234 protein-coding genes and 5 tRNA genes (2 of these 239 only partly in view) are annotated in these 224,241 nt (G+C 62.2%); 172 read left to right on the forward strand and 67 right to left on the reverse strand.

Features of this window, described 5'->3' with window-relative positions:
* From AC1RQ5_RS15695 to AC1RQ5_RS15705, 3 genes are all read left to right on the forward strand, one after another.
* Positions 1-990, forward strand: partial view of a GGDEF domain-containing protein gene (locus tag AC1RQ5_RS15695; protein WP_493200142.1) — the 3' portion only. Its footprint begins 261 nt before the window's first position; the window shows 990 of its 1,251 coding nt (coding positions 262-1,251); its start codon lies beyond the left edge, outside the window; its stop codon occupies positions 988-990.
* Between the two features lie 34 nt (positions 991-1,024).
* Positions 1,025-1,270 (forward strand): hypothetical protein, encoded by a 246-nt coding sequence (locus AC1RQ5_RS15700; protein WP_493200143.1) that lies wholly within the window; start codon positions 1,025-1,027, stop codon positions 1,268-1,270.
* Between the two features lie 134 nt (positions 1,271-1,404).
* Positions 1,405-1,701, forward strand: coding sequence for an antibiotic biosynthesis monooxygenase family protein (locus AC1RQ5_RS15705; RefSeq protein ID WP_493200145.1), 297 nt, complete (start codon positions 1,405-1,407; stop codon positions 1,699-1,701).
* 141 nt (positions 1,702-1,842) lie between these two features.
* Here AC1RQ5_RS15705 and AC1RQ5_RS15710 read toward each other — a convergent pair whose 3' ends face one another.
* Positions 1,843-3,015, reverse strand: a complete 1,173-nt coding sequence (locus AC1RQ5_RS15710; RefSeq protein WP_493200146.1) for an AI-2E family transporter — start codon at positions 3,013-3,015, stop codon at positions 1,843-1,845.
* Between the two features lie 275 nt (positions 3,016-3,290).
* Between AC1RQ5_RS15710 and AC1RQ5_RS15715 the strand changes: the two genes are divergently transcribed.
* The 3 genes from AC1RQ5_RS15715 to AC1RQ5_RS15725 all read left to right on the forward strand — a co-directional run bounded on the left by AC1RQ5_RS15715 (position 3,291) and on the right by AC1RQ5_RS15725 (position 6,660).
* Positions 3,291-4,949, forward strand: a complete 1,659-nt coding sequence (locus AC1RQ5_RS15715; protein WP_493200148.1) for a thiamine pyrophosphate-binding protein — start codon at positions 3,291-3,293, stop codon at positions 4,947-4,949.
* Between the two features lie 72 nt (positions 4,950-5,021).
* A complete protein-coding gene (locus AC1RQ5_RS15720) occupies positions 5,022-5,708 on the forward strand; it encodes a hypothetical protein (RefSeq protein ID WP_493200149.1) in 687 nt (228 codons plus the stop codon).
* Positions 5,709-5,823: 115 nt separating this feature from the next.
* Entirely contained in the window at positions 5,824-6,660 is an 837-nt protein-coding gene (locus AC1RQ5_RS15725; RefSeq protein ID WP_493200151.1) for an alpha/beta hydrolase, read from the forward strand.
* 60 nt (positions 6,661-6,720) lie between these two features.
* Here AC1RQ5_RS15725 and AC1RQ5_RS15730 read toward each other — a convergent pair whose 3' ends face one another.
* From AC1RQ5_RS15730 to AC1RQ5_RS15740, 3 genes are all read right to left on the reverse strand, one after another.
* The gene (locus AC1RQ5_RS15730; protein WP_493200153.1) at positions 6,721-7,377 is read right to left on the reverse strand and encodes a transglycosylase domain-containing protein; all 657 of its coding nucleotides are present in this window, start codon (positions 7,375-7,377) and stop codon (positions 6,721-6,723) included.
* Positions 7,378-7,536: 159 nt separating this feature from the next.
* The gene (gene glnA / locus AC1RQ5_RS15735) at positions 7,537-8,946 is read right to left on the reverse strand and encodes a type I glutamate--ammonia ligase (RefSeq protein WP_398478600.1); all 1,410 of its coding nucleotides are present in this window, start codon (positions 8,944-8,946) and stop codon (positions 7,537-7,539) included.
* 216 nt (positions 8,947-9,162) lie between these two features.
* On the reverse strand, positions 9,163-9,501 hold the full coding sequence (locus AC1RQ5_RS15740; protein WP_143573288.1) for a P-II family nitrogen regulator: 339 nt from the start codon (positions 9,499-9,501) through the stop codon (positions 9,163-9,165).
* Positions 9,502-9,936: 435 nt separating this feature from the next.
* On the opposite strand from AC1RQ5_RS15740, the gene AC1RQ5_RS15745 reads away from it, so the two are divergent.
* A complete protein-coding gene (locus AC1RQ5_RS15745) occupies positions 9,937-11,433 on the forward strand; it encodes an NAD(P)H-hydrate dehydratase (protein WP_493200155.1) in 1,497 nt (498 codons plus the stop codon).
* 103 nt (positions 11,434-11,536) lie between these two features.
* Here the strand turns inward: AC1RQ5_RS15745 and AC1RQ5_RS15750 are convergent, their stop codons facing one another.
* Positions 11,537-12,853, reverse strand: a complete 1,317-nt coding sequence (locus AC1RQ5_RS15750) for a multicopper oxidase family protein (protein ID WP_493200156.1) — start codon at positions 12,851-12,853, stop codon at positions 11,537-11,539.
* A 150-nt stretch (positions 12,854-13,003) separates the two neighbouring features.
* Between AC1RQ5_RS15750 and AC1RQ5_RS15755 the strand changes: the two genes are divergently transcribed.
* The 7 genes from AC1RQ5_RS15755 (at position 13,004) to AC1RQ5_RS15785 (ending at position 21,078) form a co-directional block, all read left to right on the forward strand.
* Positions 13,004-13,088 (forward strand) — tRNA-Leu (locus AC1RQ5_RS15755).
* Positions 13,089-13,260: 172 nt separating this feature from the next.
* The gene (tig, locus tag AC1RQ5_RS15760; protein ID WP_493200158.1) at positions 13,261-14,616 is read left to right on the forward strand and encodes a trigger factor; all 1,356 of its coding nucleotides are present in this window, start codon (positions 13,261-13,263) and stop codon (positions 14,614-14,616) included.
* 782 nt (positions 14,617-15,398) lie between these two features.
* Positions 15,399-16,034, forward strand: coding sequence for an ATP-dependent Clp protease proteolytic subunit (locus AC1RQ5_RS15765; protein WP_398478609.1), 636 nt, complete (start codon positions 15,399-15,401; stop codon positions 16,032-16,034).
* 476 nt (positions 16,035-16,510) lie between these two features.
* A complete protein-coding gene (gene clpX / locus AC1RQ5_RS15770; protein WP_398478611.1) occupies positions 16,511-17,785 on the forward strand; it encodes an ATP-dependent Clp protease ATP-binding subunit ClpX in 1,275 nt (424 codons plus the stop codon).
* 327 nt (positions 17,786-18,112) lie between these two features.
* Entirely contained in the window at positions 18,113-20,536 is a 2,424-nt protein-coding gene (gene lon, locus AC1RQ5_RS15775; protein ID WP_398478613.1) for an endopeptidase La, read from the forward strand.
* Positions 20,537-20,677: 141 nt separating this feature from the next.
* Positions 20,678-20,935: a hypothetical protein gene (locus tag AC1RQ5_RS15780; protein ID WP_493200161.1), complete on the forward strand. Its 258-nt coding sequence runs from the start codon at positions 20,678-20,680 to the stop codon at positions 20,933-20,935.
* Positions 20,936-21,001: 66 nt separating this feature from the next.
* A tRNA-Val gene (locus tag AC1RQ5_RS15785) sits at positions 21,002-21,078 on the forward strand.
* A gap of 194 nt (positions 21,079-21,272) precedes the next feature.
* Here AC1RQ5_RS15785 and AC1RQ5_RS15790 read toward each other — a convergent pair.
* From AC1RQ5_RS15790 to AC1RQ5_RS15805, 4 genes are all read right to left on the reverse strand, one after another.
* A complete protein-coding gene (locus AC1RQ5_RS15790; protein ID WP_398478619.1) occupies positions 21,273-21,887 on the reverse strand; it encodes an acyl-homoserine-lactone synthase in 615 nt (204 codons plus the stop codon).
* Between the two features lie 82 nt (positions 21,888-21,969).
* On the reverse strand, positions 21,970-22,731 hold the full coding sequence (locus AC1RQ5_RS15795; RefSeq protein ID WP_493200163.1) for a LuxR family transcriptional regulator: 762 nt from the start codon (positions 22,729-22,731) through the stop codon (positions 21,970-21,972).
* A gap of 224 nt (positions 22,732-22,955) precedes the next feature.
* Entirely contained in the window at positions 22,956-24,215 is a 1,260-nt protein-coding gene (pepT, locus tag AC1RQ5_RS15800) for a peptidase T (protein ID WP_493200164.1), read from the reverse strand.
* Between the two features lie 87 nt (positions 24,216-24,302).
* Complete coding sequence (locus AC1RQ5_RS15805; protein ID WP_398478626.1) at positions 24,303-24,620, reverse strand: HU family DNA-binding protein; 318 nt, start codon at positions 24,618-24,620, stop codon at positions 24,303-24,305.
* A gap of 245 nt (positions 24,621-24,865) precedes the next feature.
* Here AC1RQ5_RS15805 and AC1RQ5_RS15810 point away from each other — a divergent pair.
* Positions 24,866-24,942 (forward strand) — tRNA-Asp (locus tag AC1RQ5_RS15810).
* A 124-nt stretch (positions 24,943-25,066) separates the two neighbouring features.
* On the opposite strand, the gene AC1RQ5_RS15815 is transcribed toward AC1RQ5_RS15810, so the two are convergent.
* Positions 25,067-25,303, reverse strand: coding sequence for a DUF3072 domain-containing protein (locus AC1RQ5_RS15815; protein ID WP_398478628.1), 237 nt, complete (start codon positions 25,301-25,303; stop codon positions 25,067-25,069).
* A 129-nt stretch (positions 25,304-25,432) separates the two neighbouring features.
* Here AC1RQ5_RS15815 and AC1RQ5_RS15820 point away from each other — a divergent pair, with 129 nt between their 5' ends.
* Complete coding sequence (locus tag AC1RQ5_RS15820; RefSeq protein WP_493200166.1) at positions 25,433-25,555, forward strand: hypothetical protein; 123 nt, start codon at positions 25,433-25,435, stop codon at positions 25,553-25,555.
* Positions 25,552-25,767 (forward strand): hypothetical protein, encoded by a 216-nt coding sequence (locus tag AC1RQ5_RS15825; RefSeq protein ID WP_493200168.1) that lies wholly within the window; start codon positions 25,552-25,554, stop codon positions 25,765-25,767. Before AC1RQ5_RS15820 ends, AC1RQ5_RS15825 begins: the two co-directional genes overlap by 4 nt.
* A 3-nt stretch (positions 25,768-25,770) precedes the next feature.
* On the opposite strand, the gene AC1RQ5_RS15830 is transcribed toward AC1RQ5_RS15825, so the two are convergent.
* On the reverse strand, positions 25,771-26,109 hold the full coding sequence (locus tag AC1RQ5_RS15830; protein WP_398478634.1) for a hypothetical protein: 339 nt from the start codon (positions 26,107-26,109) through the stop codon (positions 25,771-25,773).
* 475 nt (positions 26,110-26,584) lie between these two features.
* Here AC1RQ5_RS15830 and AC1RQ5_RS15835 point away from each other — a divergent pair, with 475 nt between their 5' ends.
* From AC1RQ5_RS15835 to AC1RQ5_RS15950, 24 genes are all read left to right on the forward strand, one after another.
* Entirely contained in the window at positions 26,585-26,950 is a 366-nt protein-coding gene (locus AC1RQ5_RS15835) for an NADH-quinone oxidoreductase subunit A (protein ID WP_398478636.1), read from the forward strand.
* Positions 26,941-27,528, forward strand: coding sequence for a NuoB/complex I 20 kDa subunit family protein (locus AC1RQ5_RS15840; protein ID WP_398478638.1), 588 nt, complete (start codon positions 26,941-26,943; stop codon positions 27,526-27,528). Before AC1RQ5_RS15835 ends, AC1RQ5_RS15840 begins: the two co-directional genes overlap by 10 nt.
* 129 nt (positions 27,529-27,657) lie before the next feature.
* Positions 27,658-28,263 (forward strand): NADH-quinone oxidoreductase subunit C, encoded by a 606-nt coding sequence (locus AC1RQ5_RS15845; RefSeq protein ID WP_398478641.1) that lies wholly within the window; start codon positions 27,658-27,660, stop codon positions 28,261-28,263.
* Positions 28,263-29,456 (forward strand): NADH-quinone oxidoreductase subunit D, encoded by a 1,194-nt coding sequence (locus tag AC1RQ5_RS15850; protein ID WP_493200170.1) that lies wholly within the window; start codon positions 28,263-28,265, stop codon positions 29,454-29,456. The genes AC1RQ5_RS15845 and AC1RQ5_RS15850 overlap by 1 nt, the downstream gene beginning before the upstream one ends.
* Complete coding sequence (locus AC1RQ5_RS15855) at positions 29,453-30,418, forward strand: FkbM family methyltransferase (protein ID WP_493200171.1); 966 nt, start codon at positions 29,453-29,455, stop codon at positions 30,416-30,418. Before AC1RQ5_RS15850 ends, AC1RQ5_RS15855 begins: the two co-directional genes overlap by 4 nt.
* Before the next feature lie 11 nt (positions 30,419-30,429).
* Complete coding sequence (gene nuoE / locus AC1RQ5_RS15860; RefSeq protein WP_493200173.1) at positions 30,430-31,218, forward strand: NADH-quinone oxidoreductase subunit NuoE; 789 nt, start codon at positions 30,430-30,432, stop codon at positions 31,216-31,218.
* Positions 31,215-31,430 carry a hypothetical protein gene (locus AC1RQ5_RS15865; RefSeq protein ID WP_493200175.1) on the forward strand — a complete coding sequence of 72 codons (216 nt, stop codon included), beginning with the start codon at positions 31,215-31,217 and terminating at the stop codon, positions 31,428-31,430. Before nuoE ends, AC1RQ5_RS15865 begins: the two co-directional genes overlap by 4 nt.
* An 11-nt stretch (positions 31,431-31,441) precedes the next feature.
* Positions 31,442-32,767, forward strand: coding sequence for an NADH-quinone oxidoreductase subunit NuoF (nuoF, locus tag AC1RQ5_RS15870; RefSeq protein WP_398478651.1), 1,326 nt, complete (start codon positions 31,442-31,444; stop codon positions 32,765-32,767).
* A 5-nt stretch (positions 32,768-32,772) separates the two neighbouring features.
* Positions 32,773-34,818, forward strand: coding sequence for an NADH-quinone oxidoreductase subunit NuoG (gene nuoG / locus AC1RQ5_RS15875; RefSeq protein WP_493200177.1), 2,046 nt, complete (start codon positions 32,773-32,775; stop codon positions 34,816-34,818).
* A 4-nt stretch (positions 34,819-34,822) separates the two neighbouring features.
* A complete protein-coding gene (gene nuoH / locus AC1RQ5_RS15880) occupies positions 34,823-35,848 on the forward strand; it encodes an NADH-quinone oxidoreductase subunit NuoH (RefSeq protein ID WP_398478655.1) in 1,026 nt (341 codons plus the stop codon).
* Positions 35,849-35,855: 7 nt separating this feature from the next.
* A complete protein-coding gene (gene nuoI, locus AC1RQ5_RS15885) occupies positions 35,856-36,344 on the forward strand; it encodes an NADH-quinone oxidoreductase subunit NuoI (protein ID WP_398478657.1) in 489 nt (162 codons plus the stop codon).
* Between the two features lie 9 nt (positions 36,345-36,353).
* Positions 36,354-36,992: an NADH-quinone oxidoreductase subunit J gene (locus tag AC1RQ5_RS15890; protein ID WP_398478659.1), complete on the forward strand. Its 639-nt coding sequence runs from the start codon at positions 36,354-36,356 to the stop codon at positions 36,990-36,992.
* The gene (nuoK, locus tag AC1RQ5_RS15895; protein WP_211908799.1) at positions 36,989-37,297 is read left to right on the forward strand and encodes an NADH-quinone oxidoreductase subunit NuoK; all 309 of its coding nucleotides are present in this window, start codon (positions 36,989-36,991) and stop codon (positions 37,295-37,297) included. Before AC1RQ5_RS15890 ends, nuoK begins: the two co-directional genes overlap by 4 nt.
* Positions 37,298-37,304: 7 nt before the next feature.
* Positions 37,305-39,395: an NADH-quinone oxidoreductase subunit L gene (gene nuoL / locus AC1RQ5_RS15900; RefSeq protein ID WP_493200180.1), complete on the forward strand. Its 2,091-nt coding sequence runs from the start codon at positions 37,305-37,307 to the stop codon at positions 39,393-39,395.
* Positions 39,395-40,918: an NADH-quinone oxidoreductase subunit M gene (locus tag AC1RQ5_RS15905; RefSeq protein WP_398478663.1), complete on the forward strand. Its 1,524-nt coding sequence runs from the start codon at positions 39,395-39,397 to the stop codon at positions 40,916-40,918. The genes nuoL and AC1RQ5_RS15905 overlap by 1 nt, the downstream gene beginning before the upstream one ends.
* A gap of 23 nt (positions 40,919-40,941) precedes the next feature.
* Positions 40,942-42,378 (forward strand): NADH-quinone oxidoreductase subunit NuoN, encoded by a 1,437-nt coding sequence (gene nuoN / locus AC1RQ5_RS15910; protein ID WP_493200182.1) that lies wholly within the window; start codon positions 40,942-40,944, stop codon positions 42,376-42,378.
* Positions 42,378-43,187 carry a biotin--[acetyl-CoA-carboxylase] ligase gene (locus tag AC1RQ5_RS15915; RefSeq protein WP_493200184.1) on the forward strand — a complete coding sequence of 270 codons (810 nt, stop codon included), beginning with the start codon at positions 42,378-42,380 and terminating at the stop codon, positions 43,185-43,187. Before nuoN ends, AC1RQ5_RS15915 begins: the two co-directional genes overlap by 1 nt.
* Complete coding sequence (locus tag AC1RQ5_RS15920; protein ID WP_398478670.1) at positions 43,184-44,860, forward strand: ribonuclease J; 1,677 nt, start codon at positions 43,184-43,186, stop codon at positions 44,858-44,860. Before AC1RQ5_RS15915 ends, AC1RQ5_RS15920 begins: the two co-directional genes overlap by 4 nt.
* Positions 44,861-44,884: 24 nt before the next feature.
* Positions 44,885-45,289: a methylmalonyl-CoA epimerase gene (gene mce / locus AC1RQ5_RS15925; RefSeq protein WP_398478672.1), complete on the forward strand. Its 405-nt coding sequence runs from the start codon at positions 44,885-44,887 to the stop codon at positions 45,287-45,289.
* Positions 45,290-45,296: 7 nt separating this feature from the next.
* Positions 45,297-45,572 carry a DUF1467 family protein gene (locus AC1RQ5_RS15930; protein WP_493200187.1) on the forward strand — a complete coding sequence of 92 codons (276 nt, stop codon included), beginning with the start codon at positions 45,297-45,299 and terminating at the stop codon, positions 45,570-45,572.
* 37 nt (positions 45,573-45,609) lie between these two features.
* Positions 45,610-45,990, forward strand: a complete 381-nt coding sequence (locus tag AC1RQ5_RS15935; protein ID WP_493200189.1) for a hypothetical protein — start codon at positions 45,610-45,612, stop codon at positions 45,988-45,990.
* 622 nt (positions 45,991-46,612) lie between these two features.
* The gene (gene proS / locus AC1RQ5_RS15940) at positions 46,613-47,932 is read left to right on the forward strand and encodes a proline--tRNA ligase (RefSeq protein ID WP_493200191.1); all 1,320 of its coding nucleotides are present in this window, start codon (positions 46,613-46,615) and stop codon (positions 47,930-47,932) included.
* Positions 47,933-48,008: 76 nt separating this feature from the next.
* Positions 48,009-49,289, forward strand: coding sequence for a lipoprotein-releasing ABC transporter permease subunit (locus AC1RQ5_RS15945; protein WP_493200193.1), 1,281 nt, complete (start codon positions 48,009-48,011; stop codon positions 49,287-49,289).
* Positions 49,290-49,297: 8 nt separating this feature from the next.
* Positions 49,298-49,996: an ABC transporter ATP-binding protein gene (locus AC1RQ5_RS15950; protein WP_398478683.1), complete on the forward strand. Its 699-nt coding sequence runs from the start codon at positions 49,298-49,300 to the stop codon at positions 49,994-49,996.
* Between the two features lie 894 nt (positions 49,997-50,890).
* On the opposite strand, the gene AC1RQ5_RS15955 is transcribed toward AC1RQ5_RS15950, so the two are convergent.
* Complete coding sequence (locus AC1RQ5_RS15955) at positions 50,891-51,199, reverse strand: DUF3551 domain-containing protein (RefSeq protein WP_493200195.1); 309 nt, start codon at positions 51,197-51,199, stop codon at positions 50,891-50,893.
* Between the two features lie 255 nt (positions 51,200-51,454).
* Between AC1RQ5_RS15955 and AC1RQ5_RS15960 the strand changes: the two genes are divergently transcribed.
* Both AC1RQ5_RS15960 and dnaE read left to right on the forward strand, forming a co-directional pair.
* Positions 51,455-51,649 (forward strand): hypothetical protein, encoded by a 195-nt coding sequence (locus AC1RQ5_RS15960; RefSeq protein WP_398482201.1) that lies wholly within the window; start codon positions 51,455-51,457, stop codon positions 51,647-51,649.
* 645 nt (positions 51,650-52,294) lie between these two features.
* Entirely contained in the window at positions 52,295-55,771 is a 3,477-nt protein-coding gene (dnaE, locus tag AC1RQ5_RS15965; RefSeq protein ID WP_493200197.1) for a DNA polymerase III subunit alpha, read from the forward strand.
* A gap of 105 nt (positions 55,772-55,876) precedes the next feature.
* Here the strand turns inward: dnaE and AC1RQ5_RS15970 are convergent, their stop codons facing one another.
* Together AC1RQ5_RS15970 and AC1RQ5_RS15975 are read right to left on the reverse strand one after the other, a co-directional pair.
* Complete coding sequence (locus tag AC1RQ5_RS15970) at positions 55,877-56,104, reverse strand: hypothetical protein (protein ID WP_493200199.1); 228 nt, start codon at positions 56,102-56,104, stop codon at positions 55,877-55,879.
* Between the two features lie 10 nt (positions 56,105-56,114).
* Positions 56,115-56,345: a hypothetical protein gene (locus AC1RQ5_RS15975; RefSeq protein ID WP_493200201.1), complete on the reverse strand. Its 231-nt coding sequence runs from the start codon at positions 56,343-56,345 to the stop codon at positions 56,115-56,117.
* Between the two features lie 366 nt (positions 56,346-56,711).
* Between AC1RQ5_RS15975 and AC1RQ5_RS15980 the strand changes: the two genes are divergently transcribed.
* From AC1RQ5_RS15980 to AC1RQ5_RS16055, 16 genes are all read left to right on the forward strand, one after another.
* Entirely contained in the window at positions 56,712-57,695 is a 984-nt protein-coding gene (locus tag AC1RQ5_RS15980) for a 30S ribosomal protein S2 (protein ID WP_398482209.1), read from the forward strand.
* Between the two features lie 174 nt (positions 57,696-57,869).
* On the forward strand, positions 57,870-58,793 hold the full coding sequence (gene tsf, locus AC1RQ5_RS15985; RefSeq protein ID WP_398482211.1) for a translation elongation factor Ts: 924 nt from the start codon (positions 57,870-57,872) through the stop codon (positions 58,791-58,793).
* 84 nt (positions 58,794-58,877) lie between these two features.
* Positions 58,878-59,594 (forward strand): UMP kinase, encoded by a 717-nt coding sequence (gene pyrH / locus AC1RQ5_RS15990; RefSeq protein ID WP_398482214.1) that lies wholly within the window; start codon positions 58,878-58,880, stop codon positions 59,592-59,594.
* A gap of 60 nt (positions 59,595-59,654) precedes the next feature.
* Complete coding sequence (frr, locus tag AC1RQ5_RS15995; RefSeq protein WP_398482216.1) at positions 59,655-60,221, forward strand: ribosome recycling factor; 567 nt, start codon at positions 59,655-59,657, stop codon at positions 60,219-60,221.
* A 92-nt stretch (positions 60,222-60,313) separates the two neighbouring features.
* Entirely contained in the window at positions 60,314-61,069 is a 756-nt protein-coding gene (locus tag AC1RQ5_RS16000; RefSeq protein WP_398482218.1) for an isoprenyl transferase, read from the forward strand.
* Positions 61,070-61,329: 260 nt separating this feature from the next.
* The gene (locus AC1RQ5_RS16005) at positions 61,330-61,782 is read left to right on the forward strand and encodes a phosphatidate cytidylyltransferase (RefSeq protein WP_398482245.1); all 453 of its coding nucleotides are present in this window, start codon (positions 61,330-61,332) and stop codon (positions 61,780-61,782) included.
* 4 nt (positions 61,783-61,786) lie between these two features.
* Complete coding sequence (dxr, locus tag AC1RQ5_RS16010; protein WP_493200204.1) at positions 61,787-63,013, forward strand: 1-deoxy-D-xylulose-5-phosphate reductoisomerase; 1,227 nt, start codon at positions 61,787-61,789, stop codon at positions 63,011-63,013.
* A 43-nt stretch (positions 63,014-63,056) separates the two neighbouring features.
* Entirely contained in the window at positions 63,057-64,208 is a 1,152-nt protein-coding gene (rseP, locus tag AC1RQ5_RS16015; protein WP_398482222.1) for an RIP metalloprotease RseP, read from the forward strand.
* Between the two features lie 187 nt (positions 64,209-64,395).
* Complete coding sequence (bamA, locus tag AC1RQ5_RS16020; protein ID WP_398482225.1) at positions 64,396-66,954, forward strand: outer membrane protein assembly factor BamA; 2,559 nt, start codon at positions 64,396-64,398, stop codon at positions 66,952-66,954.
* A gap of 32 nt (positions 66,955-66,986) precedes the next feature.
* Positions 66,987-68,069 carry a UDP-3-O-(3-hydroxymyristoyl)glucosamine N-acyltransferase gene (gene lpxD, locus AC1RQ5_RS16025; protein ID WP_493200207.1) on the forward strand — a complete coding sequence of 361 codons (1,083 nt, stop codon included), beginning with the start codon at positions 66,987-66,989 and terminating at the stop codon, positions 68,067-68,069.
* Positions 68,066-68,527, forward strand: a complete 462-nt coding sequence (fabZ, locus tag AC1RQ5_RS16030; protein WP_398482229.1) for a 3-hydroxyacyl-ACP dehydratase FabZ — start codon at positions 68,066-68,068, stop codon at positions 68,525-68,527. The genes lpxD and fabZ overlap by 4 nt, the downstream gene beginning before the upstream one ends.
* A 76-nt stretch (positions 68,528-68,603) precedes the next feature.
* Complete coding sequence (locus tag AC1RQ5_RS16035) at positions 68,604-69,347, forward strand: transglycosylase SLT domain-containing protein (RefSeq protein WP_493200209.1); 744 nt, start codon at positions 68,604-68,606, stop codon at positions 69,345-69,347.
* A gap of 237 nt (positions 69,348-69,584) precedes the next feature.
* Positions 69,585-70,385, forward strand: coding sequence for an acyl-ACP--UDP-N-acetylglucosamine O-acyltransferase (gene lpxA / locus AC1RQ5_RS16040; protein ID WP_493200211.1), 801 nt, complete (start codon positions 69,585-69,587; stop codon positions 70,383-70,385).
* A gap of 22 nt (positions 70,386-70,407) precedes the next feature.
* On the forward strand, positions 70,408-71,277 hold the full coding sequence (locus AC1RQ5_RS16045) for an LpxI family protein (protein ID WP_493200213.1): 870 nt from the start codon (positions 70,408-70,410) through the stop codon (positions 71,275-71,277).
* Positions 71,274-72,434 (forward strand): lipid-A-disaccharide synthase, encoded by a 1,161-nt coding sequence (gene lpxB, locus AC1RQ5_RS16050; protein ID WP_493200215.1) that lies wholly within the window; start codon positions 71,274-71,276, stop codon positions 72,432-72,434. Before AC1RQ5_RS16045 ends, lpxB begins: the two co-directional genes overlap by 4 nt.
* Before the next feature lie 138 nt (positions 72,435-72,572).
* Positions 72,573-73,199: a nucleoside deaminase gene (locus tag AC1RQ5_RS16055; RefSeq protein ID WP_493200217.1), complete on the forward strand. Its 627-nt coding sequence runs from the start codon at positions 72,573-72,575 to the stop codon at positions 73,197-73,199.
* Between the two features lie 184 nt (positions 73,200-73,383).
* Here AC1RQ5_RS16055 and gltA read toward each other — a convergent pair whose 3' ends face one another.
* The gene (gltA, locus tag AC1RQ5_RS16060) at positions 73,384-74,685 is read right to left on the reverse strand and encodes a citrate synthase (protein WP_398482243.1); all 1,302 of its coding nucleotides are present in this window, start codon (positions 74,683-74,685) and stop codon (positions 73,384-73,386) included.
* 154 nt (positions 74,686-74,839) lie between these two features.
* A complete protein-coding gene (gltX, locus tag AC1RQ5_RS16065) occupies positions 74,840-76,267 on the reverse strand; it encodes a glutamate--tRNA ligase (RefSeq protein WP_493200219.1) in 1,428 nt (475 codons plus the stop codon).
* Between the two features lie 102 nt (positions 76,268-76,369).
* On the opposite strand from gltX, the gene AC1RQ5_RS16070 reads away from it, so the two are divergent.
* The 4 genes from AC1RQ5_RS16070 to AC1RQ5_RS16085 all read left to right on the forward strand — a co-directional run bounded on the left by AC1RQ5_RS16070 (position 76,370) and on the right by AC1RQ5_RS16085 (position 81,255).
* Positions 76,370-76,699, forward strand: a complete 330-nt coding sequence (locus tag AC1RQ5_RS16070; protein ID WP_398483584.1) for a type II toxin-antitoxin system RelE/ParE family toxin — start codon at positions 76,370-76,372, stop codon at positions 76,697-76,699.
* A 13-nt stretch (positions 76,700-76,712) separates the two neighbouring features.
* Positions 76,713-77,021 carry a transcriptional regulator gene (locus tag AC1RQ5_RS16075; protein WP_398483581.1) on the forward strand — a complete coding sequence of 103 codons (309 nt, stop codon included), beginning with the start codon at positions 76,713-76,715 and terminating at the stop codon, positions 77,019-77,021.
* Positions 77,022-77,099: 78 nt separating this feature from the next.
* On the forward strand, positions 77,100-78,782 hold the full coding sequence (locus AC1RQ5_RS16080) for a glutamine--tRNA ligase/YqeY domain fusion protein (RefSeq protein ID WP_493200221.1): 1,683 nt from the start codon (positions 77,100-77,102) through the stop codon (positions 78,780-78,782).
* Positions 78,783-78,987: 205 nt separating this feature from the next.
* Positions 78,988-81,255 carry a ComEC/Rec2 family competence protein gene (locus AC1RQ5_RS16085; RefSeq protein ID WP_493200223.1) on the forward strand — a complete coding sequence of 756 codons (2,268 nt, stop codon included), beginning with the start codon at positions 78,988-78,990 and terminating at the stop codon, positions 81,253-81,255.
* A gap of 6 nt (positions 81,256-81,261) precedes the next feature.
* Here AC1RQ5_RS16085 and lexA read toward each other — a convergent pair whose 3' ends face one another.
* The 4 genes from lexA to AC1RQ5_RS16105 all read right to left on the reverse strand — a co-directional run bounded on the left by lexA (position 81,262) and on the right by AC1RQ5_RS16105 (position 86,623).
* Positions 81,262-81,972 (reverse strand): transcriptional repressor LexA, encoded by a 711-nt coding sequence (gene lexA / locus AC1RQ5_RS16090; protein ID WP_398482284.1) that lies wholly within the window; start codon positions 81,970-81,972, stop codon positions 81,262-81,264.
* Between the two features lie 355 nt (positions 81,973-82,327).
* Positions 82,328-82,906, reverse strand: a complete 579-nt coding sequence (locus AC1RQ5_RS16095) for a GNAT family N-acetyltransferase (protein ID WP_398482282.1) — start codon at positions 82,904-82,906, stop codon at positions 82,328-82,330.
* Positions 82,903-85,278 carry an Orn/Lys/Arg family decarboxylase gene (locus tag AC1RQ5_RS16100; RefSeq protein WP_493200225.1) on the reverse strand — a complete coding sequence of 792 codons (2,376 nt, stop codon included), beginning with the start codon at positions 85,276-85,278 and terminating at the stop codon, positions 82,903-82,905. Before AC1RQ5_RS16100 ends, AC1RQ5_RS16095 begins: the two co-directional genes overlap by 4 nt.
* Before the next feature lie 139 nt (positions 85,279-85,417).
* A complete protein-coding gene (locus AC1RQ5_RS16105) occupies positions 85,418-86,623 on the reverse strand; it encodes a molybdopterin molybdotransferase MoeA (protein ID WP_493200227.1) in 1,206 nt (401 codons plus the stop codon).
* A gap of 117 nt (positions 86,624-86,740) precedes the next feature.
* Here AC1RQ5_RS16105 and AC1RQ5_RS16110 point away from each other — a divergent pair, with 117 nt between their 5' ends.
* The 4 genes from AC1RQ5_RS16110 (at position 86,741) to AC1RQ5_RS16125 (ending at position 88,950) form a co-directional block, all read left to right on the forward strand.
* Positions 86,741-87,061 (forward strand): hypothetical protein, encoded by a 321-nt coding sequence (locus AC1RQ5_RS16110; RefSeq protein ID WP_493200229.1) that lies wholly within the window; start codon positions 86,741-86,743, stop codon positions 87,059-87,061.
* Positions 87,062-87,089: 28 nt separating this feature from the next.
* Complete coding sequence (locus AC1RQ5_RS16115; protein ID WP_398482273.1) at positions 87,090-87,272, forward strand: CbtB domain-containing protein; 183 nt, start codon at positions 87,090-87,092, stop codon at positions 87,270-87,272.
* Positions 87,273-87,284: 12 nt separating this feature from the next.
* Complete coding sequence (locus AC1RQ5_RS16120) at positions 87,285-88,025, forward strand: CbtA family protein (protein ID WP_493200231.1); 741 nt, start codon at positions 87,285-87,287, stop codon at positions 88,023-88,025.
* Between the two features lie 91 nt (positions 88,026-88,116).
* Positions 88,117-88,950 (forward strand): OmpA/MotB family protein, encoded by an 834-nt coding sequence (locus AC1RQ5_RS16125; RefSeq protein WP_493200233.1) that lies wholly within the window; start codon positions 88,117-88,119, stop codon positions 88,948-88,950.
* 6 nt (positions 88,951-88,956) lie between these two features.
* Here AC1RQ5_RS16125 and AC1RQ5_RS16130 read toward each other — a convergent pair whose 3' ends face one another.
* Positions 88,957-89,592 carry an HAD-IA family hydrolase gene (locus AC1RQ5_RS16130; RefSeq protein ID WP_493200235.1) on the reverse strand — a complete coding sequence of 212 codons (636 nt, stop codon included), beginning with the start codon at positions 89,590-89,592 and terminating at the stop codon, positions 88,957-88,959.
* Positions 89,593-89,800: 208 nt separating this feature from the next.
* On the opposite strand from AC1RQ5_RS16130, the gene AC1RQ5_RS16135 reads away from it, so the two are divergent.
* A complete protein-coding gene (locus tag AC1RQ5_RS16135) occupies positions 89,801-89,956 on the forward strand; it encodes a hypothetical protein (RefSeq protein WP_398482265.1) in 156 nt (51 codons plus the stop codon).
* A 251-nt stretch (positions 89,957-90,207) separates the two neighbouring features.
* Positions 90,208-90,567, forward strand: a complete 360-nt coding sequence (locus AC1RQ5_RS16140) for an H-NS histone family protein (RefSeq protein ID WP_493200237.1) — start codon at positions 90,208-90,210, stop codon at positions 90,565-90,567.
* 15 nt (positions 90,568-90,582) lie between these two features.
* Here the strand turns inward: AC1RQ5_RS16140 and moaC are convergent, their stop codons facing one another.
* The 4 genes from moaC to AC1RQ5_RS16160 all read right to left on the reverse strand — a co-directional run bounded on the left by moaC (position 90,583) and on the right by AC1RQ5_RS16160 (position 94,979).
* Positions 90,583-91,113, reverse strand: a complete 531-nt coding sequence (gene moaC, locus AC1RQ5_RS16145) for a cyclic pyranopterin monophosphate synthase MoaC (protein WP_493200239.1) — start codon at positions 91,111-91,113, stop codon at positions 90,583-90,585.
* 11 nt (positions 91,114-91,124) lie between these two features.
* Positions 91,125-91,919: an indole-3-glycerol phosphate synthase TrpC gene (gene trpC, locus AC1RQ5_RS16150; RefSeq protein ID WP_493200240.1), complete on the reverse strand. Its 795-nt coding sequence runs from the start codon at positions 91,917-91,919 to the stop codon at positions 91,125-91,127.
* A gap of 13 nt (positions 91,920-91,932) precedes the next feature.
* Positions 91,933-92,946 carry an anthranilate phosphoribosyltransferase gene (trpD, locus tag AC1RQ5_RS16155; RefSeq protein WP_493200242.1) on the reverse strand — a complete coding sequence of 338 codons (1,014 nt, stop codon included), beginning with the start codon at positions 92,944-92,946 and terminating at the stop codon, positions 91,933-91,935.
* Positions 92,947-93,071: 125 nt separating this feature from the next.
* Positions 93,072-94,979 (reverse strand): peptidylprolyl isomerase, encoded by a 1,908-nt coding sequence (locus AC1RQ5_RS16160; protein WP_493200244.1) that lies wholly within the window; start codon positions 94,977-94,979, stop codon positions 93,072-93,074.
* A 230-nt stretch (positions 94,980-95,209) separates the two neighbouring features.
* Here AC1RQ5_RS16160 and AC1RQ5_RS16165 point away from each other — a divergent pair, with 230 nt between their 5' ends.
* The 5 genes from AC1RQ5_RS16165 (at position 95,210) to pyrG (ending at position 99,317) form a co-directional block, all read left to right on the forward strand.
* On the forward strand, positions 95,210-95,509 hold the full coding sequence (locus AC1RQ5_RS16165) for a PepSY domain-containing protein (protein WP_493200246.1): 300 nt from the start codon (positions 95,210-95,212) through the stop codon (positions 95,507-95,509).
* 13 nt (positions 95,510-95,522) lie between these two features.
* Positions 95,523-96,110 carry a general stress protein gene (locus AC1RQ5_RS16170; protein WP_398482250.1) on the forward strand — a complete coding sequence of 196 codons (588 nt, stop codon included), beginning with the start codon at positions 95,523-95,525 and terminating at the stop codon, positions 96,108-96,110.
* 64 nt (positions 96,111-96,174) lie between these two features.
* Entirely contained in the window at positions 96,175-96,948 is a 774-nt protein-coding gene (gene tpiA / locus AC1RQ5_RS16175; RefSeq protein WP_493200248.1) for a triose-phosphate isomerase, read from the forward strand.
* Positions 96,949-97,117: 169 nt separating this feature from the next.
* A complete protein-coding gene (secG, locus tag AC1RQ5_RS16180) occupies positions 97,118-97,507 on the forward strand; it encodes a preprotein translocase subunit SecG (protein WP_398476529.1) in 390 nt (129 codons plus the stop codon).
* 178 nt (positions 97,508-97,685) lie between these two features.
* Positions 97,686-99,317, forward strand: a complete 1,632-nt coding sequence (gene pyrG, locus AC1RQ5_RS16185; protein ID WP_493200251.1) for a CTP synthase — start codon at positions 97,686-97,688, stop codon at positions 99,315-99,317.
* A 103-nt stretch (positions 99,318-99,420) separates the two neighbouring features.
* On the opposite strand, the gene AC1RQ5_RS16190 is transcribed toward pyrG, so the two are convergent.
* From AC1RQ5_RS16190 to AC1RQ5_RS16200, 3 genes are all read right to left on the reverse strand, one after another.
* A complete protein-coding gene (locus AC1RQ5_RS16190; RefSeq protein ID WP_398476519.1) occupies positions 99,421-99,687 on the reverse strand; it encodes a BrnA antitoxin family protein in 267 nt (88 codons plus the stop codon).
* Positions 99,677-99,931, reverse strand: coding sequence for a BrnT family toxin (locus AC1RQ5_RS16195; RefSeq protein ID WP_398476517.1), 255 nt, complete (start codon positions 99,929-99,931; stop codon positions 99,677-99,679). Before AC1RQ5_RS16195 ends, AC1RQ5_RS16190 begins: the two co-directional genes overlap by 11 nt.
* Before the next feature lie 171 nt (positions 99,932-100,102).
* Positions 100,103-101,296: a serine hydrolase domain-containing protein gene (locus tag AC1RQ5_RS16200; protein ID WP_493200253.1), complete on the reverse strand. Its 1,194-nt coding sequence runs from the start codon at positions 101,294-101,296 to the stop codon at positions 100,103-100,105.
* 167 nt (positions 101,297-101,463) lie between these two features.
* Here AC1RQ5_RS16200 and AC1RQ5_RS16205 point away from each other — a divergent pair, with 167 nt between their 5' ends.
* Positions 101,464-102,510 (forward strand): histone deacetylase family protein, encoded by a 1,047-nt coding sequence (locus AC1RQ5_RS16205; RefSeq protein WP_398476513.1) that lies wholly within the window; start codon positions 101,464-101,466, stop codon positions 102,508-102,510.
* Between the two features lie 93 nt (positions 102,511-102,603).
* On the opposite strand, the gene AC1RQ5_RS16210 is transcribed toward AC1RQ5_RS16205, so the two are convergent.
* Positions 102,604-105,309 (reverse strand): CHAT domain-containing protein, encoded by a 2,706-nt coding sequence (locus tag AC1RQ5_RS16210; RefSeq protein ID WP_493200255.1) that lies wholly within the window; start codon positions 105,307-105,309, stop codon positions 102,604-102,606.
* 12 nt (positions 105,310-105,321) lie between these two features.
* Positions 105,322-105,633 (reverse strand): PAAR domain-containing protein, encoded by a 312-nt coding sequence (locus AC1RQ5_RS16215; RefSeq protein WP_398476509.1) that lies wholly within the window; start codon positions 105,631-105,633, stop codon positions 105,322-105,324.
* Positions 105,634-105,827: 194 nt separating this feature from the next.
* On the opposite strand from AC1RQ5_RS16215, the gene AC1RQ5_RS16220 reads away from it, so the two are divergent.
* From AC1RQ5_RS16220 to AC1RQ5_RS16235, 4 genes are all read left to right on the forward strand, one after another.
* The gene (locus AC1RQ5_RS16220; protein WP_398476507.1) at positions 105,828-106,154 is read left to right on the forward strand and encodes an NIPSNAP family protein; all 327 of its coding nucleotides are present in this window, start codon (positions 105,828-105,830) and stop codon (positions 106,152-106,154) included.
* A 133-nt stretch (positions 106,155-106,287) separates the two neighbouring features.
* Positions 106,288-107,145, forward strand: coding sequence for a 3-deoxy-8-phosphooctulonate synthase (gene kdsA / locus AC1RQ5_RS16225; protein ID WP_493200258.1), 858 nt, complete (start codon positions 106,288-106,290; stop codon positions 107,143-107,145).
* A gap of 44 nt (positions 107,146-107,189) precedes the next feature.
* Positions 107,190-108,362: an MFS transporter gene (locus tag AC1RQ5_RS16230; protein WP_493203446.1), complete on the forward strand. Its 1,173-nt coding sequence runs from the start codon at positions 107,190-107,192 to the stop codon at positions 108,360-108,362.
* Between the two features lie 492 nt (positions 108,363-108,854).
* Positions 108,855-110,780 (forward strand): TonB-dependent receptor, encoded by a 1,926-nt coding sequence (locus AC1RQ5_RS16235; RefSeq protein WP_493200260.1) that lies wholly within the window; start codon positions 108,855-108,857, stop codon positions 110,778-110,780.
* 40 nt (positions 110,781-110,820) lie between these two features.
* Here the strand turns inward: AC1RQ5_RS16235 and queF are convergent, their stop codons facing one another.
* Positions 110,821-111,300 (reverse strand): preQ(1) synthase, encoded by a 480-nt coding sequence (gene queF / locus AC1RQ5_RS16240; RefSeq protein WP_398476501.1) that lies wholly within the window; start codon positions 111,298-111,300, stop codon positions 110,821-110,823.
* Between the two features lie 127 nt (positions 111,301-111,427).
* Here queF and eno point away from each other — a divergent pair, with 127 nt between their 5' ends.
* Positions 111,428-112,711 (forward strand): phosphopyruvate hydratase, encoded by a 1,284-nt coding sequence (eno, locus tag AC1RQ5_RS16245; RefSeq protein WP_493200262.1) that lies wholly within the window; start codon positions 111,428-111,430, stop codon positions 112,709-112,711.
* A 157-nt stretch (positions 112,712-112,868) separates the two neighbouring features.
* Entirely contained in the window at positions 112,869-114,824 is a 1,956-nt protein-coding gene (locus AC1RQ5_RS16250; RefSeq protein ID WP_493200264.1) for a glycoside hydrolase family 113, read from the forward strand.
* A 68-nt stretch (positions 114,825-114,892) separates the two neighbouring features.
* On the opposite strand, the gene AC1RQ5_RS16255 is transcribed toward AC1RQ5_RS16250, so the two are convergent.
* Entirely contained in the window at positions 114,893-115,585 is a 693-nt protein-coding gene (locus tag AC1RQ5_RS16255) for a hypothetical protein (RefSeq protein WP_398476494.1), read from the reverse strand.
* A gap of 210 nt (positions 115,586-115,795) precedes the next feature.
* On the opposite strand from AC1RQ5_RS16255, the gene AC1RQ5_RS16260 reads away from it, so the two are divergent.
* From AC1RQ5_RS16260 to AC1RQ5_RS16275, 4 genes are read left to right on the forward strand one after another with little or no spacing between them, the layout of a single operon-like run.
* Positions 115,796-117,070, forward strand: a complete 1,275-nt coding sequence (locus AC1RQ5_RS16260) for a hypothetical protein (RefSeq protein ID WP_493200265.1) — start codon at positions 115,796-115,798, stop codon at positions 117,068-117,070.
* Between the two features lie 18 nt (positions 117,071-117,088).
* Entirely contained in the window at positions 117,089-117,676 is a 588-nt protein-coding gene (locus tag AC1RQ5_RS16265; RefSeq protein ID WP_493200266.1) for a protein-S-isoprenylcysteine O-methyltransferase, read from the forward strand.
* 34 nt (positions 117,677-117,710) lie between these two features.
* The gene (locus tag AC1RQ5_RS16270) at positions 117,711-118,850 is read left to right on the forward strand and encodes a zinc-binding dehydrogenase (RefSeq protein WP_493200267.1); all 1,140 of its coding nucleotides are present in this window, start codon (positions 117,711-117,713) and stop codon (positions 118,848-118,850) included.
* Positions 118,847-120,088 carry an MFS transporter gene (locus AC1RQ5_RS16275; protein ID WP_493200268.1) on the forward strand — a complete coding sequence of 414 codons (1,242 nt, stop codon included), beginning with the start codon at positions 118,847-118,849 and terminating at the stop codon, positions 120,086-120,088. Before AC1RQ5_RS16270 ends, AC1RQ5_RS16275 begins: the two co-directional genes overlap by 4 nt.
* Positions 120,089-120,192: 104 nt before the next feature.
* On the opposite strand, the gene AC1RQ5_RS16280 is transcribed toward AC1RQ5_RS16275, so the two are convergent.
* Positions 120,193-121,716: a caspase family protein gene (locus AC1RQ5_RS16280; protein ID WP_493200270.1), complete on the reverse strand. Its 1,524-nt coding sequence runs from the start codon at positions 121,714-121,716 to the stop codon at positions 120,193-120,195.
* 283 nt (positions 121,717-121,999) lie between these two features.
* Between AC1RQ5_RS16280 and AC1RQ5_RS16285 the strand changes: the two genes are divergently transcribed.
* From AC1RQ5_RS16285 to AC1RQ5_RS16330, 10 genes are all read left to right on the forward strand, one after another.
* Positions 122,000-122,554 (forward strand): NADPH-dependent FMN reductase, encoded by a 555-nt coding sequence (locus AC1RQ5_RS16285; protein WP_493200272.1) that lies wholly within the window; start codon positions 122,000-122,002, stop codon positions 122,552-122,554.
* 65 nt (positions 122,555-122,619) lie between these two features.
* Positions 122,620-122,937: an FtsB family cell division protein gene (locus AC1RQ5_RS16290; RefSeq protein WP_493200274.1), complete on the forward strand. Its 318-nt coding sequence runs from the start codon at positions 122,620-122,622 to the stop codon at positions 122,935-122,937.
* 279 nt (positions 122,938-123,216) lie between these two features.
* Positions 123,217-124,245, forward strand: a complete 1,029-nt coding sequence (gene pdhA, locus AC1RQ5_RS16295) for a pyruvate dehydrogenase (acetyl-transferring) E1 component subunit alpha (protein WP_398476477.1) — start codon at positions 123,217-123,219, stop codon at positions 124,243-124,245.
* Between the two features lie 33 nt (positions 124,246-124,278).
* The gene (locus AC1RQ5_RS16300) at positions 124,279-125,691 is read left to right on the forward strand and encodes a pyruvate dehydrogenase complex E1 component subunit beta (RefSeq protein ID WP_493200276.1); all 1,413 of its coding nucleotides are present in this window, start codon (positions 124,279-124,281) and stop codon (positions 125,689-125,691) included.
* Positions 125,692-125,707: 16 nt separating this feature from the next.
* Positions 125,708-126,013, forward strand: a complete 306-nt coding sequence (locus AC1RQ5_RS16305; protein WP_398476473.1) for a DUF5076 domain-containing protein — start codon at positions 125,708-125,710, stop codon at positions 126,011-126,013.
* A 2-nt stretch (positions 126,014-126,015) separates the two neighbouring features.
* Positions 126,016-127,368, forward strand: coding sequence for a pyruvate dehydrogenase complex dihydrolipoamide acetyltransferase (locus tag AC1RQ5_RS16310; protein ID WP_493200277.1), 1,353 nt, complete (start codon positions 126,016-126,018; stop codon positions 127,366-127,368).
* A gap of 70 nt (positions 127,369-127,438) precedes the next feature.
* Positions 127,439-127,861 (forward strand): endonuclease domain-containing protein, encoded by a 423-nt coding sequence (locus tag AC1RQ5_RS16315; RefSeq protein ID WP_493200279.1) that lies wholly within the window; start codon positions 127,439-127,441, stop codon positions 127,859-127,861.
* A gap of 3 nt (positions 127,862-127,864) precedes the next feature.
* Complete coding sequence (gene lpdA, locus AC1RQ5_RS16320; RefSeq protein ID WP_493200281.1) at positions 127,865-129,283, forward strand: dihydrolipoyl dehydrogenase; 1,419 nt, start codon at positions 127,865-127,867, stop codon at positions 129,281-129,283.
* Positions 129,284-129,680: 397 nt separating this feature from the next.
* Positions 129,681-130,208, forward strand: coding sequence for a hypothetical protein (locus AC1RQ5_RS16325; RefSeq protein WP_493200283.1), 528 nt, complete (start codon positions 129,681-129,683; stop codon positions 130,206-130,208).
* Entirely contained in the window at positions 130,195-131,013 is an 819-nt protein-coding gene (locus AC1RQ5_RS16330) for a tetratricopeptide repeat protein (protein WP_493200285.1), read from the forward strand. Before AC1RQ5_RS16325 ends, AC1RQ5_RS16330 begins: the two co-directional genes overlap by 14 nt.
* A 133-nt stretch (positions 131,014-131,146) precedes the next feature.
* Here the strand turns inward: AC1RQ5_RS16330 and xth are convergent, their stop codons facing one another.
* Positions 131,147-131,938 (reverse strand): exodeoxyribonuclease III, encoded by a 792-nt coding sequence (gene xth, locus AC1RQ5_RS16335; protein ID WP_493200287.1) that lies wholly within the window; start codon positions 131,936-131,938, stop codon positions 131,147-131,149.
* A 181-nt stretch (positions 131,939-132,119) separates the two neighbouring features.
* On the opposite strand from xth, the gene AC1RQ5_RS16340 reads away from it, so the two are divergent.
* Genes AC1RQ5_RS16340 through AC1RQ5_RS16350 form a run of 3 tightly spaced genes read left to right on the forward strand, consistent with a single transcriptional unit; the run spans position 132,120 to position 137,226 of the window.
* A complete protein-coding gene (locus AC1RQ5_RS16340) occupies positions 132,120-133,244 on the forward strand; it encodes an efflux RND transporter periplasmic adaptor subunit (protein WP_493200289.1) in 1,125 nt (374 codons plus the stop codon).
* A gap of 3 nt (positions 133,245-133,247) precedes the next feature.
* On the forward strand, positions 133,248-136,376 hold the full coding sequence (locus AC1RQ5_RS16345; RefSeq protein ID WP_493200290.1) for an efflux RND transporter permease subunit: 3,129 nt from the start codon (positions 133,248-133,250) through the stop codon (positions 136,374-136,376).
* Between the two features lie 4 nt (positions 136,377-136,380).
* Positions 136,381-137,226, forward strand: coding sequence for an amidohydrolase family protein (locus AC1RQ5_RS16350; protein ID WP_493200292.1), 846 nt, complete (start codon positions 136,381-136,383; stop codon positions 137,224-137,226).
* Positions 137,227-137,238: 12 nt separating this feature from the next.
* On the opposite strand, the gene AC1RQ5_RS16355 is transcribed toward AC1RQ5_RS16350, so the two are convergent.
* The 5 genes from AC1RQ5_RS16355 to AC1RQ5_RS16375 all read right to left on the reverse strand — a co-directional run bounded on the left by AC1RQ5_RS16355 (position 137,239) and on the right by AC1RQ5_RS16375 (position 141,674).
* Entirely contained in the window at positions 137,239-138,009 is a 771-nt protein-coding gene (locus tag AC1RQ5_RS16355; protein WP_493200294.1) for an SDR family NAD(P)-dependent oxidoreductase, read from the reverse strand.
* 21 nt (positions 138,010-138,030) lie between these two features.
* Positions 138,031-138,801, reverse strand: coding sequence for an SDR family NAD(P)-dependent oxidoreductase (locus AC1RQ5_RS16360; protein WP_493200296.1), 771 nt, complete (start codon positions 138,799-138,801; stop codon positions 138,031-138,033).
* A gap of 85 nt (positions 138,802-138,886) precedes the next feature.
* A complete protein-coding gene (locus AC1RQ5_RS16365) occupies positions 138,887-139,078 on the reverse strand; it encodes a hypothetical protein (RefSeq protein WP_493200298.1) in 192 nt (63 codons plus the stop codon).
* Between the two features lie 59 nt (positions 139,079-139,137).
* On the reverse strand, positions 139,138-141,183 hold the full coding sequence (gene parE / locus AC1RQ5_RS16370; protein WP_493200300.1) for a DNA topoisomerase IV subunit B: 2,046 nt from the start codon (positions 141,181-141,183) through the stop codon (positions 139,138-139,140).
* Between the two features lie 110 nt (positions 141,184-141,293).
* Positions 141,294-141,674: a hypothetical protein gene (locus AC1RQ5_RS16375; protein ID WP_493200302.1), complete on the reverse strand. Its 381-nt coding sequence runs from the start codon at positions 141,672-141,674 to the stop codon at positions 141,294-141,296.
* A 234-nt stretch (positions 141,675-141,908) separates the two neighbouring features.
* Between AC1RQ5_RS16375 and AC1RQ5_RS16380 the strand changes: the two genes are divergently transcribed.
* The 7 genes from AC1RQ5_RS16380 to argC all read left to right on the forward strand — a co-directional run bounded on the left by AC1RQ5_RS16380 (position 141,909) and on the right by argC (position 147,784).
* Positions 141,909-143,357, forward strand: coding sequence for a caspase family protein (locus AC1RQ5_RS16380; protein WP_493200304.1), 1,449 nt, complete (start codon positions 141,909-141,911; stop codon positions 143,355-143,357).
* 60 nt (positions 143,358-143,417) lie between these two features.
* Positions 143,418-143,948 carry a DedA family protein gene (locus tag AC1RQ5_RS16385; RefSeq protein WP_493200305.1) on the forward strand — a complete coding sequence of 177 codons (531 nt, stop codon included), beginning with the start codon at positions 143,418-143,420 and terminating at the stop codon, positions 143,946-143,948.
* Positions 143,949-144,089: 141 nt separating this feature from the next.
* Positions 144,090-145,076 (forward strand): MBL fold metallo-hydrolase, encoded by a 987-nt coding sequence (locus tag AC1RQ5_RS16390; RefSeq protein WP_493200307.1) that lies wholly within the window; start codon positions 144,090-144,092, stop codon positions 145,074-145,076.
* Positions 145,077-145,157: 81 nt separating this feature from the next.
* A complete protein-coding gene (locus tag AC1RQ5_RS16395; RefSeq protein WP_493200309.1) occupies positions 145,158-145,433 on the forward strand; it encodes an AbrB/MazE/SpoVT family DNA-binding domain-containing protein in 276 nt (91 codons plus the stop codon).
* Positions 145,430-145,831, forward strand: coding sequence for a type II toxin-antitoxin system VapC family toxin (locus AC1RQ5_RS16400; RefSeq protein ID WP_493200310.1), 402 nt, complete (start codon positions 145,430-145,432; stop codon positions 145,829-145,831). Before AC1RQ5_RS16395 ends, AC1RQ5_RS16400 begins: the two co-directional genes overlap by 4 nt.
* Before the next feature lie 211 nt (positions 145,832-146,042).
* Entirely contained in the window at positions 146,043-146,729 is a 687-nt protein-coding gene (locus AC1RQ5_RS16405; RefSeq protein WP_493200312.1) for an FMN-binding negative transcriptional regulator, read from the forward strand.
* Positions 146,726-147,784: an N-acetyl-gamma-glutamyl-phosphate reductase gene (gene argC, locus AC1RQ5_RS16410; protein ID WP_398476437.1), complete on the forward strand. Its 1,059-nt coding sequence runs from the start codon at positions 146,726-146,728 to the stop codon at positions 147,782-147,784. The genes AC1RQ5_RS16405 and argC overlap by 4 nt, the downstream gene beginning before the upstream one ends.
* 193 nt (positions 147,785-147,977) lie before the next feature.
* On the opposite strand, the gene AC1RQ5_RS16415 is transcribed toward argC, so the two are convergent.
* Together AC1RQ5_RS16415 and AC1RQ5_RS16420 are read right to left on the reverse strand one after the other, a co-directional pair.
* Positions 147,978-148,484: a GNAT family N-acetyltransferase gene (locus tag AC1RQ5_RS16415; RefSeq protein WP_493200314.1), complete on the reverse strand. Its 507-nt coding sequence runs from the start codon at positions 148,482-148,484 to the stop codon at positions 147,978-147,980.
* Positions 148,485-148,658: 174 nt separating this feature from the next.
* Complete coding sequence (locus AC1RQ5_RS16420; RefSeq protein WP_398476434.1) at positions 148,659-149,693, reverse strand: glutamine synthetase beta-grasp domain-containing protein; 1,035 nt, start codon at positions 149,691-149,693, stop codon at positions 148,659-148,661.
* Between the two features lie 519 nt (positions 149,694-150,212).
* Here AC1RQ5_RS16420 and AC1RQ5_RS16425 point away from each other — a divergent pair.
* Complete coding sequence (locus tag AC1RQ5_RS16425) at positions 150,213-150,413, forward strand: DUF2735 domain-containing protein (protein WP_398476432.1); 201 nt, start codon at positions 150,213-150,215, stop codon at positions 150,411-150,413.
* Between the two features lie 66 nt (positions 150,414-150,479).
* Here AC1RQ5_RS16425 and AC1RQ5_RS16430 read toward each other — a convergent pair whose 3' ends face one another.
* From AC1RQ5_RS16430 to AC1RQ5_RS16440, 3 genes are all read right to left on the reverse strand, one after another.
* Complete coding sequence (locus AC1RQ5_RS16430; protein WP_398476430.1) at positions 150,480-151,421, reverse strand: glutaminase; 942 nt, start codon at positions 151,419-151,421, stop codon at positions 150,480-150,482.
* Positions 151,422-151,445: 24 nt separating this feature from the next.
* Complete coding sequence (locus tag AC1RQ5_RS16435) at positions 151,446-151,847, reverse strand: MAPEG family protein (protein ID WP_398476428.1); 402 nt, start codon at positions 151,845-151,847, stop codon at positions 151,446-151,448.
* 249 nt (positions 151,848-152,096) lie between these two features.
* Positions 152,097-153,935, reverse strand: coding sequence for a PHA/PHB synthase family protein (locus AC1RQ5_RS16440; RefSeq protein ID WP_493200317.1), 1,839 nt, complete (start codon positions 153,933-153,935; stop codon positions 152,097-152,099).
* Positions 153,936-154,168: 233 nt separating this feature from the next.
* Here AC1RQ5_RS16440 and AC1RQ5_RS16445 point away from each other — a divergent pair, with 233 nt between their 5' ends.
* The 7 genes from AC1RQ5_RS16445 (at position 154,169) to recJ (ending at position 161,804) form a co-directional block, all read left to right on the forward strand.
* Positions 154,169-154,495: a hypothetical protein gene (locus AC1RQ5_RS16445; RefSeq protein WP_493200319.1), complete on the forward strand. Its 327-nt coding sequence runs from the start codon at positions 154,169-154,171 to the stop codon at positions 154,493-154,495.
* 98 nt (positions 154,496-154,593) lie between these two features.
* Entirely contained in the window at positions 154,594-155,814 is a 1,221-nt protein-coding gene (locus tag AC1RQ5_RS16450) for an LL-diaminopimelate aminotransferase (protein ID WP_493200321.1), read from the forward strand.
* A gap of 71 nt (positions 155,815-155,885) precedes the next feature.
* A complete protein-coding gene (locus AC1RQ5_RS16455; RefSeq protein WP_493200322.1) occupies positions 155,886-157,208 on the forward strand; it encodes a homoserine dehydrogenase in 1,323 nt (440 codons plus the stop codon).
* Positions 157,209-157,284: 76 nt separating this feature from the next.
* Entirely contained in the window at positions 157,285-158,283 is a 999-nt protein-coding gene (gene glpX, locus AC1RQ5_RS16460; protein ID WP_398476418.1) for a class II fructose-bisphosphatase, read from the forward strand.
* A 15-nt stretch (positions 158,284-158,298) separates the two neighbouring features.
* Positions 158,299-158,754, forward strand: a complete 456-nt coding sequence (locus AC1RQ5_RS16465; protein ID WP_398476416.1) for a GNAT family N-acetyltransferase — start codon at positions 158,299-158,301, stop codon at positions 158,752-158,754.
* Between the two features lie 152 nt (positions 158,755-158,906).
* The gene (locus tag AC1RQ5_RS16470) at positions 158,907-159,626 is read left to right on the forward strand and encodes a haloacid dehalogenase type II (RefSeq protein WP_493200325.1); all 720 of its coding nucleotides are present in this window, start codon (positions 158,907-158,909) and stop codon (positions 159,624-159,626) included.
* A gap of 339 nt (positions 159,627-159,965) precedes the next feature.
* Positions 159,966-161,804 (forward strand): single-stranded-DNA-specific exonuclease RecJ, encoded by a 1,839-nt coding sequence (gene recJ / locus AC1RQ5_RS16475; protein ID WP_493200326.1) that lies wholly within the window; start codon positions 159,966-159,968, stop codon positions 161,802-161,804.
* Positions 161,805-161,811: 7 nt separating this feature from the next.
* On the opposite strand, the gene AC1RQ5_RS16480 is transcribed toward recJ, so the two are convergent.
* Complete coding sequence (locus tag AC1RQ5_RS16480; protein WP_493200328.1) at positions 161,812-162,528, reverse strand: formyltransferase family protein; 717 nt, start codon at positions 162,526-162,528, stop codon at positions 161,812-161,814.
* 79 nt (positions 162,529-162,607) lie between these two features.
* Positions 162,608-163,351, reverse strand: a complete 744-nt coding sequence (locus AC1RQ5_RS16485; protein ID WP_493200330.1) for a GntR family transcriptional regulator — start codon at positions 163,349-163,351, stop codon at positions 162,608-162,610.
* 169 nt (positions 163,352-163,520) lie between these two features.
* Between AC1RQ5_RS16485 and AC1RQ5_RS16490 the strand changes: the two genes are divergently transcribed.
* The 3 genes from AC1RQ5_RS16490 to AC1RQ5_RS16500 all read left to right on the forward strand — a co-directional run bounded on the left by AC1RQ5_RS16490 (position 163,521) and on the right by AC1RQ5_RS16500 (position 167,290).
* Positions 163,521-164,828 carry a class-II fumarase/aspartase family protein gene (locus AC1RQ5_RS16490; protein ID WP_493203448.1) on the forward strand — a complete coding sequence of 436 codons (1,308 nt, stop codon included), beginning with the start codon at positions 163,521-163,523 and terminating at the stop codon, positions 164,826-164,828.
* Positions 164,829-164,910: 82 nt separating this feature from the next.
* Positions 164,911-165,891 carry a tripartite tricarboxylate transporter substrate-binding protein gene (locus AC1RQ5_RS16495; protein WP_493200332.1) on the forward strand — a complete coding sequence of 327 codons (981 nt, stop codon included), beginning with the start codon at positions 164,911-164,913 and terminating at the stop codon, positions 165,889-165,891.
* A gap of 7 nt (positions 165,892-165,898) precedes the next feature.
* Complete coding sequence (locus AC1RQ5_RS16500; RefSeq protein WP_493200334.1) at positions 165,899-167,290, forward strand: class II fumarate hydratase; 1,392 nt, start codon at positions 165,899-165,901, stop codon at positions 167,288-167,290.
* A gap of 24 nt (positions 167,291-167,314) precedes the next feature.
* On the opposite strand, the gene AC1RQ5_RS16505 is transcribed toward AC1RQ5_RS16500, so the two are convergent.
* The 3 genes from AC1RQ5_RS16505 to efp all read right to left on the reverse strand — a co-directional run bounded on the left by AC1RQ5_RS16505 (position 167,315) and on the right by efp (position 169,650).
* Entirely contained in the window at positions 167,315-167,605 is a 291-nt protein-coding gene (locus tag AC1RQ5_RS16505; RefSeq protein ID WP_493200336.1) for a hypothetical protein, read from the reverse strand.
* Between the two features lie 113 nt (positions 167,606-167,718).
* Positions 167,719-168,948 carry a lytic murein transglycosylase gene (locus AC1RQ5_RS16510; RefSeq protein WP_493200338.1) on the reverse strand — a complete coding sequence of 410 codons (1,230 nt, stop codon included), beginning with the start codon at positions 168,946-168,948 and terminating at the stop codon, positions 167,719-167,721.
* A gap of 135 nt (positions 168,949-169,083) precedes the next feature.
* Positions 169,084-169,650 carry an elongation factor P gene (gene efp / locus AC1RQ5_RS16515; RefSeq protein ID WP_398476397.1) on the reverse strand — a complete coding sequence of 189 codons (567 nt, stop codon included), beginning with the start codon at positions 169,648-169,650 and terminating at the stop codon, positions 169,084-169,086.
* A 135-nt stretch (positions 169,651-169,785) separates the two neighbouring features.
* Here efp and epmA point away from each other — a divergent pair, with 135 nt between their 5' ends.
* Genes epmA through AC1RQ5_RS16530 form a run of 3 tightly spaced genes read left to right on the forward strand, consistent with a single transcriptional unit; the run spans position 169,786 to position 172,245 of the window.
* Positions 169,786-170,832: an EF-P lysine aminoacylase EpmA gene (gene epmA, locus AC1RQ5_RS16520; RefSeq protein ID WP_493200340.1), complete on the forward strand. Its 1,047-nt coding sequence runs from the start codon at positions 169,786-169,788 to the stop codon at positions 170,830-170,832.
* Positions 170,829-171,929 carry a lysine-2,3-aminomutase-like protein gene (locus AC1RQ5_RS16525; protein ID WP_493200342.1) on the forward strand — a complete coding sequence of 367 codons (1,101 nt, stop codon included), beginning with the start codon at positions 170,829-170,831 and terminating at the stop codon, positions 171,927-171,929. Before epmA ends, AC1RQ5_RS16525 begins: the two co-directional genes overlap by 4 nt.
* Before the next feature lie 37 nt (positions 171,930-171,966).
* On the forward strand, positions 171,967-172,245 hold the full coding sequence (locus tag AC1RQ5_RS16530) for a hypothetical protein (protein WP_398476391.1): 279 nt from the start codon (positions 171,967-171,969) through the stop codon (positions 172,243-172,245).
* 133 nt (positions 172,246-172,378) lie between these two features.
* On the opposite strand, the gene AC1RQ5_RS16535 is transcribed toward AC1RQ5_RS16530, so the two are convergent.
* Positions 172,379-172,954: an HdeD family acid-resistance protein gene (locus AC1RQ5_RS16535; RefSeq protein ID WP_493200344.1), complete on the reverse strand. Its 576-nt coding sequence runs from the start codon at positions 172,952-172,954 to the stop codon at positions 172,379-172,381.
* Positions 172,955-173,069: 115 nt separating this feature from the next.
* Complete coding sequence (locus tag AC1RQ5_RS16540; RefSeq protein WP_493200346.1) at positions 173,070-174,095, reverse strand: PrsW family intramembrane metalloprotease; 1,026 nt, start codon at positions 174,093-174,095, stop codon at positions 173,070-173,072.
* 180 nt (positions 174,096-174,275) lie between these two features.
* Here AC1RQ5_RS16540 and AC1RQ5_RS16545 point away from each other — a divergent pair, with 180 nt between their 5' ends.
* The gene (locus AC1RQ5_RS16545; protein ID WP_493200348.1) at positions 174,276-174,524 is read left to right on the forward strand and encodes a hypothetical protein; all 249 of its coding nucleotides are present in this window, start codon (positions 174,276-174,278) and stop codon (positions 174,522-174,524) included.
* A gap of 241 nt (positions 174,525-174,765) precedes the next feature.
* On the opposite strand, the gene AC1RQ5_RS16550 is transcribed toward AC1RQ5_RS16545, so the two are convergent.
* Positions 174,766-175,344 carry a hypothetical protein gene (locus tag AC1RQ5_RS16550; RefSeq protein ID WP_493203450.1) on the reverse strand — a complete coding sequence of 193 codons (579 nt, stop codon included), beginning with the start codon at positions 175,342-175,344 and terminating at the stop codon, positions 174,766-174,768.
* A gap of 525 nt (positions 175,345-175,869) precedes the next feature.
* On the opposite strand from AC1RQ5_RS16550, the gene AC1RQ5_RS16555 reads away from it, so the two are divergent.
* From AC1RQ5_RS16555 to AC1RQ5_RS16605, 11 genes are all read left to right on the forward strand, one after another.
* Positions 175,870-176,124, forward strand: coding sequence for an STN domain-containing protein (locus AC1RQ5_RS16555; protein ID WP_493200350.1), 255 nt, complete (start codon positions 175,870-175,872; stop codon positions 176,122-176,124).
* Between the two features lie 17 nt (positions 176,125-176,141).
* Positions 176,142-176,276 carry a hypothetical protein gene (locus AC1RQ5_RS16560; RefSeq protein ID WP_493200352.1) on the forward strand — a complete coding sequence of 45 codons (135 nt, stop codon included), beginning with the start codon at positions 176,142-176,144 and terminating at the stop codon, positions 176,274-176,276.
* Between the two features lie 315 nt (positions 176,277-176,591).
* The gene (locus AC1RQ5_RS16565) at positions 176,592-177,818 is read left to right on the forward strand and encodes an ABC transporter substrate-binding protein (RefSeq protein WP_398476382.1); all 1,227 of its coding nucleotides are present in this window, start codon (positions 176,592-176,594) and stop codon (positions 177,816-177,818) included.
* Between the two features lie 28 nt (positions 177,819-177,846).
* Positions 177,847-178,233 carry a RidA family protein gene (locus AC1RQ5_RS16570; protein WP_493200354.1) on the forward strand — a complete coding sequence of 129 codons (387 nt, stop codon included), beginning with the start codon at positions 177,847-177,849 and terminating at the stop codon, positions 178,231-178,233.
* 37 nt (positions 178,234-178,270) lie between these two features.
* Positions 178,271-179,050 carry an ABC transporter ATP-binding protein gene (locus tag AC1RQ5_RS16575; protein WP_493200356.1) on the forward strand — a complete coding sequence of 260 codons (780 nt, stop codon included), beginning with the start codon at positions 178,271-178,273 and terminating at the stop codon, positions 179,048-179,050.
* On the forward strand, positions 179,050-179,754 hold the full coding sequence (locus AC1RQ5_RS16580; RefSeq protein WP_493200358.1) for an ABC transporter ATP-binding protein: 705 nt from the start codon (positions 179,050-179,052) through the stop codon (positions 179,752-179,754). Before AC1RQ5_RS16575 ends, AC1RQ5_RS16580 begins: the two co-directional genes overlap by 1 nt.
* A gap of 9 nt (positions 179,755-179,763) precedes the next feature.
* Entirely contained in the window at positions 179,764-180,648 is an 885-nt protein-coding gene (locus AC1RQ5_RS16585) for a branched-chain amino acid ABC transporter permease (protein WP_493200360.1), read from the forward strand.
* An 11-nt stretch (positions 180,649-180,659) separates the two neighbouring features.
* Positions 180,660-181,679 carry a branched-chain amino acid ABC transporter permease gene (locus AC1RQ5_RS16590; RefSeq protein ID WP_493200362.1) on the forward strand — a complete coding sequence of 340 codons (1,020 nt, stop codon included), beginning with the start codon at positions 180,660-180,662 and terminating at the stop codon, positions 181,677-181,679.
* Positions 181,676-182,644 (forward strand): PDR/VanB family oxidoreductase, encoded by a 969-nt coding sequence (locus tag AC1RQ5_RS16595; RefSeq protein WP_493200364.1) that lies wholly within the window; start codon positions 181,676-181,678, stop codon positions 182,642-182,644. The genes AC1RQ5_RS16590 and AC1RQ5_RS16595 overlap by 4 nt, the downstream gene beginning before the upstream one ends.
* Positions 182,645-182,748: 104 nt before the next feature.
* Positions 182,749-183,054 carry a Rieske (2Fe-2S) protein gene (locus AC1RQ5_RS16600; RefSeq protein ID WP_493200366.1) on the forward strand — a complete coding sequence of 102 codons (306 nt, stop codon included), beginning with the start codon at positions 182,749-182,751 and terminating at the stop codon, positions 183,052-183,054.
* 30 nt (positions 183,055-183,084) lie between these two features.
* Positions 183,085-184,023: a heterodisulfide reductase-related iron-sulfur binding cluster gene (locus AC1RQ5_RS16605; RefSeq protein WP_398476366.1), complete on the forward strand. Its 939-nt coding sequence runs from the start codon at positions 183,085-183,087 to the stop codon at positions 184,021-184,023.
* Positions 184,024-184,066: 43 nt separating this feature from the next.
* On the opposite strand, the gene AC1RQ5_RS16610 is transcribed toward AC1RQ5_RS16605, so the two are convergent.
* Both AC1RQ5_RS16610 and AC1RQ5_RS16615 read right to left on the reverse strand, forming a co-directional pair.
* On the reverse strand, positions 184,067-184,774 hold the full coding sequence (locus tag AC1RQ5_RS16610; RefSeq protein ID WP_493200368.1) for a Crp/Fnr family transcriptional regulator: 708 nt from the start codon (positions 184,772-184,774) through the stop codon (positions 184,067-184,069).
* A gap of 299 nt (positions 184,775-185,073) precedes the next feature.
* A tRNA-Glu gene (locus AC1RQ5_RS16615) sits at positions 185,074-185,148 on the reverse strand.
* A gap of 321 nt (positions 185,149-185,469) precedes the next feature.
* On the opposite strand from AC1RQ5_RS16615, the gene AC1RQ5_RS16620 reads away from it, so the two are divergent.
* Positions 185,470-185,724 carry a PilZ domain-containing protein gene (locus AC1RQ5_RS16620; protein ID WP_493200370.1) on the forward strand — a complete coding sequence of 85 codons (255 nt, stop codon included), beginning with the start codon at positions 185,470-185,472 and terminating at the stop codon, positions 185,722-185,724.
* A gap of 4 nt (positions 185,725-185,728) precedes the next feature.
* The gene (locus AC1RQ5_RS16625; protein WP_493200371.1) at positions 185,729-185,881 is read left to right on the forward strand and encodes a hypothetical protein; all 153 of its coding nucleotides are present in this window, start codon (positions 185,729-185,731) and stop codon (positions 185,879-185,881) included.
* A gap of 4 nt (positions 185,882-185,885) precedes the next feature.
* Here AC1RQ5_RS16625 and AC1RQ5_RS16630 read toward each other — a convergent pair whose 3' ends face one another.
* The 4 genes from AC1RQ5_RS16630 to AC1RQ5_RS16645 form a co-directional block, all read right to left on the reverse strand.
* Positions 185,886-186,533, reverse strand: coding sequence for a glutathione S-transferase family protein (locus AC1RQ5_RS16630; RefSeq protein WP_493200373.1), 648 nt, complete (start codon positions 186,531-186,533; stop codon positions 185,886-185,888).
* A gap of 316 nt (positions 186,534-186,849) precedes the next feature.
* A complete protein-coding gene (locus AC1RQ5_RS16635; protein WP_493200375.1) occupies positions 186,850-187,299 on the reverse strand; it encodes a VOC family protein in 450 nt (149 codons plus the stop codon).
* 89 nt (positions 187,300-187,388) lie between these two features.
* On the reverse strand, positions 187,389-187,607 hold the full coding sequence (locus AC1RQ5_RS16640; RefSeq protein ID WP_493200377.1) for a hypothetical protein: 219 nt from the start codon (positions 187,605-187,607) through the stop codon (positions 187,389-187,391).
* 64 nt (positions 187,608-187,671) lie between these two features.
* Positions 187,672-188,196: a PAS domain-containing protein gene (locus tag AC1RQ5_RS16645; protein ID WP_493200378.1), complete on the reverse strand. Its 525-nt coding sequence runs from the start codon at positions 188,194-188,196 to the stop codon at positions 187,672-187,674.
* 160 nt (positions 188,197-188,356) lie between these two features.
* Here AC1RQ5_RS16645 and AC1RQ5_RS16650 point away from each other — a divergent pair, with 160 nt between their 5' ends.
* Both AC1RQ5_RS16650 and AC1RQ5_RS16655 read left to right on the forward strand, forming a co-directional pair.
* Complete coding sequence (locus AC1RQ5_RS16650) at positions 188,357-188,482, forward strand: hypothetical protein (protein WP_493200380.1); 126 nt, start codon at positions 188,357-188,359, stop codon at positions 188,480-188,482.
* Positions 188,483-188,682: 200 nt separating this feature from the next.
* Complete coding sequence (locus AC1RQ5_RS16655; RefSeq protein WP_493200381.1) at positions 188,683-188,868, forward strand: hypothetical protein; 186 nt, start codon at positions 188,683-188,685, stop codon at positions 188,866-188,868.
* A 10-nt stretch (positions 188,869-188,878) separates the two neighbouring features.
* Here AC1RQ5_RS16655 and AC1RQ5_RS16660 read toward each other — a convergent pair whose 3' ends face one another.
* From AC1RQ5_RS16660 to AC1RQ5_RS16670, 3 genes are all read right to left on the reverse strand, one after another.
* Positions 188,879-189,073, reverse strand: coding sequence for a hypothetical protein (locus AC1RQ5_RS16660; protein ID WP_493200383.1), 195 nt, complete (start codon positions 189,071-189,073; stop codon positions 188,879-188,881).
* Between the two features lie 400 nt (positions 189,074-189,473).
* The gene (locus tag AC1RQ5_RS16665; protein ID WP_493200385.1) at positions 189,474-189,839 is read right to left on the reverse strand and encodes a PRC-barrel domain-containing protein; all 366 of its coding nucleotides are present in this window, start codon (positions 189,837-189,839) and stop codon (positions 189,474-189,476) included.
* A 70-nt stretch (positions 189,840-189,909) separates the two neighbouring features.
* A complete protein-coding gene (locus AC1RQ5_RS16670) occupies positions 189,910-190,152 on the reverse strand; it encodes a hypothetical protein (protein WP_493203451.1) in 243 nt (80 codons plus the stop codon).
* 256 nt (positions 190,153-190,408) lie between these two features.
* On the opposite strand from AC1RQ5_RS16670, the gene AC1RQ5_RS16675 reads away from it, so the two are divergent.
* Entirely contained in the window at positions 190,409-190,726 is a 318-nt protein-coding gene (locus AC1RQ5_RS16675; RefSeq protein WP_493200387.1) for a hypothetical protein, read from the forward strand.
* Positions 190,727-190,814: 88 nt separating this feature from the next.
* Here AC1RQ5_RS16675 and AC1RQ5_RS16680 read toward each other — a convergent pair whose 3' ends face one another.
* Positions 190,815-191,003, reverse strand: a complete 189-nt coding sequence (locus AC1RQ5_RS16680) for a hypothetical protein (protein ID WP_493200389.1) — start codon at positions 191,001-191,003, stop codon at positions 190,815-190,817.
* Between the two features lie 243 nt (positions 191,004-191,246).
* Here AC1RQ5_RS16680 and AC1RQ5_RS16685 point away from each other — a divergent pair, with 243 nt between their 5' ends.
* From AC1RQ5_RS16685 to AC1RQ5_RS16695, 3 genes are all read left to right on the forward strand, one after another.
* Positions 191,247-191,453, forward strand: a complete 207-nt coding sequence (locus AC1RQ5_RS16685) for a hypothetical protein (RefSeq protein ID WP_493200391.1) — start codon at positions 191,247-191,249, stop codon at positions 191,451-191,453.
* 165 nt (positions 191,454-191,618) lie between these two features.
* Positions 191,619-191,867, forward strand: coding sequence for a hypothetical protein (locus AC1RQ5_RS16690; protein WP_493200393.1), 249 nt, complete (start codon positions 191,619-191,621; stop codon positions 191,865-191,867).
* A gap of 137 nt (positions 191,868-192,004) precedes the next feature.
* The gene (locus AC1RQ5_RS16695) at positions 192,005-192,208 is read left to right on the forward strand and encodes a DUF3606 domain-containing protein (RefSeq protein WP_493200395.1); all 204 of its coding nucleotides are present in this window, start codon (positions 192,005-192,007) and stop codon (positions 192,206-192,208) included.
* Between the two features lie 133 nt (positions 192,209-192,341).
* Here AC1RQ5_RS16695 and AC1RQ5_RS16700 read toward each other — a convergent pair whose 3' ends face one another.
* Positions 192,342-192,788: a hypothetical protein gene (locus AC1RQ5_RS16700; RefSeq protein WP_493200397.1), complete on the reverse strand. Its 447-nt coding sequence runs from the start codon at positions 192,786-192,788 to the stop codon at positions 192,342-192,344.
* A 150-nt stretch (positions 192,789-192,938) separates the two neighbouring features.
* On the opposite strand from AC1RQ5_RS16700, the gene AC1RQ5_RS16705 reads away from it, so the two are divergent.
* The 6 genes from AC1RQ5_RS16705 (at position 192,939) to AC1RQ5_RS16730 (ending at position 196,182) form a co-directional block, all read left to right on the forward strand.
* Positions 192,939-193,178 carry a hypothetical protein gene (locus AC1RQ5_RS16705; RefSeq protein ID WP_493200399.1) on the forward strand — a complete coding sequence of 80 codons (240 nt, stop codon included), beginning with the start codon at positions 192,939-192,941 and terminating at the stop codon, positions 193,176-193,178.
* 178 nt (positions 193,179-193,356) lie between these two features.
* Positions 193,357-193,683, forward strand: coding sequence for an H-NS histone family protein (locus AC1RQ5_RS16710; RefSeq protein WP_493200401.1), 327 nt, complete (start codon positions 193,357-193,359; stop codon positions 193,681-193,683).
* A gap of 89 nt (positions 193,684-193,772) precedes the next feature.
* Positions 193,773-194,534, forward strand: a complete 762-nt coding sequence (locus AC1RQ5_RS16715) for an SIR2 family NAD-dependent protein deacylase (RefSeq protein ID WP_493200403.1) — start codon at positions 193,773-193,775, stop codon at positions 194,532-194,534.
* A gap of 197 nt (positions 194,535-194,731) precedes the next feature.
* Positions 194,732-195,370 carry a cold-shock protein gene (locus AC1RQ5_RS16720; RefSeq protein ID WP_493200404.1) on the forward strand — a complete coding sequence of 213 codons (639 nt, stop codon included), beginning with the start codon at positions 194,732-194,734 and terminating at the stop codon, positions 195,368-195,370.
* A 171-nt stretch (positions 195,371-195,541) separates the two neighbouring features.
* Positions 195,542-196,042 (forward strand): DUF192 domain-containing protein, encoded by a 501-nt coding sequence (locus AC1RQ5_RS16725; protein WP_493200406.1) that lies wholly within the window; start codon positions 195,542-195,544, stop codon positions 196,040-196,042.
* Between the two features lie 63 nt (positions 196,043-196,105).
* Positions 196,106-196,182 (forward strand) — tRNA-Pro (locus AC1RQ5_RS16730).
* A gap of 52 nt (positions 196,183-196,234) precedes the next feature.
* Here the strand turns inward: AC1RQ5_RS16730 and AC1RQ5_RS16735 are convergent.
* Entirely contained in the window at positions 196,235-197,422 is a 1,188-nt protein-coding gene (locus AC1RQ5_RS16735; protein ID WP_493200407.1) for an OpgC domain-containing protein, read from the reverse strand.
* A gap of 241 nt (positions 197,423-197,663) precedes the next feature.
* Here AC1RQ5_RS16735 and AC1RQ5_RS16740 point away from each other — a divergent pair, with 241 nt between their 5' ends.
* The 4 genes from AC1RQ5_RS16740 (at position 197,664) to AC1RQ5_RS16755 (ending at position 202,643) form a co-directional block, all read left to right on the forward strand.
* Entirely contained in the window at positions 197,664-197,969 is a 306-nt protein-coding gene (locus AC1RQ5_RS16740; RefSeq protein ID WP_398479479.1) for an ETC complex I subunit, read from the forward strand.
* A 131-nt stretch (positions 197,970-198,100) separates the two neighbouring features.
* The gene (locus AC1RQ5_RS16745) at positions 198,101-199,705 is read left to right on the forward strand and encodes a carboxyl transferase domain-containing protein (protein ID WP_493200409.1); all 1,605 of its coding nucleotides are present in this window, start codon (positions 198,101-198,103) and stop codon (positions 199,703-199,705) included.
* A 10-nt stretch (positions 199,706-199,715) separates the two neighbouring features.
* Positions 199,716-201,713, forward strand: a complete 1,998-nt coding sequence (locus AC1RQ5_RS16750; RefSeq protein WP_493200411.1) for an acetyl/propionyl/methylcrotonyl-CoA carboxylase subunit alpha — start codon at positions 199,716-199,718, stop codon at positions 201,711-201,713.
* A 30-nt stretch (positions 201,714-201,743) separates the two neighbouring features.
* Complete coding sequence (locus AC1RQ5_RS16755) at positions 201,744-202,643, forward strand: hydroxymethylglutaryl-CoA lyase (protein ID WP_493200412.1); 900 nt, start codon at positions 201,744-201,746, stop codon at positions 202,641-202,643.
* Between the two features lie 59 nt (positions 202,644-202,702).
* On the opposite strand, the gene AC1RQ5_RS16760 is transcribed toward AC1RQ5_RS16755, so the two are convergent.
* Positions 202,703-203,050 carry a DUF6481 family protein gene (locus AC1RQ5_RS16760; RefSeq protein ID WP_398479487.1) on the reverse strand — a complete coding sequence of 116 codons (348 nt, stop codon included), beginning with the start codon at positions 203,048-203,050 and terminating at the stop codon, positions 202,703-202,705.
* A gap of 402 nt (positions 203,051-203,452) precedes the next feature.
* Here AC1RQ5_RS16760 and AC1RQ5_RS16765 point away from each other — a divergent pair, with 402 nt between their 5' ends.
* Complete coding sequence (locus tag AC1RQ5_RS16765) at positions 203,453-203,623, forward strand: hypothetical protein (RefSeq protein ID WP_493200414.1); 171 nt, start codon at positions 203,453-203,455, stop codon at positions 203,621-203,623.
* A gap of 71 nt (positions 203,624-203,694) precedes the next feature.
* A complete protein-coding gene (locus AC1RQ5_RS16770; RefSeq protein ID WP_493200416.1) occupies positions 203,695-204,174 on the forward strand; it encodes an FKBP-type peptidyl-prolyl cis-trans isomerase in 480 nt (159 codons plus the stop codon).
* Between the two features lie 4 nt (positions 204,175-204,178).
* Here AC1RQ5_RS16770 and AC1RQ5_RS16775 read toward each other — a convergent pair whose 3' ends face one another.
* Positions 204,179-205,150: a TRAP transporter substrate-binding protein gene (locus tag AC1RQ5_RS16775; protein ID WP_493200418.1), complete on the reverse strand. Its 972-nt coding sequence runs from the start codon at positions 205,148-205,150 to the stop codon at positions 204,179-204,181.
* Positions 205,151-205,243: 93 nt separating this feature from the next.
* Positions 205,244-206,092 (reverse strand): FkbM family methyltransferase, encoded by an 849-nt coding sequence (locus tag AC1RQ5_RS16780; protein ID WP_493200420.1) that lies wholly within the window; start codon positions 206,090-206,092, stop codon positions 205,244-205,246.
* A 202-nt stretch (positions 206,093-206,294) separates the two neighbouring features.
* Between AC1RQ5_RS16780 and AC1RQ5_RS16785 the strand changes: the two genes are divergently transcribed.
* The 21 genes from AC1RQ5_RS16785 to AC1RQ5_RS16885 all read left to right on the forward strand — a co-directional run.
* Positions 206,295-206,579 (forward strand): hypothetical protein, encoded by a 285-nt coding sequence (locus AC1RQ5_RS16785; protein WP_398479495.1) that lies wholly within the window; start codon positions 206,295-206,297, stop codon positions 206,577-206,579.
* A gap of 526 nt (positions 206,580-207,105) precedes the next feature.
* Positions 207,106-207,771 (forward strand): STN domain-containing protein, encoded by a 666-nt coding sequence (locus AC1RQ5_RS16790; RefSeq protein WP_493200422.1) that lies wholly within the window; start codon positions 207,106-207,108, stop codon positions 207,769-207,771.
* 2 nt (positions 207,772-207,773) lie between these two features.
* Positions 207,774-208,475 (forward strand): energy transducer TonB family protein, encoded by a 702-nt coding sequence (locus tag AC1RQ5_RS16795; protein ID WP_398479499.1) that lies wholly within the window; start codon positions 207,774-207,776, stop codon positions 208,473-208,475.
* Positions 208,476-208,627: 152 nt separating this feature from the next.
* Entirely contained in the window at positions 208,628-209,131 is a 504-nt protein-coding gene (locus AC1RQ5_RS16800) for an RNA polymerase sigma factor (RefSeq protein WP_398479501.1), read from the forward strand.
* A 291-nt stretch (positions 209,132-209,422) separates the two neighbouring features.
* Entirely contained in the window at positions 209,423-210,385 is a 963-nt protein-coding gene (locus tag AC1RQ5_RS16805; RefSeq protein WP_493200424.1) for a FecR family protein, read from the forward strand.
* 300 nt (positions 210,386-210,685) lie between these two features.
* The gene (locus AC1RQ5_RS16810; RefSeq protein WP_493200426.1) at positions 210,686-212,389 is read left to right on the forward strand and encodes a ShlB/FhaC/HecB family hemolysin secretion/activation protein; all 1,704 of its coding nucleotides are present in this window, start codon (positions 210,686-210,688) and stop codon (positions 212,387-212,389) included.
* Positions 212,390-212,409: 20 nt separating this feature from the next.
* A complete protein-coding gene (locus AC1RQ5_RS16815; RefSeq protein WP_493200427.1) occupies positions 212,410-214,377 on the forward strand; it encodes a DUF2341 domain-containing protein in 1,968 nt (655 codons plus the stop codon).
* A 5-nt stretch (positions 214,378-214,382) separates the two neighbouring features.
* Positions 214,383-214,787, forward strand: coding sequence for an ExbD/TolR family protein (locus AC1RQ5_RS16820; RefSeq protein WP_398479509.1), 405 nt, complete (start codon positions 214,383-214,385; stop codon positions 214,785-214,787).
* A 4-nt stretch (positions 214,788-214,791) separates the two neighbouring features.
* Entirely contained in the window at positions 214,792-215,277 is a 486-nt protein-coding gene (locus AC1RQ5_RS16825) for a hypothetical protein (protein ID WP_493200428.1), read from the forward strand.
* The gene (locus AC1RQ5_RS16830) at positions 215,274-215,999 is read left to right on the forward strand and encodes a TonB C-terminal domain-containing protein (RefSeq protein WP_493200429.1); all 726 of its coding nucleotides are present in this window, start codon (positions 215,274-215,276) and stop codon (positions 215,997-215,999) included. Before AC1RQ5_RS16825 ends, AC1RQ5_RS16830 begins: the two co-directional genes overlap by 4 nt.
* 60 nt (positions 216,000-216,059) lie before the next feature.
* The gene (locus AC1RQ5_RS16835) at positions 216,060-217,916 is read left to right on the forward strand and encodes a putative porin (protein WP_493200431.1); all 1,857 of its coding nucleotides are present in this window, start codon (positions 216,060-216,062) and stop codon (positions 217,914-217,916) included.
* Between the two features lie 2 nt (positions 217,917-217,918).
* Positions 217,919-218,512, forward strand: coding sequence for a hypothetical protein (locus tag AC1RQ5_RS16840; protein ID WP_493200433.1), 594 nt, complete (start codon positions 217,919-217,921; stop codon positions 218,510-218,512).
* On the forward strand, positions 218,512-219,564 hold the full coding sequence (locus AC1RQ5_RS16845; RefSeq protein WP_493200434.1) for a peptidylprolyl isomerase: 1,053 nt from the start codon (positions 218,512-218,514) through the stop codon (positions 219,562-219,564). The genes AC1RQ5_RS16840 and AC1RQ5_RS16845 overlap by 1 nt, the downstream gene beginning before the upstream one ends.
* 11 nt (positions 219,565-219,575) lie before the next feature.
* Positions 219,576-220,076: a YbjN domain-containing protein gene (locus AC1RQ5_RS16850; protein WP_493200436.1), complete on the forward strand. Its 501-nt coding sequence runs from the start codon at positions 219,576-219,578 to the stop codon at positions 220,074-220,076.
* A gap of 13 nt (positions 220,077-220,089) precedes the next feature.
* Positions 220,090-220,935 (forward strand): lytic transglycosylase domain-containing protein, encoded by an 846-nt coding sequence (locus AC1RQ5_RS16855; RefSeq protein WP_493200438.1) that lies wholly within the window; start codon positions 220,090-220,092, stop codon positions 220,933-220,935.
* 6 nt (positions 220,936-220,941) lie between these two features.
* Positions 220,942-221,325, forward strand: a complete 384-nt coding sequence (locus AC1RQ5_RS16860; protein WP_493200440.1) for a hypothetical protein — start codon at positions 220,942-220,944, stop codon at positions 221,323-221,325.
* A gap of 70 nt (positions 221,326-221,395) precedes the next feature.
* A complete protein-coding gene (locus AC1RQ5_RS16865) occupies positions 221,396-222,148 on the forward strand; it encodes a S1 family peptidase (protein ID WP_493200441.1) in 753 nt (250 codons plus the stop codon).
* Positions 222,149-222,236: 88 nt separating this feature from the next.
* Positions 222,237-222,629 carry a hypothetical protein gene (locus AC1RQ5_RS16870; RefSeq protein WP_493200443.1) on the forward strand — a complete coding sequence of 131 codons (393 nt, stop codon included), beginning with the start codon at positions 222,237-222,239 and terminating at the stop codon, positions 222,627-222,629.
* A 317-nt stretch (positions 222,630-222,946) separates the two neighbouring features.
* Positions 222,947-223,558, forward strand: a complete 612-nt coding sequence (locus AC1RQ5_RS16875; RefSeq protein ID WP_493200444.1) for an STN domain-containing protein — start codon at positions 222,947-222,949, stop codon at positions 223,556-223,558.
* Entirely contained in the window at positions 223,551-224,132 is a 582-nt protein-coding gene (locus tag AC1RQ5_RS16880; protein WP_493200446.1) for an RNA polymerase sigma factor, read from the forward strand. Before AC1RQ5_RS16875 ends, AC1RQ5_RS16880 begins: the two co-directional genes overlap by 8 nt.
* On the forward strand, positions 224,129-224,241 hold the beginning of the coding sequence (locus AC1RQ5_RS16885) for a FecR family protein (RefSeq protein ID WP_493200447.1). The gene runs 847 nt beyond the window's last position; the window shows 113 of its 960 coding nt (coding positions 1-113); its start codon is at positions 224,129-224,131; its stop codon lies off the right edge, out of view. Before AC1RQ5_RS16880 ends, AC1RQ5_RS16885 begins: the two co-directional genes overlap by 4 nt.

Below are 224,241 nucleotides of genomic sequence, written 5' to 3' on the forward strand. Positions count from 1 at the left end.
CGCTCGCCGATCTGGGGCGGCATCTTGCTCGGCGCGATGGCGTGGATCGCGGCGATCTTCACTGTGCCGGCGGAGATGACGCCGCTGCGCACCACGGTGGGCGCCGGCATTGTTGCGCTCTATGCGGTGCTCACCGCTTATGAGCTCGGCCTGGAGCGCCGCAAATCGGTGCAGCGCCGCTGGCCGACTGTGCTGGTGCCGTTGCTACATGGCTTTGCCTTGATGCTGCCGATCCTGCTTGGCGATCTCCTGCACGGGGATGACGCGACCTTTGGCAACAGCATCTGGGTGACTGCCTTTGCGGTCGAACTCGTGCTTTATGCCGTGGGCACCGTCTTCCTGATCTTCGTGCTCGTGTCCGAGCGCACCGTTGCTGCCCACAAGGTGGCGGCGTCCTGCGATCCGCTCACGGGTCTGCTCAATCGCCGCGGCTTCGCGGAAGCCACCGGACGTATGATCGAGCGCGAGGCAAAAGCCCGGCGGCCGATTACGGTGATGATCTTCGATATCGATCACTTCAAGTCCATCAATGATCGTTTCGGCCATCCCGCCGGCGACGAGGTGCTGAAGCTGTTTGCCTCGGTGATCACGCATTCGCTGCGCATCACCGACCTGACCGGGCGTATCGGTGGCGAGGAATTTGCCGCCATGCTTCCTTGCAACCTGGATGAGGCGATGCAGGCGGCTGAACGTGTGCGCGAGAACTTTGCCGATTGCGGCATCGAGGTGGACGAGGCGCCGGTGGCGACCACCGTCAGCATCGGCGTTGCCGGTGCACCCGCCGGCACCGAACTCGACGTGTTGCTCGCCGCAGCCGATACCGCGCTGTACCAGGCCAAGCGGGGCGGACGTAACCGGGTGCAATCGGCAGAGGAGGAGCCGCTGTCACTGGCGCAGGGGCGCAAGGATGCCGTCGCAGGCCTGGTGCCGAAACCAGCGGTTCGCGTCGCGCGCGCGGGCGTGACGATGAAAATGGAAGTCGCCCAGTAAGGGACGGTTTACCAATCGATTCCATGGTCATCCCATGATGACCTCGCGCGATCACAATTCGAATCCGGCTCTGCTCTCGCTCGATGCCGCCGCCAGCGCGGCGCGCTCGGGCTTCGCCTGCATGTTTTCGTCGTCGGATGAGTACGAGACCGCGCTGATCGCACAACGCCGTGCGCAGGGGCGCTACGGTCTTCAGAAGGGGCGAGGGCCACTGATCGCCTTCATCGCCGTTTGCACAGCGATTGTCGCCACCGTCGCGGTCTATTTCGCGAAATCGTGACCTTGTAGGGCGGATGAGGCGAAGCCGTCATCCGCCGCGGAGCTTCCATTTTGAACTCGGCCGGCGGATTGCGCTTCGCTGATCCGCCCTACGACGCTACGTTGTTTCTTCCGCAAACAAAGGGTCGGGAAACGATGATCACGGAAATCGCACAAATCGACGTCAAGCCGGGCACCGAAAAGGAATTTGAGGCGGCCGTTGCCAAGGCCAGGCCGCTTTTCCTGCGTGCCAAGGGCGGGCTCGGCTTCGAGCTGCACAAATCGGTCGAGCTGCCATCGCGCTATCGGCTGGTGGCGAAATGGGAAACGCTGGAAAATCACACGGTGGATTTCCGCGGCTCGCCGGACTTCGCCGAATGGCGCGCGTTGGTTGGCCCTTATTTCGAGACGTCGCCTTATGTCGAGCACACCGAAACGGTGCTGACGACGTAAGGTTGGGCTAACTCAGTCCCTCATGGTGAGGAGGCGCGCTCTTGCGTGCCGTCTCGAACTATGAGTTGGCCGGGCTCCGAGTTCGTGGCCATCCTTCGAGACGCCGCGCTTTGCGCGGCTCCTCAGGATGAGGGCCGAGTACTAAGCAGCCGCTTCCTGCGCGGGGGCGTCCTCGTCCTCGCGCAGATAATCGATCACCACCTTGGCGATGGCCATCACGGGCAAAGCCAGCGCAAGGCCCCAGACGCCAAAGACCACGCCGAGCGTGATCTGGAACGCGAACAGCGTGGCCGGCGGAATATCCAGCGCCTGGCGCTGCAGGATCGGCGTCAGGATGTAGCTTTCCAGCGCATGCACGCCCATGAACAACACGAAGGCGGACACACCGGCAAACCAGCCTGAAGCCAAGCTTGCCAGCACCACGATCAGGCCGCCGAGCAGGGCGCCGACCGTGGGAATGAAGGCCAGCAGACCGGCTTGTACGCCAAGGATGAACGCGCTGGGAATGCCGATCAGCTTCAGCCCGAGCCAGGTGACGGCGCCCACCGCCACCATGGTGATCATCTGTGCGACCAGCCAGCGCTGCAGCGTGTCGCTGATGCGATCGACCACGACCGTCACCGGTGCACGATGCTTCTTCGGCGTGAGCTGCAGCAGTCCTGTGCGATAGACGCTCGGCTGTGCCGCAAAGGCGAGACCGAGGAACAGCACGATGAAGAAATTGCCGACGGCACCCACGGTGCCGAGCAGGATCTTCAGCGTCTGCGTGACGATGGCGCCGCCCGATGAGGCGATGGTGCCGGCGCTCGGCAGGTTGCTGGTCTTCGGAATCGGCGCCGTGCTGGGGGCGACGTGGCCGGGGATTTCGGCCGCCGTGGTTTCCTTTTCGCCGTCCTTGGGCGCATCGGACAGGATGCTGTTGAAATCGAAATAGCTGGTATCGACGCCGTGCTGTTCCAGATAGGTTTTGACGCTGACGACCTGGGACTTCAGCGTGCTGGACAGCGTCTTGGCCTGGCTGGCGATGGTGGCGCCGCCGAGATAGAGCATGCCGCCCAGCAGCGCCGCCATCACCAGGCAGACCAGCGCCAGCCGCAGCGGCTGCGGGCCCCCGATGACGCGGCCCAGGAGCTGGGTCATCGCATTCAGCGCGACACCGAGCAGGATGCCGGCAAACACCAGGAACAGTGTCGCGGAGAAATACCAAGCGAACACCACGAAGATCGTGAACGAAACCGTCGCGATGCCGCCCACCGAAATCGCCCAGGCGAGATCGCTGCGCGATGGGACATTGGACTCTGCGGGCAGGGGCATCTGACATTCACCTTGTGGACCATCACTGTTTCGCCAATTGCGGGCAGGGGTCAAGCGGTGAAGCGGTGCCGCAGGGCGGATGAGGCGAAGCCGTCATCCGCCGCGGAATTTCCATAATGAACCCGGCCGGCGGATGACGCTTCGCTTATCCGCCCTGCGGCGGCGCGTGATCGTCTGCAACGCAGCCATGATCCTGCCCCGGCTGTTGTCACACAAGAATTCCGCCAAGATGGACCCAACCCGCAGGCACCGACCGCGGGAATGGGAGGACTTCCGTGAATCGCATTACCGGCCGTTCGGCTTTTCTCGCGCTGCTCAAGGACGAGGGCATCACGCATCTGTTCGGCAATCCCGGCACCACGGAACTGCCGATCATGCATGCGCTCAAGGATCATCCGGACCTCACTTACGTGATGGCGATGCAGGAAAGCCTCGTGGTCGCCATCGCCGATGGCTATAGCCGCGCCTCCGGCCGCCTTGTTGCCTGCAATGTCCATGTGGCGCCCGGCCTCGGCAATGCCATGGGCTCGCTCTACAACGCGCAATTCACAGGCACACCGATGATCCTGACTGCCGGCCAGCAGGAGCAGGGGCACGGCCTGATGGAGCCGCTGCTGTACGGCCCGCTGGTCCGTATGGCCGAGCCGCTGGTCAAATGGGCGGTGGAAGTGACGCGTCTGGAAGACCTGCCGCGCATCGTGCGTCGCGCCGCCAAGATCGCCACCACGCCGCCGACCGGCCCGGTCTTCATCTCGCTGCCCGGCGATATCCTCAACAGCGAGGTCGGCCTCGAACTCGGCCGCTCGACCCGCGTCGATACGCGCATCCGCCCGTCGGACGAGGCGCTGCAGGCGATCGTGCAACGGCTGTTCAAGGCCGAGCGGCCGGTGATCGTGGTCGGCGACGAGATCGTGAAAAGCGACGCGCTGCAGGAAGCCGCCGATTTTGCTGCAGCACTCGGTGCGCCCGTCTATCAGCAATCTGCGCCCTATGGCTCGCATTTCCTCTCGGAACATCCCTGCTACATGGGATCGCTGTCGCGAACCCAGACGCAGGTGCGCGATCTGCTCGCGCCGTATGATCTCCTCGTCGTGCTTGGCGCGGATCCCTTGCGAATGTCGGTGCATAGCGAGACGTTGCCGCTGCCGGATGGGATGCCCATCGTGCAGATCGGTCTCGTCGAATGGGATCTCGCCAAGAATTTTGGCGCCGAGATCGCGCTGAAGGCGGACGTCGGGGAAACGCTCCGCGTGCTCACGCCGGCGCTCGCGGCCGAGGGCGGAGCGGGATTGAAAAAGCGCGCTGGCGAAGGCATTGCCACATTGTCGGCCAGCAATTGGACTGCGCGCCGCGCGAAGCTTGTTACCGAGATCGGCAAATCTTCTACGCACACGCCCATCAATCCCGACTGGCTGGCATTGCAGGTGGTCGAGGCGATGCCGGCCAATGCCATCATGGTCGATGAAGCGCTGACCTCGTCGCGCTACATGACCGCGCTCAAACCCTATCGTGATCGCTACGATTATCACGCGCTGGCTTCGGGTGGCATCGGCTGGGGGCTGCCGGCGTCGGTCGGCGCCAGCCTCGCCAATCCCGATCGGCCGGTGGTCTGCTATTCCGGCGATGGCAGCGCGATGTATTCGATCCAGTCGCTGTGGACCGCCGCACGCCACAAGCTGCCTTTGACGGTGGTGATCGTGAACAATGGCGGCTACCGCATCATCAAGCAGCGCCTGCTGTCATTCCATCAGGACGACAATTTCATCGGCATGGACTTTGCCGATCCGCCGGTGGATTTTGCCGCGCTTGCAGCATCGCTGGGCGTGAAGTCGGTGCGGGTGACAGATCCGGAGGCGTTGAAACCGGCGCTCGATGCTGCCTTCGCCAATGGTGGGACCAACCTGATCGAAGTGATCACCGATGGTTCACTGTAGCGCTGGCAGGACATCGTGCCGCTTTGACGCGCGCTTTGCGATCGTGCATCGCGGAGGCGAGGGAGCGCGACAATGAAAATCCTGAAATGGGCGGGGCCGGTGGTGCTGCTGGCGGCCATCGTGATCGGCGACCGGATCCGCACCGAGCGTCCCGCGCATAAATATCGGCTGACCGTCGAGGTCGAGACGCCGGAAGGCGTGAAGTCGGCGTCCAGCGTTGTCTCGGTGCATCCCTATCGCGGCTATCAGCCGGGCGGGAAGACGACCTCGCGCGGCGACGCCGTGATGGTCGACCTCGGTGGCGGCAAGAACCTCGCTGCCCTGATGCTGCATGACGACAAGGGCAATGCGGATTTCGACGGCGCCAATTTTGTCGCCATGCGCGCCTATCAGGCCGCCGGCCGCAAGATCGCCTTTCGCGATGTCGGCAGCCAGACCGGCGCCGTGCCGGTGTCGGGCGAGCTGATGCCGGTGCTGGCGAGCTTCACCGATCCGCGTGACGCTGCAAGTGTTGTCCGTCTCAAGGCCGATGATCTCTCACCTCTCGGGCAGGGCATCAAACTGCGCGCGGTCAATGTCGAAGCCGTGCCGAACGGTCTGTGGCCGCTCGATTTCGGCGGCTCTCTTGGTGAGCCGGTGACGCGGACGATTGCTGCGAAGCTGCCATGGTCGGAGCGTGATGCCGATGCGGAGCGCGCCGTCAAGGCTGTCGGATTCACCGAAGCGTTCGAACCGGCGCGGGCGTTTACGCGGAAGTAGGCGGTCTATCTGGAGAGCTTCTAGCCATTGGCCATTTGGCCCGTGATATGAGCCGCATGTGTGTCGCGCAAGCGCAGCCCTGATCTTGCCGAATACGTTCATAAGGCTTTCCGCGATGAGTAACGATGCGCTCAAGAGCGACATTGAAATCTGGTTGCCGTTCCAGCGTGCCGGCGCGTCGCAGATCGACGTCACATCGCGAAAGGGGCGCAACTATCGCATCTTCGTTTCGGTGCCATCGGTACCGCCGCCGGCCGGTGGTTTCCCGGTCGTTTATCTGCTCGACGGCAATGCGAGCTTTGCCATCGCAATGGATACGGTCGCCCTGCAGATGCGGCGTTCCGGCACGGTCGGGCTTTCACCGGGCATCGTGGTCGGCATCGGTTATCCCCGCGAGACCCCGTTCGACATGGAGCGCAGGACGTTTGACTACCTGGCGCCGGGCGGAAATCCTGGCCCCGTCTATAAAGTCGGCGGCGCCGCCCAGTTCGCGGAGTTCATCGAAGCCGAATTGAAGCCGTTGCTGCAGTCCAGCTTTCCGATCGACCGCACGCGGCAGGCGCTGTTCGGTCATTCGTTCGGCGGCTTGTTCGTGCTGTGGTCGCTGTTCACGCAACCGGACGCATTTCAGGCGCATATCGCTGCGAGCCCATCGATCTGGTGGAACGAGCGCGCCATCCTCTCTGAGGCCGACGCTTACACCCAGCGCAAGGGCACCCCGGCTGCAAAAGCGCGCCTGCTGATCACTGTCGGCGGTCTCGAACGCGATATCCCGTTTGCCGGCGACAAGCTGGACATGGTGGCAGATGCCGAAGCGCTGTTAACACGCCTGCGCGCGCAGGCGGAGGGGGCCGTGGATGTCGCTTTTGCCGAGATCGCCGATGAGAACCACATGTCGGTCGTCCCGTCTGCGATCGGCCGCGGCGTTCGTTTCGCCTGGCAGGGATATTGACGCGCGAAGGTGATGGATGAACGGCGTGGGTGTTCGCGGCGCCGAAGCCATCCTGCGATCTTACCGGCATCCTTCCAGCCACACGTCGGTCAGGCCCTGTGGAGTGCATGTGCCCGCCACCAGACGCTCGATCCGTTCAACGCGCTCATCCAGACCGGCATTGCTCCGGGCAAGATCATAGGATGCCGGTGCGATGAGCACCGCCACCAAACGCATGAATTCGGTCTTGCTCAGTTCTGCAGGCGGACGCTTGTAGGTGGCTTTGCTCGCATTATCGAAGCCGACTATCCATCCATCCGGCCCTTTCCCCATTTCTAGCGTATCGAGCCAGAGCGCGAGAATCTGGTCCTTGGACAGACGGCTCTCCAGGCCGAGGGCGTAACCGGTCTGACGGATTTTGGCGAAGCCCGGGCGGAATTGATCGAAGGCCAGTCGTTTGGAGGCCGACTGGGTAATCGTCGTCAGACCTGCACCCGGCGTCGAGAAATCGACGCCATAATGCGTGGTGAAGCTGGGGTCCTCGACCTTGAGCAGGATGGCCAGATGCTCAACGCCAAGAGCTGCGCCACCGCGGCCCTTTGCTATCAATTCGTCTGCGCGCTGGCGCAGTTTGTCGGCATCCGACCGAGCATCGACATAGCCCATGATCCCCGATCCAACGACGATCACGACCGCGAGGGCGATGAGCAAAAGGGCATATTTGAGTATCCGCGTCATCACGTATCCGCTGTTCCGAGGCGAGGTGAAGCGGGAATGAGGTGATCTGCGATTGTGGTAATATTGTAGTCATTCGGTTTGAGGTGGGATATTTGGTTCAAACAAAAAGGCGCCCGGTTTCCCGAGCGCCTCGATCTTGTCGCTGATCGCGAGAGCTGATCAGTACGAGTAGTACATTTCGAATTCGACCGGATGCGGGGTCATTTCGAAGCGCTCGACGTCCTGCATCTTCAGTTCGATATACGCGTCGATGAAATCGTCATCGAACACGCCGCCGGCCTTCAGGAACGCGCGATCCTTGTCGAGGTTCTCAAGGGCTTCACGCAGGCTGCCACACACGGTCGGGATCGCCTTCAGCTCTTCCTTCGGCAGGTCGTACAGATCCTTGTCCATCGCCGGACCCGGATCGATCTTGTTCTTGATGCCGTCGAGGCCGGCCATCAGCATCGATGCGAAAGCGAGATAGGGGTTCGCCATCGGATCCGGGAAACGGACCTCCACGCGCTTCGCCTTCGGCGAGGTCGTGAACGGGATGCGGCAGGAGGCCGAGCGGTTGCGGGCCGAATAGGCCAGTAGCACCGGGGCTTCATAGCCCGGGACCAGACGCTTGTAGGAGTTGGTCGACGGGTTGGTGAAGGCGTTGATCGCCTTGGCATGCTTGATGATGCCGCCGATGTAATGGAGGCAGGTTTCCGACAGGTCGGCATATTTGTTGCCGGCGAAGGTCGGCTTGCCGTCCTTCCAGATCGACTGGTGCACATGCATGCCCGAGCCGTTGTCGCCGAAGATCGGCTTCGGCATGAAGGTGGCAGTCTTGCCATAGATGTGTGCGACCTGATGGATGCAGTACTTGTAGACCTGCATCTGGTCGGCCATGTGGGTCAGCGTGTCGAACTTCATGCCGAGTTCGTGCTGGGCCGAGGCCACTTCGTGGTGATGCTTCTCGACCTTGACGCCCATGCGCGCCATGGCGCCGAGCATTTCCGAACGCATGTCCTGCAGTGAATCCTGCGGCGGGACGGGGAAGTAGCCGCCCTTGTTGCGGACGCGGTGACCGAGATTGCCGCTCTCATATTCGGTGTCCGAATTCGTCGGCAGTTCCGACGAGTCGAGCTTGAAGCCGGTGTTGTAGGGGGTCGCCGAGAAACGGACATCGTCGAACACGAAGAATTCGGCTTCCGGGCCGACATAGACGGTGTCGCCCACGCCCATGGACTTGACCATGGCTTCCGCCTTCTTGGCGATGCCGCGCGGGTCGCGGTTATAGGGCTCGCCGGTGCCTGGATCGAGAATGTCGCAGGTGATGACCATGGTGGTCTCGGCGAAGAACGGATCGATCACCGCGGTGGCGGGATCGAGCATCAGCGTCATGTCGGATTCGTTGATCGCCTTCCAGCCGGCGATGGACGAACCGTCGAACATGGTGCCTTCGGCGAAAATCTCTTCATCGATCATCGAAACGTCGAAGGTGACGTGCTGCCACTTGCCGCGCGGATCGGTGAAACGCAGATCGACGTATTTGACGTCGTTGTCCTTGATGGATTGCAGGACTTCTTTGGCGGTCGTCATGGGCTTCCCTACCTTTTTGTGCGGGCCGAATTCCGGACGTAACGATGGCATATGACGAGGGGGTCACAGCCATATGTCTTCAACAACACGAGGCGGCAACAAGAAGGCTGCCGAAGCAGCCTGTTGCTGACGCCTCGTGACGTCGGGGAATCGGATAGCACCGGGCTTGGAGAGCGTCCAGCCCAGTAGGGAAGCTTGCGTCAGAAGCTCGCGTGCTTAGATCGCGTCGAGGCCGGACTCGCCGGTGCGGATGCGCACGGCTTCCTCGATATTGGACACGAAGATCTTACCGTCGCCGATGCGGCCGGTTTGTGCGGCGCGGCGAATGGCGTCGATCGCCTTTTCCACGAGGTCGTCGGAGATCACGATCTCGATCTTCACCTTGGGCAGGAAATCGACGATGTATTCGGCGCCGCGATAGAGTTCAGCGTGACCTTTCTGACGGCCAAAGCCCTTTGCTTCGGTGACGGTGATGCCTTGCAGGCCCACCTCCTGAAGCGCCTCCTTCACCTCGTCGAGCTTGAAGGGCTTGATGATGGCTTCGATCTTTTTCACTGAACGTCTCCCCGGCACTCAATCTCGGCCGAAAGTTTCTGGACTTGAAGTTGCGTCGCTCCTGCACAGCGACCGAGAGGCGGCGCGCGCAGTTAGTTTGATACTCACATTCGGGCGGAGTTGCGCTCCCGCCGCTTGAGCGTCGGCGATTTCTCGCCAATCAACATCGATGATCCCGGTTTCTCCATCATATGATGCTGGATTGCCCTGACTGGATGCCGGCTTCCCTCAAAGCAGGGTCCGTGCCAAATTCAGCGCGAGGCTATTTTTGAAGCATTTTCAGGTTTTTACGGTGGGACCGAAGATGCGTGAGATGAGAATACCGCACCTCATTTGTCTATCAAGTGGGCATATTGATCAAATGAAGGGCAGTTGCGGCCCGGCCACATGGTGGATTTCGCAGCTGCCTTCAGAACAGGCGATACGGAAAGCGACATGGAGCTCCTGACCACAGACGAAATGGCGCGCGCCGACGAGCTGACGATCGCCGATGGTACGCCAGGCTTTGAGCTGATGCGCGCCGCTGGCCGCGCGGTGGCGGATGCTGCCAATGATCTCGCTGAAGAGGGGCCGATCCTGGTGGTGGCCGGCCGTGGCAATAATGGCGGCGACGGATTTGTTGCGGCCGCTGAACTCGCGGCGCAGGGACGGGAGGTTTCGGTGATCCTGCTGTGCGACCGCGCGACCCTGAAGGGTGATGCGGCACTCGCAGCGAAGGGGTGGAAGGGCGAGGTGCTTCCCTGCGATCCCTCGCTGATCGTATCGCCGGCGCTGATCATCGACGCGTTGTTCGGCGCGGGGCTCGATCGTCCCGTGAAGGGCGATCCAAAAATCATGATCGATGCGATCAATGCGTCCGGCGTGCCGGTGCTGGCGGTCGATCTGCCGAGCGGTATCAATGGCAATTCCGGTGCGGTGATGGGGGCGGCGATCCTCGCCACCGAGACGGTGACCTTCTTCCGCCCGAAGCCCGGCCACCTGCTGCTGCCGGGCCGCAGCTATTGCGGCAAGCTGCGAGTGATCGACATCGGCATCGACGACGGCGTGATCGAGCAGATCGGCCCGAAGGCGGCGGAGAACAATCCCGACCTGTGGCAGGACGCATTCCCGCTGCCGCGCGTCGATGGGCACAAGTTCACCAAGGGTCATGCGGTGGTTCTGTCTGGCGATATCGCCGCGACGGGCGCTGCGCGGCTGTCGGCGCGGGCAGCATTGCGGGGCGGAGCAGGGCTGGTGACGGTGGCGTCACCGCGTGATGCGCTGGCGGTGAACGCCGCCGCACTGACAGCGGTGATGGTGCGGCCGGTCGATACGGCAGAGGAATTTGCCGGCCTGATTGGCGGCAAAGTGACTGCCTGTGTCATCGGGCCGGGTGCCGGAATTGGCGCGAAAACGTGTGGCATCATAGAGGCCGGTCTGGCGGCAAAACGGAGGCTGGTGCTCGACGCCGACGCGCTCACCAGTTTTGCCGATGCGCCTGATCGATTGTTCGGCCTGATCAAGGTTGATCCCGAAGCTCAAGTCGTTCTGACTCCGCATGAAGGCGAGTTCATGCGCCTCTTCAGTGACTTGGAGGGTAATGCTGAGACACAATCGAAGCTCGATCGCGTCACCGCGGCTGCCGAGCGCTCAGGCGCCGTGGTCTTGCTGAAAGGTCCAGACACGGTCGTGGCTTCTCCGGACGGCCGCGCAGCCATCGCCTCCAACGCGCCGCCCTGGCTGGCGACGGCCGGGTCTGGCGATGTGCTGGCGGGCCTGATCGGTGCGTTTCTGGCGCAGGGCGTGCCGGCCTATGAAGCCGCCTGCATAGGTGTCTGGATGCATGGCGAGGCCGGCTCCGAGGCCGGGCCGGGACTGATTGCGGAGGATCTGACCGAGGTGATGCCGGCCGTGTTCCGTCGGCTCTATGACCGGCTGGGCATTCCGTATTGAAATTGTCGGGTGGGCAAAGGAGCGGAGCGACGCGCCCACCCTCGCTTGTACGGCTGGTGAAGGTGGCACGCTCCGCTTTGCCCACCCTACAGTTTACGGGGTCTCAGCCGACTTCGTACCAGCGCACCAGCCGCGGGGCGGCCCAGTCGGTGGTGAAAGCTTCGAGCAGCCAACGGCCGGGATTATGGGCCAGGAAGGCGATGCGCTGGGTCTGGCCGGGATCCAGGGCCAGCGTGTCGAGCCAGAAGGGCTTCCAGCCATCATCCAGTTTGTCGAGCAGTCGGAAGTGATGGCCGTGCATCTGCAGGACGGCGGGGGTGCTGGCCTTGTTGGTCAGCGTCAGGACGACCGGCTTGCCGGACTTCACCTTGAAGGCAGGCGCTGTGGATGCGCCGAGGTCGAGCGGCTTGATCCAGCCGGTGTCGGGCGCACCGAGATTGAGGTCCGAGCGCAGGGCGCTCTTGAGGTCGATCTGGATCGGCAGGCCGTTGGACGGCAGCGGCGTGGCGGATTGTAGCGGTGCGGCACGGAGCGGCGGGTCTTTCAGCGTCACGAGCTGGCCGATGCGACGGATGTCCTTGCCGTCGTGGAGCAGGATCGGGGTGACCGTTCCGGCGGTTTTGGCGATGTCGAGATAGACGTCGATGCGGGTGCCGGGCGCCAGCACCACCTGATTGTTACGCGCCGGGAACGGCTCGGCGGGCTGGCCGTCGATGGCCATCACGCGAACGTCCTGATCCTCGAATTTCAGAGCGATCACAGATCGTTGGCAGCCATTGATGAGACGGAGCCTGAGCCGCTCATTGGTCTTCACGGGGATGTCGTGCAGCGTCTTGCGGTTGGCCAGGAACATGGCTGCGGCGTCTTTTGGATCGACGCCGGGCGCGAGCAATTTGCCGTCCGCCGTAATGCGAAAGTCCTCGACCAGCAGCACTTCATCGCGGTCCACCTCGACCGGATCGGTCTCCTGCACAACCATGCTGCGGATTTGGGATGGCAGCGACTGGCCATCGCCGAGCAGGCGCATGTCCACATAGGACGTGCCGGCGCTGCGCATCACCAGCTTGAACGAATCCTTGGCCCCGGTGGCGACCGGCTTGCGGTCGAGCAGCGGCGCGATGCCGGAGACGGCATTGATGCCGCGGCAGTTCAGCACGATGGGACCGGGAAGCTGATTGATGATCTGAACGTCGATCTCGTCGCCGCGGTTGAAGCGGAGCGGGCCCTTCTGGGCGCTGTGCAGGGTTCCGGCTTCGGAATTGGTGCCGGGGCGCACGATCAGCGGACCGGGTTTCGCCTGCAATTCCAAGGCGGTGACAGCCTGTGCGAAAGTGGTACTCGGCAGCAGCGGAGCGATCAAAGCACCGCCGGCGCCAGCCAGCAGGGAACGACGGGTGAGGGCGAGAGGGCTGTTCGTCATACGGAAATTCCGACCATTTTCGGGCGCGAATGTCCAGTTGCGACGGCTGCGGCAAGTGGCCTCCCGTCGGCCCATTTTTTTGCTGCGAATTGTCGTCTGCGTGTTATAAGCCCGCCGCTCGCGACATCGCGGCCGGACATGATGTTTTCTGCGGGCATGGCGGAATTGGTAGACGCGCTGGATTTAGGTTCCAGTGACGAAAGTTGTGGGGGTTCGAGTCCCTCTGCCCGCACCAACAAGCGCATACGGCGTTTGACCATGATGATTTCCGGATTCGTGTCCGCGAGGGTTTTGCCTCCGCGAATGTGGATCAGCCTAACCACTGGCGCTGGCCTTGCGGTCGCGCGTCGGACCAATTTGACACTGTGCGGCCATTGGCCGGACGAAGCGGGAAGAAGATTGACGCCATGCAGGTGAATGAGACCGTCTCCGACGGATTGAAGCGCGAATTCCAGATCAGCGTTCCGGCTGCCGACATCGAAGCCAAGGTCGATGCGCGCCTCGAAGACCTGAAGGGCAAGGTCAAGCTCAACGGTTTCCGTCCGGGCAAGGTTCCGGCCGGTCATCTGAAGCGCCTCTATGGCCGCTCGGTCGCCGCCGAGACCGTGGATGAATTGATCCGCGAAACCAACACCCAGATCTTCACCGAGCGCAGCCTCAAGCTCGCCACCGAGCCGAAGATCACCATGCCGACCGAAGAGAAGGAAGTCGAAGACATCCTCGCCGGCAAGGCCGACCTCAAATACACCGTCGCCGTCGAAGTGGTGCCGGCGATCGAACTGGCCGACTTCAAGAGCTTCGAAGTCGAGAAGCCGGTTGCCGATGTCAGCGATGCCGATGTCGAGGAATCGATCAAGCGCGTGGCCGATGCCAACCGTGCGTTCACCGAAAAGGCCGAAGGCGCGAAGGCCGAGTCGGGCGACCGCGTGGTCGTCGGCTTCAAGGGCACCATCGACGGCGTTGCGTTCGAAGGCGGCACCGGCGAGGACATTCCGGTCCAGATCGGCTCCAACACCTTCATCCCGGGCTTCGAAGAGCAGCTGATCGGCATCGGCGCCGGCGAGACCCGCACTCTCAAGGTCACGTTCCCGACCAACTATGCCAGCGATACGCTGGCCGGCAAGGCCGCGGAATTCGAGACCACCGCAAGCAAGATCGAATCGCCGGTCGATACCGCCATCGACGACGAGTTCGCCAAGTCGCTCGGCCTGGAGTCGCTCGACAAGCTGAAGGAAGCCGCGCGCGAGCGTCTGGTCGCCGAATTCGCCGGTGCCACCCGCCAGCGCGTGAAGCGTCATCTGCTCGACCGTCTCGACGAGACCCACAAGTTCGATGCTCCTCCGTCGCTGGTCGATGAAGAGTTCAAGCTGATGTGGAATTCGATCCAGCAGGAGATGGCGTCCTCGGGCAAGACCTTTGCCGACGAGGACACCACCGAGGAAGCCGCGCAGGACGAGTATCGCAAGATCGCCGACCGCCGCGTCCGTCTCGGTCTCGTGCTCTCGGAGATCGGCGAGAAGAACAAGATCTCCGTCACCGACGACGAGATCAGCCGCGCCGTGATCGAGCGCGCCCGCTCGATGCCGGGCCGCGAGAAGGAAGTCTGGGACTTCTATCGCAGCAACCCGCAGGCACTCGCCCAGCTGCGCGCGCCGATCTATGAGGACAAGGTCGTGGATTTCATCCTCGAACTCGCCAAGGTCACCGAGAAGAAGGTGTCCAAGGAAGACCTGTACAAGGACGAAGACGAGAAGGCGGCGTAAAGCCTTCTCCGTCCCTCATGGTGAGGAGCGCGCCCTTGCGCGCGTCTCGAACCATGACTTGGCCGGGCTCCGAGCCTGCCGCCATCCTTCGAGACGCCGCGCTTTGCGCAGCTCCTCAGGATGAGGGTGGAGCGGGGCAGCGGTTTAGAACGTTCTAATCAAAACGCCGGCTGGTCCTCCAGCCGGCGTTTTGTCGTCCGGATGGCGAGATTTTCTCTGCCCCTCATGGTGTGGAGGCGCGCAGTGCCGTCTCGAACCATGAGCTGGCCGGGCTCCGAGCTTCGTTGCCATCCTTCGAGACGCTGCGCTTTGCGCAGCTCCTCAGGATGAGGGTGGAGCGGGGCAACGGTTTAGAACGTTCTAATCAGAATGCCGGCTGGTCCTCCAGCCGGCGTTTTGTCGTCCGGATGGCGAGATTTTCTCTGCCCCTCATGGTGAGGAGGCGCGAAGCGCCGTCGCGAACCATGAGCTGGCCGGGCTCCGAGCCTGCCGCCATCCTTCGAGACGCCGCTTTGCGACTCCTCAGGATGAGGGCAGGGGCGGGGCACGGCGTTTTGTCATTAAGGATACCGCCCGAATCAGTTCCGGCCTGTGCTGCATCGCTTTGCGATGCGCGCCAGAATCGGCTTGAACTGAGGGGCAGGGTGACGATCGGACCCATGGTCTTGTTGTCGCCCGATTGGCTCATATCTGTGGGCTCACGCCTACCGACGACTATCCCTTTGCATCACGGGACATTCGCGCATCCCGCGGCCTGTCTCCTCCAACCCTTTGGGTGCTCTATGCGCGATCCGATCGAAACCTACATGAACCTCGTTCCGATGGTGGTCGAGCAGACCAATCGCGGCGAGCGTGCCTACGACATCTTCTCGCGCCTCCTGAAGGAGCGCATCATCTTCGTGACCGGTCCGGTGGAAGACGGCATGGCGACGCTCATCGTCGCCCAGCTGCTGTTCCTGGAAGCGGAAAATCCGAAGAAGGAAATCTCGATGTACATCAACTCGCCCGGTGGCGTGGTGACGTCGGGTCTGTCCATCTACGACACGATGCAGTTCATCCGTCCGCCGGTTTCCACGCTGTGCACCGGCCAGGCTGCGTCGATGGGCTCGCTGCTGCTCACGGCCGGCGCGAAGGACATGCGCTTTGCTCTGCCGAACGCTCGCGTCATGGTTCACCAGCCCTCGGGCGGTTTCCAGGGCCAGGCCACCGACATCCTGATCCACGCCAAGGAAGTCGAGAGCCTCAAGCGTCGCCTCAACGAGATCTATGTGAAGCACACCGGTCGTCCCTATGACGAAATCCACAACGCGCTCGAGCGCGATAACTTCATGACCGCCGATCAGGCCAAGGACTTCGGCCTCATCGACAAGGTGATCGACAAGCGTGCTGAAGAGCCGGGCGCTGTGAAGCCGGCCTGACGATAAAAGGCTGTTTCTGGCGCCCGCCGGGAACAGTTTGGCAACATTGCGAGGGATCGCGTATGCGCGGTCCGACATCTTTGGATACAAACCAAGATCAAAGTCGATTTATCGAATATTTCGTACCGGTATTTTATGCCGGAGTTGGACACGGAAGTTCCGCTTTCGTCCACAATACGAGCAGATCATTCGCGCAATGCGCTCCGAATTGTCGGGGACACTCGCGGAAGCTGCGCAAATCGCGTAATCGTCATAAATGGTGACGACGCGCCGATTAGCGAATTCTTGATCATCGGCTGCCAGCATGGTTCGCTAGTGCGGATCGGTTAGTATCGCGGAGATTCGATTTGGCCGCGGATTCGCGCGGCATTTGGAACAAAGGTCTTTTTTGGTACGGCAATTGCTCTATCTACGGGATGTGTCCCGGTCTGAGCAGCACCCTGCGAACGAAGATCGAACGGCGGACGGAGATAGGAATGAGTAAGGTCGGTACCAGCGACTCCAAGAATACGCTGTATTGTTCGTTCTGCGGCAAGAGCCAGCACGAAGTTCGCAAACTGATCGCGGGTCCCACCGTATTCATCTGCGACGAATGCGTCGAACTGTGCATGGATATCATCCGCGAAGAGAACAAGTCTTCGCTGGTCAAATCGCGCGACGGCATCCCGACGCCGAAGGAAATCTGCAAGGTGCTCGATGACTATGTCATCGGTCAGTTCCATGCGAAGAAGGTTCTCTCGGTCGCGGTGCATAACCACTACAAGCGCCTCAACCACCAGACCAAGCACAACGATGTCGAACTCGCGAAGTCGAACATCCTGCTGATCGGCCCCACCGGTTCGGGCAAGACGCTGCTCGCGCAGACGCTCGCTCGTATTCTAGACGTGCCGTTCACGATGGCCGACGCGACGACGCTGACCGAGGCTGGTTACGTTGGTGAAGACGTCGAGAACATCATCCTGAAGCTGCTGCAGTCGGCCGACTACAATGTCGAGCGGGCGCAGCGCGGCATCGTCTATATCGACGAAATCGACAAGATCTCGCGCAAGTCGGACAATCCGTCGATCACCCGCGACGTGTCGGGCGAGGGCGTGCAGCAGGCACTGCTGAAGATCATGGAAGGCACCGTTGCCTCCGTGCCTCCGCAGGGCGGCCGCAAGCATCCGCAGCAGGAGTTCCTGCAGGTCGATACGACGAACATCCTGTTCATCTGCGGTGGCGCTTTCGCCGGCCTCGAAAAGATCATTTCGGGCCGCGGCCGCACCACCTCGATCGGTTTCGCCGCGCAGGTGCTGGCACCGGAAGATCGCCGTACCGGTGAAATCTTCCGTCATGTCGAGCCCGAGGATCTGCTCAAGTACGGCCTGATCCCGGAATTCGTCGGTCGTCTGCCCGTCGTCGCGACGCTGGAAGACCTCGACGAGACCTCGCTGAAGAAGATCCTGACCGAGCCGAAGAACGCGCTGGTGAAGCAGTATCAGCGCCTGTTCGAGATGGAGAATATCGAGCTCACCTTCGCCGACGAGGCGCTGGGTGCGGTGGCCCGCAAGGCCATCGAGCGCAAGACGGGCGCCCGCGGTCTGCGGTCGATCCTGGAAAGCATCCTGCTCGAGACCATGTTCGATCTGCCGGGCCTGGAAGGTGTCGAGGAAGTCGTCATCTCCAAGGAAGTCGTGGATGGGACGGCACGCCCGCTCTACATCTATGCCGACCGCTCGGATCGTGCGGCAGAGACCAGCGCCAGCGCCTGACCGGTCTGCGCGAAACATCAGTTCGAGACACGGCTGCCGGGTATCCGGCAGCCGTTTTCGTTTCTTGCCGGAATCCGTCCAGCCGGGCCATCTTCCATAAACCGCCTTTGTTCATAGGTGTTTCGGCGACTTGACACCCCCCCGGCCCATAGCCACCTAATGCAGGCGGCGAACACAAAATCTCCCTCAAGATTCGCCATAACTCCGGACAAGTAGAGCCGCGAACCCACAAAGTTCTCATGGCCGAGCGAAGACGGAAATCGCACCTTGTGGTGGTTGCGCAATCAGCGGACCGCGTGCAGGGGGGCAAAGCAAAAGGAACAGGCCATGACGACCTCCAAGCCCCGGCCAACCATTGTTCACGGCGAGACGCACTCCTATCCAGTGCTACCGCTGCGCGACATCGTCGTTTTCCCGCACATGATCGTGCCGCTCTTTGTCGGCCGCGAAAAATCCATTCGCGCGCTCGAAGAGGTGATGAAGAACGACGCATTGATCATGCTCGCGACGCAGAAGAATGCGTCGGATGATGATCCAGCGCCGGACGCCATTTACGAGACCGGCACGCTTGCCAGCGTGTTGCAGCTGCTGAAGCTTCCCGACGGCACCGTGAAGGTGCTGGTGGAAGGCCTCGAGCGCGCCAAGGTCGAGAAGTATTCCGATCGTGCTGAATATTACGAGGCGACCGCCGTCGCGCTCGCGGACACTGATGGCAAGAGCGTCGAGGCTGAAGCCTTGTCGCGTTCGGTCGTGTCCGACTTCGAGAGCTATGTGAAGCTCAACAAGAAGATCTCGGCCGAAGTGGTCGGCGTCGTGCAGGCGATCACCGATTTCGCCAAGCTCGCCGACACCGTCGCGTCGCATCTCGCCGTCAAGATCGCGGATCGCCAGGGCATCCTGGAAACGCTGTCCGTCACCGGGCGCCTGGAAAAGGTGCTGGGCCTGATGGAGAGCGAGATCTCGGTGCTGCAGGTCGAGAAGCGCATCCGCTCGCGCGTCAAGCGCCAGATGGAGAAGACCCAGCGCGAATACTATCTCAACGAGCAGATGAAGGCGATCCAGAAGGAACTCGGCGACGACGAAGGTCGCGACGAGCTGGCCGACATCGAAGAGAAGATCGCCAAGACAAAACTGTCGAAGGAAGCCCGCGAGAAGGCGCAGCACGAGCTGAAGAAGCTGCGCCAGATGTCGCCGATGTCCGCGGAAGCGACCGTCGTGCGCAACTATCTCGACTGGCTGCTGTCGATTCCGTGGGGCAAGAAGTCGAAGGTCAAGAAGGACCTCAGCGCCGCGCAAGCGATGCTGGACGAAGAGCACTACGGGCTTGAGAAGGTCAAGGACCGCATCGTCGAGTATCTCGCCGTGCAGTCGCGCGCCAACAAGCTGACGGGCCCGATCCTGTGCCTCGTCGGTCCTCCCGGCGTCGGCAAGACCTCGCTCGGCAAGTCGATCGCGAAGGCGACCGGACGTGAGTTCGTGCGCGTGTCGCTCGGCGGCGTGCGCGACGAGGCGGAGATCCGCGGTCATCGCCGGACCTATATCGGTTCGATGCCCGGCAAGATCATCCAGTCGATGCGCAAGGCCAAGACCTCGAACCCGCTGTTCCTGCTGGACGAGATCGACAAGATGGGCGCCGATTTCCGCGGCGATCCGTCGTCGGCTTTGCTCGAGGTCCTCGACCCCGAACAGAACGGCACCTTCGCCGACCACTATCTCGAAGTGGACTACGATCTGTCCAACGTGATGTTCATCACCACGGCGAACACCCTGAACATCCCGGGGCCGCTGATGGACCGCATGGAGCTGATCCGGATCGCCGGTTACACCGAGACGGAGAAGGTCGAGATCGCCCGCAAGCACTTGATCCCGGCTGCGCTGTCGAAGCACGGTCTGGACACCAAGGAATGGTCGATCGACGACGACGCGCTGTTGCTGCTGATCCGCCGCTACACCCGCGAAGCGGGCGTGCGTAATCTCGAGCGCGAAATCTCCACGCTGGCCCGCAAGGCCGTGAAGGAGCTGATGCTCTCGAAGAAGAAGGTGGTGAAGGTCACCGCGAAGACACTGGAAGAGTTCTCGGGCGTGGCGAAGTATCGCTACGGCGAAATCGAGAGCGACGACCAGGTCGGCGTGGTCACGGGTCTCGCATGGACGGATGTCGGTGGTGAGCTCCTCACCATCGAAGGCGTCATGATGCCCGGCAAGGGCCGCATGACCGTCACCGGCAATCTGCGTGACGTGATGAAGGAATCGATCTCGGCGGCGGCGTCTTACGTCCGCTCGCGCGCGATCACCTTCGGGATCGAGCCACCGCTGTTCGAGCGACGCGACATCCACGTCCACGTGCCCGAGGGGGCGACCCCGAAGGACGGTCCGTCCGCAGGTGTTGCGATGGCCACCACGATCGTGTCTGTCCTCACGGGCATCCCGATCAAGCATGATGTCGCCATGACCGGCGAGATCACGCTGCGCGGCCGCGTGCTGCCGATCGGCGGATTGAAGGAGAAGCTGTTGGCTGCGGCCCGTGGCGGCATCAAGACGGTGCTGATCCCCGAGGACAATGCCAAGGATCTCACCGAGATCCCGGACTCGATCAAGGGCGGTCTGAACATCATCCCGGTTGCCCGGATGGACGAAGTGATCAAGAACGCGCTGGTTCGCCAGCCCGTGGCGATCGACTGGGAAGAGGACACGAAGGTTCCGGTGAAAGCCGATGGCGACGAAGCCGCCGGTGGCCTGACCGCGCACTAAAGGTCACTCCCGACCAACCACATCAGCGGCGCCCTCAGGGGCGCCGCTTTTGTTTTGGGCATCACGATGACGGGAGGTTGATCGGGCCGTGGCTGTCGATCCGCAACCTGCGGTGCTAAGTTTTGTGATGACGAGATGACAATGATGAAATCACTGATCCTCACAGCCTTGATGTCGATTGCCGCCACTGACGCAGCGCTGTGCGAGCGGCTGGACAAGCGCTTCGGCGCCGAGCGCGAGCGCGGCTATCGGGCCGAGCGCGAATTCGAGGGCAGGGACACGGGATTTCAGAATCGGGATCGCGCGAATTTTCTCGGCGCGAAGACGACGGACCAGTCGCGCCCGGAAACGCCCAGGCAGGATCAGCAAGCGCCGGCCACGATCGGATTGCAGCGATGAACGCGCGGTCCCGGCTTGCCCTCTCACGGCGCTGGCGTTAAACAGGCGACCAATGGCATTTGCCTTGGGCGGCTAGCTCAGCTGGTTAGAGCATCTCGTTTACACCGAGAGGGTCGGCGGTTCGAATCCGTCGCCGCCTACCACTCCCCAAGCGCTCACCGATCCATCCCTTTCGCGATCTCGATGCCTTCGTTCAAGCAGCGCCATGCGCAGCAGGTTGTAGGTCGTGTCCGATCGGCAGGCATGCGCCAGTTTCAGCGCATGCAGCATGGTGACGACCAGGTCGTCCGCGTCCTTGCCGCCTTGGATCACTTTCAAATGACACTCGCTCATGTGATCAAGCAATCTGGCGGGACAGATGGGACGCGCCGAGCACGGCCTCATGGATCGCGACCTTGGCACGCACCCGTGCGTGGTATTGCTCGCTGACATGGAACAGCACGGCGATGGTGGCTTCGCCATTCATCATGGTCGGCAGGCCCAGCGGTTCGATCTCGAAACCGAAACCCTGCAGGATCGGGATGCGCAGCGGGTTGATCACCGAGGTGAAGCCGGACAGCCCTTCCATCATGCCATATTCCTGGATGGCGGTGAGCAGCTCGAAATAATGCCGGCTGCGGCGTTCGCATTTGCGCATGCCGAAGCGCGTCAGCTCCAACACGTCGCGGCGTTCGATGATGGCGCCCTCGACCAGATGCGGGAAGTGCTCGCTCAGCATATGCGGCAGCACGGTGGGGTGAAGGCGGAAACCGCCGGCGACCGTTCCGGTCTCATCCGACGCGATCATGTAGACGGCGTGTTCGTTGTCGTACTGGTCGCGCTCATGGGTGCCGTCGATATCGAAATCCGTCCAGCCACGCTCCTTGACGAACACGTCGTGACGGAGCCGGAATTGCCTGTCGAGCAGCTGCTGATGCTGTTTCGCATTGTCGGTGGTGACGATCTCGATCATGAAACCTGCTCCGCGCTGAGTTGCGCGACAAGATTTCACGAGCGGCCAGGGTGCGAAATTCCGTGGACTGGGGATTGACAAATCAATAGGCGATCAATCCCCGCTTGATCGCTTCGGCGACAGCCTGGGCGCGGGTATGCGCGTTGAGCTTGTGCATCGCCGCAGTCACCGTCTTGTTCACGGTGTCTTCGGAAATGCTGAGGATGACGCTGGTGTCCCATGCGGTCTTGCCGGCCGCGACCCAGTTCATCACCTCGCGCTCGCGCGTGGTGAGCACGGAGGCAGTCGCTTTTGAGTCCGGTTTCGTACTCTTCGACGGGTCGCGCGCGCGCAGCACGGCGAAGCGGTTCGAGGCATACATGGCGACGAGTTCGATGGCGGCATTGGCTTCGGGCGTGCGTTCGACCTCGTGCCCCGCAAGCGACAGGCCGGCCTGATAGCCGTTCAGGCCATGGACGGGCGCACACAGTCCGAATTTAAGGTCATAGTCCTCGGCGGCGATCTCCATCACCTGGCGCGACGCCGGGCTCATTTTATCGAGCGGGACATCGGACCAGGCGAACATTTCGACCCGCCGGCGAATCTCCGGGGCAACGGGGTCGCAGGCATAGAAGTTCGATCGGCGATATTGCTCGGCCCACTGTTTTGGCCAGGCTTCCCACAGCACGCGGTCGTGGAAGGGCTGAGAGCTGCTGCCGGAGGCGACGAAGCAGATGTGATGGTAGCCGAACGACGACGCCATCCGGATGATGACGTCACCGATCACGGCGGCGGACTGAGCAGCGCCGATCCGCTCGATCGCCGACAGTGCATCCTGGAAATATCTGCCCCTGAACGATGCCATGGGGGCCCCCAAATCCGATCAGTATGAATTTTCTGGACGGCAATTTTGTCGGATGTTTTTACGCGACGCACATCGCTATGCGTTGCCGACAGGATAGCGGGACCGGAGTCAGACGCAATCGGCGAGAAGTCGAATGCAGGCATGGTCTGCGAATTTGTCGGGGGTGTGAGCGGTCGTACCCCGCGACCCCATCGTGAGGTTCTAAGATACCTTGTGGCGGTACATCAGGCGCGCTCGTCCCAGATCATCGCCAGGTGAACGATAGTCTCGGCGGCTTTCTCCATATCCTGCACGCTCACCCATTCGGTGCGGCCGTGAAAGGCGTGTTCGCCGGCAAAGATGTTGGGGCAGGGCAGGCCCATGAAGGACAGCCGCGAGCCATCGGTGCCGCCGCGGATGCTGCCGCGGACCGGGGTCAGGCCGGTGCGGCGTATCGCCTCGATGGCGTAATCGACGCCATGCGGGTGCTGGTCGATCACCTGCTTCATGTTGCGATATTGCTGGGTGATGGCGATCGATGCGGAGGAATGCGGATAGGCGGCCAGCACGTCATCGACGATGGATCGCAGCAGCGCTTCCTTCTGCTTGAGTCCGTCCTCGGTGAAGTCGCGGACGATCAGGCTCAGCGTCGCCTGCTCGAGCGCGCCTGTGATGCCGGTCGGATGCAGAAAACCTTGCTTGCCGTCGGTGGTCTCCGGCGAGCAGGTGTCCTTCGGCAGCCGCTCGACGATCGCAGCGGCGATCTTGATGGCGTGTTCCATCTTGCCTTTGGCGAAGCCGGGATGCGCGGCGACGCCGGTGATGCTGATCACCGCGGCATCGGCCGAGAACGTCTCGTCCTCGATATGGCCGGCGGTTTCGCCATCCATCGTATAGGCGAAATCGGCGCCGAGCTTTTTGAGATCGACCTTGTCGACGCCGCGGCCGATCTCCTCGTCCGGCGTGAACAGGATCTTGATGGTGCCGTGCTTGATTTGGGGATTGGCGATCAGGAAGCGTGCGGCATCCATGATCTCGGCAAGGCCAGCCTTGTTGTCGGCGCCGAGCAGCGTGGTGCCGTCGGTGGTGACGATGTCATTTCCGATCTGGTCTTTGAGCGCCGGGTTGTCCTTGACGCGGATGATTTGCGTCTTGTCAGCGGGCAACACGATGTCGCCACCCTGATAGTTGCGCACGATCTGCGGCTTCACATTGGCGCCGCTGCAGTCCGGCGACGTGTCCATGTGCGAGCAGAAACAGATGACAGGGACGGGCTTGTCCGATGTAGCCGGGATGGTCGCATAGACATAGCCGTGCTCATCGAGATGCGCATCGGAAAGCCCGAGCTCCTGCAACTCGCGCGCAAGCACCGCGCCGAGATCCTTCTGCTTGGCCGTGGAGGGGCAGGTGGGCGATTCCGGATCGGACTGGGTGTCGATCACCACATAGCGCAGAAAGCGCGCGAGGACGTCGTGGGTGAAGGAAATGGCCGACGTCACTGTCATGGATCACTCGCCAGAGATGGGCACCCGATAGTCTTTGGAGCGGCGCTCCGGGCCGTGGCCCGAAGCACGATTTTGTCAGGCGCAATCTCAGACCGCGTCCTTCAGCTCCTTGGCGGGACGGAAGGCGACCTTCTTGCTGGCCTTGATCTGGATCTCTTCGCCGGTGGCCGGGTTGCGGCCGGTGCGGGCGGCGCGGGTGCGGACCTGCAGGATGCCGAGGCCGACGATGCGGATGCGGTCGCCGTTCTTCAGGTGCTCGGTCATCTTGCCGACCATGTCGTTGAGAATCTCTTCGGCCTTCTTCTTCGACAGCTCGTGAGTCTCGGCCAATGCGGCCGCCAGATGCTTGAGGGTGATCGTCGGGGGCGCGGGCGCCTTCGCGGGGGTATCTGGGGTATCTGCCATGAGAACTGGCCTTTCCGTTATTAACCGTCACAAAACCTGGGACGCTGCAGGGCTTAGACGATTCTACGCGACGCCGACTATGCCGATTTGCCAGTAAAATAGGGGGTTATTTGCATTCCCCGCCTTGAAATGGCCGAACCGCAAGCGGGTGGGGACAGGTTTCAAAAAGGCAGTACCAAGCTGCTTGACTTCGTCATGACGTCCCTTTATTCCCACCCTCACTGCGGGACACAGTCCACGTCCACGCGGGAGTAGCTCAGTTGGTTAGAGCGCTGCCCTGTCACGGCAGAGGTCGCGGGTTCGAGTCCCGTCTCTCGCGCCATTCCAATCGGAATGGCGTCCCAAGCGAACACCCTCACAAACATCCGCGATCTGACTGAATAAAGCTCAATGCTGCAGCGGTCGCGCGCGTCTGTATTCCCCCCGCTCACATCTCGCTGCGCTTCTCAGAACGAATCCGCCAGTGCGATTTCATCGCGCAGCATCTGGATGCGCCGGGCGGCTTCGGCGCGGGTCAGGTCTTTCTCGAACTGCCCGGGCTGATAGGCTTCGATCGCCAGCGACTTCAGCGTCAGCGCCTGGCTGCGCGTCATCGGGCCCGACAGGCGGTCGAGCAGTGCTTCGGCATCGAAGGGGGCCATCGCCGGTGCGGCGATGGGGGCTGTCATCAAAGCTTGGGTCACGGAAGCCTCCGGTCAGATTCGGCTTAAGAAGGTCTTGCGATTTAGTTCTTGTTTTGTTCTATATCGGATATGAGTGACCTCGCCAAGCTGAATTTTCGAATCGCCCGTTTGCGCACCCGGATGCGGGGAATGCAGTCGGATATCCGACACCTGACCAATGCCGGGCTCGATTGCACGGATGCCTGCGAACGGCTGCGGCGGACCCAGCGCGAGATGCTCGAACTGATCGCCGAGCGGAGCATGTTCGGGTGAGCGCGCAGGATACCGTCCCGTTGCGGATCGTCGCTTTGCGGGCGGACATTTCTGAACTGGGGGCTGCCATCGGGCAGTTGCGCAGAGCGGGGCTCGACAATGCCGCGGCGCAATTGCTGCTGGCCCGCAAGCGCGCGGAGCTTGATGGTCTGATGCGATCGTCGACAGGTGAGGCGGCTGCACCAGATAAGCCGGTGCAGCCGTCCAGATAGTTCTTACATCTTCTTCGAGTCGCCGCCTGCCATGGGCATCATCGGCATCATCATGCCGCCGCCCATCATGCCGCTATCGGCTTTGGGCTTCATCATGCCCATCTTCTGCGCGTTTGCGAGGTGCTTGTTGCAGCCGCGCACATCGCCTTTCGACATGGATTCATTGGCCATGCCGATCTCGCGGTCCATCATCATCTTCTGCTGGCCGTCCGCCATGGCGGTGGACATGTTATTCACCTTCATCATGCCGTCGCCGCTGCAGCCCATCATCATCGGCTTGGCCGATGCCGGGGCGACGGCGAGAATCGAAAGCGCTGCTGCCGTGATCAAGAATTTCGTCATGGGAACCTCTTGTCAGTCAAATGCCAGCACAGCGCTGGCTCTCAGGATACGAATGTCCTGAGGTTTGGTTCGCCGGGAGAATGATTTTTTTCGACGGTGCATTGCAGCAACATTGCAAAGCGCGCTGAGCGCGTAGATTTAATCGGGCAGCCGCCGCACCCCTAACTGCAGCCCCAAGTTGATCGCCGAGCAGGGCGAGCCGGGATGATGTGCCCGGTGCGATGCGTTTGCGGTCACGTTGCGTGGCAATTTCAACCTGCGGGAAACCCTGTCGCAAGGTTTGCATGCGAGAGCAGAAGCGGTGTCATTGGCGGGGGAAGGGATCGCCTTGCATCAGGGCCGATTGCGCATGGCAGGGGCGGAAAACTGTCAACATCCCCGGTGTTGCATGGCTTGTTGCGCTGCGCTAAGGCTCAGAACCATTCCAATGTTCGAATCTGCGGCAAACCATCTGCCGCGGGGATAGGCATCGCCGATGAACGGCATCTTGCAGAATTATCTTCCTCTCGTGGTTTTCATCGGCATCGCATCCGTCATCGGTTTGTCGCTGCTGATCGCGCCATTCCTTGTCGCTTATCAGAACCCGGATCCGGAAAAGCTGTCCGCCTATGAATGCGGATTCAACGCTTTTGACGATGCCCGCATGAAGTTCGATGTGCGCTTCTATCTGGTGGCGATTCTCTTCATCATTTTCGACCTCGAAGTCGCCTTCCTGTTTCCGTGGGCGGTGGCCTTCGGCAAGGTCGGTGTCGCCGGTTTCTGGTCGATGATCGTGTTTCTCGGCGTGTTGACTGTCGGCTTCGCCTACGAATGGAAGAAAGGCGCGCTCGAATGGGATTGAGCCCCGCAACTGCTCCCGCTCCTGCCATCGCGCAGGCGCCGCGTGGCATCCTCGATCCGTCCACCGGCAAGCCGGTCGGCGCGAACGATCCGTATTTCCTCGAAGTCAATGCCGAGCTGTCGGACAAGGGCTTCTTTGTCGCGGCCGCTGACGACCTGATCACCTGGGCACGCACCGGCTCGCTGATGTGGATGACCTTCGGTCTCGCCTGCTGCGCGGTCGAGATGATGCAGGTGTCGATGCCGCGTTACGACGTGGAGCGCTTCGGCTTCGCGCCGCGTGCGTCGCCGCGCCAGTCCGACGTGATGATCGTTGCCGGCACGCTGACCAACAAGATGGCGCCGGCGCTGCGCAAGGTCTATGACCAGATGCCGGAGCCTCGCTATGTGATCTCGATGGGATCATGCGCCAATGGCGGCGGCTATTACCACTATTCCTATTCAGTGGTGCGCGGCTGCGACCGCATCGTCCCGATCGACATCTATGTGCCGGGCTGCCCGCCCACGGCAGAAGCGCTGCTCTACGGCGTGCTGCTGCTGCAGAAGAAGATCCGGCGCATCGGCACGATCGAACGCTAAACGAAATGAGACAGTGGAATGGCAAGTTCTTCGAACATGGTCATTCCTCTGCTGCGCGATAGTAACCGGCGAATTTGAAGAGCGGCTGAGCGTATTAGAAAAGCGCTTGAGCGATCTGGAGACCCACAAGTGACTGATCTTTCCGGTCTGGGCGATATCATCAAGGGCGCATTGCCCGGTGCCGTCGTCAGCACCTCGGTCGCCTTCGACCAACTGACGCTGAATGTGGACGTGTCGAAGATCGTCGAGATCATGCAGTTCCTGCGTGACGATCCGCGCTGCCGTTTCGTCAACTTCACCGATGCGACCGCCGTGGATTATCCCGGCCGCGAGAAGCGTTTCGACGTCGTCTATCACCTGATGTCGCCGTTCCTGAATGTGCGTCTGCGCGTCAAGGCGCTGGCCTCGGAGACGACCCAGGTGCCGTCGATCATCGACGTCTTCCCGGGCGCTGACTGGTTCGAGCGCGAGGCTTACGACCTCTACGGCGTGATCTTTGTCGGCCATCCCGACATGCGTCGTTTGCTGACGGACTATGGCTTCGACGGCCATCCGCTGCGCAAGGATTTCCCGCTCACCGGTTTCGTCGAGGTTCGCTACGACGACCAGGAGAAGCGCGTGATCTATGAGCCGGTCCGGCTCAATCAGGAATTCCGCAAGTTCGACTTCCTGTCGCCATGGGAAGGCGCCGATTATCCGACGCTGCCCGGCGACGAGAAGGCAGGGGTTAAGTGATGAACGATCAACCCGGCGTCCGTAATTTCACGATCAACTTCGGCCCGCAGCATCCGGCAGCGCACGGCGTGTTGCGTCTGGTTCTTGAGCTCGACGGCGAAGTCGTCGAGCGCGTCGATCCGCATATCGGTCTGCTTCACCGCGGCACCGAGAAGCTGATCGAGCAGAAGACCTATATGCAGGCGATCCCGTATTTCGATCGCCTCGATTACGTCGCGCCGATGAATCAGGAGCATGCCTTCTGTCTCGCCGCTGAGAAATTGCTCGGCATCACCGTGCCGCGCCGCGGCCAGCTGATCCGCGTGCTGTATTCGGAAATCGGCCGCATCCTGTCGCATCTGCTCAACGTCACCACGCAGGCGATGGACGTCGGCGCGCTCACCCCGCCGCTGTGGGGGTTTGAAGAGCGCGAAAAGCTGATGGTGTTCTATGAGCGCGCCTCGGGCTCGCGCATGCATGCCGCATTCTTCCGTGTCGGCGGCGTGCATCAGGACCTGCCGCCCGCGCTCATCAACGACATCGACACCTGGTGTGATGCGTTCCCGCGCGTGCTCGACGATCTCGAGACGCTGCTCACCAACAACCGCATCTTCAAGCAGCGCAACGTCGATATCGGCGTCGTGAAGCTGGACGACGCTTGGAAGTGGGGCTTCTCCGGCGTGATGGTGCGCGGTTCGGGCGCGTCGTGGGACCTGCGCAAGGCGCAGCCTTACGAGTGCTACGGCGAGATGGAATTCGACATTCCGATCGGCAAGAACGGCGACTGCTACGATCGCTACTGCATCCGCGTCGAAGAGATGCGCCAGTCCACCAAGATCATGAAGCAGTGCATCGCCAAGATGCGCGCGGCCGACGGGCAGGGGCCTGTTGCCGTCGAGGACAGCAAGATCTTCCCGCCGCGTCGCGCCGAGATGAAGCGCTCGATGGAAGCGCTGATCCATCACTTCAAGCTCTATACCGAAGGCGTGCATGTGCCCGAGGGCGAGGTCTATGCCGCCGTGGAAGCGCCGAAGGGCGAATTCGGCGTGTATCTGGTCTCGGACGGCAGCAACAAGCCGTACAAGTGCAAGATCCGCGCGCCGGGCTTTGCGCATCTGCAGGCGATGGACTTCCTGTGCCGCGGCCACCAGCTGGCCGACGTCTCGGCAATCCTGGGCTCCATCGATATCGTGTTCGGTGAGGTCGATCGGTGACATTGACGCCTCCCATCCAGTTTGACCGCGCATCGGGCGCGCTCCAGGGGGTAAACCTCTGGGAGCGCACGATGGCGTGCGTGCTGGCGGCAGGCTCGAAAATGTCGGCGTCGTTCTCGCATCGCGGCTACAATATGTGCGCCAATCTGATGCGCGCGACTGTGCTGCCGGCGCGCAATCTGGTGGTGAAGCTGAATGCGGATGCGCTGTTCGCATTCCCGTTCGGCGACGGCTACTGGAGCAAGCTGCTCGACCGCGGCTTCTCCTACGAAGACGAGCTTGAGCTGCTGTTCAAGAATTCCGTCGATGTCGATTACACGCTGCTCGATTGCGGCGCGAACTATGGCTACTGGTCGGTGCTGGTCTCGAGCGCGCCGTTCGGCTCGCACAAGGCGATTGCCATCGAGCCATCGGGCGAGAATTTTCCGAAGCTCGCTAACAACGCCAAGATCAATGGTGATCGTTTCGAGGTCATCAAATGCGCGATCGGTTCGGTGCGCGGCACTGCGCGGCTGTCGGGCACCAAGCATGAGGCCTTCAGCATCGCGGGCGACCAGAGCGCCGGCGAGGAAGTGCCGGTCATCGCGCTCGACAATCTGCTCGACGACGGCAAGCTGTCGCTGTCGGGAAAATATCTCATCAAGCTCGACGTCGAAGGCGTCGAGATCGAGGCCATCAAGGGCGGCACGCGTTTGCTGCAGGGCGACTCGGTCATCATGTGCGAAGAGCACGGCAATGACCCCGCGCACACGGTCTCGCGCTACATCCTGGATCAAACACCGCTGTCGCTGATCGTGCATGATCCCGCCACCAACCGTTTCGAAACCGTGACCGAGTTGTCGATTCTCGATCGCATCAAGGTGTCCACACACGTTGGCTACAATGTGTTCGGCACCTCCAGTGCGTTCTGGCTCGATCGCTTCAATAATCTGAATGCGAGCGCGGCGCGCCGCGCTCACTGAGAGTAACCACCATGTCTGTCCGCCGTCTGGCCCCGAAAGAACAGCAGCCCGCATCCTTCGACTTCACGCCCGAGAACCTGGCGTGGGCGAAGAAGCAGATCGAGAAGTTTCCGCCGGGTCGTCAGGCCTCCGCGGTGATCTCGATCCTGTGGCGTGCGCAGGAGCAGCATGCCGGCTGGGTGTCGGAAGCGGCCATCCGCTACGTCGCCGACATGCTGGAGATGCCGTATATTCGCGTGATGGAGGTTGCGACCTTCTACACGATGTTCCAGCTGCAGCCGGTCGGCAAGAAGGCCCACATCCAGGTCTGCGGCACCACGCCTTGCATGCTTCGCGGCGCCGGCGACCTCATCGATGTCTGCCAGCACCGCATCCATCACGACCCGTTCCACCTGTCGGCGGACGGTGATTTCTCCTGGGAAGAGGTCGAGTGCCTCGGCGCCTGCGTCAACGCCCCGATGGCGATGATCTGGAGCGACACCTATGAGGATCTCGACCGCGACAGCATGAACAAGCTGATCGACGGCTTTGCCGCGGGCACGCCGCCGAAGCCGGGTTCGCAGATCGGCCGTCAGTTCGCAGCCCCCGAAGGCGGTGCGCGCGTGATGAAGGACGGTGGCGCGCCGAACTACACCAAGTCGGAGGCTCTGACCAAGGAGCCGGCGCTCGCCGATGCCGAGCCGAAGAAGCAGACCGAGTCCGCCAATGCGCAGGAGCGTCCGGCGCCGAAGGCTCCGGCTGCGGATGCGACCAAGGATAATCCGCCGAAGGGCGGCGCTCCGAAGGAGCCGAAGAAATGAAACGCGCGCGCGTGAAAGCCATTGCATTGAAGCCGGGGGACGATGCCATGAACAAGTGGCTGTACATGCTGCTGCACACTGCAGCCGCGGCTGCGTTCATGTTTGTCCTGCAGCGTTTCGTGCTGCAGTCCACGTTTGAATCGAGCTTGATCTGGGCGATGGCCTTCGGCCTTGGCGCCGCGGTGATCGCCTTCAAGCAAACCAATCGCTGATCGAGGAAGCCATGCTCGACGACAAGGACCGCATCTTCCGCAATCTCTACGGCCTCGACGACTTCGGTCTCGAAGGCGCGCGCCGTCGTGGCGGTTGGGATGGCACCAAGGCCATTATCGACAAGGGCCGCGACTGGATCATCAATGAGATGAAGGCGTCGGGCCTGCGCGGCCGCGGCGGCGCCGGCTTCCCGACCGGCATGAAGTGGTCCTTCATGCCGAAGGAGAGCAAGGACGGCCGCCCGAGCTATCTCGTCGTCAATGCCGACGAGTCCGAGCCGGGTACGTGCAAGGACCGCGAGATCATGCGCCACGACCCGCATACGCTGGTCGAGGGCTGCCTGATCGCGTCTTTCGCGATGGGCGCCAATGCCTGCTACATCTATGTGCGCGGCGAATTCATCCGCGAGCGCGAGCGCCTGCAGGCCGCGATCGATCAGGCCTATGATGCGAACCTGATCGGCAAGAACAACATCCATGGCTGGCCGTTCGACCTCTATGTCGCGCACGGCGCCGGCGCTTACATCTGCGGTGAAGAAACCGCGCTGCTCGAAAGCCTGGAAGGCAAGAAGGGCCAGCCGCGCCTGAAGCCGCCATTCCCGGCCAATGTCGGTTTGTATGGCTGCCCGACCACGGTGAACAATGTGGAGTCCATCGCCGTTGCGCCGGACATCCTGCGTCGTGGCGCGTCGTGGTTCGCCGGCATCGGCCGTCCGAACAATGTCGGCACCAAGCTTTACGGCATCTCCGGCCACGTCAACACGCCCTGCGTTGTCGAAGACGCCATGAGCATTCCGTTCCGCGAGTTGATCGAGAAGCATGGCGGCGGCATTCGTGGTGGCTGGGACAATCTGCTCGCGATCATCCCGGGCGGCGCATCGTGCCCGATGATCCCGGCCGCGGATTGCCAGGAACTCATCATGGATTTCGACGGCACCCGTGCCGTGAAGTCCTCGTTCGGCACCGCGGGCGTCATCGTCATGGACAAGTCCACGGACGTTGTCGCCGCGATTGCCCGCATCAGCTACTTCTTCAAGCATGAGAGCTGCGGCCAGTGCACGCCGTGCCGCGAAGGCACCGGCTGGATGTGGCGCGTGCTCACCCGCATGGTCGACGGCCGCGCCCACAAGCGCGAAATCGACATGCTGCTCGAAGTTACCAAGCAGGTCGAAGGCCACACCATCTGCGCGCTCGGCGATGCCGCCGCGTGGCCGGTGCAGGGCCTGATCCGCGCCTTCCGCCCGGAGATCGAACGCCGCATCGAAGAGTTCAGCCGCAAGGCGTCGCTCGACGATCAGGGCATTCTCGATCCCGCGCATCTGGTCGCGGCGGAGTAAGGACAATGACGAAACTGATCGTTGACGGCAAAGAGATCGATGTCCCCGCGGACTACACGCTGTTGCAGGCGTGTGAAGCTGCGGGTGCCGAGATTCCGCGCTTCTGCTATCACGAGCGCCTGTCCATCGCCGGCAACTGCCGCATGTGCCTGGTGGAAGTGAAGGGCGGACCGAAGCCGGTTGCCAGCTGCGCCTGGGGCGTACGTGACTGCCGTCCGGGCCCGAATGGCGAGCCGCCGGAAATCTCCACGCGTTCGCCGATGGTCAAGAAGGCCCGCGAAGGCGTGATGGAGTTCCTGCTCATCAACCACCCGCTGGATTGCCCGATCTGCGATCAGGGCGGCGAGTGCGATCTGCAGGACCAGGCGATGGGCTATGGTGTCGATACCAGCCGCTTCGCCGAGAACAAGCGCGCCGTCGAGGACAAGTATCTCGGCGCCCTCGTGAAGACCTCGATGACCCGCTGCATCCAGTGCACGCGCTGTGTCCGCTTCGCCGCGGAAGTCGCCGGCGCGCCGGAAATGGGCGCCATCGGCCGCGGCGAGGACATGGAGATCACGTCCTTCCTCGAAACCGCGCTGACTTCGGAGCTGCAGGGCAATCTCGTCGATATCTGCCCGGTCGGTGCCTTGACCTCGAAGCCTTATGCGTTCGCGGCGCGTCCGTGGGAGCTCGGCAAGACCCAGTCCATCGACGTGATGGACGCGGTCGGTTCGGCCATCCGCGTCGATACCCGTGGCCGCGAAGTGATGCGCATCCTGCCGCGCGTCAATGAAGCGGTGAACGAGGAGTGGATCTCGGACAAGACCCGTCACGTGGTTGACGGTCTGCGTACCCAGCGCCTCGATCGTCCGTATCTGCGCGAAAACGGCAAGCTGCGTGCAGCGACCTGGGGCGAGGCGTTCAGCGCCATCGCAGCGAAGGTTGCAGCCGCTGGCAACAAGGTCGGCGCTGTCGCCGGTGATCTTGCGGCCATTGAGGAAATGTTCGCCATCAAGGCGCTGTTGGCCTCGCTCGGCTCAAGCAATGTCGCGACCGCCAACACCGCTGGCTTCGACGCCAGCGCTGGCCGTGCATCCTACATCTTCAATCCGACCATCGCCGGCATTGAGCAGGCCGATGCGCTGCTGATCGTGGGCTCCAACCCGCGCAAGGAAGCGGCCGTTCTCAACGCCCGTATCCGCAAGGCCTGGCGCGGCGGCAACCTCAAGATCGGCGTGATCGGCGACAAGGCCGATCTGACCTATCGCTACGATCATCTCGGCGCCGGCACCGAGACGCTGGCCGACGTGATCGCCGGCAAGCACTCCTTCGCTGACGTGCTGAAGAACGCCAAGAACCCGATCATCCTGATCGGCGCAGGCGCCTTCTCACGTGCGGACGGCGCTGCGGTGCTGGGGCAGGTGGCGAAGCTCGCCTCCGACATCGGCGCGATCAAGGACGGCTGGAACGGCTTTGCCGTGCTGCAGTCGGCGGCATCCACTGTCGGCGCACTCGATATCGGTTTTGCCGGTGGCAATATTGCCAGCGGTGCGGACGTCGTGTTCTCGCTCGGCGCCGATGATGTCGCGATCGCCGATGGCGCGTTCGTTGTCTATATCGGTACCCATGGCGAGCGCGGCGCGCACCGCGCCGACGTCATCCTGCCGGGCTCGGCCTATACCGAAAAGTCCGGCATCTTCGTCAACACCGAAGGCCGCGTGCAGATGGCGGAACGCGCCGGCTTCCCGCCGGGCGATGCCCGCGAGGACTGGGCGATCATCCGCGCTCTGTCCGACGTGCTCGGCCACAAGCTGCCGTTCGACTCGCTGGCGCAGCTGCGCCAGGCGATCTTCAAGCAGGCGCCGCATCTGATGCGCCTCGACCAGATCGAGGCCGGCGATGTCGCCGGCATCAAGACCCTCGCAGGGAAGGGTGGCAGCGTCGACAAGGCGCCGTTCAAGAGCCCCGTCGAGGATTTCTACCTCACCAACCCGATCGCGCGTGCGTCAGCCGTCATGGCGGAATGTTCCCGCCTGGCTTCCGGCCAGTTGCTGACGGCGGCGGAGTAAGACGATGGCTGAACTCTGGACTAGCACTCTCTGGCCGCTGATCATCATGATCGCGCAGAGCCTTCTCGTGCTCGTATTGCTGCTGGTGGCGATCGCCTACATCCTGCTGGCGGACCGCAAGATCTGGGCGGCGGTGCAGATCCGTCGCGGCCCCAACGTGGTCGGCCCGTTCGGTCTGCTGCAATCCTTCGCGGACTTGCTGAAATTCGTGCTGAAGGAGCCGGTGGTTCCGTCGGGCTCGAACAAGGGCGTGTTCCTGCTGGCGCCACTGGTGTCCTGTATCCTGGCGCTCGCCGCCTGGGCCGTGATCCCGTTCAATCCCGGCTGGGTCATCGCCGATCTCAATGTCGGCGTGCTCTACATCTTCGCGATCTCGTCGCTGTCGATCTACGGCATCATCATGGCCGGCTGGGCGTCGAACTCGAAATACCCGTTCCTGTCGGCGCTGCGCGCCGCCGCGCAGATGGTGTCCTACGAAGTCTCCATCGGCTTCGTCATCATCACCGTCTTGTTGTGCGTCGGTTCGCTGAACCTGTCGGCCATCGTGATGGCGCAGGATTCGAAGTGGGGTATCCTCGGCTGGTACTTCATCCCGCTGTTCCCGATGTTCATCGTGTTCTACGTGTCGGCGCTGGCGGAAACCAACCGTCCGCCCTTCGATCTCGTGGAAGCGGAATCCGAACTGGTCGCGGGCTTCATGACGGAATACGGCTCGACCCCGTATCTGCTGTTCATGCTCGGTGAATACGTGGCCATTGTGTCCATGTGTGCGCTGGCGACCATCATGTTCCTCGGTGGCTGGTTGTCGCCGATCCCGTTCGCGCCGTTTACCTGGGTGCCGGGCATCATCTGGTTCGCCATCAAGGTGATGTTCATGTTCTTCATGTTCGCGATGGCGAAGGCGATCGTGCCGCGCTACCGCTACGACCAGCTGATGCGTCTCGGCTGGAAGGTGTTTCTGCCGCTGTCGCTGGCTTACGTGATCATCGTCGCCGGCGTGCTGCAATTCGGGGGCCTGGCTCCGAAATGAGGTCACTATGAATATCAGGGCAACAGCTCATTCGCTGCTTCTGGCGGAGTTCGCGCAAGCGTTCGTCCTCGCCATGAAGTATTTCTTCAAGCCGAAGCCGACCTTGAACTATCCGTTCGAGAAGGGCCCGATCTCGCCACGCTTCCGCGGTGAGCACGCATTGCGCCGTTATCCCAACGGCGAAGAGCGCTGCATCGCCTGCAAGCTGTGCGAAGCCGTGTGTCCGGCCCAGGCCATCACCATCGAGGCCGGCCCGCGCCGCAATGACGGCACCCGCCGCACGGTGCGCTACGACATCGACATGGTGAAATGCATCTATTGCGGACTGTGCCAGGAAGCCTGTCCGGTCGATGCGATCGTCGAGGGGCCGAATTTCGAATTCGCCACCGAGACGCGCGAGGAGCTTTTCTATGACAAGGCCAGGCTGCTCGCCAATGGCGATCGCTGGGAACGCGAGATCGCGAAGTCACTCGCGCTCGACGCGCCGTATCGCTAAGGGGCAATCATGATCTTCCCCGCATTGTTCTTCTATCTGTTCGCCGGCGTTTGCGTCGCCTGCGCGGTCATGGTGATCGCGTCCCGCAATCCCGTGCATTCCGTGCTGTTCCTGATCCTCGCTTTCGTCAACGCATCCGGCCTGTTCATCCTGATGGGCGCTGAATTCCTGGCGATGCTGTTGATCGTCGTCTATGTCGGCGCGGTCGCGGTGCTGTTCCTGTTCGTGATCATGATGCTCGACGTTGACTTCGCGCAGCTGCGTGAAGGCTTCATCCAGTATCTGCCGGTCGGCCTGCTGGTCGGCGCGATCTTCCTCGCCGAACTGCTGCTCGTCGCGGGCGGCTGGGTGATGAACCCGAATGCCGGCAAGGCGATCACCGCGGCGATCCCGACCAATGTGTCGAACACCGAGGCGCTCGGCCTCGTGCTCTACACGACCTATATTCACTACTTCCAGCTCGCCGGCCTGGTGCTGCTGGTCGCCATGATCGGCGCCATCGTGCTGACGCTGCGCCATCGCGGTTACGTCAAGCGCCAGGACATCAATGTCCAGAACGCGCGCACCAAGACCATGGCCATGGACGTGCGCAAGGTGCCGGTCGGGCAGGGCCTGCAGGACTCGGACTCGGGGAACTGGATCAAATGACCATCGGTCTCGGACACTATCTGGCGGTCGCCGCGATCCTGTTCACGCTCGGGATCTTGGGCATCTTCCTGAACCGCAAGAACATCATCGTCATCCTGATGTCGATCGAGCTGATCCTGCTCTCGGTCAACATCAACATGGTGGCGTTCTCGACCTTCCTTGGCGACATCGTCGGCCAGGTGTTTGCGCTGCTGGTGCTGACCGTGGCCGCTGCGGAAGCAGCGATCGGTCTCGCCGTGCTCGTGGTGTATTTCCGCAACCGCGGTTCGATCGCGGTTGAAGACGTCAATCTGATGAAGGGCTGAGCCAGTTATGATCCAGGCTCTTGTATTCCTGCCGCTGATCGGTGCGCTGATCGCTGGCGCCATCGCTCTTGCGGGTGCGCATGGTCGCAACCCCAGCGGCGACGAGATGGACCACGCGCATGGTCACGACGACCATGGTCACGGCCATGCCGACGCCCACGCGTCGCATGCGCATGATGATCATGCCCACGGCCATGATGATCACGATGATCACCACCACGTGGCCGAGCCGGCAGCTTTTGGTTCGCGCGCGGCCGAGCTGATCACCGCCGGCCTGCTGGTGGTGTCGGCGGCTTTGTCCTGGATCACCTTCGTCGATGTCGCCTTCAATCACCACGATGCCCGCATCGTGCTGCTGAGCTGGATCAATTCGGGCGACCTGCAGCTGTCCTGGACGCTGCGCGTCGATACGCTGACCGCCGTCATGCTCGTCGTCGTCACCACGGTGTCGTCGCTCGTGCACATCTATTCGCTCGGCTATATGGAAGACGATCCGAACCGGCCGCGCTTCATGGGCTATCTGTCGCTCTTCACCTTCATGATGCTCATGCTGGTGACCGCGGATAACCTGCTGCAGCTGTTCTTCGGCTGGGAAGGCGTGGGTCTCGCCTCGTATCTGCTGATCGGTTTCTGGTTCAAGAAGCCGTCGGCGAACGCCGCCTCGATCAAGGCGTTCGTGGTCAACCGCGTCGGCGACTTCGGCTTCCTGCTCGGCATCTTCGGCATCTTCATGCTGCTGGGCACCACCGATTTCGACACCATCTTCGCCGGTGCGCCGGCTCTGGCCGGCAAGACCATCAACTTCTTCGGCTGGCATGCCGATGCCCTGACGCTGATCTGCCTGCTGCTGTTCGTCGGCGCCATGGGCAAGTCGGCCCAGTTCCTGCTGCACACCTGGCTGCCGGACGCGATGGAAGGCCCGACGCCCGTGTCGGCACTCATTCACGCCGCCACCATGGTCACCGCGGGCGTCTTCATGGTCGCCCGTATGTCGCCGCTGTTCGAACTCGCGCCGAACGCGCAGAACGTGGTCATGCTGGTCGGCGCCACCACGGCGTTCTTCGCAGCGACCATCGGTCTCGTGCAGAACGACATCAAGCGCATCGTCGCTTACTCGACCTGTTCGCAGCTCGGCTACATGTTCGTGGCGCTGGGGACGGGGGCTTACTCGGTCGCCATGTTCCACCTGTTCACGCATGCCTTCTTCAAGGCGCTGCTGTTCCTGGGCTCGGGCTCGGTGATCTATGCGATGCATCACGAGCAGGACATCCGGAAGATGGGTGGCCTGTGGAACAAGATCCCGTTCACCTATGCGATGATGACCATCGGCACGCTGGCTCTGACCGGTTTCCCGTTCACCGCCGGTTACTTCTCGAAGGACGCGATCATCGAAGCGGCTTACGCCTCGCACAATCCGTTCGCTTTCTACGGCTTCCTGATGACCACGGTCGCAGCGCTGCTGACCTCGTTCTACTCATGGCGCCTGGTGTTCAAGACCTTCCACGGCAAGCCGCATGATCAGAAGCACTACGATCACGCGCATGAACCGCCAATGTGGATGCTGTTCCCGCTGGCTGTGCTCGGCATCGGTTCGTTCGCGGCCGGTCTGCCGTTCAAGGAATCCTTCGCTGGCCACCATGTCGGTGAGTTCTTCCGCGAGTCGCTGAAGATGAACCCGCACATCCTCGAAGAGATGCATCACCTGCCAACCTGGGTGCCGTATCTCCCGACCGTGATGATGGTGCTGGGCTTCCTGATTTCGTACCTGTTCTACATCCGCAAGCCGTATCTGCCGGTTGAACTCGCGAACCAGCATCCGCTGCTCTACAAGTTCCTGCTCAACAAGTGGTATTTCGACGAGCTGTACGACCTCATCTTCGTCCGTCCGGCCAAGTGGATCGGTCACTTCCTGTGGAAGAAGGGCGACGGCATGGTCATCGACGGCTTCGGGCCGGACGGTGTCTCGTCCCGCGTGCTCGACGTCGCGCGCGGCGCGGTCAAGATCCAGACCGGCTACCTCTATCACTACGCCTTCGCGATGCTGATCGGCGTCGCCGGGTTGATCACCTGGTTTATCTTCGGCCTGGGGGGCCACTAATGTCCGGCTCTGTCATGACCTGGCCGATCCTCTCGGTCACCACCTTCCTGCCGACCGTCGGCGCCGTGCTCGTCTATCTGATGGCGCGCGGCCGCGACGAGGCGGCCGACCGCAATGCCAAGTGGATCGCCCTGTGGGCGACCATCGCGACCTTCGCCGTGTCGCTGATCATGGTGGCGCGTTACGACGGTTCGAATGCCGGCTTCCAGTTCGTCGAAAAAGCGCCCTGGCTGGCTGCGACCATCAACTACCATATGGGCGTTGACGGCATCTCGTTCCCGTTCGTGATCCTGACCACTGCGCTGATGCCGTTCTGCATCCTGTGCTCGTGGAAGTCGGTCTCGAAGCGCGTGCCGGAATACATGATGGCGTTCCTTGTTCTGGAAACGCTGATGATCGGCACCTTCTCGGCGCTCGATCTCGTGCTGTTCTATCTGTTCTTCGAAGGCGGCCTGATCCCGATGTTCCTGATCATCGGCATCTGGGGTGGCCCGCGCCGCGTCTATGCGTCCTTCAAGTTCTTCCTCTACACGTTCCTGGGCTCGGTGCTGATGCTGCTCGCCATCATGGCGCTGTATTGGCAGGCGGGCACGACCGACATCCCGACCCTGATGCAGACCGCGATGCCGCGCAGCCTGCAGATGTGGGCATGGCTGGCCTTCTTCGCGTCCTTTGCCGTGAAGATGCCGATGTGGCCGGTGCACACCTGGCTACCCGATGCACACGTTGAAGCACCGACCGCCGGCTCGGTCGTGCTGGCTGCCATCATGCTGAAGATGGGCGGCTACGGCTTTCTGCGCTTCTCGCTGCCGATGTTCCCGGATGCGTCGCTGTATTTCGCACCGATGGTGTGGACGCTGTCGGCGATTGCGATCGTCTACACCTCGCTCGTCGCGCTGATGCAGGAAGACATCAAGAAGCTGATCGCTTATTCGTCGGTCGCACACATGGGCTATGTCACCATGGGTATCTTTGCCGGCACCCAGCAGGGTGTTGCGGGCGCGGTGTTCCAGATGATCTCGCATGGTATCGTGTCGGGCGCGCTGTTCCTCTGCGTCGGCGTTGCCTATGACCGCATGCATACCCGCGAAATCGCGGCCTATGGCGGTCTCGTCAACCGGATGCCGATCTATGCGATGCTGTTCATGGTGTTCACCATGGCCAATGTCGGTCTGCCCGGCACGTCGGGCTTCGTCGGCGAATTCCTGACGCTGCTCGGCACCTTCAAGGTTTCGATCCCGACCGCGACGGTCGCCTGCGCTGGCGTCATTCTCTCGGCGGCCTATGCGCTGTGGCTCTATCGCAAAGTGGTGTTCGGTGATCTGACCAAGCCGGCGCTGATGGGCATGAAGGACATGACCGCCCGCGAAGGCCTGCTGCTGGTGCCGCTCGCCATTCTCACCATTCTGTTCGGTGTCTATCCGAAGCCCGTCCTCGATATGTCGGCGGCCTCGGTTGATCTCGTCGTCAAGAATTATGCTGCTGCAACTGCTGCCGTGAAGGCAGCGGCACTGCTGCACTGACCGCAGCGGACCAGGATCTCGCTATGACCATTACGACCGCTGGATATTCACTGTTGCCCGTGCTGCCGGAGCTGATCCTGGCAGTGGGCGCCATGGTGCTGTTGATGATCGGCGCCTTCAACGGGCCGAAGGTGACGGGGCTGGTCTCGGCGCTCGCCATCTGCCTGTTGATCGTCACCGGCATCGCCGAAGTGATGCTGCCGGCTGGCAAGCTCGTCACCTTCGGTGGCAGCTTCATCGTCGATGATTATGCGCGCTTCCTGAAGGTGCTGGCGCTGGTCGCCTCGGGCGTCACGCTGCTGCTGTCGCGTGAATTCCTCGAACACGATACCCGCCGCATCTTCGAGTATCCGATCCTGGTGCTGCTCTCGACCATCGGCATGATGGTGCTGATCTCGGCCGGCGACCTGATCATGCTCTATCTCGGCCTCGAACTGATGAGCCTTGCGCTCTATGTCGTCGCCGCCTCGAACCGCGACAATGCCAAGTCCACCGAAGCGGGCCTGAAGTATTTCGTGCTGGGCGCGCTGTCGTCGGGCATGCTGCTCTACGGCGCCTCGATGGTCTATGGCTTCACCGGCACCGTGAACTTCGCCGGCATCGCCGCCGAAGCCAAGAACGGCAATATTGGCCTGGTATTCGGCCTGGTGTTCCTGCTCGCCGGTCTCTGTTTCAAGGTCTCGGCCGTGCCGTTCCACATGTGGACGCCGGACGTCTATGAAGGCGCGCCGACCCCGGTCACCGCGTTCTTCGCCTCGGCCCCGAAAGTGGCAGCACTCGCGGTGTTCACCCGCGTCGCGCTCACCGCATTCCCCGGCATTGCCGTGCAGTGGCAGCAGATCGTGGTGTTCGTGTCGCTGGCCTCCATGGTGCTCGGCTCCTTCGCTGCCATCGGCCAGACCAACATCAAGCGCCTGATGGCTTACTCCTCCATCGGCCATATGGGCTTTGCGCTGGTCGGCCTCGCCGCCGGCACGCAAGAGGGTGCGCAGGGCGTGCTGGTTTACATTGCGATCTATGTGGCGATGACGCTGGGCTCCTTCGCCATCATCCTGACCATGAAGCGCAACGGCCAGCAGGTCGAAAGCATTTCGGACTTTGCCGGTCTGTCGCGCACGAATCCGGTCGTGGCGTTCTTCTTTGCCATGTTCCTGTTTTCGCTGGCCGGCGTGCCGCCGCTGGCCGGCTTCTTCGGCAAGTTCTACGTGTTCATGGCGGCCATCAAGTCGGGCCTGTTCGTGCTTGCTGTGGTCGGCGTTCTCTCGTCGGTCGTCGGTGCGTTCTATTATCTGCGCATCGTCAAGCTGATGTATTTCGACGAGCCGGCCGGCGCCCTCGATCCGATGCGCGTCGAACTGCGCACCGTGCTTGCGGTGACGGGCGTGTTCAACATCCTGTTCTTCGTCTATCCGGCGCCGCTGGTCAGCGCAGCTCAGCTGGCCGCGAAGTCGCTCTTCTAGTGGCGTTCGCGCTCGGGCCACGAGCACTGGCGGCGGGCACGCAGCTCGCCGCCTTCGACAGCACCGGTTCCACCAACATCGAAGCCATGGACCGTGCCCGCGCAGGCGAGCGCGGTCCGATGTGGTTTGTGACCAGCGAACAGACCGCGGGCAGGGGACGACGTCATCGTCCATGGAGCGCGCCGCGCGGCAATCTCGCCAGCAGCATCCTTGAAGTGATGGATCTCGCGCCCGCCCAGGCCGCGACGCTCGGCTTTGCGGCAGGGCTCGCGCTGGAAGCGGCGCTCCAGCGCGTCAGCGTGGAAGCGCGGATGCGCGCGCCCGACGCCATGCCGGAGTTCCGCCTGAAATGGCCGAATGACGTGCTGGCCGGGAAGGCCAAGCTCTCGGGTATCCTGCTCGAAGCCGAGGCGGTTCCATCGGGGCTCGCCGTCGTGGTCGGCATCGGCACCAATGTCGTGGCGCATCCCGAAGACACGCCATATCCAGCCACCTCGCTGCGAACACTCGGCCTCGATGTCGATGCCGAGGGGCTTTTTACCGCGCTGTCGGACGCCTGGGCGGAATATCGCGCGATCTGGGACAATGGCCGCGGTTTTGGCGCCATTCGGACCAAGTGGCTGGACCGCGCCGCTGGACTCGGCGAGCCCGTGTCCGTACAGGCTGGTCACTCCACAGTTTCTGGAATCTTCGATACGATTGACGACGCCGGTTGTCTGATTGTTGCCACTGCGGACGGTCGGCATATGCCGATCTCGGCGGGCGACGTTCACTTCGGCTCCGCGGCGTCGGCAAGGACTGGACAATGACAAGACCCGACGAACTTACATTTGCATCGCTGGGAGGTGTCGGCCAGATCGGCATGAACCTGTCGATCTATGGCCTCGGCAATCGCCACCAGCGCTCCTGGCTGGCGATCGATCTCGGCGTCTATTTCGGCGACGAGGAGCATCTGCCCGGCATCGATCTGGTGATGCCCGACATCACCTTTCTCGAAAAGCAGAAGAAGAACCTCGTCGGCCTCGTGCTGACGCATGCCCATGAGGATCACTTCGGCGCCATCATCGATCTGTGGCCAAAACTGCAATGCCCGATCTATGCGACCAAGTTTTCCGCGGCACTGTTCGAGGCGAAATGCGCGGCCGAGCGTGGCTCGCCGAAGATCCCCGTGACCGTCGTCGAGTCCGGTTCGCGCTTCAATGTCGGCCCGTTCGATATCGAAATGATCCCGGTCGCGCATTCGATCCCGGAAAGCCATGCCATCGCGATTCACTCGCCGGTCGGCACCGTGCTGCACACAGGCGACTGGAAGATCGATCCGACCCCGATCATCGGCAAGCCCACCGACGAGAAGCGGTTGCGCGAACTCGGCGACGAGGGCGTGCTGGCGATCATCGGTGACAGCACCAATGCCGTGCGTGATGGCCGCTCGCCGTCCGAGATGGAAGTGGCTGCGACTCTCACCAAGCTGGTGATGGCGTCCAAGGGCCGCGTTGCTGTCACGACCTTCGCATCGAATGTCGCCCGCGTGCGTGCCGTTGCCGAGGCTGCGCAAGCGTCCGGCCGCGAGGTCGTGCTGGTCGGTCGCGCCATGGAGCGCGTCGTGCAGGTGGCGCGCGAATGCGGCTATCTCGACGGCCTGCCGGCGTTCCGCAATGCCGACTATTACGGTCACTTCCCACCGGACAAGGTGCTGGCGCTGTGCACGGGCAGCCAGGGCGAAAGCCGCGCGGCCCTTGCGCGCATCGCCAATGACGATCATCCGATGGTGACGCTCAACAAGGGCGACACAGTGATCTTCTCGTCGCGCACCATTCCCGGCAATGAGAAGGCCGTCGGCACCATCATCAATGGCCTCGTCACCCAGGGCATCGAGGTCATCACCGACCGCGACGCGCTGGTGCATGTCTCCGGGCATCCGCGCCGCGACGAATTGCGCGACATGATCTCCTGGGTGCGTCCGGAATTGCTGATCCCCGTGCATGGCGAAGCGCTGCATCTCAGCGAGCACGCGAAGCTCGCGCGTGCCTGTGGCGTACCGAAGGTGATGATCGTCAAGACCGGCGATCTCGTGAAGCTCGGACCCGGCGATTCCGCGGTGATCGATCAACTGCCGTCGGGCCGCATCTTCAAGGATGGCAGCATTCTCGAAAGCGAAAAGTCGCGCGCCGTCAGCGAGCGTCGCCGTCTCGGTTTTGCGGGCTGCGCCATGGTTGCGCTGGCGATCAACAGCAAGGGCGATCTGCTCGACGATCCCGCCGTGGATCTGATCGGCATTCCCGAGAAGAACAGCGCTGGCCTGTTGCTCGATGACATCGTCTATGACGTCGTGGTCGAGGTGGTCGAGAACCTGCCAAAGGCGCGCAAGCGCGATCCCGATGCCATGGCGGAATCGGTGCGGCGAGCGGTCAGATCGAACCTGGCCGAACACTGGGGTAAGAAGACCATCTGCTATGTGCAGGTGCTGGTGATCGAACAATAAGAAAACAAATACGGAGGAAACATCATGCTGGGCAGGCTCAATCACGTGGCGATCGCCGTTGCCGACGCCGCCAAGGCCGCGAAGATCTACGGCACCGCTTTCGGCGCCGAGATCTCCGACCGCGTGCCGCTGCCTGAGCATGGTGTCTACACCGTGTTCGCGACGCTGCCGAATACCAAGATCGAATTCATCGAGCCGCTCGGCGACGCGTCGCCGATCGCAAAGTTCGTCGAGCGCAATCCGGACGGCGCCATCCATCATCTCTGCTACGAAGTGCCGGATATCATCGCGGCGCGTGACCAGCTGATCAGCGAAGGCGCCCGCGTGCTCGGCGATGGCGAGCCGAAGATCGGCGCGCATAACAAGCCCGTGCTGTTCCTGCATCCGAAAGATTTTTCGGGCGCCTTGGTCGAGATCGAACAGTCCTGAGGGCGCGATGGCCTATACGATCTCGACGGCGCTCGCGATCTACTTCGTGATCTGGTGGGTCACGTTGTTCCTGACGCTGCCCTTCGGCGTGCGCAGCCAGCAGGAAGCAGGAGAGGGCATCGAAGGCACCGATCCCGGCGCGCCCGTGCTGGCACGCATGGGGCGCAAGCTGATCTGGACCACCGTGCTATCCGCTGTGTTCTTCGCAGCCGGAATGGCGGCGCATAACGCCGGCTATCTGAATATCGAGCGGCTGTCGAAACTGATGGGCATTCCGCTGTGAGCCCGCGTGCGATCAAAGCAAGGCGGAGGGCAATTGCATGAAGCGCTTTCTGTTGTTCCTGTTGCTTGGCCCAGCCGTTGGCTTCGCGACATTCGAAATCCGGGAAGTACTGAGCGGAAAGGTGATCGGCGGTTTTCCCGGCTTCATCATGGGATTGCCTTTCGCCTATTGGTTCGGGCTCATTCCCTCGCTGATCATGTGGGGCGAGGACTGGTTCCTGGAAGACAAGATGGGCCTGTGGCCGAAGGTGCTGACCTCGACCATCACCGGCTATGTCGTCAGCATCGCGATGCTGAAGATCTGGACCTCGGTGCCGATTCCGCTGTCGCAGGTGCTGACTTTCGGTTTCGTCGGTGCATCGCAGGGACTTGTGTGTTCGTGGCTGTCCGGCATCAAGCCGAAGCGTGCGGCGTCGTAGGGCGGATAAGGCGAAGCCGTCATCCGCCATTCTTCGCCCAACGCAATCGGCCGGCGGATGACGCTGCGCTCATCCGCCCCACATCCCCATGCAGCAATTCGCCGCGTATCAACGGCTTGCATCACTCGTCGGAATTGGCGATAGAGAGCGTGCTCGCTAGGCGAACAGAACTTGTTCGCAAAAAAAGAGCAGGGCACATGGCCCTGCTCGGAAAATTGTGTCGACCCTATATACCCCGATCGTTGGATTTTATCCTTTGATTGGCGGGTTGACGCTGCTTTGGCGCGTCAGGGTTCCTCCCGAGACTTGGACCGTTTCAGGCTTCATCCTTGCGGATGTGCCTGAGCTTTGAGTCGTAGCTGAACTTTTTGTGTTTGTCATCAATTTCGGCATAGTCTGTTCAAAATTGAGGCATGCATAGAATTCAATGACGTTTCGCTACTGAGGGTTGTCGTTTACGCCCTTATAGGCCGGATTTCAAACGCGGAGGTTGCGCAACCTGCCGCAGACTGCAACGGATTTGCTCCGTCGGGCATCGATTCAGCCGCCGCCCTTGTGTTTTGCCGCCCGATCCGGTTTCACTCGGGCCTTCAAATTTCCCTCCGATTCCTTAGGCTTCACGATGCGGCTGTCGCGCTATTTTCTTCCCATCCTCAAGGAAACGCCGAAGGAAGCGGAGATCGTCTCGCATCGGCTGATGCTGCGTGCCGGCATGATCCGTCAGGAAGCCGCGGGCATCTATGCCTGGCTGCCGCTCGGCCTGCGCGTGCTGAAGAAGATCGAGGCCATCGTCATCGAGGAGCAGAACCGCGCCGGCGCCATCGAGCTCCTGATGCCGACGCTGCAGCTCGCCGATCTCTGGCGCGAAAGCGGCCGCTATGACGCGTACGGCCCCGAGATGCTGCGTATCACCGATCGCCACAAGCGCGAGCTGCTCTACGGGCCGACCAATGAGGAAATGATCACCGAGATCTTCCGCGGCTATGTGAAGTCCTACAAGAGCCTGCCGCTCAATCTCTATCACATCCAGTGGAAGTTCCGCGACGAGCAGCGTCCGCGTTTCGGCGTGATGCGTGGCCGCGAATTCCTGATGAAAGACGGCTACTCTTTCGATATCGACGAGGCCGCGGCGAAGCATTCCTACAATCAGATGTTCGTCGCCTATCTGCGCACCTTTGCCCGTATGGGCCTGAAGGCGATTCCGATGCGCGCCGAAACCGGTCCGATCGGCGGCGATCATAGCCACGAATTCATCGTGCTTGCCGAAACCGGCGAGTCCGGCGTGTTCTGCAACAAGGATGTGCTCGATCTGCCGATCCCGCCTGCCGACGTGGATTACAGCGGCGATCTGTCGGGCATCATCAATCAGTGGACCTCGATCTATGCGGCCACTGAAGACGTGCATGATGCCGCGCGCTTCGAGAGCGAAGTGCCGGAAGACAAGCGGCTGAACACCCGCGGCATCGAAGTCGGCCAGATCTTCTATTTCGGCACCAAATATTCCGACAAGATGCAGGCCAATGTCGCCGGTCCCGACGGCGCCGAAGTGCCGGTGCATGGCGGCTCTTACGGCGTCGGCGTGTCGCGTCTGCTCGGCGCGATCATCGAGGCGAGCCACGACGACAACGGCATCATCTGGCCGGAAGAAGTCGCGCCGTTCCGTGCGTCGATCCTCAACCTCAAGCAGGGCGCGGCCGATACGGATGCGGCCTGCGAGGCGCTCTACAAGGAGCTGACCGCCAAGGGCGTCGATGTCCTCTATGACGACACCGACCAGCGCGCCGGCGGCAAGTTCGCCACCGCCGATCTGATCGGCGTGCCCTGGCAGATCCTCGTCGGTCCGAAGGGATTGGCCGAGGGCAAGGTCGAGCTGAAGCGCCGCAGTGACGGATCGCGCGAGAACATCTCGCCGGCCGAGGTCGTCGCAAAGCTGACGTCCTGACAACTTATCCACTATGGCATCGCCGCATCCTGTGCGATGCGGCTAGAATAAGCCCGATTCGTATGGGAGTCGGACGTTGGATGATGCCATGAGCGAGCCAGTTCGAACCCCACCCTTCGCCGCCTTCGAATGGCTGCTGTCCGGACGATACCTCCGTGCACGCCGTAAGGAAGGATTCATCTCGGTCATCGCCGGATTTTCCTTTGTCGGCATCATGCTCGGCGTTGCCACGCTGATCATCGTGATGGCCGTGATGAACGGTTTTCGCAAAGAGCTGCTGGACAAGATCCTGGGCCTCAATGGCCATATCCTCGTGCAGCCGCTGGAGCGCCCGCTCACCGACTGGAAGGACGTCGCCGACCGCATCAATGGCGTCGATGGCATTCGCCTTGCGGCGCCGGTCGTCGATGGCCAGGCGCTGGGCTCGTCGGCCTTTGGTGCATCCGGCGTGTTCGTGCGCGGCATTCGCTCGGCGGACCTGAACAATCTCACCTCCATCGCCAAGAACATCCGGCAGGGCACGCTGGAAGGTTTTGATGAAGGGCAGGGTGTTGCGATCGGTCGCCGGCTCGCGGATCAGCTGTCGCTGCATGCCGGCGACAACATCACGCTGGTGGCGCCGAAAGGTGCCGTGACGCCGATGGGCACGACGCCGCGCATCAAGCCCTACAAGGTCGCGGCGGTGTTCGAGATCGGCATGTCCGAATATGACTCGACCTTCGTGTTCATGCCGCTGGCCGAGGCGCAGGCCTATTTCAACCGCAACAACGACGTCACGTCCATCGAGGTCTATACCAACAATCCCGACAAGATCGATGGCTACCGCAAGGCGGTGACCGAGGTCGCGGGACGCCCGATCTTCCTCGTCGACTGGCGGCAGCGCAACGCGACCTTCTTCAATGCGCTACAGGTCGAGCGTAATGTGATGTTCCTGATCCTGACGCTGATCGTGCTGGTGGCCGCGCTCAACATCGTGTCCGGCCTGATCATGCTGGTGAAGGACAAGGGTGCTGATATCGCCATCCTGCGCACCATGGGCGCGTCCCAGGGCTCCATCATGCGCATCTTCCTGATCACCGGTGCTGCGATCGGCGTCGTCGGCACGCTGGTCGGTTTCGGCGTCGGCCTGCTTGTCTGCATGAATATCGAGGCGATCCGCCAGTTCATCTCGTGGATGACCTCCACCGAACTGTTCTCGCCCGAACTCTACTTCCTGTCCAAATTGCCGGCGGAGATCGATGTCGGCGAGACCTCAGCAGTGGTCATCATGGCGCTCACGCTGTCGTTTCTCGCGACGCTGTATCCGTCATGGCGTGCGGCGCGGCTCGATCCCGTTGACGCATTGAGATACGAGTGATGGCTGAGATGGCGCAAGGGGACGAGGATACACCGGCTCTGTATCTGCACGACGTCAAGCGGCAATACACCCAGGGCGAAAGCGTCCTGACCATTCTCGACCATGCCAAGCTCGGCCTGTGGGCGGGGCAGTCGGTGGCGCTGGTGGCGCCGTCGGGCTCGGGCAAGTCGACGCTGCTGCATATCGCCGGTTTGCTGGAAAGCCCGGACGAGGGCGAGGTCTATGTCGGCGGCACCGCGACGCTCGGCCTGTCGGATGCCGAGCGTACGCAGATCCGCCGCACCGATATCGGTTTCGTCTATCAGTCGCATCGCCTGCTGCCGGAATTCACCGCACTTGAGAATGTGATGCTGCCGCAGATGATCCGCGGCTTGAAGCGCTCCGAGACGGTCAATCGCGCCAAGGAAATCCTGGCCTATCTCGGCCTCGGCGATCGCATCACCCATCGCCCCGCCGAACTCTCCGGCGGCGAGCAGCAGCGCGTGGCGATCGCGCGCGCTGTGGCGAATGCGCCGCGGGTGCTGCTGGCGGACGAGCCGACCGGCAATCTCGATCCGCATACGGCGGATCATGTGTTCAACGCGCTGATGCAGCTGGTGAAGGCCACGCGTGTGGCGATGCTGATCGCGACGCATAATATGGAGCTCGCCGGCCGCATGGATCGGCGGGTGTCGCTGGAAAACGGCAAGGTGATTGAACTGGCGTGAGGCTTTCTCTCCCTCCCTCAAGCGTGGCGTAGCCACGCGCAGCGGGGAGGGTGGATCAAAGCGAGCGTTCAGCGAGCTTTGAGACGGGTGGGGTGCTTCCCCACACTCTCACGTCAGTGGGGATAGACCCCACCCCGGCCCTCCCCGCTGCGCGGCTGCGCCGCTTGGGGGAGGGAGCACTCCTGCCGGGGCGTGACGTCCTGATCAACCTGTCAAACAGCCCCGTCATTTCTGTAATCATGAGTCCGCGTTCTCGCGGCGCCCGGTGGCGTCCGAGGTATGAGCAGGTCTCCCCTCGAGACATGAGGGGAGGTGGCACGCCGCAAGGCGCACTGGGTGGGACTTGACGCTGCTCCTGCCTGCTGGGTCGCCAGCAAACCGGAGCCGCGCAACGCCTTACGGCGCGCCACCGCGACGTTCTTACTGATCGAAGGACCGTTCTTCCGGGTACTGGGCGCTCTCTCGCAAGAGAGCCATCCGACGGATTTCTCCGCCTTCGCCCGCACCACGTCCAGCCGCGCTAGCGGCAGGGCCCCGTATTGGGCCCGGACGGTGACCCTCGACCACCCGAGTGCGTGAGGCCGCGTGAGCCTCCCGCCCGCAGGCGCCGCATCCACGTTCCGCCCAGAAGACGCCTCATGAGAGCGCCCCTCGCGAACGGGACGGGAGGGATAATGGCGAAGATGGGAATTTTGTCAAGAACAAAAATGGAACGAAGCTCGAAGCCGTAGGATGGGTTGAGCGGAGCGAAAACCCATCGGCCGAACCGCGCGGCAAACTCCGCCGATGGGTTGTCGCGCCGGCCTTCGGCCAGCGCTCAACCCATCCTACGACCACCACTCAAACAAAAACGGCCGGCAAAGCCGGCCGTTCATTATCCTCGATCGAGGTTGCTCAGTAGTTGCGCTGCTTCTTGCGCTTGCGCGGGGCCGGCTGGGCGTCGCCGTAAACGGGCTGCTGCGCGTAAGCGAGGGCCGGGTTCTGGAAGCAGGAGAGGCCGAGGCCCGACGCCGTGTTGAAGCACTGCTGGTAGGTCGAATAGCTGCAATCGTCGTCGCCATAGAGCGAGCGCATGCAGAACGCGTAGCCGGAGGGCGTGTAGAACGAGAACGGGCCGGGATCGCGGGGCTGCGCTGCGGCCGGTGCGATCGCGAGGGCGGAGGTGGCACCGAGGGCCAGCAAGGCAAACAAGGCTGCGCGCATCAAAAGTCTCCCTGCCGACTCGCTGCCGGCGGTCAATGTCATTGTCAGCACAAAGCCGGTCGCATGGCCTCTCGTCAACTCACAAAGCGGCTGCCGCGCGGCAATGCCGCCTGCGGACATCTCTGGACATGACATTTTTGCGCCCTGTGCAAAAGCGCGCAGCCGGCACGTGCCGTGAGCAAAAAGTACTCACCATAAATTGCAGGGTATTGAGGTTAAGGGAGCATTAAAATGAAGGCCTAGGTAGGCTTGTAAATGGCGTTCACACATCGCCATGGCAGCCACGATACGCCCGATCCAACGCAGAACGATCAGGGAGCTATCGCCATGCTGAACACGGCATTGATTGTGATCTGGATGTCACTGGGATTGTGCCTGGTGCCGATCATCTTCGTCTCGCTGGGCCTGTGGGCCAGCAGCGAAGTCGAGGATCCCAAGGAGTATCACTGAGGACGACGGCGGTGTGCCGTGGCGCCTCCAGTCGCAGGGCGCGGCTACCGCATCTTATCGCCGAGGCAGCCCGCGGCCATCCTTCGAGACGCGGCCAAACGGCCGCTCCTCCGGATGAAGGCTGAGTGCGGTTCTATAGAAAACCCTCATGGTGAGGAGCGCGCAACGCGCGCGTCTCGAACCATGCAGGCCAAGGGCTATCCCTATCCGCGTGTCGCGAGGCAATAGCCTTGGGCCACACGAGCCTTGGGCCACACGGCGACGGTCAGCTACCGATTTTAACCATCACGATGTACAGGTTCTGTTCTCCTGTCCGGCCTGCTTGACTCTTGGAACGAAATAAGAACATTGTTCTGCATATGTTCACGAGAGATCACGGAGGCTGACATGCTGAAGACCTTTGTTGAAGAAGCCGCGGCACTGGCATCGATCGTTCTGTTCGTCGGGATGATCGCAGTATGGGCGCAAGTGATCCCCCAGCTCTGAGGCTGGCGCGGCCGGGCCCGGCTGATACCCGGGCCGGGATAATGGGGACGCCGCCAGCCTTTGTGTTGCGCTGGACGGCCTCCGGAGGCCACGATGATGAAGCGAGTCGGCCCGATGATGCCGCCGCTTTCCCCGTGACGACCGACCCGGAATGCCGACATGAGTGACCGTCCAGCCGCATCCACGCCCGGATTCGTGCATCTGCACGTTCACTCCGCCTATTCGCTGCTGAAGGGCTCGATGAAGGTCCAGAAGCTGGCGGACCTGGCCAAGGCCGATCACCAGCCGGCGCTGGCGCTGACCGACGTCGACAACATGTTCGGCGCGCTGGAATTTTCCGAGAAGCTGTCCGGCTATGGCATCCAGCCCATCGTCGGCGTCGAACTGGCTGTCGATTTCGGCGATCAGGATCCGAATGCCCGCAACGCGCACAATGTGATGATGCCGCGCATGGTGTTCCTGGCCACGCGCGAGCGTGGCTATGGCAGCCTGATGCGGCTCAATTCCCGCGCGTTCCTCGAAACGCCGGTGCATCAGACCCCGCATATCAAGCTCGACTGGCTGAAGGACGAAGCCCTCGATGTCATCGCGCTGACCGGCGGCCCGGAAGGCCCGCTGGCGCAGGCGCTGATCGCCGATCAGGCGGCGCTTGCCGCCCAGCGCTGCGAGCAACTCGCGGGGCTGTTCGGCGACCGGCTCTATATCGAATTGCAGCGCCACAATATCGAGAAGGAGCGCCGCGCCGAAGCGGGGCTGATCGATCTCGCTTACAGCCGCGGCCTGCCGCTGGTGGCGGCCAACGAGCCGTATTTCGCCACCACCGAGGATCACGAGGCGCATGACGCGCTGATGTGTATCGCCGGTGGCCGTATCATCGCCGAGAGCGATCGCGAGCAACTGACCCCCGATCATCGCTTCAAGACGCGCGCCGAAATGGCGGTGCTGTTTGCCGACATCCCGGAGGCGCTGGCCTCCACCGTGGAGATCGCCGAACGCTGTGCCTATCGCCCGCGCACGCGAAAACCGATTCTGCCGCGCTTCACCGTCGGCGCCGGCAGCAATGCGGAAGGGGCTGCACAGGAGGAAACGGACGAGCTGCGCCGGCAGGCGCAGGAGGGGCTCGATCGGCGTCTGAAGGTGCACGGCCTGTCGCAGGGGCGCAGCGAGGAAGACTATCGCGCGCGGCTCGATTTCGAGCTCAACGTCATCGCCCGCATGAACTATGCCGGCTACTTCCTGATCGTGTCCGACTTCATCAAATGGGCGAAGAGCCAGGGCATTCCGGTGGGGCCGGGCCGTGGTTCGGGCGCGGGATCGCTGGTCGCCTGGGTGCTGACCATCACCGACCTCGATCCCCTGCAGTTCAACTTGCTGTTCGAACGCTTCCTCAATCCGGAACGCGTCTCGATGCCGGACTTCGACATCGACTTCTGCCAGGATCGCCGCGGCGAGGTGATCACCTATGTGCAGGAGCGCTACGGCCGAGAACAGGTGGCGCAGATCATCACCTTCGGTACGCTGCAGGCGCGCGGCGTGCTGCGCGACGTCGGCCGCGTGCTGCAGATGCCGTATGGCCAGGTCGACAAGCTGACCAAGCTCGTGCCGCAGAATCCGGCGGCGCCGGTGACGTTGAAACAGGCGATCGAGGATGAGCCGAAGCTGCAGGCGGCGCGCGATGAAGATCCGATCGTCGCCAAAGCCTTCGACATCGCGCAAAAACTGGAAGGCCTGACGCGGCACGCCTCGACGCATGCCGCCGGCATCGTGATCGGCGACCGGCCGCTGTCCGAACTCGTGCCGATGTATCGCGATCCGAAATCGGACATGCCGGTCACCCAGTTCAACATGAAATGGGTCGAGCCTGCGGGCCTTGTGAAATTCGACTTCCTCGGCCTGAAGACGCTGACGGTGCTCGATGTCGCGTGCAAGCTGTTGAAGCAGCGCGATGTCCATGTCGATCTCGCCACGACGGCGATCACCGATGCGGCGAGCTACGAGATGCTGGCGCGCGGCGAAGTGGTCGGCGTGTTCCAGGTGGAAAGTGCCGGCATGCGGCGCGCGCTCGTCGATATGCGGCCCGACCGGTTCGAGGACATCATCGCGCTGGTCGCGCTGTATCGCCCCGGCCCGATGGCGAACATTCCGACCTATTGCGCGCGAAAACATGGCGACGAGGAGCCGGAATACCTGCACCCGATCATCGAACCGATCCTGAAGGAGACGTTCGGCGTCATCATCTATCAGGAACAGGTGATGCAGATCGCACAGGTGATGGCGGGCTATTCGCTCGGCGACGCCGACCTGCTGCGCCGCGCGATGGGCAAGAAGATCCGCGCCGAGATGGAGAAGCAGCGCGAGATCTTTGTCGCGGGCTCGGTGAAGAACGGTGTGCCGAAAGCGCAGGCCGATACGATTTTCGATCTGCTCGCAAAATTCGCGGATTACGGCTTCAACAAGAGCCACGCGGCCGCTTATGCGCTGGTGTCGTATCACACCGCTTACATGAAGGCGCATTATCCGGTGGAGTTCATCGCTGCGTCGATGACGCTGGATATGAGCAACACCGACAAGCTCTCCGAATTCCGCGCCGAAGCCCAGCGGCTCGGCATCAAGGTCGAGGCGCCGAACATCAATCGGTCGGGCGTGACCTTCGAGGTCGGCGAGAACACGATCTATTACGCGCTGGCCGCGCTCAAGGGCGTCGGTGCGGCGGCGGTCGAGCAGATCGTTGCCGAGCGCAACAAGAACGGGCTGTTCACCTCGCTGGCCGACTTTGCGTCGCGCGTGTCGCCGCGTGCGGTCAACAAGCGCATCATCGAAACGCTGGCCGCCGCCGGCGCGTTCGATACGCTGGATCCGCATCGCGCCCGCGTGCATGGCGGCGCGGACAGTATTCTGTCCGCCTGCCAGCGCGCCAATGAGGCGGCGACGTCGGGCCAGAACGACATGTTCGGCGGCGCGGTGGACGCGCCCACCGTGATGCTGCCGCAGATCGAGAACTGGCTACCGGCGGAGAAGCTGCGCAAGGAATATGACGCCATCGGCTTCTTCCTGTCCGGCCATCCGCTCGACGACTACGCGACCGCGCTGAAGCGGCTGCGGGTGCAGAGCTGGGCGGAGTTCTGCAAGGCGGTGAAGACCGGCGCCACCGCGGGCAGGGTGGCTGCAACGGTGGTGTCGCGCCAGGAGCGGCGCACCAAGACCGGCAACAAGATGGGCATCATGGGCCTGTCGGACCCGACCGGTCATTTCGAGGCGGTGCTGTTCTCGGAGGGCCTCGCCCAGTTCCGCGAGGTGCTGGAACCCGGCGCTGCCGTGCTGCTGCAACTCGGCGCCGAATTGCAGGGCGAGGATGTCCGCGCCCGCGTCCTCAATGCCGAGCCGCTGGATGCCGCCGCCGCCAAGACCCAGAAGGGCCTGCGGATCGTGATGAAAGATACCAAGGCGCTGGATTCGCTGGACAAGCGCCTGCAGCGGCAGACCGGCCCGGGGGCAGGCGGCGACGTCTCGATCGTGCTGCGGCTGGATATGCAGACCGAGGTGGAGTTCAAGCTCGAAGGCCGGTTCGTGGTGTCGCCGCAGATCGCGGGAGCGATCAAGGCGGTGACCGGCGTGGAGATGGTGGAAACCTTGTAGGATGGGTTGAGCGCAGGCGCGCAGCGCCGGAGCGAAACCCATCGGCGGAGCCAGCTGCAGGCGATGGAACGATGGGTATCGCTGCGCTCAACCCATCCTACGGCATCAAGTCGCGAGCACGGCCTTTTTCAAGGCATCGGGCAGGGTGACCGGGCTGAACGACGATTTCGGATACAGATAGTCTTCCCCGGATTCATCGATGACGCGCAGCAGGCCACGCTTTTCGGCCTCGTCGTCGGGCAGCACGACATAGATCTTTCGCCGTTCAAGCGCGGCGGGGTAACCCTCGTTGTCGAGGCAGATGACCAGCTGTTCGGGAGAGGTCTTTGCCATGGCAGCCTGCTCAGAGCAGATGTTTGATCTTGTATTCCCGGCGGCCGATGCCCGCCGCTTCATACCAATGTATTTCAGCAAGCTGGATTTGACCATCGGGCAGACGGATACGGCAGATTCCTTTCCGTTTGCGCCAACGGCCGCGACCATAGATCTTGCGGAGACGGGCGATCTCGCGAATGCCAGAACCCGTTGCAATCGTTTCGATATCGAGGATTCCGCCCACAATCTCGAATGTCATTCAAGGATTGTTGTCGGTATATTGTTCCCGTCAAGATGTGCCTTTGAACATCGGATGGCGCAGGATGGGTTGAGCGCAGGCGCGCAGCGCCGGAGCGAAACCCATCGGCGGAGCCTGCCGCAACGGACGGACAGCATGGGTTTCGCTGCGCTCAACCCATCCTACGGCAGCGGGCGGGGTGATAACCCCCTCCAAACCGCTGTTTCGCCTTGCTTCTCCCCAGAATCCGGCTATAAGCCGGCCCATCTCACACGGAAGCATGGCTTAATCGCCGTCCGGTGGCACCGGGCTGCAGGCAGAATTCATCTGTCCGCACACCCCCGATGCTCACACGCTTCCGGAGGAACAAACCGGAGAATTAGAACGATGGCACTACCTGAATTTTCTATGCGTCAGTTGCTCGAAGCTGGCGTGCACTTTGGTCACCAGTCCCACCGCTGGAATCCGAAGATGGCCGAATATATTTTCGGCGCCCGCAACAACATCCACATCATCGACCTCGCGCAGACCGTGCCGTTGCTGCACACCGCGCTGAAGGCCGTCAGCGACACCGTCGCCAAGGGCGGCCGCATCCTGTTCGTCGGCACCAAGCGCCAGGCGCAGGACGTCGTTGCCGAAGCTGCCAAGCGCTCGGCGATGTATTTCGTCAATTCGCGCTGGCTCGGTGGCACGCTGACCAACTGGAAGACCATTTCCGGTTCGATCAAGCGCCTGCGTCACCTGGAAGAAGTGCTGAATTCGGGCGATGCCTCGGCCTACACCAAGAAAGAGCGCCTGACCCTGCAGCGCGAGCGCGACAAGCTCGACCGCTCGCTCGGTGGCATCAAGGACATGGGCGGTCTGCCCGACCTGATCTTCGTGATCGACACCAACAAGGAAGACATTGCGATCCAGGAAGCCCAGCGTCTGGGCATCCCGGTGGCGGCGATCGTCGACACCAATTCGGATCCGAAGGGCATCACCTATGTCGTTCCGGGCAATGACGACGCCGGCCGTGCGCTGACGCTGTATTGCGACCTGATCGCGCGCGCCGTCATCGACGGCATCTCGCGCAACCAGGGTGAGTCGGGCTACGATGTCGGCGCCTCGCAGGCTCCGGTTGCCGAAGAGCTGCCGACGGGCTTCCAGGGCCTGGCCGGTCCGCGCGGCTCGGCCGACGATCTCAAGAAGCTCACCGGCGTGTCCGGCGCCATCGAGAAGAAGCTGAACGACCTCGGCGTCTTCCACTTCTGGCAGCTCGCCGAACTCGACCACGACACCGCCCACAAGATCGGCGAAGAAGTCGGTCTGCCCGCCCGTGCCGATGCATGGGTTGCCCAGGCGAAGTCGCTGACCGCGGAAGCCGAGTAATCACCACGCATTGATCTGTCCGGATTTCGGATTAGATCGCGTCCAGACTGAAGAACATCGTGCGGCCGTCATCTCGGCCGCACGTTCCGTATCTACAATTCTCCAGATGTTAGTTCCTGTGGTGAACCCGGCACCGGCCGCAGCGTTTCACCCTGACAGGCAGAGGGCTCTAAAATGGCAGCAATTACCGCAGCGATGGTCAAGGACCTCCGTGAGACCACGGGCGTCGGCATGATGGATTGCAAGAACGCGCTGGCCGCCAATGACGGCGACATCCAGGCCGCAATCGACTGGCTGCGCGCCAAAGGCCTCTCCAAGGCCGCCAAGAAGGCCGACCGCGTCGCCGCCGAAGGTCTGATCGGCGTGCTGACCGAAGGCACCCAGGGTGTCGTGGTCGAAGTGAATTCCGAGACCGACTTCGTCGCCCGCAACGACCAGTTCCAGGGCCTCGTCAAGATGATCGCCCAGGTCGCGCTGAAGGTCGGCGACGACGTGGACGCCATCAAGGCGCACAAGGTCGGTAGCTCGAATGTCGAGACCGCCATCACCGAAGCGATCGCCACCATCGGCGAGAACATGTCGCTGCGCCGCGCCAAGAAGCTGGAAGTCTCCGCCGGCGTCGTGTCGAGCTACGTGCATAACGCCGTGATCGAAGGCCTCGGCAAGATGGGCATCATCGTCGCGCTGGAATCCACCGGCAAGACCGACGAGCTCGCGACCCTCGGCAAGCAGATCGCCATGCATGTCGCCGCGACCAACCCGCAGGCGCTGGACTCGACCGGTCTTGATCCGGCCGTGGTCGCCCGCGAGAAGGAAGTCATGGCGGACAAGTATCGCCAGCAGGGCAAGCCCGATGCGATGATCGAAAAGATCGTCGAGAACGGCCTGAAGACCTATTACAAGGAAGTCTGCCTGCTCGATCAGGCCTTCATCCACGACACCGGCAAGTCGGTGGCGCAGGCGGTGAAGGAAGCCGAAGGCAAGGTCGGCGCGCCGATCACCGTCAAGGGCTTCGTCCGCTACGCGCTGGGCGAAGGCATCGAGAAGGTGACCTCGGACTTCGCGGCCGAAGTCGCTGCGGCATCGGGCCAGAAGTAAGATCGAAGCTGGCAGCTTCGATAGCAAAGACCTCCCGGCAGATCACTGCCGGGAGCTGCCGCCTCGAAAGGAAGCGATCGCATCATGGCTGAGCCGCTCTATCGTCGCGTCGTCGTCAAAGTGTCGGGCGAGTCATTCGCCGGCGGACAGCCTTTCGGCATTGATCAAACCACCATCGACCGCATCGCGCGCGACCTCATCGCAGCGCAGAAGCTCGGCGTGGAAATCGCCGTCGTCGTCGGCGGTGGCAATATTTTCCGCGGTGTCGAAGTATCGTCCCGCGGCGTGTCGCGGCCGACCGGCGACACCATGGGCATGCTCGCCACCGTGATGAACTGCCTCGCGCTGGAAGCCGCCATCGAGCGCCAGGCGGTGCCGGCGCGCACGCTGTCGGCGATGGTGATGCCGCAGGTCTGCGAGCTCTTCACCCGCGCCACCGCGCATAAATATCTGTCGGAAGGCCGTATCGTGCTGCTCGCCGGCGGCACCGGCAATCCGTTCTTCACCACCGATACCACGGCCGTGCTGCGCGGCGCCGAGATCGGTGCGGCGGCGGTCCTGAAGGCCACCAATGTGGACGGCGTCTACAGCGCCGACCCGAAGAAGGACAAGACCGCCACGCGCTTCGAGCGGCTCAGCCATTCCCAGGCGGTGGAAGGCAACTACAAGGTCATGGACGCGACGGCTTTTGCGCTGGCGCGCGAGGCCTCGCTGCCTATTATCGTGTTTTCCATTGCGGAGCCGGGTTCGATCGGCGCCATTCTGACAGGTACGGGCCGCGGCACCATCGTCGCGGGCTGATCTTCAACGAGGGCAGGGGCCGCGTGCGGGTCCTGCCGACAGTGACCAAGGAGAGCTTGCATGGCCGCTCTGGCCCCATTCGATATCAACGACCTGAAGCGCCGCATGCAGGGCTCGGTCGCATCCCTGAAGCACGATCTCGGCGGTCTGCGCACCGGTCGCGCGGCATCCTCGATGCTCGAGCCGGTCATGGTCGATGCCTATGGCAGCGCCATGCCGCTGAACCAGGTCGCCACCATCTCGGTGCCTGAGCCGCGCATGCTGTCGGTGCAGGTGTGGGACAAGTCGATGGTCAAGGCCGTCGAAAAAGCGATCGTCGATTCCAATCTCGGTCTGTCGCCGGCCACCGAAGGCACCACGCTACGCCTGCGCGTGCCGGAACTGAACGAGGAGCGCCGCAAGGAACTCGTGAAGATCGCGCATAAATATGCCGAAGCTGCCAAGGTTGCGGTGCGTCACGTCCGTCGCGACGGTCTCGACATCATCAAGAAGCTCGAGAAGGCGCACGAGATTTCCGAGGACGACCAGAAGCGCCATGATACCGAGGTGCAGAAGGCCACCGACGCCGTGATTGCCGAAGTCGATCAGTTGCTGGCGGCGAAGGAAAAGGAAATCATGACGGTTTAGGCTGCGACTCGTCGCGCTTAAACCTATTGCAAGTGTTTGGTCCGCAAATCGGCCATAGATTTCGCGGACCAACCGCTCGGGGATTTCAATCGATGTCGAATGCCGCCGCGCCAGCCACAGAGCGATCTGACCGATCCTCGCCGGCGCATGTTGCGATCATCATGGACGGCAACGGGCGCTGGGCGGCAGCGCGCGGCCTGCCGCGCGCCGAGGGCCATCGCCGTGGCGTCGAGGCGCTGCGCCGTGTCGTGCGTGCCTCCAACGAGCTCGGCATCCAGTATCTGACCATCTTCTCGTTCTCGTCGGAGAACTGGTCGCGACCAGCCTCCGAGATCAGCGACCTGTTCGGCCTGCTGCGCCGCTTCATCCGCAACGACCTCGCCACGCTGCATCGCGATGGTGTGCGCGTGCGGGTGATCGGCGAGCGGCAGGGGCTCGAAGGCGATATCGCCTCGCTGCTCAAGGAAGCCGAAGACCTCACCCGCAACAATACCAAGCTGACGCTCGTGGTCGCCTTCAATTACGGTTCGCGCCACGAGATCGCGATGGCTGCGCAGCGCCTTGCGATCGAGGTCGCCGAGGGCAAGCGCACCGCCGAGAGCATCACGGCTGAGACGCTCAATCAATATCTCGACACGACCGATATCCCGGATCCGGATCTGATCATCCGCACCTCCGGCGAACAGCGGCTGTCGAACTTCCTGATGTGGCAGGCGGCCTATAGCGAATTCGTGTTCGTGCCGATCCACTGGCCGGACTTCGACAAGGCGGCGCTGGAAGGCGCGATCGCCGAATACGCGACGCGCGAACGCCGCTTCGGCGGCCTGGTTGCGAAAACCGCTTCGTGACGAACCCATCTCCAGACAGTGCGCCGAAACCGGCGGACGACCGCGGTGTGCGCAATCTCGTGCAGCGCGTGCTGGCCGCACTCGTCCTGATCCCGCTCGCGATCGGCGTTGCCTATGCGGGCGGCTGGCTGTGGGCTGGCCTCGTGACGCTGGTGTCGGTGGGCCTGTTCCTCGAGTGGCGCAGCATCGTCGGCCAGCGTCCGGGCTGGATTGCCATCGGGCTCGTTTATGCACTCGCAGCCCTTGCTGCATCGGTGCTGGTGCGCCGGGATGCGGAGTGGGGTTTCGCCGCGCTGATTTTCATCCTGCTCATCGTCTGGCTGACCGATATCGGTGGCTATGCGTTCGGCCGCACCATTGGCGGTCCGAAGCTGTGGCCACGTGTCAGTCCGAAAAAGACCTGGGCCGGCGCGATCGGCGGAACGGTGCTGAGCATCCTCGTCGCGGTCGGCTTTGCCCGCTATGGATTTGGCAATTTGATGCCGCTGGTGCTGATTGCCGTCGTGCTGACAGTTCTGTCGCAACTCGGCGACCTCTTCGAGTCCGCCGTGAAGCGCAGATTTGGCGTCAAGGATTCCGGCCAGATCATTCCAGGCCATGGCGGCCTGCTGGATCGGCTCGATGGTTATGTTTTCGCGGTGGTGGCCGCCGCGGTGATCGGTCTTTTACGCGGTGGCGCCGATGGCGTCGGCCGCGGTCTTATGGTTTGGTGATGTGATGAGCCCAGTTCCCCTGCGTAACGAAAAGGCTGCCGAGGCGTCGGTCCGCAGCGTCACGGTCCTCGGTGCCACCGGCTCGATCGGCGACAGCACGATGGACCTCATCCGTGCAGCGCCTGAGCGCTACAAGGTCGAGGCGCTGACGGCGAACAGCAATGTCGAGGGCATCGTCAAGCTCGCCAAGGAGTTCAGAGCCCGCTTCGTGGCCGTGGCTGACGAGAGCAAGGGTGAGGAACTCCGCGCAGCACTTGCCGGCACCGGGATCGAGACCGGGGCAGGCGATAGCGCCGTGACCGAAGCCGCCGCCCATCCCGCCGACTGGGTGATGGCTGCCGTCTCCGGCGCTGCCGGCCTGAAGCCGGCGCTAGCTGCCGTGGACCGGGGCGCAACCGTTGCGCTGGCGAACAAGGAGTGCCTGGTCTGTGCCGGCGACTTCTTCATGGACCGCGCCGCCAAGGCGGGCGCGACCATCCTGCCGGCGGATAGCGAGCACAATGCCCTGTTCCAGGCGCTGGCGTCGGGCAGCCGCGATGAGCTCACCCGTGTGATCATCACCGCCTCGGGCGGTCCGTTCCGGACCTGGAAGGCCGAGGACATCGAGCAGGCGACGCTTCAGCAGGCGCTCAAGCATCCGAACTGGTCGATGGGCCAGAAGATCACCATCGATTCCGCGTCGATGATGAACAAGGGTCTCGAAGTGATCGAGGCGTCCTACCTTTTTGCGCTGTCGCCGGACGAGATCGACGTGCTGGTGCATCCGCAGTCGATCATCCACGGCATGGTGGAATTCACGGACATGTCGGTGGTCGCCCAGCTCGGCTCGCCGGACATGCGCACGCCGATCGCGCATTGCCTGGGCTGGCCGAACCGCATCAGCAAGGGCAGGGCGGCACCGCTCGACCTCGCCAAGATCGGCTCGCTGACTTTCGAGGCGCCGGACTACGCCCGTTTCCCCGGCCTGAAGCTCGCCTATGACGCGCTGCGCACCGGCTCGGGCGCGACCACGGTCTACAATGCCGCCAATGAGATCGCGGTCGCCGCCTTCATTGCCGGCAAGATCCGCTTCGGCGCCATCGCCCGGCTGGTCGAGGCGACCATGAATGAATGGGTGCGCGCCGGTAACCTGGCGCCGCTCTCGTCGGCGGATGATGCGATTTCCGTTGACCATAAAGCGCGAAAACTGGCGGCAAGCCTCTTGCCTGAAATTGCCGCAAAGGCTTCGTAGACGTTTAGGGACGAGGCTGTCTGGCTTCGTATAGGGGACTGAGATGATTGACTTTTTGCAGCATGGCTTCACCACGTTGAGCCACGGGCTGATCGGCTACATCATTCCGTTCCTGTTCGTCCTGACCATCGTCGTGTTCTTTCACGAACTCGGCCATTTTCTGGTCGCCCGTTGGAATGGCGTTAAGGTTCTGACTTTCTCGCTGGGCTTCGGCCCCGAGCTGGCCGGCTTCAACGATCGCCACGGTACGCGCTGGCGGATTTCGGCAATCCCGCTGGGTGGTTACGTCAAGTTCTTCGGCGACGAGAGCGAGGCTTCGACGCCGTCAGCAGAAGCGCTCCAGAGCATGACCGCCTCCGAGCGCAAGGACGCCTTCCACCACAAGCGCGTCGGCCAACGTGCGGCCATCGTGGCCGCCGGCCCGATTGCGAACTTCCTGCTCGCCATCGTCATTTTCACCTGCCTGTTCACCTTCTTCGGCAAGCCGAGCACCACCGCCAAGGTGGACAGCATCCAGGCCGGCAGCGCCGCCGAGAAGGCCGGCTTCCAGTCCGGCGACGTGATCACGACCATCAACGGCAAGGCCATCACCAGCTTCTCCGACATGCAGCGCATTGTCGGCATCAGCGCCGGCGAGCAGCTGGCGGTGACCGTCAAGCGCGGCGATGCCAATATCGATCTCAAGGCGACGCCTGAGCTGCGCGAGGTGAAGGATAATTTCGGCAACGTCCACCGCCTCGGCGTGCTGGGCATCACCCGCGCCACCACCGCGGGCGAGGCGACCACGGAAAAGGTCAATCCGGCGACGGCACTGGTGCTGGGCGTCAAGGAGACCTGGTTCGTCGTGGACCGGACCTTCTCCTATATCGGCGGCGTCTTCACCGGCCGCGAGGCGGCCGACCAGATCGGCGGTCCGATGCGAATCGCCCAGATCTCGGGGCAGGTGGCCACCATCGGCCTGACCGCCCTGATCCATCTGGCGGCGGTCCTGTCGATCTCCATCGGCCTTCTCAACCTGTTTCCGGTTCCATTGCTCGACGGCGGCCATCTGCTGTTCTATGCAGTCGAGGCGGTGCGTGGTCGTCCACTGTCCGAACGCGCACAGGAGATGGGATTCCGAATTGGACTTGGTTTGGTGCTGATGTTGATGGTTTTCGCAACCTATAACGACATTCTTCACCTTGCCGGGTCATGATGTCTGTTCATGTCAGGGCGGGGATAACGTGGCCGTAAGGCAACGTCTTGGAATGAAATTAGAAAACTTCGGCGAATGGTCGTTTGCCACTCGGGTAAAATTGGCTACAAGCTGGGCAACTCAAGGGATTCTGTCAGGTCGTAGGGGTGCGGGCTGGCGGTACTGGAATGATAAGGGCGCTTGGCGCATGATTTTTGGATTGCGGGGTTTCCGGGGCGGTTTGTTTGCTGCTTCGATCATGGTTGCCATGCCGGTCGCCGTTACGGTGGCTGGGACGCTTGTTTCCTCCACAGCCATGGCGCAGACCGCCGCTTCGATCGCTGTTGAAGGCAATCGTCGCGTCGATGTCGACACCATCCGCTCCTATTTCCGTCCCGGCCCGAGCGGTCGTCTGGATCAGGGCTCCATCGACGATGGCCTGAAGATGCTGATCGAGACCGGCCTGTTCCAGGACGTGAAGATCAATCAGGCGGGTGGCCGTCTGGTCGTCAGCGTGATCGAGAACCCGGTGATCGGCCGCGTTGCCTTCGAAGGCAACAAGAAGGTCAAGGACGACCAGCTGAACGCTGAAGTGCAGTCGAAGGCCCGCGGCACGCTCTCGCGTCCGATGGTGCAGGCCGACGCCCAGCGCATCTCCGAAATCTATCGCCGCTCCGGCCGCTACGACGTCAGCGTCGTGCCGGAAATCATCGAGCAGCCGAACAACCGCGTCGACCTGATCTTCACGATCAACGAAGGCGCGAAGACCGGCGTGAAGTCGATCGAGTTCATCGGCAACAACTATTACTCGTCCTATCGCCTCAAGGACGTGATCAAGACCCGCGAGTCGAACTTCCTCTCGTTCCTCGGTTCGGGCGACATCTATGATCCGGACCGCGTCGAAGCCGACCGCGACCTGATCCGCCGCTATTACCTCAAGAACGGCTTTGCCGACGTGCAGGTGGTTGCCGCTCTGACCGAATACGATCCGGGCCAGAAGGGCTTCCTGGTCACCTTCAAGATCGAAGAAGGCCAGCAGTACCGCGTCGCCAATGTCGATTTCACCTCGACGATCCCGAACTTCGATCCCCGTTCGCTGTCGAGCTTCTCGCGCGTCGGCGTCGGCTCGCTCTACAACGCGGAAGCGCTGGAGAAGTCGGTCGAAGAGATGCAGATCGAGATGTCGCGTCGCGGCTATGCCTTCGCCGTGGTTCGTCCGCGTGGCGATCGTAACTTCGAGGCGCACACCGTCTCCATCGGCTATTCGGTGGAAGAGGGCCCGCGCGTCTATATCGAGCGCATCAATGTGCGCGGCAACACCCGTACCCGTGACTATGTCATCCGTCGCGAATTCGACCTCTCGGAAGGCGATGCCTATAATCGTGCGCTGGTCGATCGTGCCGAGCGCCGCCTGAAGAACCTCGACTTCTTCAAGAGCGTGAAGATCACCACCGAGCCCGGTTCGTCCGCGGACCGCGTGATCCTGGCTGTCGATCTGGAAGAAAAGTCCACCGGCGACTTCTCGATCTCAGGTGGTTACTCGACCACCGACGGTGCCTTGGGTGAAGTCAGCGTCTCCGAGCGTAACTTCCTCGGCCGCGGCCTGTTCGCCAAGGCGTCGGTGCAGTACGGCCAGTATGCCCGCGGCTACTCGCTGTCCTTCGTCGAGCCTTACCTGCTCGACTACCGCGTGGCACTCGGCCTCGACTTCTTCTACCGCGAGCAGCTGTCGAACCAGTACATCTCGTACAACACCAAGACGATGGGCTTCAGCCCGCGCCTCGGCTTCCAGCTGCGTGAAGACCTCGCACTGCAGCTGCGCTACTCGATCTTCCAGCAGGAAATCTCGCTGCCGGCCCAGCTCGCGAATTGTAACAACCTGCCGGGCAGCCCGCAGGCGACCAATACGCCTGGCCAGTTGAACCAGCTGAACGGTCTTGGCTTCGTCGATGCCGGCAACGTCAATACCTGGGGCTGTTACGCCGACGGCGAGTCGTCGCTCCCGGTTCGCCGCGAACTGGCGAACGGCAAGGCGCTGACCTCGATGCTGGGCTACACGCTCAACTACAACACGCTCGACAACAACAAGAACCCGACGGACGGCCTGTTCATCGAGTTCAAGCAGGACTATGCGGGCGTTGGCGGCGACGTCAGCTACCTCAAGACCACTGTCGACGCGAAGTACTACACCCCGCTGGTGGCAGACATCGTTGGCTTGCTCCGCGTTCAGGGCGGCATGCTGAACAATGTCGGCAAGGACATCCGCATGCTGGATCACTTCCAGATGGGTCCGAACCTGGTGCGTGGTTTCGCCCAGAACGGCATCGGTCCGCGTGACGTGAGCTATGTCGCTCTCGGTTCCTACGGCGATGCTCTCGGCGGCACCAAGTATTGGGGCGCTTCGGCTGAATTGCAGATGCCGTTCTGGTTCCTGCCGAAGGAAGTTGGCATCAAGGGCGCGCTCTATGCTGACGCTGGCGGTCTCTGGGATTACCAGGGCCCGACGACCTGGGCAGCGACCGGTGAAGTCCAGTCGTTCAAGGCCGGCGCCACGAATGTTGGTTGCGTGCCTGCCTCGCAGACCTCGGTCGGCAATTGCTCGGGCATGACCTATGACGACGGCAATCAGGTTCGCTCGTCGGTTGGTGTTGGCCTGATCTGGCAGTCGCCGTTCGGTCCGCTGCGCTTCGACTACGCAGTGCCGCTGACCAAGGGGACCTATGACCGTGTTCAGCAGTTCAGGTTCGGCGGCGGAACTTCGTTCTAATCTTGCCTGACGGCCGCACCGCGACGGATGGAATGGCGCTGCCGACCTTCTACAAGCAATACCCTTCGTTGACGCTGGCTGAGATCGCCGCGTCAACGAAGGCGCGTCTGGTCGATGCCGACAGGGCCGACCATGTGATCACGGGCGTCGCCTCGCTGGACGAGGCTGGCCCGCACCACCTGGCTTTCTTCGAGAACGTCCGCTACGCCGATCAGCTTGCCCGCACGCAGGCTGGCGCTGTGTTGATCAGCGAGGGCTTCAAGGGCGAGATTCCGGCCCATGTCGCCGTGTTACGCGCGAGGCAGCCCTTCGCAGCCTTTGTCGGGCTTGCCACAGCTTTCCATGCGGATGCACTTCGGCCGGCCTCCGGCTTCGATGTGACCGGCATTTCAGAACAGGCCATCATCCATCCGACGGCGCAGCTCGAGGACGACGTCACCGTCGATCCGCTCGCTGTGATTGGCCCGGATGTCGAGATCGGTTCGGGCACAATCATCGGCTCCGGCGCGGTGATCGCTGCCGGGGTCAAGATCGGCCGCGATTGCAATATCGGTGCTGGCAGCGTGCTGCAGTTCACGCTCATCGGGAACAACGTGCTGGTGCATCCCGGCTGCAAATTCGGCCAGGATGGCTTCGGCTTCGTATTCGGCCGCGACAAGCATATAAAGGTACCGCAGACCGGCCGCGTCCTGATCCAGAACGATGTCGAGGTCGGCGCCGGGACGACCATCGATCGTGGCAGCCTGCGCGATACGGTGGTCGGCGAGGGGACCAAAATCGACAATCAGGTCCAGATCGGTCACAATGTGACGATCGGACGGCACTGCGTCATTGCCGCCAAATGTGGCCTTGCGGGCAGCCTGACCATCGGCGACAACGTCGCGCTGGGGGCCATGGTCGGCCTCAACAATCACATTACGATTGGCGACGGTGCGCAGGTTGCGGCCATGGCGGGCGTCAAGGACAGCATCCCGCCGCGCGGCCGCTGGGGCGGCATCTTTGCCCGGCCGACGAAGCAATGGTTCCGCGAGATTCTCGCGGTGGAGAAATTGGCCCGTGAGACTGCGCCCGGCGCGGACACGGACAAACTGGATACGAAGGACGAGCGGGAATGAGCGAGGAATCGCCGGTTATCATCGAGGCGGTGGATATCAACACCATCCTCAAGACACTGCCGCATCGCTATCCGTTCCTGCTGATCGATCGCGTGGTCGGCATCCGCAAGGACTTCAGCGGCATCGGCATCAAGAACGTCACCATCAATGAACCGTGCTTTCTCGGCCATTTCCCCGAACGTCCGGTCTATCCGGGCGTGCTGATGATCGAGGGCATGGCGCAGACCGCCGGCGTGATCGGCATCTCGTCGGTCGAGGGCACCGCGAAGCCGCGTGCCGTGTATTTCCTCACCATCGACAAGTGCAAGTTCCGCAAGCCGGTGATGCCGGGTGACACGATCGAATATCACCTGCATCTGATCAACCGGAAGCGCGCGATGTGGTGGTTCCACGGCGATGCCAAGGTCAATGGCGTGACCGTGGCCGAGGCCGATGTCGGCGCCATGCTGACGGACTGATCCAGCCTGCGAATGCCTCGCGGCGGCGAGGTGATCTTAACGCCTTGCCGATAGAATGCTGCTTTTCGGAGCGGCCATGCGGGTGAAGCTTGTTGCGGGACTGGCGCTGATCGGCGGTGTGGCACTGGCTGCACCGGCTGTGGACGCGTCTTCGGTGGAGCAGGTCGGCAAGATCACGCGCGCCGAAATCCGCGCTTTGCTCGAACAGGAAACGGCCAGGGTCGGTCTGCCCACGGACATCGCCGAGGCGGTGGTGAAGGTGGAGAGCAGCTTCAACCCGATGACCGTCGGCCTTGTCGGTGAAATCGGACTGATGCAGGTGCGGCCGCAGACCGCGACTATGCTCGGCTTTCGTGGCACGCCCGATGACCTCGCCAAGCCTGAGATCAACATCCATTACGGCGTGACCTATCTCGCCAAAGCGTGGCGCCTGGCGGATGGCGATCTGTGCCGGGCGTTGATGAAGTACCGCGCCGGTCATGGCGAGGACGTCATGAGCCCGCTGTCGGTGACCTATTGCGAACGTGCGCGAAAGCATCTGGCATCGCTGAATTCATCCTACGCAGTCGAGGGCGTTCGTGGCGTCGTGACGCCATTGCCTGATGCGCCAGCGAAAAAGCAGCCAGTCGTTGCCGACAAGGCAGCAGATCGACCTGCAACGACAGTTGCGGCGTCAACAGGCGCGCCGAAGCGCGTCTATGCCAGGCTCAAGCAGGGCACGCCGGCTGCGAGCCGCGCCTACTGGGCTGCACATGAAGCACGCGTGCGTGCGATCAAGTCGCGGCTGGCGTCGAAGTGGCAACGCGTCGCCTCGCGCTGACACGCGACGACTGAGAGTTCACGTCCGCGTCTGTTGCTTGCCGGCTGCCGGGATCTGGCGGCGATCTCGCCGGATGCCGTGCGGCGCGCATAGGGCGAGCAGGGTGCCCAAAAGAAGCTGTGCTGACGTAACAGATCGCAACCACACGTCACTGGACAGCCCCCAGAACTCGCGCTAACCACTGGAAAAATCACGATATTCGCAGGCAGCCCGCGTGGCTGGGATTGGACTTTTCCGATGAGCAGCATCGACCCGACCGCCCGTATCGCCGAGGGCGCCGTGATCGGCGATGGGGCCGAAATCGGGCCGTTCTGCGTGATCGGACCGCATGTCACGATCGGCGCGGGCACCAAGCTGCTGTCGCATGTGAATGTCACCGCGCAGACCACCATCGGCGAGAACTGCACGATCTATCCATTCGCGTCCCTGGGCACGCCGCCGCAGTCACTTGCCTATAAAGGCGAGCTGACCAAGCTCGTGATCGGCAATGGCTGCACGATCCGCGAAAGCGTGACGATGAATGCCGGTACCGTGGGTGGCGGCGGCATCACCACCGTCGGCGATCGCGGCTACTTCATGAATTGCTCCCATGTGGGCCATGACTGCCATGTCGGCAATGACGTGATCTTCGCGACCTCGGCAACGCTCGGCGGCCACTGCGAGATCGGTGATTTCGTTTTCATGGGTGGCCTGTCGGCCGTGCATCAATTTACGCGCATCGGCCCGCAGGCGATGGTCGGCGGCGTCTGCGGCGTGCGCGGCGACATCATTCCGTTCGGTCTCGTCAACGGCCAGTATGCGGCGCTGGAGGGTTTGAACCTGATCGGCATGAAGCGCCGCAAGTTCACCAAGGACCGTCTCGCCACCGTGCGCGGCTTTTATCAGAAGCTGTTCCACGGCGAGGGCGTCTTCGCCGAGCGTCTCGAGCGCGTGCAGCCGCTGGCCAGCGAAGACCCGGCCATTGCCGAAATCCTGGCCTTCATCGCGGGCGGCAAGCATCGCGCACTGTGCCTGCCGGATGTCGGCGGCCAGTCCTGACACGGGGAGCGCGAGGCCTGACATGAACGGCCGGCCCCCACTGCAGCAAGTCTCGGTTGGGTCGCCGCTCGGCATCATTGCCGGCGGTGGCGCCATGCCGTTTGCAGTGGCGGACTCGCTGCAAGCCCGCGGCATCACGCCGGTGATCTTCGGGCTCAAGGGCTTTTGCGATCCGGAACAGGCGGCGCGCTTTGAGCATTACTGGACCCCGATCGGCAAGTTGGGCGCTCTGCTGCGGGTGATGCGCAGTGCGCGGTGCCGCGATCTCGTCTTCATCGGCACGCTGGTGCGCCCGGCGATCTCAGAAGTCCGCCTCGACTGGGGCACGTTGCGTGTGATGCCAAAAGTGTTTCGCGCGTTTCGTGGCGGCGACGATCATCTGCTCACCGGCATCAGCCGGCTGTTCGAAGACGAGGGGTTTCGTCTGCTCGGCGTGAAAGACGTCGCGCCGGATCTGTTGATGCCCGCCGGCAGCATTACGCGCGCTGTGCCGGATGCGGGGGCCGAAGCGGATATCGCTCGCGGGCGTGACGTGCTGGGTGCGTTGAGCCCGTTCGATATCGGCCAGGCCTGCGTGGTGATCGACGGACATGTCGTGGGGATCGAGGATATTGGCGGCACCGATGCATTGCTGGCGCGGGTGGCCGAGTTGCGCGCCAATGGCCGTATCCGCGCAAAGGCGGGCAGGGGCGTTCTGGTGAAGGCGCCCAAGAGCAGCCAGGATCTGCGCTTCGATCTGCCCACGACGGGACCGCGCACGGTCGAGGGCGCGATCGCGGCGAAGCTCGCGGGCATCGCCATTGTTGCCGGCAATACGATCGTCGCCGAGCCGCAGGCGATGATCGAGGCGGCCGACGCTGCCAATGTCTTCGTGACGGGATTGCTGGCGTGACGCACAAAATCCATCTCATCGCCACCGAGGAATCCGGCGATCGGCTGGGCTCTGCGCTGATGCGCGAGCTGAAGCAACGCTTCGGCGATGACGTCGCATTCTCGGGCGTCGGCGGCTCCTCGATGGCGCGCGAGGGATTGCAGTCGCTGTTTCCCATCGAACAGCTCTCCATCATCGGCCTTGCGGCCGTCGTCAAGAAGCTGCCATCGATCCTCAAGCTGATCGCTCAGGCCACTGACGACGTGTTGCGAACCAGGCCGGACGTGCTGCTCATCATCGACAGTCCCGACTTCACGCAGCGTGTCGCCAAGCGCGTGCATAAACGCGATGCGTCGATCCCGATCGTGAACTACGTATCGCCGACGGTGTGGGCGTGGCGTCCCGGCCGCGCCAAGGCAATGCGTGCTTATGTCGATCATGTGCTGGCGCTGCTGCCATTCGAGCCCGAGGCGCATCAGCGCTTGGGCGGGCCGCCTTGCACCTATGTCGGCCATCCCCTCATCGAGCAGATCGATACGCTGCGGCCGAATGCTGACGAGCAGATACGACGCTGTAGCAAGCCGCCGGTGCTGCTCGTGCTGCCCGGCAGCCGCCGAAGCGAAATCCGCCATCATATGGAAACGTTCGGCGCGACGCTGGATCTGTTGCGCAAGCGCGGCGTAGGGTTCGACTTGATCCTGCCGACCATGCCGCACCTGGTTGAGGGGATCACGGAAGCGCTGAAGCGATGGCCCGTGCAGCCGCGCGTGGTCGTTGGTGAAGCGGAGAAGCGCTCTGCCTTCCGCATCGCGCATGCGGCCTTTGCCAAGTCGGGCACCGTCACGCTCGAACTGGCGCTGGCGGGGGTGCCGATGGTCACCGCCTATCAGGCAGGCAAGATCGAGGCGCGGATCATTCGCCGTTTCGTGACCGCGTCCTCGGTGATCCTCGCCAATCTCGTGATCGGCGAGAACGTCATTCCTGAATTCATCCAGGAAGACTGCACGGCTGAGAAGCTGGCGGCGTCACTGCAGGACGTGCTTGCGGAGACGCCGATGCGCCGGCGGCAGGTCGAGGCCATGGCAAAGCTCGACGACATCATGGGCATCGGCAGCATGTCGCCGAGCAAGGCGGCGGCCGATGTCATTGCTGGTGTGATCGGTCAAAAGCGGCATTAACGCGCCGTTAGCCCTGATACCGTTGGCGGCGGGAAACTCGCAACCAAATTTAAACCGGGTTCCCCTGATGGTGTTATGTGCCCTGATACCGTCGGGCGCATGTCCAACTGCGGCCGATCGGTCGCCATCGGGTGAAGCATGAGCAAAGCGAACGACCACGAGTCCCTTGACACACTCTTCTCTGCGGCGCGTTCGATCGATCGTCGCCATTTCCTCGCAGCCGGTGCAGGTGGCATCGTTGCCGCGTTATCGGGTGTCGACGCGATGGCCAAGCCGGCAGCCGACGTGTTCACCGATGAAGATCGCAAGCATATGGCCCATGCCATCGACCTGATGCGCAAGGCTGGCGTGACCGAACGCACCGGCGGCGCCTTCGGTGCCGTCATCGTGCGTGGCGGCGAGGTGCTCTCGGCCACCGGCAACAGTGTGTTGCGCGACAACGATCCGTCGGCTCATGCCGAGGTCAATGCCATTCGCGCGGCCTGCAAGAAGATCGGCGCGCCCAATCTCAAGGGTGCCACCATGTATACGAGCTGCGAATGCTGCCCGATGTGCTACGCGACCGCGTATTGGGCGCGGCTCGACCGCATCGTGTTTGCGGCGTCGTGGACGGATTACGCCGATCTGTTCGACGACCAGAATATCGGGACGGATATGAAGCTGCCTTACGCCAAGAGGAAGGTGAAGGTGTCGCAATTCATGCAGAAGGATGCGCAGGCCGTCTGGCAGGAATTCCGCAAGCTGCCGGATCGCGCGAAGTATTGATCTCTGTCCCTCATGGTGAGGAGGCGCGCAGCGCCGTCTCGAACCATGAGATGGCCGGGCCTCCGGAGTATGCCGCCATCCTTCGAGACGCGCGCTTTGCGCGCTCCTCAGGATGAGGACGGTGAAAAAACAAAACCGGCGGATCTTGCGATCCGCCGGTTTGCTTTTTCGTCGTGTCGCAAGCTTAGCGCTTGGCGATGTCCGTGTAGTCGCGGCGGGCGGCGCCGGTGAAGAGCTGGCGCGGACGGCCGATCTTCTGCTGCGGGTCGCCGATCATTTCGCTCCACTGGCTGATCCAGCCGACGGTGCGGGCGACGGCGAACAGCACAGTGAACATCGAGGTCGGGAAGCCCATCGCCTTCAGCGTGATGCCCGAATAGAAGTCCACATTCGGGTACAGCTTGCGGTCGATGAAGTACTGGTCCGACAGTGCGATCTTCTCGAGCTCCATGGCAACGGCGAGCATCTCGTCGCCACCGTGACCGGTTTCCTTGAGCACTTCGTGGCAGGCCTGCTGCATCAGCTTGGCGCGCGGATCGTAGTTCTTGTAGACGCGGTGACCGAAGCCCATCAGGCGCACGGACGAATTCTTGTCCTTCACCTTGGCGATGAATTCCGGAATCTTGTCCACGGTGCCGATCTCGGCGAGCATCTGCAGTGCCGCTTCGTTGGCGCCGCCGTGAGCGGGGCCCCACAGGCAGGCGATGCCGGCAGCGATACAGGCGAACGGATTGGCACCCGACGAGCCGGCGATGCGGACGGTCGAGGTCGAGGCGTTCTGCTCGTGATCGGCATGCAGCGTGAAGATCTTGTCCAGCGCCTTGGCGAGCACGGGATTGACCTTGTAGTCCTCGCACGGCACGGCGAAGCACATCTTCATGAAGTTCGCGGCGAAATCGAGCGAGTTGGTCGGGTACACGAACGGCTGGCCGATCGTGTACTTGTAGGCCATCGCAGCGAGCGTCGGGATCTTGGCGATCATGCGGATCGAGGCGATCTCGCGCTGCTTCGCGTCATTGATGTCGGTGGAGTCGTGATAGAAGGCGGCGAGGGCGCCGACCGACGCAACCATCACGGCCATCGGATGCGCGTCGCGGCGGAAGCCGGTGAAGAAGCGCGTCATCTGGTCGTGGACCATGGTGTGGTTGGTCACGAGATGATCGAATTCGGCCTTCTGCTTGGCAGTCGGCAGTTCGCCGTGCAGCAGCAGGTAGCACGTCTCGAGGAAGTCGCCCTTCTCGGCGAGCTGTTCGATCGGGTAGCCGCGATATTCGAGAATGCCGGCGTCGCCGTCGATATAGGTAATCTGGGACTGGCAGCTCGCGGTCGAGGTGAAGCCCGGATCATAGGTGAACATGCCCGACTGGGCGTACAGCTTGCCGATGTCGATGACGTCGGGGCCGACGGTCCCGCTATGGATCGGCAGATCGAAGCTCTTGCCGTCGACTGTCAGCGTTGCGGATTTGGTGTTTGTTTTCGCGTCCATCGCATAGTCCCCGATGAGATCGTTGAGGGGCCGTCAAACCACCGTCATATCAGGAGAAATGGCGATGTCAGACGGGAATTCCAGAGCAGTCGGCAGAATGCGTAGCGTATTGCCGTGTGCGCTGCAAGACAGGCAAAAGTAGCCTACAGCTATGCTAAACAGAGGCCTGATCGGCGAGCCGATCAAGGCATTCCTGCCGGCCCAATACCGCCAGCACGTCGAAAATGCCGGGCGATGTGGTCTTGCCGGTGAGCGCTACCCGCAGAGGCTGTGCGACACCACCGAGCTTCAAGCCGGCCTCTTCCGCATAGGCGCGGGCTGCGGCCTCGGTATTCGCAGCAGTCCAATCGGTGACGCCTTCGAGTGCGGTGCGCAATTTGCCAAGCAATGCGCGGGTCTCCGGCGTCAGGATGGCGATGGCCTTCGGCTCGGTGATGGCGAGCGGGCGATCGGCGAAAATGAAATCGGCGCCCTTCACCAGTTCGAGCAATGTCTTGGCGCGCTCCTTCAGGCCGGGCATCGCGCGCAGCAGTTGCGTGCGCGTGGTGTCGTTGAGTTTCGCCTGGATGGCGGCGCCGCCCTCGGCATAGGGCAGGATCTGCTCGAACTCGGTCACGAGGGCTTGATCGTCGCTGTGGCGGATATAGTGGCCGTTGATGCTTTCAAGCTTGGCGAAATCGAAGCGTGCGGCAGAACGTCCGATGGCGGACAGATCGAAGGCGTCGATCATTTCCTGCGTGGTGAAGATTTCCTGATCGCCATGGCTCCAGCCGAGGCGGACCAGGTAATTCCGCAGTGCGGCCGGCACATAGCCCATGGCGCGATAGGCATCGACGCCGAGCGCGCCATGGCGCTTCGAGAGTTTTGAGCCATCGGGCCCGTGGATCAGCGGGATGTGCGACATGCTGGGCACCTCCCAGCCGAGTGCGTCATAGATCTGCTTCTGGCGCGCCGCGTTGATCAGGTGGTCGTCGCCGCGGATCACATGGGTCACGGCCATATCGTGGTCATCGACCACCACGGCCAGCATGTAAGTCGGGGTGCCGTCGCCGCGCAGCAATACGAGGTCGTCGAGATTCTCGTTCTGCCAGACCACGCGGCCCTGCACCTGGTCCTCGATCACGGTCTCGCCGGTGAGTGGCGCCTTGAGGCGGATGGTCGGCTTGACGTCGGGCTTCGGCGTGGACGGATCGCGATCGCGCCACAAGCCGTTATAGAGTTTTGAGCGGCCTTCGGCGCGCGCGCTCTCGCGCATGGCCTGCAGCTCTTCGGCACTGGCGTAGCAGTAATAGGCCTTGCCCTCGGCGAGCAGTTGCTCCGCGACCTCGCGGTGCCGGGCGGCGCGGGCGAACTGATAGACGGTGTCGCCGTCCCATTCGATGCCAAGCCACTTCAGGCCGTCCAGAATCGCGTCGATGGCGGCGTCGGTGGAGCGCTCGCGGTCGGTATCCTCGATCCGCAGCAGCATCTTGCCGCCATGCTTCTTGGCATACAGCCAATTGAACAGCGCGGTGCGGCCACCGCCGATATGGAGGAAGCCGGTCGGCGAAGGCGCGAAACGGGTAACGACGGGTGCGGTCATGGTGGAGCGGCAATCGATTGGAGAGGTTTGGCGGGCGTGTAACACAAGGTTCGGGTGCGCCCAAGACGTTGAAAGTGGGTAACCCATGTGTTACCGTGGCGCATGGCCGAAATTCGCCTGTACGAGACTGCGGACGGTCATACGCCGTTCGCCGACTGGGCTTCGGAACTGGATCACCCGGCAAGAATACGGGTGACACGCGCGCTGACGAGACTGGAAGCGGGCAATGTCTCAAATGTGAAGGGTGTCGGCGAAGGCGTTCTTGAACTACGGATCGACTTCGGGCCGGGCTACCGGGTTTATTTCGGGCGCGACGGGGATGTCCTGGTCATTCTGCTGACCGGCGGAACCAAGGCGCGACAGCAGCGCGATATCGAGGCAGCGCGGAGCTATTGGCAGGACTACAAGCGTAGCAAGCGCGAGCGACACTAAGCGGAGCAGAACAATGGCATCGACGAGAGATTTTCACGAGTTCGTTCAGGAACAGGTTGCCTCTGATGGAGAATTCGCGGAGGGGCTGCTTCAAGAAGGCATTGATGCGTTGCTCAGCGGCGAAGTGGGAGTGGGGCGGTCCCTGATCCGCGATTACATCAAGGGCACCATCGGATTTGAAAAACTCGGCGAAGCGATCGGTGTTCAGCCAAAAAGCCTCATCCGGATGTTTGGCCCGCGCGGAAATCCGCAAGCAAATAACATCTTCAGTGTGATCGCCTATCTGCGGAAACACGCAGGTATCGAACGCCGCGCCGCTTGATGAAAACGCCTTTTCTCGCACTCCCCTTGGCGGCGCGCCCCGGATTTGGCACATAGGGCGCAGCTTGAAAGGCACCAAATGACAGACGAATCGACCGCGGATACCGCCGCTGAGGCCGGCCGCGATTTCATCCGCGACATCGTGGCGGCGGACCTCGAATCCGGCAAGCACAAGAGCGTGGTGACGCGTTTCCCGCCGGAGCCGAATGGCTACCTGCATCTCGGCCACGCCAAGTCGATCTGCCTGAATTTCGGCGTCGCCGCCGAGTTCGGCGGGCGCTGCAATTTGCGTTTCGACGACACCAATCCGACCAAGGAAGAGCAGGAATATATCGACGCCATCCAGCGCGATGTGCGCTGGCTCGGTTTCGAATGGGGCGAGGGCAACCTGCATTTCGCTTCCGACTATTTCGAGCAGCTCTATGACTGGGCGGTGCATCTGATCCGCGCCGGCAAGGCCTATGTGGACGACCAGTCGCCGGAAGAGATGCGTATCGCTCGCGGCACGCTGACTGAGCCCGGCAAGAACAGCCCGTTCCGGGATCGCAGCGTCGATGAAAACATCGATCTGTTCGCCCGCATGCGCGCCGGCGAATTCCCGAATGGTGCCCGCGTGCTGCGCGCCAGGATCGACATGGCGTCGGGCAATATCAATCTGCGCGACCCCGTGATCTATCGCATCCTGCATGCGCATCATCCGCGCACCGGCGAGGCCTGGAAGATCTATCCGAGCTACGATTTTGCGCATGGCCAGTCGGACGCGATCGAACATGTGACGCATTCGATCTGCACCCTCGAATTCGAGGATCACCGGCCGCTCTATGACTGGTGCCTGGACAATCTGCCGGTGCCGTCACGGCCGCATCAGTATGAATTCGCACGCCTCAACATGACCTATACGCTGCTGTCCAAGCGCGTGCTCACCGAGCTCGTGCGCGGCGGCCATGTGTCAGGCTGGGACGATCCGCGCATGCCGACATTGGCCGGTTTGCAGCGCCGCGGCATTCCCGCCGAAGCGCTGCGCGAATTCGTCAAGCGCATCGGGGTCGCCAAGGCGAATTCCACGGTTGACCTGTCGATGTTCGATTTCGCCGTGCGCGAGACGCTGAACCGCACGGCGCAGCGTCGCATGGCGGTGCTGCGGCCGTTGAAGGTCGTCATCGAGAATTATCCGGAAGGACAGGTCGAGCAACTCGACGCCGTCAATCATCCCGATGACGCCTCGCTCGGCAGCCGCCAGATCCCGTTCAGCCGCGAGCTCTATATCGAGCACGAGGATTTTATGGAGGAGCCGCCGAAAAAGTTCTTCCGCATGGCGCCGGGCCGCGAGGTGCGGCTGCGCTACGGCTATTTCATCACCTGCAAGGATGTCGTGAAGAACGACAAGGGCGAGGTGGTGGAGCTGCGCTGCACCTATGATCCCGAAACCCGCGGCGGCAATGCGCCGGACGGACGCAAGGTGAAGGCGACGATCCATTGGGTCAGCGCGCAGCATGCCGTGCAGGCCGAAGTGCGCGTCTATGAGCAGCTGTTTGCGACGCCAACGCCGGAAGCTGCGAATTTTGCATCGCAGATCAATCCGAATTCGCTGGAAGTCTTGACCGGCGCGATGCTGGAACCGTCGCTGGCGAGTGACACTTTTGACGGCGCAATCCAGTTTGAACGGCAGGGCTATTTTTGCCGTGACAAGGACTTTGCGCCCGGCAAGCCGGTGTTTAACCGCACCGTCGGCCTGCGCGATAGTTACGCCAAGCTGGCGTAACTTGTCGGATGGGTTGAGCAAAGGTGCGTAAGCGCCGGAGCGACAACCCATCGGCCGAGCTTGCCGCAACGACGGAATGATGGGTTTTCGCTGCGCTCAACCCATCCTACGGTTTCGAGATTAGTTTCATCATTCCCCATCCGTTCCGCTAGCCGCACGCTGCCCTTCCGATAGCATTCGGGCGGGCAAGCGTGGCGGGCGGCTCATGGCGCAAAGCGGGGGACGGCAGCGCAATCAGGCGAGGGCGGTGACTTGGCCGCCATCGGCGGCGGCTGGCGCCCGCCCGTCCAATCACTCCTGGACGTTGTCGTTCGATGGGCTGCGTGCCTGGGCGCAGGCGGAAGCCGGCCCCGGCCGTCTGCTGCCATGGGTCCCTGTGGCCTTCGGTGCCGGCATCGCACTGTATTTTGCGGCCGAGCGTGAGCCCGTCGCTTGGGCGGCTGCTGCAACAGCGGGTATTCTTGCCATCGTGGCCGTGCTGCTCAGACGGTCGCCTGCCTTTCCCTGTATGCTTTTCGCGGCTGCTATTGCTGCTGGCTTTGCCACGGTGACATGGAAGAGCACACGCATCGCCCATGAGGTGTTGGCGACACCGCTGTTCGGCGTTGCACTGACCGGCTTCGTCGAGACCCACGAGGAGCGTGAGCGCAGCGATCGTTTCGTCTTGCGCGTGGCGACGATGGAAACGCAGCGCGATGCCGTCCGGCTGACACGCGTGCGGCTGTCGGTGAAAAAGGGGACGGCGCCTGCGGTCGGCAGCTTTGTCGAACTCAAGGCGCGGCTGCAGCCGCCGCTCGCGCCGTTGCGACCCGGTGGCTACGATTTCGCGCGTGATCTGTATTTCCAGGGCATCGGCGCGTCCGGCTTTGTCACCGGCGCAATCCGGAAGGTCGATCCGCCGACGCCGCCATCGCACCACCTGCAATATGCTGCCACGATGCAGGGGATGCGGGACGCCATCGACGCGCGCATCCGCGCTTCGCTCTCGGGCGATAACCGCGCAATCGCGACGGCGCTGCTGACCGGACGGCGCGACGCGATTTCGGCTGATGTCAACGACGCCATGTTCATCTCGGGCCTCGGGCATGTGCTGTCGATTTCCGGCTATCACATGGCTGTCGTAGCCGGCGTCGTGTTCTTCGTCGTCCGCGCGCTGCTGGCGCTGGTGCCTGTGCTGACGGTCACGTTTCCGATCAAGAAAGTGGCGGCCGTGGCGGCGCTGCTTGCCGCACTGTTTTATCTGCTGCTATCCGGCGCCGAGGTCGCGACGCAAAGATCTTTCATCATGACGGCGGTGGTGCTGATCGCCATCATGGTCGATCGCCGCGCCATCACCTTTCGCACGCTGGCAATCGCGGCTCTCATCGTGCTGATCGTAACGCCGGAGGCGCTGGTGCATCCGAGTTTTCAGATGTCGTTCGCGGCGACGCTGGGGCTTGTGGCGCTCGTGCAGATCGGCATGCCGGGTCTGTTTGCGACATCGGAAAGCTCGACGACGGCGCGGATTGTTCTGTGGGGTGGGCGTGAACTGGCGTTGTTGCTCTTGGCGTCGCTGGTCGCCGGTCTCGCGACGATGCCCTACGCGGCCTATCATTTTCACCGCGTCACGCCCTATGGCATCATCGCCAATCTGTTGGCGATGCCGGTGGTGTCGGCGCTGGTGATGCCGGCAGGGCTGCTCGGGCTTGTCGCCATTCCGTTCGGCTTCGACAGCGTGTTCTGGCACGTCATGGAGATCGGCCTGCAATGGATGATTGTCGTGTCCAAATGGGTGGCCGGGTTGCCCGGTGCGATCGGCCGTGTGCCCGCCTTCGGGACGGGGCCGCTGATTGCCGCCAGTTTTGGGATCGTACTGCTCGCCTTGCTGCGCACGCCGTTGCGTTATGCCGGGGTCATTGCTCTCGCGGTTGCTATGGCCTGGGCGGCGGCCAGCAAACAGCCTGACATCCTCATTGCCGGCGACGGTCATAGCGTGGCCGTGCGCGGCCGCGATGGGCGGCTGCAGGTGATGCGCAGCGGCAAGGATGCGTTTCTCGTGAAGGAATGGCTGGCCGCGGATGCTGATGCGCGGCTGCCCACGGATCAGTCGCTCGGCGACAGCGTGTCGTGCGATCCCTCAGGCTGCGTGGCAGCGCTCAACGATGGCGCCCTGATTGCCCTCACACTGCAGCCCGAAGCGTTCAGTGAGGACTGCGAGCGCACGGCGGTCATCGTGACGATGAGGCAGCCGCCGGCCGATTGCCGGGCGATGGTGATCGATCGCGAGGCACTGCAAAGTCAGGGAGCCACAGGCCTGCGGCGCGTCGGGAACGGCTTTGTCGTGGAGGCATCACGCGCGCGCGGTCTGCAGCGCCCTTGGGCACGGGCACCTGATGATGTCGCAGAAACTGCAATATCGACCGGCCAACGCGCACGCCAGGGACCGGTCGATGCAACGCCGACGGAGACGGATCTCCAGCCGGACGATCACTAAAAGCGCTCAGTAGCGGCGATAGAGACCGGTGAGCTTGCCCTGGATGCGGACGCGGTTCGGCGGCAGGATGCGGACTTCATAGGCCGTATTCGCCGGCTCCAGCGCGATCGAGGCGCCGCGGCGGCGGAAGCGCTTCAGGGTGGCTTCCTCGTCGTCGATCAGCGCGACCACGATGTCGCCGGTGTCGGCACTGTCGGATTTCTGGATCAGCGCCATGTCGCCATCGAGGATGCCGGCGTCCTGCATGGAATCGCCGCGCACCTCGAGGGCGTAATGTTCGCCATTGCCGAGCATGTCCTGCGGCACGCTGATGGAGTGGCTGCGGGTCTGCAGCGCCTCGATGGGCGTGCCGGCTGCGATCCGGCCCATGACGGGCACCGAGATGGTGCGGCCGCCGTCATCCTCACTGGCAACCGGTGCCGGAGCAGAGCGGCTCTTGCCGAGATTGCCTTCGATCACGCTTGGCGTGAAACCACGGCGGCCGGTGGGGGCTGCGGTGGTGAGTTCGGGCAACTTGATGACTTCGATCGCGCGGGCGCGGTTCGGCAGGCGCCGAATGAAACCGCGTTCTTCCAGCGCCGTGATCAGGCGGTGGATGCCGGACTTGGAGCGTAGGTCCAGTGCATCCTTCATTTCGTCGAAGGAGGGCGGCACACCGGCTTCCTTCAGCCGCTGGTCGATGAAGCGGAGCAGTTCATATTGTTTGCGCGTGAGCATCTGAAGCCATCCTTAGTTGGCAAGGCCTTCAAGCAACGATTGTCAGGCCGCCGCGTGTGTTTCAGGACCTCGTTATCGGCGATCAATCAGACCGTCGGTCGAGGGCAGTCACGAGTTTGGGCACTCTCGATTTCACTAAGCCGCAGAATCTCGAAACAAATCATGAACGAACACTATCTGTTCCGTACATGTTCCGCAATGGCTAATTTCGCCTCAAGGATGCGTTGCTGACCAGAAAACGCGGACCGTAGGATGGGCCGAGCGCGTGCGCGAAGCGCCGGCGTGAAACCCATCATTCCGTCGATGCGGCGGGCTCCGCCGATGGGTTTCGCTGCGCTCTACCCATCCTACAAGATCACAGAATCCGCTCGGACAGCGCCATCGGCGGTGGCGGAGTGGTCACGCCGGCCGCCAGGGATCGCTGCACCATGACCGTGTCGGCCCAGCGGCCGGAACGGTAGGCGACGCCCGCCAACACGCCGACCCGCGCAAAGCCGAAATGATCGTGCAGGCCGAGCGAGGGGGCATTGTCGGCGTCGATATAGCCGATGATCTGGCGGAAACCGGCGGCGGCGCAGACATCGATCAGTTCGCGCAGCAACCGGCCGCCGACGCCTTTGCCGGTGTGCTCGTGATGCACATAGATCGAGTGTTTCACGGCATAGCGATAGGCTGGTCGCTTGCGGAACTGGACCACATAGGCATAGCCGACGACTTCGCCGCCGCGCGTTGCAACGATGTGCGGGAAGCGTTTGTTCTTCAGGTTCTTGCGACGATCGCGCAGATCGTCGGGCTGCATCGCATCGGCATCGCTGACGCCTTCCTCTACGCCTTGGCGGATGTGGCGGCGATAGATCGAGAGCATCGCATCGACATCGCTGTCGCGTGATGGCCGGACGATGATCGGGGTGTCGGTCGCCTCTTGCGAACTCACTTGCGGGGATCCCGCTCTTCGGAGACCACGTAGGTGTAGAGCCGGATGCGGCCCGAGGCATCCACCTTGCGATAGATGCCCTGGATTTCGACGTCGAAGCCCGGGAAGGTGTTGAAGCAGGTTTCGAACATCTTGAGATAATCGATCATGGGCTGCGCGCGCGCCGTGAGGCGCTCGCCTGGCACGATGGTCGCGATGCCCGGCGGATAGACAACGAAGGGCGTGGTGGCGATGCGGCCGGAGATCTCGTCGATCGGCAGATAGTCGACGTCGTTGCGGACCAAGAGGCGCGCGGCGTCATGGGGCGACATGGCGATCTCCGGCAGGTGCTGGTCCATGAACTGCCTGGCCTGCAGGCCGCTGACATCGGCATTGCGATAGAAGCGGTGCATTTCGCCGCACAGATCGCGCAGGCGCACGCCGGCATAGCGGGCCGGGCGGCGGCGCGCGAATTCGGGGATGACGTCCTCGAGCAGGGCGTTGTCATCGTGGAAGCGCTTGAAGGCCACGAGGCCAGAGACTAGCGTGCCAGCCTTGCTCGCCTCGACGCCGGGGGTGAGCAGGAACAGCAGCGAATTCAGGTCGTTCTTCTCGGGCACAATCTGGTTTTCGCGCAGATATTGCGCAACCACCGGCGCCGGAATGCCGTGCTCGGCATAGTCACCGGTGGTGCGATCGAAGCCCGGCGTCAGCACTGTGAGCTTGTTCGGGTCGGTCATCGCGAAGCCGGCTTCCATATTCTGGAAACCGTGCCACTTGGCATCCGGCGAGAGCTGCCAGAAGGCGGGATTGGTGGCGAGCTGATCGGTGCTGATGCTTTCCCACGGCACGCTGTGAACCGCGCCGGACTGCGCGACGTCGGGAATCTCCACACGCACCGGCACGAAGGGCTCGAAGAACCAGCGGCGCTCGGGCCGGCTTTCCTTTTCCTCGAATTCGCGGCGCACTGCGCGCATTTTCTTGCGCAGCTCGATGCCGAGACGGATCGTGTCGTCCCACAGCACTTCGCCCGAGCGGCCCTTCATCATCTGCGCGCCCACATCGAGCGATGCGAACAGCGGATAGAACGGCGACGTTGAGGCGTGTTGCATGAAGCTTTCGTTGAAGCGGCGATGCTCGACACGGCGCTTCTGGCCGCGGATGTGGCGATCCTTCATGTGGATCTGCGACGCCTGCGAGAACGAGGCGAGCTGCTTGTGGGTCGATTGCGTGGCGATGATGCCGGGCGACTCCGGGCCGAGGTCCTTCAGGCCCATGGCGAAGCGGCCGGCATAGAGCGGGTGGAATTTCATGAAGCCCGCCCACGCCTCGTCGAACAGGATGTACTCGCAGAGATGTCCGATCCGCTTGATGATCATCTCGGCGCTATAGATGGTGCCGTCATAAGTGCATTGTTCGATGACAGCGACGCGGAACGGACGCTCGCGCTTCCAGGCGTCGGGATCGGTGACCATCGGATTGGTGCGGATGCGCTCGCGCAGCGCTTCCTCGCTGAAGGCGTCCCAGTTCATCGGGCCGATCAGGCCCCATGGATTGCGCTCGGTCGGCACATAGATCGGCGTGCCGCCGGAGATCATCAGCGCGCCATGCAGCGCCGCCTTGTGGTTGTTGCGGTCGAACAGCACGAGATCGCCGTCGGTCACAAGCGCCGACAGCGCGACCTTGTTGGAGGTCGAGGTGCCGTTGAGCACGAAATAGGTCTTCTCTGCGCCAAAAATCTTGGCGGCCTCTTTCTGCGCCTGCAGCGCCGGGCCTTCGTGGGTGAGGAGGTCGCCGAGATCGAGCACGGAATTGTCGAGGTCGTCGCGGAACACGGCTTCGCCGAGATGCTCCATGAACACGCGGCCGATCGGCGAGCGGCTGTAGAACACGCCGCCATTGTGACCGGGGCAGGTCCAGAGCTGGTTGCCTTCCTCGGCATAGTCGACGAGGGCGCCGAAGAACGGCGTCTTCAGCGTCTCGGCATATTGCTTGAGGCGGCTGACCAGGTTCTTGGCGATGAAGGGCGGGGTTTCTTCCGACAGGAAGATGTAGCCGTCGATGAAATCGAGCACCTCGACCGGAATGTCTTCGAAGCGCTGGCGGCGGATCAGCAGCATGATCGGGAAATCGAGGCCGCGACGACGCATCAGGTTGATCAGGGCTGCGGTCTTGCCTTCAAGGCCCTTCTTGCCCCAATCCACCACCATGCAGCCGATGGCGGCATCGGTCTGCACGGCAATCGCCGCGTCTTCCAGTTTGCGCGCCTTGACCACTTCGAAGCCGGATTTCTCGATTTCCTCGACGATCTGGTTGAGGCGGACGCCTTCCAGGTCATCGGCGTCGAAGGTCGGCATGGCGAAGAGGAAGTTGAAGCGCTTGAAATAGTCCATGAACGGGCACCGAATCTGTTGTCTGCGCTCTCTGTCGCCGCGTTACGTGACAACTTGGTGACCGAGGGCCGGCGGAATTTATGATGGGCTATGCCCCGGCGGACAACGCCTGAGGAACGTGTCGGTTCGCGGTATTCCGCTAAGTCGGAAGGCGAATGATCCGGCAGGGATCGCCGGCCTTGGCGGGCGGGGCGTTTGGCGGGCGCACCAGCAGGCCTTCAGCCACGGCAAGATTGCCGAGCAGCGAGGAGTCCTGCTTCGTCACCGGCGTCGCCACCAGTTTGTCGTCCTGCCATTCGAGGCGTGTGCGCAGGTAATCCTCGCGGTGGTCGTTGCCGGCGAGATCCCGCCCGAGGATGGCGGCTTCGCGAAAATGCTGGACCTCGCTGCGGCCCGCCAGCGCGCGCAGCAGCGGCACCATGAACAGGAAGCCGCAGACATAGGACGAGACGGGATTGCCGGGCAGGCCGATCACCCGCATGGCACTGCGGCGGCCATGCATCATCGGCTTGCCCGGCCGCATGGCGATCTTCCAGAACGCCATCTCGACGCCGGCCTCGATGAGCGATTGCTGCACGAGATCGTGGTCGCCGACGGACGCGCCGCCGGTGGTGATGAGGACATCGACGTTCAGTTCGATAGCGCGCCGGATCGCGGCGGTGGTGGATTCCAGCGTGTCGCGGGCGATGCCGAGATCGATCACCTCGGCGCCTTCAGCGCGCGCCAGCGCACGCAAAGCATAGCCGTTGGAGAGCACGATCTGGCCGGGGCCGGGCGTGGCGCCGGGAAGGACCAGTTCATCGCCGGTGGCCAGCATGGCGACGACGGGGCGGCGACGCACCGGGAGCTTCGGATGGTTCATGCCTGCGGCCAGCGCGAGGTCACGATCGGTAAGGCGGAGTCCTGCGCGCAACAGCACATCGCCTTGCTTGAAGTCCACGCCTGCGGCGCGGATGTGCTTGCCGGCTGTGGCTGCCTCGTTGATCACGACAATGTCGCCGTCACGCGTCGTGTCTTCCTGGATCACGATGCCGTCCGCGCCCGCCGGCACGACGCCGCCGGTGAAGATCCGCAGCGCTTCGCCGCCGGCGAGAGCACGGTCGAATGGCCTGCCGGCGGAAATCTCGCCGATCACGTTCAGCCTGGCGCCCAGCGTCGCATCCGCGGCGCGGACCGCATAGCCGTCCATGGCCGACATGGCTTCCGGCGGCTGCGTGCGCAGCGAGGCGACATCACGCGCCAGCACGCGGTGAAATGCGTCTTCCAGCGTGACGGTTTCCTCGGGCAAGCCTTCGGCACCGTTCAGGATCGCAGCCATGGCGTCGGTGAAGGGCATCAGGGCCATTGGCGGATCTCCGGATTTGCGTGGATGCCCGTCTTAAAGGAGCGGGCGGGGGAGGCAAGCGTCGGTTGTGCCGGTGGCGGGCTTGGGAATTGCTCCTGATGCCGTTACCAGAGAGGCATGACCGACGGGTACGATATGGGCGCTGGCGATGTCTTGCGCTGGCGCAGCGATGTGGACGCATTGTCGTTCCGGCCAGAGGGGCATGGCGGCGTCTGCATGGTGCATCGGCATGCGTTCCGGACACTGGTGAAGCACATGCCCACGCCGGAAGAATGTGCGGCGTTTTTTCACGCGCAGGAAACGGCGTTCCAGTTCGCAGCCCGCGCCAAGATCGCCCATGCGCGGCTTCCCCCCGACGCCAATCTGCATCTGACCAGCCGCGATCTTGCCCGAGCCATGGCGAAATTGGCGGTCGCATCAACGGAACAAAGCGGCTAAACTGCCCGCAGAATTGACGAGGAATCCCATGCAGCAGACCCAGACCGCCCAGCTCTCCACCGCCGCGATCGACGCCAATGTCGTCGTGCAGGCCGTTCTCGCCATGGCGCTCGGGCTGTTCGTCGTCGGCGTGGTCGGCTTCTCGCATATCAGCGCCGTCCACAATGCGGCCCATGACGTGCGTCACGCCAACGCCTTTCCCTGCCACTGATCTCTCAGGCTGATGTCCGTTTTTCGTTCGATCGTATTCTCGGCGGTGCTCGCCGGGATCGTTGCTGGTGCGGCCACGACGGCCGTTCAGATGGTCGGCACCGTCAAGCTGATCCAGCAGGCCGAGGTCTATGAGAAGAAGGCCGAGGCACCGGCGCCTGCTGCAACGCCAGCAGCCGCGCCCGCGGCGTCCGGCCACGATCATGGTGGACATCAGCAGGCTGCCGCTGCCCACGATCACGGCGGCGAGTGGGAGCCCGAAGAGGGTTTTCAGCGCAATGCCTTCACGGCCGGCGCCAATGTTCTGACCGCTATCGGTTTCGCGCTGCTGCTTGCCGGCATCTTTGCGCTGCGCGGCCGTCCGGTGGATTGGCGCGAGGGCCTGTTCTGGGGCCTTGGCGGCTTTGTCGTGTTCGTTGCCGCACCCGGTCTCGGACTGCCGCCGGAAGTGCCCGGCCAGCCGGTGGCCGATCTGACCCTGCGCCAGACCTGGTGGATCGCGACGGCTGTCGCCACCGCAGGCGGCCTCGCGCTGCTGGTGTTCCGTCGCGCCTCCTGGGCCGCGCTGCTCGGCCTGGGGCTGATCGTGCTGCCGCATCTGATCGGCGCGCCGCAGGCGCCCGCCGGCCATACCGAGGTGCCGGAGTCGCTGGCGCACAGCTTTGTCGTCGCGGCCACCATCACCGGCCTGATTTTCTGGGCGGTGCTCGGCGTGGTCACCAGCCTCGCTTATGGGCGCATTGCACGGGCCTGAGCGGTATCCCGTTAGTCGGCCGTTAAGGCTGGGGGTATATGAGTAGTCTGGTCGCATGGCGTTGCATCCGTCGTGCGGATGAAGACACGCCATGCTCACAACCAAAGCGTCCAAGGGTAAGCGGGGTGACCACGCCACGGGCCACGGCTGGTTTGTGACCTTTGCTGATCTGATGAGCCTGCTCATGTGCTACTTCGCCATGATGCTGGCATTTTCCCAGCCCGATCGCGGCAAGATGGCGATTGTCGCCGGCTCGATGCGCGAGGCGTTCGGCGTCAAGCATGAAGCGCGCTATGCCGGCGTGATCGAGCTCGATGGCCTGCCCACCCGAGGCAAGGTCGCGCATGTGGATCACGTATCGCCTGAGCATGCGAGCGGCACGCCTGGTGCCGACGGCGAACCTTCAACCGATGTCGCGCTGGCTGCCGAGCGCAATCTGCTGCGCGCCAGTAGCTCATTGCGGCATGCGCTGCAGGATGCGCCGGATCTCGCCGCGATTTCCAAAAGCCTGATGTGGGAAGACACGCCGCAGGGCGTGAATATGCAGATCACCGATCAGGAAGGGCGCCCGATGTTCGCGGACGGCTCCAGCGTGCCGACGGCGCAGATGCAGCGGCTGATTGAGCGCATGGCGGCGCCGTTGAAGGCGACGTCGCTGCGGATTTCCATCACAGGCCACACGGCCGCAGGCGGGCCGCCGGGGCAGGGCTATCGCGATGCCTACGACCTCGCATGGGATCGCGCCAACGCCGTGCGGCAGATCCTGGCGCGTGAAGGTTTTCCGAACGACAGGTTGTTCCTGGTCGCGAGCAAGGGCGACAGCGAGCCGCTGTTTCCCGATACGCCATCGGCGGCGGCCAACCGGCGCGTCACGATCACGCTGATCCGCGAAAGCCCGTCACTGCCGCCGAACCTCAAGCCGTAGCTTTGCTCAGACGCTGAGGGCCTTCAGCGTTTCGGCGACGGTGGTCGGCGAGGTGACGTGGACGGTCTGCAGCCCGCGTGCGCGGGCGCCATCGATATTGGCCAGCGAGTCGTCGAAGAACAGGATGCGGCCGGCCGGCGCGCCGATTTGCGCCACGACGTGATCGAAACTCTCGGGCTCTGGCTTGCGCATGCCGATCGAGGACGACAGGAACACATCGCGGAAGTGACCGAGCAGATCGGCATGGGCGATCGAAAAATGCGCCACATGGGCCGGATTGGTGTTGGAGAAGGCATAGATCGGCCAGCGCTTTGCGGCGCGTGGAAGCAGGTCGTCAATTCCAGGCATCGCACCGACGAAAATGGCGTTCCAACCCTCGAGGAATTGCTCCGGCGATATGTCGAGGTCCAGCTCCTTGCGGAGATGGGCGAAAAAGGCCTCGTCTGAAATCTCACCGCGCTCGTGCTGCATGTAGACGTCATCCTGCGCGAGAGACGCAACGACGTTGTCCGGAACACGACCGGCATGGTTCATCCACACCTGCATCACGCGTTTGAAATCGATGTCGATCACGACGCGGCCGAGATCGAACAGCAGGGCATCGATGGAGGAAACGTCGAAGGCCGAGGTGGATGGAGTCATCTGTGTGCGATTCCGAACGATGTGAGCAGTTTGGATCAGCTCGATCTAACATTTTGAAAGCACGAGCCTATCACCGTTTCATGACGGGCGCCGCGATGCGTGATCAACCCATCTGTTGCGCTGCACGCATAGGAGGTGTTCGAAACTTCAAATGTTATTAGACGTAAATGGTTTGTTACAAAGCTATTATTGAAGAAGGAATTATTGGATGTTCACGTTGATCGCTCTGGCCGTCGTTACGATCGGCGGCCGTTTTCTGACGAAGCTTTATGAGCGCCATCTCGATGCGCAGGTCGGCCCGTGGATCGTGCATGAATTGCAGCCGCAGCGAATCCAGGCGCAACGGCGGATCGACTGCCGTTAAGCCTGTTACCCCCGACTTCGCCGGTATTCAGGTTACCCACAAAGTTACAATTCGCATGCGTAATTACGTATGCAGCATTTACGCTTGGACGGCGGACGGTTGGTAGCTCTGATGCCGCCACGCTCGCCGACCCGGATGTCTCATCCTCCCGCCCGGTCGCTTGAACGTGGTGCCGGGACCGCCGCCAACACCCCCCATGCTCGCGTGCGGTCCCGGTCCATTTTTTTCGCTGATGCGACGAGAGGGACCAGATGGCGACAGGTTTTAATTTCGGCGCGATGTCGATCGATGCGCTCTGGCAGATGCACGAAGAGCTGCGCATCGTGCTGGCGGCCAAGATGGCGGCCCAGCGGCAGGAGATCGATGAGCGGCTGCGCGATCTCGATCAGTTTTCGGCGTCGTCTCAACGCGCGGTGACGGCGCTGCGTCCCAAGGCCGGGCCGTTCTATCGCAATCCCGATCGACCGACGCAGGTCTGGTCGGGCCGTGGGCTGCGTCCGCGCTGGCTGGTGTTTCAGCTCGCGGCAGGGCGAAGGCTTGATGAGTTTCGGATCGAGGCAGATAGCAGCATCGTCGATGCCGACGATGCGCGGGCGCAAAGACACGGCTGATCAGTCAGCCTTTGATCAGTCGATGGCGTTGTCGGTCACCAGATAGTGGCCGGACTTGCCGCCCTTCTTCTCGACGAGATGGATGCCCTCGATCTGCACGCCGCGTTCGACGGCCTTGATCATGTCATAGATGGTGAGGCAGGCCACCGACACCGCGGTGAGCGCTTCCATCTCGACACCGGTGGGGCCGGTCACCTTCACTGTCGCGCGCACGCGGCAGCCCGGCAGCTTCTTGTCGGGGGTAATGTCCACGGTGACCTTCGACAGGGCCAAGGGATGGCACAGCGGGATCAGGTCCGATGTCCGCTTCGCGGCCATGATGCCGGCGATCCGCGCCGTGCCGAGCACGTCGCCTTTCTTGGCATTGCCGGACTCGATCATATCGAGCGTGGCCTTGCTCATGATCACGAGGCCTTCGGCGACCGCGACGCGTTCGGTGGCGGGCTTGGCCGAGACATCGACCATGCGGGCTTCGCCGGAGGAGTCGATATGGGTGAGGGCGGGCGCCTTGGGGTGAGGCGTTTTGGATTTCGTTTTCCTGGCCATGATGACTGTGCCTATGCGCGCTTCAACAGCGTCTTGGTCGCGGCCGTGACATCCGCCTGCCGCATCAGGCTCTCGCCGACCAGGAAGGTCGAGATGCCGACGCGCTCGAGCCGTGCCAGATCATCCGGTGCAAAAATGCCGCTTTCGCCGACCTTGAGCCGGTCTTTCGGCATCATCGGCGCCAGCCGTTCGCTGGTCGCAAGCGTCACTTCGAAGGTGCGCAGATTGCGGTTGTTGATGCCGATCATCGGCGAACGCAGGTTCAGCGCGCGTTCGAGTTCGGCCTCGTCATGGACTTCGAGCAGCACGTCCATGCCATGATCGATGGCGGCGTCCTCGATGTCGCGAGCGAGCGCGTCGTCGAGGGCGGCCATGATGATCAGGATGCAATCGGCACCATGGGCGCGGGCCTCGACCACCTGATACGTGTCGAACAGAAAATCCTTGCGCAGCACGGGCAGTTTGGTGGCGGCGCGCGCGGCCACCATGAAATCGATATGGCCCTGGAACGACGGCGTATCGGTGAGCACCGAGAGGCAAGCCGCCCCGCCGTCTTCATAGGCCTTGGCGAGTGAGGGGGGATCGAAATCGTCGCGGATCAGGCCCTTGGAGGGCGAGGCCTTCTTCACTTCGGCGATCAGCGCGAAGTCGCCCTTGTCGAGCTTGCGGTGGATCGCCGTCATGAAGCCGCGCGGCGGCGATGCGGTCCTGGCCAGCGCTTCGAGCGTGGCGAGCGGATGCTCGCGCTTCGCCTTGGCGATTTCCTCGCGCTTGTAGGCTTCGATCTTGGTGAGGATGTCGGACATATCGTTCGATCCGTCAGGCGTTGGAGACGGCCACGAGTTGCTTCAGCTTGGCGAGCGCCGCGCCGCTGTCGATGGACGTCTGGCCCATGGCGACACCTTCCTTGATGTCCCTGGCCTTGCCGGCAACCAGCAGCGCCGCCGCGGCATTGAACAGCGCCACATCACGGAACGCGCTTGGCTTGCCGTCGAGCACCGCCTGCAGCGAGGCGGCGTTGGCCTTGGCATCGCCGCCCTTGAGCGATTCCGGAGTGACATAGGGCAGGCCCGCGTCTTCCGGCTTGATCTCGAAATTGGTGATCTGGCCGTTCTCCAGCGATGACACGAAGGTTGGGCCGGTGAGGGTGATCTCGTCAAGGCCGTCGGAGCCGTGCACCACCCAGGCGCGGGCGGCGCCGAGATTCTTCAGCACCTGCGCCAGCGGCTGCACCCATTGCCGCGAGAATACGCCGACCATCTGATATTTCACGCCGGCCGGATTGGAGAGCGGGCCGAGCAGGTTGAAGATGGTGCGGGTGGCGAGCTCGACGCGGGTCGGGCCGACATTCTTCATCGCGGGGTGGTGGGCCGGCGCGAACATGAAGCCGATCCCGGCCTCGGTGGCGCAGCGGCTGACATCGGCAGGCTTGAGATCGATGTTGACGCCGAGCGCGGCCAGCACGTCGGCGGCGCCGGATTTCGACGACAGCGCGCGGTTGCCATGCTTGGCCACCGGCACGCCGCAGCCGGCGACGATGAAGGATGCGCAGGTCGAGACGTTGACGGAACCCGAACCGTCACCGCCGGTGCCAACGATATCGACGGCGTCGGCCGGCGCGGTGACGCGCAGCATCTTGGCGCGCATCACTTCGACGGCACCGGTAATCTCATCCACGGTCTCGCCGCGGACGCGCAGGCCCATCAACAGCGCGCCCATCTGCGAGGGCGTCGCTTCGCCCGACATCATGCTGTCGAAAGCGGCCGACGATTCCTCGCGCGTCAGCGAGGCGCCGGTGGCGACCTTTGCAATGATGGCCCGAAGATTGTCCATGGGATGCTTCCGAAAGTGATGCGATGCATTCTTGTAGGATGGGTTGAGCGTCAGCGATACCCATCACCGCAGGCGCCCGGCCGTGATGGGTATCGCTTCGCTCAACCCATCCTACGATCTTGAGATCAGTTGTTGCTCGTCGCGCCGGTCGCCAGCGCAAACGCTTCCTGATTGATCTTGGTACCGACCTGCTGCTCGAGCTTGGTGATGTATTGCGCCACCAGTTCGTCGGTCAGCCCGCGCTGCAGGGATTCCTTCAGCTTCTTGGCATCATCCGAGGCCATGTCGATGGTCGGCGCCGTGATGTCGATGATGCGGTACACGATCCAGTCCGACGTGCCGGCGCCCGGCGCCTGGCCGGCGGCATCCTTGACGCCGCGGAACACGGCCTGGATCACGCCTGGCGAAAGATCCGCCACGGTGGCATCGCGCTTGAACGGCGCCGAGGTGATCACCTTGAGGCCAGCCGCTGCCGCTTCGTCGGCGAGCTTGGCGCCGCCGTCGAGCTTCTTGACCATGTCCTCGGCCTTGGTGCGCAGGCGCTTGGTGATCTCGTCCTCGCGCCAGCGGGTTTCCACCTGCGCCTTGACCTCGTCGAGGGTACGGTCGCGTGCCGGCGTGATGCCGAGCACGTCGTACCAGATGTAACCACCGCCGACCTGGATGGCGTCATTGTCCACGCCCACATCGCTGTTGAAGGCCTGCGCAACGATATCCGTATTGGCGGGCAGGCCGGTGACGGGCTTGCCATCCGGGCCCTGGCCCGAACGATCGACCGCCTCGATGGTGACGGCCGACAGATTCAGTTTCTTCGCGGCATCGACGATGTTGGCACCGCCGCCACGCTCGTCCTCGACCTTGTTGTGCATCTCGTTGACGACGGCGCGCGCGCGCTCTATGGCGAGGTCGCGCTTGATGGTCGCGGCGACGCTGTCATAGCTCGGCGTGGTGCCGGCCTGGACCTTGCCGACCTTGACGATGGTGGTGCCGAAACGGCCGGTCACCGGCTGGCTGATCGAATCCGGCCCCAGCGAGAAGGCGGCATCGGCCACATTCGGATCGAGAATACCGGCGCGGCTGACCAGGCCCAGTTCGACGTCGGCCGGCTTCAGGCCGCGTTCCTTGGCGAGATCGTCGAAGGAGAAGCTGTCATTCAGCTTGGCGCGGGCCGCCTGGGCTTCCTCGGCATTCGGGAACACGATCTGCGAGATCTGGCGCTGTTCCGGCGTCGAGATGCGGTCCTTGCGATCGTCGTAGAGCTTCTTCGCGTCCTCGTCCGACACCGTGGACCATTTCGCCATCTCTTCCGGCGTCAAAGCAAGGAAGGCGATCTTGCGATATTCGGGGGCGCGGAACTGGGTCTTGCGCTCGTTAAAATAGGTGGCGAGGACCTCTGGCGAGGGCGCCTCGATGGTACCTGCCTGGGCGGCGTCGAGCTTCACGTAATCGATGGTGCGCGTTTCGTTCTGGTAACGGCTAAGCGCCTCGACCATGGGCTTCGGCGTATCGACGCCGGTGGTGACCGTGGATGCGATCTGGCGGCGCAGCGAAACCTTGCGCTGCTCGGCGATATAGCGCGCCTCGGTATAGCCGAGCGACCGGATCACCTGCTGGAAGCGGGCGCCGTCGAACTGGCCGTTCATGCCCTGGAAGTTGGGATCGGCCATGATCTGACGCAGCACTTCCTGATCGGACACGCCGAGGCCCTTGCGGCGGGCGTCCTCGTCGAGGGCGGCTTCGGCGATGACCTGCTGCAGCACCTGGCGGTCGAGGCCGAAGGCGCGCGCCTGATCCGGCGTCAGCGGACGGCCGAACTGACGGCCGATCTGCTGCAGCTTGTCGCTGAACAACTGGCGGAACTGCTCGGTGGTGACATCGGTCGAGCCGATGGTGGCGACCTTGGTTTGGCTCGAGCCCTTGAAGGCATCGCCGATACCCCAGACGCCGAAGCTGACGATCAGCACGCCCATCACGACGGTCATAATCGTCTTGCCAATCCAATTGGATGACGCTTTGCGCATTCCTCGAAGCATGGGGCCAATCTTGTCTGTCAGGAGGGGAACCGGCTTGCGCCAGCGGCTGGAGCCGCTTGCAGCCATCGCCGAATAGGACGCGCATCATAAAGTGGCAACCCCCCCGTCGCAACCGGACCGGACGGGACGGATTGAAGCGGTTTCAGGCGCTTGGCCGGGTTTCAACCAATGGAACTTTTGGCGGCGTCACCGCTTGATGCGGCAAGGCAAAAGGCCGGTCGGGAGGCGTTATGTGGATTCGGGTGCAAGCGGGGGTGGCCGCCGCCGGCCTCTGGCTGGCGCTAGCGCCGGGATGGGCGCAGCAAAACCCGGCTATGGAAAATCCGAGCGTGGCGCAGCCGCTGGCCGCGGGCGCCAACAGTTTTTCCGAAGGACAGGCCCGTGACCTGTTGAAATCCCAAGGCTATTCCGACGTTTCCCAGCTCATGAATGACAGCCAGGGGATCTGGCGCGGGACCGCCATGAGCGGCACCAAGCGGGTCCGCGTCAGCGTCGATTTCAAAGGCAACGTCTTGGCGCAGCCGGAGTGAGGCGGAAGAGCTCATGACCAAAGTGACGATTTCCCGCCTGTTCGATGATTACGCCGACGCGCAATCGGCCGTGAGCCAGCTGCGCGAAGCCGGCGTTGCGGATGACGACATCAGCGTCATCGCGAACAACGCCGACAAATGGTACGCGCCCGATTATGCCGCGGGCGCGGGTAAGGGGGCGGCCATCGGCGCTGGCTTTGGCGGATTCGGTGGCCTGCTGGCCGGGCTGGGCCTGCTGGCCATTCCCGGCCTGGGTCCCGTCGTGGCCGCCGGCTGGTTCGCAGCAGCTGCCACGGGCGCGGCCGTAGCCGGCGCCGCTGGAGGTGCCATCGGCATGTTGGCGGAAGCTGGCGTCGCGGTGAACGAGGCCGAGGTCTATGCCGAAAGTATCCGCCGCGGTGGTTCGCTGGTCAGCGCCAAAGTCCAAGCGGACGATAAAGACAGGTTCGAGGCGATCCTGAATCCGTCCTCTGTGGATATCGCCACCCGTCGCAACGAACTCACCGCGACCGGCTGGCACGGCTTTGATCCCAAGGCGCCGGACTTGACGGCGGACGAGATCAGCCGTCACCGCGGCAAGCGCGGCACCGGGCCAGCTTGAGCCCTCCGTCCGGCTCTGTTAGCTCAAGGGCCTCGTCACATCCCCTTGTTACAGGAAGCACCTCATGACCGATGCCGTTCGTCCGTTGATCGCTGGCAATTGGAAGATGAACGGCCTGAAAGCGTCTCTGAGCGAGTTCGAGGCAATGCTTCGCGGTGCGCCGGAAGTGTTGGAAAAGGCTGATCTTCTGGTTTGTCCGCCGGTGACGCTGCTGGCTGGTTTTGCTGACAAGGCGTCGAGCTTCGGGCAGGAGGGCAAGCACACGGTCACGGTAGGCGCGCAGGATTGCCACGCCAAGGCTTCAGGGGCCCATACAGGTGATGTCGCGGCCGAAATGCTGGCCGATGCGGGCGCGACTGCCATCATTGTCGGCCATTCCGAGCGCCGTGCCGATCATGGCGAGACCGACGCCGTGGTGCGCGACAAGGCGCTGGCCGCCTGGCGTGCCGGCGTCACGGCGATCGTTTGCATCGGCGAAACCCAGGCCGAGCGCGATGCGGGCAAGACCCTCGATGTCTGCGGCACCCAGCTCAAGGGCTCGCTGCCGGATGACTGCACCTCCGGCAACCTGATCGTGGCCTATGAACCGGTCTGGGCGATCGGTACCGGCCTGACGCCGACTGCCAAGGATGTTGAGCAAGTTCATAAGTTTATCCGCGAACACCTCAACCAGCGTTTCAAGAACGAGGGTCCCTCGATCAAGATCCTGTATGGCGGTTCGGTGAAGCCTTCAAATGCCAAGGAACTGATGGCGGTGCCGAATGTGAATGGCGCATTGGTCGGTGGTGCCAGCCTGAAGGCGGCAGACTTCCTGGCAATTGCCGCCGGGTGTCCATAAATCCCCTCTAAAGCTCTGGCCGATTTCGTCGCATGGGGAGGTTTGCGATTGCCGCCCAAAGGGTTGGCAATTTCAACCTTCCTCGTGTAGACACCTGCAGATTCAAACCCCGTAAGCACTGGGACTGCAGCCGGCGATCGGCGCGGCGTGCTTGCGATGGAAGGACACGATGCAAAGCGTCATTATCGTTATCCACCTCATGATCGTGGCCGCCCTGATCGGCGTCGTTCTGCTGCAGAAGTCCGAAGGCGGTGGCCTGGGTATCGGCAGCGGTGGCGGTGGTGGCGGCGGGTTCATGACCGGCCGCGGCACGGCGAACCTGCTGACCCGCACCACGGCGTTCCTGGCGGTCGGCTTCTTCCTGACCTCCATGTTCCTGTCCTGGCTGGCGACTTATAATCGCGGTCCGAGCTCATTGCTGCCGACCGGCGCGCCGGCCACCCAGGGTGCTCCGTCGTCGCCGTTGAGCGCCCCGTCCTCGGGCGGTCTTCTCGATACGCTGAAGAAGGCGGACGAGCAGCAGGCGCCGAGTGCGCCGCAGGCACCGCAATCGCGGTAATTTGCGCGCTAACGCATTGGCGCCATGCAGGATGGGTGCTTCCATCCTGCCTCAACAGCCCCCATCAAGGGGCTGTTATCATTTCGGAATTCCAGTCACCCACAGCCTCGCCGGATATCGGTCGGGTGCTGCGATTCGTTTTGGCGAATCGAGATCAAGGCCTTAAAGGTTAAGTCCCATGGCGCGGTACATTTTCATCACCGGCGGCGTGGTCTCCTCGCTCGGTAAAGGTCTGGCTTCAGCGGCGTTAGGCGCGCTCTTGCAGACTCGTGGCTACAAGGTCCGGCTTCGCAAGCTCGACCCGTACCTCAATCTCGATCCCGGCACGATGTCGCCGTATCAGCACGGCGAGGTGTTCGTCACCGACGACGGCGCCGAGACCGATCTCGACCTCGGCCACTACGAGCGCTTCACTGGTCGTCCTGCCACCAAGAAGGACAACATCACCACCGGGCGCATCTATCAGGACATCCTCACCAAGGAACGGCGCGGCGACTATCTGGGCGCCACCATCCAGGTGATCCCGCATGTCACCAACGCCATCAAGGATTTCGTCCTCTCGGACAATGACGGTTATGACTTCGTGCTGGTGGAAATCGGCGGCACCGTCGGCGATATCGAGGGCCTGCCGTTCTTCGAGGCGATCCGCCAGCTGCGCAACGACCTGCCGCGCGGCGACACCATTTTCGTGCACCTGACGCTGCTGCCCTATATCCCTAGCGCGGGCGAGCTGAAGACCAAGCCGACCCAGCATTCGGTCAAGGAGCTGCGTTCCATCGGCATCCAGCCGGACATCCTGCTGTGCCGCTGCGACCGTGACATTCCGACGGAAGAGCGCCGCAAGCTCGGCCTGTTCTGCAACGTCCGCGAAAGCGCCGTGATCGAGGCGCGCGACGTCGACAACATCTATGCGGTGCCCGAGGCCTATCACAAGGCCGGCCTCGATACCGAGGTGCTGGCCGCTTTCGGCATCAAGGTCGATGACGAGCCGCAGCTCAAATCCTGGCATGTGATCAACGAGCGCGTCCGCAATCCGGAAGGCGCCGTGACCATCGCCATTGTCGGCAAATATACCGGCATGAAGGACGCCTATAAGTCGCTGATCGAAGCGCTCTCCCATGGCGGCATCGCCAACAAGGTGAAGGTCAATCTCGACTGGATCGAGAGCGAGGTCTTCGAGAACGAAGACCCGGCGCCGTTCCTCGAACACGTCAACGGAATCATGGTGCCCGGCGGCTTCGGCCAGCGCGGTGCCGAGGGCAAGATCCGCGCGGCGCAGTTCGCGCGCGAGCGCAACGTGCCGTATTTCGGCATCTGCTTCGGCATGCAGATGGCGGTCATCGAAGCCGCGCGAAACCTCGCCGGCATCAAGGACGCCAACTCCACCGAATTCGGCGAGACGTCCGAGCCCGTGGTCGGCTTGATGACCGAATGGCTGCGCGGCAACGAACTGGAAAAGCGCACCAATGCCGGCGATCTCGGCGGTACCATGCGTCTCGGCGCCTATCCGGCGACCCTGACCAAAGGCAGCAAGGTCTCCGAAGTCTATGGCGGCGTCACCGACATCTCCGAGCGCCATCGCCATCGCTACGAGGTCAACACGGCCTATAAGGAGCGGCTGGAGAAGCACGGGCTGAAATTCTCCGGCCTGTCGCCGGACGGTGTGCTGCCGGAGATCGTGGAATACGAGAACCACCCATGGTTCATCGGCGTCCAGTATCATCCCGAGTTGAAGTCGCGTCCGTTCGAGCCGCATCCGCTGTTCGCGAGCTTCATCAAGGCAGCGGCGGCGCAGAGCCGCTTGGTGTGATGGCGTAGGGCGGATTAAGCGCAGCCGTAATCGGCCGTTCTTCGCCACACGCGCGCATACTAGGCCGGCGGATTACGCTTCGCTCATCCGCCCTGCGGCTCAACTACACTTTTGCGATCTTGCGTAAGGCATCATCGATCCGGCTTTGCCAGCCGGGCCCGGTGTCCTTGAAATGCTTCACGACATCGGCGCTGAGGCGCAGCGAGACGGGGATCTTGGTCGGTGCCTTTTGCGGGCCGCGTGTGTTCTTGAACTGAGCCAAAATCTCCGGAGGCAAGACCTCCTCGGGCGGGCGCGCTTTCGCGAAATCTTCTTCGGTCCATTCCGGGTTGTCCACGTCGAAGATCGGTTCTTTCAATTTACGGTGCATAACGCTTCATCTCCTTGGCATGCGCGCGCCGTAGACTGATGGGGCGCACCTCGCCGTTGCGCACAGTAAAAACCAAACAGTGTGCAAGGCCGTCGATGTAGCCGTAGCCACGGTAGCGTATTTCGCCATAGTCGCGTCGGTCGTCGACATAGGTTTTCTTCATGTCGATATCGACCCATCGCGTGAGCGAGACCTGATGCTTATTCAGGTTTTTGACTTCCTTGGTTGGATCGAAATCGATCATTATCGTATATACGATTTGGTATTGGTGGTCAAGCCTTAGGATGTTTTCCTGTTCGTTGAATATCAAGGGTTGAATAGTGTGGCGAGCGCTCGACAAGCAGCGCGGATGCCGCGAGCCTCTGATAGCCACATGTCGCTTTGTGTCGTGAAGCTTAGTCCTGACGTCTCTTAGTTATTCACCAACGTAATCGCTCACGGCCTCAGCGAACCGCAGTGTCATCTCCGTGCGGTTCGCGTCCAGCGGCGACGCCTGCGACGACAGTTTCGCGATCACCAGCTCCTTCGCTGGCTCGACGAAGATGTGCTGGCCGTGAATGCCAAGGCCGAGCGCCATCCGTCTATCGCGCAGCACATACCATTTGTTGCGATAGTGCATCGATCGGCGGCCGAAATAGGGGGCGAGGTCGCCGGCCGTCCAGGCGGCTGGATCGCCATTCGTGAGGATGTCGTCGATCCAGGCGGATGGGATGATCGACGTGCTGTTGCGACTGCCGCCTTGCAGGATGAGTTGTCCGACACGCGCGAGGTCCAGCACCGTGGTGCAGATGCCGCCGGCGCAGCGCGGCGCACCGAAGCGATCGACGGTGACATAGGCAGAGTTTTGCGCGCCCATCGGCTGCCATAGATGTGCACTCATCAAATCGGCGAAGCGCTTGCCCGCCGCGCGCTCGATGATCCAGCCCAGCAGGTCTGAATTGGGCGACACGTAATGGAAGGGGCCGCCATCCGGACCTTCGCGATCTTTCAGACTGGTCAGGAAACTGCGCAGGTCGCTTGGCGTTTCACCCGGACCCAGCGGATTCCAGCCAGTCGATTTGCGGTATTCGACGATCGGGCCGGATGTGGCGAGATAGTTCTCGTCGAAGCGAAGACCCACGCGCATATCCAGAACATGGCGGACACTGGCATCGGAATAGACGGAGCCACGCAGTTCCGGAATGATCGAGACGACGGATTGCTTCGGGTCGAGGACGCCTTCTTCAACCAGGATGCCGGCCACAAGCGCGGTCATGGACTTCGACACCGACATCAAAATGTGCGGTGTGTTGGCGGTCATGCCATTCGCGTAGCGCTCGAAGATCACCTTGCCGCGATGCAGGATCGCGATGCCATCCGTGTCGGTGGCGTCGAGCAGTGTCTCGATCGAATAGCTGACGCCGTCATGTTCGATTGATAGCGAGGAGAGATCGCTCGGGCGGGAATCCAATTGCCAGACATCACCAGAGGCGTTGGGAATATCGGCGGACGGCACAACATCCCGTACATGATGAAATGCCCATTTGTTGAACGGGCCGGCGCGCCAGTTGGCCAGAGTGACCTGATCGGTCGGGACGGACGGGAAACCGGACATCAGCGCAGACGGCATCAGCAACATCTCCAGAGAACGAACAACGATGCGAAGTCTGACCGTTTACGTCGGAGCCGTCGAGGGGCGTTGATCGCGGGAAGCACATCAGCGTTTTCCGCCGGGCGGGAGCGTTGGCGACGATGGCCTGGTCTGCTAACTCATCGGCACGACCCAAGGAGATTTCCATGCGCGCTTTCTATCATCCGGACCAGGCTATCCACTCGCCGCAGCAATTCATGCGTTATGGCCGTTTCGTGCCGATCAAGGATTCGCCTGTGCGCACTGAGCGATTGCTCGGCGCCTTGGCGCGTCATGGCATTCAGCCTGAGATGCCGGCCGAACACGGCACCGCACCAGCGCTGACGGTGCACACTGCCGCTTACGTTCGCTTTCTGGAAACTGCCTGGGAGAACTGGGCGAAGTTGCCCGACCACGGGCCGGAAGTGTGGCCGCAATATTTCCCGTACTGGAGCGGGCGCGTGGAAGAGACGGCGCGGCCGGATTGTCCGTCCACGGGCTTCATCGGGCAGGTCGGCTGGTATCTCGGCGATCTTTCCGTGCCGATGGGTCCTGACAGCTGGCGCTCCATTCTGCGCTCGTCGGAAACGGCAGTGACGGCCGCAGATGCGATCCTCGCAGGTGATCGCTCAGCCTATGCATTGTGCCGGCCGTCGGGCCATCATGCCCGTGCCGATCGTGGCACCGGTTTCTGCTATCTCAACAATAGCGCGATCGCGGCGCAAAGACTGCGCAGCCGCTTCGGCAAGGTTGCGATCATCGATGTGGATATCCACCATGGTGACGGCACGCAGCAGATCTTCTACACGCGGCCGGACGTGCTGACGATTTCGATCCATGGCGATCCCATCGACTTCGTGCCTTTCTATACCGGTTTTGCGAATGAGACCGGCTACGGCGCAGGCGAGGGCTGCAATCTCAATCTGCCGCTTGCTGCGGGCGCCGGCGGCGCCGAGATGAATGGAGCACTCGACAAGGCGATCGAAGCCGTGCGCGCATTTGGCGCCGATGCGCTTGTCGTGGCTCTCGGCTTCGATGCGCATCGCGATGATCCGATTGGCATCTTCAAACTCGAAGCAAAGGACTTCGGAAGCGTTGGCAGCAAGATGCAATCACTCGATCTGCCGACGCTGGTCGTGCAGGAGGGCGGCTACGGCATCGATGCGATCCAGGATTGCCTGGATTCCTTCCTGACAGGGTTTGGACAAGCGTAGGGCGGATGAGGCGAAGCCGTCATCCGCCGCTTAGTCTCCGCCGCGAGATCGGCCGGCGGATGACGCTTCGCTCATCCGCCCTACGAGCGGTTCCTAGCTCTCAAAGAACACGAAGGCCGCCCAGACCGATGGATCTTCGGCGGCCTTGATTTTGCCATGCATCGCCTCGATGCGCACCTTGCGCAGCGCGCTGGCGTAGTCGAGATCGTCGTCGGCAAGCACCTGATAGAAGCGTGCCATGAAATTCGCCGTGCCTTCATCGGCAACCTCCCACAGTGTCAGCAATGATCGCCGTGCGCCTGCGATGGCGAGGGCGGTGGGAAGGCCACGCACGCTGCCGACCCGGCTGGGATCGCCGAGGGCGGTCTGACAGGCCGAGAGCACGACGAGATCGGCGGACGACAAATCCCAGTTCATCAGCTCATGCGCATAGAGCACGCCGTCATTGTCGTCGCGCTGCGGCGGGCGGCTGAGATTGGGACGTGAAGCGACAAGGCCACTTCGCCACAATGCATCGGTGCGATCCGACGCCGTCTTGTAGAAGCCGTGTGTCGCCAGATGGATCAGCGACGCGCCTTTGGCATCGTTTCGGATGGAGGGTTCGCCGATGCCGTCACCGCTGAGCATGGTGACTTTCAGGTCACGCTTTTTCAGATCGGCAGCCACGGTATCGATCTCGGTTTTTGTCGAGGGCAACTGGCTGGCTGCGCCGGCATAATCGAGGCCGCCCACCAATAACGCCTTGCTGCCAGCCGCGAGCTTTGTGTCGCGGTCGGCGAAGAACAGCGCATCGGCACGGGTCATAATGCGGGTGTCGTAGATCTCGTCGAGATAACGGCCGCTGGCGTCCTGCAGCATGGCGAAGGGCAGGCTGTAGAGCTCGCTGTCCGGTACCAGGAACAGGCGCTTGACGTCGGCAAGCTGCGGCTTCAGCGGGCCGAGCAGGGTGTCGTAGAGGCGGCGGAAAGTCTTGTTGCGGTCGCTTGATGTAACATCGGCACCCAGAAAATTATCCAGCGGGCCGAGATCGACCAATGCCGGTATTTTGCCGTTGCGATGGATCACCGCCTGCAGGCGCATCTGTGGTTTGGGGTCGATGGGCGTGACGCGGTTCTGGCGGCCGCTGACGAAGAAGTCGACCAATGCATCCATGTGTTCGAGCCTGTCCTCGATGGTCGGCAGTTTGAGATCGCTCGGCGCCTTTTCACCCATGCGCGCTGCGAGCGCCTGACGCACCTGCTGTAATTGCGCGAGCACCTCTCTTGCATCGTTGTCGATCTTGCCCGAGGAGAGCAGTTCCTGCTGCTGGCCGGAGAGACGCAGCACGGTTTGCGCCAAAGTCCGGGTTGTATCGTCGGGGAGCCGGTCGGCGGTGAGGCGGAGCAGCGTGCGGTCGCCGTCTTCCATCGTCTTCCAGCGCGTCACGGCTTCGGCATAGGCCTGCGCGGCGGCAGGCTCCTGCAGGGCGTAGCGGCCGAATTCATGCAGGATGTCATCCGCGAGCTTGCGCATGGTTTCGGCCACGTAGCGGTTACCGGCGGTGCCGACCTCGCGCAGCATCCAGCGGAACGATTGCTGCTCGACATCCTTGAAAGTCGCGAGCGTCTCCCTGTCGCCGCGCTTCATGCGCGTCATGGCGATGCCGAGCAGGGCATTGAAGGTCATGGGATGCTGTTTGGCGATGGTCGCCTGCGATCGCTGATAGGCATCAACGCGCAGTGCCAAAGCGCGGTCGATGTCGCCGCGCATCTCGAATTGATCGGCAGCGAGCTGCGCGGTCATGATGCGCAGGATGTCCGGTGCGCCGTTCCAGTCCTTGACGCGCGCCATGGCTTCGAGATCGGCATTACTCAGGCGACGGTCAGGATGGAAATAGGCCTTGGTGTAGCTGATCCACACATCCGCCTGCGCGACATGTTCGGAGCGGGGATCGGCCAGCGTGGCCGCGGCGCGCTTTTGCAGATCGAGCGCCTTCAGCGTCTCCGCCTCATTGCCCATGGCCAGATGGTTGAGCGCGAGATTGGAGGCCGAGACCAGCGCCTGGATGCTGCCGATTCCGTAATGCGCGATGCGCTTGCGCAGGAGAGGTTCGTCGATCGTTGCGGCCACATCGGGGTGGCCGACCATGCGCAGTGCTTCGGCGTAATTATTCTCGGTGCGCCAGGTGAGCGGCTCGCGATCGCCGAGCGCTTTACGGGCGTTGAGATAAATTTCTTCCGAGAGATTAAGGCCGGAAGCGACCGCACCATTATTGGTGAGCACCGTCGCAAGAATGTCGCCGCCGGCGATCTCCTGCGGCGAGTTGGCGCCATATTGCGCGCGCATGATCCTTCGTGCTTCGCGGGCGACCGGAATGCCGGCTTCATATTGATTGGTTCGCTCGAGAAAACGCGCATATTCGAACCATAGCGTGGCGGCATCATTGCCGCCTTCGCGTGCGGCGCGGGTCCTTGCGGCATCGGCGAACAGTTCGGACGCGGTGGCGACATCGCGCCGACGCTCGAAGGACTGCGCGGCATTGAGATAGGCGTTGATGGTGAGGTGGTGATAATTGCTCTGCGTGACCTCGCGCAGCACGTTCTTCAGTCGATCACGGCCGCTGCCATCATTGCTGGCACGCAGTGCATTGAAAGCCTCCATCACCTTGGCCGTGAGCTCGCGCTCGCTGGGCGCGCGGCGGCTTTGGGCTTCGACAACGAGCGTCATCGCGGGCAGGATGGCGAGGCCACAGACAACGGCCAGTGCCAGCCGGCCCGTGAAGATGGCGCTTGCGGCCCATCGGATTCGATACCGAGGCATGGTCGGCTGGCGTTACTTGCAGCCGGACGTGGTGTCGCCGGCGCGCGCCATCGGCTTGCCGTTGACGAAGACGCCGTGGCTGCCGGAGGTGGTCTTGGAGCCGCATTCGGTGCTGCCGCCGACCACGGCCACCGGCTTGCCATTGATATAGACGCCCCTGGCACCCTCGATGATCTTGCCATCGGTGGTGGTGTCGCCGACGCGCGCTGCCGGCTTGCCATTCACGGTGACGCCTGTGGCGCCCGATGTGATCTGGCCGGGCGCTTGCGCCAGTGCAGGAGCGGTCAGGGTCACAAAGAGCAAGGCGAGGGCGGTGTTGCGCATGGTCATTCCAATTGTGCTGTCGCGTTAGGCGCGGCGTCTATTGCAGAGCTTTGTTGCGCGAGCGGGCATACGGGTTCAGTTGCGCAACGAGGCGCATGATGTAAGCCTGTACCGGCGTGAACAAGGGGCGATGCCGGTTTGAGCCATGCGCAAGAGCCGTAGACGGCCACCAAAATGGGAAGGAACCAAAAGCCATGATCTATGAATTGCGTGTCTATCGCTGTTTGCCGGGCCGATTGCCGGCGCTGCTCAAGCGTTTCGAGACTGCGACATTGACGCTGTGGGAGAAGCACGGAATTCGCCAGGCGGGCTTCTTCACCACGGTGATCGGCGAATCCAATGGCGACCTGACCTATATGCTGAAGTGGGAATCGCTGGCCGAGCGCGAAAAGCTCTGGACCGCTTTCATGACCGATCCGGACTGGATCGCAGCCCGCGCCAAGTCCGAGGAAGACGGCCAGATCGTCGGCAATATCGTCAGCCAGTTGCTGGCGCCGACGGCGTTTTCCGCGGCAAAATAAGCCACTGCCGGGTCGGGGAACGCGTCCGGCGCAACCCTGATATCCCAATGAGCCGGGTGCAAGCCGATCGGGCTTGCATCCCGCCCACTCCTGCGGTTGATGGTCGCGTTCCCCTTCAGGAGACCGGACCGTCTTGACCGCATCGCTCACCGCCGCGCCCGTCGTTGAACTTGGCTCTGTCCGTTTCGGCAATGATCTGCCGATTTCGGTAATCGCCGGGCCATGCCAGCTTGAAAGCCGGCAGCATGCGCTGGAAACCGCGCAGGCGCTGAAGGAGATCGCGGAGCGGTTGCAGATCGGTCTCGTTTACAAGACCTCATTCGACAAGGCCAACCGCACCAGCGCTTCCGCGGCACGCGGCATCGGTCTTGACGATGCGCTGCCGATCTTCGCAGAAATCCGCGAGACGTTCGGCTTGCCTGTTCTCACCGACGTGCATGAGAACGAGCAATGCGCACGCGCGGCGGAAGCCGTGGATGTGCTGCAGATCCCGGCCTTCCTGTGCCGGCAGACCGACCTGCTGCTCGCAGCGGCGGCGACTGGCAAAGTCGTCAATGTGAAGAAGGGCCAGTTCCTGGCGCCCTGGGACATGGCCAATGTCGTCAAGAAGCTGGTTGGCGGCGGCAATGACCGCGTACTGGTGACCGAACGCGGCGCGTCCTTCGGCTACAACACGTTGGTCTCCGACATGCGCGCGCTGCCGATCCTGGCGCGCACGACCAAGGCACCGGTGATCTTCGACGCCACCCATTCGGTGCAGCAGCCGGGCGGCAAGGGCGAGTCTTCGGGCGGCGAACGCGAATTCGTGCCGGTGCTGGCGCGGGCTGCTGTTGCCGTGGGCGTCGCCGGCGTGTTCATCGAGACGCATCCCGATCCCGACAATGCGCCGTCCGATGGGCCGAATATGGTGCCGCTCCGCGAGTTCGAGGCATTGGTGAAGAACCTGATGGCATTCGACGCGCTCGCCAAGCAGACATCGGTCAAGGCGTGACCGATACCGCATCGGATCGCCAATCGGACTTGAGCGGCGCGCCGATGCTGCCGCCGGTCATCAAAGTCATCGCGCTGGCGTCCTTCGCCGCCGCGCTGTCACAGCGCGCGCTCGATCCGGTGCTGCCGCATGTGGCCGATGATCTGCTCGTCACGGTCGCGGTCGCCGCGGGCTTGTCATCCGCGTTGGCTTTCACCTTTGCCATCGTGCAGCCGGTGCTTGGCGCCGCCGCCGACATGTTCGGCAAGGCACGGCTGATGATCATCTGTCTGGTGCTGCTCGGCGTCTCCAGCATCCTGGGCGCGATGACGACCAACTACTCCCTGCTGTTGGCGACGCGCGTGCTCGCCGGCATCGGGGCAGGCGGTGTGTTTCCAGTGACGCTCTCGCTGACCAGCGATCTGGTCGGCCCACAGCTTCGTCAGGTCGCGCTGAGCCGTGTGATGGCCGGCGCCATGACGGGCACCGTGCTCGGCTCTACGGCCGCAGGCATCATCGGCGATTTCTTCGGTTGGCGCGGCGTGCTGGTGATCCTTGGTGGCGTTGCCATCCTCGCCTCGGTCGCGGTTGCCATCGGCTTCAAGGGGGCGGCGATCATCAAGCCGGCCGGGAAGGCTGACTTCGGCAGGCTCGCCAAGGGCTACAAGGTGATCTTCCGCAATCCGAATACGTTGATCGTCTACAGCGCCGTCTTTGTCGAAGGCTGCTGCATCCTCGGCCTGTTTCCCTATATCTCGTCATTCCTGTTCGATGGCGGCGTCACCAGCCTGTCGATTGCGGGTGTCGTCATCGCCTGTTTTGCCGTAGGTGGCTTGCTCTACACGCTGACGGTGTCGCGCATGCTGGCGCGGCTCGGCATCAATGGCATGATGATCTATGGCGGCATCCTGATCGCGATCCAGATCGCTGCTACCGGCTTCAGCCCGAACTGGCAGATCCAGGCGCTGAGCCTGCTGATCATGGGCTGGGGATTCTACATGCTTCATGGCTCGCTGCAGATCTTTTCCACCGAACTGTCGCAGGAAGCCCGCGCCAGTGCCATGTCGATGCATGCGTTCTGCTTCTTCATGGGCCAGTCGGTCGGCCCGATCGCCTATGGTTTCGGCCTGGCTCATGCGGGCAAGGTGCCCACACTCCTGATCAGTGCAGCGCTGGTATTCGCGCTCGGCTTTTTCAGCGCAAGGTTTTTGAAGCAGCGCAAGCCGGCGGACGCATAGCTCATATCTTCTCGGTTGAGCGCGGTATGGACAAGGCTGCGTTCTGCAACCTGAAGCATCCAGTCTTCGAGACCTTCTATTACGCAGCTCCCTGACCTCGACCTAAGAAGGTCGAACGGCCGCAGCATGGCGGCCTCAGGCTGGGGAAGTGCGCCAATGATCGATATCCGAACGAGCCGGGCGCTTTGCCTGAGCGCCACGAGCTATTTCGCGTTGACTGTCATCTTCACGAGCGGGGCGCAGGCGCAATCACCGAATCTTCCCGCCGTGACGGTCGAAGCACCGGCACGCCCGCAGGCGCGGCACACGCCGGCGCCGCGGCGCTCGGCCGCTCGTGGGCCTGTGCGGCGCGTTACCGGACCGGTCCGGCAAGTTGAGCCCGTGCGCTATCTTCCGCCTAGCGGCAGCATTGTGGGCGCGCCGCCCGCTCCCTATGCCGGCGGTCAAGTCGCAACAGGAGGCCAACTCGGCATCCTCGGTAATCGCGGCGTCATGAACTCGCCATTCAATATCACCAGCTACACTGCCAAAACCATCGAGGACCAGCAGGCGCGATCGGTGGCCGATGTGGTGCAGAACGATCCGTCCGTGCGCAATGCATGGGCCGATGGCGGTTATTCCAACCAGTTTTTCATCCGCGGCTTTCCGGTCGGTGCATCGGAAATCGCCGTCAACGGACTATACGGCGTGGTGCCGTATCAACTTGCTGGCACGGCTTTCGTTGAGCGGGTTGAGGTGCTCAAGGGACCGAGCGCATTTCTTAATGGCATGGCGCCGTTGGGCGGTGTCGGCGGCATGATCAATCTGATCCCCAAGCGTGCGCCGGACGACGCGCTGACACGTTTAACCGTCGGTTATATTTCAAACAGCCAGTTCGGCACCCACATCGACGCCGCCCGCCGCTTTGGTGACAACAAGGAATGGGGCGTTCGCTTCAACGGCGCATATCGCGATGGCGACACGCCGGTGAAGAACCAGACATCGGAGCTGGGTGAGGCCGCGCTGGCGGTCGATTATCGCGGCGAGCGCATCCGCGCGTCGATGGACATCAACTATCAGAAGGTCCAGGCCAAGGATCCGACCCGCCCGGTTTATTTCAATGCTGGCTTTCCGCTTCCGAACCCGCCGAGCAATACCGCAAGCCTTGGCCAGAACTGGTATTTCGCGGATGGTCAGGACGTCTACGGTCTTGCCAATGTCGAGGCCGATATCACCGACGACACCACCGTGTTCGCCTCGATGGGCGCACGCCGCAACGATTTCCTTGGCGTCTACAGCTTCCTGACCATCACCGACGCGCTCGGTAATGCATCGGGGCGGCAATTCGTGCAGCCGACTTATGCGGAATCATATACCGGGCAGGCGGGGTTCCGCACGCGTGTGGAGACCGGCCCGGTGCGCCATGAATTCACATTCTCCGCGACTGGCTTGTCGAGCGAGCTGGGCGTGATCGCACCGACGACGAACTTCACCACCAATATCTATAATGTGGCCTCCGTCGCGCAGCCAAACCTTTCAGGCTTCGCCAGTACGGCACCACGCACGAACCTGACCGAACTGGCCAGCTATTCGTTCTCCGACAGCATGTGGATGCTGAATGATCGCCTGCAATTCATGCTGGGCGGCCGTCAGCAGCAGATCAAGGTGACGAACTTCAACGCGACCACGGGCGCAATCTCCTCGCTCTACGACCAGTCGGCATTGACGCCGTTCTTCGGAGTGGTGGTGAAGCCGCTCGAAAATGTGTCCCTTTATGCCAATTACATCGAGGGCCTCGGCGCAGGATCGGTGGCGCCGGCCGGCACCAGCAATGCCGGCAACATGCTGCCGCCGGTGCAATCGGAGCAGATCGAGGCTGGCGTCAAGGTGGATTTCGGCAGCATCACCACGACGCTGGCGCTGTTCCAGATCACGCAGCCTTTCGCGATCACGCAGAACGGAACTTATCAGCTCGGCGGTGAGCAGCGTAATCGAGGCGTCGAATTCAACGTGTTCGGCGAGGTTGTGCAGGGCGTACGCGTGCTCGGCGGCGTCACCTTCATGGAAGGTATCCAGACCAAAACGCTGAATGGTGCCATGAACGGCAATGCGGCGGTTGGCGTGCCCGATGTGCAGCTTAATCTGGGCGGCGAGGTGGATAACCCGCTGGTGGCAGGGCTGACGCATTCCGCGCGGGTGATCTATACGTCATCGCAGGTTGCCAATACGGCGAATACGCAGAGCATTCCGGACTGGACCCGCGTGGATGTCGGCTCGCGTTACGCATTCCCGTCGCCCTGGACCGGCAAGCCGATCACGATCCGCGCTAATATCGAGAACGTGTTCAACGCCAATTACTGGTCGGCGGTCTCGGCCAATTACGGACTCGCCCGCGCCACGCCGCGGACATATCTGGTGTCGGCGACGTTCGATTTCTGAGTGGGGATCGCCCGCATGTGGCGATCATGCGGGCGATGCCTCAACCCCGCCCCCGATACGGTGCGACGCCTTGCTCGGGCACCCACACGCCCTTGGGCAAACGGCCCGTCTGCCAGAACACGTCGATGGGGATGCCGCCGCGGGGATACCAGTAGCCGCCGATGCGCAGCCATTTCGGCTTGATCGTGTCGGCGATGCGCTTGCCGATCGCCACGGTGCAGTCCTCGTGGAAGGCGCCGTGGTTGCGGAACGAGGCGAGATAGAGCTTCAGCGCCTTCGACTCCACCAGCCACTGGCCTGGCACGTAATCGATCATCAGATGGGCGAAATCCGGCTGGCCGGTGATCGGGCACAGCGAGGTGAATTCCGGCGCGGTGAAGCGCACCGTGTAATCGGTACCCTTTTGCGGGTTCGGCACCTTGTCGAGCTGGGCGGACTCGGGCGAGGTCGGCCATTCGACGGCGCGGCCGAGCTGGAGTTCGGGCGCGGCTTTGGGGGATTTGCGGGGTGTTTTCGACATTTCGGTCTCCGTTGCGGCGGTTCTTAGCCAATCCGCGGCCTGCCGTCACGCCAAGCGGGGTTTTCCCGCCCCGCACCATGGGCTAGAAGCACGGCCAACCAACCACCCCCAGCACAAAGAGGGCACCATGACCGCCATCGTCGACATCATCGGCCGCGAAATTCTTGATAGCCGCGGTAATCCCACGGTTGAAGTCGATGTGGTGCTGGAAGACGGCTCGATCGGCCGCGCGGCGGTTCCGTCGGGAGCCTCCACCGGTGCCCATGAGGCGGTCGAACTGCGTGACGGCGACAAGAGCCGCTATCTCGGCAAGGGCGTGCTGAAGGCTGTCGAGGCCGTCAACAGCGAGATCTTTGACGCGCTTGGCGGCATGGATGTGGAGAACCAGATCCAGCTCGACGAGACCATGATCGCGCTGGACGGCACCCCCAACAAGTCGCGCCTCGGCGCCAATGCTATTCTCGGCGTCTCGCTCGCCGCCGCCAAGGCCGCTGCGGAATCGCTCGACATGCCGCTGTATCGCTATGTCGGCGGCACCTCCGCACGCACGCTGCCGGTGCCGATGATGAACATCATCAATGGCGGCATGCATGCCGACAACCCGATCGACTTCCAGGAATTCATGATCATGCCGGTGGGCGCATCGAGCTTCGCCGAAGCCCTGCGCGCCGGTGCCGAAATCTTCCACACGCTGAAGGGTGAGCTCAAGAAGGCCGGCCACAACACCAATGTCGGCGACGAGGGCGGTTTTGCACCGAATATCGGTTCGGCCGAAGCGGCGCTGGATTTCGTGATGTCCGCCATCACCAAGGCCGGCTACAAGCCCGGCGACGACGTCATGCTCGCGCTCGACTGTGCATCGACCGAGTTCTTCAAGGACGGCGCCTATGTCTATGGCGGCGAGAACAAGACCCGCAGCATTTCCGAGCAGGCAAAATATCTCGCCCAGCTCGTCGCCAACTATCCGATCGTCTCCATCGAGGACGGCATGTCGGAAGACGACATGGACGGCTGGAAGGAAGTCACCGACCTGATCGGCAAGAAGTGCCAGCTGGTCGGCGACGATCTTTTCGTTACCAATGTCACGCGCCTGGAAGAGGGCATCAAGGCCGGCCGCGCCAATTCGATCCTGGTCAAGGTCAACCAGATCGGCTCGCTGACCGAGACGCTGAGTGCCGTCGAGATGGCTTTCAAGGCTGGCTACACGGCCGTCATGTCGCATCGCTCGGGCGAGACGGAAGACGCGACCATCGCCGATCTCGCCGTCGCCACGAATTGCGGACAGATCAAGACCGGCTCGCTCGCCCGCGCCGATCGCACGGCGAAGTACAATCAGCTTCTGCGTATCGAACAGCAGCTCGGCACCCAGGCGATCTATGCCGGCCGCAAGGCGCTGAAGGCACTGGCGTAAGCGTTACGCGTACTGCTGAACCGATTATCGCCGCTTGTGGAAACGCAGGCGGCGATTTTCGTTCAAACTTTAGGCGCCATCAGGATACCTTATTGCGGTCGCGAAGGCATCATGAACGGCGCGCAGGCTCTCACTGCATTGCAGATGGAGAGCGCGAATGCCCAACATCTTCGACATCCAGGGTTTTGGGGCCCTGTCAGAATGGGGCGGCCAGTTTGCCAGCCCTTCCGCCAATCAGGCCTTCCAGAACATTGCTAATCTCGGCTCAAATTCGGTCGCACTGACAACGCGGATCTGGACCGACAATCGTTGGGGCAACGACGTCAAGGCGATTGATGGCAAGACGGAGACCGATGCGTCGCTGCTGGCCGGTTTCAAGGCGGCACATGCGAGCGGGCTCGACATCGTGTTCAAGCCAAACCTGTCCGGGCTCGACGGCACGATCTCGCACAGTCTTGCGCCGACCGATGTCGCGGCGTTCTTCGCATCCTACAAAGCCGAGATCGTGCATCTCGCTGACATCGCAGAGCAGGGCGATGTCGATACGTTTGCCATCGGCAATGAGATGAGCAGTCTCTCCGGTGAGCAATATGCGCCCTATTGGCGCGATGTCATTTCGGCCGTCCGCTCGGTCTATAGCGGCGATATCACTTATGCTGCGGCCACCGACGAAGCCTCGAAGGTCAGCTTCTGGGACGATCTCGACATCATCGGCGTCAATACCTATCCGCCGCTGACATCGAGCACGGAGCCGACAGTCGCCGAGCTGGTGAATGCCTGGAACGAGGTGCCGTTCAATCCCTATTACGCGCGCGCCTTCGATCATCAGTCGCCGGTGGATTTCCTGCATTCGCTGTCGCAGGACCACGGCAAGAAAGTGCTGATGACCGAGGTCGGCTATCGCAGCATCGATGGGACCGCGATCAATCCGGGCGGCGGTTCATCCAAGGCGCCGCCGGATGCGGCTGAGCAGGCCGATGCGTATAACGCTTTCATGCAGGTCTGGGGCACCCAGGGCGGCACCTGGCTGAAGGGCGTGCAGTTCTGGCAGTGGGATCTCAGCAACCAGCCGAACGAGACCGGCTACTCGCCGCAGCACAAGCCGGCGGAGCAGGTGGTCGAACAGTATTTCAACGGCAATGGCTATCTGCCCGAGACGACCACCTATGGATCGGCGATTGGCGACACCATCGATCGCGGCGCCGGGCGGGATACCATCTATGGCGGTCTCGGCCATGACGAGATCTATGCAGGCGGCGGAAATGACGTCATCGTGGCCGGCCCGTCGGAGCCGGGGCGGCTAACGTCGACCACGGTGACGCTGACCGGCTATGGATCGGTGGTGAATGGCGAGGCGGCGCAGGCGCGGCTGATCGTCAACGGGCAGCCTGTCGATAGTGTGAGGGAATTTACACCGGCCTCGCATCCGTCCGAATACCAGACCCAGACATTCACCTTCGACAATCCGCAGCAGGTGACGAGCGTGGCTATCGAGCTCGTCAATTCGACGCCGGGGCGGGCGCTGCATTTCAAGGATATCGCCATCAACGGCGTCGAGATGAGCCCGGCAGACAGCACCAATGCGAGTTCACCAGGCTCGTTCGATCTCTATGTCCGCACCATCAATTTCGACACGACCAGGCACCAGGACTGGATCTTCGGCGCCAACAACGACAACGATGTGGTGCGCGCCGGTGCCGGCGACGACTATATTGCCGGCGGCATCGGTAACGACATCATCAATGGCGAAGCGGGAACCGATACCGCGGTGTTTTCCGGCTCGATCGATGACTACGTGATCAGCCGGAAGGGGGCACAAACGGTCGTGGCCGACGGCGTCGCCAATCGCGATGGCACCGACTATCTGATCAATGTCGAATATATGAAGTTCAAGGACGGCACGCTGGCGAGCGACAATTTTGCGTTCTTGGCCTCAACGACGGAAACAGTGCCTGCGCCATCCAGCGAGCCGGCAAGTGTCAGCGCACCGGTGGTGACGGCAGTGATGCCTGCCGCCGAGGCGATCACGACCGTGGCCGACCAGCACGACCTGACCGGCAGTCCCATCGAGATCGTCAAGACACCCGCGCAGCACGACGTGCTGCTGGCCTGACCATGCGCCAAAGCAAAACGGCCGAGGCTCGCGCCTCGGCCGTTGCACTGTTTTATCCGGAGTAACGCCTACTGCGGAGCAGCCGAAACCTGTGCACCCTTCGGAGCAGCAGCAGGCTTGCGGCGGATACCGCCGCCGGTGACCGACAGCACACGGGCAACCGTCTGGCGCTGCAGAGCCTCATCCTTGTCGATCGAGAAGTGGTTGGTGGTGCGGCTCTCATTCACATTGGCGAGCTTGCCCTTGAACCGCTTGTCGGCGGCCACGGCCTGACCCCAGCCCGTGGCCACGTAGTGGTTCACGATCTGCTTCACATTGCTCGGGACCGCATCCGGGGCGACGGGATCGAAATTGACGATCAGCGCGACCGGGATGTTATATTGCGCAAGCTTGCGCGCCACCGCGATGGTGGCATCGGCGCCGGCGGAATGACCCATCAGGATGATCGGCTCGCGATTGCCGGCCTGATATTTGGCGATCATGTCATTGGCTTCGCTGCTCCACAGTGTGTGGTTGCTAACGGATGTGGCAACACCGGCGGCCTCCAGCTTGTAAGCGAGCTGGTCCATGCCCAGCGAAAACACGTTCATGAGCCCGCGATACAGGTACACCTTGCCGGGACGGCGGGTGGCGGCATCGGCTGCAGTGGAACCGGCGAGGGCGGTTGCGAAAACGGTGCAGAGAATCAGCAGAACGGCCGCCGGAGAGGTCCATGAAAGGGCCCGGGACGGCCGCTGCGAGCCCTGAAGAACGATCGACATTTTTCTTTCTTTCCAACGAGAAATCCTGCGACATGTTCAGACATCAACCGGTCGCGTCAATCACAGTCCTGCCACGACTCCCTGTTTTGTGATGAGCGGGGTTGCGAAAGCCGTGCGGTGTGACCCCAAGGCGACAAAAACCTGCGTGATGCCACGGATATGCCCATCGCGGCGGTTTGTGCGATCCTGCGAATTTGCTATGCACCTGCCATGACCAAGCGGGATGCAATCGGGAGCGAGCGGGCGATGATCGCGCGGCGACACGTCTTCCATATCGGCGGGTATGATCCGATCTCGCCGGATACGCAGCTCGCGCGGTTCCGCAAATCGCTGGATACGTTTCAGCAGACCTGGGGCGTGACCGCGAGCGCATCCGGTACGCCCGATGCGCGCGAGGTCAGCGCCTCATGGCCGGCGCGGGCGTCCGGCCCAAACTGGCAGACCGACATCACCTACGAGATGCTGCGCTGGGATGACCTCATTAACGAGGATCATTCGCGGGGCATGCTGTCGCGACTCGGCGCCGCCTTCCTCACATTGGGCAACTGGCTGGTCACGGGAACCCTGTTCCGCTTTTTCTATTCGAGCTGGAAATATGCCGGCTTCTTCCTGTTCTCGTATCTCTGGATCGCCGCCTTTGCTGCGGCAGGCGCGGCGGTCGGTACCTGCCTGACATGGTTGCTGGGTCTGTCGGGTGCGGCGGCATTGATCGTCGGCGCCGTCGCGGCCGCCGCGGTCTTCACGGCTCTTCTGCAGTATTATGGCTGGCGGAAGCCGATCAATCACGTGTTCGACGACTGGATATTTTCGCGCCAGTATGTCTACGGCCAGCGGCCAAAGATGAAGGCGCGCGTCGATGAGTTTGCCAAGACGCTCGTGGCGCGTGCGCAGAAAGCCGATGTCGACGAGATCGTCATCATCGGTCATTGCCTTGGCGCCGCACTGGTGATGGAGACGGTGGCGCGGGCGCTCAAGCTCGATCCCGAGCTCACAGCGCATGGCCCCGCCATCTGCGTGCTGACGGTGAGTGCTACGATCCCGAAATTCGCGCTGCATCCGGCCGGCTCCAGCGTGCGCGAAGCGTCTAGGCTCGTTGCCGATACGCCGGCGGTGCGCTGGGCCGAATATCACGCTCGCGACGATGTGATCAGCTTCTACCGTTTCGACCCGGTGACGCTGAAGCGCGTCAGCCGCGACCGCAGCGATGGCCGCCCGAATATCCGCCGCATCCAGATGCACGACATGATGGGCATGGATCAGTTCAAGCGCTACCGATTCAGCTTCATGCGCATCCACTATCAGATGGTGATGGGCAATCAGCAGCGCGCGCCCTATGACTATTGCATGATCCTGTGCGGCCCGCTGCCGTTCGACGAGATCACGGCGGTCGGCGGCGGTGTCACGCGCTTTGGCGCGGATGGCGCGCTGCTGGCGCGCGGCAATTCCTCTCAACCGCAGGCAGGGGCATCCGTCAATGCCGCGTGATGGCCTGAACGGACGACCATGACCGCGTCACTTCTCGGAATCTATGTCTGGGCGATCGGGCTCATCGCCTGGTTCATCATCCGCTATCCCTATGCCCGCAAGGCGCGCAAGACCGCGACGGTCAAAGCCGTCGGCTGGAGCCGCGAGCGGATTCTGCTCGCGATCGCCACCATCGGCCTGGTCGTGGTGCCGGTGATCTGGCTCGCATCGGGCTGGCCGGCAGCGCTGACCTACCAGCTCAACTACGCCTCCGTCGTGGTCGGCGCGCTGGTCTATGTCCTGTCGCTCTGGCTGTTTCGCCGCTCGCACAAGGATCTCGGCCGGCAGTGGTCGGCGAGCTTAGAGATCCGCGACAGTCACCAGATCGTGCGCGGCGGTGTCTATCGCCTGATCCGGCATCCGATGTACTCGTCGTTCTGGCTATGGGGGCTGGCGCAGGCCTTTCTGCTGCCGAATGCCATGGCCGCGCTGAGCGGACTGGTCGCCATCGCGATCCTGTTTTTCACGCGTATCGATCACGAGGAGCGGATGCTGACCGAAGCATTCGGCGACGACTATCGGACTTACATGCGCGAAACCAAGCGTATCATTCCGGGTATCTACTGACGCGGCAGAGACCGCGGAATCTGGGGAGAGAGACATGACTGCGGACATCACCACCGGCCTCGAACTGCGCTCGCTGATCAAGAGCAGCGGCGAACTCGAAATCTCGCTGCAGCAGGTGAATATCCCGGCGCCCGGTGCTGACGAGATCGTGGTGCGCATCGAGGCGGCGCCGATCAACCCGTCCGATCTCGGCCTGCTGCTCGGCGCCGCCGATCCAGCCACGGCCAAGGTGACTGGCTCCGGCGCGTCCGCGGTTGTCACGGCCAAGGTAGCTGAGGCCAATCTCAAGGCGATGGGCGGACGGCTCGACGAGTCCATGGCTGTCGGCAATGAAGGCGCCGGCACTGTGGTGAAGGCCGGATCCTCGCCCGAGGCACAAGCGCTGCTCGGCAAGACCGTTGCGGCGATCGGCGGTGCGATGTATGCGCAGTATCGCGTCATCAAGGCGAAGGAAGTGTTGCCGCTGCCGGACGGTACGACGGCGGAAGAAGGCGCATCCTGCTTCGTCAATCCGCTGACCTCGCTCGGCATGACCGAGACCATGAAGCGGGAAGGGCACAAGGCGCTGGTTCACACCGCGGCAGCGTCCAATCTCGGCCAGATGCTCAACAAGATCTGCCAGAAGGACGGCATCGATCTCGTCAACATCGTCCGCAGCGAAGCGCAGGAGAAAATCCTACGCGACATCGGCGCGAAGTACGTGGTGAACACCACGGCACCGAGCTTCTTCGACGATCTCGTCGCAGCGCTCGAAGCCACCGGCGCCACCATCGCCTTTGATGCCACCGGCGGCGGCAAGCTGCAGGGCCAGATCCTGCACGCGATGGAAGCCGCCGCCGTGAAAGCCATGAAGGTCTATAGCCGTTACGGCTCGACCACGCACAAGCAGGTCTATGTCTATGGCCGGCTCGAGCCGCGCCCGATCGAACTGTCGCCGCCCGGCATGGCGTGGGGCATGGGCGGCTGGCTGCTGTTTCCGTTCCTGCAGAAGATCGGCAAGGATGATGCGGCCAAACTCCGTGCCCGCGTGGTGGCCGAACTCAAGACCACGTTCGCCAGTCATTACACCAAGACCATTTCCCTTCAGGGCGTTCTCGATCTCGACAATCTGCGTGCCTATGCGAAGCGTGCGACCGGCGAGAAGTATCTGATCAATCCGAATCTGCCGGGATGACACTCGCCGATCAATCGACTGACGTCGTGAGCGATGGCGCGCGCCTGCTGCTGCGCCATCCGCCTTATCTCTATTACATGGTGTCGCGCAGCTTCTCGCGCTTCGCCTCGCAGATCGCAGCCGTGGCCGTCGGCTGGCAGATCTATGACATGACCGGGAGCGCCTTTCAGCTCGGCATGGTCGGCCTCGCGCAATTCGCGCCCATGCTGGCACTGGTGTTTTTCGCAGGCCACATCGCCGATCGCTACGATCGGCGTCGGGTGGTGATGCTGTGTCAGCTCTTGCAGGGCGTCATCGCGGTGCTGATGGCATGGGGCACCTATGCCGGCTGGATCACCGCGCCGCAGATATTTCTCGCACTGGTGGTGATCGGCGCCGCGACGGCTTTCGAGGCGCCGGCCGGCTCCGCGCTGCTACCGGGCGTGGTACCGGAAGGCCACCTGCAGAAAGCGACGGCGCTCTCCACCGGCGTGTTTCAGGTGGCGATGATCTGCGGCCCGGCGCTCGGCGGCGTCGCTTATGCGCTGTCGCCATCGACGCCCTATGTGATGATGGCGGCGTTCTGGGGCATCGGCGCTCTGCTCAATCTCGCGATCAAACTGGCGCGCGAAGTAACGGTGAAAGATCCGCCGTCACTGCGCACGCTGTTTGCCGGCGTGACTTTCGTGCGCAGCAATCCCAATATCCTCGGCACGATCTCGCTCGATCTCTTCGCGGTGCTGCTGGGCGGCGCCGTGGCGTTGTTGCCGATCTATGCCCGCGACATCCTGCAGACCGGCCCCTGGGGGCTCGGCGTGATGCGCGCGGCGCCGGCCGTCGGCGCGCTGCTGACCACCATCGTGCTGACGCGCTGGTCGATCAACCGCCGCGTCGGCATGCGCATGTTTCAGGCCGTGATTATCTTCGGCATAGCGACGGCGGTGTTTGCGGTGTCGCAATGGCTGTGGCTGTCGGTGGCCGCGCTGGCGGTACTGGGCGCTGCGGATACTGTGAGTGTCGTGATCCGTTTCTCGCTGGTGCAGTTGGCAACACCCGACGAGATGCGCGGTCGTGTCGGCGCGGTGAACTATCTCTTCATCAACACATCGAACCAGCTCGGTCAGTTCGAGAGCGGTGTCACGGCGGCGCTGTTCGGCACGGTGCCGGCGGCGCTGATCGGCGGCCTTGGCACGGTAGCAATTGCGTTGATCTGGATGAAGCTGTTCCCGACTCTGCGCGAGATGGAGCGGCTGGAGTAATGTGATCGTAGGGCGGATTAGCGTAGCGTAATCCGCCGGCCGATTTCATAGTGGAAACTCCGCGGCGGATTACGGCTTCGCCTCATCCGCCCTGCGGTCATAACTTAGTTACACGCCTCCACATTCGTCAGCCCGATCCGCATGTCCTTCTGCACCAGCCGGCAGCCGGGACGGACCGGGCGGCAGCCGGCGGCGTCGCAGACGATCTGGCCCGAGGGCTGCACGGCACGTGGTGCACGGGCCTGCGCACGCGGGCGATCGAGGTCTTCGGCATCGACGCGCTCGCGGCGCGGCACATTGCGCTTCGCCTCGTTGCGGCCGCGTTTCTTCTCGCATTCATTGTCGTCATTGAGGACGCTGCCGCGGGTACAGACGATCTTGACGCATGCGTCACCATCGGCGCGGCTGCCATGGGCGCAGGCGAGGGGACACACGCGAGACACCTTCGCCTTGAGGGCATCGAGCGCGTCGCCGCTTGCGGCCTTGCTGTCGAATGTGGTGGAAGCATAGCGATTGAAGCGCTCCAGCGATTTGGTGGAGGCGCTGGTCCAGTTGTCCTGTACCGCGCCTTGCAGACAGCCGACGCGTTGCAACTCGACCTGGACCTGTCGCGGCAGATCTGTCGGCGTCGAGACTGTTGGCGGAGCGGCTGGCATGACAGCGGCAACGCGCGGCGTTTCGGCGCGCGCGGTCTGAGCGGCCCCGGAGGGAAGTTTTGCGAGCTGCGCCTTGGCGAGATTGGCGTAGAAGCCGTTCGGATGCTGGCCAAGAAAAGCGTTCCAGCCATCGCTGGTGCCGACCTGCATGGCGAGCTCGTAGTCGCGGCGCGCTTCGACTTGTGCATTGGCCGCGGGGGCAGCCACCGGCACCAGCGCAACATCCTCGCCGCCCAGCGAGCCATAGACATAGGGCTCCTGACGGTTGCCGGTATCCTTCATGACCTCGTCGCGGACGAAGCCGAAGGCTTTGCGCAAATCGAGGCCCGGTGTCGCGATATGGCGCACGAGCGCCGTTGTGAACGGGCTGTTCTTGCTGTCGCCATCGAGCGCTGTGGATCCGGCCTTGGCCGAATAGGCGATCAGCGTGTTCGGGCTGGCCGGCTCCACCTTGGCGAGGCCGCGCGGGATCGCGCGCGTGGCTGTGGTGCGCTTCATGCTCTTGAGAAAGGGGTTATCGCGGCAGGCATCGAGGATCACCAGCCGCAGCTTCCTGGCCGGCTCGACGGCGGTCAGTATGCGTTCCAGCGAAAACGCTTCGTCATAGACGTCGGTATCGCGCTCCAGCAGCGCATCGGTCGGGATGAGGTAATTGCTGCCCTCTACCTCGATGCCATGGCCGGCGAAATAGATCACCGCGACATCCGCCGTGCGCGCCTTGTCTGCAAAGTCGCGCAGCGCCCGGCGCATCTCGGTGCCTTTCAGATCGCGACGGCTTTCGACGATATCGAAATTCGCAGCCTTCAGCGTCTCTGTCATCGCATTGGCATCGTTGACGGGGTTCGCAAGCTTGATGACGTTCTGATAGGCCGAGTTGCCGATCACCAGAGCGACACGCTTGTCGGCCAGCGCCGGCTGGCTCAGCAGCGCGGCTGCAAAGGCGAGGGAAGCCATCAGGCCGAATTTGCGCATCGAACGCCCCTGAATTGCGACGCCTGGAGTTTAACAGTTGCGCCCGATGTCACCAGACCGGGCTCTGTCGTGTGGTTTGTCGCGCGCTTTGGGCGACCGGTTCGATCGACAGCAACCCGGACGGGTCGGGGGGCACTGTCGTCACGCAGTTGTGTACGCAAACCCGGCGCCAAGCTGCATCCTCCTTTCAAATGACGAATTCATGCACTTGCATGCTTCCGCCGGATGGGAGATGGAACAAGGATTGGTGCGGTGCCATGTCGGCGCCGAAGAGGGACAATTCATGACCACTCACAGCGTTGCCGTCATTGTCGGCAGCCTCCGTAAACAGTCGTTTTCGCTCCGGATCGCCCAGGCGCTGGCCAAGCTGGCGCCGGCGTCGCTGAAGCTCAACATCGTGACCTTAAACGACCTGTCGTTCTTCAACCAGGATCTGGAAGCCAATCCGCCGGCCGACTGGGTCAAGTTCCGTGAGACCGTGCAGGGGGCAGACGCTGTGATCTTTGTCGCCCCGGAATACAACCGGTCCGTGTCAGGCGTACTCAAGAACGCCATCGATGTCGGTTCGCGCCCCTATGGCAAGAGCTCGTTCCTCGGCAAGCCCACCGGCATCGTGACCTCATCGCCGGGCCCGATCGGTGGCCTCGGCGCGGCGCTGGCCCTGCGCCAGACCCTCCCGGGCATCACCGGCCCGATCCTGCCGCAGCCCGAAATCTACCTCAACGCCGTCGGCGACGCGTTCGACGAGCATGGCGAGATCATCAAGGAATCGATCCGCCCGGTGCTGCAGGCCTATATCGACGCCTTCGCCGCCTGGGTTGCACTGCATAAGAAATAACATTTCTGTTCGCCCCGCGGCCCGGTTGTTAGCGTCGCTTTAACCGGGCCGTCGCATTTTCAGGCATGGTCAAACATACCCGCCTGAAATCGGTCCTGACCGGCCTCGTGCTCTATGCCGTGGCCGCGCTCTTGGTCAGCTATTTCGGCATGAACGCCTATACCGGCAAATATGGCCTGAACGCGCGGCAGGAGCTCGATCAGGAGATCACCGCGCTCACCTCCGAACTCGTCCAGCTCAAGAAAGAACGCGCCAAGGCCGAACAGCGCGTGTCGCTGCTGCGGGCCAATGGCATGGACCCCGACATGCTCGATGAGCGTGTGCGCTGGCAGCTTGATTATGCGCATCCGCGCGACGTCATTCGCGTGATCAAAGCGAACTGAGATTCACCTCTCCGCAATGTGAGTCGCGATCGTGCAGAGCAGTGCTGCTTTGCATGAATGCGATGGTTAGCGCTTTGTCGCCAATTGTTGCGATGAAATGACGGCTCTGCTCATTTCTATTCCGCAAATTACAAAACGCGTCGCTGTCATGTTCTAAAGTTTCACACTCTCGCTGCAGTGCGAAATAACAGTGTGGCATTCCGCGCGACGCAATCCCTTTCACCGCGCAAGTAGTTGGAGTAGGAAGAACTTACTTCCTCTCTCGCATCCGGAATTTCCATGGCCGCAACGAAGAAAAGCGCTCCCGCAGAGCAGGCATCGAGCAATGACGCCAAGTCGTCAACGCCACCCGCTTTCAACCGCGATCAGGAGCTGCGCGCGCTGCGCGACATGTTGCTGATCAGGCGCTTTGAAGAGAAGGCCGGCCAGCTTTACGGCATGGGCGCCATCGGCGGTTTCTGCCATCTCTATATCGGCCAGGAAGCCGTCGTCGTCGGCATGCAGATGGCACTAAAGGATGGCGATCAGGTCATCACCGGTTACCGTGACCACGGCCATATGCTGGCTTGCGGCATGGAAGCCAACGGTGTGATGGCCGAGCTCACGGGACGCCGCGGCGGCTATTCCAAGGGCAAGGGCGGCTCGATGCACATGTTCAGCCGCGAGAAGAACTTTTATGGCGGCCACGGTATCGTCGGCGCGCAGGTCTCGCTCGGCACGGGTCTGGCTTTTGCCAATCGCTACCGTGAGAACGATCTGGTCAGCGTCGCTTACTTCGGCGATGGCGCGTCGAACCAGGGCCAGGTCTATGAGAGCTTCAACATGGCGGAGCTCTGGAAGCTGCCGGTGATCTACGTCATCGAGAACAACCGCTACGCCATGGGCACCTCGGTCGTGCGCTCGTCGGCGCAGACCGATTTCTCCAAGCGCGGCGTGTCGTTCAACATTCCGGGCGAGCAGGTCGACGGCATGGATGTCCGCGCCGTGAAGGCCGCTGCCGACAAGGCTGTTGCCTGGTGCCGCGCCGGCAAGGGCCCGTACATTCTGGAAATGCAGACCTACCGCTATCGCGGCCACTCGATGTCCGATCCCGCAAAGTATCGTACCCGCGAGGAAGTCGAGAAGATCCGCCACGACCAGGATCCGATCGAGCAGGTGCGCAACCGCCTTCTGGAAATGAAGGTCAGCGAGCAGGACCTGAAGGCGATCGACGCCGAAGTGCGCGAGATCGTCAATGCGTCGGCCGACTTCGCACAGAACGATCCCGAGCCGGATGCGTCCGAGCTCTACACCGACATCTACCGCTAAGAAGCGCGCAAGCAAGAGCGATCCGGAGTTACTATGGCAATTCAAGTGCTGATGCCCGCGCTGTCCCCCACCATGGAAAAGGGCAACCTTTCGAAATGGCTGAAGAAGGAAGGCGACACCATCAAGTCCGGCGACGTGATCGCCGAGATCGAGACCGACAAGGCGACGATGGAAGTCGAAGCGACCGATGAAGGGACGCTCGGCAAGATCCTGGTGCCGGAAGGCACCAATGACGTCGCGGTGAACACGCCGATCGCCACCATCGTGGCGGAAGGCGAGGACGCCAATGCCGAGCCGGAGCCGGCAAAGCAGAAGGCCGCGGACGCCGCGCCGCCTGCCGATGCCGAGAAGACGCCGGAAGCCAAGCCGACCGATGCTCCGAAGGAAGAAGCCAAGGGTGCCAAGACGCCAGAGGCGCCAAAATTCGAACTGCTGCCCGATCCGGATATTCCCGAGGGCACCGAGATGGTCACAATGACCATCCGTGAAGCGCTGCGCGACGCCATGGCCGAGGAAATGCGCCGCGACGCCGACGTGTTCGTGATGGGCGAGGAAGTCGCCGAATATCAGGGCGCCTACAAGGTCACCCAGGGCCTGCTGCAGGAATTCGGTGCGCGTCGCGTCATCGACACGCCGATCACCGAGCACGGTTTTGCCGGTGTCGGCGTCGGTGCGGCCATGGCCGGCCTGAAGCCGATCGTCGAGTTCATGACCTTCAACTTCGCCATGCAGGCCATCGACCAGATCATCAACTCGGCTGCCAAGACGCTCTATATGTCTGGCGGCCAGATGACCGCGCAGATGGTGTTCCGCGGCCCCAACGGCGCCGCCGCCCGCGTCGGCGCGCAGCACAGCCAGGACTACTCGGCCTGGTATGCGCAGGTTCCCGGCCTCAAGGTGATCGCACCGTCGAACGCCGCCGACTACAAGGGCCTGCTCAAGGCTGCGATCCGCGATCCCAATCCGGTGATCTTCCTCGAGCATGAAATGCTCTATGGCCAGACCGGCGAAGTGCCGAAGCTCGACGACTACGTGCTGCCGATCGGCAAGGCGAAGATCGTGCGCGCCGGCAAGGACGTCACGCTGATCTCATGGTCGAATGGCATGACCTACACGCTGAAGGCCGCCGAAGAGCTCGCCAAGGAAGGCATCGAGGCGGAGGTCATCGATCTGCGCACGCTGCGTCCGCTCGACACCGAAACGATCCTTGAGTCGGTGAAGAAGACTTCTCGCGCCGTGACGGTGGAAGAGGGCTGGCAGCAGAACGGCGTCGGCGCCGAACTCGCCGCACGCATCATGGAAGGCGCATTCGACTATCTCGATGCGCCGGTCGCGCGCGTGTCGGGCAAGGACGTGCCGATGCCCTACGCCGCCAATCTCGAAAAGCTCGCGCTGCCCTCGGTGGCCGAGGTCGTCGCTGCCGCCAAGGCCGTCTGCTATCGCTAACAGCGGGGAGGCTGACATGGCCGGTCCGAAGGAACAGTCGCTGCCGCCGGATGTCGAGGGACGCGAGGACGCAACCGAAGTGTTGCGTGCTTTCGTGGTCGATGGCGGGTTGTCGATCGCGTTCATGCGCGCCTTCGAGGAGCCGGACATGTGGGGGCTTCTGCTGGTCGATATCGCGCGTCACGCTGCGCGCGCCTATGGGCGCGAGAGCGAATTCACCGAGGACGAGGCGCTGCAGCGCATCGTCGAGATGTTCGAATCCGAGATTGCTCGTCCGACCGACATGGGCGCCACCACGCCGCGGTCGCAACAAGGTCACTGACAATGCCGATTAACATTCTGATGCCTGCGCTGTCGCCCACGATGGAGAAGGGCAACCTTGCCAAGTGGCTCAAGAAGGAAGGCGACACCGTCAAGTCCGGCGACGTGATCGCGGAAATCGAGACCGACAAGGCGACGATGGAAGTCGAAGCCGTCGATGAAGGCACGATCGCGAAGATCCTGGTCGCGGAGGGCACGGCGGACGTGCCGGTGAATGACATCATCGCGATCCTTGCCACCGAAGGCGAGGACGTGAAGGCAGCGGCCAGCGGCGGCGGTGCGGCGAAGCCGGAAGCCAAGGCCGAGGCGAAGCCCGAGCCGAAGGCGGAAGCGAAATCAGAAGCCAAATCGGAGCCGAAGGCTGAAGCCAAGCAGGACGCACCGAAGCCGGCTGCTGCGCCTGCGCCCGCGACCAATGGAGCGCGCGTATTCTCGTCGCCACTGGCCCGTCGCCTCGCCAAGGAAGCAGGTATCGACGTCGCCCGCGTCAACGGCACCGGTCCGCGTGGCCGCGTCGTTGCGGCAGACGTCGAGAAGGCGAAGTCGGGCGGCGCGCTGAAGGCGCCGGCTGCTGGTGCAGCATCTGGTGCGCCCGCCGGCGTGGCTGCGCCCGCGATGTCCGATCAGGCGATCCTCGGCCTGTACGAGGAGGGCTCCTACGAGAGCGTGCCGCATGATTCCATGCGCCGCACGATCGCGCAGCGCCTGACGGCTGCCACCAATTCGATGCCGACCTTCTATCTCACGGTGGATTGCGATCTCGGCAAGCTCTCCTCGGCGCGCGAAGAGATCAACGCCGCCGCCGGCAAGGACAAGGACGGCAAGCCGAACTACAAGCTGTCGGTCAACGACTTCGTCATCAAGGCGATGGCCGTCGCACTGCAGAAGATTCCGGAAGCCAATGTGTCGTGGACGGAAGCGGCGATGCTTCGCCACAAGCATTCCGACATCGGTGTTGCCGTCGCGTTGCCATTTGGTCTGATCACACCGATCATCCGCCAGGCCGAGATCAAGACGATTTCGCAGATCTCCAACGAGATGAAGGAGCTCGCCGCGCGCGCCAAGGCGAAGAAGCTGAAGCCGCATGAATATGAGGGCGGCGCGTCGTCGGTGTCCAATCTCGGCATGTTCGGCATCAAGGACTTTACTGCGGTGATCAACCCGCCGCAGTCATCGATCCTGGCGGTCGGCACCGGCGAGGAGCGGGCGGTTGTGCGTAACGGCCAGATCGTCGCCGCGACCATGATGAGCGTGACTCTCTCTTGCGACCACCGCGCCATCGACGGCGCGCTCGGCGCGGAGCTGATCACGGCGTTCAAGAAGCTGATCGAAAATCCGGTGATGATGGTGGTGTAGTTTTTTGTTTCCCTCTCCCCCTGTGGGAGAGGGTGGATCGGACGCGAAGCGGCCGAGACGGGTGAGGGGTATGCACCAGCCTGTGTCCTATCAGAAGCGCGCTTTCGCAAAATCCCTGCGAGTGAATGCGACCGAGACTGAAAAGACGCTGTGGCGCTTGCTGCGATCCCGCCGCCTAACAAATTTGAAGTTTCGCCGGCAGGTGCCGATTGGTCCTTGGATCGTCGATTTCGTCTCGTTTGAACGACGTTTGGTCGTCGAGGCCGATGGCAGCCAGCATGCAGAGAGTGAGCGCGATGAACGCCGCGATCAGGATTTGAAAGAGCGAGGTTTTCGCGTCCTACGTTTCTGGAATAACGACATTTTGCTGCGCTCGGAGCAGGTGCTCGAAGCCATCTACGACGCAGCCCAGACCAACCCCTCACCCGTCTGCGCGCCAAGGGGCGCGCATCCACCCTCTCCCACAAGGGGAGAGGGAAGCAAGAGCGAGTAACCCATGTCCGATAATTCCTTCGACGTCGTCGTCATCGGCTCCGGTCCCGGCGGCTATGTGACGGCCATTCGTGCCGCGCAGCTCGGCTTCAAGACGGCGATCGTCGAGAAGGCCTATCTCGGCGGCATCTGCAACAATTGGGGCTGTATCCCGACCAAGGCGCTGCTGCGCTCGGCGGAAATGTATCACGCCTTCCAGCACGCCAAGGATTACGGCCTGTCCGCCGACAACGTTTCCTTCGACATCAAGGCCGTCATCGCGCGCTCGCGCGGCGTGGTGAAGCGCCTGAACGGCGGCGTCGAATTCCTGATGAAGAAGAACAAGATCTCCATCATCTGGGGCGAAGCCACGTTGGAAGCGCCGGGCAAGTTCTCGGTGAAGAAATCCCAGGCCGAAGCGCCGAAAGGTTCGCTGGGCGAGGGCAGCTACACCGCCAAACACATCATCGTCGCCACCGGCGCCCGCCCGCGTGCGCTGCCGGGTCTCGAGCCCGACAAGAAGCTGGTCTGGACCTATTTTGAGGCGATGAACCCGGACAAGATGCCGAAGTCGCTGCTTGTCGTCGGCTCCGGCGCCATCGGCATCGAATTCGCGTCGTTCTACCGCTCCTTCGGCGCCGAGGTGACCGTGGTGGAAGTGCTGCCGCAGATCCTGCCTGTGGAAGATGCCGAGATCGCCGCCTTTGCGCGAAAACAGTTCGAGAAGCAGGGCATCAAGGTGCTCGCCAATACCAAGGTCACGAAGCTCGACAAGAAGGCCGACAGCGTCGTTGCCACCATCGATGACGGCAAGAAGCCGGTGCAGCAGGAATTCGACCGCGTCATTTCGGCGGTCGGCGTGGTCGGCAATATCGAAGGTTTCGGCCTTGAGAAGCTTGGCGTGAAGACCGAGCGTGGCTGCATCGTCATCGACAAATACGGCAAGACCAATGTCCCTGGCATCTATGCCATCGGCGACGTCGCCGGTCCGCCGATGCTGGCCCACAAGGCCGAGCATGAGGGCGTGATCTGCGTCGAGGCCATCAAGGGCATGAACCCGCATGGCATGGACAAGACCCTGATCCCGGGCTGCACCTATTGCCATCCTCAGATCGCCTCGGTCGGCGTTACCGAAGCCAAGGCCAAGGAAGCCGGCAAGGAGATCCGCGTCGGCCGCTTCCCATTCGTGGCCAATGGCAAGGCGATCGCTCAGGGCGAGGACCAGGGCATGGTGAAGGTGATCTTCGACAAGAAGACCGGCCAGCTGCTCGGTGCCCATATGGTCGGTGCCGAGGTCGTCGAGATGATCCAGGGCTTCGTGGTCGCCATGAACCTTGAGACGACGGAAGAAGAGCTCTTCCACACCATCTTCCCGCATCCGACCATTTCGGAGACGATGAAGGAAGCCGTTCTCGATGCCTATGGCCGGGTATTGAATACCTGAGGCCGTTAAGTAGGAAGCGTAGGATGGGTTGAGCGCAGCGAAAACCCATCACCCTTCGCGCAGGTGGTGATGGGTTTTCGCTCCGCTTAACCCATCCGACGTCCTCCCGATTATGGTTGCCTGCCTGCAACGCCTGTTGCTCGCCTGCCACAGTTCCCCAGCATTTAACCCTGTCCAGCGGTGGCGAGCGCCGCCGCCGCTATTTGGCCACACGTCTTCGTGAGATCATGTCTCGTCAGCCAGTAAGGCGGGCGTGCTCCAGATCGGCGGGATGTCAGTGGGATTGTCCCGGATCCTTGGAGCGGCCCGAGACACCAGGTTCGCGATGGACGTCGGGACGAACATCAAGCCGCGTTTGCAGGGTCGCCATAAGGCGGCTGGCCTGCATTGGCCGTTCATGGCCGGCAATGTGCCCAGCCATCATGTGTCCCGGCATCACGAAATCTTCAAAAAGACTCCGTTTGTCTCCGGTTTGCACCCAGTCAGCCGTGATGTCGTCAAAGACATCGCAGAGATTGCCAGCATCCCGTTGTTGACGATGACAGCGCTCCATCCGGAGGCCCCGCAGGGGTCTGCCGATGCGTGCTGGATGATTGCGGAGAACCCGGCGGCCGTGACCCCACATTCCCACCAGGACGGTTTGCGTTCTGCCGACGAACACAGCGCCGCGTCCGGCGATGTCGTTGGGGTGACAGGGAATCAGGCCATAGACGTGTTGTTCACCGTGACCTCGTCCGGCGCAGGGATTTCTAACGGAAAGTTGACCGATCGCGGATGGGATGCGCGCAAGTCCAAACGGACTGCCTGCGCGACCAATGCCGCGTCGGGACTACATACGAGCGTCGTTGAACGAGACCGATTTGCCAGTGCGGGCGCCAGCCTTTCCGGCGGCGACCTTGAGAAACATAGTTATGCGGATATTTGAGCGTATCGTTTTTGTGGCGTTGGCGTGGAGCGCGGTCGTCGTGGCCGGGCCGGCGCTGGCCTTTGACGGCTCGCCGGTGGGCGGCAGCGATGTTGCACCATCCGTGCTTCCGGCAATGCCCGGCGTGCCGGCCCCGATCGCCAAGAAGCCGGCCGCCAAAGCCGAGAATTCACTCACCGCCCTGCAATACGCCGCCGAAGGCGGCCACCCGATCGCCCAGTGGAAGCTCGGCCGGATGTATGCCGACGGCAATGGCGTGGCCCAGGACGATCTGCGCGCGTTCGAATATTTCAGCCGCATCGCCAATGCCCATGCTGAAGACTCGCCATCGGCGCCGCAGGCGGCGATCGTCGCGAACGCCTTCGTGGCGCTCGGCCGCTATTATCTCGACGGCATCCCGAATTCGAAGATCAAGTCCGATACCGAGCGCGCGCGCGAGATGTTCTCTTATGCCGCGTCCTATTTCGGCAATGCCGACGCGCAATACGATCTTGCCCGCCTGTATCTGAAGGGCATCGGCACTCCGCGAGACGCCAAGTATGGTGTGCGCTGGCTCGGCCTTGCCGCGCAGAAGGGCCAGCACCAGGCGCAAGCCTTGCTCGGCCAGATGCTGTTCAACGGCGAGGCTTTGCCGCGCCAGATGGCCCGTGGCCTGATGTGGCTGACGCTGGCCCGCGACAATGCCGGCCCGGACGACACCTGGATCCGCGACAGCTACGCCAAGGCCATCGCCAAGGCCTCCGAAGACGACCGCGCCATGGCGCTGCAGATGCTCGAGCACTGGGTGCAGGGCAAGCGGGATTGAAATAGTTTCGATTGTCATCACCCGGCTTGACCGGGTGATCGAGTAGACACCGGCTTGGCGCTGGCATCCTGAACATTGGCAGCACCGTTTACTGGATCGCCCGCTCGAGCCGGGCGATGACAGCATTAGCTCGTCATGCCGCTTCCAGATCCAGATCGATCCACACCGGCACGTGGTCGCTCGGTTTCTCCCAGCCGCGAACATATTTATCGATACCGACATCGACGAGCTTGTCGCTGGCCTGCGGTGACAGCAGCAGGTGATCGATGCGGATGCCCCAGTTCTTCTGCCAGGCACCGGCCTGATAGTCCCAGAACGTGTATTGGCCGGGCTCGTCGGTGACCGCGCGAAGCGCATCGGTCATGCCGAGGCCGAGCAGGGACTGGAAGCTCTCGCGGGTCTCGGGCTTGAACAGGGCGTCGTTGATCCAGGCCGCGGGATTATGGACGTCGCGGGCCGCCGGGATGACGTTGAAGTCGCCGGCAAGGATCAGCGGCTCTTCGGTCTTCAGCCGTAGTTTGGTGAATTCGCGCAGCCGCTCCATCCAGCGCAGCTTGTAGGGATACTTTTCGGTGTCCACTGGATTGCCATTCGGCAGATACAGGCAGGCAACCCGCACGACGCCGGATTTCAGCGACACCACGCCTTCAATAAAGCGGGCATGTTCATCCAGATCGTCGCCGGCAAGGCGGGGCGTTGCCTCGTCCAGAGGATACTTGGAGAGCAGGGCGACGCCGTTGAACGTTTTCTGGCCGTGGGTGACGACGTTGTAGCCAAGCGCCTCGATGGGCTCGCGCGGGAAAGCGTCGTCCATGCATTTGATCTCTTGCAGGCAGACGATGTCCGGCTGGCATTCCTTGAGCCAGGTCAGCAGATGATCCAGCCGCTGGCGGACCGAGTTCACGTTCCAGGTGGCAATTCTCATCTGATGGGATTCCGGTAACAACAATGGCAAAATTGCGTCGCGGTGGCATACCATCCCCTGCGGCGTCATGATACGCTTTAAGCCTAAAGCGCACAGGCGCCGAGACAAACAGTCAGGGACGGATACGGGGGGCGACACCCGAACTTCGACCAAAAAGACTGTACCAGGTGACGAAGGCCACATGAAGAAACGCACGCTGACTGCTGTTGTCGTCCTCGCAGGCGTCGCCGTCGCCGGCTATGCCACACGTTCCCAGTGGATGGCCGGTGATAAGGCCCCAACCCAGCCCCGCGCACGCATCGTCGCTGTGGAGCTTGCCAAGGCCGAGCGCAAGCCGGTGCCGGTCGATGTTGACTCCATCGGCATGGTGACGCCGATCTCCTCGGTGGCCCTCAAATCCCGGCTCGAGACCACTATCACCTCCGTCCATTTCGAAGATGGCGCCAAGGTCAATCAGGGCGATCTTCTCTTCACCCTCGATTCGCGCCAGATCGACGCCCAGATCGAACAGGCCGAAGGCACGCTGGCCCGTGACCAGGCGCAACTCGCCGGCGCCGAGCGCGATGTTCGGCGCTTCAGCGATCTGATCGGCAAGGGCGCCACCACCCAGGTCAGCGTCGACAACGCCAAGACCCAGACCGACATTCTGGCCGGCACCATCAAGGCCGATCAGTCGATGCTGGACAATCTCAAGGTCCAGAAGAGCTACACGATCATCAAGGCGCCGTTCTCGGGCCGGATCAGCGCCGCCAATGTGAAGATCGGCAATTTCGTGCGGCCGGCCGATACGGCGCCGCTGGCCACCATCAACCAGATGGCGCCGGTCTATGTGACCTTCACGATTCCGCAGCGCCTGCTTGCCGATCTGCGCGATGCCATTGCGGCCGGCACCACCAAGGTGATCGCCACGATTCCGAACAGTGAGCGTTCAGAGGCCGGCAAGGTCGCCATGATCGAGAACACCGTCGACTCCACCACCGGTATGGTCACGGTCCGCGGCATTATGGATAACGCCAGCGAGATCCTGTGGCCGGGGACTCTGGTTCAGACCAAGCTCATCATCCGGATCGAGGACGGCGTCACGGTGCCAACGGTCGCCGTACAGCGCAGCCAGACCGGAAACTTTGTCTTCGTGGTGAAAGACGGCAAGGCGCAGGTCCAGCCGGTCGAGGTCGATCGCACGTTCCAGGGCCAGTCGGTCATCACCACCGGCCTGTCCGGGAATGAGGACGTGGTGGTGGATGGCCAGTTGCTGCTGACCCAGGGCACCCAGGTCGAAGCGCGCAAACGCAAGGCCGGGGCCTGAGCCATGACCCTCTCGGAGATCTGCATCCGTCGCCCTGTGATGACCACGCTCATCACGGCGACGATCATCGCATTTGGCATTTTCGGCTTCCGCCTGCTGCCGGTCTCGGCGCTGCCGAAAGTTGACTTCCCGACCATCGCGGTGACGGCGACGCTGCCGGGCGCCAGCGCCGACACGATGGCGGCCTCGGTCGCCGGCGTCATCGAGCGCCAGCTCTCGACGATTGCCGGCATCTCCTCGATGTCGTCGTCGTCGTCCCAAGGCACGACGCAGATCACCATCCAGTTCGATCTCAATCGCAGCATCGATGCCGCAGCGCTCGACGTGCAGACGGCGCTGACCATCGCGCAACGGCGGCTGCCCATCGAGATGACGATCCCGCCGAGCTTTCGGAAGGTGAATCCGGGCGATTTCCCGGTGCTCTTTATTGCGCTGACGTCGGAAACCTTGCCGCTGTCCGCGGTCAACGAGTTCGGGGACATCACCATCGGCCAGGCGCTGTCGCAGATTCCCGGCGTGGCGCAGGTGCTGATCTACGGGCCGCAGAAATTCGCCATCCGCGTCCAGGCCGATCCGGAAGCAGCGGCCGCGCGTGGCCTGTCGCTGGAAGACATTCGCAGCGCGGTGTCGCGCGCCAATTCCTCGACGCCGGTCGGCACATTGAACGGTCCGAAGCAGGACATATCCCTGCAGGCCTCCGGCCAGATGACCAAGGCGGCCGATTACAGCCAGATTGTCGTCGCCTGGCGCAACGGCTCGCCGGTGAAGCTGAACGAAGTCGCGAAGATTTATGACGCCGTCGAGAACGACAAGGCGGGCACATGGCTGAACGGCAAGCGCGCCATCGTGCTGGCGATCCAGAAACAGCCCGATGCCAACACCGTCGCCGTCGTCGATGCCGTCCGCGAGCGCCTGCCGGCGCTGCGTGCCCAGATCCCGGCCTCGGTCGAGGTGAATATGATGATGGACCGCTCGGTCTCGGTCCGTGAAGCCGTCGCCGATGTCGAGGAGACGTTGCTGATCGCCGTGGTGCTGGTGATCATCGTCATCTTCCTGTTCCTGCGCTCGGCCTCGGCCACGTTCATCCCCGCGCTGGCTGTACCGATCTCGATCCTCGGCACCTGCGCGGTCATGTACATGCTGGATTACTCCATCAACAACATGACGCTGCTGGCGCTGACGCTGTCGGTCGGCTTTGTCGTGGACGATGCCATCGTCATGCTGGAGAACATCGTCCGCCATATCGAACACGGCATGAAACCGTTCGAGGCCGCACTGAAAGGCGCGCGAGAAATCGGATTCACGATCATCTCGATCACCTTCTCGCTGATCGCGGTGTTCATTCCAGTGCTGCTGATGGGCGGCATCGTCGGTCGTGTATTCCGCGAATTCGCGGTCACCATCTCGGTCGCCATCATCGTCTCTGGCTTCGTGTCGCTGACGCTGACGCCGATGCTGTGTGCGCGCGTGCTGAAGGCGCATGATCCCAACCACAAGGACAACATCGTCCTGCGCCTGTTCGAACGCATGTTCGCGGCATGGCTGCGGGGCTATGAATGGACCCTCGATCGTGTGCTGGCCTACAAGGCCGTGATGCTCATGGTGACCTTCGCGACTCTCGGCGGCACCATCTGGCTCTATATGGTGGTGCCCAAGGGCTTCTTCCCGCAGGAAGACACGGGCTTCCTCACGGGCATCACCGAAGCCGCTACCGACACCTCGTTCGAGGCCATGCGGGTGCGTCAGGCGGCGTTGGTCGATATACTGAAATCCGATCCTGCGGTCGAATACATCAACTCCACCGTTGGTTCCGGCGGCCCCAATGCGACCGCGAACTATGGCCGTCTGTTCGTCGCGCTGAAGCCGAAGAAGGAGCGTGAAGCGGCGCCGATCGTGATGGCGCGTCTGCGTCAGAAGGCGACGGCGGTGCCGGGCCTGCAGGCCTTCTTCCAGAGTATCCAGAATCTGAACATTGGCGGGCGTCCGTCGAAGAGCCAGTATCAATACGTCCTCCAGAGCAGCGACACCGAGCAGCTCTATCGTCTCGCGCCGGAAATGCGCGAGGCGATCGCGAAGGTGCCGGGCCTGCTCGATGTCACGACGGATCTCTACATCAAGAACCCGCAGATGACCGTCGACATCGATCGTGAAAAAGCGGCAGTCTACGGCATCACCGTCGACCAGGTGCGCAACCAGCTCTACAACGCTTTTGGCGCGCGACAGATCGGCACCATCTACACGCCGACCAACGATTATCAGATCATCCTTGAGGCGCAGCCGCAGTTCCGCATCGATCCCAGCGATCTGTCAAAGCTGTATATGAAGACCTCTGGTAACCAGACCATTCCGCTCAGTGCGGTTGCAAAACTGGTGCCGACGGTCGGCCCGCTGCAGATCAATCATCAGGGCCAGCAGCCGGCGGTGACGATCTCCTTCAACCTGCAGCCCGGCTATTCGCTCGGCTATGCGGTTGACCAGATCACCAAGATCGAAAGCGACTCGAAGCTCCCCGTGACCATCGCGACCGGTTTCTCTGGTACTGCGCAGGTGTTCCAGGATTCACTGCGCGGGCAGGGCGTGCTGATCCTTGCGGCCGTGTTCGCGGCCTTCGTGATCCTCGGCATTCTCTACGAGAGCTTCATCCATCCGATCACGATCATTTCCGGCCTGCCGTCAGCCGGCATCGGTGCCATCCTGACGCTGATGCTGTTCAAGATGGAAATGTCGGTCATTGCGATGATCGGCATCGTGATGCTGGTCGGCATCGTCAAGAAAAACGCCATCATGATGGTCGATTTCGCGCTGGACCGTCGTCGCGTCGGCCTGTCGGCGGAACACGCCATCCGCGAAGCCGCGCTGCTGCGCTTCCGCCCGATCATGATGACCACCTTCGCGGCGATTTTCGGCACGCTGCCGATCGCCATCGGTGCCGGTGCAGGCGCCGAGCTGCGCCAGCCGCTCGGCGTCGCCGTGGTGGGCGGTCTCTGCCTGTCACAGCTGCTCACGCTATACATCACGCCGGTGATCTACATCTATCTTGATCGCATCGACCTCAAGCTGAAGCGCAAGCTGCAGCCGCAGGTCGTGGACGACGAGATCGACGGCCGGCCACGCGCCGTTGCGGCGGAGTAAGAAAATGATCTCGATGAAAGCGTTCAGCGCAGCAGTTATAGCGGCCATCTGCCTTGTAGCGCCGGCGCGCGCCAACGAGCCGATCGAAATCTTCGACGCCCACATGCACTACAACTGGGAGCCGAAGCCCTATTATCAGCCCGACGAAGTGCTGGAGGTCTTCAAGCGCAACCGCGTCACCGGCATCCTCGCCACCAGCCGCCCGAATACCGGGACGCATGCGCTGATGGACAAGCAGGCGGAAGGGAAGGCCGGCGGCTTGCAGGTCGTGCCGTTCATCCGGCCGTATCGGATCCGCGCGGATATCGGTTCGTGGTTCAACGATCCCGTGATCTTCGATCTCGTGCAGGAAGAGTACAAGCGCGGCTACTATCGTGGCGTCGGTGAGTTCCATCTCACCGGCAAGGCGGCCGATACCGAGATGGTGAAGAAGACCGTTGATTTCGCTGTCGAGAAAAACCTCTATCTGCATGCGCATGCGGATGCAGAGGCCGTCGAAATCCTGATGCGCCATAATCCCAAAGCGCAAATCATCTGGGCGCATACCGGCTTCAGCCTTGGCGCTGACCGCGTCGCGGCGATGCTGGCAAAATACCCAAAACTGTGGGGCGAGCTGTCCTATCGCAGCGGGATCGTCGATGGCGGCGGCAAGCTGACGCCGGAATGGCGAAAACTGTTCGAGACCTATCCTGATCGCTTCCTGGTCGGCTCCGACACCTGGGTGCCGGAGCGCTGGGCGAGCTATGACGACATCATGGCAAACTACCGCGCCTGGCTAGCGCAGCTACCGCCGGCGATTGCGAAGAAGATCGCCCACGGCAATGCGCGGGCGCTGTTCGCGGAGAAGTAAATCGCTCCGCGATCAGCCCTGCACCGAGTAGCCGCCATCCACCGGAATGGCGGCACCGGTGACGAAATCCGACGCACGCGATGCGAGGAACACGGCGATCCCCGCGAAATCACCCGGCGCGCCCCAGCGGCCTGAAGGTGAACGCGCGAGCACGCGGTCATGCAGGCCATCGACCTCGCGCCGTGCGTTCTGCGTCAGCTCCGTATCGATCCAGCCAGGCAAAACCGCATTGCACTGGATGTTGTCGGGTGCCCAGGCAATCGCGCAAGAGCGTGTGAATTGCACGATGCCGCCTTTGCTGGCGCCATAGGCCGGCGAGAAGCTCGCGCCGAAGATCGACATCATCGAACCGATATTGATGATCTTGCCGCCGCCAGCTTCCTTCATGGCCGGATAGACGGCCTGCGAGATCACGAAAGCGCTGGTGAGATTGGTCTTGATGACGCTGTCCCATTCGTCCAGTGCGAGCTTGTCCGGTGTCTTGCGCACATTCATGCCGGCATTGTTGATGAGGATATCGACGCGTCCGAACGCCTGCAGCGTATCGGCGACCATGGCCTTCACGGCGGCGCTGTCATTGACATCGATAGTCAAGGCGATCGCCTTCAAGCCGCTTGTGGCAAGCTCGGTGACGGCCGCTTCCGACTTCGCCTGATTGCGTCCGGCGATCACGATGGATGCGCCAGACGCGGCAAGCCCGCGCGCCATGCCAAGGCCGATCCCGCCATTGCCGCCGGTGACAATGGCCACGCGGCCGGTGAGATCGAACAGTCCTTTGGTCATCGTGTCGTCCTCTTCACGAAATCAGCTTTGAATGGAGAACCCGCCATCGACAGTGAGTGCTGCACCATTGACGAAGTCGGATGCGGCGCTTGCAAGAAATATAGCGACGCCAGCGAGATCGTCCGGGCGGCCCCAGCGCGCGGCGGGCACGCGCGATATGATGCGGTCATGTAGTTCGGGGACGCGCTCCTTGGCGCGGCTGGTGAGGTCCGTATCGATCCAGCCCGGCAGAATCGCATTGCTCTGGATGTTGTCCGCGGCCCACGCGGTTGCGAGCGAGCGGGTAAATTGCAGGATGCCGCCTTTGCTGGATGCATAATTCGCAGCACCTCCCGCACCGAGTTGTGCCAGCACCGAGGCAATGTTGATGATCTTGCCGCCGCCTGCGGCTTTCATCGTGGGATAGACCGCCTGCGCGCAGATGAAGGGCGCGGTCATGTTGACGTCGATCACCCTTTGCCAGTCGGCAAGTGCCATCTCCGCGAGCGGCGCGGATACACTAATTCCGGCATTGTTGATCAGGATGTCGATCCGCCCGAATCGGTCATGCGTTGCTGCGACCATCGCCGCCACCGAGTCGGGATCAGTCACGTCGGTCACGCAAGCGAGAACCTGATGACCCGCGCGTTCGAGCGAGGTTTTAGCGATTGCCGAGTTGTCGGCGTTGCGATCGGCGATGGTGACCGCCGCGCCGGCTTCGGCAAGTCCACGTGCCATTGCGAGCCCGATACCGCCATTGCCACCGGTGACGATGGCCACGCGGCCCGACAGATCAAAAAGCTGGTTGGTCAAATCATCCATCCCGTTCTTTGCCGGCGCGTTCTCTGGCGCGCCTGACCGGGATCATCGCAAGAGCGACGAGGTGATGGAAGAGGATTTACGCGGAGGGGCGAGAGAAGACGAATCCGATCAGGCCAATGCCGACGGCAGCGAGTGCGGCGCCATAATAGGCCCACGGCATCTGGTTGATCATGAAACTCGTTCGCGGCCACGGCACGATGCCCGTGCCCTGACCGATCCACAGCACGCCGATCAGGAAGGCGAATATTCCGAGAGTCAAAAAGGGCACACGCATAACAAGGTTACGCGCGCGCGCCGTTTGAGTTTCAACGGGACGTGGCGAAAGTCTTAGACGTCCAGCAATTCGTCGCTGGCGAATTCTGCCTTGTCCGAGATGAAGGCAAAGCGTGCTTCGGCCTTGGTCCCCATCAGCCGCTCGACGGAGTCGGCGGTGCCTTCACGATCGTCCGGCAGCAGCTGCACGCGCAGCAGCGTGCGGCGCGACGGATCCATGGTGGTTTCCTTCAGCTGCGCCGGCATCATCTCGCCAAGACCTTTGAAGCGGCCGATATCGACCTTGGCATTGGCGTTGAACTCGCTCTTCAAAAGCGCATCGCGGTGCGCCTCGTTGCGGGCATAGACCGTCTTGCTGCCATGGGTGAGGCGATAGAGCGGGGGTACTGCGAGATAGAGATGCCCTTCGTCGATCAGCTTCGGCATCTGCCGGTAGAAGAAAGTGATCAGCAATGATGCGATATGCGCGCCGTCGACGTCGGCGTCGGTCATGATGATCACGCGCGAATAGCGCAAGTCTTCCTCGCGATACTGGGGTCCGGTGCCGCAGCCGATCGCCTGCATGAGGTCGGCGAGCTGGGTATTGGCCGTCAGCTTGTCCTTGGTCGCCGAGGCGACGTTCAGGATCTTGCCGCGCAGGGGCAGAATGGCTTGCGTCTTGCGGTCGCGCGCCTGCTTGGCGCTGCCACCGGCCGAGTCACCCTCGACAATGAACAGTTCCGAGCCTTCGGTCGCGGTATTGGTACAGTCGGCCAGCTTGCCGGGCAGGCGCAGCTTCTTCACCGCCGTCTTGCGCGAGGTTTCCTTTTCGGCACGGCGGCGCAGACGCTCGTCGGCACGCTCCAGCACGAATTCGAGCAGCTTGTTGGCCTGCACCGGATTGCCCGAGAGCCAGTGGTCGAACGGGTCCTTGATGGCCTGCTCGACGATCTTCTGGGCTTCGGCGGTGGCCAGGCGGTCCTTGGTCTGACCCTGGAATTCGGGCTCGCGCACGAACACCGACAGCATCACGGCGGCGCCGACCATCACGTCTTCCGAGGTGATGGTGCCGGCGCGCTTGCCCTGGCCGACGCGCTCGGCGTGGTCCTTCAGGCCGCGCAGCATGGCGCTGCGCATGCCGCTTTCATGCGTACCGCCATCCGGCGTCGGCACGGTGTTGGTGTAGGACGCCATGAAGCCGTCGGCATCGGCGGTCCAGGCGACGGCCCATTCGCAGGCGCCATGGGAGCCGTTGCGACCGGATTTGCCTGAGAAGATCTCCGGATGCACCAGCGTGTCGGCGTGGATCGCTGCGGCGAGATAGTCCTTCAGGCCGCCGGGGAAGTGGAAGGTGGCTTCCGGTGGCGTATCCTCGATGCCCTTGAGCAGTTCGGGATCGCACTTCCAACGGATCTCGACGCCGCCGAACAGATAGGCCTTCGAGCGCGCCATCTTGAACAGGCGCTGCGGCTTGAAATGGGCCTTGGCGCCGAAGATGTCGGTGTCCGGCTTGAAGCGCACCCGGGTGCCGCGGCGGTTATGGACCTTGCCGAGCTCCTGCAACTTGCCCTGCGGGATGCCGCGGGCAAAGGTCATCTTGTAGAGCTGTTGGTTGCGCGCGACCTCGACCTCGCAGAGCGAGGAGAGGGCGTTGACTACCGAGACGCCGACGCCGTGCAGGCCGCCTGAGGTCTCGTAGACCTTGGAGTCGAACTTGCCGCCCGCATGCAGCGTGCACATGATGACTTCGAGCGCCGACTTCTTCGGATGTTTTGGGTGCGGATCGACCGGGATGCCGCGGCCGTTATCGGACACCGTGAGGAAGCCGTCGGCCGCGAGCTCGACTTCGATGAAGGTCGCATGGCCCGCCAGCGCCTCGTCCATCGAGTTGTCGATCACTTCCGCAAACAGGTGATGAAGTGCCTTTTCGTCGGTTCCGCCGATATACATACCCGGCCGACGACGCACCGGCTCAAGGCCTTCGAGCACCTCGATGTCGGCGGCAGTGTAGCCGGCTTCCGCATTGGCAGCCTTGGGGGCTGCCTTGGCGGGCGTAGCGGATTTCGGGGTGGCCGATCCAAAAAGGTCGGCTTTGTCTTTTGGTTTCAGTGCCTTGGCCATATGTCTTGAAGTCTTGTCTGATGTATCGCCGCGGCATGTCGCGGCGAATCGTTGGGATGACTATGCCACGACTGGGCTGTCCATGGGCTAACCGGCCAGCGACGCCGGGGTCAGGCCACGGCGGCGGAGCGCTCGGTGCGTAGCACGATCACCACGAAAAGCACCATGGCTGCGAGCATGATCAGCGAGCCGATGATTGGAACCGCCATATAGGCGTGATTGGCCAAAAGCGTAATGCCGATCCCGATCGGGAACATCAGCCCGCCGACAATATGCAGCCAGCCCTGAACCCGGGCCAGCAGGCTGCGACCAACGGTCGGTACCACCCGATAATATAGCCCGAACAGAAACAGCAGCACGCCACCGACTAGGTTCAGGTGGGCATGTGCAGGAGACAGCAGGAAGTCCTGTTTGATGCCCATGACGATGCCGGCAACCATCCCGACCAGCAATACGACAGCGCTCACGCAGATCATCAGCGATCCGATCATCTTCTCATCCTCTTGGATTATGATTGGCCGGCGGGGAGCCGTTATCGGCAAGCCGGCGGAGAGCCTATTAGGCGACGCAACCCAAGGATGGTTCAGCGATACCGGTCACGAGTTCGGGATGCGCCATCGGACGTCATGTCCGGTTTTCGGGGATCGGACACTGTGTGGTAGCCACTCACCGCAGTGACGGGAAAGGACGAGCGCATGACGGGACGGAGCTTTCGACGATGGGGCATGGCACTGGCACTTGCAGTGGTGACCGCAACATCGCCAGCGCTTGCTCAAACCGTCAGGAACGTCCCCGAAAACAACGCGTCTGTCGCACGTGCCAACAATGCTGCGGTTTCGCTGTTCAAGAAGGGGGATTATGCGCGGTCGCTGGCGGCGCTGGATGACCTGATCCGGCGTCACCCCAATGCCGCGCTTCCTTATTCCACCCGCGGTGCCGTGTACTTCCAGCTCAAGAAATATGACGAGGCGGTCAAGGACTACACGCAAGCGATCGGTCTCGGCCAGAACGACACCGTCACGGTGCTCAATCGTGCTTCGGCCTATTCGAAGAACGGCGAGTTCGACAAGGCACTCGATGATTGCAATGCGATCATTCGCGTCAACCCGCGCAATGCGGTCGCCTATCGCGTTTGCGGCGTGGCCTATCAGGGCAAGGGCGACGTTGAGCGTGCCTTCACCAATCTGGACGAGTCGGCACGCATGGACCCGCGCGCCGGCAAGACCTTTGTCGCGCGCGGCATGGCCTATGAGCAGATCGGGCAAAGCGAGAAAGCGAAAGCGGATTTCGCGCAGGCCGGCCGGGTTGATCCATCATCCGTCACCCCGCGCGAAATGGCCGAGGCCCGCGAGCGCGCGATGGGCCTCGCCACGGCGTCCAAGCCGGCACCGCCGGTTGTCATGGCCGCGCCCGAACCTGCTGCCGATCCAACACCAACTGTGATCGCGCAGGACGCACCGGGTGGCGAGACCCGCGTGGCGCTGGTGATCGGAAATGGCGCCTACGCTTCGGTGCCGAAACTGCCAAATCCAAACAGCGATGCCAGGTCGGTCGCGGACTCGCTCCGGGCCGCCGGCTTCAAGACGGTGCATCTCGACAATGACCTCACCGCCACGGCGATGCGCGAGAGGCTGAATGCGTTCTCGGCGGAGGCGTCGCAGGCCGACTGGGCCGTCGTCTATTATGCCGGGCACGGGATCGAGGTGAATGGCATCAACTATCTCATCCCGGTCGATGCGAAGCTGAAGACCGACCGTTCCGTCCAGTTCGAGGCGGTGCCTCTGGACTCCGTACTGACCAGTGTCGAAAGCGCGCGAAAGTTGCGGCTGGTCATTCTGGACGCATGCCGCGACAATCCGTTCCTGCGCGACATGGCCAAGACGGTCGCCAGCCGCTCCGTGGGGCGCGGGCTTGCCCGGATCGAACCGGAATCGAGCGCGACCCTCGTGGCTTATGCGGCCAAGGCCGGGCAGGTGGCATCGGATGGTGTGGCCGGGCAGGCCAATAGTCCTTTTGCAACTGCGCTGATCCGCAACATGCAAAAGCCCGGCGTCGAGATCCGCAAGTTTTTTGGCCTGGTTCGCGATGACGTCATGGCGGCCACGGGACAGACCCAGGAGCCGTTTGTCTACGGTTCGCTGGGCGGCGATGACTATTTCCTCCGCAAACCGTGATGATCATGTCGCAGGGCTGTGGCTGGCATTTGACCGGCGGCTCTGGCAAGACGTCACGCCATGGCAGACGCTTTCCACGGCCTCACAGAATTTGTGAGGGAGCATCAGGCTTGGGCTGCACCCATCGTCCTGATCCTTGCTTTCTGCGAGTCACTCGCATTCATTTCGTTGCTGGTCCCGGCCTGGGGCGCGCTGGTTGCAATCGGCGCGCTGGTCGCTGCCAGCGATCTCAGCATATGGCCGGTGCTGATCGCCGGAGCCATTGGCGCCGCCTTGGGTGACTGGCTGTCTTACTGGTTCGGCTTCAAATACAAGGACCGCGTTGCCCAGATGTGGCCGCTGTCGAAATATCCCAACCTGCTGCCGCGCGGCGAGGCCTTCATCCAGAAATGGGGCGTCCCGAGTATTTTCATCGGGCGCTTTTCCGGTCCGCTGCGTGCGTCGGTGCCGCTGGTGGCCGGCGTTTTTGAAATGCCATATTGGCGCTTCCAGCTCGCCAATTTTACATCGGCCTTTGTTTGGGCGGGCGTGCTCATTATGTGCGGCGATGCATTGTCGGTCGCCACCGAATGGGCCCTCAAACTCAAGTAACTTACCGGAATAATCGTCTCGTCCAGGTGTTGATCGGGCGCTGGGCGATCTGCTGTCTCGCGGAAATGTCAAACCGCTGATAAAGATCGCTGCGACATTTGCCCGGCATCATGCTGGTCAGTTTCACTGGAGGGATGGATCATGGACTTGTCACGTCGTCAGGCTCTCACCGGCGCCGCTGCGCTTGCAGCAACGCCGCTCGTTTCAGCAATCCCCGCCAAGGCCGCTGCGCCGCTCGCCGACAAGCAAGCGCCGAGCTTTTATCGCTACAAGGTCGGCGATGCCCAGGTGAACGTGATCTCAGACGGCGCCAACACCTTTCCGCTGGCCGACACCTTTGTGCTGAATGCGAAGAAGGACGAGGTCAACGCGCAGCTCGAAAAGTCTTTCCTGCCGAAGGACAAGATGACCATCCACTTCGCGCCGCTGGCCATCAACACCGGCGGCAAGCTGGTGGTGATCGACACCGGCAACGGCCCGGGCGCATTCGCTGCAACCAAGGGCAATGTCGGCCAGTTCGCCAGTAACCTCGCGGCCGCCGGCATCGACGCGAAGAATGTCGATACGGTGGTGATCTCGCATTTCCACGGCGACCATGTGAATGGTCTTCTCGCGGCCGATGGCACGCCGGCTTTCCCGAATGCTGAAATCTTGGTGCCGGCCGTGGAGTGGAAGTACTGGAACGACGACGGCGAACTCGCCAAGGCGTCCAGCGATCGCATGAAGGGCCTGTTCGCCAGCAACCGCAAACTCTTCAATGACGGTCTCAAGGGCAAGGTCACGCCCTATGAGTGGGGCAAGGACGTCGCTCCAGGCCTGCTCGCCGTGGAGGCCGTCGGCCACACGCCGGGTCACACCTCGTTCATCCTGTCGTCGGGCAGCGACAAGCTGTTCATCCAGTCCGACATCACCAATCAGCCGGCGCTGTTTGCGACCAATCCCGGCTGGCACCTGATGTTTGACCAGGATCCGGCCCAGGCCGAAGCCACCCGCCGCAAGGTCTATGACATGCTGGTGGCCGAGAAGATGCGCGTGCAGGGCTTCCACTATCCGTTCCCGGCCAATGGCCACGTGGTCAAGGACGGCAGCGGCTACCGCATCGTGCCGGCGCCGTGGAGCCCGGTGTAATCTCGCGACAAACAGCTTCTGTACGGACCTTGAGAGTAATGCATTTTTGCATTACTCTTGAGGTTGTTCGGAGGTCAGATCATGACGGTATTGACGGTTACCGCACGAGGCCAGGTTACGTTCCGGAAGGACGTGCTCAAGCATCTCGGCATTCAGCCGGGCGACAAGATCAGAGTCGATCTCTTGCCCAATGGTCGGGCCGAACTGAAGGCCGATCAAGGCAATGGTTCCTGGGATGAGCTCAGCGGGCTTCTCGACGGCAAAGGAAACGGCGTCCGGCTGACGATCGACGAACTCAATGACGCGATCGCGGATGCCGGTGCTGCAGCTGGTCTGCGCGGGCTCAGACGTAAGTGAAGATCGGCGTTGATACAAATGTGCTGGTGCGTCTCGTTAAAGGGGACGATGATCTGCAACAACGACGTGCGACTGCGGCTTTAAAAGATGCCGAGCTGATCGCAGTGAGCGTCCACGCACTTTGCGAATTCGTCTGGGTGCTCGATCATGTTTATCGGATCGACAGGGGCGATGTTGCCGATGCTATCCGTCGCATTCTCAATATCCGCAACGTCGTGACCGACCGTGCGGCCGTCGAGGCAGGTCTGGCGATCCTCGATGCCGGCGGAGATTTTGCCGACGGGGTGATCGCGTTCGAAGGGCGATGGCTTGGTGGCGAGACTTTTGTGTCGTTCGATAAGAAAGCGGTGAGGCTGCTCGAAAAGCAGGGGACCGCAGCCCGGCTACTGTCTTCATAAACAACCTTGACGTTTCCCGCCCGCGCCTCTATGTCCGCGGCCATGATCGATTTCGTGACCAGCGCCATCGCCCGCCGTCGCCGCATTCCCGCGGCAGCAGGCGCTCGTCTCTAAGGATCGCCTCACTGCCGCCGGATACGGTCCGCGGCAGTCTCTCCCCCGAACAGCAGCGCGATCCATCCGGCGGCCTTCACCCCCGAAGGAGCCTGACATGTATACCCCGCCAAGATTCCAGACCGACCGCAGCGATGCCTTGGCGTTCGCGGACGCGCGTGGCTTCGGGACGTTGTGCGCCTTCGACGGCCGCAAGCCGGTCGGCTCCGCGGTGCCGTTCTATCTGGAATACGGCCGGGATGGCACGCCACATCTGGCCTTCCATCTGGCGCGGCAGAATCCGCTGCTCAAGCTAGCCGACGGTGTGACGCCATGGGCCATGGCGGTCACCGGCGCCGACGCCTATGTCTCGCCCGACTGGTACGTCTCGCCCGATCAGGTCGGCACCTGGCTCTATCAGGCGGTGCATCTCACCGGCCCCGCGCGGCTTCTCCCGGATCACAGGCTCGGTCCGCATCTTGACGCGCTGAGCGCCAGGTTCGAAAGCTGGCTCGCGCCGAAGCCGCCCTGGACCTCCGACAAGATGGCGGCCGGGCGGCTGGAGGCGATGAAGAAGGCGATCGTCGGCGTGGTGATGGCGGTGGATGAGGTGGAGGGCAGCTTCAAGCTCAACCAGCACAAGTCCGACGCCGATCATCTGGCTGTCATGAGCGCGCTGGCCATGCGGCCGGAGCCGGCGGCCGTGGAGATTTCGGGCGCGATGCGCAAATTACGGCCGCATTTGTTTGCGGAAGAGACGTCACATTTGACTGATATGGCCGAGGCGGAAGGATTTATGGGATGAGCAACAAGAAGAAAATCGCCATTTTGGGCGCCTCTGGCTACACCGGCGCCGAACTGGTCCGGCTGCTGCTGCGCCACCCGAAGGTCGAACTGAGCATTCTCACGGCCGACCGACGCGCCGGTCAGCAGATGGGCGACGTGTTTCCGCAATTCGCGCCGTATGAGCTGCCGACTTTGGTGACCATCGACAGCGTCGATTGGACCACGGCCGGCATCGATCTCGTATTCTGCGCGCTGCCGCATGCGACCACGCAAAAAGTGCTGCAGGATGTCCTGGCCAAGGCGCCGGACATCAAGGTCGTCGATCTCTCGGCCGATTTCCGGCTGAGCGATCCCGCCGCCTATGCGAAATGGTATGGCCACGAGCATCATGCGCTGGAGCTGCAGAAGGAAGCCGTCTACGGCCTCGTCGAAGTGTATCGGCGCGACATCAAGAAGGCGCGTCTCGTCGCCAATCCCGGCTGCTACACGTCCTGCGCCCAGCTGCCGCTGGTCCCGCTGATCAAGGCCAAGGCGATCGAAACCGACGAGATCGTCATCGACGCCAAGTCGGGCATGACCGGCGCCGGCCGCTCGGCCAAGGAAGAGATGCTGTTCTCCGAAGTCTCCGACGGCTTCAACGCCTATGGCGTCGGCAAGCACCGGCACATGGCCGAGCTCGATGAGCAGTTCTCGAAAGCTGCAGGCAAGGAGGTCATCGTCTCGTTCACGCCGCATCTGCTGCCGCAGAACCGCGGCATCCTCTCGACGATCTATGTCCGCGGCCGGCGCGGCAAGACCGCCGAGGAGCTGCACGAGATCCTGGTGAAGCAGTATGAGAAGGAGCCGTTCGTCTACGTACTGCCATTCGGCAAGACGCCGCATACGCGGCATGTGCGCGGCTCCAACATGACCTTCATAGGCGTCGCCGCGGACCGTATCCCTGGCCGCGCGATCATCGTCTCGACGTTGGACAATTTGACGAAGGGCGCGTCGGGGCAGGCGGTGCAGAACATGAATCTTGTGCTGGGTTTTGCCGAGACGCTGGGTATCGATCAGCCGGCGATGTTCCCGTAACTCCGCCCTCATGGTGAGGAGGCGCGTAGCGCCGTCTCGAACCATGAGTTGGCCTGGCTCTGGTGTCTGCCGCCATCCTTCGAGACGCGGCCTGCGGCCGCTCCTCAGGATGAGGGTGGAGTGAGGCACCGCATAAAAACAAAACGGCCCGGATTTCAATCCGGGCCGTTTCTTTCTGAAGATTATCAAAACCTCACAGATCGCGCATCATCACGATCGAGGTCTGCCGAAATCCGTGTCGCTCGAAGAAATGATGGGCGCGATGGTTGTCGACGCCGCTCTCCAGGAAGAAGCGCGTCACGCCGCGTGTGCGGCATTGCTCCGCGAGCCAGTCGAATAGCGCGCTGCCATGCCCATGGCCGCGAACCGTCGGCGAAAACAGCACGTCGTGGATGGTCGCAAAAGGCCGTTCCCGATTGAGCCGCGAGATTTCGACCAAAGCAAAGCCCACGAGCATGCCGTCCTGTGTCGCTGTTGCGATCATCACCTCATCGCCGGACCCATTCGCGAGCAGGCCTTCGAGATATTTTCGCGCCTTGATCGCGCGGTCCGAAGCCCATCGACCGATGTCGTCAGCAACGCCGTATTGCAGCTCCGAATGAGAGATATAAGCGGGATCATCATAAGCGAGCAGGATGCCAAGAACGGCGTCGGTCGCGGTTGCGTCGTGACACCAGTTGAATTCGACTGGATGTGTCACTGATGGTTCGGAAGACATCGCCGTCCTGTCGGTTGAAACAGATGCGCGCGTCATCATGCGCGTCGCCGTCTTACCAGACAGCCGACCGATCGTGACTCGACATATAGGCAAGCGCCAAAACAAAACGGCCCGGATTTGCATCCGGGCCGCTTCGCATTCAGTTCAGTGCGCAGCTTACGCGACAGCCTTTGCGTCGGTGGCCACTTCCGAGATCGTCTTCAGGATCTGGGACGCGATCTGGTAGGGGCAGCCCTGGGAGTTCGGGCGGCGGTCTTCCAGATAGCCCTTATAGTCGTTCTTTACGAACGAATGCGGGACGCGGATCGAGGCACCGCGGTCGGCAACGCCGTAGGAGAACTTGTTCCACGGGGCGGTTTCGTGCTTGCCGGTCAGGCGCATGTGGTTGTCCGGACCGTAGACATTGATGTGGTCCATCAGGTTCTTGTCGAACTGGGCCATCAGGGCTTCGAAGTAAGCCTTGCCGCCGACCGTGCGCATATATTCGGTCGAGAAGTTGGCGTGCATGCCCGAGCCGTTCCAGTCGGTGTCGCCGAGCGGCTTGCAGTGGAATTCGATATCGATGCCGTACTTCTCCGTCAGACGGAGCAGCAGGTAGCGCGCGATCCACATTTCGTCAGCGGCCTTCTTGGAGCCCTTGCCGAAGATCTGGAATTCCCACTGGCCCTTGGCCACTTCGGCATTGATGCCTTCGTGGTTGATGCCGGCGGCGAGGCAGAGGTCGAGATGTTCTTCGACGATCTCGCGCGCGACCGAGCCGACATTCTTGAAGCCGACGCCGGTGTAGTAGGGGCCCTGCGGAGCCGGGAAACCATCAGCCGGGAAGCCGAGCGGGCGGCCGTTCTCGTAGAAGAAGTATTCCTGCTCGAAGCCGAACCATGCGCCGGGATCGTCGAGAATGGTGGCGCGATGGTTGGACGGATGCGGGGTGACGCCATCGGGCATCATGACTTCGCACATCACCAGCGCGCCGTTGACACGGGCTGCGTCCGGGAACACGGCGACGGGCTTCAGTACGCAATCCGACGAACGGCCTTCGGCCTGCTCGGTGGACGAGCCGTCGAAGCCCCACAGCGGCAGCTGTTCGAGCGTCGGGAAGGCATCGAAATCCTTGAGCTGGGTCTTGCCACGCAGGCTCTGCGTCGGCTTGTAACCATCGAGCCAGATATACTCGAGCTTATACTTGGTCATTCAGGTCTCTCACGAGTTGGCGAAAGGAGTGAACCCCGGCAGGAGTAAACTCTGGACAATGCCGGGATCGGAAGTTCATGCCCGGCGGCGCTGCTTTATAAGCACGTAGTATGCCAACTTGTCGCGGTGCAACGGTTTTGTGACGGAAAAATCGCCACGCCTCCAGGGGCCATCCACAGGTCGCCTGCGACGACTGGTGATGGACGAGATTCGGAGCGGATTCCTGCAGAAATCTCAGGGTTTTGGGTGTCCTACTAAAATACCGTCTGCTCAAATCCGTAGCACGGTCATTTTCTGAGGAACTTTTCTGCCTGCTGGACGCTCATTCAGCCAGTGTGGAGCCTGTCCGCGGCGGCCAAAAACTGCGTGCCCGAAGCGCATGCGGCTTGTCTGCGCATATTGTTGGCAATTGCCTGCTTTTTTGAAGGCAGTCGGCACAAACCAAGGGCGGGCCTGTTACATTTGAGCGTCCTGACAGCCAAACGGACACAAAAACACGTCAGGCAGGAGATCCAGGAGATGAGAATAAGCAACCATTCCGGTCCACCGCAGCCGACGGCAACCATCTATCAGTTCCCGGTGGGCGGCCGCGCAGCACTTGAGCGGCGTCCGGGCGAGATCAAGCCGATCGACTTCAGTGCTTATCCCGCCGTCGATTTCGGCTCAGGCTGGTATCACGACGATGCCATCGCCGAAGACAAGCGGAAGGTGGAGCATTGAGAGCGTCGGGTGAAGTAGGAGGCCGAGGGTCGAGACAGCAATGTTTCGGCCCTTTTTCGTGAGGCCTCAGGTCCCGAAGATCGACCATCCCAGACGCCGAGTCAGCTCTTCCAGCGCGATGCGCCCCAGATGTGAATTACCGTGGTGGTCGAGGCCTGGCGCCCACACAGCGATGGAGGCTTTGCCGGGCGCCACCGCGATGATGCCACCGCCGACGCCGCTTTTGCCGGGGAGGCCGACGCGATAGGCGAATTCGCCGGAGCCGTCATAGTGGCCGCACATCAGCATCAGCGCATTGATGCGGCGCGCGCGCTCGGATGAGACGACCGAAAGGCCGGTGCTCGGATTGCGCCCGGAATAAGCGAGGAACCGCGTCGCCATGGCCAACTGCCGGCACGACATCGCGATGGCGCAGTGGTGGAAATAGACGCCGAGCGTGAAGTCCACGGGATTGCTGATCACGCCGAACGACTTCATGTAATTCGCCAGCGCGGTGTTGCGGAAGCCCGTACGCTTCTCCGAGGCCGCCACGGTCTCGTCGATCACGATGCCGCTGTCACCCGACAGAAACTGCATGAAGCGCAGGATCTCGCCGATCGCCTCGCGCGGCTGATGGCCGGACAGGATCACATCGGTGACGGCGATGGCGCCGGCATTGATGAAGGGGTTGCGCGGCACGCCGCGTTCGCGCTCGAGCTGGACGATGGAGTTGAACGGGTTACCCGACGGCTCGCGGCCCACATGCTTCCACAGCCGGTCGCCGACCATGCCGAGCGCCAGCGTCAGCGTGAACACTTTTGAGATGCTCTGGATCGAGAACGGCACATCGGCATCGCCGCCGGCGGCGACATTGCCGTCGCCGTCCACGACGACCAGCGCGAATTGATTGGGATCGACGCCCGCGAGTTCGGGAATGTAGCTCGCGACTTCGCCGCGGTCGGGCCGCTGCGCCATCTCTGCGGCAATTTCAGTGACAACGGTCTGGAGATCGGGCGCAGCTTTGCTCATTGCAGTGAACTAGCGGATTCCGGTTCAGACCGGAATACGCAGGATCGCGACAGCCAGCACTGCCTGGGCCACGAAGCCGATGATGAAAGCCACCGTGCGCAGCACCGGCAAGCCGAGCGTGTAGACCACCAGATGCGCGATGCGCGACCAGAAATAGACGATGCAGGCCATGACGGTGGCCGGGGTCGAGACGTCGGCGAGATTGAGGATGATCACCAGCGGCGCGAAGATAATCAGGTTCTCGACCGCATTGTCGTGCGCGAACATCATCCGGTTGGCCCATTCGGCCTGCGGTTTGTCGTTGCGCGAGGGATTGGCCATCGATCCGCCGACGCCGCGCACCATGATGCGGTTGAGGATATAGGGCAGCCACATCACGCCAGTGAGAATCACCGTCAGCGTCAGCCAGAACAACTCGCGTGTCATGGGCGGTTCCTTGTCAGAAATTCCCGCGAAAACGCGGGGAGATGGTCATGCAAAATCGGGAGCAGGGCGGACCGCCCTGCGTGTTGGCGCAGCATAGACGGTCGGTGTGACAACGCCAAGGGAAGGGCATTTGTGCTTTTACTGTCGTCGCCCGGCTTGACCGGGCGATCCACTAACCGGCGCCATTCGCGACAATCGCCACACGGGAGCTTACTCGGCCACCCGCTTTCGCGGGTGGCGACGAGCGCGCTAAGCCTGCACCCGAACGTAACTCCCCGGCGCATCCTCGATGGCTGGATAGGCCTCGGTCCCCACCTGTCGCGCCGGCACTTCCTCGCCGTCGATGCTGCCGATCCATTCGCGCCAGTTCGGCCACCACGACCCCGCATGCTCCGTCGCCGACTTCATCCAGTCGGCGACATTGGCCGCGTGATTGCTGTCATTGGTCCAGTACTGGTATTTGCCCGAGGCTGGCGGGTTGACGACGCCCGCGATATGGCCCGAACCGGACAGCACATATTTCACCGGCCCGCCGAAGAATTGCGAGCCATAGAGCACCGACTCCGCCGGGGCGATGTGGTCCTCGCGCGTGGCCAGATTATAGACCGGCACTTTCACCTTGGAGAGATCGAGTCGCGTATTGTCGAGCACCATATTGCCGGTGGAGAGCTTGTTCTCGAGATAGCAGTTGCGCAGATAGAACGAATGATTGGCCGCCGGCATCCGTGTCGCGTCGGAATTCCAGTGCAACAGGTCGAATGGCTTCGGCAGATTTCCCTTGAGATAGTTGTTCACGACATAGGACCAGATCAGGTCGTTCGAGCGCAGCATGTTGAAGGCCATGGCCATCTTGCTGCCTTCGAGCACGCCGGCGGTCTGCATGTCCTTTTCCAGCGCTGCAATCTGATCCTCGTCGACGAACACCATGAGATCGCCGGCATGGGTGAAGTCGATCTGGGCCGCCATGAAGGTTGCCGACGCCGCGCGCACGCGGCGATGCTCGGCGAGCCAGGCCAGTGTGGACGCGAGCAGGGTGCCGCCGACGCAATAGCCGATCGTGTGCATCGTGAGTTCGCCCGTGACCTTCTCGATCACATCCATGGCAGCCAGCGGGCCCTGCTTCATGTAGTCTTCAAAGGTCTTGGCACCGAGCGCCTTGTCCGGATTGACCCAGGAGATCACGAACACCGTGAGGCCCTGATCGACGCACCACTTGATGAACGACTTCTCCGGTTTCAGATCGAGGATGTAGAACTTGTTGATCCAGGGCGGCACGATCAGCAGCGGGGTGCGCAGCACGCTCTCCGTTGCCGGCGTGTATTGGATCAGCTGCATCACCTCGTTCTGATAGATCACCTTGCCCGGCGTCGTCGCCATATTGACGCCGACGGCAAGGCCGCTCGGATCGGACTGGCGAATGCGCAGTGCACCGCGGCCGGCCTCGATATCCTCGGCCAGCATGCCCATGCCGCGCATCAGGTTGCCGCCATTCGACGCCACGGTCTCGCGCAGCACTTCCGGATTGGTCAGCACAAAATTCGACGGTGACATCGCATTGGTGATTTGCGTGACATAGAATTCGGCCTTCTTGCGCGTATGCGCATCCAGCCCCTCGGCATTGCGGACCAGCTCGTGCGCCCACTGGGTGCCGAGCAGATAGGCCTGCAGCACGAAATCGAAAAACTGGTTCGACTTCCATTCGGGATCGCTGAAGCGCTTGTCCTTGAGCGGCGGCTGCGATGACGGCTCGGTCGCCTCGCCGGTCATCCGGCGCATCGCCGTGCCCCAGAGATCGAGGTATGCTTTTCCGAGCTTCATCTGCAGCTCGGTGGAGCGCTTCTCGTCGGACAGCCAGTAATTCGCCACCGTGCTGAAGGTCTTGATGATTTCGGTCAGCTCATTCGGCGGCTTGTCGACGGTTTCGCCGTTCTGCCGCGGCTGCAGATAGGCCGCCAGTGCCTTGCCGCTGCTTTCCATGGCGCGGGCCATGTTGAGCGCAAAGGCCTCCGGATTGAACGGTTTGGCGCCATCGTCAGCCTTACCGTTGGCTTGGCCGGGAGAAGGTCGGGTATCGGCAACGTCGGTCATGGCGCGGCTTCGATTTCATTCCAATGCGGTGACGATACGTCACCACGCGGCAGCATGATGACATAGTTCGCAGATCGCCGCAGGATTCGATGTGCTGCAGCGCGTCATGCGTCTTGCTTCGGTCATATTAGGCAGCCAAGCCTGCACCATTCTGACGGTGTTAAAGATTTGTCACCTAGATGGTGCGGCGCGGTCTGGATGAGGCCGTGCGAAAAGCGATGGTAGGTTGTGGCGTGACGCGTTCGGGAACGATGGGCAGGACATTGGCAGGCGGCCGGGCAGGGACCGTGGCGGCGCTGCTGGCGCTTGGCGTGGTTCTGGGCGGCTGCGCCTCGACCGTCGCCGATCTGCCCGTGGTCGGCGCCCCCGCCGGCCTGCCGCAGCGGCCGGCCCAGCCCGGCGAATACCTTCCAGTGCACGATATCCCGACCACCCGCATTAGCGGTCCCACGCTCGCTCCGGCCGAGCAGGCCAAGCTCGAGGCCGACCTGATCAAGGCCCGCGACCGCCAGGCCGTGGTGACGCCGGCCGATCCAGCGGCAAAAACCTCGACCCGCTGAGCGATTCCACCCGGTCGTGACTGGTGTCACCCGGTCCCCATGCTAAAAAGAAGCGATTCAACCGCACCTTGAAGGCGGTTCCCCCGGAGCCCGAGACCATGGAAGAGTTTTACCGTATTCGCCGCCTGCCGCCCTATGTGTTCGAACAGATCAACCGGGCCAAAGCCGCCGCGCGTAATTCGGGCGCCGATATCATCGATATGGGCATGGGCAATCCGGACCTGCCGACCCCGCCGCATGTGCTCGAAAAGCTCAAAGAGACCCTCGGCAAGCCACGCACCGATGGCTATTCGTCATCGAAGGGCATCCCCGGCCTGCGCAAGGCCCAAGCTGGCTACTATGCCCGCCGCTTCGGCGTGAAGCTGAACCCGGACACCCAGATCGTCGCCACGCTCGGCTCCAAGGAAGGCTTTGCGAACGTCGCGCAAGCCATCACCGCGCCGGGCGATGTCGTGCTGGTGCCCAATCCCAGCTATCCCATCCATGCCTTCGGCTTCCTGATGGCGGGCGGCGTGATCCGCTCGGTGCCGTCCGACCCGACGCCGGACTTCTTCCCGGCGGTCGAGCGCGCCATTCAGCATTCGATCCCGAAGCCGATCGCGCTGGTGGTCTGCTATCCGTCGAATCCGACCGCCAAGGTCGCCAGCCTCGATTTCTACAAGGACCTCGTGGCCTTTGCGAAGAAGCACGAGATCTACATCCTGTCCGACCTCGCTTATGCCGAGGTCTATTTCAACGATGCCAATCCGCCGCCGTCGGTGCTGCAGGTGCCCGGCGCCATCGACGTCTGCGTCGAATTCACCTCGATGTCCAAGACCTTCTCCATGGCCGGTTGGCGCATGGGCTTTGCAGTCGGCAATGAGCGCATCATTTCGGCGTTAAGCCGCGTGAAGTCTTATCTGGACTACGGTGCCTTTACGCCGGTGCAGGTTGCGGCCACGGCTGCGCTCAACGGCCCGGAAGACTGCATCAAGGAAATGCGCGACACCTACCGCAAGCGCCGCGACGTGTTGGTGGACAGCTTCGGCCGGGCCGGCTGGACCATTCCGTCACCGGAATCGTCGATGTTCGCCTGGGCGCCACTTCCCGAGAAATTCCGCGAAGTCGGCTCCATGCAGTTTGCAACGCTTCTCGTTGAAAAGTCCGGTGTGGTTGTGGCGCCCGGCATCGGTTTCGGCGAACACGGCGAGGGCTATGTCCGCATCGCCATGGTCGAAAACGAGCAGCGCATTCGCCAGGCTGCTCGCGGTGTCCGCCGCTTCCTTGAAAGCGGGCTGGAAACGTTGCACAACGTGGTTCCGCTCGCCAATCGGCGATAAGGCCTTTGCGGAAGCCGCCTGGCTTCCGCAAAACCTCTGCTCACGAAGAAAATCCGACAGGTTACAGTTTTATGGTCGCACCCCTCAAAGTGGGTATCGCGGGTCTCGGCACCGTTGGTGCCGAAGTCGTCCGTCTCATCGAAGCGCAGCAGTCCATCCTCGCGGCCCGCTGTGGTCGTGGCATCAAGGTTGTGGCGGTCACCGCCCGCAGCAAGGCCAAGAAGCGTGGCATCGATCTGCGCGGCATCGACTGGATCAAGGACCCGCTGGCGGTCGCGACCCATCCGGAAGTTGATTGCTTCGTCGAACTGATGGGCGGCGCAGGCGATCCTGCTTTGTCGTCGATCTCCGCAGCCCTCGCATCCGGCAAGTCGGTCGTCACCGCCAACAAGGCGCTGGTCGCCAAGCATGGCCTCAAGCTCGCGGCATCCGCAGAGAAACATGGCGGCGCGCTGAACTATGAAGCCGCCGTTGCCGGCGCCATCCCGGTGATCAAGACTCTCCGTGAGGGCCTGTCCGGTACCTCGATCAATCGCGTCTATGGCATTCTCAACGGCACCTGCAATTACATCCTGACCCGGATGGAGCAGGAGGGCCTGTCCTTCGCCGAATGCCTCAAGGATGCGCAGCGTCTCGGCTATGCCGAAGCCGAACCGTCCTTCGATGTGGACGGCTATGACACCGCGCAAAAACTTGCGATTCTGGCCAGCCTCGCTTTCGGCACCAAACTCGCCGAGAGCGCCGTGTCGGTGGAAGGCATCTCCACAATCGCGGCTGAAGATCTGCGGGCCGCCGCTGATCTCGGCTATCGCATCAAGTTGCTCGGTGTCGCCATGCGCACCAAGACGGGCATCGAACAGCGCGTACATCCGACCATGGTCCCGCTGACCTCATCCATCGCGCAAGTGATGGGCGTCACCAATGCGGTCACCATCGACGGCGCTGGTATCGCGCCGATCACGCTGGTCGGTCCCGGCGCAGGTGGCGCGGCGACGGCCTCTGCCGTGCTCGCCGATATCGCCGATGTCGCCCGCAACGTCCGCGCGCTGCCCTTCGCGCAGCCGGTGGCAAAGCTCACACCCACCACCAAGGCGCCGATGGAGCGTCACGAAGGCGGTTATTACATCCGCCTGATGGCCCGCGACCTCGCCGGCACTGCCGCGCGTATCGCCACGCGTCTCGCCGAACAGAAGATCTCGCTCGAATCCATCGTGCAGAAACATCCGAATGGTGGCCTCGAACCCATCGATGGCACCAAGAAATCGTCACCCGTGCCGGTTATCCTGATCACCTATGCCACCTCCGAGGACGCCATGCGCCGCGCGCTGCAGGCGGTGCAGAAGGACAAGGTGATCTCCGGCAAGCCGCAGGTCATTCGTATCGAAAAGAACTGAACGCCCGCGTCAGCGTTATACGGGGGCAGCCGCCCCAACGGGGTGTCTGTCCCCGCCGAACTAAAGGAGCCAATCCATGTCCACCGTTATTTCCGTCCCGCCGCAGCAGCTCCTCGAGCGCATCCTGACGCTGGAAATCGTCCGCGTCACCGAGCGCGCCGCCGTCTCCGCTGCGCGCCTGCGCGGCCATGGCAAGGAAAAGGCCGCCGACCAGGCGGCGGTGGACGCGATGCGCCGCGAGCTCAACAAGCTGCCGATCGAGGGCACCATCGTGATCGGCGAGGGCGAGCGCGACGAAGCACCGATGCTGTTCATCGGCGAGAAGGTCGGCATCAATGCCGGCCCCAAGGTGGACATCGCCGTCGATCCGCTCGAAGGCACCACGCTGTGCGCCAAGGACATGCCCGGCTCGATCGCCACCCTGGCGATGGCCGATGGCGGCACGCTGCTGCATGCGCCCGACGTCTATATGGAAAAGCTGGCAATTGGTCCCGGCTACGACAAGAATCTGCTCGATCTTGACGCGCCGCCGGCCGAAAATATCCAGCGCCTCGCCAAGGCCAAGGGCGTGCCGGTGTCCGAGATCACGGCGCTGGTGCTGGAACGTCCGCGTCATGAACCTCTCATCAACGCGATCCGCGCCACCGGCGCCTCGCTGCGTCTGATCCCGGACGGCGACGTCGCCGGCGTCATCCACACCACCGATCCCGACAAGTCGGGCATCGATATCTATATGGGCACCGGTGGCGCGCCTGAAGGCGTGCTGGCGGCCGTGGCGCTGCGCTGCATCGGCGGCCAGATGCTGACCCGCCTGATCCTCGACACCGACGAGAAGCGCGAGCGCGCCAAGAAGATGGGCGTCAACGATCCGAAGATGATCTATCGCATCGAGGACATGGCCAAGGGCGACTGCCTGTTCGCTGCAACGGGTGTCACAGATGGCGCGCTACTGTCCGGCGTCAAGTTCCGTGGCAACGTGATCGAGACCGAGACCATCGTCATGCGCTCGGTCACCGGCACCGTCCGCATCATCAAGGGCGAGCATCGTCAGCTCGAAAAATTCCACCTCGATTAAGTCAGCAAGGCGCAAATGCCCAAAGCCCAGAATGTCGAAATCCGCCCGGTCGGCCCCGATGAACGGGCCGCCTGGGAGCCGCTGTGGCAGGGCTATCTGACCTTCTACAAAGCGACGCTGCCGCAGGTCGCCACCGACACGGCATGGAAGCGCTTTCATGATGCGAACGAGCAGATGTTCCTGCTCGGCGCTTATGTTGACGGCAAGCTCACCGGCATCGTGCAGTTCCTGTATCACCGCTCGTCATGGACGCCGGGTGATTACTGCTATTTGCAGGATCTGTTCGTCGATAACAGCGCGCGCGGCCTCGGTGTTGGCCGCGCATTGATTGAAGCCGTCTATGCCAAGGCGAAAGCCGATGGCTGCAGCCGCGTGCACTGGCTGACGCAGAACGAAAACGCGCAGGCGCGGATTCTGTACGATCAGGTCGCGGACAATTCCGGCTTCATGCAGTATCGGAAAGTGTTTTAGCTCGTCATTCCGGGGCGCGCCGAAGGCGCGAACCCGGAATCTCAGAATAGCTGAAACACCGTAGAGCCAAACACTCCGGGATTCCGGGTTCGCACTTTCGGGGCGCCCCGAATGACGATCAAGAACAAAAAACAAAATACGGGAGCGAGACCATGAGCGAGACCTCCGCCGTCAAAGCCCTGATCTTCGACGTGTTCGGCACCGTCGTCGATTGGCGCACGAGCCTGATCAACGACCTCGGCAAATGGGGCGCGACACGCGGTGTCACCGCCGACTGGACCGCATTGGTCGATGCGTGGCGCCAAGCCTATATGCCTTCCATGGACACCGTGCGGCATCATCCCGAGCGCGGCTTCGTCAAGCTCGACAAACTGCATCGGCAATCGCTGGAAGTCCTGGTCGAGAAATTCGGCATCACCGGCTTAACCGACGACGACCTGCACCATCTCACCCTTGGCTGGCATCGCCTGCATCCGTGGAAGGACTCGGTGGCCGGCCTGACGCGGCTGAAGACGAAATACATCATCAGCCCATTGTCGAACGGCAACGTCGCCTTGCTCACCAACATGGCGAAGTTCGGCGGCCTGCCATGGGATCTCATCATGAGCGCCGAACTGTTCAAGCATTACAAGCCGGATCCCGAGAGCTATCTTGGCGCGGCTGAGATGCTCAGCCTGAAACCGCATGAAGTGATGATGGTCGCCGCCCACAACAACGACCTCGACGCAGCACAAAAGTCCGGCCTCAAGACCGGCTTCGTCCCGCGTATCACCGAATACGGCCCGCACCAGAACCGCGACTTCAAGGCAGAGGGTGATTGGGACGTGGTGGCCAATGATTTCGAGGATCTGGCGAAGCGGCTGGGGTGCTGAGTGCCTGATCGCACTCCACCCTCATCCTGAGGAGCCGCGCAGCGGCGTCTCGAAGGATGGTGGCAACCTCCGAGCCTGGCCATCTCATGGTTCGAGACGGCGCTGCGCGCCTCCTCACCATGAGGGGGGAGGAGGGCGCCGCCGATCCCGTCATTTCGGATCGCACTCCGCCCTCATCCTGAGGAGCCGCGCAGCGGCGTCTCGAAGGATGGTGGCAACCTTCGAGCCTGGCCATCTCATGGTTCGAGACGGCGCTTCGCGCCTCCTCACCACGAGGGGGACGAAGGCGCCGCCGATCCCACCATTTGCCTCCTGCGCCCATCATGCTTATGTGCGCGCATGTCCCCGCAAACCGACATCCCCGAATTGATCCATCCCGCGTTCCTCGGTGTGACCCAGTCCGCCACCGGGCGGATCTGGCGTGACCGCGTCGATCAGCGCGGGGCCGCGCGCGCGCTGGCCATGGTGCAGCGGTTCAAGCTGCCGGAGATGCTGGCGCGGGTGATTGCAGGCCGCGGCATCGAACTCGATGCGGTCGAGGACTTTCTCGATCCGACGATCCGAAAACTGATGCCGGATCCGTACACCGTCACCCAGATGGAAGCCGCCGCGAAACGCATCGCCGATGCCGCCCAGCGCGGCGAGAAGGTGGCGATCTTCGGCGACTATGACGTGGACGGCGCGACATCCTCGGCGCTGCTCGCCTGGCATCTGCGCCATTGCGGGCTCGATCCCGACATCCACATTCCCGACCGCATCTTTGAAGGCTACGGGCCCAATGTCGATGCGATCCGCACGCTGGCGGGGAAGGGCAATACGCTGCTGGTCACCGTCGATTGCGGCACCACAAGTTTCGAGCCGCTAGCGGAAGCCAAGAAGCTCGGCATGTCCGTGGTGGTGATCGATCACCATCAGGCCAATGAAGAACTCCCCGACGTCGATGCCGTCGTGAACCCCAATCGTCTCGATGACATCTCGGGCCTCGGCCATCTCGCGGCCGTCGGCCTCGTGCTGATCACGCTGGTCGCGGTCAATCGCGAGTTGCGCGCGCGCGGCTTCTGGAAGCCGGAAATGCCGGAGCCGAACCTGCTCGACATGCTGCATCACGTGGCGCTCGGCACCGTCGCCGACGTGGCCCCCCTGATCGGTCTCAACCGCGCCTTCGTCGCAAAAGGCCTGATTGCGCTCCGCCGCCGCGATCATGTCGGCCATGTCGCCCTGATGGATGTGGCGCGCCTCAACGGCCCGCCGGAAGCCTGGCATCTCGGCTTCATGCTGGGGCCGCGCATCAATGCCGGCGGCCGCATCGGGCGCGCTGATCTCGGTGTGCGCCTGCTGCTCGAAGGCGATGTGTCCGAGGCCGCGCGCATCGCTGCCGAACTCGATCGCCTCAATGTCGAGCGCCGTGTCATCGAGCAGGCCGCCGAGGCACAGGCCGAAGCCGAAGCGCTCGCATCGCTCGGCCTCGAAGACAAAGGCAGCGTCATCGTCACAGCCAGCGAAGGCTGGCATCCCGGCGTCGTCGGCCTCGTTGCCTCGCGTCTGAAAGAGAAGTTTGCACGGCCAAGCTTCGCCATCGCATTGGAGCCCGGCGGCATCGGCACGGGCTCCGGCCGCTCGATCTCCGGCGTCGATCTCGGCAAGGCCGTGCGGCAGGCCGTGGCGGATGGCTTGCTGATGAAGGGCGGCGGCCACGCAATGGCCGCCGGCGTCACGCTGCGCAAGGAAAAGCTCGGCGAATTCCGCGCGTTTCTGGAAGAGCGCCTCGCGCCCGACGTCGCGAAATCCCGCAATGAAAAAGAGCTGTTCATCGACGGCGCCGTCACCGCGCGCGGCGTCACCGTCGATCTCGTCAACACCCTCAATCGCGCCGGCCCGTTCGGCCAGGCCAATCCCGAGCCGGTCGTCGCCTTACCCGCGCATCAACTGGCCTATGTGGATGAAGTCGGCCAGGCGCATCTGCGGCTGCGGCTCAAAGCGCCCGACGGCGCGATGGTCAATGGCATCGCCTTCCGCTCCATCGGCCAGAAGCTCGGCAACGCGCTGCAGGAATATCGCGGCCAGCAGGTCCATGTGGCCGGTTCGCTCACCGTCGATCGCTGGCAGGGACAGGAGCGGGTGCAGATGCGCGTCATCGACGTGGCGCTGCCATCGTCGGAGCCGCGGATGATCCGCTGATGCGGGCCTACGCTGCGATACGCGTGCCGGCTTCAACTTCGGCGGCGACGGGCGCGCCGGCCTCGGGCGCCACGAGCGTGAACCGATAGCCATGCAGTTCGAGCGTCGGCAGAACACCCACGCTGTCGCCGAACACTGCGATCCGGTGTGTGAGCTCCTCCGGCGAGATGGTGAGCGGGATCTGGCAGATGGCGGCGAAGTCGGCGCGCGTCTTGCGATTGTTGCCCCATCGGATGTCGCTCTCGGCCAACGGCGACGCCTGCGTCGCCAGCGTCCGCGCCATGGTCAGCAACATCTCGATCAGCTTCGTATAGACCAGATGCTCCAGCCCGCCGACAGTCATGTCCGGCGGAATGGCAAACATCTCGACGGCGACGATGGGCCCGGCATCGACGCGTTCCACCATGCGATGCATGGTGCAGCCGAAGTCGGTGGCCCGATCGTAGGTCGCGAAATGCGCCGGTGCCCAGCCCGGATAGTGCGGTGGTCCCGGATGGAAATTGTAGGCGCCATGGCCCAACTGATCGAGCACCGCGCCGGGCACGATCACATCGGTGGTGAAGGCGATCAGGCGTGACCGGCGCAACTGTCGCGGCGAAATGGCCTTGAGATCGTCGAGGGTGAATGCAGGCAGCACAGTCAGGGCCGGATTGCATTCGCGGAGCTGCGGCGCGAAGACTGAATATTCGTCGTGGCCGGTCAGAAGAATAAGGGTGTCGAACATGCCTGCTGCCGATGGGAATCAAACGCAGCCAAGCGTTGCAGTCAGAGCTTGACGGAGCCTGACCTGCAATTTTCGCCCGCTAGCTGCGCGTCAATCGCGTCGAATAGCGAAACCGGTCCGCCGGATGCACGCTGAGCGACACCTCTGCCAGTTCGCTTGATGCAAACAGATACTGTCTCCGGATCGACAGGGCATGCGCGCCGACCTCGGTCTTGAGCGGCTCCGCCATCACCTGTGACACACCCACTGCAGAAATGTCCTGACGGATCTCCACGAAGCGCCGTCCCGAAATCTTCTCCACCAGCGTGCCGAAGATCTCGTGATGTCCGTCCATCTTCGCGCGGACCTCGTCGGCGAAGGCGCCGTCGATATAGACATCGGTCCAGCAGATAGGCGTCCGCGTGGCATCGCCGGGGATCATGCGCAGGCTTGAGATGCACAGCCAGCGCCGGCCAGGTTGGCAACCGAGCTGTCCCGCGAGATCGCGATCCGCCACCACATCGGCAACGCGCTGCACGTGTCGCTCGGTCTCGCTGCCGAATTGCTGGACGGCCTCGATCGTGTTCAGCGCCTGGGTAAATCCGTTGCCCCCGCGCGTCGGCGCTGCAGCCTCCACGCGCGTACCGGCATTGCGCTTGCGGCTCACCAGACCCGAGGCCTGAAGCTCCTGCATCGCCGCGCGTACGGTCGAGCGGCTGACGGCAAATTGCTCCGCCAGTTCGAATTCCGTCGGCAGCACCGAGCCGACCGGGTGCCGGCCGTCCGCAATCGCCTCTGTCAGCGCCCGTGCCACCAGTGCGTATCGTTTTTCGACGGTTGCCACTTAAGCCCCTGAGTCTCTGTTCCCGTCCATGCAAGCCCGATCCGCCGCCATGCCGTCAAGGAAGCAGGTTGACATAGGGTTTATGTTCGTACAATTTAATATGTACGAACATAAAAGCGGAGGAAACGCCTTGGGCAGCACGGTATTCGACTCGGTCTTGTTCCGGGACATGTTTGGCACCGCCGAGATGCGGGCCGTGTTCTCTGACGAAGCCCTGGTCGGGCGCTATATCGAGGCCGAGGTGGCGCTGGCCCGTGCCCAGGCCCGTCTCGGCGTCGTTCCCAAGGACGCTGCAAAGGCCATCGAAGCCGCCGGCAAATCCATCACGATCGATTTCGACAAGCTACGCCACGAGACCGAGATCGTCGGCTATCCCATTCTGCCGCTGGTGCATCAGCTCTCGGCCGCCGCAGGCGAGGCCGGCGGCTTCGTCCATTGGGGCGCCACCACCCAGGACATCATGGACACCGCCAATGTCCTGCAGATTCGCGCCGCGCTGGAGATCGTCGCTCGCGACCTTTGCGAGGTCCGCGACATCCTCAAAGCCATGGCCAAGAAGTATCGCGACACGCCGATGGCCGGGCGCACCCATCTGCAGCAGGCGCTGCCGGTAACCTTCGGCTACAAAGCGGCGGTCTGGCTGTCCTCCATCGATCGCCATATCGAGCGCGTGGAACAGGCGCTGCCGCGCATCCTGCTTGGCGAATTCTCCGGCGCTGCCGGCACGCTGGCCTCGGTGGGCGAGGGCGGCCTCGAGATGCAAAAGCTGTTCTGCGAAGAACTCGGCCTGCATCAGCCGTCGATCACCTGGCATGTCGCGCGTGATGGCATTGCCGAAGCGGTGACGTTGCTTGGCCTGATTACCGGCACCCTCGGCAAGATCGCCACTGACGTGATGTTGTTGTCGTCGTCCGAATTCGGCGAAGTGGCCGAGCCTTTCGTGCCCGGTCGCGGCGCGTCATCGACGATGCCGCAAAAGCGGAACGCGATTTCCAGCGAACTGATGCTCGCCGCGGCCAAGGCGGTGCGCCAGCACGTCGCCACCATGCTCGACGGCATGATCCATGACCTCGAACGCGCCACGGGACCGTGGCACCTCGAATGGGTGTCTTTGCCGGAAAGCTTTCTGCTGACGGCGTCGTCGCTGGCCAACGCTAAATTCATGCTGGGAGGCCTCGTTGTCCACGAGCAACGCATGCTGGACAATCTCGATCTCACCCGCGGCCTCATCGTCGCCGAAGCGGTGATGATGGCGGCCGCGCCAAAGCTCGGCCGTCAGCATGCGCATGACGTCGTCTATGACGCCTGCCGCAAGGCGATCGAAGGCGGCGGCACGCTTGCCGATATTCTCGCCGAAGTACCGGAGATTGTCGAAGCGCTCGGCGGCAAGGATGCGATCCGCAAACATTGCGATCCCGCCAACTATCTCGGCCTGTGCGGCCCGATGGTCGATCGCGTGCTGAGCCTGAGCAAATAACGGCGACTTCGGAGGATGGGTATCGCGACGCTCAGCCCATCCTACCGTCCTTCGTAAGCAGAAAAACATGGGAGAAATTGCAATGACCAAGATGATTTTGAAAACCGCATGCGTACTCGCCGGGGCGTTGATCACCGCACCAGTATTGGCGCAGGAATTTCCCACCCGCACCATCACCATGAACATGCCGTATTCCGCAGGAGGCCCCGGCGACACCATCGCGCGCCTTCTGGCGCAGGCCATGAGCGGCCCGCTGAAGCAGCAGGTCATCGTCGAGAACACCACCGGTGCCGGTGGCTCCATCGGCAGCGCAAAGGTCGCGGCGTCGCCGCCGGATGGTTACAATCTGCTGCTGATCCATATCAGCCATGCGACCAATCCCGCGCTGTATCCAAAGCTCAAATTCGATCCGATCAAGGACTATGAGCCGATCGGTCTCGCCGTCGATCTGCCATCGGTCTTCGTGGCGCGCAAAGACCTGCCGGCCAAGGATCTCGCCGAATTGATCGCCTGGATGAAGACCACCAAGGAGAAGGTCAATTATGCCCATGCCGGCATTGGCTCGGCCTCGCATCTCTGCGGCCTGTTGCTCAATGCGGCCACCGGCACGCAGCCAACCCAGATTGCCTATCGTGGCGCGGGACCGGCCATGAACGACATGATGAGCGGGCAGGTCGATGTGATGTGCGACCAGATCGTCAATGTGGTGGGCAATGTCGATGGCGGCACCATCAAGGGCTATGCCGTCACCAGCACTGAACGCGCGCCGGCGCTGCCGAAGCTGCCGACCACGGCTGAGGCGGGCCTGAAGGATTTCCAGTACACCGTCTGGTACGGGTTGTTCGCGCCGAAGGGCACGCCGAAGCCGGTGCTCGACAAGCTCAATGCCGCGCTGAACGTCGCGTTGAAGGACGAGACCGTGAAGACGCGCCTTGGTGCTCTTGGCGCGCAGCCCGTTGCGCCGGAGCGCGCCACGCCCGACGCGCTGGCCAAGCATCTCAAATCCGAGATCGACAAGTGGACGCCAATCATCAAGAACGCCGGTGTCGTCGGCGCACAGTGAGCGGGACGTGACAGAGACACGCATTGAGAAGGATTCCTTCGGCACCATCGCCGTGCCGAAGGATCGTTACTGGGGCGCGCAGACGCAGCGCGCCCTTGAGGTGTTCGAGGTCAGCGACGAGCGCTTTCCGGTCGCGCTGATCCACGCCTTTGCCTTGCAGAAGATCGCCGCATTGCGTGCCAATCTGCAGCTCGGCGTCATCGCGCCAGAGATTGCGACGTCCATTGAGGCCGCCGCGCTCGAACTGCAACAGGGCCGGTTCGACGATCATTTCCCGTTGCCGATCTGGCAGACCGGCTCCGGCACCCAGACCAACATGAATGCCAATGAGGTGATCGCCAATCGCGCCAACGAGTTGCTAGGGCAGCCGCTCGGCAGCAAGTCGCCGGTCCATCCCAACGATCACGTCAATTGCTCGCAGTCGTCGAATGACAGCTTTCCCACCGTGATGCATGTGGCGACGGCGCTGCAGTTGCGTAGCGCGTTGCTGCCTGCGCTGAATCTGCTACGCGATGATCTCCGCATCAAGGCAGACGCCTTCGCCGCTGTCGTGAAAATCGGCCGCACGCATTTGATGGATGCCGTGCCGATGACCATGGGCCAGGCCTTCGATGCATTTGCGCGCCAGACCGCTCACGCCATCGATCGCATCGACGCCGTATTTCCGCGCCTCTTGATGCTGCCGCAAGGCGGCACCGCGGTCGGCTCCGGCCTCAATGCGCCCAGGGGCTTCGACAGCGCATTCTGCGAGCACCTCAACGCGCTGACCGGCGAAGCCTTCGTCCCGAACCCCAGCAAGTTCGAAGGCATGGGAGCCCATGATGCGCTGGTGGAAGTCTCTGCAGCGCTGAACGGTCTCGCCGTGACCCTGTTGAAGATTGCCAACGATATCCGCTTCCTCGGCTCAGGCCCGCGCTGCGGTTTCGGCGAGCTCGTCATCCCGCATGACGGGCTGACCTCGTCGATCATGCCCGGCAAGCGCAATCCGACGATTGCCGAGATGCTGGCGCAGGTCTGCTTTCAGGTGATGGGCAACAATGCCGTCGTCACGGCTGCGAGTGCATCCGGCAATTTCGAACTCAATGTCGCCAAGCCGGTGATCATCTACAATGTGCTGCAGTCGATCCGCATTCTTGCCGATGGCGTGAATGTCTTTGCATCACGTCTGGTTCGCGACCTCGACGTCGATCATCGCCAGCTTGCCGCCAATGTGGCGAACGCGCCGCTGCTGCCGACAGCGCTCAACCCGGTGATCGGCTACGACAAGGTGGCGATGATCACGGCCAAGGCGCTGGATGAAGCGATGACACCACGCGAAGCCGCGATCGCGTTGGGTGTTCTGACCGGCGAAGAATACGATTGCCATGTCGATCCCCAGCGAATGGCTGGTCTGTTGTAGCCTTCTCCTGCGATTACACCAGCATCACTTCGCGGGTGCCGCCGGCTTGTTCGTGCTGTCCGCCTTGCCGGCGCCTTGGGCCGCTTCTTCATCGGCGACGCATTTGCTGTAATAGGCGCGCTGGTCTGCGCCCGATCCGGCCGCACTGCCAGCCGCGGGATTGCCCGGCACGCGCGGCGGAAACGCTTTCGACGTGGCGGCCTCGCATTTCCGCGCGACTTCGAGCGTGATGGCGCTGACGGTTGTTGGAACGGAGGCAGCCGCAATGGCCAGCATCAGAAGGCCGAGCGTTCGTTTACGTCGTGAAAACTGCATGACATGTTCTCTTGTAGGATGGGTTGAGCGTCTTCGCGAAAACCCATCAGCGGAGCTTGCCGTATGGACGAATGATGGGTTTTCGCTTCGCTCAACCCATCCTACCAAAACTATCACCCACCTTGCCTCAACCGCGCAAGCACCTTCAGTCCGCCATAGCCATCCGCGGGCAGCAAACTCATCTTTGTCTGATAGTTGCGCACTGCCTGCATCGTGTCATTGCCCACGCGGCCATCGGTGCCGCCGGTGTCAAAACCCGCGCGTGTCAGTCGCGTCTGCAGCTCCTGTACCTCGGCCAGCGTCAGGATGCGCTCGGAGCCGGGGAAAGGCTGGATGAAGGGCGGCGCGCCCAGAATGCGATCGCCGAGATGGCAGATCGCCAACGCGTAGTTCATCGAGGGATTGTAGCTGCGCACGGCGTAAAAACCCTGTCCGAGCAGGAAGCTCGGGCCACCCGCCACCGGCGTCCAGAGCTTTGCCGTTGCATTCGGCTGCGGAAACGCCTGGCCATCGGCGCGCGTTACGCCAGCAGCAGTCCAGGCGGCGTATGAGCGCTTCGCATCGGATTCCGTAGCGCCGTTGGCTCGCACCTCGTAGCCCCAGTGTTCGCCGCGCGGATATTTGCCGCGATTGACGAGGAAGCGCGCGCTGGAGCCGAGCGCATCGTCCGGCTTGCCGAAGGGCGAGACGCGGCCGTCCTTGTCGTAGTCGATGCCGACATTGAGCCAGACTTCGGGCATCCATTGCGTATGCCCCATGGCGCCAGCCCAGGAGCCACGCATTTCCTCCGGCGTACCCCAGCCGTTCTGCACCACGCGCAGCGCGTTGATGAGTTCGGTCTCCCAATAGGCGCGACGGCGCGGCTCGTTCCAGGCCAGCGCCGAGAGCTGCGGGAAGACCGGCCGCATGTGATTGGTCTGCACCAGCGGATCGCCATAGGCGGATTCCACACCCCACAGCGCCAGCAGCGTGCCGCGTTCGACGCCGAAGTCGCGCTCGATGCGATCGAACAATCCGCTGTTCTTGCGCAGCGCGTCCTTGCCGGCGGTGATGCGCCAGTCGGAGGCGCGGCGGTTCACATATTGCCAGACCTGTTCGTGAAACTCCGGCTGCTTCTTCATTTTCTGGAACACGGACATGTCCGGCTCCAGGCGGCCCATCACGCGGTCATAGGTGGCGCTGGAGATGCCCTTGGCTGCCGCCTTGGCGCGGAAGCCATCGCGCCACTGGTCGAAGCCAGCGGGCGCGGCAAGGGCTCCTGCAGGCAGGGCCAGCAGCGCACTGGCACTGAGCGCGGATTGCAGAAGGGTGCGGCGGGAGATGCGGGAATCGATCTGGGCCATAGGCTCAGTCTAGCGCGGGATGGCGGGCGGCGGCAGGGCGAAGCTGTCGCAGCGGAAAAGGACGCAGGCAGAGCAAACGAAAGCCCCGGAAGCGTCGAGCTTCCGGGGCTTGATGTTCGTTCATGCGCCGAAGGATCAATCCTTGGCGCGCTCGACGTAGGAACCGTCTTCGGTCAGCACCACGATGCGGGTGCCGGTGCCGACATGCGGCGGGACCGCCGAACGGACACCGTTGGACAGGATTGCCGGCTTGTAGGACGAGGATGCGGTCTGGCCCTTGGTCACCGGCTCCGTCTCGACGACTTCGAGGGTGACGCGCTGCGGCAGGACGATGGCGACCGGCACCATGTCGTGCAGCGACAGCTTCACGACCATGTTTTCCTGGAGATAGGGCGCGGCGGTGCCGATGACATCCGGCGGAACCTGGACCTGGTCGTAGTTTTCCTGGTTCATGAAGTGGAAGCCGTCGCCGTCCTGGTACAGGAAGGAGAAGTTCTGGTCCTCGATGGTCGCCTTTTCCACCTGGTCGGTGGTCTTGTAGCGCTCCGAGATCTTCACGCCATCGCTGATTCGGCGCATTTCGATCTGCGAGACCGGGGTGCCCTTGCCGGGATGGATGTTCTCGGCGGACAGAACGACGTAGAGCTTGCCTTCTTGCTCAATGACGTTGCCCTTGCGAATAGAACTGGCGATGACTCTCACAGCGAATTTTCCTGAATTTGTCGGCCGAGGCCGGATGGGGCACGATTGCCGCGCGGCCTGCGAAGCGATTTCAGGCGGCAACATACTGATTTGCGGTCGGAATGCCAGCGCCTTGCAACCGAAAAAGGCAGTGCTTTGACCCCCGGAACCGACCCGATTTCGCCCTGGTGGAGCCCGAACCGGCACCAGGATCGCCGCGGTTTCCTGCAGGCGCGGGGCCGGATCACGCGCGCGGTGCGGGCCTGGTTCGAGGCCGAGGGGTTTACCGAGGTCGAAACCGGAGCACTTGTGGTGTCGCCGGGCAACGAGACGCATCTGCACGCGCCGCGGGCGGATTTGATCGATCATGACGGTGCAAAGCGCGAGCGGTATCTGCGCACATCGCCGGAATTTGCCTGCAAGAAGCTGCTGGCAGCAGGTGAAACGCGGATTTTCGAGCTGGCGCGCGTGTTCAGGGACCGCGAGCGCGGCGATCGGCATTTGCCGGAATTCACCATGCTGGAATGGTACCGGGCCAATGAGGACTATGACGCTGTCATCCGCGACACCGTCGCGATCATCCAGCTTGCCGCCGAGACGGCGGGGACACGCGAATTCAGCTTCCGCGGCCACAAAGCTGACGCAAGTTTGCCGCCGGAATTCCTCACGGTTTTTGACGCTTTTGAGCGCTTCGCGGGCGTGAATCTTGCGGCAACAGTGTGGCAGAGCAGCGGTGATCGCGATGCGCTGGCGGGGGCCGCCAAGGGCTGTGTCCGGGTCGCCGAAGACGACAGCTGGTCGGATATCTTCAGCAAGATTCTGGTCGAGCATGTCGAGCCGCATCTCGGGCAGGGGCGGATGACCGTGCTGTATGAATATCCGTCACCGGAAGCGGCGCTGGCGCGGACCAAGGCGGCTGATCCCCGTGTCGCCGAACGCTTCGAAGTCTATGCCTGTGGTGTCGAACTCGCGAATGGATTTGGCGAACTGACGGATGCCGACGAGCAGCGCCGTCGCTTCGTTGAATCGATGGACGAGAAGGAGCGTCGCTATGGCGAGCGCTATCCGATCGACGAGGAATTTCTCGCCGCCGTTGCGGCCATGCCGCCGGCATCGGGGGTGGCGCTTGGCTTCGATCGGCTGGTGATGCTGGCGGCGGGAGCGACAAGGATCGATCAGGTCGTGTGGACACCGCCGGCATGAACAGGATCGTGCAAATCCCGACCACGCTGCGGCAGGCGAGCGAACTCGTCGCCGAAGGGCTGGCACCCGAGCAGGCGCTGGCCGAGCTCGAGCGCGTGGCTGCGCGTTACGCTGTGGCCGTCACGCCGGCCGTGGCTGAACTCATCGACAGCAGTGATCCCGACGATCCGATTGCGCGGCAATATATTCCCGATGTGCGCGAACTCGATGCGCAGTCCAATGAGCGCGACGATCCGATCGGCGATCACGCCCATGCGCCGGTCGATGGCATCGTGCATCGCTATCCCGATCGCGTGCTGTTCAAGCTGGTGCATGTCTGTGCGGTCTATTGCCGGTTCTGTTTCCGCCGCGAGATGGTGGGGCCGGGCAAGGAGACGGCGCTGTCGCGCGAGGCCTATGCGACAGCGCTGGATTACATCCGCACGCATGATGACATCTGGGAAGTGATCCTCACCGGCGGCGATCCCCTGATGCTGTCGCCGCGGCGCCTCGCCGAGATCATGAACGATCTCGCCGCCATCGATCATGTGAAGATCATTCGCCTGCATACGCGCGTGCCGGTCGCCGATCCCGCGCGCGTGAGTGACGACCTGGTCGCAGCGTTACGTGTGAAGGGGGCCTCGACCTGGGTCGCGCTGCACGCCAATCATCCGCGCGAGTTTACGGACGCGGCACAGGCTGCGTGCGCACGCATGATCGATGCGGGCATTCCCATGGTCAGCCAGTCGGTGTTGCTCCGCGGCGTCAATGATGATGCGAAGACCCTGACGGCTCTGATGCGCGCCTTCGTCGAGAACCGCATCAAACCCTATTATCTGCATCACGGCGATCTCGCGCCAGGGACTGCGCATCTGCGCACCACCATTGCGGAGGGCCAGGCGCTGATGCGCGCGCTGCGCGGCCATGTGTCGGGACTTTGCCAGCCTGACTATGTGCTCGATATTCCCGGCGGTTACGGCAAGGCGCCGATCGGGCCAGACTATTTGTCGCAAGATGTCGTGACGAATGTGGATGCGGCCGGTGCCACGTCATCGGAATCAAGCTATCGTGTGCTGGACTACTGCGGCGACGTGCATATTTATCCACCGAAAGCGTGATCATCCGCTTCCACGCGGTCGGTGTCGGAGACAGCAAATGAAAACATTGTTCGTGATGACGGCGAGCCTGTTCGTGCTCGGACATTCTTTGGCGCTGGCGCAGGATTCGCAGCGCAATCTGCCGCCGAAGAATTTGCGGTCGCAGCCGACGACGCAATCCGGCTCTGCCGGCAATGTGCCGGCAGCTCCTGTCGGCCATCGTCAGCCGCGCCCCGGCGATCTGCCGCCGGAGACCGGCAAGGACGATCCGAGCCGGATCGATGCGCAGGATCGCGAGCTCGATCGCATGATCAAGAATATCTGCAAGGGCTGCTGAGCCATCTACTCAAGCCCTCATCCTGAGGAGCCCGCGAAGCGGGCGTCTCGAAGGATGGTGCCAAGCCAGCTCATGGTTCGAGACGGCGCTACGCGCCTCCTCACCATGAGGGGTGTAGTGGCTGGCGTAGATCTCACGCCTTCTTGCGGGCCGCCAGCGCCATGCCGATCAGCGACGAGCCGCCGATCAGCAGGTTGATGCCGACCAGCACGCCGATCGCCCAGGCGGCCGAGCCCGGCAGGCCGGAGATGATGAAGAACGCGATCGCGATATCCATCAGGCCGGAAAAGGCCATCCAGCCCCAGCGCTCCGACAATTCCTTGCGGTGCTGAAGCGCATACATGATGGTGGCGACGCCTTCGGCGAGGAAGTAGATCCCCACCACCACTGTCAGTGTCAGCGTGCTCTCGGCCGGCCGCGTCAACAGGATGATGCCGGCGGCGATGCCCAGCACGGCCGAAATCAGCGACCAGATGAAGCCCGGCGCCTGCCGCGCCCAGAAGGTCATCAGCAGAGCGGCGATGCCGGCGATGAAGAACATCCAGCCGAGCAACACGGTGACGGCGACGCTGGCGATCGGCGGCACGATCATCGCGGCAAGGCCCAGAATCACCAGCACGATGCCTTCGATCAGGAAGGCCTTCCAGTGATTGCGAACGGTCTCGCTCATCTTCGATTGCAGGTCGGCGAAATCGGGGGGCATGGTCATAGGGTATTCCTGATCTGAGCGGCTCGGGCCGCGCGCAACGACGACTATAGCTGCAACAAAGCTGCGAAGCGAAAGCTTCGCGAGTTTGGTCAGTATTTCGATAATTTATTGGACGTTACTGCTGAACCGGCATGGCAGGCGCCACCGTGCGCATGCGGTTGCGGCCGAGGAAATAGGCCGCACTTGTCAGTACGAGCAATACGACGCCGATCAGGATCGAGGTGACGCCGAGCGGCACCAGCACCATGGTCACGGTTCGCTCGGGATTGCTGTACCAATGCCGCAGCGACGAGATCAGGAAGGCGGTGCCGGCAAAGCCTGCGGCGCCACCGGCGAAGGTCAGTGCCCACATGCTGCGCAGTTGCGCCAGGCGTTCGCGCGACACATCCGTATGCGGCGCATGATGCGCACCGATCCGGCGCACCAGACGTGCAGCCAGCGCGATGGTGCCGAAGCCGAACAGCATGCCGGCGCCTTCCAGCGCGCGACGGCCGAGGCCGACGATTTCCGGATGCTGCTGCAGGGTCAAGAGCGGCAGGTCGTAACAGGCATGCAGCGTGATCGGCGCCAGCACGATCAGCAACGGCGTGCGGATGAAGGCGAGACTGTCGCGGCGATGTGCGCCCAGCGCGCGGCCGGAGCGGGCGATGGCGATATAGGCGCCGGCGATGACGCCGAGCGCGCCATGGAACGGCACGGTGAGGACGCTGCGCAGCACGGCCAGCGTGCGCCACATCTCGGGATAGCTGAGCAGATAGACGAGGTTCTCATAGGCGGCGAAGCCGAGACCGACAGCGGCGCCATAGACGACGGTGTCCATGGGATCGGCGGTGCGGGCGCGCTGGGTCGACACCGCGACGATGACGAGGATTTTGACGATCTCCTCGGGGGCCGCGATGCCGAATATGGCGTGCAGCACCATCGCCCAGGTCGGATCGTCGGTCAGGCCGGGAATGGCGGCAAACAGCGCGCGCGCAAAACCGAGTAACGAGATGCTGGCGGCGCCGAGCAGAAACGACATCCAGACCAGACCGGGCGGCCCCGGTCGCTCATCGGCAGCAATGACCAGCCACAGCACCAGCAGCGCGGGTGCGACGGCGGCGATGCCGATCACGGTGGGAAGCGATTCGAGGGCGTCCATGCTGGATTAAGTATAGGGCGCGGGTGCGGTGGGGAAGGGTTGTGCCGTCGCACCTCGCGGTTGTCGTGCCCGGCTCGACGGGGCAGCCAGGTCAAACCAGGGCCGACAGGAGAGCACACTGGAACCAAATGCCGCCCGGCCGATTTGACCTGAAAACACCGCCACGACGGGGACCCGACCATGGCCGATGACGCACCCAGCCCACCCTTCATCTATGAAGGCGTCGCCCTCGTACCCGAGGAGAAATCAACCTTGTCCGAAGTGGTCGATACCGTGAAAGACGCGGCGCATCGCGTCAGCGATACATTCGAGGCCGGCAAGAAGCCCGGCATGCCGCTCAGCATCCTGGCCAATGTCGCCCGCGAGGCGCCGCTGGGGTCGCTGCTGGTGGCCTTCCTGCTCGGCGTCGCGGTGGCGCGGCGGCGCTAGGCTTGCTGAATTGAGATCACCACCGTCCTCCCGGTGAGGGGCGCGCCAATTGGCGCGCGTCGCGAACCATGCGTGTATCGCTCATCCTTCGAGACGCCGCGCAAGCGCGCGGCTCCTCAGGATGAGGGAGAGTTAGTGGAGAGGGCGCGTCCTCTCAAATGAAAATGTGTCGTTGATCAGCGGATAGCCGGACACGCTCTCCGGAGGTTCGATTCCGCCAGGGAGCGCCACCCGTGAGAAATCAGCGACTCCGCTTGCGCTGCTGCACTGCAGCCGCCTTGGTCCGGTTGCGGTTGTTCACCGTGGCGCGCGACCGCGAGCGACGGGGCGCTTCACGGGCGGCGGGCTTGTCGTCGCCGGCCGTGGTGCTGGCGAAGGACTGGCGCAGATTGTCGAGCGTCGTGGTGAGGGTGCCGACCTGCTCGGTCAGTTTGCGGGTGTCGTTCTGTTGCGCCGTGAGCAGGCGCTGCATGGTCTGCAGCTGATCCTGGACCACTTGCAGCTGGTCGATGGATTGCTGTTGCGTCGCCTCGATGCCCTTGGTCTTTTCGATGATCTGTTCAGAGGCCTGCGCGACGCGGGCCTGCTGCAGGCGCGATGCGGTCAGGCGCTCCGGCTCCGGCGTGTTGCCGCTATAGGCCCGCCAGGCAAAGATGCTGCCGATGCCGACAATCACGAGCACCAGTGCGACGGCCGTGATCAAGATCGGTTGCTGGCCGATCTCCTGCAACGGCGATCTGCCCCGACGCAGCGGTGCGCGCGGGGGAGCCTCGTCATCGATGGGCGGCAATGCCGTGTTCTGCAAATGGCTCGTCGTCATCTCGACCATGGAGCTCAAAGTCCTCTAGCGAGCGATCGTTCCAGCCGGGCCAGGGAATCCCGCCGCGTGTATGAGTCCGCAGGCTCGCGGGGAAGTTCAACCAAATTAAGACGAAGTGTGGCGGCGTCGGCCGCTGCGGCCAGATGGGGACGGGAGGCGTTCTTGAATGCTGACAAGTCACTGAAATAAAACAAAAAATATGGGTTCGCCACCGCCGGCCGCGACATTGCCCTCGATTAGAAAATCCCGGGCTATCTCTGCGAGCGTCCGGGATGAGCCAGCTTGGTCTGACATGGCACCGTTACGATGTGTCCTTAGACAATCCTCGCTGTGACCCAGACCAGACGGCCGCGGCGGTGCCTCGGTTTGGATGGCCCGCGTCTAGCACCTGTGTCGGCTGAGGCCGGTATGAAGTTCGGTCGCGTGATCCTGATCGGCTTTGCTCTGTTGCTGTCCTCCGAACTCGCTGTTGCGCAATCGCCGATCGAGGCACCGCCGGCCACGCAATAACCAGAGAATGTCGGCATGCCGGTGCTGCTGGATATCCCGGCACAGTCGCTCGAACATGCGCTGAAGGCATTTACAGACGCCACCCATGTCGTTCTGTTCTATGAAGGCAGCGTGATCATTGGACGCCTCACATTTGCGCTGCGCGGCGAATTTCCAGCGGACCTCGCTCTGCGGCAGATGTTGCAGGGAACGGGACTGTCGAGCACACCGTTCGAGCGTGGCACGATGACCATTCTCTCGCCGGTGCGGAATGACGATGCGCAGAGCTGAGTCGCGCGAAAGCCGGCGTGACGAAGTTCTCGCAATATCTGGCTCAGGTTCAAAGAAGTCTGGATCTGGCATTCTGCCATGCTCCGGTGGCCGCAAACGACCCGGACGAGATGCTCGCCCGGGTTTGGCTGGCCCCTTCGGGCGAGGTTTGACGGGCAGACCTGTTGTCGATGAGGCGCCTCGGCCTTTGCCGCGGTCGAGCCGGTCATTGTATTGGTATTGACCTCCGGACACGCTCTGTGAAAGGGCGGTGTGCCCGTCAATCCCGCATGTCTACGCTGAAGTTGCGATCGATTGCGATGAAGCTGGAAGTGGCTTCTCAAGCGGGTATTTGCCGCATTTGCCGGACGATTGGGCCCGTCGCTCTTTGCGGCATATGCGAGGGTTAATCAGTAAACGGAACGGCGTTGTCGGCCACGTTAGCGTTCATACCGGAAGCGCAAATGCGCGATTGTCGGAGAACGTGGATGTTGAAGCTCTCGCATGTATCGGCGGCCGTACTCGCATGTAGCTCTTTGATGGTGGATTCGTTCGCCACCATCGACAAGGCACAGGCCGAAATATCCGACAATGTCATCAGGATCGGCGTGATGACCGACCTCAGCGGCGTCTATTCGGATGCCGACGGGCGTGGCAGCGTCGAGGCCGTGAAACTCGCCGTTGAAGACATGGGCGGGATCATCAACGGGAAGCGCGTCGAGGTCGTCATCGCCGACCATTTGAACAAGGCGGATGTCGCTGTCTCGAAGGCGCGGGAATGGTTCGATAGGGATGGGGTCGATGTCATCCTCGGCGGCGGGGCCTCGAGCGCTGCTTTGCCGATGGCGCAGGCGGCCGCCGAGCGCAAGAAGGTCTTCTTCGCCGTCGGCGTTTCGAGCGCGCGCTTCACCAACGAGGAGTGCACGCCATTCACCATTCACTACGCGTACGATACGGTCGCCCTGGGGCGCTCGGTCGGGGCCGGGGTGACCAAGGCAGGTGGCAAGACGTGGTACACGATCCTGGTCGATTACGCCTTCGGCCAGCAACTCGCCGCGGACACGAAGACGGCAATCCTCGCGAATGGTGGCAAGGTTCTGGGAGAGGCGCGCCATCCCATGAACAATCCGGATTTCTCGCCGCTCATCTTGCAGGCGCAATCGTCCGGAGCGCAGGTCTTTGGCATCGCCAATAGCGGGCATGATGCGATCAACACGCTGAAAGCGGTTCGCGAATTCGGTCTCAACAAAACAATGAAGCTGGCCGGCCCGCTGCTGTCCATCGCCGAAGTCGACGTGCTGGGTCTCGATCTCACCCAGGGTTTGAACATCGCCAGCAATTTTTACTGGGACGAGAATGATGCCACGCGGGCGTGGTCCAAGCGCTACTTCGCCGTGATGAAGAAGAATGCGACCATGGCCCAAGCCGGAAACTACTCCGCCGCGCTCACCTATATGAAAGCGGTGCGGGACATCGATTCCGACGCATCGGATGCAGTGATGAAGCAGCTCAAGACCGCTCGGATCAGCGATATGTTCGCGGCCGACGGCTACATCCGTGCCGATGGCCGCATGATTGCGGATATGGGCGTGTGGGAAGCGAAGGCGCCATCGGAATCAAAATATTCCTGGGACTACCTGAAGAAGGTCGGCTCCATTCCGGGAGAGCAGGCCTACACGCAAAAGTCTGAAACAAAATGCGCGTTGTGGAAATAGATCGAGAGTCGAAGCAGGGAATACAAGCATGATTACGAAGTTGAACCCCGCCACCACCTATTCGTCGCCGAGCTTCTCCCAGGGCATGCTCGTTCAGGGAAATGCCCAGACGCTCTACATGTCCGGCCAGTGCGGCATCGCAAAGGACGGCGCCATTCCGGAGCAGTTCGCCCCCCAGTTCGCGCTCGCGATGGACAATGTTCTTGCGGTTCTGAAGGAGGGCGGAATGGGGCCGGCGGATATCGTCAAGATGACGTTCTATCTCACCAATGCCGAAGACCTGGCTGCGATGCGCGAGATTCGCGATCAGAAGCTGGAGGGCCATCTGGTTGCGATGACCGTACTGATCATCTCGAAGCTGGTGTTGCCGCAGCTCTCCGTCGAAATCGAGTGCACGGCCGTCAAGGCGCTCTGAACGCGGACCGGTAACTCGCGCCCCAGAAGAGGAAGTCATGAGCGCATCTGAAATCGTGCTGGAGGCGAAACAGCTCAGTCGAAAGTTCATGGACTTCGTTGCCGTGGATAACGTGAATCTGAAAGTTCGTCGGGGACACATCCACGCATTGATCGGACCGAACGGCGCGGGAAAGACGACGTGCTTCAACTTGCTGACACGCTTTCTCCCGCCGTCGGCCGGTCAGATCTTCTACAATGGAAACGATGTCACCAAGCAGTCGCCCGCGCGGCTGTCCCGTCAGGGAATGGTCAGGTCGTTTCAGATCTCGGCGACATTCGGCAGCCTGACCGTCATGCAGAATGTCGTGGTCGGGCTGCAGCGTCTCGGCGGCGGCACATTTGCCTTCTGGCAGCCGGCCTCGCGTCTCGACCATCATCGTGCGCGGGCCGAGCAATTGCTGCAGGAAGTGGGGTTGCTGAAATTTGCGGATCAGGTCGCGGGCAGTCTTCCATATGGCAGGCGGCGGGCGCTCGAAATCGCGACGACGCTCGCGATGGAGCCTGAACTGCTGCTGCTGGACGAGCCGACCCAGGGTATGGGCCATGAAGATGTCGCCGAGATTACCGATCTCATCAAGACAGTGGCGCAGGGACGCACGGTCCTGCTGGTCGAGCACAATATGAAGGTCGTGTCGCGCATCTGCGATCGGATTTCAGTGCTTCAGCGCGGTGCGATCATCGTTGAGGGCACGTTCGCCGAAGTGTCGGCCGATCAGCGCGTGGCCGAGGCCTATATCGGCTCCACTGTTCCCGAACGCGTGTTGCCGGAGCACTAATGTCCTGTCTGTTGAAACTGTCCGGCCTCAATGCCTGGTACGGCGAATCTCACATCCTGCGTGATGTAAATCTGACAGTGCAGGAAGGCGAGACCGTCACACTGATTGGACGCAACGGCTCGGGGCGAACCACGACGCTGAAGTCGATCCTCGGCTTGGAGGTTGCACGCAAGGGCTCGGTGGTGATCGATGGAGTCGAATGCGTCGCGGACCGCACTTATCGCATCGCGCGACGCGGCATCGGCTATTGCCCGGAAGAGCGCGGAATGTTCGCGTCTTTGTCCGCGGAGGAGAACCTTCTCCTGCCGCCGATCATCTCCGATCGTCAGGCGATGACGGTCGAAGAGATCTACGAACTGTTTCCAAATCTTTACGAACGGCGCGCGAGCCCGGCGTCCCGGCTGTCCGGAGGTGAGCAGCAGATGCTGGCCATCGCCCGCATCTTGCGCACCGGCGCCAGGCTACTTCTGCTCGACGAGATTTCGGAAGGACTGGCGCCTGTCATCGTCAAGCGATTGGGCGATATCGTTCAGATCCTGCAGAAAAAAGGCTACTCATTCGTGTTGGTCGAACAGAACTTTCGCTTCGTCGCTCCGCTCACGGATCGCTTCTATCTCATGGAATATGGACAGGTCGTCGATGTCTTTGATAGCGCCGACTTGCCCGCCAAGATGGATGACCTCAGCCTGCGTCTCGGCGTCTGAAGGAAGCACATGTCTCTGTTCAACCTACCGTTATCCGTCATCTTGAGCCAGCTGATGCTGGGTGTCGTCAACGGCGCCTTCTATGCGGTGCTATCGCTCGGTCTTGCTATCATTTTCGGCCTCCTGCACGTCATGAATTTCGCTCATGGCGCGTTCTACATGCTGGGCGCATTTTCCGCCTGGATGGGGCTCAATTATTTCGGCTTCGACTACTGGTGGATGCTCATCGTCGGTCCTGTCTGCGTTGCGGTGATCGGCATGGCTCTCGAATGGTTCGCGTTGCGGCGGCTCTACAGCATCGATCCGCTCTACGGCATGCTTCTGACATTTGGCTTTGCGCTGTTTCTCGAAGGCATGATGCGCGCTTTCTACGGCGTGTCCGGCAAGACCTTTTCAGCGCCATCCGCACTCGAGGGTGTCGTCGATCTCGGCTTCATGTTCATGCCGCGCTATCGGTTGTGGGTGTTGTGCGTATCGCTCGGTGTCTGTATCGGCACTTGGTTGCTGATCGAGAAGACACGGCTCGGGTCATATCTGCGTGCCGCCACAGAGAATCCGAGGCTGGTCGAGGCGTTCGGGATCAATGTCCCGATCATGGTCACGCTCACTTACGGCTTCGGCGTCTTCCTGGCTGCATTTGCCGGCGTTCTCTCCGCGCCGATCGTCCAGCTCTCACCACTGATGGGCATGAATCTGATTATCGTCGTTTTCGCGGTGGTCGTGATCGCGGGCATGGGATCCATTGGGGGCGCGATCGTGACGGGCCTCGCGCTCGGTGTCGTGGAAGGGCTGACACGGATCATCTATCCCGAAGCAGTGACCACCGTCGTATTTCTGGTCATGGGCCTCATCCTGCTGGTACGTCCGGCGGGGCTGTTCGGCACGCAGCGATGAGGACGCAAACAATGCATTCGACACTAAAATATTCCGCGGGCCTGCTCGCGCTCATCATTGCGCCGGCCGTGATCTACCCTGGCTTGCTGATGAAATTTCTGTGCTTCGCGCTCTTTGCGTGCGCCTACAACATCCTCGCTGGCTATACGCGCCTGATGTCATTCGGTCATGCTGCGATGTTCGGGGGCGCGGCTTATCTCAGCGGCTATTGCGTCATGCGCTACGGCGTCAGCCTTGAGGTCGGACTGCTGATCGGGTTGCTGTCCGGTGCCTTGATCGGCCTTGTCATGGGCGCGCTCGCTATTCGGCGCGACGGCGTCTACTTCACGATGGTGACACTGGCGCTCGCGCAGCTCATGTATTTTGTCTGGCTGCAAGCGCCGTTCACCGGCGGCGAGGATGGCCTGCAGGGCATCCCGCGCCCTAAACTGGGCGGCGTGATCCCGATCTCGACGACGCTTGAAATGTATTATCTCGTCCTCGCATTGTTTGCGCTATCCTTCGTTGCGATCAACCGGCTGATCAACTCGCCCTTCGCGAATGTCTTGAAAGCCATCAAGGACAACGAGCCGCGAGCGATCTCGCTGGGCTACGAGGTCAATCGCTACAAGCTTCTTGCATTCGTGCTGTCGTCCGCCTTCAGCGGTCTTGCTGGGGCGATGAAGAGCACGCTGGTTCTCGGACTGGCGACGCTACCGGACATGCACTGGACCATGTCGGGCGTCGTGGTGCTGATGTGCCTGGTCGGCGGGATCGGAACCGCGCTGGGGCCGGTGGTCGGCGCGGCCGTGATCGTGTTGCTGGAGAACCGTCTGGGCGATATGGGGGCCGCCATCGCGGCGTGGACGGGCATCGATCAGCTCAAGGTCCTGGCGGAATCGACCGGAACCGCCATGGGGATCATCTTTATGATCATGGTGCTGATGTTTCGGCGGGGGATCGTCGGTGAGCTTGCCGTGCGCCTGAATGTCAGGCGCTCAATGGCTCCCGAGGCCAAGCCGGTTGCACCGGTCGCCGGAGAAGCCCGATGACGGAAAACGGGTCTGTCACCGTCGATGTGGTTCGGATTTCCGACGAGTCGGCGATCGTCAAGACGATCGAACTTGCGTTGCCTGATCGGTCTACGCTGCATCCGGTCGCGGCCGGCGCGCATATCGACCTGTATCTGCCGGGCGGTCTGGTCCGCAGCTATTCGCTGATCAACGAGTCGGAAACGGGGCGCTACGTGGTGGCTGTCGCCCGTGCCGACGAGAGCCGTGGGGCGTCGCGCTATATCCATGACGTTCTGAAAGTAGGGGACCGGCTTCAGGTCGGCATACCGCGCAATCATTTCGAGCTGGTCGAGACCGCGGAGGCGTCGCTGCTGTTTGCGGGGGGCATCGGCATCACGCCGATTTACGCGATGATCAAGCGTCTCGTGAAGCTCGGAAAACCCTGGCATCTCGTCTATGGCGCCCGCTCGCGCGCCAATGCAGCCTTCGTCGCGCCCATTGTCGCGCTTGCGGCGACATCGGGTGGGCGCGTCGATCTCGTGTTCGATGACGAGCCGCGCGACGCGGGAGCTGGCATTTTCGGGCCGGTCGCGAGCATGGCGGCTGGGACACATGTGTATTGCTGCGGCCCTGCGGGAATGCTCGGCGCGTTTCGCGAGGCCTGCGCGCATCTGCCCGAAGCCCACGTCCATTTTGAGTATTTTGCACCGCCTGCATCGTCCGACGACAGTCCGATCGGTGGCTTCACAGTCAGGCTGGTCCAAAGCGCGCTGGAGATCGAAGTGCCGGTCGGCGTGACGATCCTGCAGGCGCTTCAGGACGCGGGCATCCCGGCCGATTTCGTCTGCGGCGAAGGAACCTGCGGATCATGCGAGGTCGCCGTTCTGGAAGGCGTGCCGGACAACCGGGATCATGTGTTGACCGCAGCGGAAAGAGAGGCAGGAGCCACGATCATGATCTGCTGCTCCGGCAGCAAGACGAAAGTCCTGGGCCTCGATCTCTAGCATCGTCCGGCGCGCCATATCCGAGCGTTAAGTAGTCGACCGACGAAATCGACCGCATGCGTAAAATCCTGAAAGGAATGGAAATCCGAAGCAGTGAGTAAACGATGGTTGGAATTTGGCATGACGTGGGTTCAGCGGACAGCCTGACGGATGAGCTGAGCCTTCGCGTGGCGGGCAAAGAAAATGTTCTGGTCGGCCGCATCGATGGTGAATTGCGTGCCTGTGTCGCCAAGTGTCCGCATGCCGGCGTCGCGATGGAGCGCCCTGATATCGAAGGTTCGATCGTGACGTGCCCGTTACATGGCTGGCGTTTCGATCTCAACTGCAATGGCCGGGAAATCCACGGATACCGTCCACTCGCAACACGAGATGTGAAGATCGAGAATGGCACAATTTTTGTCATGGTTTGACGTTCCCCGCCGGATCGCAAGGAGCTGAGCGTGATTGAGAAATTTCCAGCATCGTTTATCTACGAACCGCCGCGCATCTTGGGCAAGGTCCTCGCGCCTGACGAGTTCAGCTATCTGACGGAGTTGCCGCGTGGCCTGCCGTCGAGTTCAGTCGTTCTCCATGTATCGTGCCAGACTCTGACCGTGTCGCACATTCCTGTGCTGGCGCAGAAGATTTTGCAGGCGCTGGATATCGATTTCACCACCATTGGCGGCCCGGAAAACTGTTGCGGCTCGTTCCAATGGCACATGGGCGAGAACGACTACGAAAAGCAGATCGCCACGCTGTCCATGAGCAATTTCCGCAAGGTCAAGCCGGTGACGGTCATATCGACGTGCCCGGATTGCGACGCGAGCTTTGCCCGGCACAAATCGGCTCAGCACACTTTCAATCATACCAACATCCTGGAAATCTTCGGAGCCAATATCGAGAAGCTGAAGCCATTGCTCAAGCATCGCGTGGAGCGACGGGTGACGCTGCACTATCATCCCGAAGGTGAAGCACGCCAAAGGGACGGCATGAATATGAAGGCGCTTTTGGCGGCCGTGCCGGGTCTGGAGATTCTAGACGCGCCGCGATCAGTCGGTCTTGGCGGGCATTGCGTCGTGCAATTGGGAACGGTGCAGCCCGATGTCACCCAGGCAATGTTCCTTGAGGCCAAGTCGCTGGGGGCGACCGACATCATCGTGCCATATCACGGATGCTATCGGCAGAATTGCAAGCATCAGCTGACCTATGATGTCGAGGTCCAGCACTATCTCGGGATTCTTGCCCAGTCGATGGGCCTCGAATATGACGAGCCGTTCAAGACTTTGCGCATGCTGGATGACCTCGACAAGGCGATGGATCATTTGCGGCCAAGGATCGAAGAGCTCAACTTCAATGAGCAGGAAGTGCGGACTTACGTAAAGGCGTCGGTCTACGTCTAGCGCGGGCCACGATCACCTTCGTGGCTTGATCAAGTCCTGTGAGTCATGCGCCGCGGAGGGCAGGAGCCGAAGACGGGATGGAGATATTCTGCTTCGGCTCGAAGCCTGTCATCCGGCAGCGTCGCGATTTGGCAGTCTTTTTGTGATGTGTGGCGCAAAAGCGCTTCAGCATATCCATGTCGTAAATGCCGATCTCGTGCCGGCGCCGCCAGATGAGACCATTGGCCTCGAAGGTTGAGAGCATCAATGTGACCCAGGTGCGTGTGACCCCGACCATGGTCGCGAGGTCGTCCTGATTCAGTCCGCGCACGACGATTGGATTGCCCTCGATATCTCCGAAATCGTATGGTTCGGCCACGCGGTACATGAACTTGCAAAGCCGCTCTGCCGCGGAATCGAGCGCCAGCGGGCTCCACAATGCGAGCGATTCACTGGAAAGCGACGCGACGAGCTTGGCAATATTGACGGCAAATATCGGAATCTCGCGCATCAGTTCGAGCAGGGCTGCGCGTGGCAACACAAGCAGCGAGGTCTCCTCCACGCTTTCCAGCGAGCAGACGCGGCCCTGATTAAGCAGCGAACTGATGAGGCCGACATTGTAACCGGCCGACCAGATGGCGATGGTAAATTCCTCGCCGTCGGCGTTCGATTGAAACATCCGGATTCGACCGGAATCCACGACGTATAGACCATCCGCCGGGTCGCCGTGGCAAAAGATATTCGTGCGTCGCCCATATTTGCGTTCGGTCATGCGCCGGCGAATCTTATCTTGCTCTTCAGCACCTAAGCCTTCGAGCGCAATGAGCCATTTGCATTGATCCGTCGCGGACCAGACGTCACTCTTACCGGCTTTTCGCACAAGGCACCCCCCGACACATGCATATCGGTTAAGCAAGTAGTGGGCCACGAAGGCCCTGGAGGACGAACTGGGCAGACGACGAACCGCACTGCACCCAACCTGCGAGCGCACCAAACTCTCCCGCAATCACGCCGATATGAGGCGAGCAGCCGTATGAGCGTTGCGAGGGGTGTTTGCAGATGTGTACCGAATGGCGCTCCCTAGCGGAATCGAACCGCTCTCTCCACCGTGAAAGGGTGGCGTCCTAACCGATAGACGAAGGGAGCAAAAACGTCGGTTCGGCCAATATCCGTAATAGGATCAGGCGACCGGCATTTCGCACGGTTAGTAAAACGACAGCAACATCAGTGCGTTACGATGGTCTGCGAGGTTCCGCGCCGACCGGAAACAAATCAGCCCGGCGTCAGTGGGCGAACGTATAGTGTCCTTTGGCGGGGTCGGCAAGTCATCTGAAGCGGCAATTTTCAACTTCGCGGGGGGCTGGGGATATCGGCCCCGACCATGTCCATACCGGCCAAGTTGAAGGTCGATCGCAACGCTTCATCAAGCCTGCCGTTCTATGGTCCGGCGGGGGCGTGGAGACCATTATGGCAGTTACGAAAAAGCGCGATGTGCGGCGGTCGGTGCATCAGGCCGGCTGGATCACTCTGGACGGCGGCTTTGCCGCGCGCCCCTGCAATGTGCAGGATTTGTCGACCAGCGGCGCCAAGCTGGTGGTGGAGGATCCCACATCCATCGGCAACAAGATGCGGCTGGCCTTTTCGCGCGATGCCCGCACCGGCCGGAATTGCGAAGTGGTCTGGCGACGCGGCAAGACGCTCGGCGTTCGCTTTCTGGGCTGATCCCATGCGCCCCGAAATCATCGTCCCCGTATTGATGAGCTGCGCGCTGTTATGGTGGATCGGCCGCAGCATGGGATGGACCACGCGCCTGATGGTGGTGGCGATCACGCTCGTCGCCATCGTGGCGATTCTGCTGGTCGAAAAGGCGATCCAGTAAGGCGTCAGCTTAGCGGTGGTGAGACATAGGCGACAAAGCCTGGCCGTTGCGAGATTGTATCGTACCAGCGCCGGAGATGGGCGAGGTCGGGACGCGCAACACCTTCGACGCCGAACCAGCGTCGCGCATAGCAACCGATCACGAGATCGGCGAGGCTGAACGTGTCGCCCTCAAGATAGTCATGCCCGACAAGCTGGGTGTCGATCATCGCCCATAGCCTGCCGTTGTCATCCGCAGCCTTGTGCAGCGCCGCCATGTCGCGCTGGGCGGGCGGCGTGCGCACCAGTCCCCAGAACAGCGGGCGTTCGGCCGGTTGCAGCGTGCTGAGCACCCAGTCGAGCCAGCGCTCGATACCGGCACGGATTTTTGGCGCCGCCGGATAGAGCCTCGCATTGGTGTCGAAGGTCAGCGCGAGATAGCGGACGATGGCGTTCGATTCCCAGAGCGTGAAGTCGCCATGCTGGAGCGTCGGGACGCGGCCGTTGGGATTCATCGCGAGATAGTCGGCCTCGCTGTTGCGGCCATACTGCATGCCCGCATCGATCCTCTCGAATGCGAGGTCGAGTTCGTGGAAACACCACAGCACCTTTTGCACATTGACCGAATTTGCACGGCCCCAGAGCTGCAATGGCGGGGAGGAGGTGTTGATCACGGCCGGATGTCCTTGTGTTCGCGCGCTGCGATGTAGCCGGCACGATCACCTGCCAACAACGGCGAACTTCTCACGGCTGACATGAAAAAGCAGCATCTCAAACGCAAAACGGGCCTCGCACATGCGAAGCCCGTTGGTCGCTCGGTGTCTTGCCTTAGCGTCCGAAGAACAGCCAGAGCAAGATGATCACCGGAATTGGCACGCCCAGCATCCAGAGCAAAAGTCCGCGTCCCATAATCTCAGCCTCCGTTTAAATCGATGTCGCATTCACAACGTGACTGATGACGTCGAGTTCCAACGTAGCTGAGCTATTCCATCACCAGTGTCCGGTATTCGGCATCGATGTCCACGGCTCCTGCGGAGCCAGTGCATCGCCCTTTTGCAAGATCTCGATCGAGTGCAGATCGGGGGAGCGGACGAAGGCCATCTGGCCGTCGCGGGGCGGGCGATTGATGGTGATGCCAAGCTTCATCAGACGATCGCAAGTGGCGTAGATGTCATCGACCTCGTAGGCGAGATGGCCGAAATAGCGATCCTCGCCATATGTCTCTTCGTCCCAGTTGTAAGTGAGTTCGACCAGTGGCGCGCCGCGGCCGGTCTGGCCGGCGAGTGCTGGAATGTCCTCGTCGGCGGCCAGGAAGACCAGCGTGAATTTGGCCTTGTCATTATCGACGCGGCGGACTTCCTTGAGGCCCAGCGCATCGGCGTAGAATTTGAGGGCGACGTCGAGATTGCGGACGCGAAGCATGGTGTGCAGGAAGCGCATGGGACGATCTCCATGAAGGGCAGATGTGAGCCGCAAGACTGCGGGCCGATCCCATAGCAGCTAAATCGAACCGGTGGGAGAGGCAGGGTTTAGGCGGTCACATCGACAATCGCGGGCGTGTCGATCTCGCGCTTGTGCCAGACAGTGAGATCCTTGCGCGGACTATGCCAGGCATATTCGTCGCCCTTCGCGGCAAGATGTGACAGCGCCGCCCGATGGGCCTGATCTTCGCTCGCAGCCTCGACAACGACTTCGGTCGATTCCTCGACGGAGCGCACCACGACGACGCTGTAGAATTTCCTGTTCATGGCGGGACAACAAGCGAGGTTGCGAGGCGTTCCAGTCTCGCGCATGCGCCGCACGCGGTGCGCGCTATTGAGGCGCGATGCTGAACATGCTGTCGTCGACCTTCTCGGAGGTGATATCGACGAAGGCGCCGGGAAAGCGCACGGGATAGCCCCGGTCGTCGAAGGTGCAGCGGCCGCGCGCATAGACCCAGTGCACGCGATCGTCTGCGATGATGCGGTATTCCATCGAGAAGACGTCGCCGGTTTTCATCACGCGCGCGATTTCGGTGGTCAGCGCATGCGCGTCGTCGGGGTGAACGGCGGCGAGCCATTTTTCGATCGGCGAGCCGAGCGCGCCTTGCTCCTCACTGATGTTGAACAGCCGTGCTGCCGGGCCGTCGGCGTAGACGCGGTTACTGAGGAGATCCCAATCCCAGGTACCGACGAGCTGTTCGCGAATATTGGACGCCGGACCAGCATACCGCGCGCCGGTTTCTGCGGCCTCGAGCGCGGCCATGCGGAGTATTTGCGCTAGAATGTCATGGTGACTTGAGGCCGCCGCCTCGGCAAGCTTGCGGCAGATTTCGGACATCGCTGGTCCGTTGATCATGCTGGACTCCGGAACGATTTACCCGATAGTCGTCTTATCAGTGACTGATCGATTTTATTCAATTTGATGTACAGGAGAAGGTTCCGACGCTTTCCTGCACAACTTGGGAGTGATCGTCGTGTGGCGATTTGGAAGGGCCTCGGACGAGGAGGCGTTAAAAATGGTTGTCGCTTACCTCAGCATCAATGAGCCGGAACGCCGTCGCGAGATTTTTGATCTGGCCGAAAAATACGCACAGCAGACCAAGGCGCCGCCGATCTCCCAGGACAATTTCGAGAACAAGTAGACAGGCGGTCGCGCCGGATGCGTCGCTAACATTTTCCGTCGCGCGTTTTCGCCGCCACTACCCCCGCCGGAGTTAAGGATTGCAAATCTCTTCGGTAAAATACCAGGCAGCGCAAAGCTGCTATAGTTTAGGTTAAAACTGAAGTGTAGTTGCGCGCAAAAAGCTGTCGGGTATGGATGATCCTAGGCGAGGATCAACCCATGTCAGCTTCGTTTCACAATGCCGACAAGCCGACCCACCGGCGCGTGATGCTGGTTGGATTTCTGTTTTGTTCAGTCTTCATCGTTGTGAGTTTTTTCGCGCGCCCGCAGCCGCAGACTGACCATGTGCTGGTAAAGGCGGACAAGCTGGTGCGCACCGCCGGGCAACCCGTCACCGCGAACTGACAAGGCTTGCTCAGCGTTCACCTGGCGTGGTGTTGGGCGTGAAGGGAACGATCACCCGCGCAGGGATCACGGCATTGGATGCGACCGGAGCTGTGCGCGCGACAGGCTCGGGTCGTGGATTGGCCAAGGCCGGCGTCGGTTCGAGCAGTCCTGGCAGGAATGCGATCAATCCGCAGATCAGCGTCACCGCACTGAGCAGCAACAAGCTGTTGTCTTCTTCACGTGGTCCCATGGGGCGAGAACGCGGCAACCCCAATGTGGGTTCCTGACGCCTCGCGAAACGGCTCAAATTTTCAGATCGAGTGCGGACTGCCGTTGAGGCGGGATGGTGCGGTCGGACGATGTGTCCTGATAGGCTTTGCGGGCCTGTAACTGATCCCAGGCGCCTTTGCTCATGCGCAACGCTCCATAGGGCGGCGGGTTCGGCTGCACGACAATCGTTGGTACAATAAGGGCGCGTGAGGTCATGAGCGACCAATGCGACATCGCCTGACTGGTTCAGTGGCGCCGAGATTCACGCTTGATGGAAAGTTAATGAAGAAAGGTGTTTTCAAAACAAAAGCAGCGCCACGTGGCGCTGCTCAAATGTCGGCAATGGTTCTCGGTCACATACCGAGCGGCACGCCGTAATAGTCGTTAATCGATCGCGCCCGCGCGGTGTCAGCCCAGTTCCAGTCGCCGGCTTCTCCATATTTCGGCGCGTTTTGCAGCTGTTGCTGCGTGACGCCGGTGCGGTAACCGCCAAGATCGGTGTCATATTTCAGCGACTGCCAGGGCAGGGGATAATGATCGTCGCCGATGCCCAGGAAGCCGCCAAATGACAGGACGGCATACGAAACCCGGCCGCTCTTCTTGTCGATCATCACCCGCTCGATCGCGCCGATCTTCTGGTCATCCGCGCCGAACACGGACGTCCCTTCGACCTTATCGCTGCCGATCAGATTGCCTTGCTCGCTTGCTTCGAGTGCCATGGCTCATCTCCATATTGGATCACGTGTCCAACATGCCCCGCGCTGAAACGTTCCAGGATCAGGCTGCGGCTCAGCGGCTCGCAACAAGACGAAGGCGCGGCTTCAGCGTCGCCTTCAGATCCTCGTCAAGCTGCAAGACGCGGGGGTCGCGCGAGCGTGCCGCGCAGGTCGAGAACTGATTGACGGAGCGTGCGAGTGCCGCACGCTCTTCATGCGTGCGGGTCACATGTGGATGTGACAGCCGCAACACCATTCCGCCGAGGTCCACCAGGAGTTCATCCAGTGCCATGTCGATCTTGGCGATCTGTTCCATCATCGGCGTTACTCCACTGTTCGACCATGCGCGGCGAGGGCGGTGCGTGGTCGTCAACCATGTCGTCATCGTGAGAATGGAAAGCGTCAGCGCTATGGGCCGTTCCGATCGGCGGCCGTCTATGGTGAACGGTGAATTAACCGCGATGCAGCGCGCTCACCATGCAATCGCGGGAATGTGCGCTTTGAACCTGAATCGCCGCGGAAACCAACAAAAAGCATGCGCGTTATCGGCGCAGGAACACGGAGAGCATCTCATGAAAAAGGCAGCAGTTATTCTCGCATCCATCGCAGCGCTCGGGGCCACGGCCGTCAGCGCCCCGGCAGAAGCCCATGGGTGGCGACATGGATGGGGCCCAGGGCCGGCGATCGGTTTTGGTCTTGCCGCAGGAGCGCTTGCAGCCGGTGCTGCAGGAGCCTATGGGCCGTATTACGGTCCGCGTTATTACGGCGGTCCCCGATACTACGGCGGCCCGCGCTATTACGGCTATTATGGACCGCGCTATCGTCCCGCCTATTACGGCGGCTATGGTTACGGCGGCCCGCGCTATTACCGCAGTTACGGTTACTGGTAGGCAGTCGCATTAAGCCGGATATCCGGCCATTCAACAAAAAAGCCCGGAGCGATCGCTCCGGGCTTTTCCCTGATGTCGTGAGGCGTCTTCAGCGACTTGCTGCCTTCCGTGACGGGTGCGGCGTGACGAATTCATTCCATTCCGTCGCGCGGACTTTTTCGATCACCGTGTCGTAAAAACCTTCGCGTTCACGCTGGAGCTTCGCCTGCTTCTCGCGGAACTGCAAAACGCGCTGCTCGATGTCGGCGCGCGCCGATGATGCCGTTTTATCTGCCATTTTCTTCTTTCTTTTGTTGTCGTCCCGCCAAACCGGCGGCCTGCACGTCTATTTTTCGAATGTGGCGCCATTTCAGCGACGTTTGGTCGCTGACTGACGTTCAGGTGCACCAAACGCCGAATTTCCGTAAACGTTCCCCTGAGATCGAATAAATCGGTGCTTTAGGGTTTAGGAAGCGTCACTGCACTCAGCTATAGATCGCTGTGGCGGACAGGCCATGTGGCGTGTCGATCGGGAGGGCATATGAGCAAGCAGGCCATGCGTGAGGAAGCCGAACGGCTGATCCGCGAGTCGTTGGAGCGCAAAACGGTCGTGGTGAAGCAGGGGGACACACGGATTCTGTCCAACTGCGGAAAATGTGGCGCCCCGAACAAAGTATCCGCCCCCAAGGGCGTCTCACGGGTCGAATTTGCCTGCAAAGAGTGTGGTCACACGCAGGTCACGCTATAGGTGCAAATTACCCCGGCAACGGCGCAAGATTTGCTTTGTGTTTCGCCGAAACCAGTATCATGATTGGGATCAACGGCAGGGGATGGCCGATGAAAAACAATCACAGGGTGTGAAACCTTTAACCCTTGGACTGGTATCGGGTGCTGCTGGGTTTTGGGGACGACCATGCGTTTTCGCGTATCGACGATTTTTGGGCTCCTAGTTTTGACCGGTGTCACGCCGGCGGCTGCGCAATCCATCCGGACATCGGAACCTCTGGTTCTGGCTCCGTATGAGAGTGCGCTGGTTTACGACGGTTCGTGCTCGGCGGGGAAAGTGCTGAAGGTGACCGGTTCGATCCGGGGCCTCCGGCGCAAGAAGACCTGCGTTGCCATCGGCGAGACGCAGGCGTCGCTGGGCGCTGCCATCCAATAAGCGTCCTCTGAGAGGACTGCGCGCAGCCGAGCCGGCTCCCGAATGGTGCTGGCAAGTTGGATGCTGCCGTTAATTCTTCGTTAGGGCTGCGTCCAAGGGGCGGTTGGCAGGTGAGGGGCACGTGATAGCCTCTCGCCATGATCCGTCTTGCCCCAGTCTCAACGGTTCTGGCGTCGGAAACCGCGCGTAGTGCACGGCCGCCTGCAACCATCGACAGCAGTGACGATACCCAGCGAAATTACTGGGCGTACCGGTTTGGCATTTCCGCCGACAATCTCGACGCCGCCATCGAAGCCGTAGGTCCGTCGGTCGCAGCGGTGCGGCGCCATCTCGGTCGATAGGCGCCGCGGATTAGCCCTCAGCGGATCAGCCCTTTAAAGCGTGTGCCATAAAAGCCTTGGCCATACGGAGAAAGCCCCGCCGGGGGAGTGGCGAGGCTTTCAGGGATAGAGCATCGGGGAAGCTGCTCTGCTGTCACAACCTGTCTGCGCTGGTATCGTTCCCGAGTGATGAGCGGATGCGCGCCTGCACGCTGTCATAATAGGCTTGGCGCTCGCGATTGAGTGTCACTTGCCGCGCCTTGAAGGCGGCAACGCGTTGCGAGATGTCGGAGCGTTCGGAGATCTTGGAATATTGGGTCGGCCGATCGGGCAGGTCGGCGAGAATGTTCGTCGGCATCGATAGGGGCTCGATGGACTGGGCTGGTGCCGCGACCTGTGCTGCCTGTCCACCAGGCGTCGCCGTTATCACATCGTCCGGGTGGGCGATCGAGGGCACGAGACTGGCTTCGCTGCCAGCCGGAGCCGTCGCGGACCCCAGTCCGAGTTTAGTTGCTGCTGCCGGATGTGCCGCCGCGACCTGCTGAACGAATGCCAGCGTCTGTGCCACCAACCGGTCACGCTCTTCTTTCCAAGATGCCATGACACGTTCCCTACCCGGTATCGATCATCGCGACAGCTTCGATCTGTCGTCAACCTTACCGGGATGCCAGCCATTGCCGTGGATGACGCCTTGTCCGTGCTTGCGGCGCATTAACGATGTCGATAGTCCGGAAGGACACGGGAGAATGCCATGACCAAGTTCGATCTGGACTCGTTGAGCATCGAAGAGCTCGCCGCATTGCGCGATCGTGCAACCGACAAGCTCGCCGAGAAAGTTGCTGCGCGTCAGGCGGAGCTCGAGGCGGAACTCGAAAAGCTGGCGCAATACGGCAAGGCCACCAAGAAATCCCAGGCCACGCCGGTCGCGAAGGCGAAGAAGGACGACTCCAAAACAGAATTACTGCCGACGGATGTGTCGCGCGCGGCTTGACGCCGTTCGCGCTGCAGGATTTGTGATGGACGAGAGTCGTTGCGACTTTCGGTCACCGATTACTTGGTGGTGCTCCGGCACCGCCTCGATTTGATTCAATTGTTTTAAATGCACATGCCCAGGCGCGCGTTTTGTGCGTCACCAAGAGGAGCATGCCCGTATTGTTCTGGAGTGCGTAATGCAGACGCCCGATCTGAAGACATTGTCCGTCCCCGAACTGCTGTCGCTGCGGGATGATATCGACAAACAATTGCAGGCGCATCGCGCCGAGCTGCAGGCGCAGCTCGCGCAAATCAGCAACGTGAACGGCAAGGGTGGTCCGACGCGCGGCGTCAAGATCGCTCCCAAATATCGCCATCCCACGACAGGCGAGACGTGGACGGGCAGGGGCGGCGTTGCCGGATGGCTGGCGCGGGAAATCGAAGCCGGAAGCAAGCGCGAAGATTTCCTGATCGAGAAACCGAGCCGCAGAACAGCGGCGCATCGGCGCGGCAAGGACGAGTAGCGCGTATCTATCATGCAGTACGCCGGTGGTACCGAATGGCCATCTGCGGCATTGTCGGCCCGACATTCCTATCCGGACGACACCGAGACATGATTGCAGCAGATCTTCGTAGCGGCGTTGAGAGACTGGGCGAACTCATTGCCGAGTCACGCGTCATCGTGCCGTTCACAGGCGCGGGCATCTCGACCGAAACGGGCATTCCCGACTTCCGCTCGCCGGGAGGATTGTGGACCCGCAACAGGCCGATTCCATTCGATGAGTTCGTGGCCGATCAGGATGCGCGCGACGAATCATGGCGACGCAGATTCGCGATGGAAGAAATCTTCGCCGCAGCCCGACCGGGACGCGGCCATCTCGCGCTGGCCGCGCTTTACAAGGCTGGAAAGATTCCTGCGATTATCACGCAGAACATCGACAACCTGCACCAGGCCTCGGGCTTTGCAGCGGATGATGTGATCGAACTGCACGGCAATACGACTTACGCACGCTGTATCGGCTGCGAAGCGCGATATGAACTGCAGTGGGTGAGGACACGCTTCGATACTGACGGATCTGCGCCTGACTGCAGCGCATGCGGCGCGCCGGTGAAGACTGCGACGATTTCGTTCGGTCAAGCGATGCCCGAAGCGGAGATGCGTCGCGCTGCCGAATTGTCGCAGCATTGCGATCTCTTCATCGCAATCGGATCATCACTTGTCGTTTGGCCCGCCGCAGGATTCCCGCTGATGGCGAAACAGGCGGGTGCCAGGCTCGTGATCATCAACAACGAAGCAACTGAGCATGACGAGCATGCCGACCTTGTCATTCGTCACGATATCGGCGAAACGCTCAGCCCATTCGTTCGAAACTGATGCGAGGCTGATTCTTCGGGCCGCAAGCTGTTCATAGCTCGCACTGTGTTCGTTTTTTGTCTTTGCTGAGCAGTCGGCAGTGTTATCTTCGAATCGCAAGAGATTCGCACCGCAGCGTCGAGAGTTTGTTTCGATGAGGCATGTGAGATAGCGCTGACCTCGGGCTGGCAGCGCAATTGATAGTGGGATCCGGGGCCATGGGGTCGGATGCATTTGAGTCGAAGCGCGGGCTGATGCCTGGTGCAGCAACGTCGGGAGAAAATCCCGGCAACGCACAGCGTTCTTCCGTCGATCCGTTTGCGGGCGAGGGCGCCACAGTCGATCTCGTCGAGATCCGCGGCGTCATCAAGTGGTTCGATGCGTCCAAGGGCTATGGCTTCATCATTCCCGACGATGGCTCGACCGATGTGCTGCTGCATGTGACCGTGTTGCGCCGCGACGGCTTCCAGACCGCTTACGAGGGCGCCCGCATCGTCGTCGAATGCGTGCAGCGTTCCAAGGGCTATCAGGCTTTCCGCGTCGTCTCGATGGACGAATCAACGGCAATCCATCCGGCCCAGATGCTGCCGCCGCGCACCCATGTGACGGTCACTGCGACCAGCGGTCTCGAGCGTGCGCAGGTCAAATGGTTCAATCGCCTGCGCGGTTTCGGGTTCCTGAGCTGTGGCGAGGGCACGCCGGACATCTTCGTGCATATGGAGACGTTGCGCCGCTACGGCATGACCGAGCTGCGTCCCGGCCAATATGTGCTGGTCCGTTTCGGGCCCGGCTCGAAGGGCATGATGGCTGCCGAGATCCAGCCAGAAGGCGGCGCAGCCGGCTTCGTGTCGCACTAACGACCGCCTAAAATCCCTGACATGCACGAGGCCCGTTCGGGCCTTGTTTGCTATGAAGTCATGACTGTCTTCACGCGCCTGTGCGGCGCATCGCACTGGCATATGGTGGCCAGTGCAGGGTAGGGTTCGCGCGCCCGGCATGTCGCCCGGGTTGTTCCTGGAATCCCACCGATGACTGGCTTCGTTCATTTTGCTTTACCGCCCTCGCTTCGTGGCGCGCTGTTCGCGCGTCTGCTGCTGACGCTGCTGCTCGGATTTGCTCTGGCGCCTCGGATGGCAGGCGCCGCTGAGTTTCAGCCGCTGGAGATCGCGACCAAGTCTGGCGTACGGATGTTCTCCGTCGAGATGGCGACCACTGATGAAGAGCGTGCCAAGGGCCTGATGTATCGCAAGGAGCTGCCCGATGGTCAGGGCATGCTGTTCGACTTCACCCCCGAGCAGACCATCTCCATGTGGATGAAGAACACCTATATCTCGCTCGACATGATCTTCATCGGCGGCGACGGTCGTGTCACCAGGATTGCCGAGAATACCGAAACCGAGTCGACCAAGATCATTTCATCGGGCGGGCCGGCGAAAGCCGTGCTCGAAGTCATTGCCGGCACCGCGCGCAAATATGGCATCGCCCCCGGTGACCAGGTGGTGCATCCGTTGTTCAAGAAGCGCCGATAGGCAAATAAGCTTACGGGGAAGCCTTGCTGTCCCGCCCGTAAGCGTGTATCGAGACCGTCATGTCGGGGTATAGCGCAGCCTGGTAGCGCGGCGGTTTTGGGTACCGCAGGTCCAAAGTTCGAATCTTTGTGCCCCGACCATCAGCCTCAAATATCGCCGGAACATCCAGGCCCGTCTTTGGGGCAGTTCCCGTTATTCCGCGGCCTTCTTGGGCGGCCCGTCCGCTGATTTTGCAGCCTCGGCAGCTACCGGCTTCGGCAGTGGCTTGTCCTGCTTCTTCGACCACGAGATGTAATAGGCGACCAGCGTCATGATCGTGATGCCGGCGGCGCTGACGAAGACCTGCGCCAGGAACGAGCCCGACGACATCATCAGCTGGAAGTGACCGACGAAAGACAGGAACACGCCGACGCAGAATACGGCGAGCGACTGCTGGCCGCATTTGATCAGTGGCTTGAAAACCGTCCATTCCAGCCCCTTCCACTCCTTCGGCACGAAGCGCGTGACGAAGAAGGCGATGATCACGAAATGCAGCACGCGATAGGGCGCGAGATTGGTCTTGTCGTTCGGATTGAAGGCCTCATACAGCCAGTTCGGCATGATCATGTGGCCGTAGTCCGGGAAACGGCCGGCCATGGTCATGACGAGTGCGAACAGCAGATAGGCGATGCCGAAATACAGCAGCACTTTCGAGCGGATCACCGAGCGTGATTCCAGTGCGCCGCCAAGCGCAAACCATGCGCCGAACACGAAGAGCAGCTGCCAGGTGAACGGGTTGAAGTACCAGGTGCCATAGGGATAGGCGGGCAGGTTCCAGCCAAACTGGCGGGCGGCGAAATACAGCGCCAGCGAGGCCAGCATGGTGAGATCCGGCTTGCGCAGCATCATCCACAGCACCGGCGGGAAGAAGCCCATCAGCACGATATAGAGCGGCAGCACGTCGAGATTGAGCGGCTTGAACTTGAGCAGCAGGCCGTTGGTCAGGGTCTGGATCGGGTTGTCGACGAGCCCCGCGACATTGAACTCGTTGATGATGTCGGGGTCGTTATAGCGCTGCGCCACCCAGCCGATGGCGGCGATATAGATCACGAACAAGATGACGTGGGCGACATAGAGCTGCCAGACGCGCTTGGTGAGGCGTGTGGCGCCGACGATGAAGCCGCGCTCCAGCATCATCTTGGCGTAGACGAACGAGGCCGTGTAGCCGGAGATGAAGACGAACAGGTCGGCGGCGTCCGAGAAGCCGTAGTTGCGGGTCGTGACCCAGTTCACCACATTGTCCGGGATGTGATCGAGATAGATCGCCCAATTGGCGATGCCACGGAACAGGTCCAGCCGCAGGTCTCGGCCTTTGGGGGGGAGTGTGGCGTGGATTTCCATGGAGACCGCTTCAAAAGCCGGATGGGAGGAGCAGTTCGGAACACAGAACGCGGATCAGGATAGCCTGTTTCCGGCCCCGATTGTCACGGCGCCGGGGACAGAATATACACCTTCCGAAGCCGCCTAACGACGGAATCGCGGGTAGATCTTCGTGGAAACTGGATATACCAGCCCCGCCGTTTTCACCAAATTGTCGCAGTGTCGCATCTTCGAAGCGAAACTTAGAAGGCCCGCCGATCCCATGACCGCACGTATCTTCAAGGCCGCCAAAAATGCCATGCAGTCCGGCATGGCCAAGACCCGTGATTGGCAGCTCGATTACGAGCCGGAGCAGGCGCGGGTGATCGAGCCCCTGATGGGCTGGACCTCCTCCTCCGACATGAAGCAGCAGCTGTCGCTGCATTTCGACACCAAGGAAGACGCGGTCGCCTATTGCGAGCGCGAGGGCATCGCCTATCAGGTGATCGAGCCCAAGGGCCGCATCGAGCGCAAGGTCGCCTATTCCGACAATTTCGCCTTCGGCCGCCAGGAGCCATGGTCGCACTGACCGGCCCGGCGATCCCCGGCTATCGCGTCCAAAGTTAGGGTTGCGCGGGTCTGCCGCGCAATGAGACGATCCCGTGCCCCGTCCAGAGGGCCGGGCAAAACAAGAAACGGATTTGCAGGAAACGGGAGCCGATGGCCCTTCGCTCAACGCTCGATACCAATTCGGCTGAGTTTAAACAAAACATCGAAAAGATGCAGGCGCAGGTCGCCGAGCTGAAAGACAAGCTCGGGGCCGTAGCCGGCGGCGGCGGCGAGGCCGCCCGCGCCAAGCACACTGCACGCGGCAAGATGCTGGCCCGCGAGCGCGTCGATCTGCTGATCGATCCCGGCACCGCTTTTCTTGAATTGTCGCCGCTTGCTGCCAACGGCCTTTATGGCGGCGACGTGCATTCGGCCAGCATCATCACCGGCATCGGCCGCGTATCCGGCCGCGAATGCATGATCATCGCCAATGATGCGACCATCAAGGGCGGCACCTATTATCCGATGACGGTGAAGAAGCATCTGCGCGCGCAGGACATTGCGCGGCAGAACAATCTTCCCTGCATCTACATGGTCGATTCCGGCGGCGCGTTCCTGCCGCTGCAGGACGACCTGTTTCCCGACGAACGCCATTTCGGCCGCATCTTCTACAATCAGGCGCAGATGTCGGCGCAGGGCATTCCGCAGATCGCCGTGGTGATGGGATCGTGCACCGCCGGTGGCGCCTATGTGCCGGCAATGTCCGACGAGAGCATCATCGTACGCAATCAGGGCACGATCTTCCTTGGTGGCCCGCCGCTGGTGAAGGCTGCGACAGGCGAGGTGGTGTCGGCCGAAGAACTCGGCGGTGCGGACGTGCATTCGCGCCAGTCCGGGGTCACCGATCACTATGCGCAGAACGATGCCCACGCGATCGGGCTTGCGCGGAAGATCGTAGCGACATTCAAGCCGACGCAGCGCGCAGCCTGGAATTTAAGTCCTGCACGCGATCCGCTTTATGCAGCCGATGAACTCTACGGTGTCATTCCTGCGGACGCGCGAAAACCGTTCGACATGCACGATATCATCGCGCGCATCGTCGATGGTTCGGAATTCGACGAGTTCAAGAAGCTCTATGGCACCACGCTGATCACCGGCTTCGCGCATATCTGGGGATTCCCGGTTGGTATCATCGCGAATAACGGCATCCTGTTCAGCGAGAGCTCGCTCAAGGGCGCGCATTTCATCGAGCTTTGCTGCCAGCGCAACATTCCGCTCGTATTCCTGCAGAACATCACCGGATTCATGGTCGGCAAGAAATACGAGGCCGGTGGCATCGCACGCGATGGCGCCAAGCTGGTGACTGCTGTCGCCACCGCCAATGTGCCGAAATTCACCGTCGTGGTCGGCGGCTCCTATGGCGCCGGCAATTACGGCATGTGTGGCCGCGCCTATTCACCGCGCTTCCTGTGGATGTGGCCCAATGCCCGCATCTCGGTGATGGGTGGCGAGCAGGCGGCGATGGTTCTGAGCCAACTCCGCCGCGACAATATCGAGGCCAAGGGCGGCACCTGGTCCACCGAGGAAGAAGAGGCGTTCCGCAAGCCAACCCGCGACCAGTTCGAGACGCAGGGCAGCCCGTATCATGCGACGGCGCGGCTGTGGGACGACGGCGTGATCGATCCCGCCGATACGCGTCTCGTGCTCGGCCTCGGCCTGTCTGCCTCCGCCAACGCGCCGGTCGAGCCGACGCGTTTTGGCCTGTTCCGGATGTGAGGCGAAAGCGATGACCAAAGCCATCTATCGCCGTTTCCGCACGCTCCTGATCGCCAATCGCGGCGAGATCGCCTGCCGTGTGATCCGCACGGCGCGTGCCATGGGGCTGCGTACCGTCGCTGTTTATTCCGAAGCCGACGCCAACGCGCTGCACGTCGCCGAGGCTGACGAAGCCGTTCTCATCGGCCCGGCGCGTGCGGCGGACAGCTACCTCAATATCGGACGTATTCTGGCGGCTGCGAAAAGCAGCGGCGCGGAAGCGATCCACCCCGGTTATGGCTTTCTCTCGGAAAGCGCTGAATTCGCGCAGGCCTGCGCCGATGCCGGACTGATCTTTGTCGGCCCGACCGCCGAGATGATTACCGCCATGGGCTCGAAATCCGGCTCCAAGGCGCTGATGGAGAAAGCGGGTGTGCCGCTGGTGCCCGGCTATCACGGCGATGCGCAGGATGACGCCACGCTGTCCACTGCCGCCAACAAGATCGGCTTTCCGGTTCTCGTGAAAGCATCGGCCGGCGGCGGCGGCCGCGGCATGCGCGTCGTGCGCGCGGCCGACGAACTTGCACCCGCCATCGTCAGTGCCAAGCGCGAAGCCAAGGCCGCGTTCGGCGACGACCGCATGCTGATCGAGAAATATGTCGACAATCCCCGCCACATCGAAGTGCAGGTGATCGGCGACAGCCATGGCAATCTGCTCTCTTTGTTCGAGCGCGAATGCACCCTGCAGCGCCGACACCAGAAGGTGATCGAGGAAGCGCCGTCGCCGACATTGAACGAAACGCAGCGCGAAGCCGTCTGCGCCGCCGCACGCAAGGCCGCAAGTGCTGTAAGCTATGTCGGCGCCGGCACGATCGAATTCGTTTCCGACGGCAAGGACGTCTTCTTCATCGAGATGAATACGCGCCTGCAGGTCGAACATCCCGTGACCGAACTGATCACGGGTGTCGATCTGGTCGAATGGCAGCTCCGCGTTGCCTTTGGCGAAGCACTGCCGCTGACCCAGGACCAGATCAAGCTGAACGGCCACGCCATCGAGGCGCGTGTCTATGCCGAAAATCCCGACAAGAATTTCATGCCGTCAGTCGGCCGCATCACCGCCTGGCGGATGGCATCAGACATCGGCGGTTTGCGCATCGACGCCGGCTATCGTGCTGGCGATATGGTGTCGCCGAATTACGACGCCATGCTGGCCAAGATCATCACCTGGGCGCCGACGCGTGCCACGGCCATCGATGCACTTGGCCGTGCGCTCGACGAGACGGATATCCGCGGCATCGTCACCAACACGGCCTTCCTGTCGAAACTGGTGACGCATCCGGACGTCCGCGCCAATGAGATCAATACTGGTTTCATCGAACGGGAGCTGAACGCGCTGACGACAAGCGATGGCAGTGTCAGCGATCTCGAACTGTCGGCGGCCGTTGCCGCGATCATCGCGAGCGAGCAGGCCGTAGAGCGGAACGGGGCGCGGTCGCCATGGCAGACAGCTGGCTGGATGCCGGTCGGCCGACGCAATCGCCTGTTCAAGTTCAAGCGCGGCCAGGAGGAATGGCCGGTGACACTGCGCTATGGCGGCGGGGCATCGTCCATCGCGGTCGGTGATCGCGAGCTGCCGTTTGAATTAACGTCGATCGGCGAGGGCGTCGTCGATCTCACGCTCGATGGCGTCCGCTCGCGTATCACCGGCCTCGTCGAAGGCCACGAGCTTTATGTGCGCACCCGCAACGGGCGCTTCGATCTACATTGGGTCGATCCATTCGGCGGTGACGACGAGGAAACAACCGGCGAGGACAAGATCGTCGCGCCGCTGCCCGGCACGGTTGTGGCCTTGCTGGCGGAAGAGGGCGCGACGCTTGAAAAAGGCGCTGCCATCCTGACGCTGGAAGTCATGAAGATGGAGCAGACCTTGCGGGCGCCCTTTGCGGGCGTGTTGAAGCAGATTAAATGCAATGTTGGCGATGTCGTCGGCGAAGGTGCCGAACTTGCAGAGATCGAGCCGAGCGCCTGATCTCCGGAATATGCAGAAGATTGGAATGCCATGAGCGATCAGGTTCGGATCATCGAAGTCGGCCCGCGTGACGGTCTGCAGAACGAAAAGGCCCAGGTCAGCGTCGCGGATCGCATCGCGTTTTCCAGAGGTCTGTTCGCAGCCGGTCTACATACGATCGAGGTCGGCTCCTTTGTGTCGCCCAAGGCGGTTCCCAAGATGCAGGGCTCGGACGAGGTGTTTCGCGGCGTCAGCGATCTGCCGGGCGAATTCCATGTCTTGGTGCCCAATGAGAAGGGCTATGACGGCGCGAAGGCGGTTGGTGCGAAGGTGATCGCTGTGTTCGCCTCGGCTTCCGAAGGCTTTTCGCGCGCCAATATCAATTGCTCGGTCGCGGAATCCATCGAGCGCTTCAAGCCCGTGATCGAGCGCGCCAGGGCCGATGGCATCCGTGTGCGCGGTTACATTTCCTGTGTGCTCGGCTGTCCCTATGACGGCGAGGTCGCGCCGAAGGCTGTCGTGGACGTGGCGAAAACCCTGTCTGACCTCGGCTGCTACGAGGTGTCGCTGGGCGACACCATCGGTGTCGGCACGCCCACCAAAGCGCGCGAGTTGCTTCGTGCGGTGTCGGGCACCGTCCCGGTGGCTCAACTGGCGATGCATTTCCACGATACCTACGGCCAGGCGCTGGCCAATATCTATGCCGGCCTGGAAGAGGGGTGCCGTGTCATCGACAGTGCTGCAGGTGGCCTTGGCGGCTGCCCCTATGCGCCCGGTGCCACGGGCAATGTCGGGACTGAAGACGTGGTCTACATGCTCGAGGGCATGGGGATCACCACAGGCGTCGATATGAACAAGCTCCTGGCCGCCACTAATCACATCAGTCAGGTGATCGGCCGCCCGCCGGTAAGCCGCGTGGCATCGGCTCTGAACGCGAAAGCGCGATCGTAGCAACGGTGAACGAGAATGGGCCAGCGCCAAGCGCCAGCCCATTCTCTTGAGGTAAAATATTACTTCTTGCGAGCCTTGCGAGCTGCATATCGCGCATCGCGGGCAGCCTTCTGCTCGGCTTCCGCGGCGATACGAGCGGCTTCGGCCTCTTCCTGCTCGCGGGCGATCCGGGCAGCTTCGGCGGCGGCTTCTTCGGCTGCACGGGCCTTTTCAGCGAGCTTTTCGGCTTCGCGTGCGGCCTTCTTCTCTTCGCGGGCAGCGGCCTGGGCGGCGCGTTCGGCGATGCGGGCCTGCACGGCAGGATCATCCGCGCTTGGCGCTGCCTTGAACTTGGCCAGAATGTTCTTGCGCGCGTCCTGGGCAGCCTTCTGACGGTCAGCGAAGCTGGGTGATTTGAATCCGCTCATGAACGAGGCCTTGTCACTTTCTCTTTAGAGGTTGTTTGGGTGGGTATCCGCCGCAGGTCGGGCTGTTGCCGGACGGGCCGAAACACAGCAGCGGTTTACAGCGCGAAGCGGCGCTATGCATCAACAAATTGCGAAAATCTGCATTGCGTGACGGTACTGTGGGATAAACGCCCAAATCGCCGCCCGACACAGCCAGACATAGAGCAGACTGGTGGTTTCACAGGCTCGCCGCGCCGCTGTCTGCAATTTGCCACAACGAAGCGGCGTTATCGCGCCGGTATTTGCCCGGAGAGCCACTGGGCAGCGTGCCGCGGTGCGACACTGAACCTCAACCGCATCCCGCGCGACTGACCGGAACCTTGCCCGCCGGGACGGGTTTCCATAGCTACTGGGAGTGATGTCATGCAGGCAGCTATCGACCGCGTTCTTCGCAGCTTTTCGTTCAAGCCGTCCACCGGTTTTCACGATGATACGCAGCAAGACAACCCGCGACATGATGCTGAAGCCTTGGCTGACCGCCTGCTGGAGAATTTCAAGGGACAACTGGCGCGCAACGCAAGCCAGCGCCACTGACCCCGCCCTTGCGTCTGGGCACGCTAACGGGGCATAGCTGCGTTCCCGCAAACCAGTACGCAGGACACACTATGAGAAGCCTTCCCCGCGCTATCGCCGTTTCGGCCATTGCTCTCGGCGCGATCACGACTTCTGTCATCTCCGATGTGTCGCAATCTCCCGCCGATGCTCAAACGAAATCGGCACCAGCCGCAGGAAAAACCATGACCACAGCTTCAGGCCTCAAGATCGAAGATACCCAGGTCGGCACCGGCGCGTCGCCGAAAACCGGCCAGACCTGCGTCATGCACTATACCGGCTGGCTCTATGAAAACGGCCAGAAGACGAAGAAATTCGACTCCTCGGTCGATCGCAACGAGCCGTTCGAATTCCCGATCGGTGCCGGCCGCGTGATCAAGGGCTGGGACGAAGGCGTGGCCACCATGAAGGTCGGCGGCAAGCGTACGCTGATCATTCCGCCGGATCTCGGCTATGGCGCCCGCGGCGCCGGCGGCGTGATCCCGCCGAATGCCACGCTGGTCTTCGAGGTCGAACTGCTCGGCGTGAAGTAAGGCGTCAGGCCTGCGCGATCCGGCGCAGCAAGACGCGCGATGATTCCTCGCCGGCATAGATGTCGGCGAGGGGCGCGGCCTTCGCGATGAAGGGCGCTTTGGCGGGGTGGACAAAGGTCACGCCCATCTGCTGAACGTCAGCCCGCGCCTTCGCCTCGAAGGCCTCCCATAGCTTATTCATGTGATGATAGGAGGCGGTTGCTGCCTCCTGCAGGATGTCGCGCTGGCGCGACGTGAACGCCTTCATGCGTTCGGCACCGACGAGCAGCACGTCCGGGATCATGGTGTGTTCATCGAATGAATAGTGCGTGGCTACTTCGCCATGCCGGCCGACGATGAGTGCGACCACGCTGTTCTCGGCGCCATCGACGACACCGGACTTCAGCGCCACATAGACATTGCTCCAGGCCAGCTCGACGGCTTCCGCGCCAAATAGCTGCAAAAGCTTCGTCATAGTTTCCGACGGCTGGATGCGGATCTTCATGCCCTTGAGATCGTCGGGGTGATTGATCGGCTTGCGGCCGTAGAAACTGCGTGCCCCCGCATCGTAGTAAGTGAGGCCGACAAGACCCGCCGGCGTGGTCGTTGCGAGAATATCGCGGCCGACATCCGTACCTGTCACCCGTAGCCAATGCGCGCGATCACGCAAGGTGAAGGGAAGGTTCAGCACCTTGTATGCGGGATGGAAGCGCTCCAGCAGGCTGGCGCTGACTTTGAGGAAATCGAGCTTGCCGGCCTGCACCTGCGAGATCAAGTCGCTTTCCTGGCCGAGCTGGCCATCGGCAAACAGCGCAATATCAAGTTCGCCCTGCGATCGCTCGCGGGCAAGATCGGCAAAATGCTGCATGGCCGGGTGCACGGGGTGCGTCGCCGGCAATCCATGGGCGAGACGCAGTTTCAACGGCGCAGCCCGCAGCACCGCCGGGCAGGCGACACTCAGACCGACAGTCAAAAGAAGACGGCGCCGAGAAAGCATGGATGAATCCGCGGACTGTCAGGGAAAGGGGCGGTAGGCAGACGCAGCGCGCGAGCAACTGCGCGTGCCATGATACGTCGTATCGGCGGGCGTTTAAAGCCTCGGAGATGCCACTTTCGGTCGCTGGCTCTGGAGCAGGCCGACATAGCGGTTTTTGCCGTCCGGCGAAATCGCACCGCGGGAGACAAGGTGGTGGACGCAGTTGAGCGCGAGGTCGAACGAGCCGTAGCAATGGTGTGCGATCAGCGCGAGATGCTTGAGCTGCTCGCTATCCATCGTCTCCGCATCGATGAAGTTGCGGACATAAACGACGTCGGCCTCGACGAGCTGGTTGATCGCCGCAGCCGGATCGGGGCCAAGCATCGGCGCGATCATCTTCTTGTTGATCGCCGTGAATGCGTGCGGCACGAAGCCGAGCCCCCGCAATTCCAGATCGATGTCGCCGAATACAGGCTGGTTTTCGTAGAGGGCTACGAAGGAGACTTCAGTCTGGATGGCAACGGCCTTCGCGAGTTTGTCGCGGCCATGGCGAAATACAGAAAGCTCGCCGCCCTGGATGTCAATTTTCAGGAGATCGATGGCCGTGATCTCGGCGATATCGTCGAGCCGCCGTGTCTGTTGCGGAATCCGTTCGATGACGCGTCCGAGTTCGGTGAAATTCGGAAAATGCGTCAGTGTCTTGGCGTCAGGCCGTAACAGGCTCGCAAAGCCGATACCGCGGCAGAGATTGAGCGTATGCGTCTCACCATCCCCGACAGCAAAGGGCAGATAGGTCTCCTGCGCGCTTTTGCGTTTGGCGAGCTCTGCGATGGCGACCGGATGCGGATCGAAGCCGGTGACGCGGCAGAGTTTGTCCAGCATCATGCGCTTATAGGGCGGATCGCCATCGATGGGATTGGCACCGATATCGACGACCTCGGTCAGCCGGACAGGGCACAGCAAAGCCGACAACCCGTCATGAGCGGATTGGTGTCCGTTTTTCGCTGTTGCGGCCTGATTCATCGGCCGGACATTGAACGCGGCAGATCGCTCAAGCGCCGTGTCACGTCGTCGCGCCCCACGCCCGCGGAACGATCGGTCCGGCCATGACTTAACTCCGGATGTTCCTGAAAACCGGGAGATTTTCATGCGATTTCGACACATCATGCTGGCCGGTGCCATGGCCATGACAATTGCGGGCACGGGCATCGCACGGGCCGATCAGACGTTCAGCGGTCTTGTGACAGTGGTTGATCGGACCACGGGCGAAATCGTCGTCAAACGCGATGAAGGGGGGACGGTCGGGTCGAGCGCCGCTGCCGCCACCGAGAAATTCAAGCTCCGGGACGGGATTCCGGAATCGCTGCATGCCGGCGAGAAGGTCACCATCTCCTACACCGAAAGCGGCGGCGTAAAGACCGCGACGAAGGTGGATGAAGTGAAGAACTGATTCAAATTGGCGGCTCGGTCATTGCTGAGCCGCCATGAACAATCAGAGGCACGTGCCGGGTTGCTCTATGTCGGCGAGCCCGACCAAACAAAACCGCGAATATCTATTCTTTTGATATCGCCCGCTTGTTTTTCGCTCGAATGACCGTTTTCGAGACTGATCGATATTGGTTGCTTCACTGCAGGCATCGACCAGCGGTGCAATCATGGCTCCGGCGCGATGGCCGTCGGAGTGCGCTCGTGCCGCGAGCGATTGACCGAGGAGTGAGGAGGGCAGTACCGCCTGTCATCGTCTTGTCATCGATCCGATGGACTAGTCGCCCGGCTCGCCATAGAATCAATGATGAGCGCTGGCGACGAGATCGGGCGATCCCGGATCATACGGCACAGCGACGGCAGGTCAGGTAACGTGAATATCAGTTCGGCCGATGTGTAACAGCGAACGGTGTGACCAGGCACTTGCTACCCTATTTTTCTCGAGACGCGTGACCATGATGCGTGGTTTGCGTTCACGAGCGGCGGTAGCCATGCTGATGCCGATCATGTGCTTGGTCATGGTTTCGGCAATCTCGGCAAGCGACGATGCCGGGCACTATGCGCCGATCCAATTTCGGATTCCGAGCCAGCCGCTCGCTGCCGCGCTGCAGACCTATAGCAAGGTCACCGGCGTGCAATTGCTCTATGAAAGCGGCGCTGCCGGGGACCGTTTTTCCGTGCCGGTCGAAGGCGAGTATACGCGCGACGCTGCATTGCGTGCGCTACTGGCCGATACGGATCTGGTGATCCGCTACACGCGCTCCAATTCCATTACGCTGGTGCCTGCCTCGGCTGATCCCGATGCGCCGCCAGACGCCGTGTTCGCAGGCCAGGCGGATTTGACACTCGACACCCTTGTTGTCCGCAGGCAGCCAAGCAGCGATCCTTCGCTGTTACGTGCCTATAGCGGCGTCATTCAGTCGGACATCCAGCACGCGTTGCGGAAGGAAGCAAAAACGCGCAATGGCGCTTACAGCGCTGGCATCAAGCTGTGGATCGATAATCCGCGGACCGTGCGCAAGACCGAGTTATTCCGGTCATCCGGCGACCAGGAGCGCGATGAAACGATCGCTCGCGTACTGGATGGCATGCAGGTGAGCCAGGCGCCGCCGGCCAATGCGCCGCAGCCGGTCATGGTCATGATCACGGTACGCTAGCAATGACGGGCAGGCGCTCATCGAGGTCCTGGGACGGAGCCGACGATACAGGATCGGATCTTGATCTGTATGGGGATTCCTCGTCCGGCACGTGGCGCTGGTTTGCCGCCAGCGCTGTGCTCGTCCCGGTTCTGGTGGTCGCAGGCGTCTATTGGCTGCATCAGATGCCGATTGGTCCGACCGCGCGGCAGCGAAGTTCGACCATTCAGGTTGAACTGATTGCAAGCCCGGCGCCTGCGACGGAGTTTAAACAGGCGTCAGTGCAACCCAATCCGCCGATTGTTGATTTCCAAACCGAGGCGAAGATTTCGGAGCAAAGCGTTGCACCGGTGGAGCAGGAGATCGCTCCTCCACAGCCGCTGATACGGCCTCAACCGGCTGCTGCCCCTGTGCAGAGACCGACAGGCGGCGGGCAGCGTCAGGCCGTATCGGCGGGAGCGGCATCGCGCTTTCAGCAGCAATTGCTGACGCATATCGAGCGCTATCAGCGCGATCCTGGCGCCAGCGGGACGGTTCTCGTGCTGTTTGCCATGCGCCGCGACGGCACATTGGTTCGGCTAGATGTGAAATCGAGTTCGGGCCGCGCGTTGCTCGATCAGGAGGCGATGGAAACGATCCGGCGAGCACAACCGCTGCCACGTATCCCTGCCGATATGCCTGACGTCATCACCGTCTTGCTACCTGTGGCATTCGACGCACGTTGAATAAATCCGCGCTGTCCCGCAGAGGCTGTGGCAATTTCGTAATCAATTTGTCATGAGCGAACGGTAACACGCTGCCTGCTGAGGTAGTGACCGGTTGATGCGCGAGGACGTAACCGTTGACTGGGGTAAATCGTACAACCTTGCGGGACGTCTTGGCGGCCGACTATAGCGGCCTTTTCAGGCGCTTGACGCGCAAGCTTGGCTCGTCCGAATTGGCAGGGGACGCCCTGCAGGAGACGTTCTTGCGTGTGGAGCGGATGTCGAGCGCCCCCGCCATTAGCCGCCCGAAAGACTACTTGTTCCGTATCGCGCTGAATGTCGCGACCGACCGCCGCCGCGCGGATCAGCGCCATCTCAGCCTCGATGCGATTGATACCTTGCTCGATATTCCCGATGATGCGCCGGATGCGGCAGCCATCATGGAGGGGCGGCAGGATATCGAAGCGCTCGATCGAGCATTGGCGGAGCTGCCAGTGCGTGCGCGTCACGTCTTCACCGCCGCCGTGGTGAATAAGCTGCCCGACCATGAAATTGCGGCCGAACTGGGCGTGAGTATCAGGACGGTCGAAATTGATCTGCGTAATGCGTTGAAACACTGCGCACAGCGGCTCGACCGGACCTTGATCCGACGGACCGGTGGGCCGCGTCCGCGTTAAGGCCCGCCACTGCTATTGCCGGCGCAAATCTCGACCAATTTTTGCTATCGGTTGTTGCTGAAGCTGGCCTGAAACTATCGGGCCGCAAAAATCTGTGTCATTAAGCGACGATTCGGCTGCGGGATAGCATGGTCGCAGCCGTCTAGTACTTGAGAAAGTACTGTCATCCATTTCAATTCATCAGATCAAAAGCGCCGCGACATCGATGATCCGCATCATTTTCCAGATACGGTCTTTTATCATCCGTTCCGGATCGGCTGCTGCGTCGATGGACGTTCGCGGGTCGGCCAGGTGACTGAGGCGGGCGACGATAGTGATTTGCTCGATCGGGCGATCGACTGGGTTGCATTGTTGCGCTCGGGGCGGGCGACCACGGACGACGCCGAACAGTTGCAGCGCTGGCGCGCGATGCACCCGGCACATGAGGCCGCATTTCGGCAGGCGGCGCGCCTGTATCGCGATCTCGGCACGATGGGGGCAGAGCTTGAGCGCCGCAAGGTTCGTTCGTTTGTTCCGCGGACTGCTGTTACGCGGCGCGCCTTGATCGGCGGGGCGCTGGCCGCATCCGTTGCTGCCTATATGGTGGTGAAGCCGCCGCTGGAAATGTGGCCGTCGCTGGCGGAAATGTCGGCGGACTATCGCACGGCGAAGGGCGAGCAGCTCGATGTGGCGTTGGCCGACAATGTGTCGTTGAAGCTCAATACACTGACCAGCGTGGCAGTGCGCGGCAACGGCATCAGTCCGCGTATCGAGCTGATATCTGGCGAAGCTGCGATCACGTCGCAGCGGTCGCTGTCGGAGCCGCTGGTGGTGATTGCCGCCGATGGCCAGATCACATCCTCCGCGGGCGAAGTGAATATTCGCTGTATCGACGGCGTTGTGCTCGCGACCTGTCTGCAGGGCTCGATCACCGTAACGCGGGGCGGGCGGAGCGTTGAACTGCGGAGCGGGCAGCAGATCGCCTATTCGGCGTCGGAGCCGCTCGGTTTGCCGGCGCCTATCGCCGATTCCGCCATTCTTTCGGCGTGGCGGGAAAAGCTCTTGATCTTCAAGGACAAGCCACTTGCCACCGTGGTCAGCGAGATCAATCGCTATCGTCCCGGCAAGATCATGGTGACCAATTCCGATCTCGGCCAGCGCCTGGTCAACGGCACCTTTCATACTGACAAGCTCGACGATTTTGTCGCGCAAGTTCGCCAGCTCTATGCGGTGAAGGTGCGGGCGCTGCCCGGCGGCGTCGTTCTGCTCAGCTGATTTTTCGCATTGATATCATTCGGCAACGGCGCTCCTCATGGGGCGCGGTGCGACGTGCTCTTTGCGTTGTCGCCAGCTCGACAGCCGTGCGATTCGGACAACACGATTTTCTTAATTTTTCTTCTGCGGGTTGATGGTTGCCCAAACGTCTTCAAGACGTAGGGACCTGATTGCGAGCACGCGGCTCGCTCTCGGTGTGCCCTCTGATGGGCTTGGTGCATGCTTCTTTATCTTCGAGACGATGTCGGCGCGACTCTGCCGAAGTGGCGGTTTTTGCAATCTTCGGCGCCGGCAGTCCTGATGCTCGCAAGCATCGGCGCTTTCATGGGCGCTTCCCAGTCGGCCTTTGCGGCGCCGAGCCAGCAGGCGGAAGCCAAATCTTCTGGTGCCAAATCGTCTGATACAAAGTCTTCGGATGCGAAGGCTGCCAGCAACAAGCCGGCAACCGATGCTCCGCCGGCTGCGCCGTTGCAACGCTTCGATATCGACGACTTCGCCGTGCAGGGCGCCGATAAGCTGCCGCAGATCGATGTCGAGGAGGCGATCTATCCACTCCTTGGGCCCAATCGCACGGCGGATGACGTCGAGAAGGCGCGTGCAGCGCTTGAAAAAGCCTATCACGATAAGGGGTTTCAGACCGTCAGCGTTGCGGTTCCGCAGCAGAACGCGCTCACCGGCCGCGTGATCCTCAAGGTCACCGAAATGAAGGTCGGCCAGTTGCGCGTGAAGAATTCGCGCTACTTCGATCTCGACAAGGTGAAGGACAGGGCGCCGTCATTGAAGCCAGGCACTGTGCCGGACTTCAATGCGGTGACGAAGGACATCGTCGGCCTCAACCAGTGGCCGGATCGTCGCGTGACGCCGGCTCTGCGCGCGGGCGTGACGCCGGGCACCGTCGATGTCGATTTGAATGTCGAAGACAAGGCGCCGTTCCATGGCAGCCTCGAACTCAACAACCGTCGTTCACCGAATACAACGGGCTCGCGTCTGATCGGCACTGCGCGTTACGACAATCTGTGGCAGCTCGGTCATTCCTTCAGCTTCACCTATCAGGTGGCGCCGGAGAATCCGAACGATGCCGAGGTCTTCTCGGGATCGTATCTCGCACGCTTCGAGAATATCGACTGGTTGACCGCGCTGGTCTACGGCGTGAAATCGAGCAGCGATGTCGCGACCGTCGGCGGCATGAATGTCGTCGGTCCCGGCGAGATCATCGGCGCGCGTGCCGTCATGACGCTGCCGGCCCGCGAAAACTTCTTCCATACCCTGTCGGCAGGCATGGACTACAAACATTTCGATCAGACTATGCGCGATCTGAGCGGCAATGGCTTTGGCACGCCGATCACCTATTTCCCTGCCGTTGCCAGCTATGGCGCCACGTTGCAGGGCGAGAAGTCGCTGACGCAGCTCAACGCCTCGATCACAGCCGCCATGCGGCCGGCGGGCGACGACTGGCGTGCCTTCGACAACAAGCGCGCCTGGGCATCAGGCAGCTTCACGCATCTGAATGTCGATCTCGCCCATACGCACGAATTGCCGGAAGGATTCCAGTTCTGGACCAAGGTCGCGGCGCAGGTCTCTGACGGCCCGCAGGTGTCGAGCGAACAGTTCAGCATCGGCGGCATGGATACGGTCCGCGGTTATCTCGAATCCGAAGTGCTCGGCGATGACGGCATCGTCGGCAATGTCGAAATCCGCTCTCCCGATGTCGGCTCGATGCTGCAGAAGGAGATGAAGGACGAGACCGGGCAGGGTACGCCGCGCTTCACCACCTTCAACGAATGGCGCTTCTTCGGCTTCGCCGATGCCGGTCATGTTCGCGTGCAGCGGCCGCTGCCCGAGCAGCAAACGACTTTCGATGTCTGGAGCTACGGCGCAGGCACCCGCTTCAAGGTCTTCGAAGGCGTCAATGGTGTGATCGCCTATTCGGTGCCGATGATCAGCCAAGCTTACACGCATGCCAATACTGGGCGCGTGAGTTTCCGTATCTGGGGTGAATTCTGATGACGATGGGGAGCGGTCACATGACCAAGGGCGTCTCTAGCCTGCGCCAGCAAATGAGGAATGCGGCTGCGGGCCTCGCGCTCGGCTTTGCCGCGGCGATGGTGCTGTTCCCGTCCACGGCGAATGCGTGGTGGAACGACGAATGGCAGCTGCGCAAGAAGATCAATCTTGATACCAGCGCCACCGGCGCCAGCATCAATGACCCGATCGGCAGCGTTCCGGTGCTGGTGCGCCTGCATTCCGGAAATTTCCGCTTCAGCCTCGCCAAGGATGACGGCAGCGATCTGCGTTTCGTGGCGACCGACGACAAGACGCCGCTGAAGCACCACATCGAGAAATGGGACTCGCTGCTCGGTGAGGCTCTGGTCTGGGTTTCGGTGCCGAATGTGGGGCCGGGTGCGAAGTCGGATTTCTGGATCTATTACGGCAACAAGAAAGCCGCGGCGACCAACGACGCCAAGGGCACCTATGATGCCGACACCGCGCTCGTCTATCACTTCAACGAGCGCGGCACGCCGGCAACCGACTCGTCGGTCTGGGCCAATAACGCGCAGAGCGTTGGCCAGCCCGCTGACGGTTCGCTGATCGGCACCGGCCTGCGTCTGGACGGCCGCAATATCGTAACACTTCCGGCCTCGCCGTCGCTCGGCATGGCCGATGGTGCGCCCTTCACGCTCTCGACCTGGATCAAGCCGGCTGCAGTTCAGCCGAATTCGGTTCTCTATAGCCGCCGTGATGGCGGCAACGGTGTGGTGGTCGGTCTCGACAATGGCGTTCCCTTCGTCGAAATGAGCAACGCTGCCGGCACCCAGCGCACGGGCGCCGGCGCTCCGATCGCAGCCAATACTTGGCATCATCTGGCGGTCGTTGCCGCCAGCGGTACGGTCACCGTCTATCTCGACGGTGCCTCCTACGCAGTGCTCAATGCGTCCCTCCCGGCCCTGACGGGTATTGCGCGGCTCGGCGGCGATGCCCCGCTGCCGGCCGCGGCGCCGGCGGTCCCCGCGGCGGATCCCGCAGCAACAGCGGCCAATGGCTCGACACCTGCTGTAGAAGCACCTGCAGCAGCACCTGTCGCTGCAGCGATGGCTGGCTTCGTCGGCGACATCGACGAATTGCAGATCTCGAAGATCGCGCGTTCGCCGGGCTTCATCAAATTCGCGTCGATCGAGCAGGGCACCGACCCCGCCAAGCTGCTGTCATTCAGCGGCGATGAAGAGACCGCCAGTTGGATGACGGGCCACTTCGCCATCATCCTGAAGGCCGTCACCATCGACGGCTGGATCGTGATCGGCTTGCTGATGATCATGGCTGTCTTGAGCTGGATCGTGACCTGGGACCGCGTCAGCTACATGAAGCGCCAGGCCAACGCCAACGATCGCTTCATGAAGAGCTTCCGCAAGCTCGCCGACAACCTCACCGCGCTCGATCGTGGCGAAGCCGATGAAAATGCGGCCGTCCTCGGCAGCAAGCTCGGCGATGAGGAAGCACAGATGGTCCGTGCATCGTCGTTGTACCGCATCTACCACGTCGGCGCGGAGCAGATCAGCAACCGCTTCGCCAATAGCGATCTGATCCGCCTGAACGGTGCCTCGATCTCGGCGATCCGTGCAGCGCTCGACAGCATCTTCGTCAAGGAGACGCAACGCCTCAACAAGATGATGGTGGTGCTGACGATCTCGATCTCGGGCGGTCCGTTCCTCGGCCTTCTCGGTACCGTGGTCGGCGTCATGATCACCTTCGCGGCGATCGCTGAAAGCGGTGACGTCAATGTCAACGCGATCGCACCGGGCATCGCGGCGGCGCTCGTCGCCACCATCGCCGGCCTGTTCGTCGCGATCCCCGCGCTGTTCGCCTACAACTATCTGGTGACACGCATCGGCGAGCTGACCTCGGACATGCAGGTCTTCATCGACGAATTCGTGACCAAGATGGCCGAGTTCTACGCGAGCGAGCCGATCGCCGATCACCGCCAGGCTGCTGAGTAACAACGATGCAGCTCCAGGCCAAGAACAAACCGTATGACGATATCAACATCACGCCGATGCTCGATCTCGCTTACGTGCTGCTCATCATCTTCATCGTGATGACGACGGCGACGGTGCAGGGGCAGAAGGTCAATCTGCCCAAGGCATCTGCTGCTCCGAGCCTCGCGACGCCGACCACCAAGGCGATCACGGTGTCCAACGAGGGCAAGATCTTCCTCGACACCATTCCGGTGACGCTGCCCGAACTGGAGCAGCGTCTGATCCAGCAGAAAGCACTGACGCCGGAATTCCCCGTGGTTCTGCGCGGTGACGCGCAGACCCAATACCAAAGCGTCATGGATGTCCTCGATCTGCTCGGCCGCATCGGTCTGTCGCAGGTCGGACTCGCCACCAAGCCTCTCGTGAAGTAACGCCGTGATCCAGACCGCCAGCCATATCGATGACCACACCAAGGGCGCATTCGCGACCCTCTGGGCATGGCTGCGTCGCGGTGCGTCCGCTGCCACCGTCGCGCCGGTGCAGCCGGACACCGCTGCGCGCGCGCCGGCTGGCATCGATCTCGTCCAGGAGCCGGGTATCGTTCTGCCATTCCCGCTGCGTGGCGAAGCGCTGCTGGTTCGGCTCACGGAGCTGCTGCGCCGCCGGGTGGCGGAGTTGGTGCCGCAATGCCAGCGCCTGTCGCTCACGCTGTCGCATCACCCTGCATTGCGCCTGTCGATCGACGAAAGCGCTTTCATCGAATTCGACGCATCGAGCGCCGAATTCAATCTGGTGATCGAAGCGGCAAGCGGCACGCGGATGATCATCCAGACAACGGATTTCGATGCAGTGGTGAAATTCGTTCTGCAATACGTCGTCGAGAAGCTCTCCGACGACGCCGTGCTGGAGGCCGCATCGTGAAGAAGCCATCAGAGAAACTCACGGGCACCGAGGCCACCGGAAATCGCGGCGTCTATCTGCGCTATGGCGCAGTGGTCGGGGTGATCACGCTGCTCTTTGTCGGCGGTTGGATCTTCCTCATGAGCGGCAGCGACATGCCCGCGCCAAAGCAGGTGCGCGAGCTGACAGTCGTCAACATCATTCCGCCGCCTCCGCCACCGCCGCCCGAACAAAAAATGATCGAGCAGACCAAGGTGACGGAAGAGCCGAAGATGGTCGAACAAGAGCGGGTCGAGGAAAAGCCGGTCGAGAAGCCGGCAGACGATCCAGTCAAGGACGCGAAGAGCGAGGAGCCTCCGGGTCCTCTGGCGCTCGATGCGCCGGCGACCGGGCCAGGCGATGCGTTCAATCTCGGCAGCAAGGTCGGTGGCAGCCCCTATGGCGGTCGCGGCGGCGGTGGCAGCCGTTGGGGCTGGTACGCCTCGATCGTGCAGACGCAGATCGAAGCGGCGATCCGCGCCAATGAGCGCACCAAGAATGCGGTGATGCAGCTGCAGTTTCGCATCTGGGCCGACAATACCGGCCGCATCAGCCGCGTCGAACTCGTGAATTCCAGCGGCAGCGCCGAAATCGATGCCGCCATTCGCAACGACGTCATCGGCCGTCTGACGCTGCGGGAGCCGCCGCCGAACGATATGCCGATGCCCATCAATGTCCGGGCGACCGGACGCAAAGCAACTTAATTCGCGGGGCCGGGGGACGGCCAAGCAAACATCGCTTCGACTAGCAGGGGACTTGAACCAATGTTCGACAGAAAGACCGATACCGCCCGGCGCGTACTGCCGCTCGCAGTATCGATGTGCGCGCTCACCCTCGCCGTGCCGGCTATGGCACAGGATGGTGCAGCCCGCGCCAAGCGCCCCAGCGTATCGCGTGAGAAACCGGTTGCGCCGAACTCGACGACCAGCCTGGTCAACTTGCTGATCAAGCAGGGCGTGATCACCGAAGAGCAGGGCACCGCGCTGATCAAGCAAGCCGAGGACGAATCCTATGTGCAGCGTGAAGCTGCCAAGGGTGCCTCGGCCCGTGCGGAAGAAGCCGCAAAGGCCGCGAGTGCTGCGGCTGCGGCGGCATCGCCTCCGGGTACCAAGCATGTGACTTACGTGCCGGAAATCGTGAAGCGTCAACTGCGCGAGGATATCAAGCGCGAAGTGATGGCCAAGGCCGAGAAGGAAAACTGGGCGTCGCCGGGCAAGTATCCGGAATGGGCACAACGTATCCGCTTCAGCGGCGATATGCGCGCGCGCTATGAAGGTCAATTCTTCCCGACTGGGAACGATCCGCGTCTGGTCAATTTCAACTCGATCAATACGGGCAATCCGTATGATCTCTCGGAGGCGAACCCGTATTTCGCGCCGACCTTGAACACCAGCGAGAACCGTGATCGCGCCCGTTTTCGCCTCCGCGTCGGTGCCGATATCGATGTTTCGGATAATGTCCTTGCCGGCTTCCGCTTTGCCAGTGGCGACAGCAACTCGCCAGTGACGCTCAATCAGACCATGGGCGGTAACGGCGGCAATTTCTCGAAATACGCGCTGTGGATTGATCGCGCCTATCTGCGTTACCAGCCGTCGCAAGATTTCAGCTTCTCGGTCGGCCGCTTCGACAATCCGTTCTGGTCGCCGACCGATCTCGTCTGGTACCGCGACCTCGGATTCGACGGCTTTGCTGCTCAGCTCAAGCACGAAGTGTCGCCGGGCATCACGCCCTTCATCGTCGCTGGCGCATTCCCGACATATAACAGCGATCTCAACTTCGGCTACAATATCGATCAGAACCTGATCAAAGACGGTCTGCCCGGTAAGTATGCCAGCAACGACAAGTGGATGTACGGCGTGCAGGCTGGCGTTGGTGTGAAGTTCGACCCGCAGTCCAGCTTCCGCTTTGGGGTTGCTTATTACGATTTCACCAACACGCAGGGTCGCGCGTCAACGCCTTGCTATGTATTCGGAACCGCGGATGTCTGCGACACCGACGTGACCCGGCCGTCCTTTGCGCAGAAGGGAAACACCTACTACACCCTCCGCAATATCGCCGCGGATCCGGCCCTGGGGGCGGGCACAATCCAGCCGGCTTATCAGTATTTCGGTCTGGCCAGCCAGTTCCGGCCGGTCGTGGTCAGCGGTCAGGTTGATCTCGGCGATTTCCATCCGGTCCATATCGTCATTGACAGCGAATACGTCAACAACACCGCCTTCAACCGTGATGCCATGCTGGGTCTTGATCGCTATAACGCTTACGCAGCGCGTACGATCGCGAACAACACGTCTCCCACATCGGACAGCACGGTCGGCCCCTTCAATGGCGGAAACCAGGGCTGGATGACGCGCGTGACCGTCGGTCATAAGCAAGTCAGAACTCTGTGGGATTGGAATGTCCATGTTGGCTACAAGTATCTCGAATCCGACGCGATGATCGACGCCTTCGTCGACAGCGACTTCGGTCTCGGCGGTACCAACCTCAAGGGCTATTTCATCGGTGGTAATCTCGGTCTCTCCGACAATGTCTGGGCAACGCTCCGCTACATGAGCGCCAACAACATCGCCGGTGGACCGTATTCGGTTGACATCGTCCAATTCGACCTGAACGCGAAGTTCTGATCATGCGCATGAAAATCCTGACATTTGTTGCGATCGTCGCGTCGATGGCCAGTGTTGAGGCTCGCGCGCAATCGGAAACCGACAAGCTGCGCGACGCCGTGCGCAGCCTGACCGCCCAGACGCGCTCGCTGGAAGACCAGCGTGCGTCGCTTCAGGGCAAGGTCGCCGAGGCCGAGCGTGAGAAGGCAGCTCTGACTGGGCAAATTGCAACCGCAAAGGCGCAGACCAAGGAAGCCGAGAAGATGCACCGCGAGGCGGTGGATGAGTTCAACCAGCGTCTGGAAGATCGCAACCAGACGCTGGAGAAGTGGAAGGCGGCCTATGAAGAAGCCGCAACCGTGGCACGCGCCAAGGACGCGGAACGTGCCAGGTTCGAAGGAGAGGCGACGGCCTACAAGGCTAGCACCAAGAGTTGCGTCGCGAAGAACGGCCAGCTGATGAAGGTCGGGCGCGAGCTGCTGCGTCGGTATGAAGGCGTGTCCTTCGGCGACATTGCGGTTATCAACGAACCTTTGACCGGTGTTCGTCGTGTCGAGGTCCAGAACATCCTGCAGGACTACGAAGACAAACTGCTCGAGCAGAAGGTTATTCAATAATGCGTTTGCGTCCGTCTCTATCATTCGCTACGGCGACCGGCCTTGCCGTCGCTTCGGCGCTCACGCTTTCGCCGGCTCTCGCACAGACCGCCGTCCAACCCGGACAGCCGCGCGTCGCGCAGGCGCCAGCACCCAAGCAACCGGCTCGTCCTGCCGCTGCTCCAGCCGCGCCCGCGGCCGCTGCCCCGACTGCGTCGAATGCCGTTGCTCCCGCCAAGGCCGCCAGCGAAGTCGTGGCGCGTGTCGGCAACAACGACGTGACTGCCGAAGATATGCGCACCTTCATCGCGACCCTTGGCCCGCGCGAACAAGCCGCATTGGCGCAGGATCCGGCACTGCTCAGCCAGGCGGTACGCGTCATGCTGTCGAACCGACTGGTGATGCAGGAACTCGCCGCCAGGAAGTGGGACAAGCAGCCAGAGATCGAAGCACAGCTCGACAAGGTGCGCGAAAGCGCGCTGGTCGAGCTTTATTTGCAGTCGGTTTCCAATCCGCCGACGAACTTCCCGAGCGAAGACGATCTGCAGAAGGTCTATGAAGCCAACCGGGCTTCGTTCCTGGTGCCGAGGCAATATCAGATCGGTCAGATTTACATCGCCGTGCCGAAGGACGCCGACAAGGCTACGGCGGATGCCGCCAAGAAGAAGGTCGCTGAGGTGCAGCAGAAGCTGAAAGCATCGGGCGCGGATTTCGCGGCCATCGCCCGTGCCGATAGCGCAGCCAAGGAGAGCGCGGAGCGCGGAGGCGATCTCGGCCTGCTACCGGAAGATCAGATCCGCCCGGAAATCCGCAACCAGATCACGGGCCTTGCCAAGGGTGCCGTGTCCGAGCCGATCACGCTGGACGACGGCGTTCACTTCATTCGTCTGATCGACACGAAAGTGCCGTATACGCGCACCCTGCCGGAAGTTCGCGATGCGCTGATCCGCCAGATCCGTCAGCAGCGCGCAACCCAGTTGCGGCAGAACTATCTCGCTGAATTGCTGAAGCAGCAACCGCCGATCATCAACGAGCTGGCACTCGCCAAGCTCCTCGACGGCAAGAAGAACTAGGGAGTATCAGTATGTCCGACACTAATCTCGCCAGCCTGACGCTGGAATCACTGCGCGACCTGATGCAGAACTCAGGATACCGGGTCGAGCTCGTTAACGACACTGCAGCCAATGTTTCGCTGCTCCGCTCATCGACCGCAGGCTTCGCGTTCGATATCCGTCCCGGCAATCGTCTTGCTGCTGACGACAAGAGCTTCGTCGATTTCACCTTCAGCGCTTGGCTGAATGTCGAAGGCGAACTGCCGCTCGACATCGTCAATCGCTGGAACGCGCTGCGCCGCTTCGGCCGGCTGCAGTTGGTGCCGGGCTTCCTCGCGATGACCATGGACGTCTCGCTGATCGGTGGCGTCGCGCCGAACTATGTGCGTGCGCAGGTCGAGATCTGGGATCACCTGGTGCAGGCGCTTGTGCCTTATCTGCGTGAGGAGTTGCAGAAGATCGCGTCGGATAAGTCTACCGATGTCGCTCCGGTGGCACCGGCCGATGTGCCTGCTGAAGCCAAGGTGGCTTGATAGGTCCGCATCGATGACAGCAAGCCGCCTTTTATCGAGTATTGGTCGTGGCGCGCGGGGGGCGCGTATCACGCTGATGCTCGCCGCCGGCTTGCTGTCAGTGCCGGTCGTCACTGTCTATGCGGAGACGGCCGGCGGAATGCGCGTGGCCTCGGTTGAGACCGAGGTCGCGCAGTCCCAGGCAGATGCCATCAAGCCTGACACCGCAAAGTTGGCAACGGAACGTGCCGCGGCGCCGCCAGATTCGCCAATGGTGTCATCGATACCCATTCATGCTGCCAATCCGCGCGCCCTCTATCGCGCGCTGATTGAGCGCGAAGTGCGCCATACGAGTCTGCCGGCCGATGTCGCCGAAGCTGTCATGGGCGTGGAGAGCGGCTACAATCCGGCGGTGATCGGTGCCGATGGCGAGATCGGCCTCATGCAGGTGATGCCGCCGACGGCGCGCATGCTCGGCTTTACCGGATCGATGGCGGATTTCGCCGCGCCGGAAGTCAATGTCAAATACGGCGTGATGTATCTCGCGCAGGCCTGGGCGAAAGCCGGTGGCGACCTCTGTACGGCGCTCATGAAATATCGTGCCGGTCACGGTGAGACGCGGTTCTCGCAGCTATCGGTCGATTACTGCATCAGGGCGCGCGCGCGCCTTGCGGCCAAAGGCTATCCGCTGACCGGCACTGTCCCTGTCCCAACTTTCGGCTTTCGTCCCGGGGACGGGGGCAGTGCGCTGGCGATGGCGAGCTGTCGCAAACGTTGCCTGACGCTTGGCGGGAGTGGCCGTGTCGATTTCGCCGCTTTGAACAATCGCCTTGCCCAGGTCGCCATTCAGGTCAACACATCCCGGACGCCAGGAAAGTAGCACGACATGATCGCCCGGCTTTCCGCGCTGTTGTTGATGGTCGTGGCGATGCCTGCCTTTGCGCAGGAGCCGTATCCCCTGGCGGTCGAGCCGAAGTCCGAACTGATCATCGGCGGTCAGCCCGCGCCGATGCGCACCTTTGAGCGCTGCGTGGATGTCGAGATCGGGGGGGCACGCAGCTATGGCTGTCTCAACGAGCACCTGCGACGGGACGTCGATAAGGTCGCTCCGAGCCTGAATCTGCCGCCGATCGATGCGCGCTCTTCAGACACAAGGATAGGCGTCGTCAACATTCCGGCCGTTCAACAGCAGTATGGCTCAAATTTCGGGCGCTCCGTGGTGCCGTTCCGGATGCCGCAGCCGACCTTCAACGGCAATCCGCGGCGGTAGGTTCTGATACATGCCTCTCATGGTTCATCCAACGCACTCCGTGTTGCCAAACGGGCTGGAGCCTGACGCTATGCCAAGGCTCTATCAACGGCGTTACCTCTGCGCGCTCACGACAGTGATCGGAGTCGTCTCTGCCGTACCGCCGGCATGGTCGCAATTCCTCTTGCCGGCGCAGAACGATCTGCCGTCATTGGCGCCGCCCAAACCGTTGATGCGTGCTGATTTGCCGCCAGTCGAGCGCGCCGGCACTGGATTCTTCGTGGACGATCTCGGTCACGTCCTGACCGCGCGGCACGTCGTGCAGAGCTGCGGCCGCATCGTGGTGCAGAAAGAGGGGCGCAGCACGACAGCGCGATTGATCGCGCTATCGACGCCATATGATCTTGCTTTGTTGAAGACGCCGACAACACGCGGGATTGCGGCGGTATTTCCGCGGACGGCCCCGTCGTCGGTCAATTCGATGGTGTTCGCCGCCGACTATACGACCCTGCCGACCATGGTGACCCGGGGCGGCACGCTGGCCAATGCATCGGTCGGCAAGACATCCGGCAGCGATGAGGCCGGCCATATCGCGATCACCTCCACCGTGACGTTCGGTGCCAGCGGCGCTCCGGTGCTGGACTCCCGAGGTCTCGTCGAAGGTGTCATCAGCCGCAAGACCAATGTCAACCGCGTGCTCGCGGTCAGTGCTGCCAGCGCCAAGTCCTTTCTCGCATCAAGCAACATTCGGCTACAGGAAGACGATCGCCCGCAACTCAGCGGTGCCGCATCGCGGGCTCACCGCGCAGCAAGCATTTCCGCCCGTGTCGTCTGTCTGAATTGAAGGAGTTGTCGTCATGCAACGATCGAATGGGTCATCGGCCGCCGTTGAAAGACCGAGCAGACTCCGTAGGCTGCTTACATCGCTGGGTGTGATCTCCCTCGCAGCGACGCCAGTCGCCACGCAGGGCCTCGATTATCGCAGTGCGGACGCGGTGCCACCATCCTGGGGCCAATTCTCCAAACTGGTGAAATATCGCTTCGAAGAATGGATGAGCGCCGACGAGGCAATCGCCAATCGCTTTCGCGCGTGGCTGAAGGAAAGCGCTGGGACCGCCAATGGTGCCCTGTCCTCGATCGTCGTGAAGGCTTGGCTCAATCCAGATGGCAGCGTCGAGAAGGTGTCGTTCGCGCCATTCAAGGATGAGCGGGCCAATAGCGATCTGCGCTCGGTGCTGACCCGAGGCAATGTCGGCGAGGCGCCGCCGCCGGAGATGCTGCAACCCATCAATCTGCGGTTCTCGCTCGGCGTGTCCAGAGAGTAGATGTCGGCTTGTTTGATGCGGCGTGCCTGTGCCGGCTTCCGGCGATCTATGTGGTGTCGATATTCAAGCAAGAGATCTCCTGTCACTCTGATGTCAACACGACGACGGTAATAGACGCAAGATTAGTGGTTGATCGATCGCCATGTGAGGTCGTCTATCATGTGCCAGGGTGCGGTAACGTGAGGAACTGGTGCGCGTGCAGGCCTGATCTTGCGTGGCTGGCTACTGTTCGGAAACGTCTAATCCTTGCAGCATCGATTATCATTCTGGGCATGAGCCACGTGGCTGCACGTGCCGGAGCAGACGGACAGGGGCTGTTGCGGTTCGATATTCCTCAACAGTCGCTGGCGTCAGCGCTCGACAGTTACAGTGCAGCAACTGGGATCGTCGGCCTCTATCGGGGTCAGCTTGCCGTCGGACGCATATCGAAACCGGTTGCGGGACACTACACACCGGAAACGGCACTCAGGTTGCTGCTTCGTGATACCGGTCTGGCCGCGCAGTACGCGTCCGCCGATGCGTTCACGCTGTTGCCTTCCGGCGACATCGCGCGATCATCCGGATCGGCCACGGTGATCGCGCGGGCTGCGATCGCGCAGCAGGACGCCATTCAGCGTGATTATTCCGCGCTTCTTCAGGAGCGCATCACTGCGGCATTGTGTGCGAACGGCGCGACGCGCCCGGCCGACTATCGTATTGCACTGAGCTTCAGGGTCGGAACCACGGGAGAGATCGAGCAATTCGACCTGCTTGGCTCATCCGGCGATAGCAGCCGTGACGAGGCGATAGCGCGCACGCTACGGACGCTCGGTATCGGTCGGCCGGCTCCGTCGCATATGTCTCAACCTTTCACGATGGTCGTGCTGCCGGCGTCGTCGGGCGGTGCCGTCAATTGCCCTCCAGTCAGAAGCGCTCTGCATCATGGCTAGAAAGTCCGGATCGCCGGAGGCGCCGAATCTGATTGAGGATCAACCCGCGAGTGAAGCGCGACTTTCATCGCCCCTCGCAAGCTTGCAAGAGTTGCTGACGGATCGCTATGGCGTGCTGAAGACGCGTCTGGCACGTCGGCTTGGATCGCAGGACTGGGCGGAGGAGGCGCTACAGGACACCTATCTCCGCCTCGATGGTGCCGAGATTGCCGGGACGGTGCGCAACCCGACCGCTTATCTATTCCGCACGGCCTTTAATGTCGCTCTCAACCGCATACGCGCCGATCGACGGCGGCTCTCGGCGGCCGAGGTCGATGGCCTGTTGCACATCGCCGATGAAGCCCCCGATGCGCTGCAGGTGTTCGAGGGCCGGGCGGAAATTTTGCGCCTGAGCAAGATCATTGCAAAGCTGCCGGAGCGGCAGCGCGCGATCCTTCTCGCATCCCGAATTGAGGGCGTGTCACGGCAAGAGATCGCCGAGCGCTTTGGCATCTCAGTGGGGATGGTCGATAAAGAACTTCAGCAAGCGCAGGAATATTGCGCCACGCGCTTTGGCTGGAAGAAGACGCGATGATCCGCACGGAAACCGATCCACAGGAGCTGACGCTGCTCGATCGCGAGGCTCATGCCTGGGTGCGACGGCTGACCTCGGGCGAGGCGACCGGCGCCGACGCTGACGCCTT

The sequence above is a fragment of the Tardiphaga sp. GW821-FHT12E02 genome, assembly GCF_058807155.1.

Coding starts and splice junctions, on each gene's coding strand:
- AC1RQ5_RS15700 (WP_493200143.1), top strand. CDS start 1,025: ATGATGACCTCGCGCGATCACAATTCGAATCCGGCTCTGCTCTCGCTC.
- AC1RQ5_RS15705 (WP_493200145.1), top strand. CDS start 1,405: ATGATCACGGAAATCGCACAAATCGACGTCAAGCCGGGCACCGAAAAG.
- AC1RQ5_RS15710 (WP_493200146.1), bottom strand. CDS start 3,015: ATGCCCCTGCCCGCAGAGTCCAATGTCCCATCGCGCAGCGATCTCGCC.
- AC1RQ5_RS15720 (WP_493200149.1), top strand. CDS start 5,022: ATGAAAATCCTGAAATGGGCGGGGCCGGTGGTGCTGCTGGCGGCCATC.
- AC1RQ5_RS15725 (WP_493200151.1), top strand. CDS start 5,824: ATGAGTAACGATGCGCTCAAGAGCGACATTGAAATCTGGTTGCCGTTC.
- AC1RQ5_RS15730 (WP_493200153.1), bottom strand. CDS start 7,377: ATGACGCGGATACTCAAATATGCCCTTTTGCTCATCGCCCTCGCGGTC.
- glnA (WP_398478600.1), bottom strand. CDS start 8,946: ATGACGACCGCCAAAGAAGTCCTGCAATCCATCAAGGACAACGACGTC.
- AC1RQ5_RS15745 (WP_493200155.1), top strand. CDS start 9,937: ATGGAGCTCCTGACCACAGACGAAATGGCGCGCGCCGACGAGCTGACG.
- AC1RQ5_RS15750 (WP_493200156.1), bottom strand. CDS start 12,853: ATGACGAACAGCCCTCTCGCCCTCACCCGTCGTTCCCTGCTGGCTGGC.
- tig (WP_493200158.1), top strand. CDS start 13,261: ATGCAGGTGAATGAGACCGTCTCCGACGGATTGAAGCGCGAATTCCAG.
- AC1RQ5_RS15765 (WP_398478609.1), top strand. CDS start 15,399: ATGCGCGATCCGATCGAAACCTACATGAACCTCGTTCCGATGGTGGTC.
- clpX (WP_398478611.1), top strand. CDS start 16,511: ATGAGTAAGGTCGGTACCAGCGACTCCAAGAATACGCTGTATTGTTCG.
- lon (WP_398478613.1), top strand. CDS start 18,113: ATGACGACCTCCAAGCCCCGGCCAACCATTGTTCACGGCGAGACGCAC.
- AC1RQ5_RS15780 (WP_493200161.1), top strand. CDS start 20,678: ATGATGAAATCACTGATCCTCACAGCCTTGATGTCGATTGCCGCCACT.
- AC1RQ5_RS15790 (WP_398478619.1), bottom strand. CDS start 21,887: ATGATCGAGATCGTCACCACCGACAATGCGAAACAGCATCAGCAGCTG.
- AC1RQ5_RS15795 (WP_493200163.1), bottom strand. CDS start 22,731: ATGGCATCGTTCAGGGGCAGATATTTCCAGGATGCACTGTCGGCGATC.
- pepT (WP_493200164.1), bottom strand. CDS start 24,215: ATGACAGTGACGTCGGCCATTTCCTTCACCCACGACGTCCTCGCGCGC.
- AC1RQ5_RS15805 (WP_398478626.1), bottom strand. CDS start 24,620: ATGGCAGATACCCCAGATACCCCCGCGAAGGCGCCCGCGCCCCCGACG.
- AC1RQ5_RS15820 (WP_493200166.1), top strand. CDS start 25,433: ATGCAGTCGGATATCCGACACCTGACCAATGCCGGGCTCGATTGCACG.
- AC1RQ5_RS15830 (WP_398478634.1), bottom strand. CDS start 26,109: ATGACGAAATTCTTGATCACGGCAGCAGCGCTTTCGATTCTCGCCGTC.
- AC1RQ5_RS15835 (WP_398478636.1), top strand. CDS start 26,585: ATGAACGGCATCTTGCAGAATTATCTTCCTCTCGTGGTTTTCATCGGC.
- AC1RQ5_RS15840 (WP_398478638.1), top strand. CDS start 26,941: ATGGGATTGAGCCCCGCAACTGCTCCCGCTCCTGCCATCGCGCAGGCG.
- AC1RQ5_RS15850 (WP_493200170.1), top strand. CDS start 28,263: ATGAACGATCAACCCGGCGTCCGTAATTTCACGATCAACTTCGGCCCG.
- nuoE (WP_493200173.1), top strand. CDS start 30,430: ATGTCTGTCCGCCGTCTGGCCCCGAAAGAACAGCAGCCCGCATCCTTC.
- AC1RQ5_RS15865 (WP_493200175.1), top strand. CDS start 31,215: ATGAAACGCGCGCGCGTGAAAGCCATTGCATTGAAGCCGGGGGACGAT.
- nuoF (WP_398478651.1), top strand. CDS start 31,442: ATGCTCGACGACAAGGACCGCATCTTCCGCAATCTCTACGGCCTCGAC.
- nuoG (WP_493200177.1), top strand. CDS start 32,773: ATGACGAAACTGATCGTTGACGGCAAAGAGATCGATGTCCCCGCGGAC.
- nuoH (WP_398478655.1), top strand. CDS start 34,823: ATGGCTGAACTCTGGACTAGCACTCTCTGGCCGCTGATCATCATGATC.
- nuoI (WP_398478657.1), top strand. CDS start 35,856: ATGAATATCAGGGCAACAGCTCATTCGCTGCTTCTGGCGGAGTTCGCG.
- AC1RQ5_RS15890 (WP_398478659.1), top strand. CDS start 36,354: ATGATCTTCCCCGCATTGTTCTTCTATCTGTTCGCCGGCGTTTGCGTC.
- nuoK (WP_211908799.1), top strand. CDS start 36,989: ATGACCATCGGTCTCGGACACTATCTGGCGGTCGCCGCGATCCTGTTC.
- nuoL (WP_493200180.1), top strand. CDS start 37,305: ATGATCCAGGCTCTTGTATTCCTGCCGCTGATCGGTGCGCTGATCGCT.
- AC1RQ5_RS15905 (WP_398478663.1), top strand. CDS start 39,395: ATGTCCGGCTCTGTCATGACCTGGCCGATCCTCTCGGTCACCACCTTC.
- nuoN (WP_493200182.1), top strand. CDS start 40,942: ATGACCATTACGACCGCTGGATATTCACTGTTGCCCGTGCTGCCGGAG.
- AC1RQ5_RS15920 (WP_398478670.1), top strand. CDS start 43,184: ATGACAAGACCCGACGAACTTACATTTGCATCGCTGGGAGGTGTCGGC.
- mce (WP_398478672.1), top strand. CDS start 44,885: ATGCTGGGCAGGCTCAATCACGTGGCGATCGCCGTTGCCGACGCCGCC.
- AC1RQ5_RS15930 (WP_493200187.1), top strand. CDS start 45,297: ATGGCCTATACGATCTCGACGGCGCTCGCGATCTACTTCGTGATCTGG.
- AC1RQ5_RS15935 (WP_493200189.1), top strand. CDS start 45,610: ATGAAGCGCTTTCTGTTGTTCCTGTTGCTTGGCCCAGCCGTTGGCTTC.
- proS (WP_493200191.1), top strand. CDS start 46,613: ATGCGGCTGTCGCGCTATTTTCTTCCCATCCTCAAGGAAACGCCGAAG.
- AC1RQ5_RS15950 (WP_398478683.1), top strand. CDS start 49,298: ATGGCGCAAGGGGACGAGGATACACCGGCTCTGTATCTGCACGACGTC.
- AC1RQ5_RS15955 (WP_493200195.1), bottom strand. CDS start 51,199: ATGCGCGCAGCCTTGTTTGCCTTGCTGGCCCTCGGTGCCACCTCCGCC.
- AC1RQ5_RS15960 (WP_398482201.1), top strand. CDS start 51,455: ATGGCGTTCACACATCGCCATGGCAGCCACGATACGCCCGATCCAACG.
- dnaE (WP_493200197.1), top strand. CDS start 52,295: ATGAGTGACCGTCCAGCCGCATCCACGCCCGGATTCGTGCATCTGCAC.
- AC1RQ5_RS15970 (WP_493200199.1), bottom strand. CDS start 56,104: ATGGCAAAGACCTCTCCCGAACAGCTGGTCATCTGCCTCGACAACGAG.
- AC1RQ5_RS15975 (WP_493200201.1), bottom strand. CDS start 56,345: ATGACATTCGAGATTGTGGGCGGAATCCTCGATATCGAAACGATTGCA.
- AC1RQ5_RS15980 (WP_398482209.1), top strand. CDS start 56,712: ATGGCACTACCTGAATTTTCTATGCGTCAGTTGCTCGAAGCTGGCGTG.
- tsf (WP_398482211.1), top strand. CDS start 57,870: ATGGCAGCAATTACCGCAGCGATGGTCAAGGACCTCCGTGAGACCACG.
- pyrH (WP_398482214.1), top strand. CDS start 58,878: ATGGCTGAGCCGCTCTATCGTCGCGTCGTCGTCAAAGTGTCGGGCGAG.
- frr (WP_398482216.1), top strand. CDS start 59,655: ATGGCCGCTCTGGCCCCATTCGATATCAACGACCTGAAGCGCCGCATG.
- AC1RQ5_RS16000 (WP_398482218.1), top strand. CDS start 60,314: ATGTCGAATGCCGCCGCGCCAGCCACAGAGCGATCTGACCGATCCTCG.
- dxr (WP_493200204.1), top strand. CDS start 61,787: ATGAGCCCAGTTCCCCTGCGTAACGAAAAGGCTGCCGAGGCGTCGGTC.
- rseP (WP_398482222.1), top strand. CDS start 63,057: ATGATTGACTTTTTGCAGCATGGCTTCACCACGTTGAGCCACGGGCTG.
- bamA (WP_398482225.1), top strand. CDS start 64,396: ATGATTTTTGGATTGCGGGGTTTCCGGGGCGGTTTGTTTGCTGCTTCG.
- lpxD (WP_493200207.1), top strand. CDS start 66,987: ATGGCGCTGCCGACCTTCTACAAGCAATACCCTTCGTTGACGCTGGCT.
- fabZ (WP_398482229.1), top strand. CDS start 68,066: ATGAGCGAGGAATCGCCGGTTATCATCGAGGCGGTGGATATCAACACC.
- AC1RQ5_RS16035 (WP_493200209.1), top strand. CDS start 68,604: ATGCGGGTGAAGCTTGTTGCGGGACTGGCGCTGATCGGCGGTGTGGCA.
- lpxA (WP_493200211.1), top strand. CDS start 69,585: ATGAGCAGCATCGACCCGACCGCCCGTATCGCCGAGGGCGCCGTGATC.
- AC1RQ5_RS16045 (WP_493200213.1), top strand. CDS start 70,408: ATGAACGGCCGGCCCCCACTGCAGCAAGTCTCGGTTGGGTCGCCGCTC.
- AC1RQ5_RS16055 (WP_493200217.1), top strand. CDS start 72,573: ATGAGCAAAGCGAACGACCACGAGTCCCTTGACACACTCTTCTCTGCG.
- gltA (WP_398482243.1), bottom strand. CDS start 74,685: ATGGACGCGAAAACAAACACCAAATCCGCAACGCTGACAGTCGACGGC.
- gltX (WP_493200219.1), bottom strand. CDS start 76,267: ATGACCGCACCCGTCGTTACCCGTTTCGCGCCTTCGCCGACCGGCTTC.
- AC1RQ5_RS16070 (WP_398483584.1), top strand. CDS start 76,370: ATGGCCGAAATTCGCCTGTACGAGACTGCGGACGGTCATACGCCGTTC.
- AC1RQ5_RS16075 (WP_398483581.1), top strand. CDS start 76,713: ATGGCATCGACGAGAGATTTTCACGAGTTCGTTCAGGAACAGGTTGCC.
- AC1RQ5_RS16080 (WP_493200221.1), top strand. CDS start 77,100: ATGACAGACGAATCGACCGCGGATACCGCCGCTGAGGCCGGCCGCGAT.
- AC1RQ5_RS16085 (WP_493200223.1), top strand. CDS start 78,988: ATGGCGCAAAGCGGGGGACGGCAGCGCAATCAGGCGAGGGCGGTGACT.
- lexA (WP_398482284.1), bottom strand. CDS start 81,972: ATGCTCACGCGCAAACAATATGAACTGCTCCGCTTCATCGACCAGCGG.
- AC1RQ5_RS16100 (WP_493200225.1), bottom strand. CDS start 85,278: ATGGACTATTTCAAGCGCTTCAACTTCCTCTTCGCCATGCCGACCTTC.
- AC1RQ5_RS16105 (WP_493200227.1), bottom strand. CDS start 86,623: ATGGCCCTGATGCCCTTCACCGACGCCATGGCTGCGATCCTGAACGGT.
- AC1RQ5_RS16110 (WP_493200229.1), top strand. CDS start 86,741: ATGACCGACGGGTACGATATGGGCGCTGGCGATGTCTTGCGCTGGCGC.
- AC1RQ5_RS16115 (WP_398482273.1), top strand. CDS start 87,090: ATGCAGCAGACCCAGACCGCCCAGCTCTCCACCGCCGCGATCGACGCC.
- AC1RQ5_RS16120 (WP_493200231.1), top strand. CDS start 87,285: ATGTCCGTTTTTCGTTCGATCGTATTCTCGGCGGTGCTCGCCGGGATC.
- AC1RQ5_RS16125 (WP_493200233.1), top strand. CDS start 88,117: ATGCTCACAACCAAAGCGTCCAAGGGTAAGCGGGGTGACCACGCCACG.
- AC1RQ5_RS16130 (WP_493200235.1), bottom strand. CDS start 89,592: ATGACTCCATCCACCTCGGCCTTCGACGTTTCCTCCATCGATGCCCTG.
- AC1RQ5_RS16135 (WP_398482265.1), top strand. CDS start 89,801: ATGTTCACGTTGATCGCTCTGGCCGTCGTTACGATCGGCGGCCGTTTT.
- AC1RQ5_RS16140 (WP_493200237.1), top strand. CDS start 90,208: ATGGCGACAGGTTTTAATTTCGGCGCGATGTCGATCGATGCGCTCTGG.
- moaC (WP_493200239.1), bottom strand. CDS start 91,113: ATGGCCAGGAAAACGAAATCCAAAACGCCTCACCCCAAGGCGCCCGCC.
- trpC (WP_493200240.1), bottom strand. CDS start 91,919: ATGTCCGACATCCTCACCAAGATCGAAGCCTACAAGCGCGAGGAAATC.
- trpD (WP_493200242.1), bottom strand. CDS start 92,946: ATGGACAATCTTCGGGCCATCATTGCAAAGGTCGCCACCGGCGCCTCG.
- AC1RQ5_RS16160 (WP_493200244.1), bottom strand. CDS start 94,979: ATGCTTCGAGGAATGCGCAAAGCGTCATCCAATTGGATTGGCAAGACG.
- AC1RQ5_RS16165 (WP_493200246.1), top strand. CDS start 95,210: ATGTGGATTCGGGTGCAAGCGGGGGTGGCCGCCGCCGGCCTCTGGCTG.
- AC1RQ5_RS16170 (WP_398482250.1), top strand. CDS start 95,523: ATGACCAAAGTGACGATTTCCCGCCTGTTCGATGATTACGCCGACGCG.
- tpiA (WP_493200248.1), top strand. CDS start 96,175: ATGACCGATGCCGTTCGTCCGTTGATCGCTGGCAATTGGAAGATGAAC.
- secG (WP_398476529.1), top strand. CDS start 97,118: ATGCAAAGCGTCATTATCGTTATCCACCTCATGATCGTGGCCGCCCTG.
- pyrG (WP_493200251.1), top strand. CDS start 97,686: ATGGCGCGGTACATTTTCATCACCGGCGGCGTGGTCTCCTCGCTCGGT.
- AC1RQ5_RS16190 (WP_398476519.1), bottom strand. CDS start 99,687: ATGCACCGTAAATTGAAAGAACCGATCTTCGACGTGGACAACCCGGAA.
- AC1RQ5_RS16195 (WP_398476517.1), bottom strand. CDS start 99,931: ATGATCGATTTCGATCCAACCAAGGAAGTCAAAAACCTGAATAAGCAT.
- AC1RQ5_RS16200 (WP_493200253.1), bottom strand. CDS start 101,296: ATGCCGTCTGCGCTGATGTCCGGTTTCCCGTCCGTCCCGACCGATCAG.
- AC1RQ5_RS16205 (WP_398476513.1), top strand. CDS start 101,464: ATGCGCGCTTTCTATCATCCGGACCAGGCTATCCACTCGCCGCAGCAA.
- AC1RQ5_RS16210 (WP_493200255.1), bottom strand. CDS start 105,309: ATGCCTCGGTATCGAATCCGATGGGCCGCAAGCGCCATCTTCACGGGC.
- AC1RQ5_RS16215 (WP_398476509.1), bottom strand. CDS start 105,633: ATGCGCAACACCGCCCTCGCCTTGCTCTTTGTGACCCTGACCGCTCCT.
- AC1RQ5_RS16220 (WP_398476507.1), top strand. CDS start 105,828: ATGATCTATGAATTGCGTGTCTATCGCTGTTTGCCGGGCCGATTGCCG.
- AC1RQ5_RS16230 (WP_493203446.1), top strand. CDS start 107,190: ATGCTGCCGCCGGTCATCAAAGTCATCGCGCTGGCGTCCTTCGCCGCC.
- AC1RQ5_RS16235 (WP_493200260.1), top strand. CDS start 108,855: ATGAACTCGCCATTCAATATCACCAGCTACACTGCCAAAACCATCGAG.
- queF (WP_398476501.1), bottom strand. CDS start 111,300: ATGTCGAAAACACCCCGCAAATCCCCCAAAGCCGCGCCCGAACTCCAG.
- eno (WP_493200262.1), top strand. CDS start 111,428: ATGACCGCCATCGTCGACATCATCGGCCGCGAAATTCTTGATAGCCGC.
- AC1RQ5_RS16250 (WP_493200264.1), top strand. CDS start 112,869: ATGCCCAACATCTTCGACATCCAGGGTTTTGGGGCCCTGTCAGAATGG.
- AC1RQ5_RS16255 (WP_398476494.1), bottom strand. CDS start 115,585: ATGTCGATCGTTCTTCAGGGCTCGCAGCGGCCGTCCCGGGCCCTTTCA.
- AC1RQ5_RS16260 (WP_493200265.1), top strand. CDS start 115,796: ATGACCAAGCGGGATGCAATCGGGAGCGAGCGGGCGATGATCGCGCGG.
- AC1RQ5_RS16265 (WP_493200266.1), top strand. CDS start 117,089: ATGACCGCGTCACTTCTCGGAATCTATGTCTGGGCGATCGGGCTCATC.
- AC1RQ5_RS16270 (WP_493200267.1), top strand. CDS start 117,711: ATGACTGCGGACATCACCACCGGCCTCGAACTGCGCTCGCTGATCAAG.
- AC1RQ5_RS16275 (WP_493200268.1), top strand. CDS start 118,847: ATGACACTCGCCGATCAATCGACTGACGTCGTGAGCGATGGCGCGCGC.
- AC1RQ5_RS16280 (WP_493200270.1), bottom strand. CDS start 121,716: ATGCGCAAATTCGGCCTGATGGCTTCCCTCGCCTTTGCAGCCGCGCTG.
- AC1RQ5_RS16285 (WP_493200272.1), top strand. CDS start 122,000: ATGACCACTCACAGCGTTGCCGTCATTGTCGGCAGCCTCCGTAAACAG.
- AC1RQ5_RS16290 (WP_493200274.1), top strand. CDS start 122,620: ATGGTCAAACATACCCGCCTGAAATCGGTCCTGACCGGCCTCGTGCTC.
- pdhA (WP_398476477.1), top strand. CDS start 123,217: ATGGCCGCAACGAAGAAAAGCGCTCCCGCAGAGCAGGCATCGAGCAAT.
- AC1RQ5_RS16300 (WP_493200276.1), top strand. CDS start 124,279: ATGGCAATTCAAGTGCTGATGCCCGCGCTGTCCCCCACCATGGAAAAG.
- AC1RQ5_RS16305 (WP_398476473.1), top strand. CDS start 125,708: ATGGCCGGTCCGAAGGAACAGTCGCTGCCGCCGGATGTCGAGGGACGC.
- AC1RQ5_RS16310 (WP_493200277.1), top strand. CDS start 126,016: ATGCCGATTAACATTCTGATGCCTGCGCTGTCGCCCACGATGGAGAAG.
- AC1RQ5_RS16315 (WP_493200279.1), top strand. CDS start 127,439: ATGCACCAGCCTGTGTCCTATCAGAAGCGCGCTTTCGCAAAATCCCTG.
- lpdA (WP_493200281.1), top strand. CDS start 127,865: ATGTCCGATAATTCCTTCGACGTCGTCGTCATCGGCTCCGGTCCCGGC.
- AC1RQ5_RS16325 (WP_493200283.1), top strand. CDS start 129,681: ATGGCCGGCAATGTGCCCAGCCATCATGTGTCCCGGCATCACGAAATC.
- AC1RQ5_RS16330 (WP_493200285.1), top strand. CDS start 130,195: ATGCGGATATTTGAGCGTATCGTTTTTGTGGCGTTGGCGTGGAGCGCG.
- xth (WP_493200287.1), bottom strand. CDS start 131,938: ATGAGAATTGCCACCTGGAACGTGAACTCGGTCCGCCAGCGGCTGGAT.
- AC1RQ5_RS16340 (WP_493200289.1), top strand. CDS start 132,120: ATGAAGAAACGCACGCTGACTGCTGTTGTCGTCCTCGCAGGCGTCGCC.
- AC1RQ5_RS16345 (WP_493200290.1), top strand. CDS start 133,248: ATGACCCTCTCGGAGATCTGCATCCGTCGCCCTGTGATGACCACGCTC.
- AC1RQ5_RS16350 (WP_493200292.1), top strand. CDS start 136,381: ATGATCTCGATGAAAGCGTTCAGCGCAGCAGTTATAGCGGCCATCTGC.
- AC1RQ5_RS16355 (WP_493200294.1), bottom strand. CDS start 138,009: ATGACCAAAGGACTGTTCGATCTCACCGGCCGCGTGGCCATTGTCACC.
- parE (WP_493200300.1), bottom strand. CDS start 141,183: ATGGCCAAGGCACTGAAACCAAAAGACAAAGCCGACCTTTTTGGATCG.
- AC1RQ5_RS16375 (WP_493200302.1), bottom strand. CDS start 141,674: ATGATCGGATCGCTGATGATCTGCGTGAGCGCTGTCGTATTGCTGGTC.
- AC1RQ5_RS16380 (WP_493200304.1), top strand. CDS start 141,909: ATGGCACTGGCACTTGCAGTGGTGACCGCAACATCGCCAGCGCTTGCT.
- AC1RQ5_RS16385 (WP_493200305.1), top strand. CDS start 143,418: ATGGCAGACGCTTTCCACGGCCTCACAGAATTTGTGAGGGAGCATCAG.
- AC1RQ5_RS16390 (WP_493200307.1), top strand. CDS start 144,090: ATGGACTTGTCACGTCGTCAGGCTCTCACCGGCGCCGCTGCGCTTGCA.
- AC1RQ5_RS16395 (WP_493200309.1), top strand. CDS start 145,158: ATGACGGTATTGACGGTTACCGCACGAGGCCAGGTTACGTTCCGGAAG.
- AC1RQ5_RS16405 (WP_493200312.1), top strand. CDS start 146,043: ATGTATACCCCGCCAAGATTCCAGACCGACCGCAGCGATGCCTTGGCG.
- argC (WP_398476437.1), top strand. CDS start 146,726: ATGAGCAACAAGAAGAAAATCGCCATTTTGGGCGCCTCTGGCTACACC.
- AC1RQ5_RS16420 (WP_398476434.1), bottom strand. CDS start 149,693: ATGACCAAGTATAAGCTCGAGTATATCTGGCTCGATGGTTACAAGCCG.
- AC1RQ5_RS16425 (WP_398476432.1), top strand. CDS start 150,213: ATGAGAATAAGCAACCATTCCGGTCCACCGCAGCCGACGGCAACCATC.
- AC1RQ5_RS16430 (WP_398476430.1), bottom strand. CDS start 151,421: ATGAGCAAAGCTGCGCCCGATCTCCAGACCGTTGTCACTGAAATTGCC.
- AC1RQ5_RS16435 (WP_398476428.1), bottom strand. CDS start 151,847: ATGACACGCGAGTTGTTCTGGCTGACGCTGACGGTGATTCTCACTGGC.
- AC1RQ5_RS16440 (WP_493200317.1), bottom strand. CDS start 153,935: ATGACCGACGTTGCCGATACCCGACCTTCTCCCGGCCAAGCCAACGGT.
- AC1RQ5_RS16450 (WP_493200321.1), top strand. CDS start 154,594: ATGGAAGAGTTTTACCGTATTCGCCGCCTGCCGCCCTATGTGTTCGAA.
- AC1RQ5_RS16455 (WP_493200322.1), top strand. CDS start 155,886: ATGGTCGCACCCCTCAAAGTGGGTATCGCGGGTCTCGGCACCGTTGGT.
- glpX (WP_398476418.1), top strand. CDS start 157,285: ATGTCCACCGTTATTTCCGTCCCGCCGCAGCAGCTCCTCGAGCGCATC.
- AC1RQ5_RS16465 (WP_398476416.1), top strand. CDS start 158,299: ATGCCCAAAGCCCAGAATGTCGAAATCCGCCCGGTCGGCCCCGATGAA.
- AC1RQ5_RS16470 (WP_493200325.1), top strand. CDS start 158,907: ATGAGCGAGACCTCCGCCGTCAAAGCCCTGATCTTCGACGTGTTCGGC.
- recJ (WP_493200326.1), top strand. CDS start 159,966: ATGTCCCCGCAAACCGACATCCCCGAATTGATCCATCCCGCGTTCCTC.
- AC1RQ5_RS16480 (WP_493200328.1), bottom strand. CDS start 162,528: ATGTTCGACACCCTTATTCTTCTGACCGGCCACGACGAATATTCAGTC.
- AC1RQ5_RS16490 (WP_493203448.1), top strand. CDS start 163,521: ATGTTTGGCACCGCCGAGATGCGGGCCGTGTTCTCTGACGAAGCCCTG.
- AC1RQ5_RS16495 (WP_493200332.1), top strand. CDS start 164,911: ATGACCAAGATGATTTTGAAAACCGCATGCGTACTCGCCGGGGCGTTG.
- AC1RQ5_RS16505 (WP_493200336.1), bottom strand. CDS start 167,605: ATGCAGTTTTCACGACGTAAACGAACGCTCGGCCTTCTGATGCTGGCC.
- AC1RQ5_RS16510 (WP_493200338.1), bottom strand. CDS start 168,948: ATGGCCCAGATCGATTCCCGCATCTCCCGCCGCACCCTTCTGCAATCC.
- AC1RQ5_RS16525 (WP_493200342.1), top strand. CDS start 170,829: ATGAACAGGATCGTGCAAATCCCGACCACGCTGCGGCAGGCGAGCGAA.
- AC1RQ5_RS16530 (WP_398476391.1), top strand. CDS start 171,967: ATGAAAACATTGTTCGTGATGACGGCGAGCCTGTTCGTGCTCGGACAT.
- AC1RQ5_RS16535 (WP_493200344.1), bottom strand. CDS start 172,954: ATGACCATGCCCCCCGATTTCGCCGACCTGCAATCGAAGATGAGCGAG.
- AC1RQ5_RS16540 (WP_493200346.1), bottom strand. CDS start 174,095: ATGGACGCCCTCGAATCGCTTCCCACCGTGATCGGCATCGCCGCCGTC.
- AC1RQ5_RS16545 (WP_493200348.1), top strand. CDS start 174,276: ATGGCCGATGACGCACCCAGCCCACCCTTCATCTATGAAGGCGTCGCC.
- AC1RQ5_RS16550 (WP_493203450.1), bottom strand. CDS start 175,344: ATGACGACGAGCCATTTGCAGAACACGGCATTGCCGCCCATCGATGAC.
- AC1RQ5_RS16555 (WP_493200350.1), top strand. CDS start 175,870: ATGCCGGTGCTGCTGGATATCCCGGCACAGTCGCTCGAACATGCGCTG.
- AC1RQ5_RS16565 (WP_398476382.1), top strand. CDS start 176,592: ATGTTGAAGCTCTCGCATGTATCGGCGGCCGTACTCGCATGTAGCTCT.
- AC1RQ5_RS16570 (WP_493200354.1), top strand. CDS start 177,847: ATGATTACGAAGTTGAACCCCGCCACCACCTATTCGTCGCCGAGCTTC.
- AC1RQ5_RS16575 (WP_493200356.1), top strand. CDS start 178,271: ATGAGCGCATCTGAAATCGTGCTGGAGGCGAAACAGCTCAGTCGAAAG.
- AC1RQ5_RS16580 (WP_493200358.1), top strand. CDS start 179,050: ATGTCCTGTCTGTTGAAACTGTCCGGCCTCAATGCCTGGTACGGCGAA.
- AC1RQ5_RS16585 (WP_493200360.1), top strand. CDS start 179,764: ATGTCTCTGTTCAACCTACCGTTATCCGTCATCTTGAGCCAGCTGATG.
- AC1RQ5_RS16590 (WP_493200362.1), top strand. CDS start 180,660: ATGCATTCGACACTAAAATATTCCGCGGGCCTGCTCGCGCTCATCATT.
- AC1RQ5_RS16595 (WP_493200364.1), top strand. CDS start 181,676: ATGACGGAAAACGGGTCTGTCACCGTCGATGTGGTTCGGATTTCCGAC.
- AC1RQ5_RS16600 (WP_493200366.1), top strand. CDS start 182,749: ATGGTTGGAATTTGGCATGACGTGGGTTCAGCGGACAGCCTGACGGAT.
- AC1RQ5_RS16610 (WP_493200368.1), bottom strand. CDS start 184,774: ATGACCGAACGCAAATATGGGCGACGCACGAATATCTTTTGCCACGGC.
- AC1RQ5_RS16620 (WP_493200370.1), top strand. CDS start 185,470: ATGGCAGTTACGAAAAAGCGCGATGTGCGGCGGTCGGTGCATCAGGCC.
- AC1RQ5_RS16625 (WP_493200371.1), top strand. CDS start 185,729: ATGCGCCCCGAAATCATCGTCCCCGTATTGATGAGCTGCGCGCTGTTA.
- AC1RQ5_RS16635 (WP_493200375.1), bottom strand. CDS start 187,299: ATGCGCTTCCTGCACACCATGCTTCGCGTCCGCAATCTCGACGTCGCC.
- AC1RQ5_RS16640 (WP_493200377.1), bottom strand. CDS start 187,607: ATGAACAGGAAATTCTACAGCGTCGTCGTGGTGCGCTCCGTCGAGGAA.
- AC1RQ5_RS16645 (WP_493200378.1), bottom strand. CDS start 188,196: ATGATCAACGGACCAGCGATGTCCGAAATCTGCCGCAAGCTTGCCGAG.
- AC1RQ5_RS16650 (WP_493200380.1), top strand. CDS start 188,357: ATGGTTGTCGCTTACCTCAGCATCAATGAGCCGGAACGCCGTCGCGAG.
- AC1RQ5_RS16655 (WP_493200381.1), top strand. CDS start 188,683: ATGTCAGCTTCGTTTCACAATGCCGACAAGCCGACCCACCGGCGCGTG.
- AC1RQ5_RS16665 (WP_493200385.1), bottom strand. CDS start 189,839: ATGGCACTCGAAGCAAGCGAGCAAGGCAATCTGATCGGCAGCGATAAG.
- AC1RQ5_RS16670 (WP_493203451.1), bottom strand. CDS start 190,152: ATGGAACAGATCGCCAAGATCGACATGGCACTGGATGAACTCCTGGTG.
- AC1RQ5_RS16675 (WP_493200387.1), top strand. CDS start 190,409: ATGAAAAAGGCAGCAGTTATTCTCGCATCCATCGCAGCGCTCGGGGCC.
- AC1RQ5_RS16680 (WP_493200389.1), bottom strand. CDS start 191,003: ATGGCAGATAAAACGGCATCATCGGCGCGCGCCGACATCGAGCAGCGC.
- AC1RQ5_RS16685 (WP_493200391.1), top strand. CDS start 191,247: ATGAGCAAGCAGGCCATGCGTGAGGAAGCCGAACGGCTGATCCGCGAG.
- AC1RQ5_RS16690 (WP_493200393.1), top strand. CDS start 191,619: ATGCGTTTTCGCGTATCGACGATTTTTGGGCTCCTAGTTTTGACCGGT.
- AC1RQ5_RS16695 (WP_493200395.1), top strand. CDS start 192,005: ATGATCCGTCTTGCCCCAGTCTCAACGGTTCTGGCGTCGGAAACCGCG.
- AC1RQ5_RS16700 (WP_493200397.1), bottom strand. CDS start 192,788: ATGGCATCTTGGAAAGAAGAGCGTGACCGGTTGGTGGCACAGACGCTG.
- AC1RQ5_RS16705 (WP_493200399.1), top strand. CDS start 192,939: ATGACCAAGTTCGATCTGGACTCGTTGAGCATCGAAGAGCTCGCCGCA.
- AC1RQ5_RS16710 (WP_493200401.1), top strand. CDS start 193,357: ATGCAGACGCCCGATCTGAAGACATTGTCCGTCCCCGAACTGCTGTCG.
- AC1RQ5_RS16715 (WP_493200403.1), top strand. CDS start 193,773: ATGATTGCAGCAGATCTTCGTAGCGGCGTTGAGAGACTGGGCGAACTC.
- AC1RQ5_RS16720 (WP_493200404.1), top strand. CDS start 194,732: ATGGGGTCGGATGCATTTGAGTCGAAGCGCGGGCTGATGCCTGGTGCA.
- AC1RQ5_RS16725 (WP_493200406.1), top strand. CDS start 195,542: ATGACTGGCTTCGTTCATTTTGCTTTACCGCCCTCGCTTCGTGGCGCG.
- AC1RQ5_RS16735 (WP_493200407.1), bottom strand. CDS start 197,422: ATGGAAATCCACGCCACACTCCCCCCCAAAGGCCGAGACCTGCGGCTG.
- AC1RQ5_RS16740 (WP_398479479.1), top strand. CDS start 197,664: ATGACCGCACGTATCTTCAAGGCCGCCAAAAATGCCATGCAGTCCGGC.
- AC1RQ5_RS16745 (WP_493200409.1), top strand. CDS start 198,101: ATGGCCCTTCGCTCAACGCTCGATACCAATTCGGCTGAGTTTAAACAA.
- AC1RQ5_RS16750 (WP_493200411.1), top strand. CDS start 199,716: ATGACCAAAGCCATCTATCGCCGTTTCCGCACGCTCCTGATCGCCAAT.
- AC1RQ5_RS16755 (WP_493200412.1), top strand. CDS start 201,744: ATGAGCGATCAGGTTCGGATCATCGAAGTCGGCCCGCGTGACGGTCTG.
- AC1RQ5_RS16760 (WP_398479487.1), bottom strand. CDS start 203,050: ATGAGCGGATTCAAATCACCCAGCTTCGCTGACCGTCAGAAGGCTGCC.
- AC1RQ5_RS16765 (WP_493200414.1), top strand. CDS start 203,453: ATGCAGGCAGCTATCGACCGCGTTCTTCGCAGCTTTTCGTTCAAGCCG.
- AC1RQ5_RS16770 (WP_493200416.1), top strand. CDS start 203,695: ATGAGAAGCCTTCCCCGCGCTATCGCCGTTTCGGCCATTGCTCTCGGC.
- AC1RQ5_RS16775 (WP_493200418.1), bottom strand. CDS start 205,150: ATGCTTTCTCGGCGCCGTCTTCTTTTGACTGTCGGTCTGAGTGTCGCC.
- AC1RQ5_RS16785 (WP_398479495.1), top strand. CDS start 206,295: ATGCTGGCCGGTGCCATGGCCATGACAATTGCGGGCACGGGCATCGCA.
- AC1RQ5_RS16790 (WP_493200422.1), top strand. CDS start 207,106: ATGCTGATGCCGATCATGTGCTTGGTCATGGTTTCGGCAATCTCGGCA.
- AC1RQ5_RS16795 (WP_398479499.1), top strand. CDS start 207,774: ATGACGGGCAGGCGCTCATCGAGGTCCTGGGACGGAGCCGACGATACA.
- AC1RQ5_RS16810 (WP_493200426.1), top strand. CDS start 210,686: ATGCTCGCAAGCATCGGCGCTTTCATGGGCGCTTCCCAGTCGGCCTTT.
- AC1RQ5_RS16815 (WP_493200427.1), top strand. CDS start 212,410: ATGACCAAGGGCGTCTCTAGCCTGCGCCAGCAAATGAGGAATGCGGCT.
- AC1RQ5_RS16820 (WP_398479509.1), top strand. CDS start 214,383: ATGCAGCTCCAGGCCAAGAACAAACCGTATGACGATATCAACATCACG.
- AC1RQ5_RS16835 (WP_493200431.1), top strand. CDS start 216,060: ATGTTCGACAGAAAGACCGATACCGCCCGGCGCGTACTGCCGCTCGCA.
- AC1RQ5_RS16840 (WP_493200433.1), top strand. CDS start 217,919: ATGCGCATGAAAATCCTGACATTTGTTGCGATCGTCGCGTCGATGGCC.
- AC1RQ5_RS16845 (WP_493200434.1), top strand. CDS start 218,512: ATGCGTTTGCGTCCGTCTCTATCATTCGCTACGGCGACCGGCCTTGCC.
- AC1RQ5_RS16850 (WP_493200436.1), top strand. CDS start 219,576: ATGTCCGACACTAATCTCGCCAGCCTGACGCTGGAATCACTGCGCGAC.
- AC1RQ5_RS16855 (WP_493200438.1), top strand. CDS start 220,090: ATGACAGCAAGCCGCCTTTTATCGAGTATTGGTCGTGGCGCGCGGGGG.
- AC1RQ5_RS16860 (WP_493200440.1), top strand. CDS start 220,942: ATGATCGCCCGGCTTTCCGCGCTGTTGTTGATGGTCGTGGCGATGCCT.
- AC1RQ5_RS16865 (WP_493200441.1), top strand. CDS start 221,396: ATGCCAAGGCTCTATCAACGGCGTTACCTCTGCGCGCTCACGACAGTG.
- AC1RQ5_RS16880 (WP_493200446.1), top strand. CDS start 223,551: ATGGCTAGAAAGTCCGGATCGCCGGAGGCGCCGAATCTGATTGAGGAT.